Here is a 221,329-nt window from a genome sequence, read left to right on the forward strand (position 1 = left end):
TCGAGCCCTACACCGAGGCACGCCTTGATGAACTGGGTAAACAAGGGGTGAAGAAGCTGCTGGTGATGTGCCCGGCATTTGTCGCCGACTGCATCGAAACCCTGGAGGAGATCGGTGATCGCGGTCGCGAGCAGTTTCGCGAGGCGGGAGGGGAGGACCTGGTGTTGATCCCTTGCCTGAATGACGACCCACAATGGGCCAAGGCCTTGAACGCCTTGTGCGAGCGAGCGCCGCTGGCGTTGTAAATAGCTTCGCCGGCAAGCCGGCTCCTGCGGGGGAGACAGCTTGCCGGCGAAGGGTTCTCTAGATCAACGGCTCATCGGCCTTCTTGTTTTTCCAGCCGTCGTTCCCCGGCAGCACCAGGTTCAGCACGATGGCGACAACGGCGCACAGGGCGATGCCCTTGAGGCCGAAATCATCCGGACCGGTACCGGTTCCCACCAGCACGCCGCCAATGCCGAACACCAGGGTCACCGAGACGATCACCAGGTTGCGGGCTTCGCCCAGGTCGATCTTGTGGCGGATCAGGGTGTTCATCCCCACCGCGGCGATCGAGCCGAACAGCAGGCAGAGAATCCCGCCCATCACTGGCACCGGGATGCTTTGCAGCAGCGCGCCGAACTTGCCGATAAAGGCCAGGGTGATGGCGAAGACCGCCGCCCAGGTCATGATTTTCGGGTTGTAGTTCTTGGTCAGCATCACCGCGCCAGTGACTTCGGCGTAGGTGGTGTTGGGCGGCCCGCCGAACAGGCCGGCAGCGGTGGTGGCGATGCCGTCACCGAACAGGGTGCGGTGCAGGCCGGGCTTCTTCAGGTAGTCGCGGCCGGTGACGCTGCCGACCGCAATCACGCCACCGATGTGCTCGATGGCCGGTGCCAGGGCGACCGGGACGATGAACAGGATCGCCTGCCAGTTGAACTCCGGTGCGGTGAAGTGCGGCAGCGCCAGCCAGGGGGCGGCGGCGATCTTCGCGGTGTCCACCACGCCGAAGTAGAACGACAGGGCAAACCCCACCAGCACGCCGGAAATGATCGGCACCAGGCGAAAGATGCCTTTGCCGAACACCGCGACGATCAGGGTGGTGAGCAGCGCGGGCATCGAGATCATCATCGCCGTCTGGTAATGAATCAGCTCGCTGCCGTCACCGGCCTTGCCCATGGCCATGTTGGCGGCGATGGGGGCCATGGCCAGGCCGATGGAAATGATCACCGGGCCAATGACCACCGGCGGCAACAGGCGGTCGATGAAACCGGTGCCCTTGATCTTCACGGCCAGGCCGAGAAAGGTGTAGACGAAGCCCGCCGCCATTACCCCGCCCATGGTCGCGGCGAGGCCGAACTGCCCCTTGGCGAGAATGATCGGGGTGATGAAGGCAAAGCTCGACGCCAGGAAGACCGGCACCTGGCGCCCGGTCACCACCTGGAACAACAGAGTCCCGAGACCCGCCGTGAACAGCGCCACGTTCGGGTCGAGACCGGTGATCAGCGGCATCAACACCAGGGCACCGAAGGCCACGAAGAGCATCTGGGCGCCAGACAGTACCTGGCGCCAGAGCGGATCGTTGAACTCGTCCTGCATGATCAGGAATCCTTCTGCTTGGTGCCGAAGATCTTGTCACCGGCATCACCCAGGCCAGGAATGATGTAGCCATGCTCGTTGAGCTTCTGATCGATGGAAGCGGTGTAGATGGTCACGTCCGGGTGCGCCTGCTCGACGGCGGCGATGCCCTCGGGGGCGGCCACCAGGACCATGGCGCGGATGTCACGGCAGCCGGCCTTTTTCAACAGGTCGATGGTGGCGACCATGGAACTGCCGGTGGCCAGCATCGGGTCGATGATCATCGCCAGGCGCTCGTCGATTTCCGGTACCAGTTTTTCCAGGTAAGTGTGGGCTTGCAGGGTTTCCTCATTGCGGGCCACGCCTACGGCGCTGACCTTGGCGCCCGGGATCAGGCTCAGCACGCCTTCGAGCATGCCGATGCCGGCACGCAGGATCGGTACCACGGTAATCTTCTTGCCGGCGATCTTCTCGACCTGGACAGGGCCGCACCAGCCTGGAATCTCGTAGCTTTCCAGGGGCAGGTCTTTGGTGGCTTCGTACGTCAGCAGGGCACCGACTTCCTGAGCGAGCTCGCGAAAGTTCTTCGTGCTAATGTCTGCGCGGCGCATAAGGCCAAGTTTGTGTCGGATCAGCGGATGGCGGATCTCACGGATGGGCATAGGGAAAGGCTCCGGCGGCGGGCAAAAAAAACGGCCTAGATTAATCTATCCGGGGTTGTTGTCCTATAGACATAAAGTACGTTAGTCCAGAAACGCTTGATCTGACCGGGCCGGATGCGTACCTTTGCCCGCTTTTCCGAAACTGCCACCCCTTGGAGAGCGCCATGTCCGCTGATCTCGAGCATATCCGTCAAATCATGCGCGAGGCTGACTGCCTGTACACCGAAGCTGAAGTCGAGGCGGCCATCGCCCGGGTCGGTGCACAAATCACTGAAGAACTGGCTGAGCGCAATCCGGTGGTGTTCTGCGTCATGAACGGTGGCCTGATCTTCGCGGGCAAGCTGCTGACCCACCTGCGCTTTCCCCTGGAAGCCTCCTACCTGCACGCTACCCGCTACCGCAACGAAACCAGCGGCGGTGAGCTGTTCTGGAAGTCCAAGCCGGAAGTCTCCTTTATCGACCGCGACGTGCTGATCATCGACGACATCCTCGATGAAGGTCACACCCTGGGCGCGATCATCGACTTCTGCAAACACGCCGGCGCCCGCGCCGTGCACACGGCTGTGCTGATCGACAAGGACCACGACCGCAAGGCCCGTCCGGACCTCAAGGCCGACTACATGGGCCTGCCTTGCGTGGACCGCTACGTGTTCGGCTACGGCATGGACTACAAGGGCTACTGGCGTAACGCTGCCGGCATCTATGCCGTCAAGGGCATGTAAGCGATGACCGGGCCGAGCTTTCTCGATCAAGCGTTGTTCAGCGACCTGGCTGAGAAAGCCGCGGCCAACCCCCGCGGTCGTCAGCACCACAACTTCCATGCCATGGAAGAGCCTTGCCACCGGATGGCGGTGGGGCTGCAACCCTCCACTTATGTTCCGCCGCATCGCCACCTGAGCGCTGACAAGGCCGAGACCCTGCTGGTGCTCAAGGGGCGCCTGGGCGTGCTGATATTCGATGAAGCGGGCCAGGTCCAGGGCAAGCGGGTGCTGCAGGCCGGCGGCGACTGCGTCGGTGTGGACTTGCCGGCCGGGGTTTTCCACGGCCTGGTGGTGCTGGAGCCCGACAGCCTGATGTTCGAATGCAAGGCCGGCCCTTATCGCCCAGTGGGCGAGGGTGAGCAGGCCAGTTGGGCGCCCCGTGAAGGCGAGCCCGGCGTGGCCGAATACCAGGACTGGATGCGCGCCCAGTTCGACTGAACAGGCCCGCGCCCGTGACAGCGGCCTACCGTCGGTAACGGTGCAAGATTTGCGGTAAAAACCCGTGCTAGAGTGCTCGGCCCTTGTCTGGAGCCTGTCATGAGCCTGTTGATTCGCAGTAGCGCGGCCCTTCTTCTGTGCTTGAGCCTGCCCCTGGCAGCCGCCCCGGCCCCCTTGCACGGGCAGTTCCTGCCTCCCGATGATCTGACCCTGCGCGACAGCGTCCCGCAACAGCAGCAGTTGTTACAGGTCACCGAGTATTCGGTGGTGATCGGCAGCCAGCGCCAATCGAACCAGCAACCGATTCCCGTGACTTCGCCAGTGTGGGTGCGGCTCAAGGGCAAGCCGTTGAACAAGGGCGCCACCATCAGCCAGGTGCTGGTGAACTTCGACGGTGAAAGCAAAAGCCTGAAAAAGCCGCAGTTCGATGCCAAGACCCGGACCCTGACCCTGTATTACCCGCTGGCCCAGTACCGTGCGGTGATGGACCTGTTGCGCAACGACACGGTGTATTGCCAGTTCCTCAGCTATGCCAACGGGCACATCTGGGCTGACCTGCATACCGGCAGCGTGCGTTCGCGTTGAGGCCATATGCGGGCTGGGGGTAAACTGCCCGCCCCGTGAAATGTCTGCGAGCTGGAGTCGGCAATGCGTAAAGATAAGAAACAAGTGATTGGTGACGAGATCAGCGACGAGCAGATCAAGTTGTTCCTCGATTTCGAGCCGGTCGATGCAACTTCGCCGTCCCTGCACAAGCTGATCAAGGCCTATCGTGGCCTGCGCATCGATGATTTCGAACGCTTCCTGACCTTCTTCGTCGAGGCCGGTTTCGACCTGGATGGCAAGGATGAGCACGGCCAGACCTTCGTCGACCTGATCCGCGATCAGCGCAACGCCGCCGACTACATCGAGCTGATGGACAACGCCCGCGGCTGATCTTCTCGCCAGGCATAAAAAACGCCCCGTCCTGCGAAGGACGGGGCGTTTTTCATTCAGCGCGGATCAGATGCAGCTTTCGGTTTCCTTGCTTGGCTCGACCAGCTCCAGGCTCAGGTTGTTTTCGCTGTTGATCTGGTGGTACAGCGTTGCGTCGGTTTCCAGGACCTTTTCCCGTGCCGGGAAGATTTCCTTGAGCTTGGCAGCCCATTCGCCGCTGGCCTTGGCCGGGAAGCATCGCTCGATCAGCTCCAGCATGATCGAAACGGTCACCGAGGCACCTGGCGAGGCGCCGAGCAGGGCGGCCAGAGAGCCGTCCTTGGCGGCCACCAGTTCGGTACCGAACTGCAGGATGCCGCCTTTCTTCGGATCCTTCTTGATGATCTGCACCCGCTGGCCGGCCACCTCCAGGCGCCAGTCCTCGGCCTTGGCCTCGGGGTAGAAGCGGCGCAGGGATTCCAGGCGCTGTTCCATGGACTGCATGACTTCGCTGACCAGGTACTTGGTCAGGTCCATGTTGTCCCGGGCCACGGCCAGCATCGGGCCGATGTTGCCGGCGCGTACGGACATCGGCAGGTCGAGGAACGAGCCGTGCTTGAGGAACTTGGTGGTAAAGCCGGCATAAGGCCCGAACAGCAGGGACTTCTTGCCTTCGACCACGCGGGTGTCCAGGTGCGGCACGGACATTGGTGGCGAGCCCACCGCCGCCTGGCTGTAGACCTTGGCCTGGTGCTGCTTGACCACTTCCGGGTTGTCGCAACGCAGCCACTGGCCGCTCACCGGGAAACCGCCGAAGCCCTTGCTTTCCTCGATGCCCGAGGCCTGCAGCAGGGGCAGGGCCGCGCCACCGGCGCCGAGGAACACGAACCTGGCGTCGACTTCGCGGGTACTGCCGCTGTTGACGTCCTTGATGCTCACGGTCCAGCCGTTGGCCTTGTTGCGCTTGAGGCCAGTGACACGCTTGCAGTACTTGACCTGGGCATCAGGAGCGCTGGTCAGGTGCTTGAGCAACTGGTTGGTCAGGGCGCCGAAGTTGACGTCGGTACCGTTGAGCACGCGAGTGGCGGCGATGGTTTCGTCCGCTGGGCGGCCCGGCATCATCAGCGGCATCCACTCGGCCATCTTGGCCTTGTCTTCGGTGTATTCCATGTCCGCGAAGGCATGGTGCTGGCTCAGTACTTCAAAGCGCTTCTTGAGGAAGGAAACGCCTTTTTCGCCCTGTACGAAGCTCAGGTGCGGCACGGGGCTGATGAAGGACTTGGACGAGCCGAAGGTGCCTTTCTTGGTCAGGTAGGACCAGAACTGCTTCGACACCTCGAACTGGGTGTTGATGTGCACGGCTTTCTTGATGTCGATGCTGCCATCGGCGGCCTGTGGCGTGTAGTTCAGCTCACAGAGGCCGGCGTGGCCGGTACCGGCGTTGTTCCACGGGTTGGAACTTTCCGCGGCACCCGAATCCATCAGCTCGACGACTTCCAGCTTGATCGCGGGGTCAAGCTCTTTGAGCAGTACAGCAAGGGTGGCACTCATGATGCCGGCCCCGACCAATACGACGTCTACTGCTTCGTTATGCGCCATTAACGCGTCTCCAAAATCTGCAGCACCAAATTGACGGCATGGCTGCCAGGAGTGACGGGGCGGTTCACGTAATGCCCCAGGTTACCCATGGCCAGGATCGCCATGTCCGAATCTTCGCAATTTTTTGCAACTACCACGGACGCTGCCAACCGGGCCTCAAGGTGCGTATGAACGCATCTCGGGGAGCCTCGGGCAATTCGACTTATGGTCGATACATCCGCTCGTGCAACCAAATCCGTCAGCGGACAGGCTTCAAGCACCAGTTCTTGAGGAGTGCTCGGTCCTGTGTAATCGGGCTGTTGTAGAGGCCAATGGTGCCAGTTCAGACGCAAAACTATTCATTTGCTCGCCACACTCTTGTGAAGTTGTGAAAACCCGTTTTTTCACGCTCTTTTGAAGACGTGAACCTCAAAAAAGGGCTGCCTCAGCCTGGCACCTGGCCCGCGCGGTGATGCCGGCAAAGGATGCGGGCACGACGGGCAAACAGCTTTAAGTGGCCGAGCAACGGCAGCTCTGCAGTTTCGCGAAAAGTGGAGGTTTGCAAGGTGAACAGCAAGCACGCCAGCTTCACTCGAACTGTGTGGGCGGCTCTCTGTGGGCGGTGCGGGGTGCCAAAGCAGTGGCGTTGGCGGTACTGCGAGGCCCGATCAGGAGACGTCCTTATAATCGGGGGGAGATTGTAACGAAGAAATGCGCAGAAATGATCCTGTTTCGCGACTTTTATTAGGCTTTTGGTCAGGTGGCCAGTATCGGTTGCACCCGGGAGCGAGCGCAGCGCGGGCTGACCCGGGCGCTGGCGGGCAGCGCCTGGTGCAACCAGTTCAGGCGAATTTCCTGGATTTCCACCCAGCCATCGCCTACCGGGGCCAGCAGGCAGTGCTTGAAGGCCTGGCAACGTCCCTGGCTGTCCAGCAGGGCGAAGCTGCGAAACTGTTGACGGGGGGCGAACAGGGAGCGGATGAAGTTCATGACCAGGTACCTGAGTGTGTCATTGACGATAAGAATGCCCTTGAGCCGTTACATCATGATGTATTGCCAGTGAACGGCAGGTTACAGGAACCCGGTTGTACGGGACCTGTCTGAGTCTTGACTAAGTCATGCCTGGCGCTGGTTTGCCGTCCTTGTGCACCGCTATACTGCGGGCCTGTTTGTGCCTGATTCCTGGAGAGATGAGCATGTTGCAACGCCTGTTGTTCGGTTTGATCACTGTGACCAGCCTGTCGCTGGTGGGTTGCGCCCACAGCCCGCAACAACTCAGCCCGGAGCCCAAGCTCACTGCCCAGCTGGCGCCTGTCGGCCATGGCCAGCCGGTGGTGGTGAAAGTGGTTGATGGACGTCCTTCGCCGACCCTGGGCACCCGTGGCGGCCTGTACCCGGAAACCAGTGCCATCACCGTGCAGAGCGCGCAGATCCTGCCCAAGCTGCAGGCCCAGGCCGAAGCGGCAGTGCGCCTGCTGGGCTTTACCCCGACCGCCGGTGGCGCCAACGCCCCTCAGTTGACCGTGACCCTGGCCGAGCTCAAGTACCAGTCGCCTAAAGAAGGCCTGTACGTGACCGAGGCCACCATCGGTGCCACCTTCCGCTCGGATGTGCAGAACGCCAACCGTCGTTACAGCGGCCGTTACGGTGCTTCCCTGGACCAGCGTTTCGGCATGGCGCCGAACCAGGACACCAATACCAAGCTGGTGGGTGATGTGCTCAGCGATGCCTTGACCCGTCTGTTCAAGGATCCGACCGTGGGCCAGATCCTCGGCGAGTAACCCGCGCCTGGCCGGGGTTTGAGCCCTGGCCAAGCAACGAAAAAGCCCGGCTGCCTGATGGCGCGCCGGGCTTTTTTATGGGCGCGGATCAGGCCGCCTCGACGTAGAAGTCCAGCATACTGACGCCCGTCAGCAGGTCTGTTTCCGGCAGGTCCGCGTGCTGGTGCCCGCCCAGGGCGCAATACACCAGCCAGTGCCGGTCCTGCACGTTGAACGCCAGGGCGCCCACCAGCGCCTGCTGTTCTTCACTGGGGGCGATCAGGTAAAGGCGGTCCTGGTTTTCGGCGTGCAGCATGACAAGCTCCGTGGGTTTCGAGGGGCGACAGACTGGCTTGTTTAGATGACGAAAAGATGACGCTTTAAATTAATGGACCGGCGTCTCGTTACTGGTCGGAAAGCCCCCCGCGTTTTGTCGGGGATTGAGTAGAATCCGCGCCGCGGGTGCACTCGACGGCCCGTATACGGCTTTCCTCCGAGGTTCATGATGTCGCTGCAACTGATCTGGTCGATGTTCAACGCCCATCCCGCCAAACTGATCAACCTGCTTGCCCTGCTGTTCGCCTGCCCAGGCAGCTGGCTGCTGCACGCCACCCGCCGTCGTGAACTGCGGGCCCTGGCCAATCTGGCCGTGCAGAGCGAGGGACGGGCGGTAGATCAGCCGCTGCTGATGCTGGATCCCGCAACCTTGCGCATCAATAGGTTTTTCTACCGCTTCGGCTTCGCCTGCCTTGGCCTGGCGTTGCTGGTGTCCTGGATCAGCACCCGGTTCTGATCAACCCCCAGGTTGCAGAAACGACAACGGCGCCCGCAGGCGCCGTTGTGCTTTCCAGTCCGGCCGTTACAGCGCCAGACCGGCCTTGACCCGATACTGGTTGCGCACCGGATTGGCGTATTGCAGTACCAGGTACGGCCGGTGTTCTGCCGGGCAGGCATCCAGCCGGCGCTGCCACTCCTGTTCGGCCTTGGCCAGCTCCTGGGCCGGGAAGACCTCGGCGGCCGTTGGCACCTGCAGTTGTGGATCGGCATCGCTCCACTGGGCATAGGCCAGGTAGTGCACCGGGAACAGGCGGTAGCCGCCGAGGATCTGCCGGTCCATTTCCATGGCCAGTTGCTTGGTGTCCTCGAAGGATTCGCTGATGGGCGCGGCGAAGTTCACGTGGACCCGGCCTTTATAGCCGGTGATGCCCTTGGCGATGCTCACGTCATCCTCGCCTGGTGCCTTGGTATAGGTGCCGGTGGTGGCGCGGATGTACAGCTCGCGGGCCTTGGCCTGGTCGCAGGGGTCGTATTCGTAGCTGATGGACACCGGTGTCAGGTTCAACGACTGGATGACCTCGCCGAACGGCTCGTCCTTGCGGCTCATGTGGAACATCTTGAGGATCGCCGACTCGGTGCGATCGTCGCCATCCTTGGCCCGGCCCTCGGCCTGGGCGATCCAGATCGACTGGCCGTCGTTGCGGATCGAGTGGTTGATATAGGCCGACAGCAGCTGGTAGGCCGCGAGCTTTTCCCGGCGACCGCTGATGGAACGGTGCACGATGAAACTCTTGTTCAGGCGCATCAGGTCGCTGACAAACGGCTTCTGCAGCAGGTTGTCGCCAATGGCAATGCGTGGCGTCGGCAGGCCGGCGTGGTACACCGCGTAGTTGACGAAGGCCGGGTCCATGACGATGTCGCGGTGGTTGGCCAGGAACACATAGGCGGTGCCCGACTTGAACTGCTCGACGCCGGTGTAGGTCACGCCGTCGGTGGCCCGCTCGATGGTGTGGTCGACGTAGAATTCGACCTTGTCCTGCAGGGTGGCCACCGAAGTGACCCCGGCAAACTCACGGCGCAGGCGGTGAGCGATCAGGGGTTTGAGCAGCCAGCCGAAAGTCTTGGCAAAACGCGGGAAGCGAAAGTGGGTGAGGATATCTAGAAACGCCTTGTCACCGAGCAGCCGGGCCAGCACCGCTGGTACTTCGCTGTCGTGGTAAGGTCGGATGGCATCGAATTCGCCCATCATGCTCTCTTGTTAGAAACGGCTAGGGTAAGAAAAGGTTCGGATCGAAAAAAAGCCGGGCACGGTCTGAAAATTCAGCTCAAACAAAAAAAGCCCTGCAAATAGACCGGCGATTATACGCATAAGTCACTCTGGAGACGGCGATGCTGGAAACCGACCATTATCAGTGCCCTTACTGTGGCGAACAGGCGGAGGCGGTGCTGGACCTGTCTGGCGGCGACCAGACCTATATCGAAGACTGCCCGGTGTGCTGCCGGCCCATTGTATTCACCCTGCAAACCGACGGTCGGGAATGGATGCTCGACGTTCACAGTGAAAACGACTGAATGGGGAGTGGCCCTTATGCAGCGCATCTACGAGCCGGAAAACCTGCTGGAAGGCGAGTTGCTCCAGTGCATGCTGGCCAGCGAGGGGATCGAGGCCCATCTGCAGGGGCGCGATCTGTTGGGCGGGGCAGGGGAGCTGCCGCTGTTCGGGCTGCTGGGGCTGTCGGTGGAAAACCACCAGGCGCAACAGGCGCGAGAGCTGATCGCTGCGTACAATGCGGCCCTGCCGTTGCCCTTTGATGAACCGGACAATTTTGCCGGGGTGCTGGTCTGTTAGGCTGAGCGCCGATTTGCCGAGAGTTGTATTGCCCCATGTGTGGACGTTATGCCCTGTTTCGCTGGAACCCCGCGTTTGCCGCCTTGCCGGGATTTCCCGCCGACCAGAAGGCGCAGTGGAACATCTCGCCCAATGATTCGGTGCTGATCCAGCGCGCGGAAAACGGCCAGCGCACCCTGGCCCGGGCCCGCTGGGGGCTGACACCGCCGTGGCTCACGGACCTTTCCCGGACGCCCGCCCATGCCCGGGCGGAAACCCTGGCGGAGCAGCCGATGTTTCGCCAGGCCTTTCGCGAGCGGCGCTGCCTGCTGCCGGCCAATGGTTTCTACGAATGGCGCGGCGGCACCCGCAAGCGCCCCTACTGGCTGACACCGGGGGAAGGTTCGTCGATCTTTTTTGCCGCGATATGGGAGGCCTACCCGGTGCAGGAGCAGGTCTGGCTGAGCACTGCAGTGGTAACCCAGGCGGCTTCCAATCTGCGCCGCCCGCTGATCCTCGATGCCGCCGGCCAGCAAGCCTGGCTCGATCCCGAAACCCCCTTGCATGCCCTGCAAGCCTTGCTGGCCAGCCCGCCGGCAGCCCTGCGCGAGCGGGTCCTGGCCAACCTGGTCAATGACCCCAAGCTCAACGGCCCCGAGTGCCTGACCCCCGCCTGAAGCATCAACTGCAGGAGCTGGCTGCAGGAGCTGGCTTGCCAGCGAAGAGGCCCCCTGGTTTGCTGCCCAAGCCAGGATCGCTTTCGCCGGCAAGCCGGCTCCTACAGGTCCGTGATTAGACTTTGAACTGGTTGATCAGGCGTCGTTGCTGTTCGGCGAGCTTGGTCAGCCCGGCGCTGGCCGCACTGGACTCATCGGCGCCGCCCGCCACTTCATTGGCCACCTGGCCGATATTGATCACATTGCGGTTGATGTCCTCGGCCACCGCGCTCTGCTCCTCGGCGGCGCTGGCGATCTGGGTGTTCATGTCGTTGATCACCGACACCGCCTGGGTGATGGTTTCCAGGGCCTGGGCCGCCTTGGCCGCGTGTTCCACACTCTGGTCGGTCTTGTGCTGGCTGTCCTCCATCACCCGTACCACTTCCCGGGTGCCCTGTTGCAGTTGCTGGATCATCGACTGGATTTCTTCGGTGGCCTGCTGGGTTTTCTGCGCCAGGTTGCGCACCTCGTCGGCAACCACCGCAAAGCCCCTGCCTTGCTCGCCGGCTCGGGCCGCCTCGATTGCCGCGTTAAGCGCCAGCAGGTTGGTCTGCTCGGCAATCCCGCGAATGGCGATGAGGATGGCGTTGATGTTCTCGCTGTCCTTGGCCAGGGTCTGCACCACGCCCACCGCACGGCCGATTTCCTCGGCCAGGGCGCCGATGGCGCTGGAGGTGTCGCGCACGATCTGCATGCCTTGGCTGGCGGCCTGGTCGGCGTGGCTGGCGGCTTGCGCGGCCTGGGTGGCATTGCGCGCGACGTCCTGGGCGGTGGCGGTCATTTCGTGCACCGCGGTGGCTACCTGATCGATTTCAACCATTTGCTTGTGCACGCCCTGGTTGGTGCGAATGGCGATGTCTGCGGTGTGTTCCGAAGAATCGCTGACGCTCTGAACCGAGGTCACCACTTGGCTGATCATCGCCTGCAGCTTGGCCAAAAAGGTGTTGAAGCCTTTGGCGATGGAGCCCAGCTCGTCAGCGCGATCGCTGGTCAGGCGTCGGGTCAGGTCGCCTTCGCCCTGAGCGATGTCGTCGAGCATTGCCACCATCTGCCGCAGCGGCCGGGCAATGCCGTGGCCCACCAGCCAGATCACCAGCAAGCCGAGGCCGGCAATCACTAGCCCGACCATGGCCATGCCGAAGGTGTCGGCCTTGCGTTGTTCGGCCAGGTCACCTTGCAGTTTGTCGAGGTCGGCCATCACCGCGCTCAGCGGCAGTTGCAGCATCAGGGTCCAGTGCGCATCGGTCTGGCCGATGCCGAAGGGCAGGTACAGGCTGATGGTGCCGTTGGCCTGGTCGACGTCGTAGGTCACTTCGCCGCGCTTGAGGCTGGACAGCTTGGTCAGTGCATCACTGCTGAGCACGTCGCTGACTTTTTCACCGAACTTGCTCGAGTCCTTGGTATAGGCGACCAGGCGACCGTTACCGCCGATCAGGGCCATGTGCCCGGCGCCGCCGTAGAGCTTCTGGTTGGCGCCCACCAGCATGTCCTGGATGAAGTTCACTGACAGGTCGGCACCCACGATGCCCTGGAACTTGCCGTTGAGCAGGATCGGCTGAATAAAGGAGGCCAGCATCACCACCTTGTCGCCGACCTTGTAGGGAGCGGGGTCGATGGCGCAAGGCTTTAGGCTGTCCTGGGAGCAGAGGTAGTACTCGCTGGCGCGCACGCCGGTGGAAAGCAGGGTTCGATCATTGACGTCGGCCAGTTTGTCCAGGCCCAGGCTGCCGTCTTCATTGCGGAACCACCAGGGCAGGAAGCGGCCGTTTGCTGCATCGATACCCACCACCGAGGTGCCTATGTAGGCAGCGTCGTCATGGTCGATGGCGCCGGGTTCCCAGCCAATGTACGCACCGAGGATCTTCGGGTTCTGGGTGACGTTTTCCTTGATCAGGGCAATCAGCTGTTCACGGCTCAGGCTCAGCCCGGCATGGCCTTGCGAGTCCTGGGTGCCCATCAGCGCATTGACCCGCACCAGGCCGCCGGCGATCAGCAGGGGCGCTTCCAGTTCGCGCTGGATCTGGCTGACCTGGGTCTGCGCCAGGCCGCTCAGGCGTTGTTCGATGACCTGTTCGAACTGGGCCTGGGTACGGTCTTGCACCATCTGCTGGGTCCTGGCCCCGGAGAACAGGGCGTACAGCACCAGGGCTGCAACCACGCTGAGAACGATGGCGCCGGCCAGGGCGGCGACGGAAAACTGGATCGACTTGAACTTCATAGAGGCTCCGGGCGCAGGAATTTAGGTCTGCCGAGCTGTATCGGCCGCTGCAGCGCTGGCCATTAGCCTTACACGGAAAAATGACTGTTTCAGGGAGCTTGATGTCGTTCTTGGCAAGCTGTGGGGGTAACCCGGGCGGGATTTGCGGGAGGAATGAATTTTCTCCTGCAAGGCAGATATGTATCTGAAATGCGACCGATTGCTGTTTTTACATCTGGCGCGGATACATTTCCGCCCTTAGGATACGCGCCACGTTTTCAGGGAGGTTTCATGATGAAGAAGTCATTGGTCGTATGTGCATTGAGTGCCGCAGTACTGCTCAGCGGTTGTGAAACGGTCAATACCACCAGCGGTGGCGTGGTCGGTGTGGATCGCAAGCAATCCATGTTCAGCATGGTTTCCAGCGCTGAAGTGAACCAGTCCTATGCCCAGTCCTATCAGCAGACTCTGGGTGAAGCCAGCAGCCAGGGCGTACTGGACAAGACCAGCGCCAACGCCAAGCGCCTGCAGGTCATTGCCAACCGCCTGATTGCCCAGGCGCCGACTTTCCGCCCCGACTGCGCGCAGTGGAAATGGGAAGTCAACCTGATCAAGAGCGACGAGCTCAACGCCAACTGCGGTCCTGGCGGCAAGATCATTTTCTACTCCGGGCTGATCGAGAAGCTCAAACTCACCGACGATGAAATCGCCGCGGTCATGGGTCATGAAATTGCCCACGCCCTGCGCGAGCACGGTCGCGAAGCCATGTCCAAGCAGTATGCGGTCGGTGCCGGCAAGCAGATCGCCACCTTGTTCGGCGTTCCGCAGGAAACCGTAGCCCTGGGCGACAACGGGGTGAACCTGCTGATGACCCTGCCCAACAGCCGCGAGAATGAAAACGAAGCGGACCTGATCGGCCTGGAACTGGCCGCCCGTGCCGGTTACAACCCGAATGCGGCCATCAGCCTGTGGAACAAGATGGGCCAGGCTGCCGGTGGCTCCGCGCCGCCCGAGTTCATGAGCACTCACCCGGCTTCCACCAGCCGTATCGCTTCCTTGCAGGCGGCGATTCCCAAGGTGATGCCGCTGTATCAGGCCGCCAAGAAGTCCTGATCCCTTCGCGTCATTGTCGATGACGCTGTCGCCGGCACGCCGGCTCCTACGGGTTGCGTAGGGGCCAGCTTGCCGGCGATTTCGTTTATACCCAGCCGCTGATCTGCATGGCCTTGTACACCGCCACCACGGCGAGGATGAAGAAGGCCGACGCCGCCAGGCGACGGATCAGGGTCAGGGGCAGCTTGTCTGCGGCGAAGTTGCCTGCCAGGACCACCGGTACGTTGGCAATCAGCATGCCCAGGGTGGTACCGATGATCACCAGCCACAGATCCGGGTACTGCGCCGCCAGCATGACGGTGGCGACCTGGGTCTTGTCACCGATTTCTGCCAGGAAGAAGGCGATCAGGGTGGTCAGGAATGGGCCGAACTTGCGTGCGGTATTGGCTTCGTCGTCGTCCATCTTGTCCGGAACCAGGGTCCACAGCGCGGTGGCGGTGAAGCTGGCGGCGAGGATCCAGTGCAGGGTCGAGTCCGAGAAGAAGCTGCCGAACCAGGCGCCTACCGCACCGGCCGCCGCATGGTTGGCCAGGGTCGCGGCAACGATGCCGGCGATGATCGGCCAGGGTTTGCGAAAACGCGCGGCAAGAATCAGGGCAAGCAGTTGCGTCTTGTCGCCGATTTCGGCCAAGGCAACGATTGCGGTGGGAACGAGGAGAGAATCCAGCATCATCAGGGTTTTCCTAAGGGGCGGGTCGACACGGCTATGACACGTACAGCCTTCCCGCCCCGGGTAAGGTGTGCGTGTCATAGGTCTTGTCAAACCCTGCGGTCCGTCTGTGCGGACTCTTGGGTCGCATGCGCCATGGTCTGAGGACCAAGTATGTTGACGCATGCCGGACGAGCGTGGCGCTCGTGGGAGACTACTCCCCTAGGACGGAGCGGATTCTGCCTAGGCAAAACTCTTTCGGCAAGCCTTGTTTGCGAAAAAGGATTTCAGCCACGCTTGGCCCGATAAATGCGAAAGCCCTGGCCTTCGGCCTTGATCGCACAGGGCCCCAGGTGCTCTTCGATCAGCGGCTGGTAGCGCAGGAAGCTGTTGGCAACTACTCGCAGTTCTCCACCTTTTTGCAGATGTTTGGCTGCTTTTCGCAGCAGGTTTTCCGTTGCCTGGTAGTCGGTATGGACCCCGGTGTGGAAGGGCGGATTGGTCAGGATGCCGTTCAGCCCCATGGGCGCGGCGTCGACTCCGTCACCGGTCAGCACCTCGGCTTCCAGGCCGTTGGCCGCCAGGGTCAGGCGGCTGCTGGCGGCGGCGAAGGCGTCCACATCCAGCAGGGTCACGCGGCTGTCCGGGTAGCGGCGTTTCACGGTGGCCCCGAGCACTCCGGCACCGCAGCCGAAGTCCAGCAGGTGGCCGGCGGGCAGGTGGTCCAGGTGCTCCAGCAGCAGCGCGGTGCCGCGATCCAGCCGGCCATGGCTGAACACCCCCGGCAGGCTGATGACTTTCAGCGGGCCTTCGGCCAGCGGCAGTTCGTACTCCTGGGCCAGGCTCTGCAGGGTGAGCGGTTCGGGAGCATTGGCCACCGTGACCTGCCACAGCTGGCAGTGCCGGGCGCTATCGAGCTTGCGCGGTTTGCCGAAGGGGTTGAGTTGCTTGGCCGCACTCTCCACGCCGCTGCGCTTCTCGCCCACCAGGTACAGTTCGCGCCCGGCCAGGCGCGAGGCCAGGGCGTTGAGCAGGTAGTCGGTGAGGTCCTTGGATTTGGGCAGGAACAGCACGGCGCTGTCGAAGGATTGGGCCGGTGCGTCTACGCCAAAGTGACTGCGGCCGGGAAAGCGCGCCTCCAGGGCTGCCTGGTCGCCGGCGTGCCAGCTCCAGCCCCGGGCATTGGGCAGGCGGCCCAGCAGATCGTCGGCGGCCAGGCCGGCCAGCAGCAGTGAGCCTTGAAACAATTCAGCCTGACGCAACAGTACTTCACTGCGTGTGTCCATGATCCGCCCCCGAAAAAAGTGGCGAAGTTTATCAACTCACGACCCGCAGCGGGGCGCCGCTGAAGAAGGCGTGGGCGTTTTGCGTCAATTGACCGACGATTCGCTGGCGGGCCTCGCGGCTGCCCCAGGCGTTGTGTGGAGTGACGATCAGGCGCGGAATGTCGCCGGCCAGCAGGGGGTTGCCAGCCACCGGGGGTTCGACGCTGAGCACATCGGTGGCTGCACCACCCAGGTGACCATTGCGCAATGCATCGGCCAGGGCCTGTTCATCGATCAGCCCGCCGCGGGCGGTGTTGACCACCAGGGCTCCGGGCTTGAGCAGGGCCAGTTCCCGGGCACCGATAAAGTGGCGGGTGTGCTCGTTGAGGGGGCAGTGCAGGGTCAGGGCGTCCACTTGCGGCAGCAGTGCCTCCAGCGGCAGGCGGTCCGGGCGGGTCGGGCGGCCTGGAATCTGCCCCAGCAGCACACGCATGCCAAAGGCTTCGGCCAGGCGGGCCACCGCGCTGCCCAGTTCGCCATTGCCCAGCAGGCCCAGGGTCTTGCCCGACAGTTCGATGATCGGGTAGTCCAGCAGGCAGAACTGACTGGCCTGTTGCCAGCGCCCGGCAGCCACGGCCTGCTGGTAATCGGCGACCCGGGTGGCCAGGTTGAGCAGCAGCATCAGGGTGTGCTGGGCCACCGAGGGAGTGCCGTAGCCCTGGCAGTTGCTGACGGTGATCCCCTGCTTGCGGGCTGCGGCCAGGTCGACATTGTTGGTGCCGGTGGCGGCCACCAGGATCAGTTGCAGTTCGGGGCAGGCGGCCAGGGTTTCGGCTGTCAGTGCCACCTTGTTGCTGATGGCCACCCGGGCTCCCTGCAGGCGTTCGGCGACCTGTTCCGGCGCTGTGTGGGCATGTACTTGCAGAGGGCTGAAGCTGTCATGCAGCGCACCCAGGTCCAGGTCACCGAGGTCCAGTGAGCTGTGATCGAGGAAGACGGCGCGGCGATTGTTAGACATGAACTGTACCTTTTGCACGAGGGTTCTAAGGCGTAATCTGCCGAGCCTAACAGATGAAATAATTAGACATACACAGGAGCCTGCATGTACTTCACCGAGTTCTTGACCGTTGCCCTCATCCATCTTCTGGCAGTGGCCAGCCCCGGCCCGGACTTCGCCGTGGTGGTGCGTGAAAGCGTGACCCACGGCCGTCGAGCCGGCACCTGGACCGCGCTGGGCGTGGGCTGCGCAATCTTCCTGCACGTGGGTTACTCGCTGCTGGGGATCGGCCTGATCGTTTCCCAGTCCATCGTTCTGTTCAACGCACTGAAGTGGCTGGCTGCGGCCTACCTGCTGTACATCGGCTACAAGGCCCTGCGTGCCCAGCCGGCCAAACCGGCGGCCGACGACCTGCACAAGGAAGCCGGGGTCCGCACTGCGCGTGGGGCCTTCACTTCAGGCTTTGTCACCAATGGCCTGAACCCCAAGGCGACGCTGTTCTTTCTCTCGCTGTTCACCGTGGTGATCAACCCGCATACGCCGCTGGCGATCCAGGCCGGGTATGGCGTGTATCTGGCGGTGGCCACCGCTGTGTGGTTCTGCCTGGTGGCCATGCTCTTCAGCCAGCAGCGGGTTCGTGCCGGCTTTGCCCGCATGGGCCACTGGTTCGACCGCACCATGGGCGCAGTACTGATCGCCATCGGCGTGAAGCTGGCCTTCACCGAGATGCATTGATTGCGCTGAGCTGATTCAGGGCCGCCACGTAATGCCGTGGCGTATCCCCGAGCAAACGGCAGAACATCGCGCTGAAGGCCCGGGCGCTGCCGTATCCCAGCGAGTCGGCCACGCTGTGCACGCTTTCCCCGGCGAGCAGGCGTGGCAGGGCTTCCATCAGGCGCACCTGCTGGCGCCAGGCATTGAAATTCATCTGCACCTGCTGCTGGAACAGCCGCGCCAGGGTTCGTGAACTGGCGCCGACCTGCTGCGCCCAGTCTTCCAGGGTGTGGGGGTGATCCGGGGTCTGTATCAGGGTCCGGCAGATGGCTTGCAAGCGCCGGTCCTGGGGCATGGGAATGTGCAGCGGAAGGTTTTCCAGGGCGGCGATTTCTTCCAGCATCAATTGCTGGATCAAGGGGTTTTCCGCTTGTTCCGGACCTTGCACGGCACGCAGGATCAACTCCCGCAGCAGCGGTGTGACCGCCAGGACGCAGCATTGGCGCAATGCGGGCGCTGACAGCTCCGGGTCGATGAACAGAGAGCGCATGCGCACCTCGCCGACCATGAAGATTTCATGCTCCACCAGTGGCGGGATCCACACCGCCCGGCTCGGTGGGATCACCCAGGCGCCCTGGGCGGTGACCAGGCGCATGGTGCCGCAGGCGGCGTAGAGAAACTGCGCCTCGCGATGGCGGTGCAACGGTTGATGCGCGGCGTCGGGGTAGTCCCGGGGATAGGCGCTGACCGGCCCATGGTGGAAGTGGTCGATTAACATGTCCGGTCCAATGACTTTGTTGTCAGAAATGCGGTGGATTGCCAAATTAGCATAGGCGGCACAACAACCAACCCCCGGTGTGTCGCCATGAATCAAGCCCGAAACGTCATCCGCTACGTCAACGCCGCCCATGTCATCGATCACATGTTCATGCTGATCTTTCCCGCTGCCGTGCTGGGCATGACCCAGGCCTTTGGCCTGGACTATGCCGGGCTGATCGGTCTGTCCCTGGGCGGTTTCATCGCCTTTGGCGCCTGTTCGCTACCGGCCGGCTGGCTGGGGGATCACTGGAGTCGGCGGCAGATGATGCTGCTGTTCTTCTTCGGCATCGGTGGCGCCTCGATCCTCACCGGGCTCAGTAATAGCCCGAGCATGCTGGTGATCGGGCTGACCCTGATGGGAATATTCGCCGCTATCTATCATCCGGTCGGCACCGCGATGCTGGTGGCCTATGCGCAGAATCGCGGGCGCGAGATCGGCATCAACGGTATGTGGGGCAACCTCGGCGTGGCCTTCTCGGCCTTGATTACCGGCTTGCTGGTGGCGCGGTTCGGCTGGCGCTCGGCGTTCATCCTGCCGGGGAGCGTGGCCATCCTTCTGGGTGTCGGCTTTGCCTTGCAGGTGCGTGACGAGCCTGCCCCCGCACGCGCCCATGTGCCGCTCAAGGGCAAGGGCGGGCAGCAGATCTCCATGTTCCTGGTGTTCGGCGTGCTGGCCCTGGCCACAGCCACTGGCGGGGTGGTCTTCAACGCCACCACCATGACTTACCCGAAGCTGTTCCAGGAACGCCTGCATGAATTGTTCACCTCGCCGCAGACCCTGGGGGTGGTGGTCAGCCTGGCCTATGCCTTCGGCGCAGTGGCGCAGTTGTTGATCGGCCGGGTATTGCACCGCTTCAGCCTGAAGTGGCCGTTCATCATTTTGACCCTGCTCCAGGCCCCGTTGCTGCTGGCGATGGCCGACAGCCAGGGTTGGGGCGTGATCGTCCTGGGTGCGGCCTTCATGTTCGTGGTGTTCGGCCAGGTCACGGTGAACGATGCCATGGTCGCGAACTTCGTTGCGCCCCAGTGGCAGTCGCGAGTCTTCGCCTTGCGTTACTGCCTGTCGTTCGGTGCCAGTGCCACGGCGATTCCGCTGATTGCTCTGGTGGAACCGCGTGAGGGCCTGAGCGGCCTGTACCTGGTCCTGGCGGGGGTCGCGGCGCTGACGTTTGCCGCGGCGCTGGCCTTTCCCCGCACCCCCGCGGAAGCGGCAGTGGGGCAAAGCGCCTGAGGTCGTGCAGGGCCGTAACAATACTGGCCTGAAGCTAGTATTTGTACGGCCCTGCAAATCATTCCTTTGGCTGATTTAGCGGGCGCGCAGGAGCTCTAGAGTGGTTATCCTCCAGTCACGACCGAGCCGTCAGAAAAGGGATTCTTATGTTGCAGACTCGCGTTATTCCCCCCGCCGAAGGCGCCTACCAATACCCACTTCTGATCAAGCGCTTGCTGATGTCCGGCACCCGCTACGAAAAAACCCGCGAGATCATCTACCGTGACCAGTTGCGCTACACCTATCCGACCCTGATCGAGCGGGTGGCGCGCCTGGCCAATGTGCTGACCGCGGCCGGGGTCAAGGCGGGGGACACCGTGGCGGTCATGGACTGGGACAGCCATCGCTACCTGGAGTGCATGTTTGCCATCCCGATGATCGGTGCGGTGATCCACACCATCAACGTGCGTCTGTCGCCGGAGCAGATTCTCTACACCATGAACCATGCCGAGGACCGCTTCGTGCTGGTCAACAGCGAGTTCGTCGGCCTGTACCAGGCGATTGCCGGGCACCTGACCACGGTGGAGAAAACCCTGCTGCTCACCGATGCCCCGGAGAAAACCGCCGAGTTGCCGAACCTGGTGGGCGAGTACGAGACCTTGCTCGCCGCCGCCAGCCCCCAGTACGCGTTCGAGGATTTCGACGAGAACTCGGTGGCCACCACCTTCTACACCACCGGCACCACCGGCAACCCCAAGGGCGTGTACTTCACCCACCGCCAACTGGTGCTGCACACTCTGGGGGTGTCCACCATCATGGGGGCCATCGACAGCGTGCGCCTGCTGGGCACCAACGATGTGTACATGCCCATCACCCCGATGTTCCACGTGCACGCCTGGGGCTTGCCGTACGTGGCCACCATGCTCGGGCTCAAGCAGGTCTATCCCGGGCGCTACGACCCGGAGTACCTGGTGGAGCTGTGGCGCCGGGAGAAGGTCACCTTCTCTCACTGCGTGCCGACCATCCTGCAGATGGTGCTCAATGCCAAGGCAGCCCAGGGTACGGATTTCGGCGGCTGGAAGATCGTCATCGGCGGCAGTGCGCTGAACCGCGCGCTGTACGAGGCGGCCAAGGCCAAGGGCATCCAGCTGACGGCTGCCTACGGCATGTCGGAAACCGGACCGCTGGTGTCCTGTGCACACCTGAACGATGAACTGATGGCGGGCAGCGAGGACGAGCGCACCACCTACCGCATCAAGGCCGGGGTACCGGGGCCGCTGGTGGAAGCGGCAATCATCGATGCCGAAGGCAACTTCCTCCCGGCGGACGGCGAGGCCCAGGGCGAGCTGGTGCTGCGGGCGCCCTGGCTGAGCGAAGGTTATTTCAACGAACCGCAAAAAGGCGCCGAGCTCTGGGAAGGCGGCTGGCTGCATACCGGTGACGTGGCGACCCTGGACAGCATGGGGGTGATCGACATCCGCGACCGGATCAAGGACGTGATCAAGACCGGTGGCGAGTGGATCTCCTCCCTGGACCTGGAGGACCTCATCAGCCGCCACGTGGCGGTACGTGAAGTAGCAGTGGTGGGCATCGCCGATCCGCAGTGGGGCGAACGCCCATTCGCCCTGCTGGTCATCCGCGAGGGCCATGAGATTGGCGCCCGCGAGCTCAAGGAACACCTCAAGCCCTTCGTCGAGCTGGGCCACCTGAGCAAGTGGGCGATTCCCAGTCAGATCGCCCTTGTTACTGAAATTCCCAAGACCAGCGTTGGCAAGCTCGACAAGAAGCGCATCCGCGTCGACATCAGCGAGTGGCAGGCCAGCAACAGCACCTTCCTCTCCACGCTTTGAGCGTCCCCGGCCGTGCCCGCTCGGGCACGGCATGCCCACCCGGCAAGCCTTTGCCTTGTACTCACGGATTTTTCAGTCATTCTTGCCGCGCCGTTTTTCAAAGGTTATGGCAAAGGGCTGTTCCAGTGCGGTGGGTGGCTGCAAATCACACTTTAGAGGGATCAAGCAGTAATCCCTGCTGGATATAGTCCGTTCACGGATTTTTCTGAACGACGGAGCATTGCGGGGGGCTCGCGCCACGCAACTTCGGAGCCGGGACAAGTGTTCATTCAACCGGTATTCGAAGCGTTTTCAGAAAAGCGTACTGCCATAACAATAATGCACATGGAGTAGCGTCGATGACATCAGCAAACCAGTTCTGGCGCCGGGCGAAACTGCCCCTGGCCGTCGGTCTCGCCTCCACGCTCGCCGGGCCGGCATTCGGCGTCAGCTTCAACATCGGTGAAATCGAAGGCAGCTTCGATTCGTCCCTGTCGGTGGGGGCCAGCTGGTCGACCGCCGGGCGCAACAAGGACCTGATCGGGGTCAACAACGGCGGCAAGGGCCTGTCCCAGACCACCGATGACGGCCACTTGAACTTCAACAAGGGCCAGACCTTCTCGAAGATCTTCAAGGGTATCCATGACCTGGAATTGAAGTACGGCGATACCGGTGTGTTTGTCCGTGGCAAGTACTGGTATGACTTCAAGCTCCAGGACGAAGACCTGGACTTCAAGAACGTCAGCAACGACAACCGTAAAGAGGGCGCCAAGTCTTCCGGCGGGCAGATTCTCGATGCCTTCATCTATCACAACTATTCCATTGCCGATGAGCCGGGCTCCGTGCGTTTCGGTAAGCAGGTGGTGAGCTGGGGCGAAAGTACCTTCATCGGTGGCGGTATCAACTCGATCAACCCCATCGATGTGTCGGCGTTCCGCCGTCCTGGCGCCGAGATCAAGGAAGGCCTGATCCCGGTCAACATGTTCTACATCTCCCAGAACCTGACCGAGAACCTGTCGGCCGAAGCCTTCTACCAGTTGGAATGGGACCAGACCGTTACCGATAACTGCGGCACCTTCTTCTCGCAGCCGGACAACATTTCCGACGGCTGTGACGACAACCTGCGACTGCTGGCCAAGCGTTCGACCATCGCCGCCACGGCGCCGGGGCGCGCGGCCCTGGCCGCGATGCAGGCTCGTGGCGTCGACGTCAACGAAGAAGGCACGCTGGTGCGTCGCAGTGGCGACCGCGATGCCCGTGACAGCGGCCAGTTCGGTGCGGCGTTCCACTACAACTTCGAGCCGCTGGACACCGAGTTCGGCGCCTACTTCATGAACTATCACAGCCGGGCGCCGATTTTCAGTGCCACGGCTGCGCCACAGTCGGCTTACGCCATTGCTCCTGGCTTCGGCACTTTGGCGCCGGTATGGATCGCCGGTAATTCGAAGTACTTCGTTGAGTATCCAGAAGACATTCGCCTGTATGGCTTGAGTTTCTCCACCACCCTGCCTACGGGGACGGCGTGGAGCGGTGAAATCAGCTACCGGCCGAATGCGCCTGTACAACTCAACTCTACCGATATTCTCTATTCCGCCGTTCGACCTCTGAAGGGGGCATACACCAACGCCTCGCTGCTTGAAGGTGTAGCGGGGCAGGACCTTCACGGCTATCGCCGCAAGGAAGTCACTCAGTTCCAGACCACCTTCACGCACTTCTTCGATCAGGTCATGGGCGCCAGCCGTCTGACGCTGGTGGGTGAGGTGGGGGTTACCCACGTCGGAGGCCTTGAGAGCAAGTCGGATGTCCGCTATGGACGTGATCCGGTGTTTGGTCCTGGCGCCTTGCCAGCCACCGGCGGGCAAAACACCTGTCGTGCGCTTAACTCCACCACCATTGCCGGTGCAGGTCCTGGTGCAGACGCCAGCAATCTGAGCGCCAACTGCAACAACGATGGCTTCACCACCGCCACCTCCTGGGGCTACCGCGGCCGTGCCATCTGGGAGTACCCGGATGTGTTCGCTGGTGTGAACCTCAAGCCGAACGTGGCCTGGTCCCATGACGTCAAGGGTTACTCGCCAGGTCCTGGCGGCAACTTCGAAGAAGGCCGCAAGGCCATCAGCCTGGGGCTGGATGCCGAGTACCAGAACACCTACACCGCGAGCCTGGCCTACACCAACTTCTTCGGTGGCGACTACAGCACCGTGGATGACCGGGACTTCCTCGCCTTGAGCGTTGGCGTGAACTTCTAAGCACACTGCATTTTCAGGAAGAACAACAATATGAAAATCACCAAGAGTCTGTTGCACGTCGGTGTGCTGGGACTGTCACTGCTGGCCACCGGGGTCATGGCCGCGGTCTCGGCCGATGAAGCCGCCAAGCTGGGTACCAGCCTGACGCCGATGGGCGCGGAAATGGCCGGCAATGCCGCCGGCACCATTCCGGCCTGGAAGCCACTGGCGACCAATGCTGGCACCGTGGACAGCAAGGGTTTCCTGTCCAACCCCTACGGCAGCGAGCAGCCGCTGTTCACCATCACCGCGCAGAACGTCGAGCAGTACAAGGACAAGCTGGCGCCGGGGCAGTACGCGATGTTCAAGCGCTACCCGGAAACCTTCAAGATGCCGGTCTACCCGTCCCATCGCGGGGCCACCGTGCCGGCTGACGTGTTCGCCGCGATCAAGCGCAACGCCACCAGCACCAACCTGGTGTCCGGCGGCAACGGCCTGGAGAACTTCGAAACCGCGATTCCGTTCCCGATCCCGAAAAGCGGCGTGGAAGTCATCTGGAACCACATCACCCGCTATCGCGGTGGCAGTGTGACCCGCCTGGTGACCCAGGCCACGCCACAGGCCAATGGCTCCTACAGCCTGGTGTACTTCCAGGACCAGTTCGTGTTCCGCGACAAGATGAAGGACTACGATCCGAAAAACCCGGGCAACATCCTGTTCTACTTCAAGCAGAAAGTGACCGCGCCAGCGCGCCTGGCCGGTGGCGTGCTGCTGGTGCACGAAACCCTCGACCAAGTGAAGGAGCCGCGTTCGGCCTGGGTCTACAACGCTGGCCAGCGCCGCGTACGCCGCGCCCCGCAAGTGTCCTATGACGGCCCGGGTACCGCTGCCGACGGCCTGCGTACTTCCGACAACCTGGACATGTACAACGGTGCGCCGGATCGCTACGACTGGAAGCTGGAAGGCAAGAAGGAGATGTACATCGCTTCCGACAGCTACAAGCTCGACTCGCCGACCCTGAAGTACGCCGACATCATCAAGGCCGGCCACATCAACCAGGACCTGGCTCGCTATGAGCTGCGCAGGGTCTGGCATGTGGTGGCAACCTTGAAGGAAGGCCAGCGCCATATCTACGCCAAGCGTGACTTCTACATCGACGAAGACACCTGGCAGGCAGCGGTGATCGACCACTACGACGGTCGTGGCCAGCTGTGGCGCGTGGCCGAGGCTCACGCCGAGAACTACTACGACAAGCAAGTGCCGTGGTACGCCCTGGAAACCCTCTACGACCTGCAGTCCGGCCGCTACCTGGCCCTGGGCATGAAGAACGAAGAGAAACAGGCCTACGACTTCGGTTTCACCGCCACCACCAGCGATTTCACCCCAGCCGCCCTGCGTCAGGACGGGGTTCGCTGAGCCGCTGCAAATAGAGGCCGCATCCTCGGAAAAAGCCCCGACCTGGTTCGGGGCTTTTTTTTGCCTGAGGGCCCGGCCTTGGAATCCATCCGGGTACAGACGGCTTTCTCGAAACTAATTAGCCACTTAATCAATAAATAAACGAAATATCTTTTAATCATTCAGAGTTATCTGACCAATTTGCTCATAGTCTTTTTCACCCGAATGGTCGCAAAAATCTTCAACAGGTGGCCTTTTACCGCTAGTCTGCGGACATCTGCTACGCCGACAACCGTACATCAATAAGAGTTGGCCATGACTGACCTGTCCCCCCTGCAACGGCCTGCCAGCGCGGTGATCCCCGCTCTGGAGGGGCGTTTTTATCGACCCCCCCTGCCCGATGGATACGTGCAGCGGCCGCGTCTTTGCGAGCGTCTGGGCGCCGGGTTGAAGGGGCGATTGCTGCTGGTCTGTGCGCCTGCCGGGTTTGGCAAGAGCTCGCTGGCCGTGGAGTTTTGCCAGGGCCTGCCGGATAACTGGCAGAGCCTGTGGCTGGGGTTGAGCCGCCGGGACAGCGATCCCGGGCGCTTCCTCGAGCGTCTGTTGGCCGGTCTGCAGCAGTACTTTCCCCAATTGGGACGGCAGTCCCTGGGCCTGTTGAAAATGCGTCAGCGTCACCAGCCCTTCGCTTTTGAAGAGTGGCTGGACGGCCTGCTGGATGAGCTGGCGGTGCAATTGACCGGTGCCAGTCCGTTATTGCTGGTGCTGGACGACTATCACCTGGCCCAGGGGCCGGTCCTCGATCGTTGCCTGCAGTTTTTTCTCAATCACCTGCCCGATGGCTTGCTGGTGCTGGTCACTAGCCGCCAACGCCCGGACTGGCACCTGGCGCGGCTGCGGTTGTCCCGGCAACTGCTGGAGCTGCACGAGCAGGATTTGCGCCTGACCCATGACGAATCCCTGAGCCTGCTCGACCGGCACAGCAGTTCGCTGCGCGGCGAAGCCCTGGAAAACCTGATTCAGCGCAGCGAAGGCTGGGTGGCCGGGCTGCGTTTCTGGTTGCTGGCGGCATCCGAGGCGGGAGCCGGGGGCGCGCTACCCCAGGGCCTGCATGGCGGGGAAGGGCTGATCCGCGACTACCTGCTGGAAGAGGTCATCGACTGCCTGCCCGCCGAAGTGCAGTCATTCCTGTATGACACGGCGCCCCAGGAGCGGTTTTGCGCCGAGCTGTGCGATGCCCTGCGCGAAGCCCATGACAGCGCCGAGATCCTGGGTTTCCTCCAGGCCCACCAGGTATTCCTGGTGCCCCTGGATGAACACGGCCATTGGTATCGTTATCACCACCTGTTTTCCGACCTGCTGCGCAGCCGGCCCACGGCCAATGCCCTGGTGCCAGCGGCCAGCCTGCACCTGCGCGCCTGCCGCTGGTTCAACGCCCAGGGGCTGCTCGACGAAGCGGTGGAGCAAGCGCTGCGCGCCGGGCACCTAGACGTGGCGGCCAACCTGGTGCAGAACCTGTCCGAAGAGCAACTGCTGGCGGAGCAGAACGTCGGCATGCTGCTGCGCTGGAAGATGGACCTGCCCGACAGCCTGCTGATCAGCACGCCGCGGCTGATCGTGCTCTACAGCTGGGCCCTGGGCCTGGCCTGCCAGCTGGATGCGGCGGAGGAACTGGCCAATCACCTGAGTCGTTTCCTGCCGGCCCCTTCGGCCACGGCGCAGAAGTCGATGTTGGCGCAATGGCTGGCCCTGAGCGGAATCATCGCCCGTGGCCGCGGCCAGCGGGAAAACACCCTGGCCTATTGCAGCGAGGCCCTGGAAAGCCTGCCGCCCAAACGTTATGGGCAGCGCCTGATGTGCCTGTCGACCTTGTCCAACCTGGCCATTACCGATGCCGATCTGTGGCGGGCCCGCAGCCTCAATCGCGAATCCCTGGAGCTGGCGCAACGGGTCGGCAATCCGTTGTTCGAAGCCCTGGCCCACTACGACCGTGCCCGGGTCCTGCAGGCCCGCGGCGAAGTGCTGCGGGCGCAGGAGGAGGTACACCAGGGGCTGCGGCGCCTGCAGGGCCTGTCGGCCCAGCGGTTGTATGCGGTGCGGGCCCGGCTGACCCTGTATGACGGTTACCTGCTGACCCTGCGCGCCCAGCCCGAGGCCGGCCTGTTGCGCTTGCAGGCCGGCCTGGTGGAGGCCCGGGCCTGTCGCGATATCAGCGTGCTGATCGGTCACTGCGTGATCGCCAAGCAGGAAGGCCTGGGTGGCGAGTTCTCCCGAGCCTTCGCCGAGCTGGCGGAAGCCGAGCGCTTGATGCACATCTGGGACGTGCCACCGATCTATTACCTGGCAATGATCACCCTGGTGAAATGCGAGCTGTGGCTGGCCCAGGGGCGTACCGATCTGGCCGAAGCCTGGCTGGCCCGCCTGGGCCAGACCTACACCGGCGAACAGGCGGCGGCGCCACCGGAGTTCCACCCGCAACTGCCGTTGCACATCGAATTGCAGCAAGCCCAGCTTGAAAGCATCAAGGGCGATCTGGGCCGGGCGGAGCAGCGCTTGAATCGGTTGGTCGAGCATGGCCAGCAAAGCGGGCGGCAGTTGCTGAGCGTGATGGCCCTGACCCAAAAAGCCGCACTGTTGCTGGCGGCCGGTCGCGGTCCGCAGGCCCGCCAGGACCTGGCCCAGGCTCTGGAGGCCGGGGTTGGAGGCGCGGTGCAGCCGTTCATGGCATTGCTCCATGGCCATCCCGGCTGGATGCGTGAGCAGTTGCAGCAGGGCGTATCGACAGCCCTGACCCAGGCGTTGCTGGAGCGGTTGCCGGCAGCATCGCGTGAACCTCAGGAGATCGTGGCCCATAACGAGTCCTTGAGCTCCCGGGAGCTTTCAGTGTTGCAGTTGATCGCCCAGGGCTGCTCCAACCAGGAAATCAGCGAGCGCCTGTTCATCTCGTTGCATACGGTGAAGACCCATGCCAGCCATATCAACAGCAAGCTGGGGGTAGAGCGCCGGACCCAGGCCGTGGCCCGGGCCCAGGAGCTGGGGTTGCTGGGGTAGGCGCTGCGCCACTGGCTGCCGGGGCTAGCGGGCCAGGTGCTCCTTGCAGTAGTCGGCGAACAACCGCGCCGGCTTGGTCAATTGGCCACGTTTGAGCCAGGCGGCCACCAGGCCTGAACCTGTGACGTCCTCGACAATGTCGACACACACCACCGGCTTGCCATCGTAGGAAAAAGGCGAGTGGGGGCGGGTGACCAGGATCGAGAAACCGAAGCCCTGGCCGACCATCCCGCGCACCATCTCGATGGACGGTGAGCTGAAGGCAATCTGCGGCGTCAGCCCCAATTCTTCGAACAGGCTGACGAAATAGGTGCGGCTCGGTTGCACATCCAGCAGGATCATCGGCTCCAGGCACAGGTCGCGCAGCGATACCTGGGGCTGCTTGGCGTAGCGATGGCCGGCCGGCAGCAAGGCGTAAGGCCGTTGCGGCGGCATCAGTGGCTCGGTTTCGATGGTGCCGTCCAGGTCATGCTCATAGAGGATCGCCAGATCGAACGCGCCACCGGTCAGGCCCTGTACCAGTTCCTGCTGCTCGCCATCACGGATGCGGATTTCCACCCCGGGATAGAGCGCGCTGAAGCCGGCGATCAGCTGTGGCAGGTACAGCGGTGCCACGGTTTCGAAGCAGCCGATGTCGATCTGTCCGGCGACCACGTCGTTGTCTGCCAGGGCGTTCTGCTCGAACTCCTTGGCCATGCGCAGCAGCTCCTGGGCCTTGCGGTAGAAACGTGCCCCGCTGGGGGTCAGGGAGACGCCGAGAGCATGGTGACGAATCAGCAATTGCACGCCGAAGCTGTCCTCCAGGCCCTTGATGGCGGTGGAGATCGACGGCTGGGCAATGTACAGCTTGCGTGATGCCTCGGCGACGCTGCCGCACTCGACGGTGGTGATGAAGTACTTCAGTTGACGCAGATTGTAGGCAGCCACAGCGAACCTCGTTCTTTGCCCGGGCACGGGGGAAGGGCGGCCGGGTCAGGGTGACCCGGGACTTGCATGCATCACCGCGCATGCAGTGCGCTTGATGCAAGCAAGTTACGCACCGGCAAGGCTCCCCCGGCGTGTTTTTTTGTCCCGCAACAATACTCACAAGTGCCGGGAGGGAGGGCATGACCAAGGCAGTTTTTTCATCGCTTGCGAGCACATTTTTCCTCGCTTGGCTTCAGGCACTCTCCTCGCCGGGGTCGGCGGGCGGGGCTTCCTCGGTCGGGGTGGCGTCGAAGTCCAGGGTGACGCTGAAGCGTTGCTCCTCCACCAGCACGTCGATGCGCCAGCCCAGGCGGGCACACAACTGGCGCATCAGTTCCAGACCCAGGCCATAGCCGTAGTCGCTGGAAGGCTCGATCTGCTTGGCTTCGCGGATGCGGTTGAGAATGCGCAGGCGCGGGTAGTCGAAGTGGATCTCGATGGTGCCGTCATCGGCATATTGCAGGGCGTTGCGCAGGAAATTGCCGACCACGATTCGGCAGGCGGTCAGGGGCAGGCGGCAGGGCGTGGTGCTGATGTCCAGGGTCAGTTCGATATCCCGTGTACCGATCAGGTAGCGCTGCTCCTGGATCAGCTCGTTGACCAGCCCGCTCATGTCGATGGGCTCCTCGGGCAGGGCTTCGGGCAGCTCGCGGCTCATCCACAGCAAGGTCTCGGCGATGCGCTGCATGTTCAGCACCGAGCGTTCGATACGTTGCAGGGGCGGCGGCAGGGCGCCGCCGGATTGCAGGGTCAGCAGCTCGATATTGGCCTTGAGCACTGCCAGCGGGGTACGCAGTTCATGGCTGGTGTAGCGTAGCAGCCGGCCTTCACGCAGGCTGGCAGCCTGGACCTGTTGCATGCTCTGGGCCAGGGCGTCGGCGAGCATATTGAATTCCTTGAAGCTGAAATTGGGCCGTTCGCCGGCCACCGTGTCGGGGTCCTTGAGGGTACTGGACCACTGGGACAGGCGGCCCAGGGGCCGCACCAGCCACCAGACCAGCAGGGCAATGATGATCAGCGCCGGTATGAACACCGCCAGGCTGATGAAAATCACCCCGTGCAGTTCACGGTCCAGGTAGGCGTCGGACAGTGGCGTCTCGACTTCGCCGCCTTCTTCCTGGTCATGGTCGACGTCGTACATGTACAGGGTCTTGCCGTCCGCCAGGGGTTGGGCAAGGATCGCCCGGCCTTCATCGTCGTCATCGGAATCCAGATCGCCAAAGACCTGGACTGCACCGAAGGACAGGCTCGGGGGCGTGTCCAGCAATTGGCGGACCTTCTCGGGCAGCGCCTCCTTGCCGATGACGCTGGTATAGAAATAGTTGTGCGGCGGCGGGGTCGTGGGGTCCTTGTTGTAGTGTCTGGCGAAGTACTGGGCTTCTTCCTCCATCATCGCGCTGGCGGTGTAGAGCAGGCCGCGGACGCTGTATTCCGGCAGCAGCAGACTGTAGATCAGCAGTACCACGGCGATCAGCAGCAGGAAGCTGCCGCTGATCACCCATTTCAAACTCAGGCCGTTACGCATGTGACCTCAGCTGTATGCCAATACCGGGAAGGGTGTGGATCAGGGGCTGGTCGAAGGACTTGTCCACAGTCTTGCGCAGCCGGTGCATATGCACCTTGAGGGTGTTGCTGTCGGGCGGCTCGTCGCCCCAGATCGTCGCCTCCAGGCGTTCCCGGGTGACAGGCTCGGGGCTGGCGCGCATCAGGCATTCCAGCAGGGTCCAGCAGATGGGCGACAGGTGCAGCTCCTGGCCGGCGCGGCTGACCTTGCGGGTGGTCAGCTCCATTACCAGGTCGGCCACCTGCAGGCGGCTGGCCTGGCCGCTGCGGCGCAGGCTCAGGGCACGGATCCTGGCCACCAGCTCGGCCAGTTCGAAGGGCTTGACCAGATAATCGTCGGCACCGGCGGCAAAGCTGGCGAGCTTGTCCGACAGGGCATCCAGCGAGGTGAGCATGAGGATGGGGGTCTGGCTGCCGTGCTGGCGCAGTTGTTCGCACAGCTGCTGGCCGTCCAGCCGCGGCAGCATGATGTCGAGGAGGATCACGTCGTAATGCTGGCTCAGGGCCAGGTTAAGGCCGGTCTGGCCGTTGCTGGCGTGGTCGCAGACGATGCCGCCGATTTCCAGGTACTCGATGACGGTATTGGCCAGGTCAAGGTTGTCCTCGACCAGCAGCAGGTGAATATGCACGGAAACGTCCCCTTGGACCCTTGGCACTCGATGGCCCGAAGGATAGCGGAAGCCGAGGCTTTTCCATTGATGTTTACCCGCTGTTAACCCAGCGCTCTCTAAGCTCAGGCTCTTCTTAACTGCAGAGCGCGGCACAGCCATGAACCTGTCTTCAGTGCTCAAAGGCATCCTGCTGGTGTTGATTCTTCTCGGCCTGATGGCTTGCGTCCTGCCGTCCGGGGCACCCATGGTGCGCCTTGGGGACGGCGGCCCCTTGAGCTTGTTCCTGCTGGGGCATGACCTGCAACGGGCGGAGGCCGAGCATGTCGCGGGTATCGTCTGACGATAGCGGCGCCGGCTACACCGACCAGTTGGTGCTGTGTCTGATGCTGATCCTGTGTGTATCGATTTCCCTGGGTGCCTATATCGTGCGCTTCAACGCCCAGATCGACCGCCAGCGCGAGCTGTCGCCGGTGCACTTGCTGGAGTGTGGTCAGGGGCGGGGGGCCTTTATCGTCGACCCCCATGGCCGGCTTAGCAGCAGCGACAACTGCTACTTGGTGGACGAAGACGACTAGCCTCGCCGCCTGGCAGCGCCCAGAATGATCCGCCTTCGAGTTCCAGCGCAAGAAACGAGGTTCTTGCGCTGAAATCTCGTTCTACAGTGCAGGCGTACTGAGATGAAGGCGGCGAACCCCAGGGTTGCCGGCCTGATTTCCCTGGCGGATTGAAGGAGAACTGCGATGTCCTGCGTATTCAAGAAAATGGCGTCCCCGGTTGGCCAACTGACCCTGGTCGCCCGGGGAGCGAAGCTGGCGGCGATTCTGTGGGAGCACGAGCGGCAGAACCGGGTGCGCCTGGGCCCACTGCAGGAAGCCGCGGAGCATCCGCTGTTGCTGGAGACCGAGCGCCAGTTGCTCGAATACTTTGCCGGTACCCGCGAGCGTTTCGAGCTTGAACTGGACTTTGTCGGCACCGAGTTCCAGCGCCAGGTCTGGCAAGCCCTGCTGACCATTCCTTTCGGCGAGACCCGCAGTTACAGCCAGATCGCCCGACAGATCGGCAATCCCACTGCAGTGCGTGCGGTAGGGGCGGCCAATGGGCGTAATCCGATCTCGATCGTCGCCCCCTGCCACCGGGTGATCGGCGCCTCGGGCAGCCTCACCGGTTTCGCCGGCGGTCTTGAGGCCAAGCAGTTCCTGTTGGCACTGGAAGGCGAGGAGACGTTGCAACTGGCGTTCTGAGTAAGCAGTGGCGGCGAGCTGTGACAGAATGGCCCATCGATTTTTCTGGAGCCTTCCCATGGACGCCGCCAAGCCCAGCCTCATCCGCGAAACCTTCCCCGTCGGCCCGCTGCAGTGCAACTGCACCATCATTGGCGACCCGCTGACCAAGAAAGCCATAGTCGTCGATCCGGGCGGCAACCCCGACCTGATCATGGCGCGCCTGGACGCACTGGGCCTGAAGGTGGTGAGCATCATCCATACCCATGCCCATCTGGATCACTTCCTGGCCTCCGGGCAGATGAAGGAAAAGACCGGCGCCACCCTGCACTTGCACAAGGACGACCAGTTTCTCTGGGACAACCTTGAGATGCAGTGCAGCATGTTCGGCGTGCCCTACACCCCTGTGCCGTCCCCGGATCGCTGGTTGGGTGATGACGAAGAGCTGGCCTGCGGTTGCGGTGTGGCCTTGCACACTCCAGGGCATACCCCAGGTTCCATGAGCTTTTGGTTTTCCGAGGCTAAGCTTCTGATTACCGGCGACACGCTGTTCAAGCGCGGGGTCGGGCGCACGGATTTGTGGGGTGGCGACCAGGCCACGCTGGTGCGTTCGATCAAGCAGCGTCTCTATACCCTCGACGAAGACGCCACAGTGGTTGCCGGGCACGGCCCAGACACCCGGCTGGGAGATGAGATGCGTCAGAACCCGTTCGTGCGAGCCTGACTATTTGCCCGTTGGTTCACGGAATTTTTGCCGTTCTGCGTGTTCCAACGCCGGCAAAGGTCTATTGCCAACGTCCGCTGCACCACAGAATGCAAAATGTAGGAGCTTTCCATGTTCACCTCACGTCGTTTGATTGTTGTCGCTACTGCTGTGGCCTTGTTGTCCGGCTGCGCTTCGCCTAACCCCTATGACAACCAGGGGCAGGCCGACGGCGGCTCGTCTGGCATGAGTAAAACCGCCAAGTACGGTGGGCTGGGAGCCTTGGCCGGTGCGTTGGCTGGTGCTGCCATCGACCACAACAACCGTGGCAAGGGGGCCTTGATCGGTGCAGCAGTGGTCGGTGCTTCCGCTGCAGGTTATGGCTACTACGCTGACCAGCAGGAGAAAAAACTGCGCGCCAGCATGGCTAACACCGGGGTCGAAGTGCAGCGCCAGGGCGATCAGATCAAGCTGATCATGCCGGGCAATATCACTTTCGCCACTGACTCGGCGAATATCGCGCCCAGCTTCTACCAGCCCCTGAACAACCTGGCCAACTCCCTGCGTGAGTTCAACCAGAACCAGATCGAGATCGTCGGCTACACCGACAGCACTGGCAGCCGTCAGCACAACATGGATCTGTCCCAGCGTCGCGCCCAGAGCGTAGCGACCTACCTGACGTCCCAGGGGGTCAGCGGTTCCAACCTGTCCGCTCGTGGCGCCGGTCCGGACAACCCGATCGCCAGCAACGCCGATGTCAACGGCCGTGCGCAGAACCGTCGGGTCGAGGTCAACCTCAAGGCGATTCCGGGCCAGCAGTACCAGCAACCGAACCAGCAGTACCAGCAGCCCTATCAGCAGCAAGGTCAGCAATACCAGCAGTATCCCTGACCGGACTGGCTGAACCCCAGGCATAAAAAAGCCCGCCCGATACAGATCGGGCGGGCTTTTTTAATGGCTGAGGCGTATTACTTCTTCAGGCCATATTGTTCGTCGAGCATGCCTGGGGCATTCGGCGTCTTCGGCGCGTAGTCCCGTGGTGGTTCCTGGTCCCGTGGAGGGGTCAGGCGCTCACGTGGAGCCTGCACCGACTCCGAGTGCAAGGCGGCCAGCAGGCGCTGGCGGGTCAGTTCGTCCAAGGCCAGGCGATTGGCGCCCTCGGCGAGGTGATCCTGCACTTCCTGGTAACTCTGGGTCAGTTTCTTGACCAGGGTTGCGGTGCTGTTGAAGTGAGTGACCACTTCATTCTGATAATTGTCGAAACGTTCCTGAATATCATCCAACTGACGCTGCGTGCGGTTAGGCGCGGCATTGGGCAGCAGGCGAGCGACCAGGAATCCAATGGCGACACCCGCGACCAGGGCAAGAGTCGGCAACAACCAAACTAAGAGCGAGTGTTCCACGAGTCCTTCCTCTATAAACGGCTTTGCTTTACGTTAACGGCTCGAACCTGCGCTGTATACCGCGATTCACTCGCAATAGATTGGCACAGACCATTTGCTAGACGAGTCGACCCCCTTCGAGGTCACGGAGTTCCTTCCTTGCTTATGCGTGAAACCCCTGTAGTGATTGCCGGCCCGGTGGGCCAACTGGAAGCCCTGTATCTGCAGGTGCCCGATGCACGTGGGATGGCGCTGATCTGCCACCCCAATCCGGTGCAGGGCGGCACCATGCTCAATAAGGTGGTATCCACCCTGCAGCGCACTGCGCGGGATGCCGGCCTGAGCACCCTGCGCTTCAACTACCGTGGCGTGGGCGCCAGTGAAGGCAGCCACGACATGGGCAGCGGTGAAGTCGACGATGCCCAGGCGGCAGCCCAGTGGTTGCAGGCCCAGCATCCGCAACTGCCCTTGACCCTGTTCGGGTTCTCCTTTGGCGGTTTTGTCGCGGCCAGCCTTGGCGGGCGTCTGGAAGGCCAGGGCACGCAGCTCAAGCACTTGTTCATGGTGGCGCCGGCAGTCACCCGCCTGCGTGATAGCGACCTGCTGCCGCAGAACTGCCCGTTGACCCTGATCCAGCCGGAAACCGATGAGGTCATCGACCCGCAGGCGGTCTACGACTGGTCCGACGCGCTTGTTCGCCCCCATGAGCTGCTGAAAGTGGCAGAATGCGGGCACTTTTTTCATGGCAAGCTCACCGATCTGAAAGATCTGGTGCTGCCGCGACTTTCGAATTGATAGCAGTCTGATAAGCGATTACCCATGACTACTCGTACGCGTATCCTCACCGGCATCACCACCACCGGCACTCCGCACCTGGGCAACTATGCCGGTGCGATCCGCCCGGCGATCGTCGCCAGCCGCGACAGCAATGCCGATTCCTTCTACTTTCTGGCCGACTACCACGCACTGATCAAGTGCGATGACCCGCTGCGTATCCAGCGTTCGCGCCAGGAAATCGCCGCCACCTGGTTGGCCGGTGGCCTGGATGTGGAACGCGTGACTTTCTATCGCCAGTCGGACATCCCGGAGATCCCCGAGCTGACCTGGCTGTTGACCTGCGTGGCGGCCAAGGGGCTGCTCAACCGTGCCCATGCCTATAAGGCTTCGGTGGACAAGAATGTCGAGGCCGGTGAAGACCCGGACGCCGGCATCACCATGGGCTTGTACAGCTACCCGGTACTGATGGCGGCGGACATCCTGATGTTCAACGCGCACAAGGTGCCGGTGGGCCGCGACCAGATCCAGCACGTGGAAATGGCCCGGGACATTGGCCAGCGTTTCAACCACCTGTTCGGCCAGGGCAAGGAGTTCTTCACCATGCCCGAGGCGCTGATCGAGGAAAGCGTTGCCACCTTGCCAGGCCTCGATGGCCGCAAGATGTCCAAGAGTTACGACAACACCATCCCGCTGTTCACCAGCGCCAAGGACATGAAGGACGCGATCTCGCGGATCGTCACCGACTCCAAGGCGCCAGGCGAGGCCAAGGATCCGGACAACTCTCATTTGTTCACCCTGTACCAGGCGTTCTCCAACCCTGCGCAAGCCGCCGAGTTCCGCAGCGAGCTGCTTCAGGGCCTGGGTTGGGGCGAAGCCAAGAACCGCCTGTTCCAATTGCTGGATGCCGAACTGGGCGAAGCCCGCGAGCGTTATCACCAACTGATCGCACGCCCTTCGGACCTGGAAGACATCTTGCGGGCCGGCGCCGTCAAGGCCCGTGCCGTGGCCACGCCGTTCCTCAACGAACTGCGCGAAGCCGTGGGCCTGCGCTCTTTCGCCGCCCAGGTACAGGTGGCAGCCACCACCAAGAAAAAAGCCGCCAAGGCCGCGCGTTTCATCAGCTTTCGAGAGGATGACGGCAGCTTCCGTTTCCGTTTGCTGTCGGCCGATGGCGAGCAACTGCTGCTGTCGCGCAATTTCGCTGATGGCAAGGCTGCAGGTGCTGTCACCAAGCAACTGCAATCGGGCCAGGAGCTGGATCTGCGGACCGAGGGCAATGCATTCGGTATCTGGCTGGACGGCGCCTGTGTGGCGGATAGCCCGGACTTTGCCGATGCCAGCGCCCGTGACGCGGCTGTAGATGCACTGCGCATCGCTCTGACCCCGGCGCAGGACTAATCGGCATCTTCCCGACCAAGGGCTGATTGCCATTCCCCAGGGCCGTCGCTAAAGTGACGGCCCGTTTTTGTTGCCTTGCTAACGAATTATGACGCCCCTAGAACGATACCAAGCAGATCTGAAACGCCCGGATTTCTTTCATGATGCGGCACAGGAAACGGCTGTGCGTCATCTGCAGCGCCTGTATGACGATCTGATCGCGGCCGAGCAAAACAAGCCGGGCCTGCTCGGCAAGCTTTTTGGCAAGAAGGATCAGACGCCGGTCAAGGGTCTGTATTTCTGGGGCGGAGTGGGGCGCGGTAAGACCTATCTGGTGGACACCTTCTTCGAAGCCTTGCCGTTCAAGGAAAAGGTACGCACGCACTTTCACCGTTTCATGAAGCGCGTACACGAAGAAATGAAGACCCTGGGCGGTGAGAAGAACCCGTTGACCATCATCGCCAAGCGTTTCTCGCAAGAGGCGCGGGTGATCTGCTTCGACGAATTCTTCGTGTCTGACATTACTGACGCGATGATTCTTGGCACCCTCATGGAGGAGCTGTTCAAGAATGGCGTGACCCTGGTCGCCACTTCGAACATCGTCCCCGACGGCTTGTACAAGGATGGCTTGCAGCGCGCGCGCTTCCTGCCGGCGATTGCCCTGATCAAGCAGAACACCGAGATCGTCAACGTCGACAGCGGTGTCGACTACCGCCTGCGTCACCTGGAGCAGGCGGAGCTGTTCCACTATCCATTGAACGAAGAAGCACAGGAAAGCTTGCGCAAGAGCTTCCGGGCGTTGACGCCGGAGTGCACCCAGGCGGTGGAAAACGATGTGTTGATCATCGAGAACCGCGAGATCCGCGCATTGCGTACCTGCGATGATGTGGCCTGGTTCGACTTCCGGGAACTGTGCGACGGCCCGCGCAGCCAGAACGACTACATCGAGCTGGGCAAGATCTTCCATGCCGTGTTGCTCAGTGGCGTGGAGCAGATGAGCGTCACCACCGACGACATCGCCCGGCGCTTTATCAACATGGTCGACGAGTTCTACGACCGCAACGTCAAGCTGATCATTTCCGCCGAGGTCGAACTCAAGGACCTCTACACCGGTGGCCGCCTGACGTTCGAGTTCCAGCGCACCCTTAGCCGTCTGCTGGAGATGCAGTCCCACGAGTTCCTGTCGCGGGCGCACAAGCCATAAGCATCGCCAGATGAAAAAGGGCCTGCATTGCAGGCCCTTTTTTTATGCCGCCTGTTGCTGGAACTGTTGGCGGTACTGGTTGGGTGAAAGTTCGGTGTGCTGGCGGAACAGTCGGGCGAAGAAACTGGCGTCGTCGTAGCCGACTTCGTAGCTGATGGTCTTGATGCTCTTGCGCGTTCCCGAGAGCAGGCCCTTGGCGGTTTCGATGCGCAGGCGCTGCAGGTAATGCAGGGGCTTGTCGCCGGTGGCGGTCTGGAAACGGCGCATGAAGTTGCGAATGCTCATGCCGTGCTCGCGGGCCACGTCCTCGAAGCGGAACTTGTCGGCGAAGTGCTCTTCGAGCCAGTGCTGGATCTGCAGGATGATCACGTCCTGATGCAGCTTCTGGCCGCCGAAGCCGATGCGCCCTGGGGCGTAGCTGCGCTGTACTTCATAGAGAATGTCCCGGGCCACGGCCTGGGCCACGTTGGCACCGCAGAAGCGTTCGATCAGGTAGATGTACAGGTCGCAGGCCGAGGTGGTACCGCCCGCGCAGTAGAGGTTGTCGGCGTCGGTCAGGTGCTTGTCCTGATTGAGCTGGACCTTGGGGAAGCGCTCATTGAAGGCGCTGAAGAAGCGCCAGTAGGTAGTGGCTTCCTTGCCATCGAGCAAGCCGGCTTCCGCCAGCCAGAACACCCCGGTGGCTTCGCCGCAGAGCACCGCGCCGCGAGCGTGCTGGGCGCGCAGCCAGGGCAAGATCTGCGGGTAACGCTGGCACAGGGTGTCGAAGTCGTCCCAGAACGCTGGGAGGATGATGATATCGGTGTCTTCCAGCGGGCCGTCCACCGGCATGATCACGTCGCTGAAACTGCATACGGGTTGACCGTCGGGGCTGACCAGGCGGGTTTCGAACGCCGGGGTCAGGCCTTGGCCCAGTTGTTTGCCGTAGCGCAGGCTGGCCAGATGGAAGAAATCCTTGGCTTGCATGAGGGTGGAAGCGAAAACCCGGTCGATAGCCAGGATGCTGACGCGCCGCAAGGGCGTGGAGGTTTGGTTAGACATAATTCAATTGTTCTTATAGGGGAAAGTGGTCACCAGACGGCTGGATCGTCTTATTTTTTGTCGGATGTGTCCAGTGTCCCGTGCAGGTGGCTAGCCTTAGGCTCTGGCAGCCAACCCATGATCAATAACCATCACAGGTGCCTGCATGATCCCTAGAACCTTGTTCAGCTCCGAGCACGAACTCTTCCGTGACAGCGTGCGTACATTCCTTGAGAAAGAGGCAGTGCCCTTCCATGGCGAATGGGAAAAACAGGGCTATATCGACCGTCAGTTGTGGAGCAAGGCGGGGGAGGCCGGAATGCTGTGCTCGCACATTCCCGAGGAATACGGCGGCCTGGGGGCGGACTTTCTCTACAGCGCGGTGGTGATCGAGGAGATTGGCCGGCTGGGCCTGACGGGCATTGGTTTTTCCCTGCATTCGGACATTGTCGCGCCCTACATCCTGCATTACGGCAGTGAGTCGCTGAAGCACAAGTACCTGCCCCGGCTGGTCTCGGGGGAAATGGTCACGGCCATTGCCATGACCGAGCCGGGGGCGGGCTCCGACCTGCAAGGGGTGAAGACCACGGCAGTGCTCGACGGCGACGAATACGTGATCAATGGTTCCAAGACCTTTATTACCAACGGCTACCTGGCGGACCTGGTGATAGTCGTGGCCAAGACCGATCCCAAGGCCGGAGCCAAGGGCACCAGCCTGTTTCTGGTTGAGGCCGATACTCCCGGGTTCTCCAAGGGCAAGCGCCTGGAAAAGGTGGGAATGAAGGCTCAGGACACCTCCGAGCTGTTCTTCCAGGATGTGCGAGTACCCAAGGAGAATCTGCTGGGGCAGGCTGGGGCAGGTTTTGCCTATTTGATGCAGGAGTTGCCCCAGGAGCGCCTGACCGTGGCCATTGGTGGCCTGGCCAGTGCCGAGGCGGCGTTGCAGTGGACCCTGGAATACACCCGCGAACGCAAAGCCTTTGGCAAGGCGATTGCCGATTTCCAGAACAGCCGTTTCAAGCTGGCGGAAATGGCCACGGAAATTCAGATCGGCCGGGTATTTGTCGATCGCTGCCTGGAGCTGCACTTGCAGGGCAAGCTCGATGTGCCGACGGCGGCCATGGCCAAGTACTGGGGGACTGACCTGCAGTGCAAGGTGCTTGATGAATGCGTGCAGTTGCACGGCGGCTACGGCTTCATGTGGGAGTACCCGGTGGCCCGGGCCTGGGCCGATGCCCGGGTGCAGCGCATTTATGCCGGGACCAACGAGATCATGAAGGAGATCATTGCCCGCTCACTATAGGGAGCGGGCCGCCGGCGAAGGGTGCGAAGCGGGTTATGCGACGTATCCATTCGCTGGCAAGCCAGCAACTGTGGGCCTATTAAGGCGCGGGGTTGGGGTGATCCTTGTGGATTGCCTCGATCCCGGCGAGGACCTCATCCGACAACTTCAAGGCGGCGCTGGCGATGTTGCTGTCCAGCTGTTCCAGAGTGGTGGCGCCGATGATGTTGCTGGTCACGAACGGCTGTTGAGTGACGAAGGCCAGGGCCATCTGTGCCGGATCCAGGCCGTGCTCGCGGGCCAGCGCCACGTAGCGGCTGCAGGCCGCTTCCGACTGAGGGTTGAAGTAGCGGCTGAAGCGGCTGTAGAGGCTCAGCCGTGCCTTGGCTGGCCGCGCGCCGCCTTCGTACTTGCCGGACAGGTAGCCAAAGGCCAGAGGAGAGTAGGCCAGCAGGCCGCATTGTTCACGAATGGCAATTTCCGCCAGGCCCACTTCGAAGCTGCGGTTGAGCAGGTTGTAGGGGTTCTGGATCGAAACCGCCCGCGGCCAGCCACGGCTCTCGGCCAGGGCAAGGAACTTCATGGTGCCCCATGGCGTTTCGTTGGACAGACCGATATGGCGGATCTTGCCGGCCTTGACCTGCTCGTCCAGGGCTTCGAGGGTTTCTTCCAGCGGAGTGAAGTCTTCATCGGCCTGGTGCTTGTAGCCCAGTTGGCCGAAGAAGTTGGTGCTGCGCTCGGGCCAGTGCAGTTGGTACAGGTCGATCCAGTCGGTCTGCAGGCGCTTGAGGCTGGCATCCACGGCTTCGACAATATGCTTGCGGTTGTGCTTGAGCTGTTTGTCGCGAATGTAGTCGATGGTGTTGCCCGGACCTGCGATCTTGCTGGCCAGGACCCAGTCGGCGCGGTCGCCACGCTGCTTGAACCAGTTGCCGATATAGCGCTCGGTGGTGGCGTAGGTTTCGGCCTTTGGCGGCACCGGGTACATCTCGGCAGTGTCGATGAAGTTGATTCCGGCGTTCTTGGCCCGCTCGATCTGAGCGAAGGCTTCAGCCTCGGTGTTCTGCTCTCCCCAGGTCATGGTGCCCAGGCAAATTGCACTCACATTCAGATCGGTTCGGCCCAGCTGGCGGTAGTCCATCGGGTGCTCCCTTGGCAAAACAATCATAAAAGCAGGTTGAAATTTTTTTCGCAATCTGCATAATTCGGCAGCTCTTTCTGCAGTGGAAGTGATGCGCCGCCTGCCGAAGAATCTTGCCGTATATCAGACGCGCTGACCCGAGCCCCCGATAGCGTCTGTGTCCGGCTGCCTTTGACCTTGTCAAAGTAAGCACTATTCAGTAAGATCCGCCGTCTATTTTGCTGGGCGGCCCCTGAGGCTATAAAGAATGAAAACTTTTACTGCTAAACCGGAAACAGTAAAGCGCGACTGGTTCGTCGTCGACGCTGCTGGTCAGACCCTGGGTCGTCTGGCCACCGAAATCGCGAGCCGTCTGCGTGGCAAGCACAAGCCTGAGTACACTCCTCACGTTGACACCGGCGACTACATCGTCGTGATCAATGCCGAGCAGGTACGTGTTACTGGCGCTAAAACCACTGACAAAATGTACTACTCCCACTCCGGTTTCCCGGGCGGCATCAAGTCGATCAACTTCGAAAAGCTGATCGCCAAAGCCCCTGAGCGCGTGATCGAGACCGCGGTAAAAGGCATGCTGCCTAAGAACCCGCTGGGTCGCGACATGTACCGTAAGCTGAAAGTCTATGCGGGCGCTGCACACCCTCATACTGCTCAGCAGCCCCAAGAACTGAAGATTTAACGGAATAGTTCATTATGTCGGCGACTCAAAATTACGGCACTGGCCGTCGCAAGACTGCAACCGCACGCGTTTTCCTGCGTCCGGGCACTGGCAACATCTCGATCAACAACCGCTCCCTGGATAACTTCTTCGGTCGCGAAACTGCCCGCATGGTAGTTCGTCAACCGCTGGAGCTGACCGAGACCGTTGAGAAGTTCGATATCTACGTCACCGTTATCGGCGGCGGTGTAAGTGGTCAAGCTGGCGCAATCCGCCACGGTATCACTCGCGCTCTGATGGATTACGACGAAACTCTGCGCAGCGCGCTGCGTAAAGCTGGTTTCGTAACCCGTGACGCACGTGAAGTTGAACGTAAGAAAGTGGGTCTGCGTAAAGCGCGTAAGCGTCCGCAATACTCCAAGCGTTAATTCGCTACTGCGTTCAAAAACGCCCAGTCTCCTCGCGGAGCTGGGCGTTTTTTATTGTCTAGAATTTGCTCTGTGACAACTTGCCACATCCGCGGAGGCCCTATACTGCAAGGCTTCGGGCCGGCTCGGCTTGGTAATTACCTTGTCAGAATAGGGGCTTTTCATTACCATTCGGCAAAATTTTTATAAGTTCAGATTTTTACTTAGTAGATGCCTGATTTAACAGGCCACAAAGCTGATGGGAGAGGACTGAATGAGCAATGACGGCGTGAATGCAGGCCGGCGTCGCTTCCTAGTAGCAGCCACATCCGTGGTGGGTGCTGCTGGAGCGGTGGGGGCTGCGGTCCCGTTCGTGGGGTCATGGTTTCCCAGTGCCAAGGCGAAAGCCGCAGGTGCACCGGTGAAGGTGAATATCAGCAAGATCGACCCAGGTCAGCAGATGATTGCTGAATGGCGTGGTCAGCCGGTATTCATCGTCCGCCGTACCGAGGAAATCCTGGGGAATCTTAAAAAGATCGAGGGCCAGTTGTCTGACCCTGACTCCAAGAACTCAGTACAACCAACCTACGTCGACCCGGAAGTGCGTTCGATCAAGCCAGAGATTCTGCTGCTGATCGGTATCTGCACCCACCTGGGCTGTTCTCCGACCTTCCGTCCTGAAGTGGCGCCCGCGGATCTGGGCAAGGACTGGGTAGGTGGCTATTTCTGCCCTTGCCACGGTTCCCACTACGATCTGGCTGGTCGCGTCTACAAGTCGCAACCTGCGCCTTTGAACCTGCCAGTACCCCCGCATTCCTATGAGTCGGATGACATCATCGTCATTGGCGTCGACACGGAGAAAGCGTGATGAGCAAGTTCATGGATTGGGTTGATGCGCGCTTCCCCGCGACCAAGATGTGGGAAGACCATCTCAGCAAGTATTACGCTCCGAAGAACTTCAACTTCTTCTATTTCTTTGGCTCCCTGGCGCTGCTGGTTCTGGTCAACCAGATCGTAACCGGTGTCTGGCTGACCATGAGCTACACCCCTTCGGCGGAAGAGGCCTTCGCTTCCGTTGAATACATCATGCGCGACGTCGAGTACGGCGCGATCCTGCGTCTGCTCCACTCCACCGGCGCTTCGGCGTTCTTCATCGTGGTCTATCTGCACATGTTCCGTGGCCTGCTCTACGGTTCCTACCAGAAGCCCCGTGAGCTGGTGTGGCTGTTCGGCATGCTGATCTACCTGGCACTGATGGCCGAGGCCTTCATGGGCTACCTGCTGCCGTGGGGCCAGATGTCCTACTGGGGCGCCCAGGTGATCATCTCGCTGTTCGGTGCGATCCCGGTCATCGGCGACGACCTGACTCAGTGGATCCGCGGTGACTACCTGATTTCCGGTATCACCCTGAACCGCTTCTTCGCCTTGCACGTTGTTGCCCTGCCGATCGTGATCCTCGGTCTGGTGGTGCTGCACATCCTGGCACTGCACGAAGTGGGTTCGAACAACCCGGATGGCGTCGACATCAAGAAGAACAAGGATGAGAACGGCATCCCGCTGGATGGTATTCCTTTCCACCCTTACTACACCGTGAAGGATATCGTCGGCGTAGTGGTGTTCCTCTTCATCTTCTGCTCGATCGTGTTCTTCTTCCCGGAAATGGGTGGCTACTTCCTCGAGAAGCCGAACTTCGAACAGGCCAACCCGTTCAAGACGCCTGAGCACATTGCTCCGGTTTGGTACTTCACCCCGTTCTACGCGATCCTGCGTGCGGTGCCGGACAAGCTCATGGGCGTCATTGCCATGGGGGCTGCCATTGCCGTGCTGTTCGTGCTGCCTTGGCTCGACCGTAGCCCGGTCAAGTCCATGCGCTACAAAGGCTGGCTGAGCAAGATCTGGCTGCTGGTGTTCTGCATCTCGTTCGTGATCCTGGGTGTGCTGGGTGTATTGGCACCGACTCCGGGTCGTACGCTGCTGTCGCAGGTATGTACCTTCCTGTACTTCGCCTACTTCATTCTGATGCCGTTCTACACCAGGCTCGAGAAGACCAAACCGGTTCCGGAAAGGGTGACTGGCTGATGAAAAAGCTATTTGCTGTACTGATTCTTGCTGCTATGCCTGTATTGTCTTTCGCGGCCGAGCACGGCGGCCCTGAGTTGGAGAAGGTCGATATCGACCTGGCCGACAAAGCTGCCCTGCAAGACGGCGCGCGTACCTTTGCCAACTACTGCATGGGCTGCCACAGCGCCAAGTTCCAGCGTTATGAGCGGGTTGCCGACGATCTGGGTATCCCTCACGATCTGATGTTGAGCAAGCTGGTCTTCACCGGCGCCAAGATCGGTGACCACATGAACATCGGCATGCAGCCGGCAGATGCCAAGACCTGGTTTGGCGCTGCGCCACCGGATCTGACCCTGGTGGCCCGTGTGCGGGGTACAGACTGGCTCTATGGCTACCTCAAGTCCTTCTATGAGGACCCGGCGCGCCCTTGGGGTGTGAATAACAAGGTTTTCCCGAACGTGGGCATGCCTAACGTTCTGGTTGGCCTGCAGGGTCGCCAGGTGATCGGTTGCAAGCAGGTGCAGATCGTCGAAGACGGCAAGAAGCAATACGATCCGCTGACCGGCACGCCGCTGACTCATGAAGCCTGTGACCAGCTGACCATCAAGGAGAACACCGGGACTCTCAACGAGGCTCAGTTCGACGAGAAGGTCAAGAACCTGGTGACCTTCCTGGCTTACTCGGCCAACCCGGTCAAGCTGCAGCACCAGCGCATCGGTACCTACGTACTGCTGTACCTGGCCTTCTTCTTCGTGTTCGCCTATCTGCTCAAGCGCGAATACTGGAAGGATGTGCATTGATAGCGTTTTAAGCATCAGTTGTTGAACGTGCGCGCCCAAGGGCGTCTCTGAAACTGTAACAACCCTGTATCATTCGGGGGTTACCAGAGGCGCCCTGAGGGCGCGCTCGTTTTTTCTGCTTCCGATAATTTCAACAAGCGAGGAGGATCGCCATGGGCGTGACCAATCGGTTGGCCTGTTACTCCGACCCCGCCGACCACTATTCCCACCGGGTGCGCATTGTGCTCGCAGAGAAGGGTGTCAGCGCCGAGATCATCAGTGTGGAGGCGGGGCGTCAGCCGCCGAAGCTGATCGAAGTGAACCCTTATGGGAGCTTGCCAACGCTGGTCGACCGCGACCTGGCGTTGTGGGAGTCGACAGTGGTGATGGAGTACCTGGATGAGCGTTATCCGCATCCGCCACTGCTGCCGGTTTATCCTGTGGCGCGAGCCAACAGCCGTCTGCTGATACACCGGATCCAGCGTGACTGGTGCGGGCAAGTGGATCTGATTCTTGATCCGCGGACCAAGGAGGCTGCTCGAGTGCAGGCGCGCAAGGAATTGCGTGAAAGCCTGACAGGTGTTTCTCCTTTGTTTGCCGACAAGCCATTTTTCCTCAGTGAGGAACAAAGTCTGGTGGACTGCTGCCTACTGCCCATACTCTGGAGATTGCCGGTCCTGGGTATCGAACTGCCGCGGCAGGCCAAGCCGTTGCTTGATTATATGGAACGCCAATTTGCGCGTGAGGCTTTCCAGGCGAGTCTGTCTGGTGTCGAACGCGATATGCGCTGAGGCTTAAGGAGCCGCTATGAACTCCAGTCGACCTTATCTGGTCCGCGCGCTCTATGAGTGGATTGTGGACAACGATTGCACCCCGCACATGCTGGTCAATTCCGACTATCCGGCAGTGCAGGTGCCCCAGGGCTTTGCCAGTGATGGGCAGATCGTCCTGAACATTTCTCCCAGTGCCGTGCGTCATCTGCATATGGATAACGACGTAGTGACCTTCGAAGGGCGCTTCGGTGGTGTGCCGCACAGCCTGCATGTGCCGGTTGCGGCGATCCTGGGGATCTATGCCCGTGAGAATGGCCAGGGCATGGTCTTCGATCTGGAGTCGCCTCTGGATGAAGAGGATGATCTCGAGCCGGATGACGACCTGCCGCCACCGGACAGTGAGCCGCCGCGCCCCAGTGGCCGGCCCAGCTTGAAAGTGGTCAAGTAATAAAAAAGGCGATCCATCCGGATCGCCTTTTTTGTATCTCGCGGTTGTGTGTCAGTCGATGTATTCGAACAGTTTGACGATCTTCTGCACACCGGACACGCCTTGAACCAGGTTGGTGGCCTGGGTGGCCTCCTGTTGGGTCAGCAAGCCCAGCAGGTAGACGATGCCGTTCTCGGTCACCACCTTGATTCGCGAGGCGGGCACGCTGGCGTCGGTGAGCATCTGGGTCTTGATCTTGGTGGTCAGCCAGCCATCGTTCTGGCGGGCCAGGAAGCCGGAAGGTGGCAGTACCTGCAGTTCGTTGTGCACCTTCTTGACGCGCTGCACTTCACTGGCGGCCTGTTCGGCCATGGCCTTGAGGTCCGGGCGGGGTGTTTGTCCGGCCAGCAGGACGATGCCGTTGAAGCTGGTGACAACGATGTGCGAGTTGTTTTCCAGGTCTGGGCTGGCTTTGGCGACGTTGACGGCGACTTTGGTCTCGATCAGCGAGTCGTCGATCTTGCTGCCAAAGGTACGGGTGCCGCGGTCATCATCGATGGGTTTGTCGCGGGTGGCGGTAATCACCGAGCTGCAACCAGTGATGCTCAGGCACAAGGTCAAGGCCAGGAGGCCAAGGCGATTAGGGGTCATTCTTCACTCCCGAACAATTGGCTGTCGATCAGATCGCAGAGGCAATGGATCGCCAGCAGGTGGACTTCTTGAATGCGTGCAGTGACGGTGGCCGGTACGCGGATCTCGACATCTTCAGGCAGCAGCAGGGAAGCCATGCCGCCGCCGTCACGACCGGTCAATGCTACGACAATCATTTCGCGATCATGTGCGGCCTGGATCGCCTGAATAATGTTTGCGGAGTTGCCGCTGGTGGAAATCGCCAGCAATACGTCGCCGGGCTGGCCCAGGGCGCGGATCTGCTTGGAGAAGACTTCGTTGTAGCTGTAGTCGTTGGCGATCGAGGTAATGGTAGAGCTGTCGGTAGTCAGGGCAATGGCCGGCAGGCTCGGGCGTTCGCGCTCGAAGCGGTTGAGCAGTTCGGAGGAGAAATGCTGGGCATCGCCGGCGGAGCCACCGTTGCCGCAAGAGAGCATCTTGCCCTCGTTCAGCAGGGCGTTGACCATGACCTGGCTGGCTTGCTCGATGTGCGGTGCAAGTACGTCCATCGCCTGTTGCTTGGTGTCGATACTGGCCTGAAAAAGCTGGCGAATTCGGGATTGCATGTCCATCTGTGTGACCTTAAGTGGCGCGGCTTGGTGGCACGTAAATGTGCAGCCCGCAAAGCAAAGAGCAAAAAAGTTGAGTGAAAATGGGTGCGGCCTGAGGGCTTCTTTCAGCTGTCGAAGGCATTGCGTAGCCAGTTCAAGCGGGCTTCTGCACCCGAGGCGCCGTCAATGGCGACCACGTCGAAACGGCAAGGATGGCTGGACCAGCGTGATTCGCTTTGCAGGAAAAGCTGCGCGGCAAGGATCAGTTTTTGACGCTTGCGCCCATCGATACTGCCCAGTGCGCCACCCCATTGCGTGTGTTTTCTGTAGCGGACTTCGATGAATACTACTGTATCGCCGTCAAGCATGACCAGATCAAGCTCGCCGCGTTTACACAACCAGTTCTGCGCCAGCAGGCGTAGTCCGTGCTGTTGGAGATGCCCAAGCGCTTGGCTTTCGGCATCTCGTCCGCTGTGCTGGCTTGATCCTTGGAGCATTAGCGCGGCGTGTCGGGCAGGCGGGTCACCTGGCCCCCGACGAACTTGGCCCATGGCAGCTGACGCTCGATGCGTTGCCCGGCAGCCATGCCCAGGCTGCCGGATTCACCTTCTATCCGGCTGTCTGGCAGGGCCTTGAGTTGGCCCAGGCGTGGCGCCAATCGATAGGCGTCGACGCCCATGGCATACAGGCGCCCTAGGCTGCCGCCGGCTTGCGGCCATTGTGCGGTGACCTGGCGGCGCAGCGGGCCGTTGGCATCCAGCAGCCATGGGGTTTCGCAGAACATCACGCCGTTCATGTCGTTGTACTGGTTCTGGTCGCCGCTGGCGCTGAACACATTGGAGGTGGCGTAGACCGGTACATCACCAGCGTATTGGAAGTTCAAGGTCGGCTTGATCTGCTGAGCCTGTTGCGGAGTGGAGGCGAGGAAAATGAACTCGATATCCTGGCGACGTGATGGCTGTGCGGCTACCTGGGTGCCTACGGTGCTCTGCAGGCTCTTGGCGCGGCCTTCGCTCTGGCGCAACTGGAACAGGTCGGCAATCTGCTGTGCCAGGGCGACGGGCTGATCGACGCGTTCGATACCGATTACGCTACCACCGTTGGCTTCCCAATCCTGACGGAATGCCTTGAGCACGCGATCGCCCCATTCGCCTTTCGGAACCAGAGCGGCGGCGCGGTGCAGGCCGTCGGCGCGGGCGCGACGGGAAACCTCGCGGGCTTCGTCTTCGGCTGCCAGGCCGAACTGGAACAACTGCGCCGGGCCTTGTTCGCCTTCGCTGTAGTTCAGGGCCAGGGTGGTGATCGGCAGCTGCGGGCGAGCGGCAAGTTGCTTGACCAGGGGCTTTTCCAGTGGGCCGACGACCAGTTGCACGCCAGCGGCCTGAGCCTTGCGGTAGAAGTCATCCAGCGAGCTTAGGCGCGAGCTGTCATAGAACTCGATGCTGGGTGGATTCTGTCCGGCTTGCTGAGCCTGGTAGTGAGCAGCCATGAAACCTTCGCGCAGTGCTTTGGAAACCGATGCGAGGGGGCCGTCCTGTGGCAGCAGCAAGGCAATTTTCGATACCGGCTGGCTGGCCAGTTCCTTGAGCTTGATCAGGGGTTGGGGCAGTTGAATGGCAGCCGGGTGCTTTGGATTCTGGGCGCGCCAGGTATCGATGGCTGCCTGCTGCTGTTCCAGGGTGCCGGCGCTCTTGACTGCCAGGGCCAGGCTCATCCAGCCGGCCAGGTCGTCATTGCCGGCAGGCTGCAACTGATCGGTCGGCAGGGCGGCAATCAGTGCCCAGATGGCTTCGTGGTTTTTGGCTGCTGCATCATCCTTGAGCAAGGGCGCGATAACGATGCGCTCTTTGGCGGCGGCCAATGTCTGGCCGTCGGCTTCCAGTGCGCGAGCATGAACGCTGCCGGTGCGAATCTGTTGAGCTGCCGGCAGTTCGCTCAGGTGTTGCAGGCTTGGATGGCTCAGTGCGGTGAGGGCAGCCTTTGGCTGGTTGCGCACCAGGGCCAGCTCTGCGGACAGGGTGCTGGCGAAGATTTGCTGGGCAGGCTTGAGTTGATCCAGCGGCACTTGCTGCAGGATTTGTCCGGCGCGTCCGGCATTGCCTTGACGATACGCCAGGTCGGCGGCGCTCAGGCGCAGCAGGGCTGCTTTTTCCGGAGTTTTGCTGGTGGCGGCCTGTTCGAGCAGTTGCTCGATACTGGCATCCGGTGTCCGTGGAAGTTCGCCAAGGCTGGAAGAGGGCGAGCTGGCGCAAGCCACCAGAAGGGTAGCCAGGCAGAGGGCAAGAAACAGCCGCAGGCAAGCGATCATGTAAGTGTTCCTGATACTCGATCAAATGAGCGTGGAATTGTACCCAAGCGCTGGCTGGGGTGCGATGTTACTGGCGATAAACCGTCGATTTAGCTCAAGCAAATGTTGCTTGGCTGCCTGAAAGGTCGCAGCACAGCGCCATACCGTCTGATCGCAAGGCGTATTGAGAATGCTTCAACGCGCTACAATGGCGCTTTTGCCGATCAAGAGGTGTGCGCTTTGACTGCTCCAGGTCTTTTGAATTCCGCTGCTGGCTCGCTTTATGTGGTGGCGACGCCCATCGGCAACCTGGACGATATCAGCGCCCGGGCCTTGAAGCTGTTGCGCGAGGTGTCGTTGATCGCTGCCGAAGATACCCGGCATTCCCAGCGCCTGATGCAGCACTTTGGTATTTCCACGCCCCTGGCTGCCTGCCATGAGCACAACGAGCGTGATGAAGGCAGTCGCTTCATTACTCGTCTGCTGGCTGGGGATAATGTCGCCTTGATCTCCGATGCGGGCACGCCGCTGATTTCCGATCCCGGCTACCACCTGGTGCGCCAGGCGCGGGCGGCGGGTATCAACGTGGTTCCAGTACCGGGGGCCTGTGCTCTGATCGCGGCGTTGTCGGCGGCGGGCTTGCCTTCGGACCGGTTCATCTTCGAAGGTTTTCTGCCGGCCAAGGCGGTCGGGCGCAGGGCGCGCCTGGAAGCGGTCAAGGAAGAGCCGCGTACGCTGATTTTCTATGAGGCGCCGCATCGCATACTTGAATGCCTGCAGGATATGGAGTCGGTATTCGGTGGTGAGCGGCCGGCATTGCTGGCGCGTGAATTGACCAAGACCTTCGAGACTCTGAAGGGGCTGCCACTTTCCGAGCTGCGCCAGTTCGTCGAGTCCGACAGCAATCAGCAGCGTGGGGAGTGCGTGGTGCTGGTCGCGGGGTGGACAGCACCGGAAAGTGATGAGGCGATCAGTAGTGAGTCGATGCGTATCCTCGACCTGTTGCTCAAGGAAATGCCGCTGAAGCGGGCTGCTGCTTTGGCTGCGGAAATCACTGGCGAGCGCAAGAATGTGCTGTATCAGGTGGCCCTGGATAAACAGAAAGAACAATAAATTGCGTAGCAGGGTGGCCAAAGGCTTTTAGCGCTTGTTCTTCGTTCGCTCTGCCGTTAACCTGCGCGGCGGAGAGTCGATTGGACAGTCGCTGCCCTCTATGAAAATTAGAGGGGGGAGGAAAGTCCGGGCTCCATAGGGCGGAGTGCCAGGTAATGCCTGGGGGGCGTGAGCCTACGGAAAGTGCCACAGAAAATAACCGCCTAAGCACTTCGGTGCCGGTAAGGGTGAAAAGGTGCGGTAAGAGCGCACCGCACGTCTGGTAACAGTTCGTGGCTAGGTAAACCCCACTCGGAGCAAGACCAAATAGGGTTCCAAGGCGTGGCCCGCGCTGGAACCGGGTAGGTTGCTAAAGATGTCCAGTGATGGCCATCGTAGAGGAATGACTGTCCTCGACAGAACCCGGCTTACAGATCGACTCTCCACCTTTTCCCTCCCTGCTTGAATCAATAGCAGAAGCGTTTTTGTAATACCGAAAAAATCTTACTCTTAATAAATTACTTTAACTTCGCGCTGCAGCTTATTGAGCTGTCGGAAGTTGATGCTCTGAAACACCCTTCGAATTCTCGTTACCTCTCCTTTAAGTCTCCTAAATCTCCGTTCTATAAGGCTTTTCCGTCGCCGCGCGCCTTGACGGTGGTGTGGGCGCATTCCTATAGTGTGCGCAAGTGGCGGAAAGTGGCATGAAGTGGGTTTTTTGAGCGCAAAACGCTAAAATTTGGAGAAACGCTGACGTGTTTCGCGGAGCTAACGCTATCAGTCTCGATGCAAAAGGCCGTCTCGCCATGCCGAGCCGGTATCGTGACGAGCTCGTTTCGCGAAGTTCCGGGCAGTTAATCGTCACCATCGATGCCGTTGATCCCTGTTTGTGTGTTTACCCCCTCGATGAGTGGGAACTGATTGAAACCAAGCTGCGCGCACTGCCTTCTCTTCGCGAAGAGAACCGTCGTTTGCAGCGTTTGCTGATTGGTAACGCCGTCGATCTTGAACTCGATGGCAGTGGTCGTTTTCTGGTGCCGCCGCGCCTGCGTGAATATGCCAAGTTGGATAAGCGCGCAATGCTGGTGGGCCAACTGAACAAGTTCCAATTGTGGGACGAGGATGCCTGGAATGCTGTTTCCGCAGCGGACCTGGCAGCTATTCAACAACCGGGCGCCATGCCTGATGAACTGCGTGATTTGATCCTGTGACTATTGATAGCGGCTTTAACCACATCACCGTACTGCTTGACGAAGCCGTCGAGGCTCTCGCCGTACGTCCTGATGGCTGCTATCTGGATGGCACCTTCGGGCGTGGCGGGCATAGTCGGCTGATTCTCAGCAAGCTCGGGCCCCAGGGGCGCCTCCTCGGATTCGACAAGGATCCCCAGGCGATTGCCACCGGGCAAGCGCTAGCGGCCGAAGACGGCCGCTTTGTCGTTGTACAGCGCAGTTTCGCCGAGCTCGGTTCGGAAGTTGCCGAACGCGGCCTGGCGGGCAAGGTCAGCGGTGTCCTGCTGGATCTGGGGGTGTCTTCGCCGCAGCTGGACGACCCTGAGCGCGGCTTCAGTTTTCTCAATGACGGCCCGCTGGATATGCGCATGGACCCGACTCGCGGCATCAGTGCTGCGCAGTTCATCGCCACCGCTCCGGTAGAGGAAATTGCCCGGGTATTCAAGGAGTACGGCGAAGAGCGTTTCTCCGGTCGCATGGCGCGAGCCGTGGTCGAGCGCCGCGAGATCCAGCCGTTCGAGCGTACCGCCGATCTGGCTGAAGTGTTGAAAGTCGCCAACCCGGCTTGGGAGAAGGGCAAGAACCCGGCTACCCGTGCTTTCCAGGGGCTGCGCATTCACGTCAACAATGAACTGGGTGATCTCGAGGCTGGCCTTGAAGCTGCACTGGAGTCCCTGGAAGTGGGTGGTCGCCTGGTGGTGATCAGCTTCCACTCCCTGGAAGACCGCATCGTCAAATTGTTCATGCGTCGTCTGGTCAAGGGCGAATCGGACAACCTGCCGCGCAATCTGCCGGTACGTTTCGAAGCCTTTGTGCCGAAAATCAAGATCCATGGCAAAGCGCAGTTCGCCTCCGAGGCAGAGCTCAAGGCCAACCCGCGTGCCCGCAGTGCCGTCATGCGCGTCGCGGAGAAGCTTCGGTGAGCAAGCTTTTCGCCAAGCCACTTCCGGGCGGAAGCTTTTTCATGTTCCTGCTATTCGTCGGCGTTCTGGTTTCCGCGATTGCGGTGTCCTACAGCGCCCACTGGAACCGTCAGTTGCTCAATACGCTGTACGGCGAGTTGAGCGTGCGTGACAAAGCCCAGGCCGAATGGGGCCGTCTTATTCTTGAGCAAAGCACCTGGACTGCTCACAGCCGCATTGAAGTGCTGGCCACCGAACAATTGAAAATGCACATTCCCGGCGCGGCCGAAGTTCGCATGGTGGCGCCATGAAGCTCGAAGGCGCGCTCTATCCATGGCGTTTCCGTGTAGTGCTGGGTTTGCTGGCGGTCATGGTGTCGGCGATTGCCTGGCGCATCATCGACCTGCAAGTGGTCGACCGTGACTTCCTCAAGGGGCAGGGCGATGCACGCAGTGTCCGGCACATTCCGATTCCCGCGCACCGCGGTCTGATCACCGATCGCAATGGCGAGCCGCTGGCCGTCAGTACGCCCGTGACCACCCTCTGGGCCAATGCCAAGGAAATGCAGCTGGCCAAGGATCGCTGGCCGGCGCTGGCCATGGCACTTGGCCAAGACCCGAAAGCCCTGGCCGAGCGGCTTGAAGCCCAGGCCAATAAAGAGTTCATCTATCTGGTCCGAGGCCTGACGCCTGAACAGGGCCAGTCCGTATTGGATCTGAAGGTCCCCGGTGTCTATGGCATCGAGGAGTTCCGACGCTTCTATCCAGCCGGCGAAGTAACCGCGCACATGGTGGGTTTCACCGATATCGACGACCGCGGTCGCGAAGGGGTGGAACTGGCCTACGACGAATGGCTCGCAGGGGTTCCGGGCAAGCGCCAGGTGATCAAGGACCGGCGCGGCAGGCTGATCAAGGACGTCCAGGTCACCAAGAACGCCAAGGCCGGCAAGCCCTTGGCGTTGTCGATTGACCTGCGCCTGCAATACCTGGCCAACCGCGAGCTGCGCAACGCCATCGTCGAGAACGGTGCCAAGGCTGGCAGCCTGGTGATCATGGACGTGAAGACCGGCGAGATCCTGGCCATGGTCAACCAGCCGACCTACAACCCGAACAACCGGCGCAACCTGCAGCCGGCGATGATGCGCAACCGCGCGATGATCGACGTGTTCGAGCCTGGCTCGACCATGAAAGCGATCTCCATGAGTGCCGCACTGGAAACCGGACGCTGGAAGCCCAGCGATACCGTCGAGGTCTACCCGGGCACCCTGCAGTTGGGCAAATACACCATCCGTGACGTTTCCAAGACCGAAGGTCCGGTACTCGACCTGACCGGCATCCTGATCAACTCCAGTAACGTCGGCATGAGTAAGGTGGCCTTCGATATCGGCGGCGAAACCATTTTCCGCCTGGCACAGAAAATCGGTCTGGGCCAGGACACGGGGCTCGGCTTCCCTGGTGAGCGGGTCGGCAACCTGCCGAACTACCGCGAATGGCGCAAGGCGGAAACCGCGACCCTGTCCTATGGCTACGGCCTGTCGGTGACCGCGATCCAGCTGGTGCACGCCTTTTCCGCATTGGCCAACAACGGCCGTATTGCGCCGCTGACACTGATCAAGTCCGACAAGACTCCGCAGACCACCCAGGTGATTCCGGAAAATGTCGCCAAGACCATGCAGGGCATGCTGCAGCAAGTGATCGAGGCCCCGCGCGGAGTATTCCGTGCACAGGTTCCGGCCTATCACGTGGCTGGCAAGAGTGGTACTGCGCGCAAGACTTCGGTGGGTACCAAGGGCTACGCCGAGAACTCCTACCGCTCGCTGTTCGCCGGCTTCGGTCCGATGAGTGATCCACGCTACGCCATCGTGGTGGTGATCGACGAACCGAGCAAAGCCGGTTACTTCGGTGGCCTGGTATCGGCGCCGGTGTTCAGCAAAGTGATGTCCGGCACCCTGCGCTTGATGAACATCACCCCGGACAACCTGCCGACCACGCAGCAGGCCAACGCCGCATCCGGCACCCCTGTACGAGCCAATGGAGGGCGCGGCTGATGTCTCTTAGCCTGAACAAGATTTTCGCCCACGCCGGTCACGACCTGCTGATTCGTGAGTTGACCCTGGACAGCCGTAACGTGCGGGCCGGGGACCTGTTTCTTGCGGTGCCCGGCGCCAAGTTCGATGGGCGTGCGCACATTGCCGATGCCCTGCAGCGCGGCGCTGCCGCGGTGGCTTATGAAGTGGAAGGGGCAACTGTGTTGCCGCTGACCGATGTACCGCTGATTCCGGTCAAGGGCCTGGCGGCGCAGCTGTCGGACATAGCCGGGCGCTTCTATGGTGACCCGAGCCGCCAGTTGAACCTGGTGGGCGTGACCGGCACCAACGGCAAGACCAGCGTTACCCAACTGGTGGCTCAGGCCCTGGACCTGCTGGGCCAGCGTTGTGGCCTGGTAGGTACCCTGGGGACCGGGTTTCATGGCGCGCTGCAAAGCGGGATGCACACCACGCCGAACCCGATTGCCGTGCAGGCCACCCTGGCAGACCTGAAGAATGCAGGAGCCAAGGCGGTGGCCATGGAGGTCTCGTCCCATGGCCTGGATCAGGGGCGCGTGGCGGCACTGGCTTTCGATGTGGCGGTGCTGACCAACCTGTCCCGTGACCATCTGGATTACCACGGAACCATGGAAGCCTATGGCGCAGCCAAGGCCAAGCTCTTTGCCTGGAACGACCTGCGTTGCCGGGTGATCAACCTCGACGACGATTTTGGCCGGCAACTGGCGGCGGACAAACATGAGTCACGACTGATCACTTACAGCCTCGAAGACGCCGCTGCTTATCTGTACTGCCGCGAAGCGCGTTTTGACGATGATGGCGTGCGCGCGACCCTGGTGACCCCGCAGGGTGAGCACCACCTGCGCAGTTGCCTGCTCGGGCGCTTCAACCTGAGCAACGTGCTGGCTGCGGTAGGTGCGTTGTTGGGTCTTGAATACGCGCTGGACGAAATTCTTGCGGTCCTGCCCAAGCTTGAAGGCCCCGCCGGACGCATGCAGCGCCTGGGTGGCGGTACTCAGCCGCTGGTGGTGGTGGATTACGCCCACACCCCGGATGCCCTGGAAAAAGTCTTGCTGGCCCTGCGTCCGCATGCCAAGGGCCGCCTGCTGTGCCTGTTCGGTTGTGGCGGCGACCGGGACCGCGGCAAGCGTCCGTTGATGGCTGAGGTGGTCGAGCGTCTGGCCGACGGCGTGCTGGTGACTGATGACAACCCACGCAGCGAAGACCCGGCCCAAATCTTCGACGATATTCGTGCCGGCTTCAGCGCGGCAGAAAAGGTGGAATTCGTAGCCGGTCGCGGGTTGGCCATTGCTCGCCTGATCGCTTCCGCGTCGGCCGATGACGTGGTGGTGCTGGCCGGTAAAGGCCATGAGGATTACCAGGAAATAAACGGCCAGCGACATGATTTTTCTGATCTCGCCGAGGCGGACAAAGCCTTGACCGCGTGGGAGGTGGGCCATGCTTAAAGCCCTGCAACTCAGTGAAGTCTCGGCTCCATTGGACGCCCGCCTGATCGCGGGCGATGCTCGTTTTAGCGGCGTCAGTATCGATAGCCGGGCGATTCAGGCCGGCCAACTGTTTATTGCTCTGACCGGCCCACGTTTTGACGGCCACGATTACTTGAATGAAGTGGCGGCCAAGGGCGCCGTGGCGGCGTTGGTTGAACGTGAGGTTCCCGACAGCACGCTACCGCAACTGCTGGTCAAGGACACTCGCCTGGCGCTGGGGCAGTTGGGTGCGCTCAATCGCGCCGCGTTCAGCCGCCCGGTCGCTGCGGTAACCGGCTCCAGCGGCAAGACCACGGTCAAGGAAATGCTCGCCAGCATCCTGCGCACCCGTGGTCCGGTACACGCCACTCGGGGCAACCTGAACAATGACCTGGGTGCGCCCCTGACCCTGCTGGAACTGGCCCCGGAACACACAGCCGCAGTGATAGAGCTGGGCGCTTCGCGCATCGGCGAGATTGCCTACACCGTGGCCATGACTCGCCCCCACGTAGCGATCATCAACAACGCCGGCACCGCTCATGTCGGTGAGTTTGGCGGGCCGGAGAAGATTGTCGAGGCCAAGGGGGAAATCCTGGAAGGCCTCGATAGCGCCGGGATCGCCGTGCTCAACCTGGACGACAAGGCTTTCCCTATCTGGAAGGCCCGTGCTGCCGGCCGTCAGGTGCTGAGCTTCGCGCTGACTGACAGTTCTGCCGATTTCTTTGCCTCCGATATCGGTCGCGATGCCCGTGGCTGCCCATCCTTCAAGTTGCACAGCCCCAAGGGTGTGGAGGCGGTGCAATTGAACCTGCTGGGCACCCATAACGTTGCCAATGCCCTGGCTGCGGCAGCCGCGGCCCACGCCATGGGCGTCTCGCTGTTCGGCATCGTCACCGGCCTGAATGCGGTGCAGCCGGTCAAGGGGCGTACCGTCGCCCAACTGGCCAAGAACGGCATGCGGGTCATTGATGACACTTACAACGCAAACCCCACCTCAATGTGCGCCGCCGTTGATATACTCGCCGGCTTTTCCGGCCGCACCGTCCTGGTGCTCGGAGACATCGGCGAGTTGGGCGAGTGGGCGGAGCAGGGGCACCGCGAAGTAGGTGCATATGCCGCTGGCAAGGTTTCGGCCCTCTACGCCGTAGGCCCGATGATGGCTCATGCCGTTGCCGCCTTCGGCGAGCACGCACGCCACTTCGCCAGCCAGGCTGACCTGATTGCCGCCCTGGGCGTCGAGCAAGACCCAAATACCACCATTTTGATCAAAGGATCGCGCAGCGCGGTGATGGAAAACATCGTCGCGGCTTTGTGCGGCTCCAGTACGGAGAAACATTGATGCTGCTGCTGCTAGCGGAGTACCTGCAACAGTTCTACAAAGGCTTCGCGGTCTTTCAGTACCTGACCCTGCGCGGGATCCTCGGGGTACTGACCGCGCTGTCTTTGGCGCTGTGCCTGGGTCCGTGGATGATCCGCACTCTGCAGAACCGCCAGATCGGCCAGTCCGTGCGTAACGATGGTCCGCAATCTCACCTGTCCAAATCGGGCACACCGACCATGGGCGGTGCGCTGATTCTCTCGGCCATCGGTATCAGCACCCTGCTGTGGGCCGACCTGCGCAACCACTATGTGTGGGTCGTGCTGCTGGTGACCCTGGCCTTTGGCGCCATCGGCTGGGTCGACGACTATCGCAAGGTGATCGAGAAGAATTCCCGTGGCCTGCCCAGCCGCTGGAAGTATTTCTGGCAATCGGTGTTCGGCCTGGGCGCGGCGATCTTCCTTTATATGACTGCCCAGAGTCCGGTGGAAACCACTCTGCTGATCCCGATGCTCAAGGACGTGAGCATTCCCCTTGGCATCGGCTTCGTGGTCCTGACCTATTTCGTCATCGTCGGTTCGAGCAACGCGGTCAACCTGACCGATGGCCTCGATGGCCTGGCGATCATGCCGACGGTAATGGTGGGCGGTGCGCTTGGCATCTTCTGCTACCTGTCGGGTAACGTGAAGTTCGCCGAATACCTGCTGATTCCTTATGTACCGGGGGCGGGAGAGCTGATTGTCTTCTGTGGTGCGCTGATTGGCGCGGGCCTGGGCTTCTTGTGGTTCAACACTTACCCGGCGCAGGTGTTCATGGGTGATGTTGGCGCCCTGGCACTGGGCGCGGCCCTGGGCACTATCGCGGTCATCGTCCGTCAGGAAATCGTTCTGTTCATCATGGGCGGCGTGTTCGTGATGGAAACCCTGTCCGTGGTGATCCAGGTTGCCTCCTTCAAGTTGACCGGCCGCCGTGTGTTTCGCATGGCGCCGATTCACCACCATTTTGAACTCAAGGGCTGGCCCGAGCCGCGTGTGATCGTCCGTTTCTGGATCATCACCGTGATTCTGGTGCTGATCGGCCTTGCCACCCTGAAGCTGAGGTAGAACGAGTGTCTCTGATCGCTTCTGACCACTTCCGCATCGTTGTCGGCCTCGGCAAGAGCGGCATGTCCCTGGTTCGCTTCCTGGCGAGCCGGGGCGTTGCCTTTGCGGTGGCCGATACGCGGGAAAATCCACCTGAGCTGGCCACGCTGCGGCGTGACTACCCGCAGGTGGAGGTGCGTTGTGGCGAGCTGGACGTGGACTTCCTGTGCCGTGCCGACGAACTCTACGTGAGCCCTGGCCTGGCCCTGGCGACCCCGGCCCTGCAGGCTGCTGCTGCCCGTGGGGTGAAATTGTCCGGTGATATCGAGCTGTTCGCGCGTAACGCAAAGGCACCGATCGTGGCAATCAGTGGTTCCAACGCCAAGAGCACCGTGACCACCCTGGTGGGCGAGATGGCAGCGGCGGCGGGCAAGCGCGTGGCGGTCGGCGGCAACCTCGGGACCCCGGCCCTGGACCTGCTCAGCGATGACGTCGAGCTGTACGTGATGGAGCTGTCCAGCTTCCAGCTGGAGACCACCGACCAGTTGGGCGCCGAAGTGGCCACCGTGCTCAACATCAGCGAAGACCACATGGACCGTTACAGCGGCCTGCCGGCCTACCACCTGGCCAAGCACCGGATCTTCCGTGGCGCCCGGCAGGTGGTGTTCAACCGTCAGGACGCTCTGACCCGGCCATTGATCGGTGAAGGCCTGCCATGCTGGACCTTCGGCTTGAGCAAGCCTGATTTCAAGGCCTTCGGCCTGCGCGAAGAGGACGGTGAGAAGTACCTGGCCTTCGAGTTCCAGAACCTGATGCCCGTGCGCGAGCTGAAGATCCGCGGCGCCCATAACCAGTCCAACGCCCTGGCAGCCTTGGCCCTGGGTCATGCAGTGGGCTTGCCGTTCGACGCCATGCTCGCGGCGCTGCGCACCTTCGCCGGCCTCGAGCATCGCTGCCAATGGGTTCGCGACCTGGATGGCGTGGCGTACTACAACGACTCCAAGGCCACCAACGTGGGCGCCGCCCTGGCGGCCATCGAAGGCCTTGGCGCCGACATCGAAGGCAAGATCGTGCTGATCGCCGGTGGTGACGGCAAGGGCGCCGACTTCAAGGATCTGCGCGGCCCGGTGGCGGCCAACTGCCGCGCGGTGATCCTGATGGGGCGCGACTCCGATCAGATCGGCGAAGCCATCGGTGACGCCGTGCCGCTGATTCGTGTCGGCTCGCTGCAGGAAGCCGTGGAGCAATGCCGCGCCACTGCCCAGCCCGGTGATGTGGTGCTGCTGTCGCCGGCCTGCGCCAGTTTCGACATGTTCAAGAACTACGAAGACCGTGGCCACCAGTTCGTCCGCGTTGTGGAGGAACTGGCATGAACCTGAGAAACATCATCAAGCCCTATCCATCGCCGATCATCACCGGTCGGGGCATCGATCTCGATTTCCCGATGCTCGCCGGTTGCCTGACCCTGCTCGGCCTGGGCCTGGTCATGATTGCCTCGGCCTCCACTGAAGTGGCGGCGGCGCAGTCGGGCAGCGCCCTGTACTACATGATTCGCCACCTGATCTACATCCTGCTGGGCCTGGGGGCCTGCATCGTCACCATGATGATCCCGATCGCCACCTGGCAGCGCCTGGGCTGGTTGATGCTGATCGGTGCTTTTGGCCTGCTGGTGATGGTGATCATTCCGGGGATCGGCCGGGAAGTGAACGGTTCGATGCGCTGGATCGGCTTCAGCTTTTTCAACGTCCAGCCTTCCGAGATCGCCAAGGTGTTCGTGGTGATCTACCTCGCCGGTTACCTGGTGCGGCGCCAGAAAGAAGTGCGCGAGAGCTGGATGGGCTTCTTCAAGCCGTTCATCGTGCTGCTGCCCATGGCTGGCCTGCTGCTGATGGAGCCGGACTTCGGCGCCACTGTCGTAATGATGGGCGCCGCTGCGGCCATGCTGTTCCTGGGAGGGGTCGGGCTGTTCCGGTTTTCCCTGATGGTGGTGCTGGCGGTTGCCGCGGTGGTGCTGCTGATCCAGATGCAACCCTATCGTATGGCACGTCTGACCAACTTCGCCGACCCCTGGGCCGACCAGTTCGGTGCCGGCTACCAGCTGTCCCAGGCGTTGATCGCCTTTGGTCGCGGCGAGTGGCTGGGCGTCGGCCTGGGCAACAGCGTGCAGAAACAGTTCTACCTGCCGGAGGCCCACACAGACTTCGTGTTCTCGGTACTGGCTGAAGAGCTGGGCGCCGTCGGTTCGCTGTGCACGGTGGCGCTGTTCGTCTTTGTCTGTATCCGCGGCATGTACATCGGCCTGTGGGCGGAAAAGGCCAAGCAGTTCTTTGCCGCCTATGTCGCCTACGGCCTGTCGTTCCTGTGGATTGGTCAATTCCTGATCAACATCGGGGTGAACGTCGGCCTGTTGCCGACCAAGGGCCTGACCTTGCCTTTCCTCAGTTATGGCGGCAGCTCGCTGGTGATCTGCTGCGCCTGTCTGGGGTTGTTGCTGCGTATCGAATGGGAGAGCAGGACCCACCTGGGCAGTGAAGAGATGGAGTTCAATGAAAGTGACTTCGCCGAGGAGCCGAGCCATGGGCGCTAATGTCCTGATCATGGCCGGCGGCACCGGAGGCCACGTGTTCCCGGCACTGGCCTGCGCCCGCGAGTTCCAGGCCCGTGGCTACACCGTGCACTGGCTAGGCACCCCACGTGGCATCGAAAACGATCTGGTGCCTGCGGCCGGGTTGCCGTTGCACCTGATCAACGTCAGCGGTTTGCGGGGCAAGGGCAAGCTGTCCCTGCTCAAGGCGCCGTTCGTGTTGATCAAGGCCGTGCTCCAGGCGTGGCGGGTCATTCGCCAGTTGAAGCCGGTCTGTGTCCTGGGTTTTGGCGGTTATGTGACCGGCCCTGGTGGAGTTGCCGCGAAGTTGTCCGGGGTGCCGGTCATCGTTCACGAACAGAACGCCGTGGCCGGTACCGCCAATCGGCTGCTGGTGCCGTTGGCTGCCCGAGTCTGCGAAGCTTTCCCGGACACCTTCGGTGCCTCGCAAAGCCGGCGCACCACGGGCAACCCGGTACGCACCGAACTGTTCCTCGAAACACCGCGCGAGGCCCTGGCCGGACGCAAGGCGCGTTTGCTGATCCTGGGCGGAAGCCTGGGCGCAGAGCCGTTGAACAAGCTGTTGCCGGAAGCCTTGGCACAGGTCGCCCCCGAGCTGCGCCCGGAGGTGTTCCACCAGGCCGGCAAAAACCACGATGAAGTCACTGCAGAGCGCTATCGCGCCGCCGGCGTCGAGGCGCAGGTGCAGCCCTTTATCAAAGACATGGCCCAAGCCTATGGCTGGGCCGACCTGGTGGTCTGTCGCGCAGGCGCGTTGACCGTCAGCGAACTGGCTGCCGCCGGTCTGCCCTCGATGCTGGTGCCTTTGCCCCACGCGATCGACGACCACCAGACCCGCAATGCCGAATATTTGGCTCGTGAAGGTGCTGCCTTCCTGATGCCGCAAAGAACGACTGGTGCTGCGGACCTTGCCGCTCGCCTGACAGAGGTTTTGATGCAACCAGAACGACTCGACAACATGGCCCAGGCCGCCCGCCGCCTGGCCAAGCCCGGCGCCACCCACGACGTAGTGAATATCTGCCTGGAGGTGGCCCATGGTTGAAAATCAGAAAGCCATGCCGCAGCCGGAAATGCGCCGCATCCGCCGCATCCACTTCGTCGGTATCGGCGGCGTGGGCATGTGCGGGATTGCTGAAGTGCTGCTGAACCTGGGCTACCAGGTTTCCGGTTCCGACCTCAAGGCATCGCCGGTTACCGAGCGCCTGGAGTCCTTTGGCGCACAGATTTTCATCGGCCACCGCGCCGAGAACGCTGCCAATGCCGATGTGCTGGTGGTTTCCAGCGCCGTGAACACCTCCAACCCGGAAGTCGCCACTGCTCTGGAACGGCGTATTCCAGTGGTGCCACGGGCGGAAATGCTCGCCGAACTGATGCGCTACCGTCACGGCGTGGCCGTGGCCGGCACCCACGGCAAGACCACCACCACCAGCCTGCTGGCCTCGGTATTCGCCGCTGGCGGCCTGGACCCGACGTTCGTCATCGGCGGGCGGCTGAATGCAGCGGGCACCAATGCACAACTGGGCACCAGCCGTTACCTGATTGCCGAAGCCGACGAAAGCGATGCCAGCTTCCTGCACCTGCAACCGCTGGTGGCTGTGGTCACCAACATCGACGCCGACCATATGGCGACCTACGACGGTGACTTCAACAAACTGAAGAAAACCTTTGTCGACTTCCTGCACAACCTGCCGTTCTACGGGCTGGCGGTGATGTGCCTGGACGATCCGGTGGTGCGCGAGATCCTGCCGCAGGTCAAGCGTCCGACCGTGACCTACGGCTTCAGCGAAGAAGCCGACGTGCGCGCCATCAATGTACGCCAGCAAGGCATGCAGACCTTCTTCACCGTACTGCGTCGCGACCGCGAGCCGCTGGACGTGTCGGTGAACATGCCGGGCAACCACAACGTGCTGAACTCCCTGGCGACCATCTGTATCGCCACCGACGAAGGCATCAGCGATGAAGCCATTGTCCAGGGCCTGTCGGGCTTCCAGGGTGTGGGCCGACGCTTCCAGGTCTATGGCGAACTGCCGGTGGAAGGGGGCAACGTGATGCTGGTGGACGACTACGGTCACCACCCGACCGAAGTCGCTGCGGTGATCAAGGCCGTGCGCGGTGGCTGGCCGGAACGCCGCCTGGTGATGGTCTACCAGCCGCACCGTTTCAGCCGTACCCGCGACCTGTACGACGACTTCGTGCAGGTACTGGCCGATGCCAACGTATTGCTGCTGATGGAGGTCTACCCGGCCGGCGAAGAGCCGATCCCGGGCGCCGACAGCCGTCAGTTGTGCCACAGCATCCGTCAGCGTGGCCAACTGGACCCGATCTACATCGAGCGTGGGGTCGACCTGGCACCGCTGGTCAAGCCGTTGCTGCGCGCCGGTGACATCCTGCTGTGTCAGGGTGCCGGTGACATCGGTGGCCTGGCGCCAAAACTGCTCGGCAGCCCGCTGTTCGCCGGTGCTGTAGCCGCTGGCAAGGGGGCGAAATGACCGCTGCCTACGCCAACCTGTTCTCTACGGTGAAACCGAGCGATTTCGGTCGCGTCGCCGTTCTTTACGGTGGCAAGAGCGCCGAGCGCGAAGTGTCGCTCAAGTCCGGCAAGGCCGTGCTTGAAGCGCTGCAGAGCGGCGGTGTGAACGCCTTCGGCATCGACGTCGGCGATGATCTGCTGCAACGTCTCTTGAGCGAGAAGATCGATCGTGCCTTCATCATTCTCCACGGTCGTGGCGGTGAAGACGGCAGCATGCAAGGGCTGCTGGAGTGCCTGGGGATTCCTTACACCGGCAGCGGCATCCTCGCTTCGGCCCTGGCCATGGACAAACTGCGTACCAAGCAGGTCTGGCACAGCCTGGGCATTCCGACGCCGCGCCACGCCGTATTGAGCTCCGAGGCCGATTGTATTTCCGCGGTGGCGGAACTGGGCCTGCCTTTGATCGTCAAACCGGCTCATGAAGGCTCCAGTATCGGTATGGCCAAGGTGACTTCCGCGTCCGAATTGATCGACGCATGGAAGGCGGCCAGTACCTACGATTCGCAAGTGTTGGTCGAGCAATGGATCCAGGGTCCGGAGTTCACCATCGCGACCCTGCGTGACCAGGTGCTGCCACCCATCGCCCTAGGCACTCCCCACACATTTTACGACTACGACGCCAAGTACCTGGCTTCCGATACCCAGTACCGGATCCCGTGCGGGCTCGACAGCTCCAAGGAACAGGAACTCATGGAACTCACGGCGAAAGCCTGTGAGGCGCTCGGTATCGCCGGTTGGGCACGTGCCGACGTGATGCAGGACGCCCAGGGGCAGTTCTGGTTCCTGGAAGTGAATACCGCTCCGGGCATGACCGATCACAGTCTGGTTCCGATGGCGGCCCGCGCGGCCGGCCTGGATTTCCAGCAACTGGTATTGGCCATCCTGGCAGCCAGTCTTGAGGCGAGAGGTTAAGTCCATGCAAGGCGCGTCGCTTCGTCATCAGCAACCCGCACCCGGCCGCAAGCCGGTGCCGCGGGGTGCCAGCCGAATGGTGGCCAAAGAGCCGATGTCGGCGCGCCTGCCGAAAGCCAACTTCGGCTTTCTGAAAAGCCTGTTCTGGCCGGTGCTGCTGGTGGCTCTGGGGTTTGGCACCTACGAAGGGGCCCAGCGCCTGCTGCCGTACGCCGACCGCCCGATCACCAAGATCGCGGTGCAGGGGGACTTGAGCTACATCAGCCAGCAGGCGGTGCAGCAGCGGATCGCGCCTTATGTCGCGGCGAGCTTCTTCACCATCGACCTGGCGAGCATGCGCACCGAGCTGGAGCAGATGCCCTGGATCGCCCACGCCGAGGTACGTCGGGTGTGGCCGGACCAAGTGGTGATTCGCCTGGAAGAACAACTGCCGGTGGCCCGCTGGGGCGACGAAGCGCTGTTGAACAACCAGGGCCAGGCCTTCACCCCGCGTGAACTGGCGAACTATGAGCACTTGCCGCAGTTGTTCGGGCCGCAGCGGGCCCAGCAGCAAGTGATGCAGCAGTATCAGGTGTTGAGCCAGATGCTGCGGCCGCTGGGCTTTTCGATCGCCCGTCTGGAGCTGCGCGAGCGCGGCAGCTGGTTCCTGACCACCGGCGCCGGCAGTGCCGGCCCGGGTATCGAACTGCTCCTGGGCCGCGATCACCTGGTGGAGAAGATGCGCCGCTTCATTGCCATTTATGAAAAAACGCTGAAAGAACAGATCACGAACATCGCGCGCATCGATCTGCGCTACGCCAACGGCCTGGCCGTTGGCTGGCGCGATCCGGCGGCACCCACGACGGCGCAACCTGCCGTCGCGAAGAATTAAGAAGAGGCAGGACCATGGCAAATGTGCAAAGCGGCAAAATGATCGTCGGCCTGGATATCGGTACCTCCAAGGTTGTGGCGCTGGTGGGCGAAGTCGCGGCCGATGGCTCGCTGGAAATCGTCGGCATCGGCACCCATCCTTCCCGCGGCCTGAAGAAGGGCGTGGTGGTGAATATCGAATCCACCGTGCAGTCGATCCAGCGTGCGGTGGAAGAGGCGCAACTGATGGCGGGCTGCCGTATCCACTCGGCGTTCGTCGGTGTGGCGGGCAATCACATCCGCAGCCTGAACTCCCACGGCATCGTGGCGATTCGCGACCGTGAAGTCAGCTCGGCGGACCTGGAGCGGGTCCTCGACGCTGCCCAGGCCGTGGCGATCCCGGCTGACCAGCGGGTTCTGCACACCCTGCCGCAGGATTACGTGATCGACAACCAGGAAGGCGTGCGTGAACCCCTGGGCATGTCCGGCGTACGCCTGGAAGCCAAGGTGCACGTGGTCACCTGTGCAGTGAATGCCGCGCAGAATATCGAAAAATGCGTGCGCCGCTGCGGCCTGGAAATCGACGACATCATCCTCGAGCAACTGGCTTCGGCCTACTCGGTGCTCACCGACGACGAGAAAGAGCTGGGCGTGTGCCTGGTGGACATCGGCGGCGGCACCACCGACATGGCGATCTTCACCGAAGGCGCGATCCGCCACACCGCGGTGATTCCGATTGCCGGCGACCAGGTGACCAACGACATCGCCATGGCCCTGCGTACCCCGACCCAGTACGCCGAGGAAATCAAGATCCGTTACGCCTGCGCCCTGGCCAAGCTGGCCGGTGCCGGCGAAACCATCAAGGTGCCAAGCGTTGGCGACCGCCCACCGCGCGAACTCTCGCGCCAGGCCCTGGCCGAGGTGGTCGAACCGCGTTACGACGAACTGTTCACCCTGATCCAGGCCGAACTGCGCCGCAGTGGCTACGAAGACCTGATCCCGGCGGGCATCGTGCTCACTGGCGGCACTTCGAAGATGGAAGGCGCGGTGGAACTGGCCGAGGAAATTTTCCACATGCCGGTTCGCCTGGGCGTGCCCCACAGTGTCAAGGGCCTGTCCGACGTGGTGCGCAACCCGATCTATTCCACCGGTGTCGGCTTGCTGCTGTACGGGCTGCAGAAACAGTCCGACGGCATCTCGTTCTCCGGCATCGGCAGCCGCGACAGCTACAGCAGCGACGAGCCCAAGGCGGCACTGCTCGATCGCATCAAGAGCTGGGTGCAGGGCAACTTCTAAAGATTTACCGCAACACCGTTTCAAAGCAGTAGGCAGTAGGCGAAAAACTAGAGAAATGAAAGGAGAGGGAAAATGTTCGAACTCGTAGACAACATCCCGCAAAGTCCGGTAATCAAGGTTATCGGTGTTGGCGGTGGCGGCGGCAACGCGGTCAATCACATGGTCAAGAGCAACATCGAAGGCGTCGAGTTCATCTGCGCCAACACTGATGCTCAAGCGCTGAAAAACATCGGCGCGCGGACCATCCTGCAACTGGGGACCGGCGTGACCAAGGGCCTGGGTGCGGGTGCCAATCCGGAAGTCGGCCGTCAAGCCGCCCTGGAAGACCGCGAGCGTATCGCTGAAGTACTGGCGGGCACCAACATGGTGTTCATCACCACCGGCATGGGCGGCGGTACCGGTACCGGTGCGGCGCCGATCATTGCTGAAGTGGCCAAGGAAATGGGCATCCTCACCGTTGCGGTGGTGACCCGTCCGTTCCCGTTCGAAGGCCGCAAGCGCATGCAGATCGCCGATGAGGGCATCCGCGCGCTGAGCGAAAGCGTCGACTCGTTGATCACCATCCCCAACGAGAAACTGCTGACCATCCTCGGCAAGGACGCCAGCCTGCTGTCGGCTTTCGCCAAGGCGGACGACGTGTTGGCCGGTGCCGTTCGCGGTATTTCCGACATCATCAAGCGTCCGGGCATGATCAACGTCGACTTCGCCGACGTACGTACCGTGATGAGCGAAATGGGCATGGCGATGATGGGCACTGGCTGCGCCAGCGGTCCGAACCGTGCACGTGAAGCCACTGAAGCGGCGATTCGCAACCCGCTGCTGGAAGACGTGAACCTGGAAGGCGCACGCGGCATCCTGGTGAACATCACCGCCGGTCCTGACTTGTCCCTGGGCGAGTACTCCGACGTGGGTAGCATCATCGAGGCCTTCGCTTCCGAACACGCCATGGTCAAGGTCGGTACCGTTATCGATCCGGACATGCGCGACGAGCTGCATGTAACCGTAGTGGCCACCGGCCTGGGCGCAAAAATCGAGAAGCCTGTGAAGGTCATCGACAACACCGTCCAGACTTCCATGTCCGCCCAGTCGCAAGCGCCAGCCCCTGCTCGCCAGGAACTGCCGTCGGTGAACTACCGTGACCTGGACCGTCCGACCGTCATGCGCAATCAGGCGCAGTCGAACGCGGCGACCGCGGCGAAGCTGAATCCGCAAGATGATCTGGACTACCTGGACATCCCGGCATTCCTGCGTCGTCAGGCCGATTGATGGAATGCATCAGGGGTATTAGGGTGATTGGTGTTCAGCAAAGGCATGGTCTGCTATTATCGCCAGCCTTTGTTGATACCAGTTCGCAATTTGCGCTGAAGCGGCCCAAGCCATGATTAAACAACGCACCCTGAAGAATATTATCCGTGCCACAGGTGTAGGCCTGCATTCCGGGGAGAAGGTATACCTGACCCTCAAGCCTGCGCCTGTCGACACCGGCATTGTGTTTTGTCGTGCCGACCTGGACCCTGTGGTGCAGATTCCTGCTCGCGCGGAAAATGTTGGCGAAACCACGATGTCGACCACTCTGGTCAACGGTGACGTCAAAGTGGACACGGTGGAGCACTTGCTCTCGGCCATGGCTGGCCTGGGCATCGATAACGCCTACGTCGAGCTCTCCGCGTCTGAAGTCCCGATCATGGATGGCAGTGCCGGACCCTTCGTATTCCTGATTCAATCTGCTGGCCTCGAAGAACAGGACGCAGCTAAAAAGTTCATCCGCATCCTTCGTGAAGTGACCGTGGAAGACGGCGACAAGCGCGCCACTTTCGTGCCTTTCGATGGTTTTAAAGTGAGCTTCGAGATCGATTTCGATCACCCGGTTTTCCGTGACCGCACCCAGAGTGCAAGCGTGGACTTCTCCAGTACTTCGTTTGTAAAAGAAGTCAGCCGCGCCCGTACCTTTGGTTTCATGAGTGATATCGAGTACCTGCGCAAGCACAACCTCGCACTCGGCGGCAGCGTGGAAAACGCAATTGTGGTCGATTCGGATGGCGTACTGAATGAAGACGGTCTTCGCTACGAAGACGAATTCGTCAAGCACAAGATCCTGGATGCAATTGGCGACCTCTACCTGCTGGGCAACAGCCTGATAGGTGAGTTCAAAGGCTTCAAGTCGGGCCATGCACTGAACAACCAGCTACTGCGCAAGTTGATTGAGCAGAAAGATGCCTGGGAAGTCGTGACCTTCGAAGATGCCAGCACTGCACCGATCTCTTACATGCGTCCGGTTGCGGCCGTGTAAGTCACTCTCTCTTTCCTTTTGTTTTTGAAGGCCATCCCCCCCGGATGGCCTTTTTTTATGCCTGCGGTTTCAAGCGCCGCGCTTGGAGCCGCCCTGGGACATGTTGGAAACCACCCGGTTGCGCCCGCTGTACTTGGCCTGATACAGCGCCTTGTCGGCGTCGCTCACCCATTGTTCAAGACCGATATCGGCGTTACCCGACCAGGTGTTGATGCCAATGCTCACGGTCAGCGGCGCGGCGTGTTCGCTGATGGCCGGCAAGGCGGCGATGCTGGTGCGGATCTTCTCGGCGAGTACGGCGGCGCCGGCAATGTCGGTTCCTGGCAGGATGACCGCAAACTCCTCGCCGCCATAGCGCGCCGCCAGGTCCGATGGGCGCCCGACGCAGGCGCCAATGCTCTGTGCCACCGCACGCAAGGCCTGGTCCCCCAGCGGATGGCCGAAGCGGTCGTTGAAGGATTTGAAGTGATCGACATCGACCATCAATAGCGACAACGGCAGGTTGGCGCGCCGGGCCCGCGACCATTCGTTGCCCAGCACCTGGTCCAGGGTCCGGCGATTGGCCAGGCCGGTGAGGGCATCGACGGCTGCCAGGCGCGCCAGTTCCTGCTCGGCGCTCTGCCGGCGCCGCAGTTCGCGGCACAACTGCCAGGTCAGCCAGAACAGGGCGATGCAGAGGGCGCCAGTGGCGCCGCTGATCAGCACCGCGGTGCGTTGCCAGGCTCCGAAGACCTCGTCAATGGACAGCGCGACAATCACGATCAGGGGCAGATCGCCGACCTGGGAAAAGGTGTACAGCCGCTGCTTCTGATCAACGCTGGAGACGCTGCTGAAGCTGCCGTTGCCTTCACGCAGAATGCGGACGAAGTTGGGGCGGCTGCTGAAGTTCTTGCCTATCAGGTCGTCTGCCAGCGGCGGTTGCTGGGCCAGCAGAACGCCGTCGCGGCTCACCAGGTTGATCGTACCGTTGCGACCGATATCCAGATTTCTGAACAGCTCGTTGAAGTAGCTCAGGCGCATGGCCGCTTCGGCCACCCCGATGAACTGGCCATGCTCGTCGCTGAGCCGGCGGCTGAAGCTGATCCGCCAGTCGTGATCGGCGGTGCGCGCGCGGAACGGCGGGCTGATCATCATCCTCGGGTCCGGATTGTCGATGTGCGATCGAAAGTACTCGCGATCGGCGTAGTTGCCCGTGCGCGGCACGACCGAGGCCGAGTCGGCCAGCACGTCGCCGTGCCTGTCCAGCAGCAGGATGTCGCCCTTGTAGGGCGCTGCGGTGGCCCGGTCGAACAGCGCCAGGTGACGTATGGACGCCGAAACATCCTTCAGATCGTCACGTTGCGCGGCACTGATCAGTCCCTTGAGAGACAGGTCGTAGAGCTCGACGTTGCGCAATACATCGGCGTCGATCAGTTGCACGATGTTGTTGGCGGCACGTGTGGCAGCCTGTTCGGCAGCGGCGTGTTCGCGGATCAACAGGTAGGTGACGATGCCGAGAATGGCTACAACGATCAGCGAGCTGGAGAGGATCAGCAGGCGCTCGGTATTTGACGCGATCTTCCCTGTGCGGGGTGTCGCACTACTCACGTTCATGATTTTGATTTCTGCTGCGTCGACAGTTTTGAGTCTAGTGTGGACGTGGGCTACAGAAATCGGTCACGCCTGCGCGCTTGTATAAATCTCCGATAAAAAAAAGACCAGCAAAACATGCTGGTCTTTTTGTTTGGGCGGCTTAGAAGACGTTGATCGGGTAGTCGAGGATCACCCGGTATTCGTCGGTGTCGTTGTCCAGCGCGCCGTAGCCGTTGCCGCCACGGTTGGTGGCCCACTGCAGGCGTACGGCGAGGTCCTTGGCGCTGCCGCCCTGCACCACGTACTTGAGGTCCAGGTCGCGCTCCCAGTGCTTGGCGTTCTTGCCGTCGGCGCTGTACCAGCTGGCATAGCCGCGGCTGGCCGGATCGACCTTGGTCAGGTCCAGCTCGCCGCGCGAGTAGGAGAGCGCCGAAGTCAGGCCCGGCAGGCCGAGACCGGCAAAGTCATAGGCGTACTTGAGCTTCCACGAACGCTCGTTGGGGCCGTTGAAGTCCGAATACTGCTGGGAGTTGTCCAGGTAGATGCTGTCGCCCTGGGCGATGTAGTCGAACGGTGTGTTGCCGTTGACCCGCTGATAGGCCGCGGTGACGCTGTGGTTACCCACGCCGACGGTGAAGTGCAGGCTGTAGGTGTTGTTGTCGATGTTGCCCAGCAGCGCCTGGCCGGTGTCCTGAGTGTGATAGAAGTGCAGGCCCGGGTTGAGGCTGACCAGTTCGTTGACCGCGTAGGTGTAGTCCAGGTCGTAGTAGTACTGGTTCCAGATGTCCTTGAGTTCGGACGCGTAGAGGCTGCTGGTCAGCCCTGGCACGCCGCTCCAGGCCACACCGGCCCAGTTCAGGTGCAGGCTCTCGTCGCCCTCGCGCAGGCTGCCGTAGGAAGTACCGATGCGTTTGTGTCCGCTCTGGTTGTACGGCTTGGTGAAGCTGGCCTGGCCGCCCTCGATCAACCAGCCGTCGAAGCTGTGGTTGGTCAGGCTCACGCCGCGGAAGGTCTGGGGCAGCATGCGGCTCATGCCGCCGGCGATCACCGGGTTGTTGAGGAACAGGTCGCCAGCCTTGAGCTCGGTATCGAAGGCCCGCATTTTCAAGGTGGCGCCGGCGGTGGAGAACGAGCCGGGTGCCTTGTGCCGGCCATCGTCGCTGATAGGCAGGATGCTTGACTTGGTGGTGCCGCCACCACCGTCCAGCTTGAGGCCGAGCATGGCGTTGGCATCAAGGCCGAAACCCACGGTGCCCTGGGTGTAGCCCGACTCGAAGACGCCGAGAAAACCCTGGCCCCATTCGATGTTGTCTTTGTTCTGCTGCAGGCGGTTGCGGTTCATGTAGTAGTTGCGGGCGTTGAGCTTGAGGCTCGAACCCTCGACAAAACCCTCGGCCTTGGTTTCTTCGGCCGCTTGCCCGAGTGTCGGGATCGTTGCGGCGATTGCAATGAACAGGGGGCTGATCTTCAGTGAGGTCTTGAACAACGTTTAGCTCCTTTGGTGAACGACAATGGCTTCTTATTGTGAATTCGGGTGTTTCTTGTTCTGGGTATGACGAGTGTGCAGAGGGTTTCTATACGGCAAAAAAAAGCCGCTGAACTCAGCGGCTTTAAGACAACTTACTCCCGGGTTGAAAGCAGAGAAGTTGTCGAGGGAAACAAGTCGAAAGCTAGGATCAACTGTCTTTCTGAGTGTCGCTCTTGCTTTGCTCGGCAGTGATCTTCTGGGCTTGCTGAGTGTTTTGCTGCTGGGCTGCCTGGGCGATCTGGGCTTGTTCGAAAGCGGCGGCGCGTGCGGCATTTCTTGCCACGAATCCCTGGGATTCTTCGGCCATGGCCATTGGTGCCACGAACAGGGAAGACAAAACAAACGCGCTGGCGATACCCATACTGTTGGACATTTCTGAAGACCTTCTTGCAGAGCAAGTTCAATTCGGTGCGACAAAAATATAACCACGTGGCTGCTGGAAAAAGAGCCGAACAGGATAAGGACTGTTACAAAAAAAACAATAGTAGGAGCTGGCTTGCCAGCGAACGCGTCCTATCGCCTTGCGCCGGATGTGTTGACGCCTTCGTCGGCAAACCGGCTCCTACAGAATCCGAGAATCCGAGAATCCCGAGTCAGAGAGGCAGGTACAGGCCGAAGGTATTGATGCCCCGGTCACTGCGCACGAACACATCGCCGCCATGCATCAGGGCGATGGCCTTGACGATGGCCAGCCCCAGGCCGTGATTGGCACCGCTGTTGCTGCGCGAGGCATCCACCCGGTAGAAGCGCTCGAACAGCCGTGGCAGGTGTTCACTGGCAATGTCCTGCCCCGGGTTGCTGACGGCGATCGCCACCTGGTGTTCCTGGACCTCGATCCGCACCTGGATCACTTCCCCGGCTGCGGTGTGCTGCACCGCGTTGCTCAGCAGGTTGATCAGGGCCCGGCGCAGGTGGGCAACCTCGATCCGCACCTGGGCATCGCCCTGGACCTCGACCCTGACCTGGGCGTCTTCGAGGATGAAGTCCAGGTAGTCCAGGGTCGTTGCCACTTCCGCCGCCAGGGAACTGGTGGTGAGCTTGGTGGCCTTGCTGCCCTGGTCGGCACTGGCCAGGAACAGCATGTCGTTGATGATCGAACGCAGCCGCTCCAGCTCTTCGAGGTTCGATTGCAGTACCTCGAAGTAATGCTCCGCCGAGCGCCCCCGGGTCAGGGCGACCTGGGTCTGGCCGATCAGGTTGGTCAGGGGCGAGCGCAGTTCGTGGGCCACATCGGCGTTGAACGACTCCAGGCGCGAGTAGGCGTGTTCGACCCGTTCCAACGTGGAGTTGAAGGAATTGACGAACTGCTTCAGTTCCGGCGGCAGTGGCGACAATTGCAGGCGCCCGGACAGCCGTGGCGGTGCCAGGCGCTGGGCTTCCTGGGAGAGCTTGATCAGCGGCTTGAGGCCGATCCGCGCCACCCAGTAGCCCAGGGCCGAGGCCAGCAGCACGCCGACAATGGCCAGGCCGATCAGGGCCATCAGCAACTGATGCTGGGTCTGGTGGAAGGTGTCGGTGTCGATGGCGATCAGAAAGCGCAGGGCCGGGCGCTGTTCCTTGGCCGGCAACTGGCTGACCAGGACTTTCAGCGGATAGGGGTGATCGCTCAGGTTCAGGTCACGCATGCCCAGGGGGCCTTGGGCGAATTCGCGGATCTGCGCGTCGGGGCTGCCGTATTCATAGCCGGGGTCGCCGCTGATGGCCCAGAAGCGGATGCGCTTGTCTTCCTCGCTCAGCAGCTTGAGCTTGGCGTTGATCTTGGCCCAGTGCTCGGGGTTGCCGTAGCGGGTCAGGGCCGACTCCAGCACGCTGTAGCGCGCATCCAGTTCGGCTTCCGGGAGCAGCCCCAGGCCCTTGTCCACCTGCTGGTAGAGGGCCCCGCCAATCAGCAGGAAGATCAGCAGCGCCACCAGAGTGAACAGCCCGCTCAGGCGCAGGGCGATGGAGTTACTCGGCACCGCGGCTCTCCAGTACATAGCCCATGCCACGGATGGTGTGCAGCAGTTTCTGTTCGAAGGGGCCGTCGAGCTTGGCCCGCAGGCGCTTGATCGCCACTTCGACGACATTCGCGTCGCTGTCGAAATTGATGTCCCAGACCATTTCAGCGATGGCGGTCTTGGACAGGATCTCGCCCTGGCGCCGGGCCAGCACGCTGAGCAGGGAAAACTCCTTGGCGGTCAGGTCCAGGCGGCTGCCGGCACGGCTGGCCTTGCGGCTGATCAGGTCGATCCACAGGTCGGCGATGCTGATCTGCACCGGCTCATGCCCACCGCTGCGACGGGTCAGGGCTTGCAGGCGGGCCACCAGTTCAAGGAAGGAGAAGGGCTTGCCCAGGTAGTCGTCGGCGCCATCGCGCAGGCCCTTGATGCGGTCTTCCACGCGTTCGCGGGCGGTGAGCATGATCACCGGGGTCTGCTTGCGCGCACGCAGTGCTCGCAATACGCCAAAGCCATCCAGGCCGGGCAGCATCACATCCAGCACTATCACGGCATAGTCGCCCTCCAGAGCCATGTGCAGGCCTTCGACGCCGTCCCGGGCCAGGTCGACGGTGTAGCCTTGCTCGGTCAACCCGCGGTGCAGGTAATCGGCCGTTTTTTCTTCGTCTTCGATAATCAGAACGCGCATGACCCGCCTCAGGTAGTGGTGGCCGGCAACAGGGCCGGCTGGGGCCGGTGGAACAGCCGCTCAAGCCACAAGTATATGACCGGCGTGGTGAACAGCGTCAGGGCCTGGCTGACCAGCAGGCCGCCCACCACGGCAATCCCCAGGGGCTGGCGCAGTTCGGCACCGGCGCCGTAGCCGAGCATCAGCGGCAGGGCACCGAGCAGGGCGGCCAGGGTGGTCATGATGATCGGCCGGAAGCGGGTGATGCAGGCCTGGTAGATCGCCTCCTCGGGAGGCAGGCCGCCGTGGCGCTGGGCTTCCAGGGCAAAGTCGATCATCAGGATGCCGTTCTTCTTGACGATTCCGATCAGCAGCACCAGGCCGATCAGCGCCATGATGGAAAAGTCCTGGCCGCACAGCCAGAGCATCAGCAAGGCGCCCAGCCCGGCCGAGGGCAGGGTGGAAATGATGGTCAAGGGATGCACGAAGCTTTCGTACAGCACCCCGAGAATGATGTACACCGCCACCAGCGCCGCCAGGATCAGGTACGGCTGGCTGGCCAGCGAGCTCTGGAAGGCCTGGGCCGCGCCCTGGAAATTGCCGCTGATGGCCGTTGGCATGCCGATCTCGCTCTTGGCCTGGTTGAGCAGGATGACCGCATCGCCCAGGGCCACGCCGGGGGCCAGGTTGAAGGACAGGTTGGCCGCCGGGAACATGCCGTCGTGGGCAATCGACAGCGGGCCGATGGTGGGCGCATCGAAGCGCGCCAGGGCAGAGAGCGGGACCATTTCTCCGGTCAGCGGCGAGCGCAGGTAGAAGTAGTTGAGGCTCTCGGCCTTGCCCCGTTGCTGGGTGTCGAGTTCAAGGATCACGTTGTACTGGTTGATCTCGGTCTGGAACTCGTTGATCTGGCGCTGGCCGAAGGCGTCGTACAGTGCCTCGTCGACATCGCTGGCGGTAAGGCCGAAACGCGCGGCAGCCGTGCGATCGATATGGATGTGGGTGATGCTGCCGCCCAGTTGCAGGTCGTTGGAGATGTCACGGAAGGCCGGGTTGCTGCGCAGCTTTTCCGTCAGGCGCTGGGTCCAGGTGCTCAGGGTCGGGCCGTCGTTGCTTTTCAGTACGTACTGGTACTGGGCGCGGCTGGGACCAGAGCTGAGGTTGATGTCCTGGCCGGCCCGCAGGTACAGGACAATGCCGGGCACCTTCATCAGTTGCGGGCGGATGCGGTCGATGAAGGCACTGGCAGACACGTCCCGGTCGCCACGGTTCTTGAGGGAAATCCAGAAGCGGCCGTTGGCGATGGTCTGGTTGCTGCCCGAGACCCCCACGGAGTGGGAGAAGGCCTGCACTGCCGGATCGGCGGCGACTATCTCGGCCAGCGCCTGGTGCTTTTTCACCATGTCCGGGTAGGAAATGTCCGCCGCAGCCTCGGTAGTACCGAGCACGAAGCCGGTGTCCTGCACGGGGAAGAAGCCCTTGGGGATCAGGATATAGCCGGCAATGGCCATGCTCAGGGTCAGGCCGAAGATCCCCAGCATCAGTTTCTGGTGGGCCAGGGCCTTGCGCAGGCCGCGCTCGTAGACCGCCAGCAGGCGCTCGCCGAAGCCCGGCTTGGCATGGGCCGGGTGCACCGGCGCGCGCATGAACAGGGCCGCCAGGGTGGGGGCCAGGGTCAGCGAGACCACCACCGAAATCATGATGGTGGAAGTGGCGGTCAGGGCGAACTCCTTGAACAGCCGGCCCACCACGCCGCCCATGAACAGCAGGGGAATGAACGCCGCCACCAGGGAGAAGCTGATGGAGACCACGGTGAAGCCGATCTCGCCGGCGCCCTTGATTGCCGCCTCGCGCATGCCGTCGCCGGCTTCCAGGTGGCGGTGGATGTTCTCCACCACGACGATGGCGTCATCCACCACAAAGCCCACGGCCACGACAATGGCCACCAGGGTCAGGTTGTTCAGGCTGAAGCCCAGCACGTACATCAAGGCGAAACTGGCGGTCAGGGACACGCCCAGCACCGCGGAGACGATCAGGGTTGCCGACCACTGGCGCAGGAACAGCGCCATCACCGCCACCACCAGCAGCACGGCGATCAGCAGGGTGATCTCCACTTCGTGCAATGAGGCGCGGATGGTCTGGGTCCGGTCCACCAGCACCTTGACCTGCACCGAGGCCGGGAGCATGGCCTCCAGGCCTGGCAGGGCAGCCTGGATGCGGTCCACGGTCTCGACGATATTGGCCCCGGGCTGGCGCGAGATCACCAGGTTGACCCCCGGTTGGTCGCCGGACCAGGCCTGGACGTAGGCATCTTCCGAACCGTTGACTACCCGCGCCACATCCTGCAGGTGCACGGGGGCACCGTCCTTGTAGGAAACGATCAACTGGCCGTATTCCTCGGGATGGAACAACTGGTCGTTGGTGGACAGGGTGGAGATGCTCGACTCGCCGTACAGTGCACCCTTGGCCAGGTTGAGGCTGGTCTGCTGGATCGCCAGGCGGATGTCGGCCAGGGTCAGGCCGATGGCCGCCAGTTTGTCCGCCGAAGCCTGGACCCGGATCGCCGGGCGCTGCTGGCCGGTGATGTTGATCTGGCCGACCCCGTCGATCTGGCTGATCTGTCGGGCCAGCAGGGTTTCCGCGTAGTCACTGAGCTCGGTGCCGGGCATCTGCGTCGAACTGATGCTGAGGATCAGCACCGGGCTGTCCGCCGGGTTGACCTTCTTCCAGGTGGGCAGGGTGGGCATGTCCTTGGGCAACTTGCCAGCGGCGGTGTTGATCGCCGCCTGCACTTCCTGGGCGGCGGTGTCGATGCTCTTGTTCAAGGTGAATTGCAGGGTCAGCAAGGACGAGCCCAGGGCGCTGCTGGAGGTCATCTGGGTCATGCCGGGAATGGCGCTGAATTGCACCTCCAGGGGCGTGGCCACGGAAGAGGCCATGGTGTCCGGGCTGGCACCGGGCAGGGCGGCGGACACCTGGATGGTCGGGAACTCGGCCTCTGGCAGCGGCGCCACCGGCAGGCGCGGGAAGGCAATGGCGCCCAACAGTACCAGGGCGAAGGTCAGCAGGACGGTGGCAACCGGATGGTCGACGCACCAGGCGGACACCGAGCCATGGCCCTTCATGGCTGGGGCTCCGTCGCCTGTACCACCTGGGGTGGATCGCTCAGTACCTGGACCTCGGAGCCGGGCTTGAGCCGCGACTGGCCGTCACTGACCAGCACATCGCCAGCCTGGACCCCGGAAATGATGTTCAACCCGCTGTCCTGATACACCACCTGCACCGGCACGACTTCCACCTGCTGGCCCTTGACCCGGTACACGAAGTGCTGGTCCAGGCCGCGCTGGACCACGGTCGGCGGTACGGTGAGGGCGTTCTGGTCCAGGGCGGTCTGGATTTTCACCGTCACCAGTTGCCCGGGCCACAGCTGCTGCTGGGCGTTGCTGAACTCCGCCTTGGCGCGGATGGTGCCGGTCCCGGCGTTGATCTGGTTGTCGATCAGGGTCAGGTGGCCGTTGCCCAGCAGGGCCCCGGCGCTGTTGCTGTCAGCGCCGAGGAACGCCTTGACCGCCGCCGGGTCCTGGGCGCGGATCAGTTGCTGCAGGGTTGGCAGCATTTGCTGGGGCAGGGAAAACTCCACGGCAATCGGGTCGATCTGGGTCACCGAGAACAGGCCCTGGGTATCGCTCATGCGCAGGAAGTTGCCTTCATCAACGGTACGAATCCCCACCCGGCCGCTGACGGGAGAGCGGATCTGAGTGTAGGAAAGCTGTACCTGAGCGGCATCAATGGCAGCCTGGTTACCCTGGGCCGTGGCGTTGAGCTGATTGACCAGGGCCACTTGCTGGTCATAGGTCTGCTTCGAGATGCCGTCATCCACCGACAGCAGCTTGTAGCGCTTGAGGTTGATCTGGGCCACCTGCAACTGGGCCTGGTTCTGCGCCAGCTGGGCCCGGGCCTGATCGAGGTTGGCGCGTATCGAACGATCATCGATGGTCGCCAGCAGGTCGCCGGTCTTGACCAGTTGCCCCTCCTTGACCAGCAGCCGGGTCAGGATGCCATCCACCTGTGGGCGAATCACCACGCTGTGCAGCGACAGCACCGTGCCGATGCCGCTGGCGTAACGCGGCACATCCTGCTGGTGCACGCTGACCACCCGTACCGGAATGGCCGTGGGCGCGGCCAGCCTGGCAGTGGCGGGCTTGTTCAGGAACCACGCGAGGCCGGCGATGAGCACCACGAGTACCGCTGCGGTCACGACTGTTTTCTTGGCAATGGGCATGGGGTGAGAGCGCCGGGCAATGATGTCGGAAGGATGGCCATGATCTGGGCACAGTTATAGCCCGACAACCCGGTCAGCACCGTGACGGCCAGCTGTCAGCGCTGTCAGAAAACTCCCGGTGGGCCCTGATCAAAGATGGCTGGCGCACAGGTATACTGGCGCCCACTGCGGCCTGCACCCCGGCGCGGATTTCCTTTCTCTCCTGGAGTTTCCATGACTTCCCCTGCACAACCCGCTGCGGATGACGCCCTGAACGTCGACCCGGCCGCCGACGCAACCGCTACCGACACCCCGAGCACAGCGGCGATCCCGGCGTTCAAGTTTCCCTTCAAGCCTTCCGAGTTTGCTCCTGCCAAGAATGCCCAGCAGCCCTGGTACAAAAATGGTGCCAGCAACGGACACACCAAGACCCCCGGCGCAGCGCCTCCCGGCACTCGTCGCTCCATGGGCAAACGCTGATATCGCCGACATTCGCAGAAAAAATCCCGATTTGCGCTTTTTTAATCGCAATGATGGCTAATTGCTTTAAACCTGAGCTGGATCAGTATTTGTGGCATCAGTGCGCTTAGAGTCAGCAGCCCTGCCGACTCCACCCAACACATACGAGCGCGCTATCCATGAAGATCAACCTTCCGGTTACTGGGCGAAACGTGGACTTTGCCCCTGATGCGAATATCCTTTCGACCACTGATCTGACTAGCGCGATCACCTACGCCAACCCTGATTTCATCAAGATCAGTGGCTACAGCCGTGAGGAGTTGCTGGGCTCGCCGCATAACCTGTTGCGCCACCCGGACATGCCCTCCGCGGCCTTCGCCCACATGTGGCGCACCCTCAAGCGCGGCCGTTCGTGGATGGGCATGGTGAAGAACCGTTGCAAGAACGGCGATCACTATTGGGTCAGTGCCTATGTCACGCCCGTGACCCGCGATGGCCAGGCGGTGGAATACCAGTCGGTGCGCACCAAACCCAGCGTCCGTCAGATCGAGGCGGCGGAGCGGGCCTATGCCCAGCTCAACGGTGCCGGCCCCTCGTGGTGGAGCCTGTTGCCGGTGATCAGCCTGCGGTTGCGTCTCTGGGCCTCCATCAGCGCCGGCTTCATCGGCAGCTACGGCGTTTCAGTGTGGCTGCTGCCCGAATCCTGGATGGTCCAGGGGGCCGTGATGGCCATGGGGTGGTGCCTGAGCCTGACGGCGGTCGGCGTGCAAGCGCGTCCACTGGATCGATTGGCCGAGCGCGCCCGGCAGATCGGTGACAACCCCTTGAGCCAGGGCATCTATACCGGCCGTACCGACGAGTTCGGGCGCATCGAGTTCGCCCTGCAGATGCTCGAAGCCCAGGTGGGCGCGGTAGTGGGGCGCATCGGCGATGCGTCCCAGCGCCTGGAGGGGCATGCCGCGGAACTGGTGGAGCATCTGCACAGCAGCCACAACAGCACCCTGGAGCAGCAGGCGGAAACCGATCAGGTGGCGGCGGCCATTCACCAGATGGCGGCCAGCGTCGCCGAGGTCGCCACCCATGCCCAGCAGGCCTCGGTGGCGGCGGACCAGGCGGAAAGCGAAACCCGTGAGGGCCACCTGCTGGTGGGCGAAAGCCGCAGTGCGGTGCTGCGCCTGGCCAGCGAGCTGGAGCGGGCCACCGAGGTCATCCATCAACTGGAAAGCCATAGCACCGACATTTCCGGGGTGCTGGAGGTGATCCGCAGCATCGCCGAGCAGACCAACCTGCTGGCCCTGAATGCGGCAATCGAGGCGGCGCGGGCCGGGGAGCAGGGCCGGGGTTTTGCCGTGGTCGCCGATGAAGTGCGCGGGCTGGCCCAGCGTACCCAGGATTCCACCAACGAGATCCAGCGCATGATCAGCACCCTGCAAATGGGCGCGCGCAATGCGGTGGAGGCCATGCAGCACAGCAGCCAGCACCTGGAGAGCAGTGTCGACCAGGCCAAGCGCGCGGCGGTGGCCCTGGACGGCATCAGCCAGCGGGTCAACCAGATTACCGAGATGAGCTTGCAGATCGCCGCAGCGGTGGAAGAGCAGAGCGCAGTCAGCGAGGACATCAACCGCAACATCATCGGCATTCGCAATGCCTGTGAGGCGACCGTCAGTGCCGGCCAGCTCAGCCACGTCAACTCAGGCGACGTGGCCGGGCTGGCGGGGGACTTGCGGCAACTGGCCCTGGAGTTCTGGCACAAGCGCGGCTAGGGCTGTTCGCCGACCCGCCGTTGTCCGCGGCTCAGGCGGCGCGCAGGGAAATGAAGGCGTAGTCCAGAGGCGTTTCACTGACTACCTGGGCACCGGCGGCCTGGACCTGACCGGCGATATCGTCTCCGGACAGGTGAAAGCGCCAGGGCTGGCTCGGTGTTCCGGGTGGTGCAGCCTGGACCTGGTCGATGGCGTTAGCCAGGGCGCCCATGTCCGGCAGGTAAGCGGTGAAACCGTCGCCCTTGAGCGCTGTGGTGCGAATGCCCAGCAAGGCGCAAATGGCTTCCTTGGTGTGGATGTCGTCACGGTCGGCCTGGCGCGAGCGGCGGATCAGCTCGGCCAGCTCCTGATCCACCAGTTCATTCCCCAGAATCAGTTGCGGGCCCTGTTCCCAGGATTCCGGCGGGCATTCCTTGGCCTGCGGGTTGAGGGGAATGTGCGGATTGATTTCCATGGGGTAGATGCGGCACACCAGTGGCCGGCGCTGGTAGATGCGGCACAGCTGGTCTTCGTCAAGATTCCGGCAGGGGCCGACGTTGTAGGCGGCGAAGGTGATCGCCACATAGGCTTCGGTGGCGCCACTGCGGACCCGGCAGGAACGGCGTTCGGCGTGCTCGCGCTGCTGCATCGGCAGCCCCAGGCCATTGCCGAGGAAGGCTTCCACCAGAATGATCACCTGGCCGCCGTCGGCCGCCCAGTCGCGGGCTTCCAGCAGGGTCAGGGGCACGTGGTGATCGTTGCAGCATTTGCCGCAGCCGACGCAGGAAAACTGAGTGTTCATTGCACGAAGCGCCTTGTGGATCAGCAGGAGTCAGGTGGGAAAACCGTCATGGACGCTACCCGGGTCCATGCCGAAGCAAGTTATGCGCCATTCACCGGGCCTTGAGGGCCGGCCGGATCGAGTCCCACTCGCTGACCGCAGCCTGGCCGGTCTGCCTGTTGTACAGGCACAGTTCGATGCCCGATTGGCCGCGCATGTGTTTCTGCGGGTAGCGGCCTTGCAGCAACAGGGCGCTGACGCCGACCTGGTCGGGAAATTGCGCGATGGTTCCCACGGGTTTGGGGTTTTGCAGGCCGCTGGCCTGGGTACAGCTGATTCGGATGGCCTGCTCCAGGGCGGCCCAGGCATCGTCGCTGGAGGCGCTGGCCTGGCCGGTGAGGGTGGCCAGGCAGAGCAGGCACAGAGTCTTGGCGTTCATGGGGGCGGCTCCTTGGGGCGCAGGGGCTTTGGGATCGCCGCGGCTGATCCGGCCGTTCGCAGCCTTCGGCGGCAGCTACAGGATAGTGACCGGCGGATCAGTCGAGGGTTTCGTGACGCACGATGTACATGCCGACGCTTTCGTAGAGGCGCCGGGCCCCCAGGTTGCCTTCCAGTACCCGCAGATCGACGCAGCCTTCCCGGCGTTCGGCGAACAGGATGAAGGCTTGCTGCAGCAAGGCGCGCCCCAGGCCCTGGCCGCGCGCTCGGGGGTGTACCACCAGGTCCTTGATGTAGGCGCTGGTCCAGCACTGGGCGACGCCGATCACACCTTCGGCATCCCGGGCCACCAGGCACAGTTCGGGGTCGTATTCGGCATCGCTCTCGAAGGCCTGGCGCCAGCTGTCCAGCACCGGGACGTCGCCGCCACCGTCCTGGTAGCCCAGATGCATCAACTGATGCACAGCCTGCGCATGCTCGGGGCTGTAGTTGTACACAGTGATGCCGGCAGGCCACTGCGGCGCTGCCAATGGGGCAGTGAGATCGCGGCGCATCAACAAACAGTGGATCTGGCTCATGCCTCAGGCGCCCTGGGTGGCAATGGTCTTGGCTGCGTCGATCAGGCAGCGGGTCAGTTCTGGCGAGGAAAACTTGGTGAGCACGGCGTTGGCACCGGCCACACGGGCTTTCTCGCTGTTCATGGCGCTGTCCAGGGAGGTGTGCAGCAGCACGTAGAGGTGGGCGAAGTCCGGGGTTTCCCGCAGGGTGCGGGTCAGGGCGTAGCCGTCCATCTCCGACATCTCGATGTCCGAGACAATCAGGTTGATCTCGTTGGCCGTGCCTTGCAGTTCCAGCAGGCAGTCGATGGCTTCCTTGGCGCTGCGGGCGGTGTGGCATTGCAGGCCGAGGTTGCGCAAGGTGTGTACCGATTGCTGCAGTGCCACCTGGCTGTCGTCCACCACCAGGATCCGCGCGTTGCCCAGGGCTTCGGCGTCTTCCATGCTCAGCTCGGTGGGCGCCATCTCGATCTGGGCCGGGGCGATGCCATGGATCACTTTCTCGATATCCAGTACCTGCACCAGGGTGCCGTCCACTTGGGTCACCCCGGTGATGTAGGACTTGAGGCCGCCGGAACCGAAGGGCGGTGGACGGATATCGGTGGTCAGGCAATGCACGATCTTGCTCACGGCCTGCACGTGCAGGCCCTGTTTGGAGCGGCTGACGTCAGTGACGATCAGGCAGCCGCTGTCGGGGTCGGCCAGGGGCCGCTCGCCGATGGCCCGGCTGAGGTCGATCACCGACAGCGAGTTGCCCCGCAGGGTGGCGATGCCTTTCACGTGGGGGTGGGATTCGGGCAGCTTGGTCAGCGGCGGGCAGGGAATGATTTCACTGACTTTAAGCAGGTTGATTGCCATCAGCTTGCCGCTGCGCAAGGTAAACAGCAGAAGCGATAGCGAATCTGCGCGGGCTTTGTTGGAGGACATAAAAACCTTCTCTGGAGAAAATTGGCTCGTGGCACGGGCCACGGACAACCATTGATAACGGGTTATCGACGTGTTCAGGGCTGGCTTTAGCGGTGTTCCCGCTTTCCGTCGGCGGCGCGACCCTGGCCGGCAAGCCGGCTCCTGCAGAGGGGCGGGGCGCTTTGTCGGCGCTGGCGTTTACCGCAGGCCCAGGCGCTTGGCCAGGCGGCTCAGGTTGGCCCTGTCCAAGCCTAGCTCACGGGCGGCGCTGGCCCAGTTGTGCTGGTGCCGCTCCAGGCAACTGCTGATCAGTTGGCGCTGGTAGTGGTCGGTGGCCTGGCGCAGGTCGCCGGCTACGGCAGGCATGGCCTGGGTTGCACCAGCAGGCTCGACGGGGGCGCTGGTTCTTTCGCTGGCCCGGGGCAGGTCCAGATCGCCGGCATCCAGGCTGAGGATCTTCGGTCGCTCGGGGTGGTTGCCCAGCGCTTTCAGAGCGCTGCGCCCGATCAAGTGCTCCAGCTCGCGAACGTTGCCCGGCCAGTGGTAGGCCAGCAGCGCCTGTTGCGCCTCAGCGCTCAGGCGCAGGCTGCCCAGGCCCATGCGCGAGCGGTTCTGTTCCAGGAAGTAGCCACTGAGCAGCAGCACATCGCGGCCGCGCTCGCGCAGTGCCGGCACCCGTAGGGGGTAGACGCTGAGACGGTGGTAGAAGTCGGCACGATAGCGGCCGTTGCGCACTTCTTCCGCCAGATCGCGGTTGGTGGCGGCAATCAGGCGCACGTCGACCCGATGCTCCTGGTCCGACCCCAGGCGTTGCAGTTGGCCGCTTTGCAGCACCCGCAGCAGTTTGGCCTGTACTGTCAGCGACAACTCGCCCACTTCATCGAGAAACAGCGTGCCGCCATTGGCCAGTTCGAATTTTCCCCGGCGATCCTGGGTGGCCCCGGTGAAGGCGCCGCGCACGTGGCCGAACAGCTCGCTCTCCACCAGGGTGTCGGGCAGGGCCGCGCAGTTGAGGCTGATGATCGGCTGCTCGGCCCGGGGCGAAGCCGCGTGGATAGCCTGGGCGACCAGTTCCTTGCCGACGCCGGTTTCTCCGGTGATCAGCACCGTCAGGTCGCTGCCGCCCACCAGCTTGATTTCCTCCAGCAAGCGTTTGTGGGCCTTGCTCTGGCCGATCATCTCGCGGTTCTGCCCGCTGGCCTGGCGATAGACCTCGGCCCGCTGGTGCTCGTTTTCGGCGCGCTGGGCCAGGCGTTCGATGCGCTGGGCGGCGCTGACCGTTGCGGCGGCGAGGCTGGCGAAGGCTTGCAGGGCATCCAGCTCAATGGGTTCGAAGCGCTGCGGGTCCAGGGCATCGAGGGTCAGCAGGCCCCAGGGGCGCTCGTCGACGAACAGCGGGCAGCCCATGCAGTCATGCACTTCCAGGTGATCATCGAGCCCTTCCACCAGGCCGTCGTAGGGGTCGGGCAAGTCGCTGTCGCTGGCAAAGCGGGTCGGGCCCGGGCTGCTGAGCAGGGCGGCGAAGCGCGGATGCTCGCTGACCTTGAAACGGCGGCCCAGGGTGTCGGTGCTCAAGCCGTTGACCGCCAGGGGCACCAGCCACTCGCCATCCAGGCGTAGCAGTGCGGTGGCATCGCAGGGCAGCAGGGCGCGCAGAGCTTCCAGCAGGCGGCGATAGCGCTCGCCTTCGGGCAGTTCGCGGGACAGGTCGGTGACCAGGGGAAGCAGGGCGGTGAGCAGGGATTTTGCAGTCATAATGACTCCGTGGTGTCTTAATGACTATAAAAGACAGAGTGTCTTTATGACTATATTTATTTTAACTTGTTGATATTTAACGTATTTATTTTTGGCACGAAAACTGATTAGGCATAGGAAACCTGCAAGCAGTCATAAAGTCCAGGAGTTGTCCTTATGCTAAGCGTTCAAGATCGTGCCATTATCAAAGCCACTGTGCCCCTGCTCGAAAGCGGCGGCGAAGCCCTGATTACCCACTTCTACCGGATGATGCTCTCCGAGTACCCGCAAGTGCGGCCACTGTTCAACCAGGCGCATCAGGCCAGCGGCGATCAGCCCCGGGCCTTGGCCAATGGTGTTCTGATGTATGCCCGGCACATCGACCAACTGGACCAGTTGGGGGACCTAGTGGCCAAGATCATCAACAAGCACGTCGCCTTGCAGATCCTTCCGGAACATTACCCCATCGTTGGCGGTTGCCTGCTGCGGGCCATTTCCGAAGTGCTGGGCAGCGAGATCGCCACCCAGGAAGTGATCGATGCCTGGGCCGCCGCCTATAACCAGCTGGCGGATATCCTGATCGGCGCCGAGGCGGCGATCTACGACGAGAAAGCCCAGGCGCCCGGCGGCTGGCGCGGTGCCCGTGAGTTCCGGCTGGTGCAGAAGGTGGAAGAAAGCGCGGAAATCACCTCCTTTTATTTCGAACCGCTGGACCAGGGGCCGATCCTCGCCGCTGAACCGGGGCAGTACATCGGTTTGCAGCTCTTTATAGGGGGCGAGGAAATCCGTCGTAACTACTCCCTTTCGGCACTTTCCAACCAGGGCCAGTACCGCATCAGCGTCAAGCGCGAAACCGGCGGCGTGGCCTCCAACTACCTGCATGACCAATGCCCGGTGGGCACCAGCGTCATGCTGTTCCCTCCTGCGGGGGAGTTCACCCTGGCGGCCAGCGACAAACCGCTGGTGCTGATCAGCGGCGGGGTGGGCATCACTCCAACCCTGCCGATGCTGGAGGCGGCGCTGGCCACCGAGCGTCCGGTGCATTTCATCCACTGCGCCCGCAACGGCCAGGTGCATGCCTTTCGCAACTGGGTCGATGAACTGGCCCAGCGGTATCCACAGCTCAAGCGCTTCTATTGCTACGCCGAGGATGACGGTGTCAGCCCGGCGGCGGACAAGCTGGGCATGCTGACCCGCGAGCAACTGGCCGAGTGGCTGCCGGAGCAACGCGACCTGGACGCCTACTTCCTCGGGCCCAAGGGTTTCATGGCCGCGATCAAGCGCCACCTTCAGGCCCTGGGCATTCCCGAGCAGCAGAGCCGCTATGAGTTCTTCGGTCCGGCAGCGGCCCTGGAATAACCACCCCGGCCGGCTCCCCACGGGCGCCGGCCTTTTCTCTCTCCCCTTCGTTTCATGTCGCTCCGGCATTCGCTGACTTTCCCGAAACCGCCTTTATTCTCGGCGTATTTGGTATGGCGGTTAATCCACTCTTAACCTGCTTGTCGCTATTGTCCGCAACTGGCAAAGCGCCCGAAGCCGCGTTGCAGTGGCGCTGTACGTCCCTGCATTCAAAGGTCATGTTCAACGTGTAGACTTCCCGGCAGCCGGGTGTGCCTCTGCGAGCATTGGCCTGCACGCGATCGACGGGTTCATCGAAGACAATCTCGGTCTGCCGCCTCGGGTCTCGGGGGCAGGCTGAACACAACAGAAAAAGGAATAGGGATGAGTGACGACAGACTGGGTTTGGGACGCGAGCGGCGTTTCCTGGTGCTGCTGGGGATTATCTGCCTGGCACTGATCGGCGGAGCCCTGTACATGCAGGTGGTGCTGGGCGAGGCGCCGTGCCCGCTGTGCATCCTGCAGCGTTATGCCTTGCTGCTGATTGCACTGTTTGCCTTCATCGGTGCGGCCATGAGTTCGCGACGTGGGGTCACGGTCATGGAAACCCTGGTGGTCATCTGCGCCCTCGCCGGCGCGGGCGTGGCGGGGCACCATGTGTACACCCAGTTCTACCCCTCGGTGAGCTGTGGCATCGATGTACTGCAGCCGATTGTCGACAGCCTGCCGTTGGCCAAGATCTTCCCCCTGGGCTTTCAGGTGGACGGTTTCTGCTCCACGCCGTACCCGCCGATCCTCGGTCTGTCCCTGGCCCAGTGGGCGCTGGTGGCGTTCGTGCTGACGGTGATCCTGGTGCCTCTGGGTGTGGTGCGCAATCGCAAGAAAACCTACTGATTCGCCCGTAAAAGCCCCGGCTCCCCATGGGAGGGCCGGGGCTTTTTTGTGCCGTTCATTCGGCACCTGAAAAGTCCGTGATTTGCGGCAAGCGCAGGTGCGGCAAAAGTGCGACATGTTGTCACAGTGCCGCGGTCGCAGAGGGGCGGTTGAGTCGCTGCAACAGACTGCATTCTGGCGCGCTGGTTCAATGAGAGCCTGTCAGTTTGTGTACGCGAGCCTGTCGGCCGAGAACCATAGCCTGCTATCGATACAAATCTTCACAGCGCCCGTTTTACAAGGGGTGAAGCCTGATGGAAGGCGGCCCTCAGGGGGGATCGAGAGTCCTGGAAGGGGGGTGTTTCAGGTCCTTTTTGGGGCTTTTTGTTGCAAATGAAAATCGCTATGATTGCGATCCTTCGCAACAATCATGAGGGATTGTTGCGCCATGGGATAAAAATTATTTCGGGATAAGACATGGTTTATAAAACGCGACATATCTACAATCGCCCGCACTGAATTTCCGACGCTGCTCAACCCTGAGCACACGAGGACGGTCGAGGGGCGGATAGAGCGCTCCATGCGACTGCGGGTGTCGGCGCCTTCCAAACTTCCGCACCAAATGGAATTGGTCTGTAACAAGGCCTTTGACCACGAGATCGAATAAGAACCACTGCTAGCCCGGGATGTGTCGTTGAGCGCTTAACGCAACGGGCAGGCCCTTATTCAATTGAAGAAAAATGCCAACCCTTGGCAGGGTGAAGTGTTGGCGATCAAAACCCAACTGCATTGCGCAAGCTGCTTTAGAGGTCGTGAGATGAGTAAAAACAGGTACCCCAGATTACTAGGCTTATTGCCGCTGCTCGGCATGTTAATGCTGGGAGGCTGCAAGTGGACCTTGCTCGATCCCAAGGGTCAGGTCGGTCTGGATGAACGAAACCTGATCATCACGGCAACCATCCTGATGCTGCTGGTGGTTGTGCCGGTCATCATCATGACCTTCGCCTTCGCCTGGAAATACCGCGCCTCCAACAAGGACGCGACCTACGCGCCGAAGTGGTCCCACTCCACCAAGATCGAGATCGCGGTGTGGCTGGTTCCGGTGCTCATCATCATTGCCCTGGGTTATGTCACCTACAAGTCGACCCACGCCCTGGACCCGTACCGTCCGCTGGATTCCGACGTCAAGCCAGTGACCATCGAAGTGGTCGCCATGGACTGGAAGTGGCTGTTCATCTATCCCGACCAAGGGATCGCCACCGTCAACAAGATCGTTTTCCCGGCCCATACCCCGGTGAACTTCCGCGTGACCTCCGACACCGTGATGAACTCGTTCTTCATCCCGGGCCTGGGCGGCCAGATCTACGCGATGGCGGGCATGACCACCAAGCTGCACCTGATTGCCAACCAGAACACCGAACTTGAAGGTATCTCCGCCAACTACAGCGGCGCGGGTTTCACCGGCATGAAGTTCAAAGCGATCGCTACCAGTCAGGAAGATTTCGACGCCTGGGTAAACGAAGTCAAGAAGGCACCTAAACAGCTGGACACCGCTGAATACGAAGCCCTTTCCAAGCCAAGCCAGAACAATCCTGTAGAGCTCTACTCCGCCTACGCGCCAAACCTGTTCCAGACCGTCATCGACAAGTATGAAGGCATGAAACCGGGCAAGCCGCTCAAGCACGAGAAGAAAGAAAAGGAAGTGGCCGCAACGGAAGGGATGGACGTGAGTTCGCATTCAGCTGCCGGGGCAGAGGAGTAAACGATGTTTGGTAAATTAAGTCTGGAAGCGATTCCGTTCCACGAGCCGATTGTCATGGTCACCGTTGCCATGATTCTGCTCGGTGGCGTGGCGCTGTTCGCGGCAATCACCTACTTCAAGAAGTGGACCTATCTGTGGACCGAGTGGCTGACGTCCGTCGACCACAAGAAAATCGGTGTGATGTACATCATCGTCGCCATGGTCATGCTGCTGCGTGGTTTTGCCGACGCCATCATGATGCGTACCCAGCTGGCCATGGCCACCGAGGGTTCGCCTGGCTATCTGCCACCTGAACACTATGACCAGATCTTCACCGCTCACGGTGTGATCATGATCATCTTCATGGCGATGCCATTCTTCACCGGCCTGATGAACCTTGTCGTGCCGCTGCAGATCGGCGCGCGTGACGTGGCCTATCCGTTCCTCAACTCCCTGAGCTTCTGGCTGCTGGTTTCGGGCGTGGTGCTGATCAACCTGTCCCTGGGCGTTGGCGAATTCGCCAAGACCGGCTGGGTTGCCTATCCGCCGCTGTCGGGCCTGCAATACAGTCCGGGCGTGGGTGTGGACTACTACATCTGGGCGCTACAGCTATCAGGGCTGGGGACAACGCTGACGGGGGTCAACTTCCTGGCCACCGTGCTGAAAATGCGTACCCCGGGCATGAAGATGATGGACATGCCGATCTTCACCTGGACCTGCACCTGGGCCAACGTGCTGATCGTGGCTTCGTTCCCGATCCTCACCGCTACCCTGGCACTGCTGACGCTTGACCGTTACATGGATTTCCACATTTTCACCAATGAACTTGGTGGCAATCCAATGATGTACGTGAACCTGTTCTGGGCCTGGGGTCACCCCGAGGTGTACATCCTGATCCTGCCGGCGTTCGGTATCTTCTCCGAAGTGATCTCGACCTTCTCCGGCAAGCGCCTGTTCGGCCACCATTCGATGATCTACGCTTCCGGCGCGATCTCGGTACTGGGCTTCATGGTCTGGCTGCACCACTTCTTCACCATGGGTTCGGGGGCCAGCGTCAACGCCTTCTTCGGCCTGGCGACGATGCTGATCTCGATTCCGACGGGGGTGAAGCTGTTCAACTGGCTGTTCACCATCTACCACGGCCGTCTGCGCATCACCAGCCAGGTTCTGTGGACCCTGGGCTTCATGGTGACCTTCGCCATCGGCGGCATGACTGGCGTACTGCTGGCCATTCCGGGTGCCGACTTCGTTCTGCACAACAGCCTGTTCGTGATCGCTCACTTCCACAACGTGATCATCGGCGGCGCGGTATTCGGCTACATCGCCGGCTTCAGCTTCTACTTCCCGAAAGCCTTCGGCTTCAAGCTGCATGAAGGTTGGGGCAAGGCTGCGTTCTGGTTCTGGATCTCCGGCTTCTTCGTCGCGTTCATGCCGCTCTATGCACTGGGCTTCATGGGCATGACCCGTCGTCTGAACGCCACCACCAACCCTGAGTGGGTGCCGTACCTGTACGTCGCCATGGTAGGTGCGGTGATGATCGCCGTGGGTATCGCCTGCCAGCTGATCCAGCTGTACGTCAGCGTGCGTGACCGCAAGCAGAACATGTGTGTATCCGGCGACCCTTGGAACGCCCACACCCTGGAATGGTCGACCTCGTCGCCACCTCCGTTCTACAACTTCGCGGTACTGCCGAAAGCCGAAGGCATCGATCCGTTCACCGAAGCCAAGGAAAACGGCACTGCCTACGCGCAGCCTGGCCGCTACCAGCCGATCCACATGCCCAACAACACCGCTACCGGTCTGGTCATGGGGGCTCTGCTGACCGTGTTCGGTTTCGCCATGATCTGGCACATCTGGTGGCTGGCCATCGCAAGCCTGGCCGGCACCGTGATCTATTTCGCGATCCACGCTGCCCGTGATGATCAAGGCTACATGGTGCCGGTCGAAACGATCGAGCGCATCGAAGCCGAACAGCACAAGCGTCTGGTATCGGAGAACAAGATCCCGGCTACCCGTGTTGAAACCTCGTTGGAACAGGCTTAATCCATGTCGAACTTAGTGACCAATGCTGGACACGCCCATGTCGATGACCATGGGCACGATGACCATCACCACGACTCGGGCGAGATGACCGTATTCGGTTTCTGGCTCTACCTGATGACCGACTGCATTCTGTTTGCGTCGATCTTCGCGGTATACGCGGTACTGGTTAACAACGTAGCGGGTGGCCCGTCGGGCCACGACATCTTCGAACTGCCATACGTACTGGGTGAAACCGCCCTGCTGCTGTTCAGTTCGATCACCTACGGCTTCGCCATGCTGGCGTTCTTCCGGGGCAACAAGAAGCAGGTACTGGGCTGGCTGGCCATGACCTTCCTGTTTGGCCTGGGCTTCATCGGCATGGAGATCAACGAGTTCCACCTGCTGATCTCCGAAGGCTATGGCCCTAGCCGTTCCGGCTTCCTGTCCGGGTTCTTCACCCTGGTTGGTACCCACGGTCTGCACGTGACCAGCGGTCTGATCTGGATGGCGATCATGATGTACCAGGTGCAGAAAAACGGCCTGACGGCGACCAACAAGACCCGTCTGAGCTGCCTGAGCCTGTTCTGGCACTTCCTGGACGTGGTGTGGATCTGCGTATTCACCGTTGTTTACCTGATGGGGACTATGTAAATGGCCAACACACACTCCCACGACGAAGCCGGTCACGGCAGCGTCAAGTCCTACGCCATCGGCTTCATCCTGTCGGTCATCCTGACACTGATCCCGTTCGGCCTGGTGATGTACCCATCGCTGCCCAAAGACGTGACCCTGTGGATCGTCCTGGCGTTCGCAGTCATCCAGGTGCTGGTGCACCTGGTGTACTTCCTGCACCTGGACCGTTCCGAAGCACAGCGCAACAACGTGGTGGCGTTCATCTTCGCCGCGTTGGTCATTGTTCTGCTGGTTGGTCTGTCGTTGTGGATCATGTTCAGCATCCACACCGTCATGATGGCGAAGTGAGGTAAACCCGATGTCGCTCAAGCACTTTATCCAAATCACCAAACCGGGGATCATTTTCGGTAACGTGCTTTCTGTGGCAGGCGGGTTCTTCCTGGCCTCGAAAGGGCATGTCGATCTGGCCATTTTCCTGGCCGCCATGATCGGCACCTCGCTGGTGGTAGCGTCCGGTTGCGTGTTCAACAACTGCATCGACCGTGACATCGACCTGAAGATGGAGCGCACCAAGAACCGCGTGCTGGTCCAGGGCCTGATTTCCCTGGAAGTGGCACTGGTCTACGCCTCAATCCTCGGTGTCGCCGGCGTCGCCCTGCTGTACTACGTGGCCAACCCGTTGGCCGCGTTGTTCGCGGTAATCGGCTTTGTCATCTACGTCGGCTTCTACAGCCTGTACCTCAAGCGCAAGTCGGTTCACGGCACGCTGGTGGGCAGTCTGTCCGGGGCCATGCCGCCAGTGATCGGCTATGTCGCGGTCAGCAACAGCTTCGACATGGCTGCGCTGACCCTGCTGGTGATGTTCAGCCTGTGGCAGATGCCGCATTCCTACGCTATCGCGATCTTCCGCTTCAACGATTACCTGGCCGCATCGATTCCGGTGCTGCCAGTGAAGCGTGGCATCCGCGTGGCCAAGAAGCACATCCTGCTCTACATCCTGGCATTCCTGGTGGCGACCCTGATGCTGACCTTCAGCGGTTACGCCGGCATGAGCTACCTGGCGGTAGCGGCGGCCATGGGCATGTACTGGTTGTACATGGCCTGGACCGGCTACAAGGCAGTGGATGACACCGTGTGGGCGCGCAAGCTCTTCGTGTTCTCGATCTTCACCATCACCGCGCTGAGCGTGATGATGTCGGTGGATTTCAAGGCCCCGACCGAGCTCCTGCTGACCTACGCACACTAAGCTGTCCAGGCCACAGGAAAAGCCCCGCCTTCGCAAGAAGCGCGGGGCTTTTTTCATTGCGCTGGGTTGATGGTCACATCATTTAAAGTTTTTCGGCCCGAAGGCCTGGCCTGGCCGGGTAAAATGCGCCGTTCGTGGATAGAACCTGAGTGGATGCAATGGAAAACCGTATTGAACTGTACGACTCGAAGGCGCGCTATGGCGTCATCAGTCGCGGACTGCACTGGGCCATGGCCCTGGCCTTTGCCTGGATCTACAGCACTACCAGTGCGCATTACCTGCTGGCCGATTCGGCCCTGGACAAGTTCCTCTGGCCGACCCACAAGCAAGTCGGCCTGCTGTTGATGGCCCTGCTGCTGGTGCGTGTGGTCTGGAGTCTGTTGAACCGTCATCGCCGGCCGCCGAGCCTCAACCTTGCAGCAACCCTGGGGCATGGGCTGCTGTATGCCGGGATGTTTGCCATTCCGTTTCTCGGCCTGTTGCGTCAGTACGGCTCGGGTCGCGCCTTTTCCGCCTTTGGTCTGCCGGTAATGAACGGCTTCGACGGGCCGAAGATCCAGTGGATGACCGAACTGGGCAACAATTTCCACAGCCTCCTGGGCTGGACCCTGCTGGTGCTGATCGTCGGCCATGTGGCGGCGCTGATCCTGCACTGCATCAAGGGCCAGGGGCATATTCTGCGGCGCATGGCCGGCAGTGCACGCTCGGCGTGAGCCGCGCACCCGAACACGGAAAAGCCCCGCCTTCGAGAGACGCGCGGGGTATTTTATTGAGAGCCCTTGCGTGGGCTGCCCAACTATTCAAATGACCCAACTCATGCAGGAAGCAGAATGATGAAGAAAACAGCGGTTATCGTGTTCAGCGGCGGACAGGACTCGACAACCTGTCTGATCCACGCCTTGCCGCTCTATGACGAAGTGCACTGCATTACGTTCGACTATGGCCAGCGGCACTACGCGGAAATCGAGACCGCGCAGCGGCTATCCAAGCAGTTGGGGGCGACCGTGCACAAAGTGCTGGACGCTTCGTTGCTCAACGAACTGGCGATCAGCAGCCTCACTCGGGACAACATTCCGGTGCCCACGGTGAACAGTTCAGGCGAGAGCTTGCCCAGCACCTTTGTACCCGGAAGAAATATCCTGTTCCTTACCCTGGCCTCTATCTACGCCTATCAGGTAAAAGCCGAGACCGTGATTACCGGAGTGTGCGAGACCGATTTCTCGGGTTACCCCGATTGCCGCGATGAATTTGTAAAGGCATTGAACAAGGCCCTCGAACTGGGCATGGAGTACAAGTTGCGCCTCGAGACTCCACTGATGTGGCTGAACAAGGCAGAAACCTGGGCCCTGGCGGACTACCACAATCAACTGGAGCTGGTTCGCGAGCAAACCCTGACTTGCTACAACGGCATCATGGGCAGTGGCTGCGCCAACTGCGACGCCTGCAATCTACGGGCAAAAGGCTTGAACGCTTATCTGGAGAACAAGACGCAAGTCATGGATAGCCTGAAGAGCAAGATGGGTCTGAAGTGAGGATTTGAGCAGCTTGCTGCCCTTGGAGCCCAACACTGAACCTGCCTGGCAGATAGGTGTTGAGCTCCGGCGTCGCTCTACAAACAGCGATCGATCATTTTGCCTGGCTATCCGTTATGTATCTCTTGAACAGTGATCGTGCGCCATAGGCGGGCAATATATTGAAGAATGCAAAACAGACCTTGATTGCGATCTGAACATAAATCATGTTCAGGATGTCGTTGTTTTGCATGGCTCCATAGAATGCGATGTAGCAAAACACGAAGCTGTCGATGATGACCGCAAACAAGGTGCTGAGGAATATCCGCAGAAATAGGAATCTGGAGTTTGTGAGTTCCTTTATCTTGCACAGCAAATATGAGTTTATGTTTTCAGAAACAAGGAAGGAAACGGAAGACGCTACCAGTACAGACGACACCTGGATAATAACGTCGTTATAAGGTGTATCGAGTTTCCAGCCTGGCAGTCCGGGGAGAAAAGTGGACGCGTAGAGCAGGATGATGATCATGGCGTTGCTTGCAAATGCAAACAGAATGGCTCTTCTGGCGAGCCTGAGTCCGAAGTTCTCGTTCAGCAGGTCAACGATCAGGAATGTCAGAGGGTACAGAAAGGTGCCGGGGGTAATAATGATGTCGAGGGATTCAAGGTAGATCGGCTTTGTTGCAGCGATGCTGGTGAAAATATAAAAGGTAAAGAGCAGCAGGTTGAGGATGATGTAGATCATCCATGAGTTTTCATTGCGGTCGTTCAAGTCGTATGCAGTAAGTGTTCCTCCTTGGGAGTAGAACTTTTTATACAGGTTTTTAACTTCCATTTTGTTCAAGTTATCCATTATTTCGCTGTTCACTACTTCGCTCAGCTTTATTTTTATGACCTTGCCGGTGTCGATGATCATGATCACGGCCAGGTTTTTATTGTTCTCAAACCCCAGAAGCTTGTACTTGCTGTTCTCGATATCACCTTCATAGGCAGTCATTGAAGCGTTCCTCAATGATATCGCCGACAACGGATATACGATCCGGGTCGAAGACGACCTCGTTCATGATCAGCAGTTTCCTGGTCTGTTTGTCGTAAGCCAGTTTTTCCTTTTCATCGGTGATCGTCCCCTTTTGCACGATCAGCAGGCCGCCGACCTCATACATGCCCTTGATATCGTTTTCCAGGCGCACGGCTATCAAGTTGCAGGATGTGCCGAAGTAGTAGGTCAATGGGAAACAAGTGGCGAGTTCGCCAATACGTTTATCCATGTTGGCCATCAACTGGCTTTCCTTGAGGATCGGAACAGCAGCAGGGTTCATGTTCCCTTGCGGGGAAATGCTGCTTTCGATGATCTCCTTCTCTTCAAAGTCGACGGTTTCTATTTCCTCATAGGAAATGCCGAAGAAGTCGGAGATTTTCCGAATGGTGGACTGCTGGACGTTGCTGACCTTGCCTTCCAGGATGTTGTATATGGTTGTTCTGGTCAGGCCACTGGCGTTGCATAAAGACAGTTGTGTCTCTCCGCGACTTTTAATCAGGTATTTGATATTGCTTTTTAAATACTCTGTTCTTTCTCTTCTGTGCATCAAATGCCTCACCATTTCCTTATAGTCGTAATGCATCGAATTTTTTAGCGTTCACATCGCGCATGACATCGATTGCCTGGTGCCAATAGCGGGATCACTGTGGCAGAAGCCTGTCAGTTGCTTTTGTGTTGTCTGGTAATTCGCTAGTGCTCCTTTAGCCAGCCTGTATCCGTCCTGGGATACTTCGCTACGGGGACTGTGGGCGATCAAGTCGCTGAGAGGGGCCGGTTTGCACAGGGCCGCAACGGACAAGTGTTGCATGCGTCAGCCATGACAATAAAGCCCCAGGGGTTGGGCATTATCACTCTCGCCCTGCGGCTTGCACCGGCAAGGCTGCGCCGATGTCCTTCCACTTCAAAAAAGAAGCATTTAACTTTGAGGATGTTTAATTTTTTGATTAATTCTGTTACGCCTTATACAGTCTTGACCCAGGGCCCGGATCAGCCCGATTCACACCAACGAACGTAAAACCCAGGAAGCACGCCCTCGTTCGTGGCGCGCAGTACTCAAGGAAGGGGCACAGATTTATGGCAGCCGATACCGAACCACTGAGGAACCAGGCCGACTTGCTGCGATGTGGCTTGGCGGACCTGCGAACAGAAGACGCCGAGCTGGCCAGGATCCTGGACGCTGAAGTAAGCCGGCAACAACGCACGCTTTCCCTGGTTTCATCCTCCTGTGCAGCCACCCCCAGAAGCCTTGCCGCCTCGGCCTCGGCGCTGGTCAACGTGACGGCGCAGGGGGTTGCGGGCAAACGCCATCACGCCGGGTGCGAAAACGTCGATCTGGTGGAATCCCTGGCGATCCGCAGGGCCCGGGAGCTGTTTGCCGCGCAGTACGCCGCGGTGCAATCGCACTCGGCCTCGAACGCCAACTACCAGGTGTTGTCCGCGCTGCTTGAGCCGGGGGACACCCTGCTCGGGATGGCCCTGGATCATGGCGGCGACCTGACCCACGGCAGCTCCCTCGCTTTTACCGGTGCCCACTACAAGGCGATCCGCTACGGCACCACGGCCCAGGGCACCATCGACTACCAGGAGGTACGTCAGCTGGCGATGGCCCACCGCCCGCGCATCATCATCTGTGGGGCAACGGCTTATTCGCGGGTCGTGGACTTCCAGCGTTTTCGCGACATTGCCGATGAAGCCGGGGCCATCGTCCTTGCCGACATCTCCCATATCGCCGGCCTGGTTGCCACGGGGCGTCACCCGAGCCCGATCGATGTGGCGCACGTCACCACCACTTGCACCCACAAACAGCTCGCCGGGCCACGCGGCGGCCTGATTCTTTCCGGGCGGGACGCGGACACCAAGGTGCCCGGCCTGAGGTCGAGCTTTCGTCGGGTGCTCGACCAGGCAGTTTTCCCCGGGATGCAGGGGGCGCCTGCAGTCAACATGATCGCCGCCAAGGCGGCCGCGCTGGGCTATGCCATGTCTGCACAGTTCGATGCCTACATGGGGCGGATTCGCGCCACGGCGGATGAAATGGCCTGCGCGTTCATGGCGCGGGACTACGAGGTAATGGGCGGCGGGACGGAAAACCACACGATCCTGTTGCGCTTGCCTAAGGGCATCAGCGGCTCCCTCGCCGAATCGGCATTGGAAAAGTGCGGAATCATCGTCAGCAAAAAACGCGCACCGGGGGAGACTCGATCGTCATTTGCCGCCAATGGCTTGTGTATCGGCACGGGCTCCATCGCACAGCGCTATGTGGACCCCCAGGGCTGCCGGCAGATCGTCGACCTGGTGTGCCGGATACTGGATCAGCTGCAGCCACAGGGCGAGCAGCCATACGTTCTGGAGCCCGCGCAGCAGGAGCGCTTCCGGCTGGAGACCGAGGCGTTGTGTGCGATGTACCCCATCCTTGAGTACGGGGATCGCTGAAGAAAAAAAGCCCCGTCTTCACGCTGGAATACGGGGCTTTTCAGGTCTGCAGAAGGCTGTGCTGGCGCTTCGCGAGCAAGCTCGCTCCTGCAGCGGCGGGTTACAGCTGTTGTTGCGCGCTGTAGCCTTCGAACGCGGTCTGCTGCTGGATCGCGGTGACGATGTTCTTGCGGGTGGCCTGCTGTTCGTTGCCATCCTTGTCGAGGAACATCTCGCTTTCCAGTTCCGCCTCGTCGCCTTCGCCGACAAAGCTGAAGCCGAGGAATTCGAAGGCTTCACGGTCGACGTTGGCCTTGGAGCGCGGGCGCATCGGCAGGGTGACGCTGACGCCGTCCTTGCTGATGGCGAACACTTCCATTTCCTTCTTCGGACGCGCCTTGCTCTTGCCGCCGCTGGGATTGCTGATGGCCTGGTGGGTCTGGTTCAGCACCTTAAGGGCCAGGCCGTAGACCAGCTCCTGGAAGTCCGGATCGTCCTTGTAGCTGGAGAGAATCCGGCTGATGGGGAATTTCTTGCTCAGGTCTTCCAGGGCGGCGAGGTCGGCGGCCTCGGCGTCTTTGAGCTGCTTGAGCTGGCCCATGAGTTCATAGGCGGTGTCGTCGTCAAAGCGGTCGTGGGCCTGGCGAATCGCTGCGCGCAGTTCGCGAATCTGGTCACTTTCTTTCGAGGTGTGGAAGGCGTCGAGCACCATCTCGCTGATGGTCTTGGCCTGGGACACGTGTTGTGAAAGATGAATGGCGTTTTCGTATTCGGCCTTGTTGGACAGGGCGACTACGGATTCTTCGGTGTTGGAATCAGGCATTGAACATCCACTACTTGGTTTAACAGGTTTGAGGCGCGAAAGGCCCAGGGGGATTTTCGGGGGCGCCTAATCTATTGGACCCGGGCCCTATTGTCACGGACCAAGCGACGGCCCGGCAGCCGCGCCTCTTTCAGACCGGCCTTCGCGCCACAGATTCCCTGTCGTTCAAAGCACTTGTGTATCGCTGACCCCAGCCTCCAGTTCCTGGCGCAGATCGCTGCCTCGGCGGGCGATGAATACCAATTGCGCGGCATGCTCGGTGGGCTGATCGGCGGCCAGGGTGAACTGGCTGCGGTTGCCCACATGCTGCAACCAATAAGGTTGTTCATTGCCTTCAAGGCGCACCAGGCCCTTGAGGCGCAGCAGGTCGGCGGGCAGGCGCGCCAGCCAGTCCCGCAAAGCCTTGGGCTGCAGCGGTCGCGAGCTTTTCCACACCCAGCTTTCGAACAACTGGTCGTGGGCCTGGGGCAGGGCCTTGAACAGCACTTCGGTGGAGCGCACCGGCGGCGCCAGCAGCAGCTCGGGGGGCAGCTCGGCCTGCACCGTGTCGAATACCGGGGCGCGATTGCCGAGGCTGGCGCGGATGCTCTGCAATTGCTCGGCGCTCACCAGGTCGGCCTTGTTCAGCAGCACCCAGTCGGCGCAGGCCACCTGGGCTCGGGACAGGCGGGCCATTTCCCCTTCCAGGTCCTGGTAGCCGCTGGCATCCACCAGGGTGATCACCGCGTCCAGGTGCAGGCGGTTGCGCAGTTGCGGGTAGCCGATGGTCTGCACGATGCGCTGCGGGTCGGAGACGCCGCTGCACTCGATGACAATTCGCTCCAGGGCCGGGCGCAGCTTGGACAGGCTCACCAGTTGCGCCAGCAGGTCCTCCTGCACGGTGCAGCAGATGCAGCCGTTCTGCAGGCTGTACACCGCGTCGGTGACCTCGGCGATGATCGCCGCATCGATGTTCAGCTCGCCGAAATCGTTGACGATCACCGCCAGCCGGCCGCTGTCGGCGCGTTGCACCATGCGGTTGAGCAGGGTGGTCTTGCCGGCGCCGAGAAAGCCTGCAACCACGGTTACCGGGATGCTCGGGGTGCTGTTCATTATTCCTTGCCCTCGATCACCGGTGGCAGGCCTTCCCACACCGCTTGCAGCGGGGTGTCGCTGAAGGTGCCCTGGCGGTCGTAGACCAGTTGCCCCTCGACGAAGGTCAGTTGCACCTGGGTGTGGTGGATGTAGTTGCGTGCGCCCTGGGCGAACAGGTCGCGGTCGAGGACGATCAGGTCCGCCGACTTGCCGGTCTCCAGGCTGCCGGTCAGGTGCTCCAGGCCCATGGCATGGGCGCCGTTGAGGGTCGCCACTTGCAGGGCCTGTTCCAGGCTGATGGGGTCACCGAAGGTGTCGGGTTCCTGGTTCCACGGGTTCTGCCGGGTGACCATGGTTTCCAGGGCCAGCCATGGATCGATGGACGCCACCGGCCAGTCGGTGCCGAACACCGCGATGCCACCGGCTGCCAGCACACCCTTGAAGTCATAGATGCGCTTGAGGCGTTCCTGGCCGTAGCCGGAGCGTGCGCCGCTGGCGAACGGAGTCGGGTACCAGGCTGCCGGTGAGAACTCGGCGATCACGTCCAGGGCCTGGAAACGCTTGAGGTTGCCCGGGTGCAGCAGGGTGCTGTGGGCGCATTGGTGACGGATGCCGCTGTTGCCGTTGCGCCGCCGGGCCTCGGCCACGGCATCGAGGAACACGTCGGAGGCGCCGTCGCCGGTGCAGTGGGCGATCACCCGCAGGCCGCGCTTGTCCATGTCCACCACCATGTCGGTAATGTGTTCCGGGGTCAGGTTGAGCTTGCCGCGCCAGCTCGACTCTTCCGGCCAGGGGGTCAGCAGGTAGGAAGACTTGGGCTCCACGGTGCCATCGAAGTGGAACTTCACCGCGTTGGCACTCAGGCGCGCGCTGCGATAGAAATGCCGCTCGCCACTGAGCAGTTCCCAGCGCCGGCGCACCGGGAAGATGTCGTCCTGCCAGCTGATGGCGGCTTCCACCCGCAGGGTCAGCTCGCCGGCATCGTCCAGTTCCTTGAGGGCCTGCAGGCGGTTTTCGCAGACGTGCACGTACTTGGTGGCCGTGACCCCGCGAGAGGTCTGGAAATGCACGCCATCGCGATAGGCACGGCGCAGCACCGACACCGGAGTCGGCGGCATGGCGGCGTGGATCAGGGCGTAGGCACCGTCGATCAACAAGCCGTTGGGTTCGCCGGTCAGCTCGTCGCGCTCCAGGTAGCCGTTGCGCGGGTCGCTGGTGTGGCGGTCGATGCCGGCCAGTTCCAGGGCCTTGGAGTTGACCATCATGGTCCCCCACATGCGGTCCAGCAGGGCCACCGGGCGGTCCGGCATGACGCTGTCGAGCCATTCGCGGCCCGGGGTCAGCCCGGCCTCGCGGAAGGTGTAGCGCACCCAGTACTGGCCGTAGATCCAGCCGTCGCCGGGATGGCTGTCGGCATAGGCGTGGATCGCTGCTGCCAGTTGCTCCGGGGTCGGGTCTTCGATGCCCACGTCCAGGTCGTCGGCGTAGCGCGGGGCCAGGGCCAGGTCCGGGTGGGTGTGCATGTCATGCAGGCCGGGCATGCAGAAGGCCCCGTCCAGATCGTGCTGGCGGGTATTGGGCCCGATCAGCGAGGCCAGGGAAGCGAGGCTGCCCACCGCGATCAGCTTGCCCTGGCGGATGGCCACGGCGTCGGCCCAGGGCTGGGCCGGATCGAGGGTGTACATCCGGCCGTTGTGCAGCACCAGTTCAGCGTATTGATCGACGGCGCTATGGGTGGAGTTGAATTGGTCGGAAGCGGTCACGGGGTCAACCTCTCAAGCAGGGGGCCCTTCAAAGGTGGGCAAAAAAGTATGGCGCAGCAGTGTTCTTGTCGGAGGTACCAGGGCCGCTGGGTGGCCCGGGTCATGCATTCAGCGTTGTGCGCCCAGGGTTTCGACAAAGCCGGCAATGCGCTGGCAGGCGTCCTTGAGCACCTCGTCGGCGACGGTGAAGGAGATCCGCACGAAGCCCTCGGCACTGGCGCCGAAAGCCTGGGCGTCGAGCACCGAGACCCCGGTGGCGCGGAACAGCTGCCAGGCGAAATCCATGCTCGACAGGCCGGTGCGGCGCACGTCCACCAGCATGAACATCCCGGCTTCCGGCTCGCGGCAGTCCAGCAGTTGCACCTGCTTGAGGCCCGCCACCACCAGGTCGCGGCGCCGGCGATAGACCTCGCGGGCGCTGCCGATCACTTCTTCATCGAGCTCCAGGGCCTTGAGCGCGGCTTCTTGGATAAACCCCGGCAGGCCGTAGAGCATGCACAGCAAGAGGTTGTCCAGATGCCCGACCAGGGCCGGCGGGGCGATCACCCAGCCCACGCGCCAACCGGTCATGGCATGGGTTTTCGACAGGCTGTTGAGGATTACCGTGCGCTCGGCCATGCCCGGCAGCGAAGCGATGCTCAGGTGTTCGCGGTCGTAGGTCAGTTGCCCGTAGACCTCGTCGGAGATCACCCACAGGTCATGCTTGCGCGCCACCTCGGCCACGGCTTCCAGCTCCTCACGGCTGTAGACGTTGCCGGTGGGGTTGCACGGGGTGGCCAGGGCAATGCCGCGAGTCTTGTCGGTGAGCGCCGCTTCCAGGGCCGCGGCGGTCAGGCGAAAGCCATTGGCCGCCGGCTGCTGGACGCAGGCGATCTGCGCCCCCGAGGCGTGGATGCAGGCCTCGTAGGTCAGGTACATGGGTTCTGGCACCAGCACTTCGTCGCCGCTGCTGAACAGGCACAGCGATGTGGCGAACAAGCCGTTCTGCGCACCCGCCACCAGCGCCACGTTGTCGGCGCTGACCTCGATGCCCAGCAGGCGGCGCTGCTTGGCGGCGATGGCCTCACGCAGGGCCGGGCGGCCGAGGACGTGGGTGTAGTGGGTGTCGCCTTGCTCCAGGGCGGCACTGGCGGCGGCGCTGATGCGCTCGTCGGTGGCGAAGTCTGGGTCACCGACGCTGAGCACGATCACGTCTTCTCCGCGCCCACGGGCCTCGATGGCCGCGTAGTGGATGTCCCAGGCGCTGACGGATTCGCCGCTGATGCGCTGTACGAAAGGTGAGTAACGCATGTTGTTCTCCTCACGGGCGTCGCTGCCCGCGCAATGAATGGGTTCAGGCCTGACGCTGGGGGACCTTGCCCAGGCGTGCGCACAGATGTTCGATGACAAAGGCCAGGACGATGTAGATCAGTGCCACGGCCAGCAGCGGCTCGTAGACTTTCAGGGTCTGGGCCCGTACCAGGTTGGCCGCGCCCAGCAGGTCGGTGACCGCCACGGTGGACGCCAGTGCAGTGGCCTTGAGCAGCAGCACGCATTCCCCCACCAGGGTCGGGCGCACCAGTTCCAGGGCCCGGGGCAGCCACACCCGGCGCAGGGTCAGCCAGTGGCCCATGCCATAGGCGCGAGCGGCTTCCAGCTCGCCTCGGGGCACGGCCCGCAGGCCGCCACGCAGCACTTCGCCGACGTAGGCGCCGACACTCAGGGTCAGGGCCAAGGCCACATACCAGAAACCTTCGCGCAGGTAGGGCCAGAGAAAACTGCCGCGGATCGGCGGGTAGGCGGCGAACAGGCTGCCGACCCCGTAATAGAGGATGTAGATCTGCACCAGCAGCGGCGTGCCGCGAAACACACTGATGTAGAACTGCATCGGCGCACGAATCAGAGGATTGCGCGACACCCGGCCCAGGCCCACCACTACTGCCAGGGCAAAGCCGCAGATTCCGCTCAGCAGCAGGAGCTTGAGGGTGATGCCCAGGCCGCGCAGCAGCTCGCTGGAAAAACCGTTGATCCAGGAAAAGTCCATCCGAGCCTCCTAGTGCTGGGGCAGCCAGCGGTTGGTGCGTCGTTCGAGCACGCGGAACACGCTGCCGGACACCAGGGTGATGACGAAATAGAAGGCCGCGACCGCCAGGTAGAACACCAGGTAATGCTTGGTGGAACCGGCCGCCTGTTTGCCCACCGAGAGCAGCTCGCTGTAGCCGACGATGCTGATCAGCGCGCTGTCCTTGACCAGTACCAGCCACAGGTTCGACAGCCCGGCCATGGCGTAGGGCAGCATGCTCGGCAACAGGATGCGCCGCACCAGCAGCCAGCGTTCGATGCCGTAGGCCCGGGCCGCTTCGATCTGACCGTAGGGAATGGCCTGGATCGCGCCCCGGATGATCTCCGCCGAATAGGCGCCCTGGACGATGCCCAGCACCAGCACCGCGGCGATGAAACCGTTGACCGTGACGCTCGGCCGGTCCATGGCGGCCATGGCCATGTTCAGCAGGTCGGTGCCGGCGTAGTAGAGCAGCAGAATCAGCAGCAGCTCGGGCATGGCCCGGTACAGGGTGGTGTAGGCGTTGGCCAGCTTTACCAGCCAGCGCGGGCCCTTGAGCTTGATCATCGCCACCAGCAGGCCGATACCCAGGCCGAGCACAAAGGCCCCGGCGGAAATCTGCAGGGACACCAGCGCGCCCTGGGCCAGGGCGCCGAGCCAGCCGTCGGCGACGAACAGTTGGGAAAGGTCGGACAGAGAAATCATGACGTATCCAGTCAACGCCGGCGGCCCGCGCAAACGGGCCGGCCGGACGGCTTAGTTGGCAGAAATGTCGACGCTGAAGTAGCGGCTGCGGATCTTGTCGTAGGTGCCATCGGCCTTGAGCGAGGCCAGGGCGGTGTTGATCCGCTGCTGCAGGGCGCTGTCACCCTTGCGCAGGCCGACCCCGATGCCGGAACCGAACAGCGGGTCCTTGGGCGCCAGGCCCTTGTCCGCCAGACCGGCGCCGGCCGCGGTCTTGAGGATCGGCTCGATGGTCAGGGCGTCGGCCAGCATCACGTCGATGCGCCCGCTCTGCAGGTCGGCGATCATGTCGTCCTGGGTGGTGTAGTAGCGCAGGGTCGAGGTCTTGCCGTAGTAGGTCTTGGCGAAGGTCGCGTTGGAGGTCGAACCCTGCACGCCGATCAGCTTGCCCTTGAGGCCTTCGGGGGTGGTGACCAGCTCCAGGCTCTGGTCGGCGACCCACATGGCCGGGGTCTGGTAGTAGGGCGCAGAGAAATCGATGACCTTTTCCCGTTCGTCGGTGATGCTCAGGGAGTTGAGGATGGCGTCGATCTGGCTCGATTGCAGGGCCGGGATCAGGCCGTCCCAGGCCACTTCCTTGAGTGGGCACTGGGCCTGCATGCGGTCGCACAGAGCCTTGATCAGCTCCGGTTCGAAGCCGCTCCAGTCGCCGTTGCCGCTTTTCATCGAGAACGGCGGGTAGGGTTCCAGGGCGATGCCGAAGACGATCTTGTCGGCGGCCACGGCGTGGCTGGCCAGTGCACTGAACAGGCAACCGGTGGCGAGCACCTTGAGCAGGTTTTTCATGGCTTTACCCTTTATCGAAGTTGTTGTTTTCAAGGATTGAAGCGAAACGTCAGACGCGGTTTTCCTGAGCCATGACGAATTGCCGGCAGCGCTCGCTGACCGGGTCGAGGAACACTTGCTGGGGGGGCCCTTCTTCTTCCACCAGCCCCTGGTGAAGGAACATCACCTTGCTCGACACATCCCGGGCAAAGGCCATTTCGTGGGTCACCAGGATCATGGTACGGCCTTCCTCGGCGATGCCCTGGATGACCTTGAGCACTTCGCCCACCAGTTCCGGGTCCAGGGCCGAGGTCGGTTCGTCCATCAACAGCACCTGGGGGCGCATGGCCAGGGCCCGGGCGATGGCCACCCGCTGTTGCTGGCCGCCGGAGAGAAAGGAAGGGAAAGCGTCGCGCTTGTTGGCCAGGCCGACCTTTTCCAGCAGGTGCTCGGCATGGGCGATGGCGTCCTTGCGGTCTTCACCGAGGACATACACCGGCGCTTCGATGACGTTTTCCAGGACGGTGCGGTGAGGCCACAGGTTGAAGCTCTGGAACACCATGCTCAACTGGGTGCGCAGGCGCGCCACCTGGGCCGGGTCGGCGACCTGCGGGTTGCCGGCACGGTCGGTCCTGATGCGCACTTCTTCGCCATTGATGCGCAGGCTGCCGCTGCAGGGAATCTCCAGCAGGTTGATGCAGCGCAGCAGGGTGCTTTTGCCCGAGCCGCTGGAGCCGATCAACGACACCACTTCGCCTTCATTGGCGCGCAGGGCGATGCCCTTGAGCACGTGGTGATCGGCGTAGCTCTTGTGCAGATCATCGATCGCCACCACGGGATTGACGGAGTTGGGCTGCGATTGCAAGGGTCGACCCTCTTGTTATTGTGCGATGGCCGGGCAGTACCCGGCACAGGGTAGGGCTTGAGAATTAGCCATCGACGGCGGCGGGTCAATCGAGCATTTTTAGTGGGACACGGTAATTTTTTTCAGTAATTGGCTTTTTTTTCGGCGACGAGCAAGGCTATTGCCGGACGCCGATTGCAGCTATGGTGCTGCCACTCGTTTTTTTGTAGTCGAGGCATGATCGGTATGCGTTATCCCTCCATGACCGCGTTGCGCGCTCTGGACGCGGTGGCCCGCCTGGGCAGTGTCGCCGAGGCCGCCAATGAGCTGAACCTGACGCCCAGCGCCATCAGCCACCAGATCAAGAGCCTGGAGCAGACCCTGGGGTTTGCCCTGACCGAGCGCCAGGGCCGCAGCATTCGCATCACCTACCAGGGGGAGCGCTATGCCCGGGACATCCACCTGCTGCTGGCCAATATCCTCGAGGCCGGCCAGCGCTCCGATGGCCAGCAGGTCAGCGGCCGGCTGTGCATCAGCAGCCCGCCGGGGTTCGCCACCTATTGGCTGTGCACCCATATCGCCGAATTCCAGGCGCTGTATCCCCAGGTTGAACTGCAGTTGGTGTCGCCCCGCACGCCGGGGGACACCAGCGACAGCAGCGTCGATCTGTTCGTGGCCTATGGCATGGGCGACTGGCCCAACCAGCAGGTGCAGAAGATCGTCTCCCTGCGCTATTTCCCGGTGTGCAGCCCGAGCCTGGTGAATGCCATGGGTGGCCTGAAAACCCTTGATGGCCTGGATCACGCCTTGCTCCTGCACATGATCGACTACTCCGACTGGCGGGTCTGGCTGGCGGCCGCCGGGGCGCCGAATGTCGACGTGCGCCGGGGCATTGTGTTTGCCGACGCGCACTTCGTGCAGTCGGCCTGCATCGCTGGCCAGGGCATTGCCATGGGCGACAACCTGATCAGCGGCGAAGCCCTGGCCCGGGGCCAACTGGTGCAGCCCTTCGGCACCGAGATCGAGTCCAATCGCGGCTACTACCTGGTGGCCGACCTGCTCAAGTCCGAGCGGCCGGTGGTGCTGGCGTTCAGCGAGTGGGTCAAGTCCCAGCTGCAGGGCATCACCCGCTTGCACCCGGAACCCCGTCGCAACGGCAAAGCGTGAATTTTATTGAGCAATCGCCGCGATTTTTTTCGATTGTTGCCCCTTGGGTGCAGCGACTAATGTCCCTCGACATCAGCCGGGCGCAGGGTGTCGCCCGCACATAAGAACAAGAGGAAGTAGTCGATGACCACCTGTGCGCAGTCCCTGGTTCGTTTGCTGGAAGGTTATGGCGTGGACACGGTATTCGGGATTCCCGGCGTGCACACCGTCGAGCTCTATCGCGGCCTGCACGGCAGCCGCTTGCGCCACGTCAGCCCACGGCATGAACAGGGGGCCGGATTCATGGCCGACGGCTACGCCCGGGCCAGCGGCAAGCCTGGGGTGTGCTTCATCATCACTGGCCCTGGCATGACCAATATCCTCACGGCCATGGGCCAGGCCTATGCCGATTCGGTGCCGATGCTGGTGATCTCCACGGTCAACCGTCGCGAGCACTTGCGCCTGGGCCACGGCCACCTGCATGAACTGCCGGACCAGCGGGCGATGGTGGCCGGGGTCTGCGCCTTCAGTCACACCCTGCAATCGCCTGCGGAACTGCCGGAGCTCCTGGCCCGGGCCTTTGCCGTGTTCAAGTGCGCGCGGCCACGACCGGTGCATATCGAGATTCCCCTGGACGTGCTGGACATGCCCGCCGCTGACCTCAACCTGATGCCCCGCAGCCTGCCCGGTGCTCCGGCCCCGGCCGGTGCCTCGATCGAGGCGGCCGCGACCTTGCTCAACAGCGCCCATCGGCCGTTGATCCTGGCCGGCGGCGGTGCCCGGGGTTGCGCCGAGGCGCTGCGCCAGTTGGCCGAACGCCTGCAAGCGCCGGTGGCGCTGACCACCAACGCCCGGGGTCTGTTGCCCTGCGCCCACCCGCTGTTGCTCGACGGTGTGCAGTCTTCGACCCATGGCCGGGCGCTGATCGACGAAGCCGACGTGGTGCTCGCCGTGGGCACTGAACTGGGGGAAACCGACTACGACTTCTTCGGCCTCGGGCCCCTGCGTTTCAAGGGCTCGTTGATCCGCCTGGACATCGACCCGATGCAGGTCATGGGCGTGCAGCGGGCCCATGTCGGCCTGGTGGGCGACGCTCTGGAAGGCTTGCAAGCCTTGCTCGGTAAAGTGGCGCAACCCAGCTCTCGCGGCCGTTGGGCCGTGGACAGCGTACTGCGGGTCAACCAGGCCGAACGCACCGGCTGGACGCCCAAGCAACAAGGCCTGCAGGGCTTGCTCGACCTGCTGCGGGACACCCTGGGCAGCCCGATCCTGGTGGGTGATTCGACCCAGCCGGTGTACCAGGGCGCTTGCGGCTACCAGGCACCGGCTCCGGCCAGCTGGTTCAACGCCGGCAGCGGTTACGGCACCCTGGGCTACGGCTTGCCGGCGGCCATGGGCGCCAAGCTGGCACAGCCCGAGCGTCCGGTGGTGGCGCTGGTGGGGGACGGCGGCTTGCAGTTCGCCAGCAGCGAACTGATCGCCGCCCGGGAAGCGCAGATTGGCGTGATCCTGCTGGTGTGGAACAACCAGTGCTACGGCGAGATCCGCGACTACATGCAGGCCCGGGACATCGTGCCGCTGGGGGTGGACATCCTCACCCCGGACTTCCAGGCCATGGCCCGAAGCTTCCATGTGGCGCACCACCGCGCCGACTCCCCCGCGCAGCTGCAAGACCTGTTGCACACCCTCAAGGACACCCGCCAACCGGTGATGATCGAGGTCGATGCCGGCGCCTACCTGGCGCTGGACTGAACCCAAGCCGGGCACAAGGAGCGCGCTTTACAGGATGCAGGTGGGTTACATTGGCGGCGCCCGACCGGGCGCGCCTTGCCACTTGAGGATTCAGGGATGAATTGCATTTTCTGCCAGATTGCCGCCGGCACCTTGCCCGCCGCACTGGTGTACCGCGATGAGCACTGCATGGCCTTCATGGACGTGCATCCGCTGGGTGAAGGGCACCTGCTGCTGATCCCCCAGCAGCACGTAGAGAAGCTCGAGCAATTGCCCGGTTTCATCCGCCAGCACCTGTACCAGGTCTTCGATGGTCTGCTGGCGGCGCAACGGCGTGCCGGCTACGGCGTCGAAGGCACCCACCTGCTGGTCAATGACGGCCGCGCCACCAACCAGCACATTCCCCATGCGCACCTGCACTTGATCCCGCGCAAACGCGGCGATGGCCTGGGGTTTGCCGGGCGCTTGCTGCTGCATTTCACTGGCTTGTTCGGCCGCCGGACCCAACTGGAGGTGTTGCAGCAGCAGGCCACGAGCATCGCCGAGCAGGTGCGGGTGCCCTGGGTCAGTGAAACCCCGGTGGGTAACCGCTGATATGCACCTGAGCCGCGCGCTGGCGCTTGAATATGCCGAAACCCAATACCTGCGGGCCCGGGTCCAGGGTCTGGCGAGCCTGCCGGGCAACCCTTATCGGGCCTGCCTCTTTGGTGAGCCGGGTTGTGGTGCCTTCGTCGTCGGCGGCAACCCCAGCCCGATGATGAACCGGGTACATGGAGACAGGGCACAGGATGCCCGGCGTCTGGTCGATCTGCTGCAGAGCTGCGTGGCTTACGCCCCGGCGATCGCCTTGATCGCCGAGTCAGCCAAGGTTGTGCCCACCCTGGAGCTGCAAGGGCTGCCGTTGCAGCGCCTGAAGGGCTGGACTCATGGGCAGCTGTTCGCTCCTGTGGGCGAGATTGTGGCGCCGCCTTCAGTGCTGGATATCGAGCCGGTGACCGCCTCGACGCTGGAAGTGTTCTGCACGCTGCACCGCGAAGGCTTCAATACCCCTGCGGCCGCTCGGCCGGCCACCCAGGCGGCCTTTGGTGGCTTGCTCAACGATGGGCGCGGGCATTTGTACCTGTTGCGGGAGCAGGGCGTTGCGGTGGCCGGCGCGGCGCTGTTCATCGCCGACAACGGCGTGGCATACCTGGGCACCGCCTTTACCACCCGGGCCGCGCGGGGCCTGGGTTATCACCGGGCCCTGATCGCCCATCGCTTGCAGCAGGCTGCTGCTTTGGGGGCCCGGAGCGTGGCAGCCACCGCCCTGGTGAACTCGCAAAGCCGGCGCAACCTGGAGCACTGCGGCTTGCGCCTGTCTCACCTGCAAACCCTGTATCGGGCCGAGTCACAGGGCTAGTGGGGTGGCGTTGTCGGCGCCGGGTCGAAGCGGATCGAGTACAGAATCGCCCTCAGGGTGGCGAAGTCCTGAAAGAACCCGACGCTGTCAGCCACCACCTGACGCTGGCCGCTGTCGAACAGCGCCATCAGGCAGGTACCGCCATAGGCGTGAAAGCCGGTGTCCCCATCGCTGATGCCGCAGGTCTGATAGGCCAGCAGGCCTTTCCAGCCGGGGCCTGAAATCTCTTGCACCGGGCTGGGTTCATCCCTTCCGGCGCTGCGCATCCACACGCCGCTTTCCTGATAGAAAAACAAACCTTCGGCGGCCTGTTCCAGGCTGCCCTGCTGCAGGCACAGGTGCAGGGTGTACTCCTCCTGGGGGCGTTTTTTCGGGTGGTCCAGGGTGAGGCAGTTCTGCGCCTGGCCAAGCTTCCAACCTTTGGGGTATTGCAGGCTGAAGCCCTGACCCTTGAAGCGTGGTGAATCCATGGGCAATACCGGAACTCCGGCTTCCTCGCGCAAGGGTTCGTACAGGCTGGGATCGTTGCGACAGGCAGACAGCGGGCGGGCCTTGGCCTTGTGCAATTGGTCGAGGCGATGAGTCCGGGGATCCGCACTGGCGCTGACACAAGCGCAGCCGTAGCCGTAGTGGTTGTTGGTGCGCACCCATTGCTGGTCGTTGAAAGTGGGCCACTCGCCCTCGGCCTGATAGCCGCCCTGGCTGGCGATCTCCCAGACGCCATCGCGGTCGGTCAGGGTGGCGTTGGCTGGCGTCGGATTCTCGAACCAGCCGCACCGGCGTTCGACTTTGGCTGGCGCGGCGAACGCGGGCAGGGCGATAACCGTCAAGAGGGTGCAGAGCATGACGCGCTGAAGCATGGAGCATCCTTGTTCGAGGGGCAGGGCGGGAACAATGGGGCGCCGGTTCAGGCGCGTCAACCCGATAGGGGCGTCGGACTGGCTAGGCGGCAGGACCAGGATGGTGTCAGTCTGCTGGCTGTGACCCTGTGGCTGACTTAAGTTCTGTGCAGCTAAGGCTCCGACAATTCTGGCCGAAACAGCGGTTGGGAAATGGCGTAATCTCGCGCCTGGTCAACGAGCCGTCCACCCGCCCTGAGGCATGTCATGCAACGGATGCTGTGCAGCGTTTTAAGCCTGACGATCATCCTGTCATCGCTGGGAGCTTGTACTACGGCTCCGGTCGGGCCGACAGTCGAGGGGCCGCAGGTGTATGGCTACACCCTCAATCAGCCACTGAGCCGCGAGCAGGTGCAGCGGCTGACCGACACCGGCAAGCACTTTGTCGGGGCCCTCAAGCTGTATCGGCAGGAATTGCCGGACGGCAGCCAGTTCGGTTTCTACACCAACTACCGGAACTGGCTGAATACCCTGGCCCGTACCAGTCGAGAGTTTCCTGCCGAGAGCGATTGCCTGGTGGCCCAGCAGGCGGACCAGTTGCAACTCACCACCCTGATCGATGACTTCAATGCCCGTCAGGCCCGCCCGACGGGAGTGCCACGTCAGGTGGGGGATGTCTACGCCGTCCAGGCGCTGGACGCCTGTCAGCGTGTCGGCGGCCAGGGGCCTGGAGCTGACGCTTTTCGCTATACCCTCTGGGCCACGCTGCAAACCGAGACAGCGGCCCACGATCAGGGCTTTCTGCGCAAGGTCGAGGACCCGCATGCCCAGGCCCGAGGCATTGCGCAGGTGATTGTTCTGCTGCCCTTTGCCGCGCTGGCCGCGTTCATGGGGGGCGGTTGCACCGACTTGCAGTCCCAACCCGATGGTGACGGCTACTGCGCCCGGCAGCGCGCAGGTGCCGGCAAATGAGGTGCAGGGCTCAATAGCGCCACTTGCGTACCAGGTCCTCGCCGTAGCGCTGGCTGATCAATGCTTCGGCAGCATCATCGTCGTCATGCACCTCCGCCAGGCAGAGCAGCATCAGCGTATCCAGGTACTCCTCGGGGGAGTCGAAAAAACGTGTCAGCGCCGCACCTGTGTCGTGATCGAAGTAGTAGACCGCGCCGGATTCGCGGTGAAAGCAGAACAGGTTGCCATTGCCCAGGTAGTCGCCGAAGGCCACCAGCTTGCCTGCCAGTACCAGATCGACATCGCCGATCTCGACGATACCGGGATAAGCCTCCAGCAACGGCTGGATCGGCGTGTGCCCGGGCCCGACGCTGCACAGGACCTCCGCCAGGGACAGCACCCCCAATTGCCGATGGTAGTCGCGCAGCGATCGAGGCAACGGGCAGTCCAGGCGTTGCTCCAGCGCCTGCAGGGCGTCCTCGCTGACAGGCGTCAATTCCGGTTCGTTGACATGCCCTTCCCATAGCGCGCCGTAGGCGCCAATTGCGGCCAGGTACCAGTTCAGCCGTGCAGCCTGGTCAGGCAGGTCCGGCCAGGCCAGGGGCGGGCAGCCGGCGGGGGGCCAGTCGGCGTTGGAGTCGTGCTGTTCGGACATGGGGCTTCCTTGGATGCGCTGGAGGCGGGGGAGTGATTATGCGCGATGGCGCGTGCGTTCCAGAGTGATGATCGAGGGTTCGAAGCCCAGCGAGCTGAAAAATTCCGCTGCCCCGGGGCGCCCGGCCCGCAGGACCCAGGTGATCTCGGGGTTGTCGCCCATCACCCAATGCACCAGGGCGCGGCCGATACCGCGCCGCTGGTGCTGCTCGGCAACGACCACCATGGACAGGTAACCGTTGGACAGACCGTCGCTGATGCCTCGGGCGAAGCCGACGATCTGCCCCTGCAGAAGGGCGACCGCCGTGCGCTGGGAGTTTGCCAGCAACTGGGCGAAGTATTCGCTGCTGCCCACCCGATGGCCCCAGCCGTTATCGCCGAGAAACTGCCGCAGTGCTTCGCTTTCAGCGGCGTGTGCGTCGCGGATCAGCATGGTGAACTCTCCAATGGGCAAGTACGGGCAGATCTCGCCCCGACTGTGCTCGGGGCCGACCCATGTAGTTGAGTGCTTCGGCCCAGTGGGCGTCGTTGTCGCAGCGGCGTGCCGGCTCGACCGTGGGCGACCTGGAGGATACAAGCCTGCCTCGGAAACTGGCAGCCCTCGGAGCCTGAACGCAACCGGCCAAGGGAGCTCTTCGAAACTCGTACGGCTGTTCGCGGCGTTCAGGCATTGGCCACGGATTTGTGGCCAGGGCAACGTGCTGCTCGCTGGCCAATTCCTCCCGGTGTGTTGAAAAAAAAACGCCGGGAGCAGGTCCGGGGCCTGGAACTTCCGCCGGTATTTGCGGACAAATTCCTCCAGGGCAATGCCCGTCGGAAATTCGGTTTGCAAGCGCTGGCGACAGGCGCTCAGGCCGCTTTCCAGGGCGCCTGAACGCCGTTGCCGGAATGCGCTTGCGCCGCGGCAGTGGTTTTTCTGGAGGCAGGTTTCTTGTTATCGTGGCCTCCCTCTTTCACGGACGAATATCGAGACAGCCCATGGCTAACTCCACCCCGTCACGCTTTGGCAAGATCCTCCAGGGTCTGCTGTTCGCCCTGATCGGCATCGGCCTGTTGGTCATTGCCGTCAATCTCACCCTTGATCGCCGCGAGTTCCTCGCCAGCGCCCAGACCGCCGACGGTATCGTCAGCGATTTGAATGCCGGGGGTTCGCACCCCGAGATCGCCTTCACCAGCAGTACTGGTGAGAAGATTTCCTACCCCCAGGGTGGCTTTATCTTCGGCTACCAGAAGGACCAGCCGGTGCGGGTGTATTACCAGCCCGAGCGGCCGGCCAACAGCGCAATCATCGACGACCCGGCAGCACTCTGGGCCACCCCGGGTGTGCTCGGCCTGATCGGTCTGGTATTTACCCTGGCCGGCCTGGTGGGTGTCATCAGCCAGCGCGGGCGAGCCACACAACGAGCAAAAGGACTTTGACCCCATGAACCTCAGCATTCCGATTCCGGTCAACGAAAGTAAATGGCTGTACCAGACCGCCAGCGGCGGCGGCCTGACCGTAGCCCTCGTGGCCGGCGGTGGTGGTTCGATCACCCTGCGTTCGCCTCAGGGCAAGGACGTCAGCTATCGCTACGGCGGCCTGGGGGTGGGCGCCGGCTTTGGTGGGCGCCTGCCGCGTTTCGGCAAGGTCAATATCCAGGTCAAGGGCAAGAGCGTCAGTGGTGCCGGTGCGGCGGAGGCTTTTCCCAGCACCGGCAAGGTCTTTGTCAGCGATGCCCTTCGCAGCCGGGACCTGACCGAGGACGACATCACCGGGCCTTGCTTCTATACCGAGGTCGGTGGCGGACTGGTGGTGGGCGGTTCGGCCACGGCCCTGCTGTTCGGCCTGGACCCCAAGCTACTGGCCCTGGCCGTCGTTTTGGGAAGCAACCCGGCGACCATGATGGCTTCGATCAAGGTCAACGAGCAGCTGCTGCGTTCGGCCAAGGGCGCAGTGGTCATGGCTGGCATGAACGTCGGACCACAGGCCGGTGGCGGCATTGCCACCTACATGGGCTACCTGTTCTAGCCTCGCCCTGAGGCGCGCCGGGAATCACAGGCGCGCCAGGCATTCCTGGAGAATATCCAGGCCCTCCTCGAAGATTTCAGGCTCGGTGGTCAAGGGCGCCAGCAGGCGAATGATGTGCCGCGACTTGCCGCTGGGCATCAGCAGCAGGCCCGCATCCCGGGCGCTGCCTAGCAGCGTGCTCAGTTGCTCTGGCGCCGGTTCGCCCCGGGCATTGACCAACTCGATGCCGCGCATGGCTCCCACCCCCGTCAGACGGCCCAGGAAGGGGCAGAGCCCACTGCTTTTCCAATGCTCATAGCGTTGCACGATCGCCCGCTCCTGGCGCTCGCCCCAGGCTTGCAGGTGCTCGTCGGTCATTTCATCCAGGGTCGCGAGCGCCGCCGCGCAGGCAATCGGGTTGCCCGAGTAGGTGCCCCCCAGGCCGCCCTTGGGCAGCACGTCCAGCAATGCTTTGCGACCCACCACGGCGCCCAGTGGAACCCCGCCGCCAATGCTCTTGCCCAGCAGGATCAGGTCCGGCTCGATGCCCAGGCGGGAGAAGGCAAAACGCTGCCCGGTGCGGCCGAAGCCGGACTGGATCTCGTCGGCGATCAGCAAAATGCCATGTTCATCGCAGAAGCTGCGCAAGGCCCGGGCGAACGTGGCGTCCAGGGCCAGGAAGCCGCCTTCGCCCTGCACCGGCTCAAGGATGAAGCAGGCCACTTCCTGTACATCGATCTCCACGCTGAACAGCCGACGCAATGCTTTCAGCGCTTCTTCGCAACTGACGTCGTTGTCGGCGCTGGGGTAGGGCAGGTGGTACACAGGCCCGGGTAGTACACCGACCTTCTGCTTGTAGGGCGCCACCTTGCCGTTGAGGTTGAGGGTGGCCAGGGTGCGCCCATGGAAGCCTCCGTCAAAGGCGATCACCGCGCTGCGCCCGGTAGCTCCCCGCACGATCTTCAGGGCGTTTTCCGCGGCCTCGGCGCCGCTGTTGGTGAGCATGCCGCTGACCGGGTAACTCACCGGGATGAAGTTCGCCAGGCGCTGCATGAACTCGATGTAGGGCCCGTGAGGCGCGGCATTGAAGGCGTAGTGGGTGAGCCGGGTGGCCTGCTGCTGGATGGCTGAGACTATGCGTGGGTGGCAGTGCCCGAGGTTGAGCACGCCGATACCGCCGACAAAGTCGATGTAGCGCTTGCCATCGATGTCCCAGACCTCGGCGTTGCGTCCGTGGCTGAGGCGGATCGGGTGGACGGTGGAGATCGAACGGCTGATGTTCTCGTGGCTCATGGATGCGGGCTCTGGGTGCCGGAAACAAGCCGTTATCTAAGCCGGGGCCGGGGGGCCTGGACAAACGAAATAAAGTCGCCGGGTCAGTATGAAAATTCCCGATGTGCCAAAGCCCTTGTCTCAGTGCTGCTGGGCCTTGTGCCTATTACGCAAATGCCGCACCAGTGCCGCAAGGACCACCAGCGCTATCACCCCGAGGAAGATCGGCAGGCGATAGGGTTTCAGGTCGCCAAGAAAATGCTGCAAGGCTTCGCCGGCCCAGTAACCGGCGCTGACGAACAAGATGGCCCATACCGCAGCCCCCAGCACATTGAGCAGGGCGAAACGCCAGGGTGCCAGGCCACTGGCGCCGATCACCATGGGGCCGACCAGGCGCATGCCGTAGAGAAAGCGCACGGCGAACACCGAAGTCGAGGGGTAACGCTGGATCAGGCCCTGGACCCGTTCGATGGCCGCCTGATGGCGCTTGAGCTTGGGCAGCAGGCGCGCCCCGCCATAGCGCCCGGTCCAGAACAGCAACTGATCGCCGAGGATGCCCCCCAGGGTGGCCCAGCCAATCACTTGCGGCCATTGCAGGCTACCCTGATGCGCCGCCATGCCGCCGAGAATCAACACGGTTTCGCCTTCCAGCAGGCAGCCGATGAAGATCACCCAGTAGCCGTAGGCGGCGATCAGCGCGTTGAGGTCGAGGTGTTCGAGCATGGGCAAGGGCTTCCGCAGGGGGCATGAAAACAAGCCGGGCGATGATCAGGTTACAAATGGCTCTGATTCCTTTCACCGGCCCAAGTGCCCGGGATCTTCCAGCGCAGGTACCGCCAGGGCGCCTGCCAGTCCATCAGAACCCAGCGTAGACGCCAGCCTCGGCGGCGGACACGGCTAGACCTACGGATATTGCTTGTGTGGAGCAAACTGGGTTCAGCGGGTATGTGAAAGCCCCTGTGCGTGCAGACTGGGTGCGCGAGCAGGATCAGTCGTTATTTGCGTCGGCTTGCTCGGCCCAGGCGGACTTGGACGAGGGATAGCGTACTTCAACCTGGGCGCCGGCTTGAATCAGGGCCTCCTGCCAGACACTGAACTGTTGCGGCCAGGCCTGGATCACCTTGAAGGGGACGCCGGTCAGCAAGTTTCTGGCCACGTTGGGGCTGACGCCCATGGCTTGCCTGATCAGCGCGAAGATCTTCGCGGGGTTGGGGCCCACCTCGGTGATCCAGAGTGCTGGATCACTGGAGGCGAGGGGTGGGTAGTCCGCAAGCGGAGCATACTGCCGGGTCAGCACTGCCCTGGCATCGCTATAGCTCAGCGAAGCCAGGGCCCGGGCACTGGCCAGATGTTCATCGCAGAACCACTCGTAGCCATGAGGGTGCCCCGCGCACCCTTGGCCCAGCGGGCGATAATCGGCGAACTGCACCATGCCGCCGCCAGTTCCGGCATGGCACATCTCCGAGGAAAAATCGTTGTGGCACAGGTCGCATACAGGTGGCTTCATCGATCGATCTCTCTGGGCATGCTCGGCCTCTGGGCTGAGGTCACGCAGTCTGCCCCAACACCCACGCCCAGAACATCCCGGCCATGTACAAGCCCAGCCCGAACACCGAATGCGCGATCAGGCTGCGCAGCCGGGCCACATTCGGTTTGGGCATCTTGCTCGCCGCGATCCCGGCGCCCATGCCCGGTTGCATCAGCAGGAACGGCGCAGCCACCGTCAATACGCCGATGATCAGGGCCGGTGCCAGGGTCGGTTGCCGCGCCCACTCCAGGCCGCAGATCAGCAGCAACAGGGCAGCAAAGACGACGCCGATCAGGTAGTGAGCCAGCCAGCCCAGTGTCCGCTCCCCGGGTACTGCATCGGCCTGGGCGATGCTTTGGTGCACAAACTTCCCACGAGGAAAATGCCCGATCCAGCGTCCGACCATGGCCCAGTTGGGGCCAGGAATGTTCAACACTCGCGCCAGAAACAGCGTCCACAAATCAAGGACCAAGGTAGCGCCGACACCGATCAGCAGTGCCGGTAAAATCAACGCCATGAACTCATGCATAAAGACTCCTGGGTATGGATGGCTGCACTTCAGCCTCGGCTATGGGTGTGATAATGTTTCATTCAATTAAGTGATTGAATGATCAATAAAGCAGCAGGAGCTGTCAATGACCGATTCGATTTCCCCTCAACAGCCTCTGGCGGACATGGCCGAGCTGGCACGTATTCTCGGCCATCACCACCGCCTGATCCTGCTGGAGCACATTGCTCGTGGCGAGCAGCCGGTGGAGCGCCTGGTGGAAGCCTCCGGACTCTCGGTGGCCAACACCTCGCAACATTTGCAACAGCTGCGCCGGGGCGGTTTCGTGCAGACCCGGCGCGACGGCAAGCGAGTGCTCTACAGCCTCAGCCAGGGGCCGTTGGCCGCACTTCTGGGGGGCTTGCGCCAATACGTCGATTACAACCACGGGCAGATCCGTGAGCTGCTGGCCGACAGCGAGCAGCAGCCGGGGCGCCTGGAGGGCATCTCCCGGGAAGAGCTGCGCCAACGCCTGCAGGAGGGCGGCATGACCCTGCTGGACGTGCGCTCGCCGCAGGAGTTCGCCCTTGGGCATTTGCCGGGGGCAATCAATATCCCGGTGGAAGAGTTGGAGCAGCGTCTGGCCGAGTTGCCCGCGGGCCAAGAGTTGGTGGCTTACTGCCGCGGGCCCTACTGCGTGCTGTCACACAATGCCGCGGCCTTGCTTCGCGCCAAGGGTTTCAGGGTGCGGCGCCTGGACGACGGTTTCGTCGATTGGCAGGCCGCCGGCCTAGGGGTGGAAACCACCCGGTAAAAGTGTCGCAGAGTCGGCCATACAGGACATTGCCTATAGGGCCATGATCCATATCAACAGGGTTTTCAGAAAAATCCGCTACAAGGGCATCAGGCTCGGACCCACAAGGTATCGAGCCCCGGGCCTGTACCGTGAAGGCCGGGATAACCAATAAAAACCTTTGTGGATATCGGCCGAGGGGACCACCCCAGGCGGATTTTAAAGGAATAACCTGATGGCTTTTTCTCTGTCACGCCTGTGCCTTCTGGGCGCTGCGTTGCTCTGCGTACACTCCGTTCAAGGCAGCGAGCCGACCCCGGCAGCCGCCGCTTCCCCCCCAGATTCCGAACTGATCCAGCGTGGCCAGTACGTGGCCCAGCTCGGCGACTGCATTGCCTGCCACACCGCCAAGGGCGGGGCCACCATGGCCGGTGGCCTGGAGCTGAAGACGCCCATGGGCACCATCTACTCCAGCAACATCACCCCGGATAAAGACACCGGCATCGGCAGCTACAGCTTCGAAGCATTCGACCGCGCCATGCGCGAAGGCGTAACCCCTGACGGCAGTCATTTGTACCCGGCCATGCCCTATCCGTCCTACGCCAAGATGACCGAAGAGGACATGCGCGCCCTCTACGCCTACCTGATGCACGGGGTGGAACCCGTAGCCCAGGGCAACCTGGAAGCCGACATGGGGTTCCCCTTCAACCAGCGCTGGGGCCTGTGGTTCTGGAACCTGGTGTTCGTCGACAAGCAGCCCTTCAAGCCTGACCCGGCCAAGGACGAACAGCTCAATCGCGGCGCCTACCTGGTCCAGGGCCTGGGCCACTGCGGTTCCTGCCATACCCCGCGGGGCATCGCCTTCCAGGAGAAGGCCATGAGCGACAGCGAATCCGGCGGCCAGCACTACCTGGCCGGCGAGACGGTGGAAGAGTGGCGAGCCCTGAGCCTGCGCAACCTGTGGACCGTGGAAGACACGGTGCAACTGCTCAAGACCGGGCAGAACCGCTTTGCAACGGTATCCGGCAACATGGCCGACGTGATCCACCACAGCACCCAGCACTTCACCGACGCCGACCTGACGGCCATCGCCGCGTACCTCAAGTCCCTGCCGGCCGGCAAGGACGACTTGCCCATGCCATCGGTGGCCCTGGCCCCGGCGGCCCCGCCGAACAACCTGTTCACCTCCCGTGGCGGCCTGGGCTACGCGCAATTCTGTTCCGACTGCCACCGCCAGGATGGCGCCGGCGTGCCGCAGATGTTCCCGTCCCTGGCCGGCAACCCCAGCGTCGCTTCGGCCAACCCGACCTCCTTGCTGCACATCACCCTGACTGGCTGGAAGACCGCCCAGACCGCGGCCCATCCACGGGTCTACACCATGCCCGGCTTTGCCCAGCTGGCCGATGGCGAGATCGCCGAGATCCTCAGTTTTGTCCGCAGCAGCTGGGGCAACAACGGCTCCGCCATCAGCGCCGAGCAAGTGAAGAAGATGCGGGCGCAACTGAGCCCGCAAGTGGAAAGCACCCTGTTCGAAACCCCGCGCCTGGCCAACCTGCTGGCGGCGCCGAATGCCGAGCAAGTGGTGCGTGGCATGCGCCTGCACCTGGAAACCAAGGCCCTGCTGCCGGACAACGTCGGCAACTCGCTGAACTGCACCAGTTGCCACCTCAACGCCGGCACCGTGGCCGACGGTTCACCCTTTGTCGGCGTCTCGGCGTTCTTCCCCGGCTACGCGCCGCGGGCGGGCAAGACCATCACCCTGGAAGAGCGCATCAACGGCTGCTTCCGCCGCTCCATGCACGGCAAGCCGCTGCCGGTGAACGGCGCCGACATGCAAGCCATGGTGGCTTACTTCGAGTGGATGAAAATGAACACCCGCCCAGAAGACAAGGTGGCCGGCCGCGGTGTGGGCAAGATCGACCCGGCCCTCAAGCCCAATGCCGACAATGGCAAGCAGGTGTACGCCAAGCAATGCGCGGTATGCCACGGAGCTGACGGTGAGGGCCTGAAACGCGCCGACGGCAGCCTGATCTTCCCGCCGCTGTGGGGCGATCAATCCTTCAACATCGGCGCTGGCATGGCCCGCACCTACACTGCGGCGGCCTTCGTCAAACGCAACATGCCGATCGGTTTCCACGAGAAGTTCCCCCTGGGCCAGGGCGGCCTCTCGGACCAGGAAGCCCTGGACGTGGCCGAATACTTCTCCCACCAGCCGCGCCCGGACTTCCCGGACAAGGTCAAGGACTGGCCCAACGGCGGCCGTCCGGCGGACGCCCGTTACTGAAGGCTTGACCCTGTAGTCGCCGCCTTTGGCTGCGGCTACAGGCCCCGCAGAAAAATCTGCCGACGCTCCCTGGCGCCGAGGTAAGATTGCCATCCTTTGCGTCAGCCTTCGCTGTCGGTCCTTCAAGGATGAATCATGCGGTTTCGCTCGATCCTGTTGCTGAGCCTGTCTCTGGGGCTCAGCGGTTGTGCCTTTGTTTCCGCGCTCAAAGCGACCACCGTCAGCTACCGGGTGCCGGCCGATGCCGGTGAAACCGCGCTGATCCGCATCGTCGCCCAGGGGCTGGTGCGGGGTGTGCCCTACAGCGACTGCATCGACTGGCGCAAACCCGCCTCAGGGCTGATGGTTCGCCCCCATCGCGGCATTGCCAATCCCAATTTCCGCAACCTGGGCATTCCCATGACGGCCGCCACCGACCGCATGCGCCGCCAGGAAGGCTTTGGCGCCAACGAACTGAAGATCCCGGCCAATCGCCCGTTCGCCTTCATGTTCTACAACACTGAACCGGGGATGGATAAGGACTACCGCGCCGTTTGCGAGCAAAGCGTGACCTTCGTGCCCGAGGCCGGCGCCACCTATCAGATGGTGTTTCTCCAGGATCAGATGTGCACCGCCATGCTGCGCAAGATCGACGACAAGGGCGAGATGCTGCCGGAGCGGGTGGCGCTGCGGCCTACCGATTACTGCAGCGCCGATGCGCGCTAGGGCAAGAACCTACGGGCCATAGTGCTTGCAGATTTCCTCCCAGATATAGGCGCCGCGAAAGCGGATCCAGCGGATGAACAAGCGGTCGCGAAAGGCCTGCCAGCGGCTGCTGCGCCGCAGTGCCAGGCTATCCTCGATTTCCTCCAGCAAGGACTCCCGCTCGAAGCCGATCCAGATCTCCGGGATCACCGACATCAGGTTGATGTAGCACACCGGCGCCACCTCTTCGTAGAGAATGCGCTCCACCTCGGCCCGGTCGTAGGCCTGGGTTTCCCGGGCGATGTAGGCGTAGTCCACCTCGTTGTCGACAAAGGCGTCCGAGAGCAGGTAGCGGATGGTGTCTCGCTGTACCGGGGGGATCGGGCTTGAAGGCATGTTGGGGCGGGTCCTTCCTGGTGGCCGGCGACAGCGGATTCTATCTCGGCGCAATCATCCGTGTCGGCGCCGTGCCATTGGCATTGTGTTGATAGATCGCCACGGGCTGCCCCTGCTCATTGAAAAACACCTGGCCGATCCCCGACGAGTTCCACAGCCGCTCCCCGGCCTCGGCATGCTCGGGCACATGGGGCATCACCTTCATCCGCCGGCGCTTGGTGAACCAGTTCAACGGCGAGCGCGGCGAGTAGAGCCAGCGGTTGAGGCGGTCGAACCATTCCAGCAGGGCGGCGGGGAATTCGTTCTTGATGCCGCTGCTGGTGATCTGCCAGATCCGCGGGCCGCCCTGGCGGTGGCGGATCAGCACTTCGTAGACGAAGGAGTAATGCACATCCCCCGAGAGAATCACGTAGCTGCCCGGGGTCCGCGAGTGGCGGAAGATGTTCAGGATTACCTGGGCGGAACCGCGATGGGCCATCCAGTTCTCCGCGTCCACCAGCAGCGGGTAGCCGCACCAGCTGAAGACCTTCTGCACCGTTTCGATCAGCTTGACGCCGAAGATCGGCGCCGGTGAAACGATGATCGCCGAAGGGTGATCCAGCAGTTCGTGTTGCAGTTCGCTCAGGGCTTCCCAGTCCAGCAAACCCGAGGGCTGGCCCAGGTTGGACTCGCTGCGCCAGCGCCGGGTGCGGGTGTCCAGCACCACCAGGGCCGGGGTGCTGGGCAATACGTATTGCCACTGTTGGAAACCCAGCAACTGGTCGATCAGGTCGTTTTGGGCCTGGCATTCCAGCATGCGTTCCGGAGTTTGTGCCGTGGTGCTCAAGGCGCGGGTGTGTTCCAGCAGTTGGGCGAAGGCATCCGGGTTGTTGCCCCAGCCCTGGCACAGCATGTAAGCCAGCAGCGCGTTGCCGATGATGCGCTTGGAGAAGGGATGGCCGTAGGCGGTTTCTTCCCATTGGGCGCTTAGGTTCCAGTCGTCGGTGATGTCGTGGTCGTCGAAGATCATCAGGCACGACAGGTGGGCAAAGACCCGCGCGGCACCCTTCAGGCCCTGGACAAAATCGTCGATGCGCTGCTGTTCCCGGGTGTAGCGCGTTTGCTGTTCCGGCGTCAGTTGCGGCGGCTGCGGCGTGATCAGGGTCCAGGGCAGCGGCGACCAGACCAGCAGGTACATGGCCAGCACCTCGGCGAACGTCACCAGGTGGTTGTCAGCGTTGCTGCTGGTGAAGATCGGCTTTTTCACTCCGCCGAAAAACCGCTCGCGCAGGGTTTCATTGCTCTTCAGCGCCGGGAGCAATTCGGCCCGCTGGTAGTAGCTGGCGCCATGGCGGTACAACGCCTGACTGTCGGCCACCACGGCACCGTCCAACTCTTCATCGAAAAGCCCGAGGCGCTCGATCAGGGCGTGGACGGCCCGCAGCATGGGCCCGGCCACATCGTCGGCGTACACCTGGTCGCCGCTCATCATCAGCAAGGCCGGGCGTTGTGCAGGCTCGGGCTGTTGCGCCAGCAGGCGGTCGACGCAGAGCAAGCCGTCAGCGGACGGGTGATGGGGCTTGCGGCAGGAGCCGTGGAGCAAGTTGTCGATGCGGCTGTGGAGCACGAACTCAGGGGACCCGGCATCGCCATACAGCAGGTGCGGCGCCCAATCGGCAATGGCCCGGGCGCTGTCCTCGGCATCGTTGATCAGCAGGTCATAGGCGATCGTCAGGTCCAGGGGCAGGGCGTCGTCCAGTGCCACATCGATCAGATGGATGAAGGCATGGCGACCGACGGGAATGACCTGGCATTGCTGCGGGTCGAGGGCCAGATCCAGGGTCGCGCTGCCAGCGGGCTGCAGGCGCAGGGTCAGCGCCAATGCCCTGGAGCCCACCAGCCACAGCACCAGCCGCGTCGGCTCCAGGCGGCGCAGCAACGGGCCGGCGAGAACAGGAGGCAGGGCAGTGGGGGGCGTGCTCGGGAGCATCTGCTGCGGGATCTCTAGCGGTTGCAAAGGGGGCGAAATGGTAGCGCAGCCGATGTCGAAGAAACGTCGGTTGCGCGGGCTGGAGCAAGGCTTTTGTATCCGATTATTTATGGGCGTGGGCCCGCATTGCCCGCAAGCTGTTGTACCTGATGATCCATGGCGTCCTGGTGAATCTGCGCCAGCATCCAGTCGATAAACACCTGGGCTTCGGGGGCCGCATCACTGGCCAGCGCGTAGTAATAGCGGGTCAGGGGCTGGCGCAGGTTCGGCAAGGGGCAGATCAGGCGGCCGCTGGCCAGGTCCTTGGCCAGCAACGAGGCCGGGCACAGCGCCAGGCCCAGCCCGTCGACGCAGGCCTGGAGCACGAAGTGCATATGGTCGAAATGCAAGGTCGGCGAGGTACGCAGTGGTTTCAGGCCGCAGTGCTCCAGCCACTTCTGCCAGTCGCTGGCGCGGGTGCGGCTGACCAGCAAGGTATGTCGCGGCAGATCATCGGGGCTGTTCAGTGCTCTGCTGTGCAACAGCGCCGGCGCTGCCACCACCAGGATTTCGTCTTCCAGCAGGCGTTGGGGTTGCAGCGTGGTTGCCCAGCCCGAGCGGCCACGGCGAATCACCAGGTCGAAGGTTTCCTTGGCGGGGTCGGGGAGCAGGGTGCTGGTCACCACCTCCGGCTGGATCTGCGGGTACAGCGCCATGAACTGCGGCAAGCGGGGAATCAGCCAGCGCACCGCGAAGGACGGTCGCACATTGATGATGACCTTGCGCAGGGCCGCGCCGCGGCGCAGGGAGGCGGCTGCATTGGCGATCTGGGCCAGGGCCACGCTGACCTGCTCATGGAAGGTTTGCCCGGCAGGGGTGAGCACCGACTGGCGGATGCGCCGCTCGAACAGCAGCACCCCCAGGTGCTCTTCCAGCAACTTGATATGACGGCTCACCGCGCTGTGGCTCACATGCAGTTCTTCGGCGGCGCGGCTGAAACTCTCGTGGCGAGCAGCAGCGGCAAAGGCGCGGACGGCGTTCAGGGGCGGCAGGTCAGTGATCATGTGTCTAATTTAGTCACATGTATGGCGCAATTAAAGCGTTTGTCAGTGCCGCAACAGAAGGTCACGCTGAACGCCGTTCATGACCTGCCGGTTTGCCTGCCATGCCCGATACCCACGCCCGCACCACCGATAAGGCTTCCGCCCGCGCCGCCTCGATCCTCGGCCTGTGCCTGCCCGGCGACACCTTGCTCTACCTGTTGCTGCCCATGCAGCACGAGGCCTTCGGCGTGACCCTGGCCGAAGCCGGGCTGTTGCTGGCAGCCAACCGCCTGGTGCGGATCTTCGGCTACAGCCATGTGATGCGCTTCTACGCCCGGCGCGGTGATCGCCCGGTTTGCGTATTGGCCGCCGCCACCGCCGCCCTCTGTGCCCTGGGCTACGCCACCTTGTCCGGTTTCTGGTGGCTGCTGCTGTTGCGCCTGGGCTGGGGCTTGACCTACGCGGCCCTCAACCTTTCAACCCAGGTCATGGCCACCGCCGAGCCCACGGGCGCCGCCCGCCGCACCGGCCGCTCCCGGGCGCTGATCGCCACCGGGCCGATGCTGGCCTTGCCCCTGGGCGCGCTGGTCAGCGTCGAATATGGCCCGCGAGTGATCTTCCTTCTTATGGCCCTGACGTCGCTGGTCGCTCTGCTCCTGGCCTTCGGCCTGCCGAGCAAACCCCATCCACTGGCCAGTTCCAGCCGCCGTTTTCAGCGCCCCGACAGCGTGGCGCTGTGGTCCTTTATCGAAGGGCTGGTGCTGGATGGTCTGTTCATCATTGGCCTGTCGCTGCAGGCCGAGCAGCTGATGGCGGGTAATGCGGTACTGGTGGCGGGCGGGCTTCTGGCCCTGCGTTACGTTTCGGAAATGCTCCTGAGCCCCCTGGGCGGCCTCGCTGCACAACGCTGGGGCGCGACGCGGATGTTGATCGTCTTCTCCCTGCTGACCTCTGTGGCCCTGGTGGGCTTTGGTTGCCATTGGCTGATTGTCGGCGGCGCCCTGGTGCTGGTGTTGCGGGCCCTGCAATTGCCGCTGGTGGTCACGGTGGTTGCACAGCGGCATCCGGGGACGGGCAGGGTGCGGGCCCTGGCGGCCAATGCGGTGTGGCGGGATATCGGCGCCGGGGTCGGGCCCTTGATCGCCGGCTTGCTGCTGCCGGTGGCGTCCACGGTGTGGGTGTATTCGCTGGCGGCGGGGTGTCTGGCGGTGAGCGCGTTGGCGTGTCGAGAGGTTGGTGTCCGTGGGGAGGAGGGCAGCCAGGCGTCTGCCGAAGAGGCTTAGGGGCGCCTCTGTGGCCACGGCCAGTCAGATCAGTTAGCGGAGTTCTGTAGGGGCGAGCTTGCGCGCGATCGTCACGAGCAAGCTCGCCCCTACAGGTCTCAGGCCGAGGCCTTGTGTTCTTCTCCGCGTTCAATGCTCTGCGGCTGGCCCTGCTCGATCACCCAACGCAGCAGGTCGGTCACCGACACCCGATGCTTGCGCTCCACCCACTCCATGCCCTCGGGGCTGTAGTGCTCGCTGTAGCGGGTCAGCACCAGGTGATTCTGGTCTTCAGACATGCGCAGGCTGACTTCGCGGCAATGCAGGCTGGCGTTGTCGAGCTTGGTCACGCGTTGCAGCAGCATCAGGGCGTGTTGTTCGCAGGTGGGCACGGGCAGCTCCTTTGCGGCAAGAGGGGCTGGGGCCGAGGCGGGTTTGAGCAGGCGCATGGTCAGGGTTCTCCAGCAAGGGGAAGCCGATGCTGGCAGGTGAACCTTGCGCAAAGATGTCTGCTTTATTGCGTGGCTGAAGGTTTGTTACCACGTTGAAATATATGACGGGCCGCGCCGAATGGTTTTAGATATCGGCTCTTTCCGACCTTGAGTGATGCCTGCTGGTGAGCCGTCTTTTGATCGTGGACGACGACATTGAAGTCCTCGCTCTGCTGAAGAAATTTTTTGTCCAACAGGGCTATCAGGTGGCCGTGGCCACCGATGGCGCTTCGCTGTGGGCGGCTCTGGAGCGGGAGGTGCCGGACCTGATCATCCTCGACCTGATGCTTCCCGGCGACAACGGCCTGACCCTGTGCCAGCGCTTGCGCCAGCAGCACGCCACGCCGGTGATCATGCTCACCGCCATGGGCGAGTTGAGCGACCGGGTGGTGGGCCTGGAGATGGGCGCCGACGATTACCTGAGCAAGCCCTTCGATGCCCGCGAACTTCTGGCCCGGGTACGGGCGGTGCTGCGCCGGGCCGGGGAGAACCGGCCGGTGAGCGCGGACGTGCCGCGGCCCCTGATCAAGTTCGCCGACTGGCAGCTGGACCTGACTCGCCGCGAACTGCGCTCGCCGGACCAGGTGATGATTCCGCTGTCGGCGGGGGAGTTCGACCTGCTGCTGGTGTTTGTCGAGCACCCGCAACGCATCCTCACCCGCGAGCAACTGCTGGACCTGGCCCGGGGCCAGGCCCATGACGCCTTCGATCGCAGCATCGATGTCCAGATCAGCCGCCTGCGGCGCAAGCTGGAGTTCGACACCAAGCGCCCGGCGATGATTCGCACGGTACGCAACGGCGGCTATCTGTTCACCCCCAGCGTGACCCGCCAGTGAAGCTGATCAAGCCCTTGTGGCGTTATCGCCTGCGCGACACCGTGGCGCGCTGGATCGCCCTGACCATCATCATGGCCATGCTCACGGCCCTGGCGTTCAATGCACTGTTCGTGCAGTTGGCCGGGGTCTGGGCTTATCCGCCACTGGCGGAAACCGGGTTGCTGGAGAAGTCCGCGGCCATCGTGCGCATGGTCGAGGCCTCGGAGCCGGGCCAGCGCTCGCGGTTGGCAGCTTCGGTCAGCACCGATCACCTGAGCATTGTCTGGCAGGCGACACGGCAGGGCCTGGATCTGCCGCTGCTGGAAGACTCCGAATACCGCGACGGCTCCGAGGCGTTTCGCGCCTTGCTCGGCCCACCGCAGCGGCATATCGAGGCCTATCAGCCCAGCGACTGGCGAAGCGACCAAGGTCGCTACGCGCTGCTGGTGCAGTTGAGCGACCAAAGCTGGCTGATGTTTTCTTCGGCGTCACGCAGTTGGGGGCTGGAGGAGGGCACGCGCAACCTGATCGTAATTGCCCTGGTGCTGATTTCCACCGGCCTGGTGGCCTTGATTGCCACTCGCCGGCTGGCCAAGCCGCTGCAGCAGTTCGCCCAGGGCGCCCGGCGCTTTGCCGTGGACTTTCGCGCGCCGCCCATCGATCCGGTGGGGCCCCACGAGATCCGTCAGGCGATTCTTGCCTTCAACGCCATGCAGGCGCAGTTGCAGCACTTCATCAAGGACCGCACCCAGATGCTCGCGGCCATCTCCCATGACCTGCGCACACCGCTGACCCGCATGCGCCTGCGCGGTGAGTTCATCGAGGATGCCGACCAGCAGCAGCGCCTGTTCCGCGATGTGGACGAGATGCAGGCGATGATCAATTCGGCCCTGGAGTTCTTCCGCGACGATGCGCGGCTGGAGCAGGCCACCCATTTCGACCTGGCCGAACTGTTGCAGACCCTGGTGGACGACTACCGCGACCAGTCCATGGAAATCCTCTTCACCGGGCCGCCGCGTCTGGTGTATTGCGGCCGGCCCCTGGGGCTCAAGCGGGTGATGACCAACCTGCTGGACAACGCGCTCAAGTACGGTGCGCAGCCAGCCATCGTGCTGGAACAGGGGACGGATCAGGTGCGGGTACGCGTGCTCGATCGTGGCCCGGGGATTCCACCCGAGGCTCTGGAACAGGTGTTTGCACCATTCTTCCGGCTGGAGAGCTCGCGCAACAAGAGCACCGGCGGCGTGGGCCTGGGGCTGTCGGCAGCACGGGCCATTGTCCGCGAACACGGCGGCGAGTTGCGGCTGTTCAATCGTGAGGGCGGTGGGCTGGAGGCGCGGGTGGAGTTGCCGCTGTAGCCGCTGCCGCAGTTGAGGGTTTGCGTCAGAGCTCCATTGCCTCCTGCCCTGGCCCGCTAGGCTTTTTTTCAAGCTGCCCGTAGCGTGACTTGCGCCATCCTGCATTTGCAGGATGGTTTCTGCCCTGGTGCGCCGGGATACTCGATCAGGCACTACCGCGCCCCTGGGCGCACCCTCGCCGAAACCGATAACAACAAGAACGGTGGGCACCATGAACGCAACCCTGGTCGTCCGGAACGCGCCTGCCGCCTGGACATTAATCGATCCGCCTGTGCAGTACCTGGCCCCGGGCCAAGGTTCTGAACATCACGTCTTCCGCTGTTCGTCCACTGGCATGTGCCAGACATCACGGCCTCAAGCGCCGCCCTGAGTTTGTCCTTCCTGCAATCGCACTTCTCTGTCTGTGGCCTCTGTCGCGGGCCGCTATTGCTCGTCCCAAAGAAAGGATCTGCTTCATGACTGGTAAACCTTTAGCCATGCTGGGCGCTATTTTGCTGATCGTCAGTCTTGGCACTCATGCGGCGCAGCCGCCGGTACAGCCCTACCTGGCGCCTCAGGCGCTGGATCTGGCGGCCTTCCTGCCTCCACCACCACTTGCCGGCAGCTCCGAGGACCGCCAGGACCTGGAGACCGTACTGCTGGTCCAGGGCCAACGCACGCCGCAGCAGGTGGCGCAGGCCAAACGCGACGATCATCTGAGCGACGCGGTATTTCCCTTTGCCGGGGAGATTTTCGGGCCGCAGTTCACTCTCGACCGGCACCCGCTGACTGCGCAGTTCTTCCGCCGCACCCTCAAGGACCTGGTGCAGACCCTGATGCCTGCCAAGGCCCATTTCGCCCGCCCCCGGCCTTATGAGCTGAGCGCCGAGGTAAAGCCGGTGCTGGCGCCGCCGATGGGCGAGTCCTACCCCAGCGGGCACACCATGGATGCCTACCTGAGCGCCATTCTCCTGGCGCGGATGGTCCCGGAAAAGCGTGACGAGCTGTTTGCACGGGCCGCTGCCGCGGGGCAAAGCCGAGTGGTGGCCGGGGTGCATTACCCCACGGACCTTGAAGGGGGGCGGATCTCGGCGGTGGCCCTGGCCGTCGAGCTGCTGCACAACCCTGAGGCCCTTGACGACTTCAACCGGGCCCGGCGCGAACTGCGCGCCACCCTGGCCCTGGATTGACCTCCTATCCCTGAGCGCCGGCTACGGGCGGCGCTCCTTCACTGACAAGGAACAGTGCCATGTCCGTGTATCGCACAAGCATTGTGCTGCTGGGGTTGTGGCTGGGCCCGGGCGGTATCAGCCAGGCTGGAGATGAGGACTGGGAGGAGCTGTTCACCGAGGGCGAGGCCCGGATGTTTTTCGATAACCAGTACTTCGCCCGGGATTACCGCAACGGGCCCAACAACAGTGGCCGTAACCGCTACAAACCGCGTAGTGAGCGCAATGGTTATCGCCAGGAGTGGGGCCAGTCGGTGCAGCTGTATTACCGTTCCGGTTTTACCCCCGGGCTTCTGGGCCTGGGGTTCGATGCCTTTGCCATGCAGGCCTTCAAGCTCGACAGTGGCGGTGGGCGCACCGGCACCGGCACCCTGGCGCTGGACTGCAAGGGGCATCCGCGGGACAGCCATGGCAAGGTTGGCGGTGCCCTCAAGCTCAAGGTGGCCGAGGCACAGCTGCGTTATGGCAATTTCACCACCCAGGCGCCGGTACTGGCGGCCAACAACAGCCGGATCATTCCCGGGATGGCCTACGGCTGGCAGTTGCAGCGCGACTGGGACGGGCTGAGCCTGGAAGCGGCGCGGCTGAGTGCCTTGTCCGGCCCCACCGAAAGCAAGGCCCGAGGCGGGATTTCCACGGTATACGGACGTTTATCCGGGGCGCGGATCAATATCGACAGCGCCCAGTACCTGGGGCTGAACTACAGGGGCGAGCAATGGCGCGGGGCTTATTACCTGGGGCAACTGGAGGACGTCTGGACCCAGCATTACCTCAACCTGGGCCACACCCTGGAACTGGCTGGCGAGCGCAGCCTGAGCAACACCTTCAACCTGTATCGCACCCGGGATAGCGGCGCCTCGTTGTTTGGCCCCATCGACAACCTGATCGCCTCCCACGCCCTGGCGTACCGTTTCGATGCCCATCGCTTGACCCTGGCCTACCAGCGCTCGTTTTCGGATACCCCGTTCGACTACATAGGTTTCGGAGACGGCCAGACCGGGCAATCCATCGTCCTGGCCAACTCCGCGCCCTACTCGGATTTCAACGGGCCACGGGAACGCTCCTGGCAATTGCGTTACGACCAGCGCCTGGCCTGGCTTGGGCTGCCGGACCTGAACCTGGGGCTGCGTTATCAGCGGGGCTGGGGAGTGGATGGCAGTCATGCCCCGGCCAACAGCATCTACCGTGGCCTGTATGGCGAAGATGGGCGTCATCACGAAACCGACCTGGATTTGAGCTACACCTTCAGCAGCGGTTCGCTGAAGGGCCTGCACCTGCGGGCCACGCAGATCTGGCATCGAGGCAACAGCGCCCAGGCCGATGGTTCCATCGACCAGTTGCGGATTCGCGTGCAGTATCCGCTGGCGCTGTTCTGAAGGGGCGGGGTGGGACTCAGGACCAGTCGAAGCAGAACAGCACCAGCCCTTCCACCGGTTCGTAGAACATCACGATCAGGTCGGCGCCGCTGATTCCGTAGTGGCTGGCCGGTACGCTGAGCGCGTGCTCGAAGCGCCGGCCAGCGGGGCTCAAGGGCCAGACGTCGATGTCGCCGCTGTCATCCGTGGCTTCGACGATATCCATGGGAAATTCCACGGTTTCCACCCAGTTGCCATAGCCCTCGGCGATGCCGGCCATCTGGTCGATGAAGGTCATGTGGTAGTCGCTGTCCTCCGGCCAGGTCAGGCGGCCGAGTTCCTGGTAGCGCTGGCGCGAAGCCTGGTAGGTGGCGTGCTCTTGGGCGTAATGGCGTTGCAGGCTGGCCCGCACGTTGCGCCGGGGCTCGGGCAGATCGGCATTGCCCGGGTGCAGGAAGAAGTAGCGCGGGTCGCCGCACAGGCGGTAGCGGCCGTTCTCGATCTTGAAGCCGATCCAGTTGGTCTTCAGCAGTTCGCTGCCAAAGCCGCAGTCTGCCGTCAATTCGCCTACCAGCCCCTCATCGGGTTCGATGGGGCTCAGCAGGTGCAGGCGCCCGGACCAGCCGGGGTTGATCAGGTTGGCGTCGATGGACAGCAGCGGCAGCAGGTGCTCGGCCAGTTCCTGCTGGTCGGCGACGAACACCTCCTGGGCATCGGGGTAGGCGACGGCGCCGGCCGGCAGTTGGGTGCATTCCGGGGTCTGGATCGTGGGCATACAGCGGGTCCTTGCTCAAACGGGAACAACAGGGAAAGAAGGCCGCGCCTCAGGCGCGGCTGTTACGGAAACTGCCGGGGGTAATGCCCACCACCTTCTTGAAGGCGCGGGTCATGTGGCTCTGATCGAAGAAGCCGCAGCTGAACGAGGCTTCCGCCAGGCTGGCGCCGGTGCGCAGCAGGTTCTGCACCTGGGCCACGCGCTTCTGGATCTGGTAGCTGTGGGGCGAGACGCCGACGGTCTTCTTGAACACGCGGATCAGGTACAGCGGGTCCATGTCCACCAGTTGCGCCAGTTCTTCCAGGGGAATGTGCCGGGCGTATTCGTCTTCGAGCTTCTTCTTGATGAACTTGACGGCGCTGCGCTCGGCGCTGGCGATAGCGGCAATGGGGGCGCCGCTGCGTTCGAAGAGTTGGGTCACCAGGTCCAGGAGGATGGATTCGCGCTCCAGGCTGGGTGGGGAATTTTCGATGATCTGGTGTTGCTGGAGGAAGGTCAGGGCAAAGCTGGGGTCCAGGTTCAGGGCATTCTGGAACAGATGGATGTGCTCGGCGCCGAAGCGGCCCTGGAAAATCACCCGGTTGACCCAGCCCGGGTCGAGGTAAAGCATGCGGTACATCCATCCCTGGTCATGCCCGGGGAGGCCGTCATGAATTTCCCCCGGGGTGATGGTGACCACGCTGCCGGCGCTGCCCAAGTAGTAGCTGCCTCTATAGAAGAGTTTTTCCACCCCGCTGCTTATAACGCCTACTGCATACCGATCATGTGAATGCCTGCCAAAAGACTGAGTGCTGTAACGCGCCGATAACAACTCACAGTCGCCTTCTGGTATTCGCCAAAACTGCACGAAATCCTTGTCTGGCCTAAAGACTTTGCCGGGTTGGTGCTCATCCATGAGTTTGTCCAGTTTTGTGCAATACGTTGGAAAAGAGGGCCGCTAAATTTAGCACCCATTTCACAACGCGAGCTAGGGGAAGTGATGCCTACAAAACTAGTTATTGGGGATTACAAAAAGTCTTCATGGTCATTTCGTGCATGGCTGGTTCTTGTAACGGCAGACGTCTCCTTCGAGACCCTTCAGGTCAAGCTGGAACAGGATGACACCCGCCAGCAGATCCTGCGCTATTCGCCCTCGGGCAAGGTGCCGGCACTGCTGCTGGACAAGGTGGTGATCAACGACAGCCTGGCCATCTGCGAGTACGTTGCCGGTGCCTATCCGGCGGCGAACCTGTGGCCCCAGGACCCGTTGGTCAAGGCCCAGGCCCGCGCTGCCGCGGCGGAAATGCACTCCGGGTTCGTCAACCTGCGTACCCAGATGTCCTTCGGCCTGAACACCGGCGATACCCCCGAGCCGCTGACCGCCGACACCCAGGAAGAGATCCAGCGGATCTTCGACATCTGGACCAACCTGCGCCACGCCAGCGGCTCCAAGCAGTTCCTGTGCGGCGACTTCGGCATCGTCGATGCCATGTTCGTACCGGTGGTGTTCCGCTTCCGTCGTTATGGCGTGGCGGTGCCGGCACAACTTCAGGCTTATGTCGAACAAGTTCTGGCCTACCCGCCAGTACAAAAGTGGCTGAAGTTGGCTGCGGAAGAAGTTTGAAAAAGCCGAACTAGTTATAACGAATAACGCTAACTAAAAATTAATGGCTATTTGACGGAAGGCAGAAAAGACCCTGGTGTTTTTTCTGCTTTTTCGAGTCTGACTTTTGTTGCAGGAAGGGGAATTTATGAGTGTTCATAAAGTGACTGCCAAGGATGTTGGCCGTGAAGGGCAAGTTTACGACGTGATCGGCATCGGTTTTGGCCCGGCGAACATCGCCCTGGCCATCGCCATGGAAGAGATGGAATTTGCCGGCACCCGGCTGTTTCTCGAGCGTCACGCGAGCACTCAATGGCAGCCGGAGATGATGCTCTCCGGCAGCGATATCCAGAACCACCCGAGCCGTGATCTGGTAACGCCGCGCAACCCGCGCAGCCGCTACACCTTCACCAACTTCCTGTTCGAGAACGACCGCCTGTTCGAACACCTGAACCTGGGCCTGGAGTTCCCCCTGCGCAGCGAGTTCGCCGAGTACGTACGCTGGGTTGCCGGCTTTTTCGCCCGGGACGTGGCCTACAACCAGAGCGTGAGCCAGATCCAGGTCGACCCGGCCAGCAACCTCTACACCATCACCACCCAGGCCGGCGTGCAGTACCAGGCGCGCTCCGTGGTCCTGGCCCCGGGCCGCACCCCGGTGATTCCGCAGGTGTTCGCCAACGCCGCGGCGGACCGGGTGTTCCACCTGACCCAGTACCTGGGGCGCCTGGCCAGCCTGGCGCAGAAGGGTGAGCTCAAGCGCGTGGCGGTGGTCGGCGGCAGCCAGAGCGCCATCGAAATCATCCTGCACCTGCGCCACACCTACCCGAACCTGGAAATCGTCAGCGTGCAGCGCGGCTACGGCTTCCGCCTCAAGGACACCAGCCAGTTCAGCGAGCACGTGTACTTCCCGTCCTTCGTCGACCAGTACTACAACAGCTCCGCCGAGGCGAAGAAGAACATCAACCGCCACCTGCACTACACCAACTATTCCGCTGCCGATGCCGACGTAATCAAGGAACTCTACGTGGGCATGTATGAGGACAAGCTGCAGGGCCGCGAGCGCGTGATCATCAAGGGGCTCAGCGAGATCCAGGGCTGCACGCCGGACGGCGAGGGCTACAGCCTGTCGCTGCGCAACAGCAGCACCCACGCCACCGAGGAACTGGGCGGGCTGGACGCGATCATCCTGGCCACGGGTTTTCGCAACCTCGGCACCGGCCCCCAGGAAGAACGCTACCCGGCGATCCTCAAGGACCTGGCCGAACACCTGGAGAGCGACGCTCAGGGCGTGATCCGCATCGGGCGCGACTACAGCCTGGCCGCAGCCAAGGGCAGCCATTTGCCCGCGTTGTACCTCAATGGTCTGTGCGAATCCTCCCACGGCTATGGCGATGCCGGCTCCTTCAGCCTGCTGTCGCTGCGCTCGCGGGACATTTTCAACTCGCTGAACCAGCAACTGGGCCTGGCCCAGGCTGCAGAAAAGATCGCTTGAGCCGCTGCATCGAATCCTGAACCTCGACCCCTTTATGTGAGCAGGCAGCAATGGATATTTCAGAAATGGATGAGTTGGGCGTATTTGCGGATGTGGAGTCTTCGGCGCGCAGTTACTGCCGCAGCTTTCCGGTGGTCTTCGACCAGGCCCAGGGCAGTCATCTGTATGACCTGAAAGGCCAGGCCTATATCGACTTCCTGAGCTGCGCCGGGTCCGTGAACTATGGCCACAACCCCAAGGCGGTGAAGGCCGCGGTGATCGACTACCTGCAACGGGACGGCATCCAGGCCGCCCTGGACATGCACAGCCGGGCCAAGCAGGAGTTCATCTACAACTTCCGCAAGATCATCCTGGCGCCCCGGGCCCTGCCCTACAAAATGCAATTCACCTCGCCCACCGGCACCAGCGTGGTGGAGTCGGCGGTCAAACTGGCGCGCAAGGTCACCGGGCGCCGGCACATCGTGGCCTTCACCAACGGCTTCCACGGCATGTCCAACACCTCCCTGGGGCTGACCGGCAACCGTGACAACCGCCAGCCAGGGGTGGATCCCTATGTGTTCCGCATGCCGTTCGACGGTTACCTGGAAGGCCTGGATTCCATCGCCTACTTCGAGCGCCTGGTCAAGGACAACAGTTCCGGCATGGACCTGCCGGCAGCGGTGATCCTGGAAACCATCCAGGGCGAAGGCGGGATCAACGTGGCTTCGGCAGAGTTCCTGCAGCGCCTGCGCCAGCTGACCGCCGAGCACGGCATCCTGCTGATCGTCGACGATATCCAGGCCGGCTGCGGCCGCACCGGGACCTTCTTCAGCTTCGAGCCCTCGGGCATCACCCCGGACATGGTGTGCCTGTCCAAGTCCCTCAGCGGCTACGGCTTGCCGTTCGCCCTGCTGCTGCATCGCCCGGAACTGGACCAATGGTCCCCTGGCGAGGACAACGGCACTTTCCGCGGCAACACCCTGGCCTTTGTCGCCGCCACCAAGACCGTGCAGGAGTTCTGGAGCGACGACCGCCTGGTCAAGCACATCCAGGCCAACGAAGCACAGCTCAAGGAGTGGCTGGCTGAAGTGACCGAACGCTTCGCCGGGCATATCAAGGATGTGCGCGGACGCGGGCTGTTCTACGGCATCGAGTTCCACGACCCGGCCCAGGCCGCCGCGGTGATGCGTGCCTGCTTCGCCCGCCGCCTGATCATCGAGCGCTGCGGTCCGGTGGACCAGGTACTCAAGCTGATGCCGGCGCTGACCATCAGCAGCGAAACGCTGCAGGCCGGCCTGGCGAGCATTTTCGACGCCATGCAACAGGTGCTGGAGCAGGGCAAGTTAAGTGACCCGGACCAGGACGTCGATCCTCTGGTCTTCATTAATGGAGTCGCGCATGTCGACTAATACCAACCGCGCCATCATCGAGCTGACCATTGGTGGCTTGATGCTCAGCCTGTCGGCGCTGGCGGTGGCCTTTGCCCACATCGGCGCCGGTGGGGCCGGGTTCTACCGCATGCTGTTCGCCTCGATCCTGTTCTTCCTGCTGCTCAAGGTGCGGCGCATCCCGGTGCTGCTCAAGAGCGCCAAGGCGCAGCTGTACACGGCCCTGGCCGGGGTGTTCCTGGCCATCGACCTGGTGCTCTGGCACCAGAGCATCTACATCGTCGGCCCGGGCATCGGCTCGATCCTGACCAATTGCCAGGTGTTCTTCATGACCCTGCTGGGGCTGTACCTGCTCAAGGAGAAGCCGTCGATCTACTTCCTGATCTCCATCACCCTGGCGTTTATCGGCCTGTACCTGTTGCTGCTGCCGGAAATGACCAGTGCAGTGGGCATCAAGGGTGTGGTCTATGGCGTGCTCTCGGGCCTGGCCTACGCCATTTGCGTGTATTTCCTCAAGGTCAACACGCAGTTGCCTGACGGTGGGGGCGACAAGATCGCACAGATGCTCAACCTGAGCCTGTGGGCCGCGCTGGTGCTGCTGGTGTATGCCCTGGCCATGGGGGAAAGCCTGGCCATCGTCGATGGGCAGACCCTGGTGATGCTGATCATCTATGGGGTGATGGTGCAATTCGTGGGCTGGTTGCTGGTCAACCGCTCCATCGGTGCCATCAGCCTGGGCCTGGCGGGGCTGATCCTGCTGCTGGAGCCGGTGATCACCTACTTCGTCGATGTGGCGTTTCTCGGCAAGGCCAGCTCGGCGCTGCAGATCGCGGGTGCGCTGCTGACCATCTTTGCGGTGTACATCGGCTCTATCAAACCACCGGAGAAGGTGACGCCGGTGACCGAGGCTGCCTGAGGCCTCGAGCTGATCCAGTGCTCTGATTCATAGATCCGCTCGACTTTTGCTGCGCACAGACCCGCCTGTCTGCGCGCAGTTTTTTTTGCCCGGAATTCAGGCCGACAAGGCCAGGCGCGTGGCTCGCGGATCTGTCGCAGCCTGGGCCTGGGTGCCTTCGTCCTCTTCCAGTACCCGCGAGGCGCGGCCCACCAGCAATGGGTCCGGGGCATGGGCGACTTTCAGGTCCTTGCCCGGGTAGTCCAGCTCGTGCAGGAAGTGGCGGATACAGTTGATTCGCGCGCGCTTCTTGTCATCGGACTTGATCACCGTCCAAGGGGCATCGGCGGTGTCGGTGTGGAAGAACATCGCCTGTTTGGCGGCGGTGTACTCGTCCCACTTGTCCAGGGACTTGATGTCGATGGGCGAGAGCTTCCAGTGCTTGAGCGGGTCGTCCCGACGGGAGATGAAACGGCGCAGCTGTTCTTCGCGGTTCACCGAGAACCAGAACTTGAACATCAGGATGCCGCTGTTGCACAGCATGCGCTCCAGCTCCGGGGTCTGGCGCATGAACTCCAGGTATTGCAGGGGCGAGCAGAACTCCATCACTCGTTCCACCCCGGCGCGGTTGTACCAGGAGCGGTCGAAGAAGACCATTTCCCCGGCGGTGGGCAGGTGCTGGATATAGCGCTGGAAGTACCACTGGCCCTTTTCCTGTTCCGAGGGCTTTTCCAGGGCCACGATCCGCGCGCCGCGGGGGTTGAGGTGTTCCATGAAGCGCTTGATGGTGCCGCCCTTGCCAGCAGCGTCACGGCCTTCGAACAGCACCACGATGCGCTGCCCGGTTTCCTTGACCCAGCTTTGCACCTTGAGCAGTTCGATCTGCAGTTCGTTCTTGGCCTTTTCGTACTCGGCGCGGCGCATGCGGTTGCGGTACGGATAATTGCCCGGCAGCGCAGCGGACACGCTGTCTTCGTTGGAGCCGCGTGGCGCGCTGGCCACCTGCAGGGCCATGGGCTTCTGGCTGATGGCGCTGATCTCGGCCTCGGCGGCTTTCACCGGTGCAGCCTTGCTCGCCGTGCGTGGGCGACGCGGGCGCGGCGTTGCGGGTTTGCGCGGGGTGCTCTTGGCAGGGCTGGCGGAGCTGGCTTCCGGCAAGGCTTTGGGTTGGGTGCGGAGGGTGGATTCTTCACTCATATAAGGAGGGCCTGTGCGTCTCGTTCAAATGTTCACTTACAAGTGTATGGCCCTCAAACGTCGGCTCTTTGACCTCCATCAAGGATGTGCCCGAGAGATGCTTGTATCAGGCGCGCGGGGCCCTGGCGCCGGCTACGGAAGCAATTCCTGCTGATGCACCGCGAGCCTCGGGAATCCAATGGGAGTGTCGCCCCTGGCAGGGGGAGCGACATTCCTCGGAACCTGCATGGAAGGATGCTGAATATGGATACTGATACCGTTGTTCATTCACGCCGCCGTCGTCTGGCGCGTCGCTGGCAAAGTCTGTTGCTGCTACTGGGCCTGGGTGCGCTGGCGCAATCGGCGCTCGCCATCAACGTGGCGTTTGACGGTTCCTGTGCCACCCAGGCTGACCGTACCGCGGTGAGCAATGCCGTGGCCGTCGCTACTACCTGGTCGACCAATGCCTACAACCAGGTCAACAACAATGAAGCGACCTTTCGCCGCAATCAGGACCTGGCCTACCGGACCTGGTTCGGTACCTTCAGCCAGGATCGCTACCAGCGGGTGCGTGCAGTGCTCGACGGGGTGCGTTTCAAGCTCAACAGTGGCAACACCCTGACGGCCTATTGCCGGGTCAACCCGAATGACCCTTGCGACGCGCCCGGGGATATCGCCGCCACCTACGTCAACGCCCGCGGGGACGTGCAGGCCTGGTTCTGCACGGCATTCTTTGCCCTGCCGCCGCGCGTGGGTTTCGATACCCAGGCCGGTACCGTGGTGCATGAACTGACCCATTCCATTGGCCACACCACCGATATCCCCGGCGCCTACGGCGTGGCGGGATCGCAGAACCTGGGAGCCAACCGCCCGAGCGACGCGGTGGAGAATGCCGACAACTACGAGTACTACGTGGAGGACTTGTACGACTGAGCAGGGCGGGAAAGAGGCCCGCAACGGGAGGTGTGCGCCGTGCTGGCACTTTTCTGCAGGCGAAAAAAAAGACCTTGGATTTCAAGGTCTTTTTCATGTTTGGTGCCCCGAGGGAGACTCGAACTCCCACTTCTTGCGAAAACGGATTTTGAATCCGCCGCGTCTACCAATTCCGCCATCAGGGCTCAATGGCGGCGAAGTATAGAGAGGCGCTTACCGTTGGTCAATCGGCTTTCATGGTCAATTTTTGCTTAATCCGCTAAACTTTCCGGCCCTGCTAGACGAACCCCATCATGCGCGTTGCTGACTTTACCTTCGAGCTTCCTGATTCGCTGATCGCCCGCCATCCACTGGCCGAGCGTCGCGGCAGCCGTCTGTTGACCCTGGATGGGCCAACCGGCGCCTTGGCCCACCGTCAATTCACTGATTTGCTTGAGCATTTGCGCCCGGGCGATCTGATGGTGTTCAACAATACCCGGGTGATTCCGGCCCGTCTGTTCGGTCAGAAGGCTTCCGGCGGCAAGCTGGAAATCCTCGTCGAGCGGGTGCTGGACAGCCACCGTGTGCTGGCCCATGTGCGCTCCAGCAAGTCGCCCAAGCCTGGGTCGAAGATCCTCATCGACGGCGGTGGCGAAGCCGAGATGCTGGCGCGCCATGACACGCTCTTCGAGCTGGGCTTTGCCGAAGAAGTGCTGCCGCTGCTGGACCGGGTCGGGCACATGCCGTTGCCTCCTTATATAGACCGTCCGGATGAAGGCGCCGATCGCGAGCGTTACCAGACCGTGTACGCCCAGCGCCTGGGCGCGGTGGCGGCACCGACCGCCGGGCTGCATTTCGACCAGCCGCTGCTGGAGGCCATTGCCGCCAAGGGCGTGGAGACCGCGTTCGTCACCCTGCACGTGGGGGCTGGCACCTTCCAGCCGGTGCGGGTCGAGCGCATCCAAGATCACCATATGCACCATGAGTGGCTGGAAGTCGGCCAGGACGTGGTGGATGCAGTTGCTGCGTGCCGGGCTCGCGGTGGCCGGGTGGTGGCAGTGGGCACCACCAGCGTGCGCTCCCTGGAAAGCGCCGCGCGCGATGGCGTGCTCAAGCCGTTCAGTGGCGACACCGACATCTTTATCTACCCGGGCCGGCCGTTCCATGTGGTCGATGCCCTGGTGACCAACTTCCATCTGCCGGAATCCACGCTGTTGATGCTGGTTTCGGCGTTCGCCGGCTATCCCGAAACCATGGCCGCCTATCGCGCCGCGGTGGAAAATGGATACCGCTTTTTCAGCTACGGTGATGCGATGTTCATCACCCGTAATCCCGCGCCGACCGCTCCCAAGGATCTGGCCCCCGAGGAAACTGTATGAGTCGCACTTGTCGTATGTCCTTCGAGCTCCTGGCCACTGATGGCAAGGCTCGTCGCGGTCGCCTGACCTTCCCCCGCGGCACGGTGGAAACCCCGGCCTTCATGCCGGTGGGCACCTATGGCACGGTCAAGGGCATGCTGCCGCGGGATATCGTCGCTACCGGCGCCGAAATCATCCTCGGCAACACCTTCCACCTGTGGCTGCGCCCGGGTACGGAAGTGATCAAGGCCCACGGTGACCTGCATGATTTCATGCAGTGGAAAGGCCCGATTCTGACCGACTCCGGTGGCTTCCAGGTGTTCAGCCTGGGTGCCATGCGCAAGATCAAGGAAGAGGGCGTGACCTTCGCCTCGCCGGTGGACGGCGCCAAGGTGTTCATGGGCCCGGAAGAGTCGATGCAAGTGCAGCGCGACCTGGGTTCGGACATCGTGATGATCTTCGATGAATGCACGCCGTACCCGGCTGATGAAGACGTGGCGCGAATCTCCATGGAGCTGTCCCTGCGCTGGGCCCAGCGCTCGAAGAATGCCCACGGCGACAACACCGCGGCGCTGTTCGGTATCGTCCAGGGCGGCATGCACCAGGACCTGCGCATGCGCTCCCTGGAAGGCCTGGACAAGATCGGCTTCGACGGCCTGGCCATTGGCGGCCTGTCGGTGGGCGAGCCCAAGCATGAAATGATCAAGGTCCTGGACTACCTGCCAGGCCAGATGCCAGCCGACAAACCTCGTTACCTTATGGGAGTTGGCAAGCCGGAAGATCTGGTTGAGGGTGTGCGCCGCGGTGTGGACATGTTCGATTGCGTGATGCCAACCCGCAATGCCCGCAATGGGCATCTGTTCATCGATACAGGCGTGCTGAAGATCCGTAACGCGTTCCATCGCCATGATGATTCGCCGCTGGACCCAACTTGTGATTGCTACACCTGCCAGAACTTCTCCCGTGCTTATCTGCACCACTTGGACAAGTGTGGGGAAATGCTCGGGAGTATGCTCAATACCATCCATAATTTGCGCCATTACCAGCGTCTTATGGCTGGTTTGCGCGAGGCTATTCAACAAGGTACATTGGCCGCCTTTGTCGATTCCTTCTATGCCAAACGCGGGTTACCCGTGCCGCCTTTAGAATAAGTTCTAAAGACGTTAAGACACTAAATTCTGAAATTATCGGAGTGTTAAATGAGCTTTTTGATCCCTGCCGCGTATGCGGACGCCGCTGCACCTGCCGTTGCCGGTCCTGCTGGCACTGGTTTCGAGTGGATTTTCCTGGTCGGCTTCCTGGTCATCTTCTATCTGATGATCTGGCGCCCACAGGCCAAGCGCGCCAAAGAGCAGAAGAACCTGCTGGGTAGCCTGCAGAAAGGCGACGAAGTTGTGACCACCGGCGGTATTGCCGGCAAGATCAACAAAGTGACCGATGACTTCGTGGTTCTGGAAGTGTCGGACTCCGTTGAACTGAAGTTCCAGAAGGGCGCGATCGCTGCCACGCTGCCAAAAGGCACGCTGAAAGCGATCTAAGTTTCATCTTTTACCAATCGACGGGGCGCGCAAGGCGCCCCGCGTCATAAACGGGCGGCGTGATGCTGAACAAATATCCTCTGTGGAAGTACCTACTGATCCTGGCGGTGCTGGCGATCGGTTTTATTTATTCCGCTCCCAATCTATACCCTGATGATCCGGCCATTCAGGTCAGTGGCGCGAGTACCGCGTTGCAGGTCACTCAGGCGGATCTGGATCGTGCGAGCAAAGCGCTCACCGACGCCGGCATCAACGTCAAGGCTTCTTCCATTGCCGCCAACGGCAAGGGTGGCCTGCTGCGCTTGACCAACAAGGAAGACCAGCTTCCGGCCAAGGATGTAGTGCGCAAGGCGCTGGGCGATGACTATGTGGTGGCGTTGAACCTGGCGCAAACCACTCCGCAATGGCTGCGCAACCTCGGTGCGCACCCGATGAAACTGGGTCTGGACTTGTCCGGTGGTGTGCACTTCCTGCTGGAAGTGGACATGGACAAAGCCCTCGACGCCCGCCTGAAAGTCTATGAAGGCGACGTCAAGAGCCTGCTGCGCAAAGAGCGCCTGCGCTATCGCAGCCTGCCGCAGCTCAATGGCGCCATCCAGCTGGGCTTCAGCGATGAAGACAGCCGTGAGCAGGCCCGTTCGCTGATTCGCAAGAACTTCAATGATTTCGATATCGTACCGGCCGACCTCAATGGCCAACCGGTGCTGCGTCTGGCGATGACCCCAGCCAAGCTGGCGGAAATCCGCGAATACTCCATCAAGCAGAACTTGACCACCGTGCGTAACCGGGTCAACGAGCTGGGTGTGGCCGAGCCTCTGGTTCAGCGCCAGGGTGCCAACCGTATCGTGGTTGAGCTGCCGGGCGTGCAGGACACCGCTGAAGCCAAGCGGATCCTGGGCAAGACCGCCAACCTGGAGTTCCGTCTGGCCGCCGAGCCGGGTGCTTCCAAGGCGACTTCCGAGTCCTTCGAGTTCCGTGAGGGCAATCGTCCTCCAGCGCAGATCGAGCGTGGCCTGATCATCACCGGTGACCAGGTGACCGATGCCCAGGCCGGTTACGACGAGCATGGCCGCCCACAGGTGAACATCAAGCTTGATGGCCACGGTGGCGAGCTGATGAACCGTTCGACCCGCAGCAACGTCGGTCGCAGCATGGCGGTGATCTTCATCGAGCAGAAGCCGATCACCACCTATACCAAGCAGGTGGTCGACGGCGTCGAGAAGGACGTGCCGGTCCAGGCGTTCAAGGAAGAGAAGAAGATCATCAGCCTGGCGACCATCCAGTCGCCGCTGGGCAGCCAGTTCCGTATCACTGGCCTCAATGGCCAGGGCGAATCCTCCGAACTGGCGCTGCTGTTGCGTGCCGGTGGTCTGGCGGCGCCGATGTACTTCGCTGAAGAGCGCACAATCGGTCCGAGCCTGGGTGCTGACAACATCACCAAGGGTATCGATGCGTCGCTGTGGGGCATGCTGTTCGTGTCGCTGTTCATCATCGCCATCTACCGCTTCTTCGGGGTGATCGCCACTGTGGCGCTGGCCTTGAACATGGTGTTGCTGCTGGCCCTGATGTCCCTGCTGGGGGCTACGCTGACCCTGCCGGGTATCGCCGGTATCGTGCTGACCATGGGCATGGCGGTGGACGCCAACGTGCTGATCTTCTCGCGGATACGTGAAGAGATCGCCGCCGGCATGACCGTGCAGCGAGCAATCAACGAAGGCTTCGGCCGGGCATTCACCGCGATTCTGGACTCCAACCTGACCACATTGCTGGTGGGTGGCATCCTCTTTGCCATGGGCACCGGCCCGGTCAAGGGCTTTGCGGTGACCATGTCCCTCGGGATCTTTACCTCGATGTTCACGGCCATCTGGCTGACCCGCGCGATGGTCAACCTGATCTTCGGCGGTCGTGACTTCAAGAAGTTGTGGATTTAAGGGGCTGCCATGTTACGTACTATTAACTTCATGGGCGTGCGCAACGTTGCGTTCGGCGTCACTGTGCTGCTCACCATCCTGGCGTTGTTCAGCTGGTTCCACAAAGGCTTGAACTACGGTCTGGACTTCACCGGCGGCACGCTCATCGAGCTGACCTACGAGCGTCCGGCAGACGTGATGAAGGTGCGTTCGCAGCTGAACGACGCCGGTTATCACGAAGCCATCGTGCAGAGTTTCGGTGCGACCACCGACCTGCTGGTGCGGATGCCGGGCGAAGACCCGCAGCTGGGCCACCAGGTGGCTGAAGCGCTGCAGAAGGTTGGCGGTGACAACCCGGCGCAGGTCAAGCGCGTCGAGTTCGTCGGCCCGCAGGTGGGTGAAGAGCTGCGCGACCAGGGTGGCCTCGGCATGCTCATGGCGCTGGGCGGCATCCTCATCTACCTGGCGTTCCGCTTCCAGTGGAAGTTCGCGGTCGGTGCCATCGTCTCGCTGATCCACGACGTGATCGTGACCGTGGGTATCCTGTCGTTTTTCCAGATCACCTTCGACCTGACGGTGCTGGCGGCGGTACTGGCGATCATCGGTTACTCGCTCAACGACACCATCGTGGTGTTCGACCGGGTGCGTGAGAACTTCCGTGTGCTGCGCAAGGCCAGCCTGATCGAGAACATCAACATCTCGACCACCCAGACCCTGCTGCGCACCATGGCTACTTCGATCTCCACCCTGCTGGCGATCGTGGCCCTGCTGTTCTTCGGTGGCGACAACCTGTGGGGCTTCTCCATCGCCCTGTTCGTCGGTGTGTTGGCGGGTACCTACTCGTCGATCTACATCGCCAACGTGGTGCTGATCTGGCTGAACCTGAACAGTGAAGACCTGATTCCTCCGGCCAATACCGAGAAGGAAGTGGACGACCGTCCTTGATGGCCTGACCTGTTCCGGCTGTCAGTTAAAAAGGCGCGAGTGTTGAACTCGCGCCTTTTTTTTTGCTCCAAGGCTGGGAGAAGCGCGGGCTTTTGACCCGCATGTATGGTCAGGAGGTTCACGTGAACAAGTCGTTGCTGGTTGGTGCGGTATTGGGTGCTGTCGGTGTCACCGCCGGGGGTGCTGTTGCCACCTACAGCCTGGTTAAAAGCGGCCCTGAGTATGCGCAAGTGCTGGCCGTTCAGCCGGTCAAGCAACAGATCAAGACCCCGCGGGAAGTCTGCAAGGACGTCGCCGTGACCCGGCAGCGCCCGGTCAAGGATGAGCATCAGATCCTGGGCACCGTGGCTGGCGCAGTGGGCGGTGGCCTGTTGGGCAGCATGATCGGTAATGGCAATGGCAAGAAACTCGCCACGGTTGCCGGTGCTGTTGGTGGGGGCTATGCGGGGAACAAGGTGCAGGAAGGCATGCAGGAGCGTGATACCTACACCACCACCCAGACTCGCTGTAACACGGTCAATGACATCAGTGACAAGATCGTTGGTTATGACGTGAAGTACGACCTGGGTGGCAAGCAGGGCCAGGTGCGTATGGATCGGGATCCGGGCAACCAGATTCCGGTGGATAAAGAAGGGCGCCTGATTCTCGGTCAGAACCAGAATCAGCCCGGCCAGTAACCCTCAATTGCAGGAGCCTGTTTGCCGGCGAAGGCGATCTCAAGGTCCCATTCGCCGGCAAGCTAGCTTCTACGGCAATTGCGGGCATAAAAAAAGCACCCCTTGGGGTGCTTTTTTTGTCGCTGGTGCTTAGCGCTTCAGCGAAGCCGGCAGGTGCGGCTGGATGGCGGTCAGAACTGCCTTGAAGCATTTGGTGTTGCCGGCCACGACGTGGCCTTTTTCCAGGAAGTCGTGACCGCCGGTGAAGTCGCTCACCAGGCCGCCGGCTTCCTGGATCAGCAGGGCGCCTGCTGCCATGTCCCATTCGGACAGGCCCGATTCCCAGAAGGCGTCAAAGCGACCGGCGGCGACGTAGGCCAGGTCCAAGCTTGCTGCGCCAGCGCGACGGATGCCTGCAGTCTGGCCGACCAGGGCGCGGAACATGCCCAGGTAGTTGTCCAGGTTGTCCATCTGGTCGTCACGGAAGGGGAAGCCGGTGCCCAGCAGGGCGCCGTCCAGGCTGGTGCGGCCGCTGACCCGCAGGCGACGACCGTTCAGCTGGGCACCGCGGCCACGGCTGGCGGTGAATTCTTCCTGGCGAACCGGGTCCAGAACCACGGCGTGTTCCAGGCGGCCACGGTATTTGCAGGCGATGCTCACGGCAAAGTGCGGGATGCCACGCAGGAAGTTGGTGGTGCCGTCCAGCGGGTCGATGATCCACAGGTAGTCTTCGCCTTCGCCGCTGCCGGCGTGCAGGCCGGTTTCTTCGCCGAGGATGGCGTGGGTCGGGTAGGCTTTGCGCAGCGCGTCGATGATCTTCTGCTCGGCAGCGCGATCAACTTCGGATACGTAGTCTTTGGCGTCTTTTTCGTCGACCTTGATGGTATCCAGGCGCTCGATGGAGCGGAAAATCAATTCACTGGCGCTGCGGGCGGCGCGCAGCGCGATATTCAGCATTGGCTGCATGGATAGGTCACCTAAGGTTGTTAAAGAAAGCCGAGCATTCTAGCAGAAAACTTTTGCAGATGAAGGTCGGCGTTCGCTTTGATTGCATTGATCCGCTGTGTGGCGCATTTCGTCAGCGGGTATTGGCCGCTCCTGTCACGGGCTCTCAATAAGGCAGCGGAATTGGCAGATGGTTATTTTTGAGGCGGTGGTGCAGCCTGTTCTGTAATATTTGCTCCCCCTTCCCGTGTCCGAGAGCGCCTCCCTTGCTGCAGAACATTCGTGTCGTCCTGGTCAATACCAGTCATCCGGGCAATATCGGCGGGGCTGCGCGTGCCATGAAGAACATGGGCTTGTCGCGGCTGGTGCTGGTGGAGCCGCGGGTATTTCCGTCCCATGAGGCGGATGCGCGGGCTTCTGGTGCCACCGATATTCTCGAAAATGCCCGGGTGGTGGCGACGCTGGAGGATGCTCTGGCGGGTTGCACCCTGGTGTTCGGCACCAGCGCTCGTGATCGGCGCATTCCCTGGCCGCTGCTGGATCCCCGCGAGTCGGGCCTCAAGGTCGTGGAGGAGGCCGGGCAGGGGGCGCAGATCGCTCTGGTGTTCGGTCGTGAAGATTCCGGCCTGACCAATGACGAACTGCAGCGATGTCATTTCCATGTGCATATCCCGTCGGATCCGGAGTTCAGCTCGTTGAACCTGGCCACGGCGGTGCAAGTGCTGACCTATGAAGTGCGCATGTCCTGGTTGGCAGCCCAGGGCCAGCCGAGCAAGGTGGAGAAGGATGAGGTGGCGTCGCCGCGCAGTGATGAGCTGGCAACCATGGATGAGCTGGAGCGGTTCTACGAGCACCTGCAGCAAACCCTGGTGGCCATCGACTTCCTCGATCCGGAGAAACCTCGACACTTGATGGCGCGCTTGCGTCGGTTGTACGGTCGCAGCTCGGTCAGCCGGGCGGAAATGAATATATTGCGAGGCATCCTCACGGAAACCCAGAAAGCGGCTCGTGGGGAGCTACAGAAGCGGAAGGATCAGTGATGTTCGAACGTCTGCGTGAAGATATCCAAAGTGTTTTCCATCGTGACCCGGCAGCGCGCAACGCCTTTGAGGTGCTGACCTGCTACCCGGGGATGCATGCGATCTGGATCCATCGCCTGTCCGGCGCCTTGTGGGGGATGGGCTGGAAGTGGCTGGCGCGGCTGGTCTCGAACTTCGGGCGCTGGCTGACCGGGATCGAGATTCATCCGGGGGCCAAGGTCGGTCGTCGCTTCTTTATTGACCATGGAATGGGCATCGTCATTGGCGAAACCGCCGAGATCGGTGATGACGTCACGCTTTACCAGGGGGTGACCCTGGGTGGCACCAGTTGGAATAAAGGCAAGCGCCACCCGACCCTGGAAGATGGTGTGGTGGTGGGGGCTGGCGCCAAGGTGCTGGGGCCGTTCACGGTCGGGGCCGGGGCCAAGGTCGGTTCCAATGCCGTGGTGACCAAGGCAGTGCCGGCCGGTGCGACCGTAGTGGGGATTCCGGGGCGGATCATCATGAAATCCAATGATGAGCAGGAAGCCAAGCGCAAGGCCATGGCGGAAAAGCTCGGCTTCGATGCCTATGGCGTCAGCGAAGACATGCCTGACCCCGTGGCGCGGGCCATTGGTCAGTTGCTTGATCACCTGCAAGCGGTCGATGGTCGTCTAGAGGGGATGTGTGGCGCGCTGAAGGATCTGGGCAGTGACTACTGCGCCAAGGACTTGCCTGCCCTGCGTGAAGAAGACTTCGCTGAAGTCAAGGGCAAGGGCGACAGCCAGGTCGGCTGATGCCCCGCAAACCGGCTTCTCCTGCAGGAGCCGGTTTGCCGGCGAAAAAGCCCCCGAGATGCCATAAGCGACCCGCGGGTCAGTTGTTGCCATCGCGCTGTGCCATTACGTCGCAGACTTTGCTATGATTCGCGCGCTCTTTTGCGGGTAAATCCGACTAAAGTAGTTGGTCTTATAGTTGACCTGATTACTCGGGTATTGCATACTCGCCTCCATTCCGAAACTCCGTGGTACTTGTCCATGCGACTGACTACTAAAGGCCGATACGCCGTGACCGCCATGCTCGATCTGGCGTTGCACGCGCAACATGGCCCGGTCTCCCTGGCCGATATCTCCGAGCGCCAAGGCATTTCCCTGTCCTATCTCGAACAGCTTTTCGCCAAATTGCGCCGTAGCAATCTTGTGTCCAGCGTCCGGGGTCCTGGTGGCGGCTATCAGCTGTCCCGCGACATGCAGGGGATCCAGGTGGCCCAGGTGATCGATGCGGTGAACGAATCGGTCGATGCAACCAAATGCCAGGGGCTGGGTGATTGCCATGCCGGCGACACCTGCCTGACGCACCACCTGTGGTGCGATCTGAGCCTGCAGATCCACGAATTTCTAAGCGGTATCAGCTTGGCTGACCTTGTCACTCGCCGTGAGGTGCAAGAAGTAGCCCAGCGTCAGGACCAGCGCCGTTGTAATGGCAAGGCGCCGCGCCTGGACAAGATTGAAGCGTCCGCCGTCGAATGACAGCCAAAGAGCTAGCGGCACGCCAGCCAGCCTGATTTAGGAGAGAGTCCATGAAATTGCCGATTTACCTTGATTACTCAGCGACCACCCCGGTTGATCCGCGCGTCGCGCAGAAAATGAGTGAATGCCTGCTGGTCGACGGGAACTTCGGTAACCCGGCGTCCCGCTCCCACGTGTTTGGCTGGAAAGCCGAAGAGTCGGTGGAAAACGCCCGTCGCCAAGTGGCCGACCTGGTTAACGCCGACCCGCGTGAAATCGTCTGGACTTCCGGTGCTACCGAATCCGACAACCTGGCAATCAAGGGTGTCGCGCATTTCTACCACACCAAGGGCAAGCACCTGATCACCTCGAAGATCGAGCACAAGGCTGTCCTGGACACCATGCGCCAACTCGAGCGTGAAGGCTTCGAAGTGACCTACATCGAGCCGGGCGAAGACGGCCTCATCACTCCGGCCATGGTCGAAGCAGCCCTGCGTGACGACACCATCCTGGTTTCGATCATGCATGTGAACAACGAGATCGGCACCATCAACGACATCGCTGCCATCGGCGAACTGACCCGCTCCAAGGGCGTGTTGTTCCACGTCGACGGCGCTCAGTCCACCGGCAAGGTCGACATCGACCTGCAGGCCCTGAAGGTCGACCTGATGTCCTTCTCCGCCCACAAGACCTACGGCCCGAAAGGGATCGGCGCGCTGTACGTCAGCCGCAAGCCGCGGGTGCGCCTGGAAGCCACCATGCACGGCGGTGGTCACGAGCGCGGCATGCGTTCCGGCACCCTGGCTACTCACCAGATCGTCGGCATGGGCGAAGCCTTCCGCGTGGCCAAGGAAGACATGGCTGCCGAGAACCTGCGCATCAAGGTCCTGAGCGACCGCTTCTACAAGCAGGTCGAGCACCTGGAAGAGCTGTACATCAACGGCAGCATGACTGCCCGCGTACCGCACAACCTGAACCTGAGCTTCAACTACGTTGAAGGCGAGTCGCTGATCATGGCCCTCAAGGACCTGGCAGTGTCTTCCGGTTCGGCCTGTACTTCGGCCTCCCTGGAGCCTTCCTACGTGCTGCGTGCCCTGGGTCGCAACGACGAGCTGGCTCACAGCTCGATCCGCTTCACCTTCGGCCGCTTCACCACTGAAGAAGAAATCGATTACGCGGCGCAGAAAGTCTGCGAAGCCGTTACCAAGCTGCGCGCTCTGTCGCCGCTGTGGGACATGTACAAAGATGGCGTCGATATCTCGAAGATCGAGTGGGCGGCGCACTGAATATAAGTCGCCGCACAGGGTTCTGTAGAGCGTACCGATAACGGCGATTTGCAGAACCCAAGAGCGACTCTCTGATGAGTGAGGATTAAGAATCATGGCTTACAGCGAAAAGGTCATCGACCACTACGAGAACCCGCGCAACGTCGGCAAGATGAACGCGGAAGATCCGGATGTCGGCACCGGCATGGTCGGCGCTCCTGCCTGCGGCGACGTGATGCGCCTGCAGATCAAGGTCAATGAGCAGGGCATCATCGAAGACGCCAAGTTCAAGACCTATGGCTGCGGTTCCGCCATTGCTTCCAGCTCCCTGGCCACTGAGTGGATGAAGGGCAAGACCCTGGATGAAGCCGAAACCATCAAGAACACCCAGCTGGCTGAAGAGCTGGCCCTGCCTCCCGTGAAGATTCACTGCTCGGTACTCGCCGAAGACGCCATCAAGGCCGCCGTACGCGACTACAAGCAGAAGAAAGGCCTGATCTGACCGATCGGCTTTCACAGATTTGGCGACAAGTAAGGAGTCACGATGGCTATCAGCATGACAGAAGCGGCTGCTCAACACGTGCGACGCTCCCTCAACGGGCGCGGCAAGGGTGATGGGATTCGTCTGGGTGTTCGCACCACGGGCTGTTCCGGCCTTGCCTACGTGCTGGAGTTCGTCGACGAGATTGGCGAGGACGATCAGGTATTCGAGAGTCACGGCGAGAAAGTGATCATCGATCCGAAAAGCCTGACCTATCTGGACGGCACCGAACTTGATTTCGTCAAGGAAGGGTTGAACGAAGGCTTCAAGTTCAACAACCCCAACGTGCGCGGTGAGTGTGGCTGCGGCGAAAGCTTCAACATCTGAGGCTTGTCGTGGGTACTCCTTGTCATTTCGCTTTATTTGAGCTGCAACCGAGCTTCCGCCTGGATCTCGAGCAGTTGGCCGCGCGCTACCGCGAGTTGGCGCGTGGGGTTCATCCAGACCGTTTTGCCGATGCTTCCGAGCGCGAGCAGCGCCTGGCCCTGGAGCAGTCGGCAAGCCTCAACGAGGCTTACCAGACCCTCAAGAGCCCGCCCAAGCGCGCCCGTTACCTGCTGGCTTTGAATGGCGGCGAGTTGCCGCTGGAAGTCACGGTGCATGATCCGGAGTTTCTTCTGCAGCAGATGCAATGGCGCGAAGAACTCGAGGATTTGCAGGACAGCGCCGACCTGGCCGGAGTGGCGGCATTCAAGCGTCGGCTCAAGACAGCCCAGGATGAACTGAATGAAAGCTTCGCAGCCTGTTGGGATGATGCGGCGCAACGCGAGCAGGCCGAGCGCCTGATGCGGCGCATGCAGTTCCTCGACAAGCTCACCTACGAAGTGCGCCAGTTAGAAGAGCGCCTCGACGATTAACCCAGTGCCGCTCCGGTCGCACGCCTGATATACAGATAAGTCCAGATAAGCATGGCCCTACTGCAGATCGCCGAACCCGGCCAAAGTCCTCAACCGCACCAGCGTCGCCTGGCTGTGGGGATCGACTTGGGCACTACCAATTCGCTGGTCGCTGCCTTGCGCAGTGGTCTTTCCGAGCCGCTGGCCGACGCGCAGGGGCAGGTGATTCTGCCGTCCGCGGTGCGTTATCACGCCGACCGCGTCGAGGTGGGCGAGTCTGCCCGCCTGGCTGCACCTACCGACCCTTTGAACACCGTGCTTTCGGTCAAGCGCCTGATGGGGCGTGGCCTGTCCGACGTCAAGCAGCTGGGTGAGCAACTGCCCTATCGCTTCGTCGAGGGCGAGTCGCACATGCCGTTCATCGAGACCATCCAGGGGCCGAAAAGCCCGGTGGAGGTATCGGCTGAAGTGCTCAAGGTGCTGCGTCAGCGTGCTGAGGCGGCCCTGGGTGGCGAGCTGGTAGGTGCGGTCATCACCGTTCCTGCCTATTTCGACGACGCCCAGCGCCAAGCCACCAAGGATGCGGCCAAGCTGGCCGGCCTAAATGTGCTGCGCCTGCTCAACGAGCCGACCGCGGCGGCTGTGGCTTATGGTCTGGATCAGCATGCCGAAGGCGTGGTGGCGATCTATGACTTGGGTGGCGGCACCTTCGATATTTCCATTCTGCGCCTGACCGGCGGCGTCTTCGAAGTCTTGGCTACCGGTGGCGATACTGCCCTGGGCGGCGATGACTTCGATCACGCCATTGCCGGCTGGATCATCGAGGGCGCGGGCCTGTCCGCCGACCTCGACCCGGGTACCCAGCGCAGTCTGTTGCAAGCCGCTTGTGCGGCCAAGGAAGCCTTGACCGGCGCCGCGTCCGTGGAAGTGGTGTATGGCGATTGGCGTGCCACCCTGACTCGCGACGCCTTCGACGCCCTGATCGAGCCGATGGTTGCCCGCAGCCTCAAGGCCTGTCGTCGTGCTGTACGCGATTCCAATGTCGAATTGGATGAAGTGCAGGCGGTGGTCATGGTGGGCGGTTCGACTCGTGTGCCGCGTGTGCGTGAGGCGGTGGCTGAAATGTTCGGTCGCCAGCCGTTGACCGAGATCGATCCGGATCAAGTGGTGGCCATTGGGGCCGCGATCCAGGCCGATACCTTGGCCGGCAACAAGCGCGAAGGCGGCGAATTGCTGCTGCTGGACGTGATTCCGCTGTCCCTGGGGTTGGAAACCATGGGCGGGCTGATGGAGAAGGTGATTCCGCGCAACACCACCATTCCGGTTGCCCGTGCCCAGGACTTCACCACCTACAAGGATGGCCAGACGGCCATGATGGTTCATGTGCTGCAGGGCGAGCGCGAGCTGATCAGCGACTGCCGCTCCCTGGCGCGTTTCGAATTGCGCGGCATCCCACCGATGGTGGCCGGTGCGGCGAAGATCCGCGTGACCTTCCAGGTCGACGCCGATGGCCTGCTCAGCGTTTCTGCGCGAGAGCTGGGTTCGGGCGTCGAAGCCAGCATCCAGGTCAAGCCATCCTACGGTCTGACCGACGGCGAGATCGCCAAGATGCTCAAGGATTCCTTCCAGTACGCCGGCGACGACAAGGTGGCCCGTGTACTGCGCGAGCAGCAGGTTGATGCTCAGCGCCTGATCGAGGCGGTGCAAGGTGCCTTGGACGCCGATGGCGAGCGTCTGCTGGACGCCGAAGAGCGCATGGTTATCGAGCTGCAGATGCAGGAATTGAGTGAATTGATGCGTGGCACCGATGGTTATGCCATCGAGCAGCAGACCAAGCGTCTGTCGCAAGTGACCGATGCCTTTGCTGCCCGACGCCTGGATTCGACGGTGAAAGCCGCGCTGGCGGGGCGCAACCTGAATGAAATCGAGGAATAACTGATGCCGCAGATCATTTTTCTGCCACACGCCGTGTTCTGTCCGGACGGCCTGGTTGTAGAGGTCGAGCCTGGCGTCTCGGTGCTCGAGGTGGCGCATGACAACCACATCGAGATCGAAAGTGCCTGTGGCGGCGTCTGTGCCTGCACCACCTGCCATTGCATCATTCGTGAAGGCTTCGACTCGCTGAACGAGGCTGACGAGCTGGAAGAAGACCTGCTGGACAAGGCCTGGGGCCTGGAAGCGCAGTCGCGCCTGTCCTGCCAGGCCATCGTCGGCGATGAAGACCTGACCGTCGAAATTCCAAAATACTCGCTCAACCATGCAGCCGAAGCGCCGCACTGATTTCAAGGAACTGGCATGAGCCTCAAGTGGGTTGATGTACTGGAAATCGCGATCCAACTGGCTGAGTCCAAGCCGGATGTGGATCCGCGTTATGTGAACTTTGTCGATCTGCACCAATGGGTTCTGGCACTGCCGGAGTTCAGCGACGATCCGGCTCGCGGAGGCGAGAAGGTTCTTGAAGCAATTCAGGCCGCCTGGATCGACGAAGCTGACTGAATCCGCGGGCTACGCAGTTAGGCAATCCCTATAAACCCGCGTATAATTCGCGGGTTTAATTTTTCGCTTTAATCACCGTTTCTGGAGTTACACCATGGCTGTTCAACGTACTTTCTCCATCATCAAGCCTGACGCTGTTGCAAAAAACGTTATCGGCAAGATCGTTTCCCGTTTTGAAGAAGCCGGCCTGCGCGTTGTAGCTTCGAAAATGAAGCAACTGTCCAAGGCTGAAGCTGAAGGCTTCTACGCTGAGCACAGCGAGCGTGGCTTCTTCGGCGAACTGGTTGCCTTCATGACTTCCGGCCCGGTTGTTGTTCAGGTTCTGGAAGGCGAAAACGCCATCGTTCGCAACCGTGAGCTGATGGGCGCTACCAACCCTAAAGAAGCTGCTGCCGGCACCATCCGTGCTGACTTCGCCGAGTCCATCGACGCCAACGCCGTTCACGGTTCGGACTCCGAAGCTGCCGCTGCTCGCGAAATCGCTTACTTCTTCGCAGCTACTGAAGTAACCGCTCGCTGAGTAAGGCTTGCGCGTGAGAGGTGAAACCATGACTGCATCGATCGGCAAAACTAACCTGTTGGGGCTTACTCAACCGGAAATGGAGAAATTCTTCGACTCAATCGGGGAGAAGCGTTTCCGTGCCGGTCAGGTAATGAAATGGATTCACCACTTTGGCGTCGATGATTTCGACGCCATGACGAATGTCGGCAAGGCCTTGCGCGAAAAGCTCAAGGCTGTTGCCGAGATTCGCGGTCCGGAAGTGGTCAGCGAGGACATCTCCAGCGACGGCACCCGTAAATGGGTGGTGCGCGTGGCGTCCGGCAGCTGCGTCGAGACCGTCTACATTCCCCAGGGCAAGCGCGGCACTCTGTGCGTTTCGTCCCAGGCGGGCTGTGCCCTGGATTGCAGTTTCTGCTCCACCGGCAAGCAAGGCTTCAACAGCAACCTCACCGCCGCCGAAGTCATCGGCCAGGTGTGGATTGCCAACAAATCCTTTGGCAGCGTCCCGGCGACCGTCGACCGTGCCATCACCAACGTGGTGATGATGGGCATGGGTGAGCCGCTGCTGAACTTCGACAACGTCATCGCTGCCATGCACCTGATGATGGACGACCTGGGCTACGGCATCTCCAAGCGCCGGGTGACCCTGTCGACCTCCGGCGTGGTGCCGATGATCGATGAGCTGGCCAAGCACATCGACGTCTCGCTGGCGTTGTCTCTGCACGCACCCAATGATGCGCTGCGCAACCAGCTGGTACCGATCAACAAGAAGTACCCGCTGAAGATGCTGCTCGAGTCCTGCCAGCGCTACATGTCGGCCCTGGGTGAGAAGCGTGTGCTGACCATCGAGTACACCCTGCTCAAAGACGTCAACGACAAGCTTGAGCACGCGGTGGAGATGATCGAGCTGCTCAAGGATGTACCGTGCAAGATCAACCTGATCCCGTTCAACCCGTTCCCGCATTCCGGGTACGAGCGTCCGAGCAACAATGCCATTCGTCGCTTCCAGGACCAGCTGCATCACGCCGGTTTCAACGTCACCGTGCGCACCACGCGTGGTGAAGACATCGATGCCGCCTGCGGTCAGTTGGTCGGGCAGGTGCTGGACCGCACCCGTCGTAGCGAACGCTATATCGCCGTGCGTGAGTTGAGCGCCGACGCCGATATGCCGCAAAGCGCCGCAACCCGTACCTGAGAGAGGATCTCCATGGCCCTGCGCTTTGCGCTGCTCCTGCTTGTTGCCAGCCTATGTGCTGGCTGTGTTCTGTCGGGTGATTCCAACCCGATGAACACCAGCAAGGGGCGCGACGAGGCGCGCGAGGCCTATGTGCAGTTGGGCCTGGGCTACTTGCAGCAGGGCATGAGCGAGCGGGCCAAGGTGCCACTGAAGAAAGCCCTGGAACTGGCCCCCGCCGATGCCGACGCCAATGCTGCCCTTGCACTGGTGTTCCAGGCCGAGATGGAACCGGCCCTGGCCGACGAGCATTTTCGCCAGGCCCTGGCGGCGCGTCCGGACAGTGCCCGGATCCTCAATAACTACGGCAGCTTTCTGTTCCAGGAAAAACGTTACAAAGAGGCTTATCAGCGCTTTGAGCAAGCCGCTGCTGATACTCTGTACCCCGAACGTTCCCGAGTGTTTGAAAACCTCGGCATGACCGCTTCAAGGCTTGGCCAGCGTGATCTGGCCCAGCTGCAGCTGGAAAAGGCCTTGCGTCTCAATCATCAACAGCCCCGTGCATTGCTGGAAATGGCTGAGTTGTCTTACGAAGACAGGCATTATGTGCCCGCGCGCGACTATTACGATCGTTTTAGCCTGCTCGGCGAGCAAAATGCACGTAGTCTATTGCTCGGCGTTCGGCTGGCAACGGTGTTCGAAGATCGCGACAAGGCCGCCAGTTACGGTCTGCAACTAAAACGACTTTATCCCGGTACGCCGGAATATCAGCAATACCTGTCGGAGCAATGATGAAAGCGGCCCATCCCGAAGTTCAAGCAGTGACTCGCGTAAACCCCGGTGAGACCCTGCGTCAGGCCCGCGAAAGCAATGGTTGGTCGCTGGCCGAAGTGGCCCACAAGCTCAACCTCACCGTGAGCTCCCTGAGCAACCTGGAAGCTGGCGCCTTCGACAAGCTGCCGGGGCACACTTTCGCCCGTGGCTATATTCGTGCCTACGCCAAATTGCTGGGCATGGATCAGGCGGTACTGGTCCAGGAGTTCGATCAATACACCGGTACCGACTCCCAGGGCAGCAGCGTCCATGCCCTGGGGCGCATCGAAGAGCCGGTGCGGGTTTCCCACACTATCTTGCGCATTGTCAGTTTGCTGCTGCTGGTGGCGGTGGTTGGTGGCGGTTTCATCTGGTGGCAGGATCAGTCCTCCCAGCGCGGCAAGGAGCCGGTCTCCCTGAGCCCCGAGCATGTCGAGGTCGAAGGCGCCGACGGCACTACCCAGATTCATCCTATCGACGAGCCCGAAGACCAGGCGGTTGCCGAGGGGCAGAGCGAAGCGCTGGACAACGCCGCTCAAAGCGAAGGCCAGGCAGCGAGCGAGACTCCTGCCGCCCCAGCCGTTTCGACCGCGCCGGCGCCGGCTGCCACTGCGTCCGTCCCCGCAGCTCCTGTGCACAACGCGCCGGCTCCGGCGCCTGTCGCACCGGCTGCCGTGGCGCAAGCGCCTGTCACGCCGACCGCGCCTGCTGCTGCGGTTGCTCCGGGCAGCGCAGCGGCAACTGCAGTTGCAGGCGCGGGCCAGGTACAGATCCAGTTCAGTGCCGACTGCTGGGCCCAGGTCATCGATGCCAACGGCAAGGTTCTGCTCAGCGCCCTCAAGCGCAAGGGTGAAAATGTCGATGTCAGCGGCAAGCCGCCTTTTGCCGTACGTCTGGGCTATGCCCGTGGCGCACAAATCACTTACAACGGTCAGGCGGTGGATATCGCCCCGTTCACCAGCGGCGAGACTGCTCGCCTGAAGTTAGGTCAATAAGTCATGCACGGCGAATCTCCAATCAAGCGTCGCGAATCCCGCAAGATCTGGGTCGGCTCGGTACCGGTCGGAGGCGATGCCCCGATTGCGGTGCAGAGCATGACCAACAGCGACACCAACGACGTGGCCGCAACCGTCGCCCAGATCAACCGCCTGGAAGCCGCCGGTGTCGATATCGTGCGGGTTTCGGTGCCGGACATGGACGCCGCCGAGGCGTTCGGCCGGATCAAGCAGCAGGTCAAGGTACCGCTGGTGGCCGACATCCACTTCGACTACAGGATCGCGCTGCGCGTGGCCGAACTGGGCGTCGATTGCCTGCGCATCAACCCGGGCAATATCGGTCGTGAAGACCGGGTACGCGCGGTGGTGGATGCTGCCCGTGATCGCGGGATCCCGATCCGTATCGGGGTCAACGCCGGTTCCCTGGAAAAAGACCTGCAGAAAAAATACGGCGAACCGACCCCGGCTGCATTGGTGGAGTCGGCGCTGCGTCACGTAGAGCACCTGGAACGCCTGAATTTCAAGGACTTCAAGGTCAGCGTGAAAGCCTCGGACGTGTTCATGGCCGTCGAGGCCTACCGCCTGCTGGCCAAGGAAATCATCCAGCCCCTGCACCTGGGGATCACCGAAGCCGGTGGTTTGCGTTCAGGCACAGTGAAATCCGCCGTCGGCCTCGGTATGCTGCTGGCCGAAGGAATTGGCGATACCATTCGCATTTCGCTGGCGGCCGACCCAGTCGAGGAGGTGAAGGTCGGCTACGACATTCTCAAGTCCCTGCACCTGCGTTCCCGTGGCATCAACTTCATCGCCTGCCCGAGCTGCTCGCGGCAGAACTTCGATGTGGTGAAAACCATGAACGAACTGGAAGGACGGCTTGAAGACCTGTTGGTGCCGTTGGATGTTGCAGTGATCGGTTGCGTGGTCAACGGTCCGGGTGAAGCCAAAGAGGCGCACATCGGCCTGACCGGTGGTACACCGAACCTGATCTACATCGATGGCAAGCCGGCACAGAAACTGACCAATGACAATCTGGTGGACGAGCTTGAAAAGCTGATCCGGCAGAAGGCGGCCGAAAAGGTCGAGGCCGACGCAGCGCTGATCGCTCGCGGCTAACCGAACGTATTTAAGGATTTTTTGTGAGCAAGTCTCTGCAAGCCATTCGTGGCATGAATGACATCCTGCCCGAGCAGACGCCCCTGTGGCGTTATTTCGAGGGTACTGTGGCGCGCCTGCTGGATAACTACGGTTACAAGCAGATCCGCATGCCGATCGTCGAGTTCACCGAGCTGTTCAAGCGCTCCATCGGTGAAGTGACCGACATCGTCGAAAAAGAGATGTACACCTTCGAAGATCGCAACGGCGACTCCCTCACCCTGCGTCCGGAAGGCACCGCAGCGTGCGTGCGTGCGGTGCTCGAGCACGGCATCACTGGCGGTGGCCAGGTGCAGAAGCTGTGGTACATCGGCCCGATGTTCCGTCACGAGCGCCCGCAGAAAGGCCGTTATCGCCAGTTCCACCAGATCGGTTGCGAGGTATTCAACCTCGACGGGCCGGACATCGATGCTGAACTGATCGTGCTGACCTGGCGCCTGTGGGGCGAGCTGGGCATCCGTGATGCGGTCAAGCTCGAACTCAACAGCCTGGGTACCGCCGAAGCGCGTGCGCGCTATCGCGACGCGCTGGTGGAGTTCCTGTCGGCGCGCATGGACAAGCTGGACGAAGACAGCCAGCGCCGCCTGAAGACCAACCCGCTGCGGGTGCTGGATACCAAGAACCCGGACACTCAAGCCGTGCTGGTGGATGCGCCCAAGCTGGCCGACTACCTGGACGAAGAGTCCCGCGTGCACTTCGAAGGCCTCAAGGCCCGCCTGGATGCTGCGGGTATCCCCTATGTGATCAACCCCAAGCTGGTGCGCGGGCTGGATTACTACAGCAAGACTGTTTTCGAATGGGTCACCGACAAGCTCGGTGCCCAGGGCACTGTCTGTGCCGGTGGCCGTTACGATGGCCTGGTGGAGCAGATGGGCGGCAAGCCTACGTCGGGCGTTGGCTTTGCCATGGGGATCGAGCGTCTGGTGCTGCTGCTGGAAACCCTGGAGCAGGTCCCGGAAGAGATCTCGCGTCAGGTCGACGTTTACCTCTGCGCCTTCGGTGAGGCCGCCGAACTGGCCGCTCTGGCGCTGAGCGAGCGTGTTCGCGATCAATTGCCGAACCTGCGTCTTCAGATCAATGCCGGTGCTGGCAGCTTCAAAAGCCAATTCAAGAAGGCCGACAAGAGCGGCGCGCTGTATGCGCTGATCCTCGGTGACGACGAATTGGCCCAGCAAGTGGTAGGTTTCAAACCCCTGCGTGGCCAGGGCGAACAACAAAGCATTGCCTGGGATGCACTCGCTGCGCACCTGGCCACCTGCGTCGTGCAGGGTTGAAGCTGTCAAACAGCCGATTTAGCGAATAAGGAGTATTGGGGTGTCGAGTACCGAAGATGAACAGCTGGCGGAATTGAAAGACTGGTGGCAGCGTAACGGCAAACCCCTGGTGACTGGCGGCCTGCTGGCCCTGGTTATCGTGTTCGGCTGGCAAGCCTGGCACAAGTATCAGAACAATCAGTCGCAAGGCGCTTCGGTGCTCTATCAGCAACTGCTGGAAACTACCCTGACGCCGGATGGCAAGCCGGATGCGGCTCGTGTTACGGACCTGGCGGGCAAGCTCAACAGCGAGTTCGGCGGTACTGCCTACGCGCAGTACGGCAACCTGTTCGTGGCCAAAGTGGCAGTAGACACCGGCAAGCTGGACGATGCAGCGGCACAGCTCAAGGCCGTGGCCGACAAGCCCGCCAACCCGACCCTGGGTGAAGTGGCGCGTCAGCGCCTGGCACAGGTACTGGCGGCGCAGAACAAGGCCGACGAGGCTCTGAAGCTGCTCGACGGCGATGCCGACAAGGCATTCCTGGCGACTCGTGAAGAACTCAAGGGCGATCTGCTGGTCCAGCTGGGCCGTGTGGACGAAGCCCATGCGGCATACCAAAAAGCCAAGGCGGCGCTCTCGGATGAAGCGGCAGTCGGTGGCCTACAAATCAAGCTGGACGACCTGGCCAAAGGGGATGCATGACGTGATCCGTTGGAAACATGCAGCATTGCTGGCTCTGGCCTTGTTGGCCGCGGGTTGCAGCAGCAACAGCAAGAAAGAACTGCCACCGGCGGAACTGGTCGACTTCAAAGAAGAAGTGGTCCTGCAGAAGCAGTGGAGCCGTTCGATCGGTGACGGTCAGGGCGAAACCTACAACATGCTGGTGCCAGCCATCGATGGTGACACCATCTATGCCGCTGACGTGACCGGCGTGGTGGTTTCCATGGATCGCATGAACGGCGACGTCAAATGGAAGAAAGATCTCGAACTGCCTGTTTCCGGCGCCGTTGGCGTGGGTTATGGGCTGGTCATGATCGGCACTCTGAAAGGCGAAGTGGTTGCCCTGGATGCCTCCAGCGGTGAAGAGAAATGGCGTGCCCGTGTGACCAGTGAAGTGCTGGCTCCGCCAGCTACCAACGGTGACGTGGTGGTGGTGCAGACTCAGGACGACCGCGTGATTGGCCTTGAAGCCAGCACCGGTCACCAGATCTGGCTCTACGACAGCACTCCAGCGGTGTTGACCCTGCGGGGCACCAGTGCGCCGTTGGCGACCAACCGTCTGGCCCTGGCCGGTCTTTCCACCGGCAAGGTGGTCGCGCTGGATATTCGCAACGGCGTGCCGGTGTGGGAGCAGCGTGTAGCCATTCCACAAGGCCGTTCCGAACTGGATCGGGTCGTGGACATCGACGGTGGCCTGCTGCTGTCCGGTGGCACCCTGTACGTTGCCAGCTACCAGGGGCGTGTGGTTGCCCTGGACCTGGAGAGCGGCCGTCCGCTGTGGCAGCGTGATGCTTCCAGCTACGCCGGTGTGGCCCAAGGGTTCGGCAGCGTTTATGTCAGCCTGTCCTCGGGTACCGTGGAAGGCGTGGACGAGCGTTCGACTACCGCGCTGTGGAGCAACGACTCCCTGGCTCGCCGCCAACTGTCGGCACCGGAAGTCTTCTCCAGCTACGTGGCCGTGGGCGACCTGGAAGGTTACCTGCACCTGCTGAGCCAGGTTGACGGTCGCTTCGTCGGTCGTACGCGCATTGATAGCGACGGCCTGCGTGCTCGTCCGCTGGTGGTGGGCGACATGATTTATGTGTATGGCAACAGCGGCAAACTGGAAGCCCTGACCATCAAGTAATGGTTTGACTATGCTTGGGGTGATCCCCAAGCGAACTGCAGGAGCGAGCGTGCTCGCGATGGATGCCAGGTGACGCCAGCTTGCTGGACGAGCGCGGCGCCATGGAGTTAATCGCGAGTACGCTCGCTCCTACAGTGCTGCCCCGAGCACCAGCCGCTGCCTCGCAGCGGCTTTTGTATTTTCTGAATTAACGCAGTGGAGAGCCGCATGGTTCCCGTAATCGCCCTGGTGGGCCGACCTAACGTCGGCAAGTCCACCTTGTTCAACCGCCTGACTCGGACTCGCGACGCCATTGTCGGCGACCTGTCCGGTCTGACCCGTGATCGCCAATACGGTGAGGCCAAGTGGCAAGGGCGTACCTATATTCTGATCGACACCGGCGGTATCTCCGGTGACGAGCATGGCATGGATGAAAAGATGGCCGAGCAGTCGCTGCTGGCCATCGAAGAAGCTGATGTGGTGTTGTTCCTGGTGGACGCCAAGGCCGGGTTTACCGCGGCCGACCAGATGATCGGCGAGCACCTGCGCAAACGTAACAAGACTTCCTACGTGATCGCCAACAAGGTCGACAACATCGACCCGGACATGGCCCGCGCCGAGTTCGCGCCGCTGGGCATGGGCGATGCCATCCCGATCGCCGGTGCTCATGGCCGCGGTATCACCCAGATGCTGGAAATCGCCCTGAGCGAATTCCCCAAGGATGACGCTGACGAGCCGGAAGAAGGCGAGGAAGAGATCGTTGCCGAGGGTGAGGAAGCCAAGCGCATTCCGGGCCCGAGCGAGAAGGACGGGATCAAGATCGCCATCATCGGTCGTCCCAACGTCGGCAAGTCGACCCTGGTCAACCGCATGCTCGGTGAAGACCGGGTGATCGTCTATGACCAGCCCGGCACCACCCGCGACAGTATCTACATCCCGTTCGAGCGCAACGACGAGAAGTACACCCTGATCGACACCGCCGGTGTGCGCAAGCGCGGCAAGATCCACGAGGAAGTTGAAAAGTTCTCGGTGGTCAAGACGCTGCAGGCGATCAAGGACGCCAACGTGGTGATCTTTGTCATGGACGCCCGCGAAGGTGTGGTGGACCACGACCTGAACCTGCTGGGCTTTGCCCTGGAAGCCGGTCGGGCCCTGGTGATCGCCCTGAACAAGTGGGACGGCATGCAGCCGAGCGAGCGCGACTACGTGAAGACCGAGCTGCAACGCCGGCTGTTCTTCGTCGACTTCGCCGATATCCACTTCATCTCGGCGCTGCACGGTACCGGTGTGGGCAACCTCTACCAGTCGGTGCAGAACTCCTTCAAGTCGGCGGTAACCCGCTGGCCCACCAGCCGCCTGACGCAGATCCTCGAAGATGCCGTTGGCGAGCACGCGCCGCCCATGGTCAACAATCGCCGGATCAAACTGCGCTACGCCCACTTGGGTGGTGCCAACCCGCCGCTGATCGTGATCCACGGCAACCAGGTGGAGAAGGTGCCCAAGTCTTATGTGCGCTATCTGGAAAACACCTACCGTCGAGTCTTGAAGCTGGTAGGTACGCCGATCCGCATCGAGTTCAAGGGCGGCGAGAACCCGTACGAAGGCAACAAGAACACGCTGACCGACCGCCAGGTCAACAAGAAGCGTCGCTTGATGTCGCACCACAAGAAGGCCGACAAGAAGCGCCGCGACAAGCGCTGACCGGCTTAGGCGCCGGCTTGCCGGTGAAGCTCCGGACCTGCTTCAGAGCTTCGCTGGCAAGCCAGTTCCTACGGGATCTGTGTGGATAAGAGGGCGCCCCGGGCGCCCTTTTTCATGCCTGGCGTTTGGGCTATTCTCGGGGGCCTCCGCGCCGCCGTAGTGCGGACTGCTCAGCAGGGAATCCTCATGATCATCAGTAAGTTGCCGAATGTCGGCACCACCATCTTCACGCAAATGTCCCAGCTCGCGGTGGAAACCGGAGCGCTCAACCTGTCCCAGGGCTTTCCTGATTTCGATGGCCCGCAAGCCCTGCGTGATGCGCTTGGCTGGCATGCCGCCAATGGCCATAACCAGTACGCACCCATGACCGGCCTACCGGCACTGCGCCAGCAGGTCGCCGCGAAAATCGCCCGCAGCTATGGCGTCCAGGTCGATGCGGACGCTGAGGTGACCATCACCCCCGGTGCGACCCAGGCAATCTTCTGTGCCATCCAGGCGGTGATCCAGCGCGGTGACGAAGTCATTGTGTTCGACCCCAGTTACGACAGCTATGAGCCGTCGGTGGAGCTGGCCGGTGGGCGTTGTGTGCATGTGCCGTTGGCCGGGCAGGGCTTTGCCCTCGATTGGCAGAAACTCGGTGAAGCCCTGAGTCCGCGCACGCGGATGATCATCCTCAATTCGCCGCACAACCCCAGTGGTGCCTTGATCAGCCGCGCCGAGCTGGACCAGTTGGCCGCCCTGATCCGTGATCGCGATATTTATCTGGTCAGTGACGAGGTCTACGAACACCTGGTGTTCGATGGCGTACCCCATGTCAGTGTGCTGGCCCATGAGGAGCTGTATCAGCGGGCCTTCGTGGTCAGCTCGTTCGGCAAGACCTACCACGTGACCGGCTGGAAGACCGGTTATGTGGTTGCACCACCGGCCCTGAGCGCCGAGCTGCGCAAGGTGCATCAATATGTCAGCTTCTGCGGGGTCACGCCTTTGCAGTACGCTCTGGCGGACTTCATGGCCGAACACCCGGAACATGTCGAAGAGTTGCCGGCCTTTTACCAGGCCAAGCGTGATCTGTTCTGCGATCTGCTGAGCGCCTCGCGTTTCAGCTTCAACCGGGTGTCGGGTACCTATTTTCAATTGGTGGACTATTCGCTGATTCGTCCAGACTTGAATGATGTCGACATGGCGATATGGATGACCCGCGAACACGGCGTGGCGGCCATTCCGGTGTCGGTGTTCTATCAGCAGCCGCCCCAGGGGCAGCGCCTGGTGCGTCTGTGTTTTGCCAAGCGCGAGGAGACGTTGCGCCAAGCAGCGGAGAAACTATGCGTGATCTGAGTGCATTACCCGATCTGAATCTGGCCCTGATCCAGACCACCCTGGCCTGGCACGACCGCCAGGCCAACTTCGAGCATTTCGAGCAGTTGCTGGAGCAGGCCCGTGGTGCAGATCTGATCATCCTGCCGGAAATGTTTACCACCGGATTCTCCATGGAATCCGCGACTCTCGCGGAAGCGGAGAATGGCCCTACCAGCAAATGGCTACGTGGCCAGGCGAAGAAGCTGAATGCGGTGATCACCGGCAGCGTGATAATCCAGGCAGCGGATGGCAGCCATCGCAATCGCTTGCTGTGGGCGCGCCCCGACGGTGAGGTCTGGCACTACGACAAGCGCCACCTGTTTCGCATGGCCGGCGAGCACAATCACTACACGCCGGGGGAACGGCAGGTACAGTTCGAGCTCAAGGGTTGGCGTATTCGCCCGCTGATCTGCTATGACCTGCGGTTCCCGGTGTGGAGCCGGGACGCCCAGGACACCGACCTGCTGCTCTACACCGCCAATTGGCCGGGTGCCCGCCGCCTGCACTGGAATCGCCTGCTGCCAGCCCGGGCCATTGAAAACCTCTGCTACGTTGCGGCGGTGAACCGGGTGGGCACCGACGGCAAGGGCTTTGCCTATACCGGAGACAGCCAGGTTCTGGACTATCAGGGCGAAACCCTGCTCAGCGCCGGGGAGGCCGATGGCGTCTTCCAGGTGTGCCTGAACGCGGGTGAACTGGCGGCTTACCGTGCGCGTTTTCCGGCGAACCTCGACGCCGATACCTTCATGTTCACTTAGGATCGCATCGGCACTGCACACTTTTTTACAGGTTGCGAATATCAAGCTTCGAGGGTGAAGGCCGATAGCAGGATCAGTTCAGGAGGAATCAACCATGACTACCATCACTGCCACCATCGTCAATCCTTACCCTCTGTCGGCCCCCAAAACTGCTTCGACTGAAGCCGAAGGCAACAGCGCCAGCCCGCTGGCGCCGGTGGATGACAGCAAGGACGGTCAGGATAAGGAGCTGCGGGTCAACTCTGGCGATGCCAATATCGATGCGGTAAAGGCCGGTGGTGATCCGGTCAAGGCGCTGCAGAAACAGATCGAGCAGACCCAGAAAACCCTGACCGAACAGCAGGCCCAATTGGCCAATGTGCAGAAGGGCCAGGCCAGCGACGAACAGAAAGCCCAGCAGGTGATGGAAGTCCAGGCGCAGATCGCCGTGACCAACAGCACCTTGCAGGTGCTGCAGGCGGCTTTGCTGCAAGCCATGTTCAGCGTTGATGTGCATGCCTGAAACAGTCGTTGCTGACATTTAGCTGGTGTTATCTGTTCCGGCATAAAAAAGGCCCCAGGGAGTCGAGCTCCTCGGGGCCTTTCGCTTTTGGCAGCCTTTAGGCTGCCTTGGCCTGCTGCTCGCTCAAGGAGCGGTTCAGCGCACTGAACAGCGCCTTGAAGCTGGCGGTAGTGATGTTTTCGTCGATACCGACGCCGTGCACGGCGCGCTCACCGTTGACCCGCAGTTCGATGTAGGCCGCCGCCTTGGCGTTGGTGCCGGCGCCGATGGCGTGCTCGTTGTAGTCCATGATCTCCACCGGAACCGGCAGCCCGGCCACCAGCGCTTCCAGGGCACCGTTGCCCTTGCCGCGCCAGCTGAGGTTGGTCTCGCCCTGGCCCTTGCTCGAGACTTCCACTTCCACGGCGCTGTGCCCGTTCTCTTCCTGCAAGCGATGGCTGACCAGCGCGTAGGGGGTGTTGGCCTGCAAGTACTCGCTGTGCAACAGCGCGTGGATCTGCTGGGCGGTCATTTCCAGGCCCAGGCGGTCGGTTTCCCGCTGCACCACCTGGCTGAACTCGATCTGCATGCGGCGTGGCAAGCTGATGCCGTATTCCTGCTCGAGCAGGTAGGCGATACCACCCTTGCCCGACTGGCTGTTGACGCGGATCACCGCCTCGTAGCTGCGACCGATATCGGCCGGGTCGATCGGCAAGTACGGCACCTCCCACAAGCCATCGGCTTTCTGCTGGGCGAAGCCCTTGCGGATCGCGTCCTGGTGCGAGCCGGAGAACGCGGTGTGGACCAGGTCGCCGACATAAGGGTGACGCGGGTGCACGGCAATCTGGTTGCACTCTTCCACGACTTTGCGCACGCCGTCGATGTCGGAGAAATCCAGTTCAGGGTTTACACCCTGGGTGTAGAGGTTCAAGGCCACAGTGACCAGGTCGACGTTACCGGTACGTTCGCCGTTGCCGAACAGGCAGCCTTCGACACGGTCGGCGCCGGCCATCAGGCCCAGCTCGGTGGCGGCCACGCCCGTACCGCGGTCGTTGTGGGTGTGCAGGCTGATGAGCACGCTGTCACGACGGTTGATGTTGCGGCAGAACCACTCGATCTGGTCGGCGTAGATGTTCGGTGTGGCGACTTCAACGGTGGCCGGCAGGTTGAGGATCACCTTGTTGCTTGGCGTGGCGTTCCAGACTTCCACCACGGCGTCGCAGACTTCCTTGGCGAACTCCAGCTCGGTGGCGCTGAAGGTCTCTGGCGAGTACTCGAACTGCCACTGGGTTTCCGGTTGCTGGGCGGCGTATTTGACGAACAGCTTGGCCGCATTCACCGCGATCTCTTTCACACCGGCCTTGTCCTGGTTGAAGACAATGCGGCGGAACGAAGGGCTGGTGGCGTTGTACAGGTGGACGATGGCCTTTTTCGCACCACGCAAGGACTCGAAGGTGCGGGCGATCAAGTCTTCACGGGCCTGGGTCAATACCTGGATGGTGGTGTCGTCCGGAATGTGGCCGCCTTCGATCAGGGTGCGCACGAAGTCGAAGTCGGTTTGCGAAGCGGCCGGGAAAGAAGCTTCGATTTCCTTCACACCTACAGCCACCAGGGTCTTCCAGAAGCGCAGCTTCTTGACGGCATCCATCGGTTCGATCAACGACTGGTTGCCATCACGCAGGTCCGAACTGCACCAGATCGGCGCGCTGGTGATGGTTTTCGACGGCCAGGTACGGTCCGGCAAGTTGATGGTCGGGAACGCGCGGTACTTGGAGGATGGGTCTTTGAGCATGGTCATGGAGAAATCCTTATTGTCCGGGCCGAAAAGAGGCGGCCTGCCGGTGAGTCAAGAGTGAGGTTGACGCAGGGGGATGAGGCACCGCGATTCAGCCTGGCAGTCGTGCGCTGACGAGGCAGAGGCTCCGGTGTTGACGACGCTGAATGAGGGTGTGAGAGGTTTTCATGTGCTCAACCCTAACCACTGGGGTGAGAGATGGCAAGCAGTCGAAAAAAATTGAGAGGAATACTCGAAAACAAAGCTATATCGAGATTTTATGCTGGGTATTCTTTGAAAGAATACTAACGATTGCGCAGTCGAGTAGGGCTGCGCAATCCCTGTGGGCGTCGGCTCGCCGCTGAATCAATGCCTGATGCAGGCAAGCGGCGCTGCGCGATCAGGGCTGGAAGGCCCCGATAAAGATGGCCGGATCGACCCGCGCATCATTCAGGCTGACGTTCCAGTGCATATGCGGCCCGGTGGCGCGGCCGGTCGCCCCCACCTTGCCCACCACGGCGCCACGGGCCAGGGACTGGCCGATCTTCACGTCGATTTTCGACATGTGGCAGAACATGCTGATGAAGCCCTGGCCGTGGTCGACGAACACGGTGTTGCCGTTGAAGAAGTAGTTGCCGATCAGGATCACTTTGCCCGCCGCCGGGGTCTTGATCGGTGTGCCTGCCGGCACCGCGAAGTCCAGGCCCGCGTGAGGGTTGCGCTCTTCACCGTTGAAGAAACGGCGTACGCCGAACTTGCTCGACAGGGGGCCATTCACCGGCTTGTCCAACAGCAGGTTGCTTGGGGTGTTGGGGCTGAAGCTGCGGTAGGCGCGGATCTGTTCCGCCAACTCGCCGTCGATGCGCTTGAGGTCCGCCGGGTTCGGATTGACCTGGCGCTGGTTCTTCAGGGTGATGTGCTGCTCCGGGTATTTCTTGTTGCCGACCACGAAGTTCAGGCTGCGCCCGCCGGTGCTTACTTGTTGAGTGCCGGGCTTGACCGTCAGCGGGATGCCGACAATCGCCAGCCAGTTGTTCTGCTCCTTCACCACCAGCACCGGCTTGCCCTGGTAGCTGGCCTTGGGCGCCTGGGCGGCGCTGCCCAGGTCGACCACCGCTACGCCACCGGGTACGGGTTTGTTCAGCAGGCGGGTGATGTAGCTTTCGGCGTGAGCATTGAAGGCCAGGCACAGCAACAGCAGGGAGCAGAGAAAACGCGGCATGGATCAATCCAGTAGAGAAAGGGTGACGGGCGTCAGGTGGTTGTCTTCGACGCGTACTTGCAGTTCGCCTTCGCCCAGGCGGGCACTGAGGCGCTGGCCTGGGCGGGTCTGGCCGGCACTGCGAATGGCCTGCCCGCGATCGTCCAGCAGGATGCTGTAACCGCGCCCCAGGGTGGCCAAGGGGCTGACCACATGCAGGGTCTGCATCTGGCTGTGCAATTGCAGGCGGCGGCCCTTGAGGCCTTCGCGCATGGCCCGGGGCAGGCGTTCGGCCAGGCTGTCCAGGCGCTGGCGCAGCAGTGCCAGTTGCCGCCCTGGATGCTGGGCTCCGAGGCGGGTTTCCAGGCGGATCAAGCGTTCGCGACGGGTATTGAGGCTGCGCTCGAAGGCGCGGCGCAGGCGCATGTCCAGGTCGTCCAGGCGCTGTGCCTGCTGGCGCAGGCGTTCGCCGGGATGGCGCAGGCGTCGGGCCAGGCCGTCCAGGCGCAGCCGGTCGCGCACCAGCCGGTCGCGCATGCGCATCACCAGGCGTCGATGCAGGTTGTCGACCCGGCGTTGCAGGTCACTGGAATCGGGGGCCAGCAGTTCGGCTGCTGCGGAAGGCGTGGGCGCGCGAACGTCGGCCACGAAATCACTGATGGAGACGTCGGTTTCATGACCGACGGCGCTGACGATCGGTGTCACGCAGGCATCCACCGCACGGGCCACGGCTTCTTCGTTGAAGCACCAGAGGTCCTCCAGGGAGCCGCCGCCACGGGCCAGGATCAGCGCGTCGAAGCCCCGGGCGTCGGCCAGCTGCAGGGCCCGGACGATCTGCGCCGTAGCCTCGCGGCCCTGCACGGCGGTAGGGATCAGGGTCAGCACAACCTGCGGTGCGCGGCGCCGGAACACACTGATGATGTCGCGGATCACCGCGCCGGTGGGTGAACTGATGATGCCGATGCGTTGTGGATGGGCCGGCAGTGGCACTTTGCGTTCGGCGCTGAACAGCCCTTCGGCGCTCAGCTTGTCTTTCAGGGCATCGAAAGCCAGGCGCAGGGCGCCATCACCGGCCGGTTCCACGGTGTCGAGAATCAGCTGGTAGTCACCGCGCCCTTCGAACAGCGAGACCTTGCCCCGCACCTTGACCGCCAGGCCGTCCTTCAGCGCCTGGCGGACCCGCGCGGCGTTCTGCCGGAACAGTGCGCAGCGCACCTGGGCGCCGCTGTCCTTGAGGGTGAAGTACACATGGCCGGAGGCCGGGCGGGCGAGGTTGGAGATCTCGCCCTCCACCCAGATATTGCTGAACACGTCCTCGAGCAGCACCCGGGCGCGGCCGTTGAGCTGGGTGACGGTGAGGACCTCGCGGTCCAGGCCGAGTCGTGCGAAGGGATCTTTAATCATGGGGCGCAGTTTAAAGGCCTGTCTCTGAATGGAACAACGCAAATCAACTACAAGTGATTGCGAAAATGTTCGACGAATTGCGCCACCAGGGGCGTCGGCTCCTGTCGGTAGGCGAGGGCCACGGTGCTCTGGCAATCGGCATCCGCCAGCGGCAGGAAGCGGATGCTGGCCGGGGCGATGTCCTGCATCGACTCGGGCAGCAGGGCGATGCCGAAGCCGGCCTGGATCAGTTGCAATTGGGTGGTCTTGCGCGACATCACCCGCGCCGCCCTGGGAAAAAAGCCCTGGCGCATGCACAGCTCGGCCGAGAGGTAACTCAAGCCGCCCCGCTGGGGGTGGGGGATGGAGATGAAGGCTTCCTCGCGAAGCTGGGCCAGGTCGACGCCCCCGGCTGGAGGGGCCAGCGCCAGTGGGTGCTGAGGTGGCACCGCCAGCAGCAAGGGTTCGGCGAACAGGGGCGTGATCTGTACACCTGCCCGTTGACGTAACACCGGCAGGCGCAACAGGCCGATATCCAGGTGCCCCTGCGCCAACTCTTCCAGTTGCGCCTCGGAAGACAGCTTGGCGATGTCCATCGAGGCTCCAGGGCAATGCTGCAAGTAGCTGCCGATGCCCTGGAGTAGCCGGCCGCTCATGGGCACGGTGCTGGAGTGGCTCAGGCGCAAGGTGCCCAATTGCCCCAGGCCTACCTGAGTGGCCAGTTCGCTGGCCTTGTGCAATTCGCTCAGCAGGTTGCGTGCCTTGGGGAAAAACGCTTCACCGGCCGCCGTCAGCCGCGGCAGGCGCGCGGTGCGCTCGAACAGTGGGGTCTGCAATTGGTTCTCCAGCTCCTTGATCTGCCGGCTGAGGGCTGACTGGGCGACGAACAGGCGCTCGGCGGCGGCGCTGAAGCTGCCGCATTCGGCGATTTCCACGAAATAGCGCAGTTGGCGGGTCGAAATCACGAGGCATGCCTTTTTGCGATGAGTTGGCGACTTGGACGATATTAGTCGCAAGGCTCACTGCTGGCTAAAGTCACTGCGTATTCAACTGGGAAGTCGCAGCGATGAGCGTGGTAATCGAGGGTTTGAACCAGTGGTCTTTCGGCCCGGGCAGTTGGTTGGTGATCGGCCTGGGTATCGCGCTGGCGTACATAGTGTTCGGCATTGCCGGGTTCGGTACGGCGCTGGTGGCCGGGCCGGTGCTGATCCTGTTCATGCCGCTGTCGAAGATCGTGCCGCTGCTGGTGCTCCTGGATTTTGTCGCGGCCTTTGGCAACCTTCTGCCCTCGCGCAAGGATGTGGCCAGGCCGGAGTTGCTGCGCCTGTTGCCCTGCATGGCAGTAGGTTGCACCTTGGGGGTGATCTTCCTGCTCAACCTCAAATCCGATCTGTTGCTGCTATTGATGGGGCTGTTCATCAGTGCCTATGCCATCTACAGCCTGTGGGTGAAGGCGCGTCCGACCCAGCTGGCGGCCGGCTGGGCGGTGCCGATGGGGATTGTCGGTGGGCTGTTTGGCGCCCTCTTCGGCAGTGGCGGCTTTCTATATGCCATCTACCTGAACAGCCGCCTGCCCAAGGATCCGGCGCGGGCGACCCAGAGCGCGCTGATCAGTTGCAGCACCGTGGTGCGCTTGAGCCTGTTCGCCCTGGCCGGGGTCTATGCCGAGTTGCCGCTGCTGCTATTGGCGCTATGCCTGTTGCCGGCGATGGCCTTGGGGTTGTGGATTGGCCGCCGGCTGACGATGAAACTGTCCCGGGAGGCTTTTGTACGCCTGGTGACCTGGCTGGTGCTGGCCAGTGGCGTTGCCTTGATCGGCCGTTACCTGAGCACTTGACCTGCTGGGGCCAGGGATTAAGCTGCGGGCCTTTGAATTCGTTCGCCGGCAGGCCGGCTCCTACAATTGATGACAGGAGCCGGCTTGCCGGCGAAAGCGTGAGTACCGTCCCCGCATGTTCCAGGCTTATCCATGAACTCCCAAAGCATCCTCGTCCCGAAAATTTCCACCCTGCCGGTGCACGAGCCCCGGGCCCGGGCGATCGTGCGCTGGCTGGTGCGCAAGAACATCGTCGAGGAAAGCCTCAGCACCTGCGGGCGCACGGGCAATCGCATGGGGCACGCCATTGCCGCCGGGGCACGGGAGGTGGTGCTGCGGCCAGAGGCGCTGCCCTTCGGCGAGCCGATCAATGGCCTGGAAATCATCACCAAGCGCTGCATCTATACCCCGGCCAAGGGCTTTCTCGAGGAAGCGGGCTGTGCCGAGTGCCGGCAGGAAATCGGCGAAGCGCTGTTCGAAAGCCTGGAAGACTGGATGCCAGGGCGTACCGACAACTTCACCTGCCCCGAATGCGGCCATGAAGATGACATCAACGGCTTTCTGTTTCTTCAGGAATGCGGTTTTTCCAACTTGGGCTTTATCTTCAACAACTGGGCCGAAGCGGGTTTTAAACAGAGCTTTATCGACGAGTTCGCCGACTGGCTGGATCAGCCGATAAGTTGGGTCAAGGTCGAGTTGTAGCGCGCGGATATCTCCATCTATCACTCCAGCGATATTAGCCAGAGTTTTACATTGAGCCCGGGTAGCTGTCTGAGTATAATGGCGCGCTTCCATTTTCCCGCCCGGGAGCCCCCGCGATGCTGCGTATCAGCCAAGAAGCCCTCACCTTCGACGACATTCTCCTAGTGCCCGGTTATTCCGAAGTACTGCCTAATGAAGTCAGTCTTAAGACCCGTTTGACCCGTGGCATCGAGCTGAATATTCCACTGGTTTCCGCCGCCATGGACACCGTCACTGAAGCCCGTCTGGCAATCGCCATGGCTCAGGAAGGCGGCATCGGCATCATCCACAAGAACATGACCATCGAGCAGCAGGCTGCCGAAGTGCGCAAGGTCAAGCGTTTCGAAGCCGGTGTGGTCAAGGACCCGATCACCATCGAGGCCGACGCCACCGTGCGTGACCTGCTCGAACTGACCAGCATGCATAACATCTCCGGTGTGCCGGTACTGCACAACGGCGACCTGGTGGGCATCGTGACTTCCCGCGACGTGCGTTTCGAAAGCCGTCTGGAAGTCAGCGTCCGTGAAGTGATGACGCCTAAAGAGCGCCTGGTCACGGTCAAGGAAGGCGCCGACAAGACCGCCGTCCGCGAGCTGCTGCACAAGCACCGCATCGAGCGTGTACTGATCGTCGACGACGCCTTCGCTCTCAAGGGCATGATGACCGTCAACGATATCGAGAAAGCCAAGGCTTACCCTCTGGCCAGCAAGGACGACCAGGGTCGCCTGCGCGTCGGCGCTGCGGTCGGTACTGGCAAGGACACTGGCGATCGCGTTGCTGCGCTGGTCAATGCCGGTGTCGACGTGGTGGTGGTGGACACCGCCCACGGTCACTCCAAAGGCGTGATCGACCGCGTTCGCTGGGTCAAGGAGAACTTCCCGCAAGTGCAGGTGATCGGCGGCAACATCGCCACTGGCGCTGCTGCCAAGGCCCTGGCCGAAGCTGGCGCCGACGCAGTCAAGGTCGGTATCGGCCCGGGCTCGATCTGCACCACCCGTATCGTTGCCGGTGTTGGCGTGCCGCAAATCAGCGCCATCGCCAATGTTGCAGCGGCGCTGGTAGGCACTGGCGTGCCGCTGATCGCCGACGGCGGTATCCGGTTCTCCGGTGACCTGTCCAAGGCCATCGTCGCCGGTGCTTCCTGCGTGATGATGGGTTCGATGTTCGCCGGTACCGAAGAGGCTCCAGGCGAGATCGAGCTGTTCCAGGGCCGCTCCTACAAGGCTTACCGTGGCATGGGTTCCCTGGGCGCCATGTCCCAGGCCCAGGGCTCTTCCGACCGCTACTTCCAGGACTCCTCCGCGGGTGCCGAGAAGCTGGTGCCGGAAGGTATCGAAGGTCGCGTGCCGTACAAGGGCACCCTGACCGCGATCATCCATCAGCTGATGGGCGGCCTGCGTTCTTCCATGGGCTACACCGGTAGCGCCAACATCGAAGAAATGCGCACCAAGCCGGAGTTTGTCCGCATCACCGGTGCCGGCATGGCTGAATCCCACGTCCACGACGTGCAGATCACCAAGGAAGCGCCAAACTATCGCGTAGGTTGATAGTGATCGCCTCCAGGCCAAGGCCCGGAGGCGATTGACGAATTTAGTAACCGGGGCTGTGTTTTTCAGCCCCGTGTCGTTTCTGAAATTAGACGAGACTGACCATGGCCCTCGACATTCACGCTCACCGTATCCTGATCCTCGACTTCGGTTCCCAGTACACCCAACTGATCGCCCGCCGTGTGCGCGAGATCGGGGTCTACTGCGAACTGCATCCGTTCGACATGGACGACGAAGCGATCCGCGAATTCGCTCCCAAAGGCGTCATCCTCGCCGGCGGCCCCGAATCCGTGCACGAAGCCAACAGCCCTCGCTGCCCGCAGGCGGTGTTTGACCTGGGCGTCCCGGTCTTCGGCATCTGCTACGGCATGCAGACCATGGCCGAGCAGTTGGGCGGCAAGGTCGAAGGTTCCGAGCTGCGTGAATTCGGCTATGCCCGGGTTGATGTAGTCGGCAAGAGCCGCCTGCTGGACGGCATCGAAGACCACGTCGACGCCGACGGCCTGTTCGGCCTAGACGTTTGGATGAGCCACGGTGACAAGGTCACCAAGATGCCGGAAGACTTCCACATCCTGGCCAGCACCCCGAGCTGCCCGATTGCCGGCATGTTCAACGACGACCTGCGCTACTACGGCGTGCAGTTCCACCCGGAAGTGACCCACACCAAGCAGGGCGGTCGCATCCTGTCGCGCTTCATCCTCGACATCTGCGGCTGTGAAGCGCTGTGGACCCCGTCGAAGATCGCCGAGGACGCCATTGCCCAGATCCGTGCCCAGGTGGGCACCGACAACGTGCTGCTGGGCCTGTCCGGCGGTGTCGACTCCTCGGTGGTCGCGGCCCTGCTGCACAAGGCCATCGGCGACCAGCTGACCTGCGTCTTCGTCGACAACGGCCTGCTGCGCCTGCACGAAGGCGAGCAAGTAATGGCCATGTTCGCCGAGAACATGGGTGTCAAGGTGATCCGCGCCAACGCCGAGGAGCAGTTCCTCAATAACCTGGCCGGCGAAGCCGACCCGGAGAAGAAGCGCAAGATCATCGGCCGTACCTTCATCGACGTGTTCGATGCCGAATCCTGCAAGCTGGAAAACATCAAGTACCTGGCCCAGGGCACCATCTACCCGGACGTGATCGAGTCGGCTGGCGCGAAAAGCGGCAAGGCCCACGTGATCAAGTCGCACCACAACGTGGGCGGCCTGCCGGAAGAAATGAACCTCAAGCTGGTCGAGCCACTGCGCGAGCTGTTCAAGGACGAAGTCCGTCGTCTGGGCCTGGAACTGGGCCTGCCGTACGACATGGTCTACCGTCACCCGTTCCCGGGCCCGGGCCTGGGTGTGCGCATCCTTGGTGAAGTGAAGAAGGAATACGCCGACCTGCTGCGTCGCGCCGACCACATCTTCATCGAAGAGCTGCGCAAGGCCGACTGGTACCACAAGGTCAGCCAGGCATTCGTGGTGTTCCAGCCGGTGAAATCCGTGGGCGTGGTAGGTGATGGCCGTCGTTACGCCTGGGTCGTGGCCCTGCGCGCCGTGGAAACCATCGACTTCATGACCGCACGTTGGGCGCACCTGCCTTACGAACTGCTGGAAACCGTCAGCGGCCGGATCATCAACGAGATCGAAGGCATCTCCCGCGTCACCTACGACGTGTCGAGCAAGCCGCCGGCCACGATTGAGTGGGAATGATCGGGGCCGAGTGATCGGCGCTTGATCCATTCGCGTTAGCCAATGGCGATCGGGACCTTCGGGTGTCGATCGCCATTGTCGTTTCTAGGGGATTGCCTGCGGTACACATCGGCATTTGTGTTGCAGGACCTTTGGAAGCGGCGCTTTTTCGGCTTCCGGCAATATCACGTAAGACATGCTCGGCCCCTTGTCCTGGGCTTCTCTCTACCCTTGGATCTCCCCCCGCCTGTTTTTGCTGCGGCTTGTTCGCGGCGGGGTTTGATCGGAGGGTACAAGGTTGTCGGTTGACAACCTTGTGTGACTGGCGATACTGGAGGCTATGGATGGCTCGTGCAACTCATCCCAAGAAGGACATTGAAATGGCCCTGCGCTACGCCGAATGGCAGGGCTGGCGCATCGAGGTCGGCGGTGGTCATGCCTGGGGGCGGATCTACTGTCCGTACAACAACGAAGTGTGTCGCTGTGGCGAGTTTTGCATCACCAGCGTATGGCGCACGCCGAAGAATCCGACCCAGCACGCCCGGGCGTTATGCCGGGTGATCGATAACTGCACCCTGAACCAGCTGCGTGGAGCCAAGTCGCCGGCAGCCCGCAAGGAGTAAGCACCATGGAATACCTGTTCACCCTCAACTACCTGCTGCCGCTGGAGGGCTGTGATCCGCTGCAACTGGTGGAGCGCCTCGGTGCGGCGGGTTGCACCGACGTCCTGGTGGGCACCGGCCTGGCCGGGCGCCTGGCCCTGGAGTTCAGTCGCGAGGCCGAGAGCGCCGAGGCGGCGCTGCTCAGTGCCCTGGCGGATATCAAGCGGATCATTCCCGAAGCGCGGCTGGTGGAGGCCAGCCCGGATTTTGTCGGCCTCAGCGAGATCGCCGAGATCGTCGGCGTGTCCCGGCAGAACATGCGCAAGCTGATGCTCGGCCATGCCGACAGCTTTCCCCTGGCGATCCATGAAGGCAGCGCTTCGCTGTGGCACTTGGCGGAGGTCCTGAGCTGGCTGGACAGCAAGGGCGGCTACGCCCTCAAGCACCCGGTGATCGAGGTGGCGCGGGTGGCGCAGCAGGTGAACACCGCCAAGGAGTCGCAGCGCATCGGCCCCCTCAGCGGTGAACTGGTGGCCTTGCTGGGCTGATGGGGCAGGGTGGGGCTTAGCGCCGCGCCACGTCGGAGAAGTAGAACTTGTCCAGGGTGTGCCGTGATTCGGTGTACTCGAACTGGCGCCCGTCCTGGAGAAAGGTCTGGTTGCTCACCACGATCACGTGGCTCTGGCCGTCCAGGTCGAGCAACTGCTGGTCGTCCTTGCTCCGCGGGCTGGCCTCGATGGTGCGTTGGGCGTAGCTGATGCTCAATTGCAGGGTTTGTTCGATGTAGGCATAGATCGACTGCTCGGCGATCTGCCGGTCCAGCCCTGGAATCAGATCGGCGACAAAGTGGTTGATGTCGAGAATCACCCGTTTGCCGTCAATGCGCCTGACCCGCTTGATCCGGGTGATCAGGCTGCCTTCTTCGGCTTGCAGATGGGCCCGCAGCGGGCCTTCGAGAGGAAACTGGCTGAACTCCACCACCTCGGTGCTGACGTCATCCCCCAGGCCTGGATAGGTTTCCTGGAAGCTGACGATGCCGCCCAGTTGGAACTCGATGGGATTGGGCGAGAGCACGAAGGTGCCCTTGCCGTGGATCTTCTGCGCGAAGCCGCGCTCCTGCAGCAGTTCGATGGCCTTGCGCACGGTGCCGCGGCTGGCCTGGTAGCTGTCCATCAGTTCGCTTTCCGAAGGCAGGCGGGCGCCACGCTCCAGACGTTCGGTGGTGATGCTGGCAAGCAGATCGCTGTAGATCTGGTTGTATTTGCTCATGGGATGGCTCTGTGCCGCGCTGTGCTCAAGGCAGGCACCTTAAGGGCTGCGCGGGGTATTTGTCCATGTACCTGGCAGGCCGGAGTCGGCTCGGAAAAGCACATTTCGAGCGTTGGCTCGAAGAAAAATCCAAACTCGTCTGTACGAGTTGTTGATTTAACTCGTACAGACGAGTAGTTTCCTCCTCGGCGTGCTGCCAATAACAAAAATCTCAGGTGGAAGAACGAGCATGAGCCACGACTATTCAACGATCGCCAGCGAGTTGCTGCACAGCCTCGGTGGCGCCGACAACCTCGAGCAGGCTGCCCATTGCGTGACCCGCCTGCGCCTGGCCCTGAAGGACCCGAGCCGGGTCGACAGCGCCACGCTCAACCAGATCGACCTGGTCAAGGGATCGTTCTTCACCGGCGGCCTGTTCCAGGTCGTGATCGGCCCCGGCGAAGTGGAAAAGGTCTATGCGGCGCTGCGTGAGCAGACTGGCCTTGCGGCCTCGACCATTGCCGATGTGAAGGACAAGGGCGCGCAGAAGACCCACGCCATGCAGCGCCTGGTGCGGGTGTTCTCCGATGTGTTCATGCCTATCCTGCCGGCCCTGATCATCGCCGGCCTGCTGATGGGGGTGAACAACCTGCTGGGTGCCAAGGGCATGTTCATCGAGGGCCAGACCCTGCTCGAGGCCTATCCGGGCCTGGACGGGCTGTGGAGCCTGATCAACCTGATGGCCAACACTTCCTTCGTGTTCCTGCCGGCCCTGGTGGGCTGGTCGGCGGCCAAGCGCTTCGGCGGCAGCGAGATCCTCGGCATCGTCCTGGGGCTGATGCTGGTGCACCCGGATCTGCTCAACGCCTGGAACTACGGCAAGGCCGTGGCCGGGCTGGATGGCCAGAGCCTGCCGTACTTCGACATCCTCGGCCTGTTCCAGATCGAGAAGGTCGGCTACCAGGGGCAGATCCTGCCGATCCTGCTGGCAGCCTATGTGATGAGCGTGATCGAAAAATGGCTGCGGGCCCGGGTGCCCAACGCCATTACCCTGCTGGTGGTGCCCATCACCACCATCGTGGTCACCGGGGTGCTGGCCCTGGCGATCATCGGCCCGGTGACCCGCCATCTGGGGATCCTGATCACCGAAGGCGTGGTCACCCTGTTCGACCTGGCGCCGGTGGTGGGTGGGGCGATCTTTGGCCTGCTCTATGCGCCGCTGGTGATCACCGGCATGCACCACATGTTCCTGGCGGTCGATCTGCAACTGATCTCCACCCAGGGCGGCACCTTTATCTGGCCCATGATCGTCATGTCCAACCTGGCCCAGGGCAGCGCGGCCCTGGCGGTGTTCACCATGAGCCGCAATGCCCGGGACCGCAGCATGGCTTCGACCTCGGCGATCTCGGCCTATTTCGGCATCACCGAGCCGGCGATGTTCGGCGTCAACCTGCGCTACAAGTTTCCGTTCTATGCCGCGCTGATCGGTTCGGCCCTGGGCAGCATCTTCCTCTCGCTGAACAAGGTCCAGGCCTCGGCTATCGGCGTCGGTGGGCTGCCGGGGTTCATCTCGATCATTCCGCAATACATCCCGATGTTCGTGATCGGCATGGTCGTCGCCCTGGTGGTGCCTTTCGTCCTGACCTGCGGCCTGAGCCTGAAGATCATCCGTCCCGGCTACCGAGTGGCCTGACCGGCCCTGCAGGAGCCGGCTCGCCGGCGAATGCCCTCGCACTTTCCAAAGGATTCCCCCATGCAAGACTGGCAGCGTTCGGTGATCTACCAGATCTACCCGAAAAGTTTTCACAGCCACCAAGGGCAGGCCACCGGCGACCTGCTGGGAGTGGTGGACAAGCTCGACTACCTGCACTGGCTGGGGGTCGATTGCCTGTGGCTGACCCCGTTCCTGCGTTCGCCGCAACGCGACAACGGCTATGACATCAGCGACTACTACGCCATCGACCCCAGCTACGGCAGCATGGCCGACTGCGAGTTGCTGATCGCCGAGGCCGGCAAGCGCGGGATCAAGCTGATGCTGGACATCGTGGTCAACCACACCTCCATCGAGCACGCCTGGTTCCAGCAGGCCCGCAGCAGCCTGGACAACCCCTACCGGGACTTCTACATCTGGCGCGATGAGCCCAACAACTGGGAGTCCAAGTTCGGCGGCTCGGCCTGGGAATACGAAGCGCAGACCGGCCAGTACTACCTGCACCTGTTCGACCACACCCAGGCCGACCTCAACTGGGACAACCCACGGGTGCGCGCCGAAGTCTTCAAGATGATGCGCTTCTGGCGGGACAAGGGCGTCGGCGGCTTTCGCCTCGACGTGATCAACCTCATCTCCAAGCCTGCGGACTTCCCCGAGGACCAGAGCGATGGCCGGCGCTTCTATACCGATGGCCCGAACGTTCATGAGTACTTGCAGGAAATGCATCGGGAAGTGTTCGCCGGCCATGACCTGGTGAATGTCGGCGAGATGTCGTCCACCCGCCTGGAACACTGCATCCGCTACTCGAACCCGGAGTCGAAGGAGCTGTCCATGACCTTCAACTTCCATCACCTGAAGGTGGATTACCCCAATCAGCAGAAGTGGCTGCGAGCCGATTTCGACTTCCTCGAGCTCAAGCGCATCCTGTCCGACTGGCAGTGCGGCATGCAGGCCGGTGGCGGCTGGAATGCGCTGTTCTGGTGTAACCACGATCAGCCCCGGGTGGTATCGCGCTTTGGCGACGACGGCGAACACCGTGTGGTGTCGGCGAAGATGCTGGCCACCGCATTGCACCTGCTGCAGGGCACGCCCTTTGTCTATCAGGGCGAAGAGCTGGGCATGACCAATCCGCATTTCCAGCGCATCGAGCAGTATCGCGACGTCGAGACCCTGAACATCTACCGCCTCAAGCGCGAGGCCGGTGAAGAGCCGCAGGCCATCATGGCGGCGATCCAGCAGAAGTCCCGGGACAACGGGCGTACGCCAATGCAGTGGAATGCCGGGGCCAATGCCGGTTTCAGCAGCGGCACCCCCTGGATCGAGGTTGCGGCCAACGCTGGCCAGATCAATGTCCAGGCACAGCTCGACGACCCGCAATCAGTGCTGCACCACTATCGCCAATTGATCGCGTTGCGCCGTGAGCAGGGTTTGATCCAGCACGGCGTCTATCGCCAATTGCTGCCCGAGCATCCGCAGGTCTGGGCCTACGTGCGGGAAGGGCAGGGCGAGCGACTGCTGGTGGTGAACAACTTCTACGGTTCGCCGTGCGAGGTTGAATTGCCGCAGGAGGTCATCGAGCCGGGCATGCAGCAGCGTCTGCTGATCAGCAACTACCCGGGGGATGGCGCCCGCAGCCGGCATTTGCGGCTGCGGCCCTATGAGTCCTTCGTCCTGCACCTGACCGACTGCTGACAATCCTCGCAGAAGCTGCCGGGCGGTTTGCGTCTGCCGTGAATGCGCTGTTGCAGATACAGCGCAGGGCTTCGTTCGTCGGCAAGCCGGCTTCTGCGGATCGAAATATCACAATAAAAATAATGGGGTGGCTTATGAAAACAACAATAAATCGCGGCCTGGCGGCGTCCTGCCTGTGCCTGGCATTGCCCTTTCCGGCCCAGGCCCTGGAGTTCGCCGGCTACCTGCGCAGCGGCCTTGGCACTTCGGTCAACAGCGGCCCGCAGTCCTGCTTTCAGCTACCCGGCGCGCCCTCCAAGTACCGCCTGGGCAACGAGTGCGAGCAGTACGCCGAGCTTGAGCTGCGCCAGGACCTGTACACCCTGGAGGACGGTTCGGTACTCAGCGTCGACGGCATGGCCTCGCTCTACAACCGCTACGACCGCAACCTGACCTTCCAGGGCGAGAACGGCTCGGCGCGCATGCCGCAGATGTACGCCCAGTGGTCGAACCTGCCCAGCCTCAATGGCGGCTCGCTGTGGGCCGGGCGCCGTTACTACAAGCGTAACGACATCCATATTTCCGACTTCTACTACTGGAACCAGAGCGCCACCGGCGGCGGGGTCGAGGACGTGCGCATCGGCGATCTGAAATACAGCTACGCCTTTTCCCGCAAGGACAACCTCTACCAGAAGCAGGCCGTGAGCCGTCACGACTTCAACGTTGCCGGCTTCCAGACCAACCCCGGCGGCGAGCTGGAGCTGGGCCTGAGTTACCTGGAAAAGCCCGATCGCCGTGGTGCCCACAATGGCTGGGCGATCACCACCCAGCATGTGCAGAAAGACTTCTTCGGCGGCAAGAACAAACTGGCCCTGCAATACGGTGAGGGGCCCGGTACCGGCCTGGGCTACACCGGCAATCCCTACCTGGATGACGGCAACAAGAGCTATCGCCTGGTGGAGTTCTTCGATTGGCAGGTCACCCCGCGCTTCGGCGGCCAGGTAGAGGCGGTCTATCAGAAGGACATTCGCCCCGACGGCCAGGACCAGAACTGGATCTCCCTGGGTGTGCGCCCGGCCTATGCCATCACCGAACAGTTCAAGCTGGTGACCGAGTTTGGTCATGATCAGGTGGAGGCGCCCGGGGGCACCCGCAAACTCAGCAAGTTCACCTTCGCGCCCACCTGGTCACCCAAGGGGCCGGAGTTCTGGGCGCGGCCCGAGGTGCGCCTGTATTACACCTATGCCAGTTGGAACGAGGCCGCCAAACGCGCGGCCAACGAACTGGCGGCCGGCTCCGCGCTGTCCGACAGTGGTGTCTTCGGCACTGCCCGACACGGGGCGAACGTCGGTTTGCAGGTCGAGTACTGGTGGAAATAAGCGATGCTGTCGGGGCTCGCGCTCCATCGGCACTTCAAGGAATCATTAGCAGGTGACGTCATGGCCATAACCCAACCCTTGCAATTGCTCGCGCCCCTGTCCGGGGTGCTGCTGCCCCTGGACCAGGTTCCGGATCCGGTGTTTTCCAGCCGGGTGATCGGTGACGGCGTGTGCATCGACCCGACTTCCCAGACCCTCTGTGCGCCTCTGTCCGGGGTGGTCAGCAACCTGCAGCACAGCGGCCATGCAGTGAGCATCACCGGTGAACAGGGCCAGCAGGTGCTGATGCACATCGGGCTGGACACGGTGAACCTCGCGGGCAAGGGCTTCACCTGTCTGGTCGAGGAGGGGCAGCAGGTCTCGGCAGGCCAGCCGCTGATCGAGTTCGATGCTGATTATCTGGCCCGGCACGCGCGCAGCCTGTTGACCCTGATGCTGGTGGTCAGTGGCGAGGCGGTGACGGGACTGGTGTCCGGCAGCCTGCTGGTGGAGCTGGGACAGCCGGTGTTGCAGATCGAGCCCGCCTGCGCAGAGGAAGGGGCCAAGGTCGAGGGCGCTGAAGCAGAGGCGCTGTTTTCCAAACCGCTGATCCTGGGCAACCCCCAGGGGCTGCACGCACGTCCGGCGGCGTTGCTGGCCCAGGCCGCCAAGGGCTTTGCCGCGAATATCTGCCTGCACCGGCGCCAGGACTCGGCCAATGCCAAGTCCCTGGTGTCGATCATGGCGTTGCAGACGGTGCAGGGCGATGTCTTGCAGGTCAGTGCTGCGGGTGCGGATGCCGAGCGGGCGATCCAGGTTCTGGTGGAGCTGCTGGCCTCGGGTTGTGGCGAGAAAGTCAGTGCTGCGGCGCCGAGTCCTGAGCCAGTAGCGGTGCGGGATGAGTCGTTGGAGACGGTTCTGCGGGGTGTCTGTGCGTCACCGGGTTCGGCGGTCGGCCAGGTGGTCCATGTGGCTGAGCAGCGCCTGCAGATAAGCGAGTGGGCGGCAAACCCGCAGCAGGAGCGTGAAGTCCTTGAGCGGGCCTTGCGAGAGGCGGTGCGGGGCCTGCAACAGCTGCGGGACAATGCCCCGGGTGAAGCACAGCAGGAAATCTTCCGTGCCCACCAGGAGCTCCTCGACGACCCGAGCCTGTTGCAGCAGGCTCAAGCCCTGATCGTCGCCGGCAAGAGCGCCGCCTTTGCCTGGAACAGTGCCATCGAGGTTACCGCCGAGCTGTTCAAGGGCCTGGGCAGCACGCTGCTGGCTGAACGCGCGGTGGATCTGGCGGACGTCGGCCAACGGGTGCTCAAGCTGATTCTCGGGGTGCAAGAGCATGCCGTGAGCTTGCCGGACCAGGCCATTCTGATTGCCGAGCAACTGACCCCCTCGCAGACCGCCAGCCTGGACACGGCCAAGGTGCTGGGGTTTGCCACCGTCGGCGGCGGCGCCACCAGCCACGTGGCGATTCTCGCCCGAGCCCTGGGCCTGCCGGCGATCTGTGGGCTGTCGCCCCGGGTCCTGTCCCTGGCCAACGGCACCCGGGTGTTGCTGGATGCCGATCGCGGAGAACTGCATACGGACCCTGACCCGCAACGCTTGCAGCAACTGGAGGCCCTGCGTCAGCAGCAACGCCTGCGCCAGCGTCAGGACCTGGCCCAGGCGGCGCAACCGGCGGTGACCCGCGATGGTCATCATCTGGAGGTCACGGCCAACATTGCCTCTCTGGCGGAGGCCGAGCAGGCCATGAGCCTGGGAGGCGAGGGCGTCGGCCTGTTGCGTTCGGAGTTCCTCTACCAGGACCGCAGCCACGCCCCCAGCCTGGAGGAGCAGGCTGAAACCTATCGGGCCATCGCCCAGGCCCTGGGCCCTGAGCGCAATCTGGTGGTGCGCACCCTGGACGTGGGCGGCGACAAGCCCCTGGCCTATGTGCCCATGGACAGTGAAGCCAACCCCTTTCTCGGCCTGCGGGGCATCCGCCTGTGCCTGGAGCGCCCCGAACTGCTGCGGGAGCAGTTCCGGGCGATTCTCTCCAGCGCCGGGCAGGCACGCCTGCACATCATGTTGCCCATGGTCAGCCAGCTGGCGGAGCTGCGTCAGGCGCGGCAGCTACTGGATGACGAGGTTCGGGCCCTGGGCCTGGCGGAAAGGCCCAAGTTGGGCATCATGATCGAGGTGCCTTCGGCGGCCCTGATGGCAGACCGCTTTGCTCCGGAGGTGGATTTCTTCTCCATCGGCACCAACGACCTGACCCAGTACACCCTGGCCATGGACCGTGATCATCCGCGCCTGGCCAGTCAGGCCGACAGCTTCCACCCGTCGGTGCTGCGCCTGATCGCGCGAACGGTGCAGGCCGCCCATGCCCACGGCAAGTGGGTCGGAGTCTGTGGTGCACTGGCGTCCGAAACCCTGGCAGTGCCGCTGTTGCTGGGCCTGGGGGTGGACGAACTGTCGGTGAGCGTGCCGTTGATTCCGGCCATCAAGGCCCGGGTACGCGAGCTGGATCTGAGCGAATGCCAGGCGCTGGCAGCTCGGATCATCGATCTGGAGGACGCGGTTCAGGTACGTGAATACCTGCACAAGCAGCAAGTCGCAGCCGATTCACTGGTTCTGGAGAACTGAAAATGTTCGAGAAATTGCAACGCGCGTTCTGGAAATCCCTGACTCCGGACCTGATCCCTGATCAGCCGAAGGCCCCCAGGGCCAACGGCAATGTTCTGAATGATGCAATGCTGGCGGCGCTGGGTGGCAGCGCCAACATCAAGAGCCAGCAACCCCTGGCCCTGACCCGCCTGCGCCTTGAGCTGCATGATCCGCAACTGCTGGACAGCAGCGCCCTGCGCGTGGCGGGGGTACCGGCGGTGATGCCCCTGGCCGGTGGCGTGGTGCACCTGCTGTTGGGGTTGCAGGGCTGAGGGGCCTGTTCGCCGGCCAACCGGCTCCTGCAAGAGCAACGGGCTTGCCAGCGAGCAGACTCTCGAAAACACCCATCGTTTCCCCGTCTCGCCTGCGTCCCGTCGCCGCGCCGGCCTTACTGTTTCTCAACTGCGGGTGTATCGTATTCGCCTTTTGCGGGCCTGGGCCCGCGGCTGATACGTGAGGTAGTTGAGTCCATGTCCTTTACCCGTCGACAAATACTCGGTGGTCTGGCCGGTCTGGTAGTGGTGGGCGTGGGGGTGGGCGGCGCATCGCGTTATTGGCTGGGAAAGATGGCTGACGCTGAGGCGGGGCACGATTACGAGCTGATCGCCGCGCCACTGGACGTGGAGCTGGTGCCTGGGCACAAGACCGAGGCCTGGGCCTTCGGCCCTTCAGCGCCCGGTACCGAACTGCGGGTGCGCCAGGGCGAATGGCTGCGGGTACGCTTCATCAACCACCTGCCGGTGGCCACCACCATCCACTGGCACGGCATCCGCCTGCCCCTGGAAATGGACGGCGTGCCTTACGTCTCGCAACTGCCGGTGCTGCCCGGCGAATACTTCGACTACAAGTTCCGCGTGCCGGATGCCGGCAGCTACTGGTATCACCCCCATGTGAACAGCAGTGAAGAACTGGGTCGCGGCCTGGTGGGCCCGCTGATCATCGAAGAACGCGAACCCACCGGCTTCAAGTACGAGCGCACCCTGAGCCTGAAAAGCTGGCACGTGGATGAAGAGGGCGCGTTCATGCCCTTCAGCATCCCTCGGGAGGCGGCGCGCGGTGGTACGGCCGGGCGCCTGTCCACCATCAACGGTGTGTCCCAGGCGGTGATCGACCTGCCGGCCGGGCAGATCACCCGGGTGCGCCTGCTGAACCTGGACAACACCCTGACCTACCGCATCAACATCCCGGATGTCGAAGCGCAGATCTACGCCCTGGACGGCAACCCCATCGAGCCGCGCCCCTTGGGCAAGGAATACTGGCTGGGCCCGGGCATGCGCATCTGCCTGGCGATCAAGGCGCCGGCGGCCGGTGTGGAGTTGTCCCTGCGCAACGGACCGGTGCGCCTGGGCACTTTGCGCTCGGTGGCCAACAACGACGCGCCCACCCAGTGGCCCGCCGCCTTGCCGGCCAACCCCGTGGCCGAGCCGGATCTCGACAACGCCGAGAAGCTCAACTTCAATTTCGAATGGGTTGGCTCGGTCTCGGTGAACGTGGACAATGGCAAGCCGCCTAGCCTGTGGCAGATCAACGGCCAGGCCTGGGACATCACCGACAAGACCTGCGCCGACCGCCCGATTGCCACCCTGAAAAAGGGCAAGAGCTACATTTTCGAATTGAAGAACATGACCCAGTACCAGCACCCGATCCACTTGCACGGCATGAGCTTCAAGGTCATCGCCTCGAACCGCAAGAAGATCACCCCCTACTTCACCGACACCTACCTGCTGGGCAAGAACGAGCGTGCCCGGGTCGCCCTGGTGGCGGATAACCCGGGGGTCTGGATGTTCCACTGCCACGTGATCGACCACATGGAAACCGGCCTTATGGCCGCCATCGAGGTGGTGTGATGCGCCAGATACGCCCGGCGCCGATCATCGACCGCAGCCGCGACCAGGACTTCATGCGTGAAGCCCTGGCCCTGGCCGCGCAGGGCGCTGCCCTGGGCGAGGTGCCGGTTGGCGCGGTGCTGGTGCTGGATGGGCAGGTCATCGGCCGTGGCTACAACTGCCCCATCAGCGGCAGCGATCCCAGCGCCCACGCCGAGATGGTGGCGATCCGCGAAGCGGCCCAGGCGGTGAGCAACTATCGCCTGCCCGGCAGCACCCTGTACGTGACCCTTGAACCTTGCAGCATGTGCGCCGGGCTGATCGTCCATTCGCGCATTGCCCGGGTGGTGTACGGCGCACTGGAACCCAAGGCCGGCATTGTGCAGAGCCAGGGGCAGTTCTTCACCCAAGGGTTTCTCAACCATCGGGTGCTATACGAGGGCGGGGTGCTGGCCGAGGAGTGCGGCACGGTGCTGAGCGAGTTCTTCAAGGCACGTCGAGCGCGCTGATCGCAAACCGGTTCGCGGCCTACACAAAACCGTAGGAGCCGGCTTGCCGGCGAAGAGGCCCTTGAGCCTTGCGCCGCTCTGGCGGGCGCCTTCGCTGGCAAGCGGAACGCCGCCCGGCCAGCTCCTGCGGGGGAAGGCGGGTTATTTCTTGGCGACAATCACCGCGCGCATCGGCGCCGGCAGGCCCTCGATGGTCTTGCTGTGATCGTTGGGGTCCAGGAAGTCGCTCAGGGACTGATACTTCATCCACTCGGTGCCGCGCTGTTCCTCGATGCTGGTCACGCTCACATCCACACAACGCACATCGCTGAAACCGGCGCGTCGCAGCCACAGTTCCAGGGCCGGTACGGACGGCAGGAACCATACGTTGCGCATCTGCGCGTAGCGGTCTTCCGGTACCAGCACCTGGTGCTGGTCGCCTTCCACCACCAGGGTTTCCAACACCAGTTCACCGCCCTTGACCAGGCAGTCCTTGAGCGCCAGCAGGTGCTCGATGGGCGAACGGCGGTGGTAGAACACCCCCATGGAAAACACCGTGTCGAAGCCTTCCAGGTTGGCCGGCAGGTCTTCGAAGGGGAAGGGCAGGTGCCACACCGAAGGCTCCGACAAGTAACGCTGCACCGCCTGAAACTGGCAGAAGAACAGCCAGTTGGGGTCGACGCCGATCACGCTGTGGGCGCCGGCGCCAAGCATGCGCCACATGTAGTAGCCATTGCCGCAGCCGACATCGAGGATGCGCTTGCCCTCAAGGTCCAGGTGCGGAGCGACCCGCGACCACTTCCAGTCCGAACGCCATTCGGTGTCCACGTGCACGCCGAACAGGTCGAACGGGCCCTTGCGCCACGGCGACAGGCCCATCAGTGCTGTGCGCATCTGCGCCCGAGTGGCGTCGTCGCAGTCGGTGTCCAGGCGCAGGCCATTGATCAGGTCGGTTTCGCTGGGCTGGATCTTCGGCAATGCATCCAGGGCGCTTTGCCAGCGCTCCAGGTCGCCATGGCCTTTTTCCATCTTGGCGTCGAGCTGGGCTTGCAGCCCATTGGCCCAGGTGGCCAGGGGCGTACCCGCCAGACGGCGAGCGAGGGGGGACAGATCAATCATGGCAGGGCAATCAACGAGGCAAAGTTAAGGCATTGGAACCACGGCACGACTTTCGAGAACCCGGCAGCCAGCAGGCGTTCGCGGTGTTCTTCGAGGCTGTCGGGCTTCATGACGTTTTCGATGGCACTGCGCTTCTGGGCGATTTCCAGTTCGCTGTAGCCGTTGGCGCGCTTGAAGGCGATGTGCAGGTCGGTGAGCAGGGCGTGTTCCTGGTCATCGTTGAAGCGCAGCTTCTCCGAGAGGATCAGCGCGCCACCGGGCAGCAGTGACTGGCGGATGCGCCCCAGCAGGGCCAGACGCTGCTCGGGGGCGATGAACTGCAGGGTGAAGTTCAGCGCCACCACCGAGGCCGGCTGGAATTCCAGGGCCAGGATATCGCCCTCGATCACCTGCACCGGCAGCAGCTCCTGGAACATCGAATCCTGGCCGTTGAGGTATTCCCGGCACCGTTCGACCATGGCTGCGGAGTTGTCCACCGCGATGACCCGGCAGCCATCCGTGCGCACATGGCGGCGCAGGGCCTGGGTCACCGCCCCCAGGGAAGAGCCCAGGTCGTAGAGCACGCTGTTGGGCTGGGCGAACTGCGCCGCCAGCACCCCGAGGTTCTCGACAATGGTCGGGTAACCCGGCACCGAGCGCTTGATCATGTCCGGGAACACCCGCACCACATCCTCGTTGAAGGCGAAGTCGGGCACCTGGGCCAGTGGCTGGGCGAAAAGGCGGTCGGGTTCTTTGCTCACGGCGGTTCCGGCGATGGAGATAAAAAGAGGGCGGCATTGTAGCCGCTGCCGCAGGCTGCGATAAGGCCCGCAGGGCCTTCAGGGGCTCAAGGGCGACGCAAGGTGTGGTCCTTTCGCCGGCAAGCCGGCTCCTACGGAGAGTAGGGACCGGCCTGCCGGCGCAGGCGGCTCAGCGCGGCTTCTGGCTGAACGCCGAAGCGGCAATGCCCCACTGGCCCAGCCAGTAGAAAATGATGATCAGGTAGGGCGCGGCGTCGAAGGCCAGCACGAAGCGGCTGATGCCGATCAGGCTGTCGGAGAAGGCAAAGCTCAGGGCGCCCAGCGCTGCCAGTACCGCGGACCGCGTGGGCACCGCTGAGCCGAGGCGTGCCAGGGCGCGCCAGAGCATGGCGCTGATGGTCAGGGCGTAGACGATCACCGGCACCAGCAACGGCCCCAGGCCGTGGGAGATCAGGATGCTCAACAGCACCGCGCCAATGGCCAGTGCCACCAGCAAGGGCAGCAGCGCCGGGCGCCGGCAGTCACTGAGGTAGGCCTTGAGGTAGGCCAGGTGCGCCACCAGGAAGGCTCCGAGACCGAACACGAACAGGTCCGTGGGCCAGGCCAGCAGGACATCCCCCAGCACCGAGAACAGCAGGCCGATGATGATCCAGCGCCGGTAGTCCCCGGGCGGTGCATCGTGCAGCCAGCCCAGCAGGGCCAACACCGGCAGTGGCTTGACCAGCAGGCAGAGCAGGGTGGCATGCACGCTGACGCCGTAGAGGAAGGTCGCGGCGCCCATCAGCGCCAGTATCAGCCAGCCCATGTCAGTTCACCGTGATCGAGCAGTCGAAGGCCTTCACCGGGGCCTCTTCCGGTGCCCAGGGTTGCTGGTAGGTCAGCAGCAGCCGGCCCTGGCCGCTGGCGAAGGCCTGGAAACGCCAGGTCGACTGCCCGCCACTGCCCACCAGGCCGGTGTCTTCGGGGTTGCTGTAGACCTCGGGGCTGACCTTGCGCAGGATGCCGCCGGCCGAATCCTGGATCGCCCAGCGATAACCGGTGGTGGGGTTGCTTGGCAGGGTGAGGATCAGGTTCTGCCCACTGTGCAGTTGCAGCGGGCATTCACTCTGGTTTTCAACGGTGACGTTCTGCTTGGGCTGGCTGGCGCAAGCGGTCAGCAGGGCGAGGCTGAGCAGGGCAAGAAGGCGGGGTGTGGGCATGGGTCAGGAAGCTCCGATCATTCATGACGAACGGCGAGCATAACTGAAGATGATGGGCGGTGTGGGGAGGGGAATAAAGGTTGGCGGTTATGGCCTGTTCGCCGGCAAGCCGGCTCCTGCGAGGGGGGGCCCTGCAGGAGCCGGCTTGCGGCGAAAGGGGTTAGAACAGCACTTTGGCCACGTCGGCAAAACGCTTGGCAAAATGCACGGTGATGCCTTCCTTGAGGTAGTCCGGCAGTTCTTCGAAATGCCCGCGGTTGGGCTCCGGCAGGATCAGCTCGTGGATCTTCTGGCGCCGCGCGGCGATGACTTTCTCGCGCACCCCGCCAATCGGCAGCACGTGGCCGGTGAGGGTCAGCTCGCCGGTCATGGCCACGCCTTTCTTCGGCGGCTGGTTGCGCGCCAGGGACAGCAGGGCGCTGGCCATGGTCACCCCGGCACTGGGGCCGTCCTTGGGGGTGGCGCCTTCGGGAACGTGCAGGTGGACGAAGGCTTCGTCGAAGAACTTGCTGTCGCCGCCGAATTGCTTGAGGTGCGAGCTGACGTAGCTGTAGGCGATCTCCGCCGATTCCTTCATCACATCCCCCAGTTGCCCGGTGAGCTTGAAGCCGCGGTTGTGGGTGTGAATGCGCGTGGCCTCGATAGGCAGGGTGGCGCCGCCCATGCTGGTCCAGGCCAGGCCGGTGATGACCCCGGTGCCGCTCAGGACCTGCTCGTTACGGAACACCGGCATGCCCAGGGAAGCCTCCAGGTCCTTGGGCGCGATCTTGATCGTGGCGTCCGGCTCGTCCAGCAGCTTGACCACGGCCTTGCGTACCAGCTTGCCCAGTTGTTTCTCCAGCTGGCGCACCCCGGCTTCCCGGGCGTAGCCATCGATCACCGTGCGCAGGGCGCTGTCGCTGATGCTCAGGCTGGTCTTGGCGACACCGGCCTTTTCCAGCTGCTTGGGCCACAGGTGGCGTTTGGCGATGGCCAGTTTTTCTTCGGTGATGTAGCCGGACAGGCGAATCACTTCCATACGGTCCAGCAGCGGGCCGGGAATCGAATCCAGGGTGTTGGCGGTGCACACGAACAGGACCTTGGACAGGTCCATGCGCAGGTCCAGGTAATGATCGAGGAAGTCGACGTTCTGCTCCGGGTCCAGGGTCTCCAGGAGGGCCGAGGCCGGGTCGCCCTGGTAGCTCTGGCCCATCTTGTCGATCTCGTCGAGCATGATCACCGGGTTCATCACCTCCACTTCCTTGAGGGCCTGCACCAGCTTGCCCGGCTGGGCGCCGATGTAGGTGCGGCGGTGGCCCTTGATCTCGGCTTCATCACGCATGCCGCCGACGCTGAAGCGGTAGAACGGCCGCCCCAGGGATTCGGCGATGGATTTGCCGACGCTGGTCTTGCCGACACCGGGTGGGCCTACCAGCAGCACGATGGAGCCGCTGATCTCGCCCTTGTAGGCGCCCACCGCGAGGAATTCGAGGATCCGGTTCTTGATGTCGTCGAGCCCGGCGTGGTGCTTGTCCAGCACCTTGCGCGCGTGCTTGAGGTCGAGCTTGTCGTCGCCGAAGACGCCCCAGGGCACGGCGGTGGCCCATTCCAGGTAGTTGCGGGTAACCGCATATTCCGGCGAACCGGTCTCCAGGATCGACAGCTTGTTCATTTCCTCGTCGATGCGTTTCTGCGCCTGGGGCGGCAGCACTTTGCCAGTCAGGCGCTGTTCGAACTGCTCCAGGTCGGCGCTGCGGTCATCCTTGGTCAACCCCAGCTCCTGCTGGATCACCTTGAGCTGCTCCTTGAGGAAGAACTCGCGCTGGTGCTCGCCGATCTTGCGGTTGACCTCGGCGGAAATCTCTTTCTGCAGGCGCGCCACTTCGACTTCCTTGCGCAGCATCGGCAGGACTTTTTCCATGCGCTTGAGCATGGGTACGCAGTCCAGCACTTCCTGCAGTTCGTTGCCGGTGGCGGAGGTCAGGGCGGCGGCGAAGTCGGTCAGGGGCGACGGATCGTTGGGGCTGAAGCGGTTGAGGTAGTTCTTCAGCTCTTCGCTGTACAGCGGGTTGAGCGGCAGCAACTCCTTGATCGCATTGATCAGCGCCATGCCGTAGGCCTTGACCTCGTCGGTGGGCTCGCTGGGCTGATGGGGGTACTCGACCTCCACCAGGTAGGGCGGACGATGGTGCTTGAGCCAGGTGCGGATGCGCACCCGGGTCAGGCCCTGGGCAACGAACTGCAGCTTGCCGTTTTCACGGCTGGCGTGATGGACCTTGACCAGGGTGCCGTACTCCGGCAGCGCGGAGGTATCGAAGTGCCGCGGGTCCTCCTGCGGGGTGTCCATGAAAAACAGGGCAAGGGAGTGATGCTCGGATTTGCTCACCAGTTCCAGGGTTTCGGCCCAGGGCTCTTCATTGACGATGACCGGCAATACTTGCGCAGGAAAGAAGGGACGATTGTGAATCGGGATGATGTAGACCTTGTCCGGCAGATTCTGTCCGGGCAGGGCCAGGCCGGTGCCATGGGCAGCCTGGTGTTCGGTGTTTTCCGGATCGACGTAGTCACGTGGATCTTCGGGAAATTCTTGCTGGTCGCTCATGGAGGCTCCTGCGCGATGGACTATGCAGCTTAGATGGGGCAGGTCGCCGCGGGTTTCAATGGGGGACTGGTTTCAGCGTTTTTCCGAAGCGGTGGGAAATGCCGCTGCATCGCCCCTTGCCCTGGCAGAGAAGCGTTGCATAGCCGCGGTCTAGGCTGTTCTTGCTGCATGCCTGGGGGTTTTTGCGAAGGGATTCAAGCTCACTTGAAGGGGCTGTTTGACATGGGTTGTCAATAAAATGACTGCGATGTCACCTGTTTTATTGCGTGATCTTGTGTAATTTGAGGATTAATCTGATTGCCCGGAATGCCGGAATGAAGCTGGCATTTATTTGACGCGCGCATTCAGCTTCTCAGAGGGATGGGTATGAAGAAGGGATTTTTCAGCTTCCGGCAGGGGTTATCCGCGTCGGCCTTTTCAAGGCCCGCCTGGGACTTGGAGCGACTGAGAGCAGCCTTATGAAGTGGCGCCGAACCTTTCAGGCAAGGATTGTCGGGGTGCTGGCGCTATTGCTGTTGGTATTGATTGCCGCGGTGTATTTCGCGGTCAAGACCGCCACCACCCAAGCGGTGGAGCGCCAGGCGCAATTGCAACTGAAGATCGGCACCCGGGTATTCGAACGGCTGCTGGACTTGCGCGGTCGCAACCTGCAGTACGGTGTCGACTGGCTGGTGGTGGATTCCGAGTTTCGCCGGGCGGTGCTCAGCGGCAAGCCGGTGGATATCCTTGCCGCCCTGGCTCAGCATAGCGGCGGCATCCGTTCCAGCGAGATGTTCGTGCTCAGCCCCGAGGGCCGGGTCATCGCCAGCACCCTGCCGGTGATCGCCCGGGACCAGCACTTTCCCTACGACCAGGCCCTGCGCCGGGCCATGCGGCACAACACCCACATGCTCTTCGTCGCAATCAAGGGCCGGCCCTATCTGCTGGTCCAGGGGGAAGTGCTGGAGTCGCTACCCATCGCCCGGGTAGTGATGGGCTTTCCCATGGATGAGCTGTTTGCCCAGGAACTGCGCTCCATGAGCAACCTGGAAGTGTCGTTTCTGACGGTCGATGGTCAGCATCCCGGCGAGCTGTTCAGCACCCAGCCGGAGTTCTTCTGGTCGCCCATCATCAATGTCCTGGCCGACTCCCTGTGGCAATCCCTGCCGCAGTTGAGCGAGACCCATGGCCAGCGTTTCCTCAACCAGGCCTTGCAACTGGCCAATACCGGGGATGCCGGCGATCCGCGGGTCATGGCTTTGCTGCAAAGCCCCCTGGAGCAGGCGTTGCAGGCCTTTGCCCCGCTGGACCGGGAGTTCATGTGGATCGCCATGGTGGCGCTGGTGGTCTCCCTGGTCTGCGCCCTGCTGATGGCGCGGCGGGTATCGCGGCCCCTGGAAGACCTGGCCCAGGCGGCAAGACGCATCGGTGCCGGTAACTATCAGGCCCCGGTAACCATCAAGCGCAGCGACGAGTTCGGGGTGCTGGCAGATGCCTTCAACGCCATGCAGAGCGCCATTGCCACCCGCGAACGGCAACTGGCCCACAACGCTCTGCATGATCCGCTGACCGGGCTGCCGAACCGGGCCCTGGCCATCGAACGCCTGACCAAGGCCATTGCCGCCCGGCGCAATGTGGTGCTGCTCTACCTGGGCATCGACAACTATCGGGCGATCAACGAGGGCTTTGGCACAGAAGGCCTGGACCAGATGATGGGCGAGCTCAGCCGGCGCCTGCGGGAAGTATTGTCCCAGGGCGATACGGCGGCCCGGATCACCGCCAGTGAATTCCTCCTGCTGCTGGAGAACACCGAACTGGACGGGGCCATGGCCATGGCTGACCGGCTGCATGACCTGCTCAGCCGGCCGCAACTGATCCAGGGCGATGAGGTGCGCCGGCAGATCTGCATGGGGATGGCGGTGTACCCCGCCGACGGCAAGTCCGCCGAGGAACTGATCAGCCGCGCCGCCATCGCCCGCCATGATGCTTCGCTCAAGCCCGGTTACTTGCAGGTCTACCAGCAGGACCGAGACCTGGCTCACCAGCGGCAGATCAGCCTGATCCGCGACCTGCGCCGGGCGGCCGCCGAAGGTGAGCTGTTCCTGTTGTACCAGCCCAAGCTCGATCTGCGCCGGGACTACCTGCACCAGGCCGAAGCCCTGCTGCGCTGGCAGCACCCGGTGTTCGGCGTGGTCTCGCCGGCGGAATTCATTCCCCTGGCCGAGCGCACCGGCAGCATGCACAGCCTCACCGCCTGGGTCATCGAAGCCTGTATCCGCCAGTTGGCGGAGTGGAACCGCCGGGCCCTGCCCGTACGCCTGTCACTGAACATCTCGGCCAGCGACCTGGAGGACGACGGCCTGGAGGTACGGGTCAGCGATTACCTTGAGGGCTATCAGGTGGCAGCCGAACAGTTGGTGTTCGAGATCACCGAGAGCGCCATCATGCGCGACCCGGAGCAGGCCCTGGCCGTGCTGCAACGCTTGCGCGGCTGCGGCATCAGCCTGTCGGTGGACGATTTCGGTACCGGCTATTCATCCCTGGCGCAGTTGCAGCGCCTGCCGGTGCAGGAACTGAAGATCGACCAGTCGTTCATCCGCAATCTGGATGAAACCAGCGGCGATGCGGTGATCGTGCGTTCCACCATTGAAATGAGCCACAAGCTGGGGCTCAAGGTGGTGGCCGAAGGCGTGGAATATGAGCATTGCCTGAAATTGCTGGAAAGCTGGGGCTGCGACACGGTGCAGGGCTATCTGATCAGCCGACCGTTGCCGACCGAGGCCTTTGAGCGCTGGCTGGTGAACTCCCGGGTGTCGAGCTGAAAGCTGGATGGCCGAGGGGCCATCCAGGGGGCGCGCTCAGGGGGCGGCGGACTCGGCCTTGGTCAACAGGCTTTGCAGCTCGGGCTCTATGCCTTCCTCACTGAGGTTGTCCATGATTTCCAGGATGCAGGGCGCATAGCGGGGCTCGATGGCCGCTTCCGACCAGTCCAGTTCATAGATCGCCATGACCCTCACGTCCAGGTAGGGCGAATCCACCAGCAGGCGTTTCAGCAGCTCGATGGCCGGCGGGCTGCGCAACTCTCCCAGGGACACCGCGCAGCGGTGCTGCCAGTACTCGGGGCGCGACAGCAGGGTTTCGCCAAGGCGTTGCCATTGCGCCGGGGTAAAGGCGTGGAGGACTCCCTTGGCCACCTGCTCGGTGGTGTATTCGTTCCAGTTGGCGGCTTCCGAGTCACCGAACCAGTGGTGTAACCGTTCAAACAACTCATCACGCTTATCCGTACTCATGATGTCTTTCTCCTGCGAGGGCGGTCGCGCCAGCACGCTGTTCCTGGCGTGCCGCCCAATGCCATGGCGTTTATACCGGCGTGCCAGAACCGATGCTGCCTCATTTGCGCAGGGCTTCCCAGCATTAACGGCGCGCGCTGACCAACCGTGTCTTGGCATTCTGGTGCAGGCCGCCCGATAGCGCGGCCCCGATTGTCCCGGTTTACCAGGTGCCGGCGAACTTCACCGCCGCCGCGGCGCGCGACGGCACCTTGAGGGTATGCAGCAGGGAAGACACGTGGATGCGCACGGTGAACGGCGAGATATCCAGCTCTCGGGCGATTTCCTTGTTGGTCTTGCCCTGGGCGATCAGGCGCAGGACTTCCTGTTGCCGGGTGGTCAGCTGGCTCACTTCGGCGCAGGCGTCCAGGGGCAGCAGCAGGCCGGAAGGCGCGTACTTGACCACCACGTCGCCTTCGCGGATGGCCTGAATCGCCTGGCCGATCTCGTCCGGGCTGATGCTCTTGCCGATGAAACCGTCGGCCCCGGCGGCCATGACTTCGGCGATCAGGTCCTGGTTGTCGACCATCGACACCACGATGATCGAGGTGCGCGGCAATTGCTGGCGCAGGCCGGCAATCATGCTGACCGAGGTCAGGCCGGGAAAGCGCAGGTCGAGAATCAGCGAGTCCGGCTCCTCGCCGCTCTCGGCCAGGGCCATTACCGCAGCCAGGTCGCCGGCCTCTTCGAGCACGGCATCGGGCAGCAAGCGCTGGATGGTGCGCAGCATGCCTTCGCGAAACAACGGGTGGTCGTCGGCGACGATAATCCGGCATGTCATGTTTGAAACTCCTTGAAACATCCAGTCCTGTGGGCATGCTAACTTGGCGCACGGCGTTGTAACTGCCCGCTGGTCGTGTCCGATGGGCCAGTTTGCCGAACGGCAAAAGACCACGGCAGCGCATATTGCACAAGGAGGTGATTGCATGAAAGTTGAGAAAGACAGTGAACTCGATCAGGCCACCCTGCGGATTATCGTGGCCGGATGCGCCCTGGTCTGGTTTGGCGTGATCGGCTTCCTGCCGGGGCAGGATGTGGATCCCTACGTGCCGGTGATGATCTACATTTCCCTGTTCATGCTGGGTTCGATCGTGCTGCGCATGGCCATTGCCCGTTGGCCCGGGCACTACCCGGCGCGGCGTATCCTGGGCATGGTCTATGACTACACTGGCACCTGTTACGGCCTGGTGGTAGGCGGCGAGGGGGCGCTGCCGATCTATGCGGTGATGGTCTGGGTCAACCTGGGCAATGGCATGCGTTTCGGCTCGCGCTACCTGGCCATCGCCACCGTGCTGGCGCTGTTCGCGCTGTTCATGGTCTACCTGCTGACCCCCTATTGGCAGGCCCAGCCCTACATGGTGCTGATGCTGATGATCACCAGCACGGTGATCCCGGTGTACGCCCACATCCTGCTCAAGCGCACCCGCCTGGCTTCGGAAGAGGCGATTGCCGCCAACCTGGAAAAGTCCCGTTTCCTGGCCCAGGCCAGCCATGACCTGCGCCAGCCGATCCACTCCATCGGCCTGTTCACCGCCTGCCTGCGCGAAGCCAGCCTGGGGGTGGATGAGCGGCGCCTGGTGGACAACATCGATCGTTCGCTGCTCAACGTCTCGCAGCTGTTCCGCTCGATCCTCGACCTCTATACCCTGGACAACGGGCGAGTGCAGCCCAAGTACGAAACCGTCCACCTGGGCGAACTGCTGCGCGACCTGGTGCGCCAGAATTCCGAGGCGGCGCGCTGGGCAGGTGTCGAACTGCGGCTGCGGCCTTGCGCCCATTGGGTGCGGGTCGATCCGGGGTTGCTGGCGACCATGGTGCAGAACGTGCTGTCCAACTGCTTCAAGTACGCCGCGGAACGACCGGTGCTGATTGGCGTGCGCCGGCGTGGCCAAGGCCTGGCCATTGTCATCTATGACCAGGGTCGGGGGATTGCCGAGGAGCATCTGCCGAAGATCTTCGAGGAGTTCTACCGGGTTCGCCAGGTACGGGACAAGGACGTCGAAGGCGTCGGCCTGGGCCTGTCCATCGTCAAGCGCCTGGGGCAGATGACTGACCTGCAGGTGACGATTCGTTCGCGGGTCGACCACGGCACCACGGTCAGCCTGCACGGCCTGTCACTGGCCGCGCCACAGCGTTTGCACGGTCGTGACGAGGCGTTGCAGAGCGGCTTGCTGACCGGGCTGCGGGTCTGTCTGGTGGAGGATGACCGTAACGTGCTGCTGGCCACTTCGGCGCTGCTGGAGCGCTGGGGCTGCGTGGTCCAGGCCGAATCGAGCGGGGAGAACCTGCTGACCGATTGCGACATTATCGTCGCCGACTATGACCTGGGCACCCGGGCCTCGGGTATCGAATGCATCGACAGCATCCGTCAGCAGCGGGGCTGGGAAGTGCCGGCGCTGATCATCACCGGGCACGACATCGAGAAAATCCACGCCGCCCTGCACGACCGCAACATCGCCATCCTGTCCAAGCCGGTGCGGCCGGTGGAACTGCGCAGCACCTTGCGAGCCCTGCGCGAGGCACCGCTGGTGCCTGCCCACAGGGCTGCGGCGCCAGAGACAGTTACCAGGTCCGGCACGGGATAAGCAGAGGGTAGTTGGTCATGGTCAGCTTCTTGTTCTCGCCGCTGGCCAGTTCGACGAAGTCATCCAGCATGCCCGAGTACGAAGAGATCGAACTGCGCTCGGTGTAGTAGTGGGTGGTCACCGGCCCGTAGTTGGTGTTGCTCTGGCCGGTGCCCACGTACTCGTTCCAGCGGCTGGTGCCGTACACCATATCGTGGCCCTGGACGAAGTAGCGGCCCGGTTGCAGCCCCGTGAACTGGAAGATGCCGTTGCCGTCGGTGCGGGTCACCCGGTGCACGGCCAGGGCCTCGGGGACCATGCTCACCGGTGCGCCTTCGGGTTGGGACGCGCGCAACTTGTGCCAGGCCTGCAAGTGCGGGGTGGCCGGGTAGAGATAGATCTCGACGTTGCGGCTGTCTTCGATACCGTCATTGCCGACGATACAGAACTTGCCGGTGAGCGTTGCGGTGCCGGGTTGCAGCGCGGCGCGCGCGGCCTGGGTGTCGAAGGGCTCGTCGGGGTACTGCACGGTGGGAATCTTGACTGGCGGGTATTCGTCCAGGGTTCGCCCTTGGCGCGGCGCGCAGGCAATCAGGGTACAGGCGAGCAGGGCCAGGCCTGTCACCATGAAGAGACGGGGTTTCATCAACTCAGGACCTTTTCAGGAGGGAGTGGTGCTCGCCCGACGCTGTCCCGCTGCTACACCGGTGCAGCCCGTCGCGGCGAACCTGGTTGGCCAGGGGCTAGCGGTTTATTGCTTGCTGCACTCGGCCGGCAGCGCTACCGCTCCACCCATGGTGGCGAAGGCGACCATGCCGCCGCTGGGCAGTACGCAATTGTATTCGCCGGCACTGGTGCTGGCGGTGAAGTAGGTCTGGGACGCGTCGCTGCGCACGTTGGAAACCGTGGAAACCGGCTTGCCAAGGGTGATCTGGGCGCGGTTCTTGAGGTCGTCGTTGCTCGGTTTGGCGATGGCGCAACCGCCCAGGGCGAGTGCCAGGAGGCTGAGCAGGGCAACGGGGCGGAGGCTGGACTGGAGTTTCATGATGAATCTTCCTTGGTGTTGTTGTGTTTTCAACGGCGCAGCCGCTCCCGACACCGCAGGCTGGCAACGGTGGGGAGATCAGATGGTTGCCCGGCACTATAGCCCCGGGTTGGGGGAGGGTCGATTAGCACAAATGGGCTAATGTCGCTTTGCAATTACGGGACTGCTGGGCAGGCGAACAGGGCCGCTTGAGAGGGCCGGCGAGGCGCCGCCGGTCCTGGAGCCGGGGTCAGGTCAGCAGTTGTTCCTGCAGGCGTCGGCCCAGTACGTCCAGCAGGTCGCAGCCATCGCGCAGGGGGATGACGCACAGCTGGGCGAAGTCCTGGAGCAGGGCCGGGTTGCTCTGCAGGTTGTCGTGGCTGGCGATGTTCTCCAGCAACTGGGTGGCCGCGCGGATGCGGTGTGCGGCGGCTTCGTGGAGAGCGTCCAGCGGGGCCTGGGTGTCCACCAGCAGGGCGGGGATGTTGTAGTCGTTGCTGGTGAGGGGCATGTATTGCTCCACGGCTTTGTCCAAAGTGCAGGCTACAAACAGGTCAGGCAGTTGCTGGTGCTTTGCGCGCCTGACGATATGGGGGGCTTCCACACCCCTGTCACTGAGTTTTCAATGACCCCCAGACCTTAAGGGCAGAGCCCTTGAGGGGCAAGGTGATGCGATGGGACGTGAGTTGTAGGAATTTTCGGTGACCGTCCTTTGATGGGCTGCCGGTCGAGCAAGATGGAATGACAAGCCCCTTGTAGGAGCCGGCTTGCCGGCGAAGAGGCCCGCAAGCCATGCAGCGCCCGGGCCCGCGTCTTCGCTGGCAAGCCAGCTCCTACGCAGAGGGCGAACGGCACAAAAAAGGCGGCTACCAGAAGGTAGCCGCCTTTTTCATGCCTGCCGGTAAAGCTTATTCCGACAGTTTGTAGGCAATGATGTAGTCGCCCATCTTGGTGCCCAGGGAGCCGTGGCCGCCCACGACCACCAGCACGTACTGCTTGCCATCCTTGCCGGTGTAGCTCATCGGCGTGGCCTGGCCACCCGCTGGCAGGCGGGACTTCCACAGCTCCTTGCCGTTCTTCACGTCATAGGCGCGGATGTACTGGTCCAGGGTGCCGCTGAGGAAGCCCACGCCACCACCGGTAACCATGGAGCCGCCCATGCTCGGCACGCCCATCGGCAGGCCGATCGGGATTGGCGAGCTGTCACGGCTGGTGCCGTTCTTGTGCTTCCACACCACCTTGTTGGTGGTCAGGTCGATACCGGCCACGTAGCCCCAGGCCGGAGCCTGGCAAGGTACGCCGAGCGGCGACATGAACGGGTGCATGATCACCGCGTAAGGCGCGCCGGTGTTGGGTTGCACGCCCGAGGTCTCGCTTTCGCGCTTGCTCCCGGCAGCCACTTCGGCACGCGGCACCAGCTTGGAAACGAAGGCCATGTAGTTCGGGCTGGTGAATAGCAGTTGGCGAACCGGGTCCAGGGACACGCTGCCCCAGTTGAACACGCCCACGTTACCCGGGTAGATCAGGCTGCCCTGCACCGACGGCGGGGTGTACTGGCCTTCATAGCGCAGTTCCTTGAACTGGATGCGGCACAGCATCTGGTCGAATGGCGTCGCGCCCCACATGGCTTTCTCGTCCAGTGGCGGCGGCAGCAGGTTCAGGTCCGAACGGGCCTGGGTTGGCGCGGTGTGGTCGCCTTCGACAGCGCCGGTGGGGGCCGGTACTTCACGGATCGGCACGATCGGGGTGCCATCGCGACGGTCCAGCACGTACAGGCTGCCTTGCTTGGTCGGCTGGATCAGCGCCGGCTTGACGCCGTCCGCAGTCTTCATGTCGAGCAGGGTCGGCTGGCTGCCCACGTCCATGTCCCACAGGTCGTGGTGGGTGAACTGGTAGTTCCAGCGCAGCTTGCCGGTGTCGATGTCCAGAGCCACGGTGCCGGCGCTGAATTTCTCGGCGCCCGCGGTGCGGTTGCCGCCCCATTGGTCAGGCATCTGGTTGCCCAGTGGCAGGTAGACCATGCCCAGTTTCTCGTCGACGCTGGCCAGGGACCACATGTTCGGCGAGTTGCGGGTATAGGTCTTGCCTTCCGGCAGCGGAGTGGTCTCGTCCGGGTTGCCCGAATCCCAGTTCCACACCAGGTGGCCGTCGTGCACGTCGAAGGCGCGGATCACGCCGGACGGCTCGTTGGTCGACTCGTTGTCGGTCACGTGGCCGCCAATGATCACCAGGTTACGGGTGATGGCCGCCGGGGAGGTGGAGTAGTAGCCGCCCGGGGTGAATGGGCCGATACCGGCCTTCAGGTCCACGGCGCCCTTGGTGCCGAAGTCTTCACAGACCTTGCCGGTGTCGGCGTTGATGGCGATCAGGCGCGCATCGGCGGTAGGCAGGAACAGGCGACGCGGGCAGCTGGTGGCGATGGCCTGGCCCGCGGGGGACAGGGTGGCCGGCTGGCTGATGGCGTCGGCGTTCTTGAAGTTGGCTTCGTCGTAGTACGACACGCCACGGCAGGTCATGTGTGCCCAGCCACGGAAGTCGTCGCCGTTGGGGCCCTGGATCTGCGGGTCGAAGCGCCAGATTTCCTTGCCGGTATCCGGGTCCAGGGCCAGCACCTTGCTGTGGGCGGTGCAGGCATAGAGCTTGCCGTTGACCTTCAGCGGGGTGTTCTGGTTGGTGATTTCCACCGGGTCCTTGTCGGTCGGCATGTCGCCGGTGCGGATGCGCCAGGCTTCCTGCAGCTTGCCGATGTTGGCCGGGGTGATCTGCTTCAGCGGCGAGTAGCGATCGCCGAACTCGGTGCGGCCGTAGGCCTGCCATTCACCGTCGGGGATGGCCGGCGCGGTGCTGGTCATGTCCGCGGTGTCGCGGCCCAGGTCACCGGAGATTTCCCCAGGGTTAGTGAACTGGCTGCCAATGGCGGCGCCACCGGCCAGGACCACGGCCACGCTCAGGGCAGCGGTGCCCAGCGGGGCCGGGCCATCGCGCAGCAGCGGGCGACGGAACCAGGGCAGCAGCAGGACCACGCCGAGGGCGAACCACAGCGACAGGCGTGGCACCAGTTGCCACCAGTCCAGGCCGATTTCCCATAGCGACCAGACGGTACTGGCGAACAGTACCAGGGCGTACAGGCCCAGCGCCGCGCGTTTACCGGCCAGCAGCAAGAGGCCGGTCAACGTCAGGCCGATACCGGCCAAAACGTAGTACAGCGAGCCGCCGAGCATGCTCAGCTTGATCCCCCCGGCCAGCAAGGCCAGGCCCATTAGCAGCAGCAAGATCCCGAGCAGGCTTGGCAGCAAGCGGCTCGGACTTGAAGCACCCTCAGTGCTCATAGTGTGGTTCTCCGTGACGTTTAGAGTGTTCCCGCGCATGTTCACTGTAGATGACGATCAGGCGCGGGCTTGGTTCAGCTGAAAACTGTGAATGGCGTCGTTGTGTGCCTGTCGGCCTTAGAACGAACTCTGGATCTTGATCCCGCCGATCAGGGCGTCGTCCACCCGGCTCACGCCGCCGGGGTGGCGGATGTATTGCAGGTTGGGGCGCACGGTCAGCCAGTTGGCCAGGTGCACGCCGTAGTACAGCTCGGCGCTGTATTCGGTGTCCTGGGGCGGCAGGTAGCTCGGGTTGTCGTAGTCGTAGAGCGCCCGGGCCTGGTTGCTGGCCTGGGCGTTCTTGCGGTACGCCGGGTTCACATGGACTCGGGCCAGGGCAAAGCCGATGTCATCCTTGGCCCGGGCATCGAACAGCCCCTTGTAGACCAGGCCCGCCTGGACATAGTTGTCGATGGCGTTGGTCTTCTTGTCGTGGGCGGTGACGTTGGCGAACAGGCTCAGGCCGCGGGAGTGGTCGCTGGCCTGGCTGGTGACCTGCTGTTGCGCGCCCAGCCACAGGCCGTGCTTGCTGGAGCTGCTGCGGTAGGCCTCGCCGGTCAGGGCTGCAGGCTGGCCATTGCCATCCTTGTAGACGTCGCTGGCCTTGGCGCTGCTGTAGTAATAGCCGGCGCGGTACTCACCGGCCAGGCCGTTGAGTTTGGGTGTCCACACCAGTTCCACTGGCAACAGTGTGCCCTGGGTGCCGCTGCCGCTGAGCTTGAAGCCGTTGTCGCGATCGAGGTTCGAGGGGTTCTGCTCATAGGCACCGATCTGCGCGTAGAGCTCGGCGTTCAGGTGGTATTTGACCCGCAGGGCCCACTGGCTGACCGGCCAGTTGTACCAGACGCTGCCGGCCCAGTTGCCCACCTGGGAGCCGCAGAACGCCAGGTTCTGGAAGTCGCAGGGAAAGCTGTTGAAGTCTTCGCCCTGGCCGAAGCGGCCGGCCTTGATGTCGAGCTTCTGGTCGAAGAATTTCTGCTGGTACCACATTTGCGTCAGGCGCCAGGTCTGGCCGCGGCCCCAGACTTCCTGGGCCGAGGTGAAGCCGCCGACCCGCGGGTCGTTGATCCGGTCGTTGCTGATGTTGTCGCCGTCGCGCTTGGTCACCGTCAGTTGGAATTCGGCGTCGTCCCAGCCGAGGATCTTCTGCAGGTCCAGGTGGCTGCCGAAGGCGAACTGGTCGCTGTAGCGCGCGGTGCGGTCGTGGTCGTAGCCACCGTGCAGGTTGGCGCCCATCTCGCCGACGTAGTCGATCTTGAAGTCGTAGCCTTTGTTGGCCAGTTCCGTGCGGGTGCCATTCCAGTCGCCGAGCATCCATGGTGAGTCACTGTCGAAGGCCGGTGCGGCCTGGGCGCAGGCGGCAAATCCAAGGGCGCCGAGCAGGCTCAGGCTCTTGGGCAGGGCGACGGAAGTCAGGACAGCGCTGTCTTTTAAGCGCTGAAAAGTGGGCATAGGCATTCGGATAAAGTCTTTTTCTAGGAATAGGCAGAAGCAAGGGCATGGCGCGTAGCATCGATGCAGGTTGATCGAGAACGGCAGGCCACTGATTTCAAAGGGAAAGATGAAACGGTTCAGCTTTATTAGGGGGCTAAGGATAAAGCGCCGTCTCCGGGAGAGAAAGCGCTTTTATTGACATGAACAGTTTCGCAATCGGTAACAGTTCCCGGCCCGGGCTCTGCTCAGCGTGGGGTGCTGGCCTGGGCGAGGCTGGGTTTGTGCCGGGTGTGGCTCAGGGCAAAGTGCGCCACCAGGCCGAAGATCAACCCCCAGAACGCGGCCGCCAGGCCCAGGAAGCTCATGCCCGATGCCGTGACCAGGAAGGTGATCAGCGCCGCTTCACGCTGTTTTTCGTCGGCCATGGCGCCGCTCAACCCGGCGCTGATGGCTCCGAACAGGGCCAGGCCGGCCAGTGCCGCAATCAGTTCCTTGGGCAGGGCGGCGAACACCGAGGCCAGGGTCGCGCCGAAAATCCCCATGAGGATGTAGAACAGGCCGCAGGCGATCCCGGCGATGTAGCGCTTGTCCTTGTCTTCATGGGCTTCGCGGCCGGTGCAGATGGCAGCGGTGATGGCCGCCAGGTTGATCCCGTGGGAGCCGAACGGCGCCAGCAGTGCCGAGGTGATGGCTGTCCAGGAAATGATCGAGCGGGCCGGGGTGTTGTAGCCGGCGCTGCGCATCACCGCCATGCCCGGCACGTATTGCCCGGTCAGGGTGACCAGGGCCAGGGGCAGGCCGATGTTGATGATGGCGTGCCAGCTCCACTCGGGAGCGATGAAGATCGGCTGGGCCACCGCCAGGGTGATGGCCCAGCCATTGAGTTCGCCCAGGCCTGCGGCCATCGCGCAGCCCACCAGCAGCACCGCGAGGATCGCGTAGCGGGGTGACAGGCGCTTGCCCAGCAGGTAGGCGGCGATCATCGCCAGCACCAGGGCCGGTTGCAGGCTGACCGAAGTGAACAGGCCGGCGCCGAAGCGGAACAGGATGCCCGCCAGCATGGCGGCGGCAATCGCCTTGGGCAGGCGGCTCATGAGTTTGTCGAAGGCCCCGGAAAGCCCGACCAGCGCGATGAGCAATGAGGCCACGATGTAGGCGCCGATGGCCTGGGGCAGCGACACCGTGGGTAGCATCGACACCAGCAGCGCTGCGCCGGGGGTGGACCAGGCGGTGATCACCGGCACTTTCAGGCGCCAGCTCAGCAGCAGGCCGGTGAGGCCGCTGCCGATGGAGATGGCCCAGATCCACGATGACACCTGGTCGCTGGGCAGATGGGCTTCGCGGGCGGCCTGGAACACGATGATCAAGGGGCCAGCGTAGGAAATGATCACGGCGATCAGGCCGGCGATCACGGCGGAGAGGGACAGGTCCTTGCTGAGACTGTGCATGGCATCTCGACTGGGCATGGGTGGGAGGGATTGAGTCGATTGGGTTGGTGATGTCTGAGTGTATTTCAATGAATTGAATCGATTCAATTGTTTCTCGGGATGGCTCTACCGAAGTTGGCTGTGGTTTGTTGATAACTTAATGATTTATAGGGATTTATAGATCATATAAAAATTTTTTAGCGGTTTTGAGTCGCCAGTTTGGCTTGAAGATCGAATCAATTTTCCAAATGAGTCGATGTTAAGGGGCGATCCATGGCTGTGATATGCTCCGGTCCACCTCAACGCAGCCGATGGTCATCAGCCTCCATGTGGGTTCCCCAGTTAAGCGAGTTCAATCAACCGGTCTACCTGTCCATCGCCGACGCCCTGGCGCGGGATATCGGCAGCGGTTTGTTGAATGATGGTGACCGCTTGCCGACTCTGCGCGAGCTGGCGGTAACCCTGAATGTCACTCCTGGCACCATCAGCCGCGCCTACAGCGAAGCTCAGCGGCGCGGGTTGGTGCAGGGCGAAGTCGGCCGCGGCACTTACGTGCTGGCGCAGCCGCCGCTGGTGTTGCCCGAAGGTTCCAGCGCTCCGTCCCTGTCCCTGGGGCAGGCCGAAGCCCTGGACCTGTCGATCATCAAGCCCTACAGCGAAACCCTGGAGTACTGGTTGCGTGGCGCCCTGGTGGGCATGGCCCGCAGCAGTGACTTCGGCCGGGCGCTGGACTACGCCCCCGATGGAGGCCACCCGGCTCATCGCGAGGCCGGGGCGCAGTGGTTGCGGCATTCCTTGCCCGAGGCCAACTGGCAGCAGGTGGTCATTACCTCCGGTGCCCAGCACGGGCTGATGGTGGCCATCAGCGCCCTGAGCAACGCCGGCGACCTGGTGCTTTGCGAGTCGCTCTGCTACCCGGGCATCATCTCCGTGGCCCACGGCCTGGAGCGGCGCCTGCGGGGCGTGGCCATGGATGAAGAGGGAATACTCCCCGAGGCCCTGCGCGAGCAGTGCCTGCGAGAAAAACCGGCGCTGCTGGTGTGCGTCGCCAGTTGCCAGAACCCCACCACGGCGATCATGTCGCCAAGGCGTCGGGCGCAAATTGCGGCAATCGCCGAAGAGTTCGACTTCCTGATCATCGACGACGATATCTACGGCTTTCTCGCCACCGATCCGTCGATCAAGCCGCTGGCGAGCTATGCGCCGCAGCGTTCGGTGTACCTCACCAGCCTGTCCAAGGCGATCATGCCGGCGTTGCGCGTGGGTTACCTCTACAGCCCGCCAAAGCTGCTGTCGCGGCTGAGTTCCATGGTCCGTAGCAGCGTGTGGATGCCGTCGCCGCTGACCGCGCAATTGGCCAGCAATGTGATTGTCGAAGGCTTGGACCGCAAGCTGGTACAGACCCAGCGCAATGAAGCGGCAGCGCGCCAGGCGATTGCCCGGGACGTGTTTGCCGGCCTGGAGATCCGGACCCAGCCCCACAGCTATCACCTGTGGCTGACCTTGCCGGAGCCCTGGACGGGCGATGAGTTCGCCACCCTGGCCCGAGCCAATGGCGTGCTGGTGATGAGCGGCAGCCAGTTCCAGGTGGAACGCGGTGCCAGCTCCCGTTGTGTGCGGGTGGTATTGATGTCGCCCACCACCCAGGACGAGTTGCGCTTTGCCCTGACCCAGCTGGCCAGCCTGATCGAGGCTGACCCGCGGCGTTACCGCTAAACCCTTGGCCGGCAAGCCGGCTCCTGCGGGGCCGTGTAGGAGCCGGCTTGCCGGCGAACAGGGCCTTAAAAGGTAGTACGCAACCCCACTTCCACACTGCGCCCGGCGGCCGGCGCGATATCCCGCAGGATCGAGCTGGCATAGCGCACGGTCTGGTTGGTCAGGTTCTCGCCCTTGACGAAGGCCAGCCACTGGCTATGTCCGATATCGAAGCGATAACCGGCACTGGCGCCAAAGGTGGTGTAGCCATCGGTGCCGCTTTCGTTGTCCGGCACCCGGCCCTGGCTGGAGGCATGTTGTACATCCAGGCGTGCCTGCCAGCGGTCCAGTTCCCACAGCAGGCCACTGTTCAGGCGCAATGGAGCGATGCGGGGCAGGTCCTGGCCGTTATCCAGGTTCTTGGCCCGGGTGTAGTCGCCGGACAGTTCCAGGGCGAACTTGCCGTAGGCGTTTTCCCCCAGGGTCCAGCGATCCTGGGCCTCGATCCCACTGAAGCGTGCCCGCACTCCGCTGTAGGCGTATTCCGGGATACCTGTCGCATCTTCTTCGCCTTCATCGTTGAGGGTGCGCCCCGTGCCCAGCAGGCCGATGTAGTTGGAGAAGTGGCTGTAGAACACGCCGACGCTGCCTTTGTGGATGCCGTTGTCGAAGCGCAGGGCCAGGTCGCTGGACACGGCTTTTTCCTTCGATAGCTTGGCGCTGCCCACTTCATAGGTGCCGGTGGCGACGTGGGCGCCGTTGGCATACAGCTCGTAGAAGGTCGGGGCGCGCTCGGTGTAGCCCAGGGTCGCGGCCAGGGACCAGACCGGGGTCAGGGTGTAGACCGCCCCCGAGGACAGGCTGCCGGCGGTGAAGCTGCTGGACTTGTCGGCCTGGGCGAAGCGTGCGTTGCCCTTGCTGTCCGGGTCCACGGTGGTGTGTTCCAGGCGCCCGCCGAGGCTGAGCCGCAGGCGTTCGGTGGCTTGCAGTTCTTCGAGGATGAACAGCGCGCCGCTGTTGGTATCGGTCTGTGGCACGAAGGCTTCTTCGCCCAGGGCGGAGAATTTGTTGCGGTTGACCTGTGCACCGATCACCCCTTCGAGCGGGCCCAGCGGCTGGTGCCGGGCCTCGACACGGGCCTCGTAGCCCTTGTTCTTGAAGGTGGTGCCGGTTTCGCCGCCCTCGATCTCGCGGTGTTCGTAGTCGGTGTAGCCGGCGTTGAACTTGAGCGAGCTGAACGGGCCCTGGAGGTTGCGCAGTTCCGAAGCGAAGGCGTAGTGGTCCTGCTTCATGCGGATGCGCACGTCTTCTTCGGCGGGGGAGCCGTAGTTGGAGTCGTAGTTGCTGTAGGACAGGCCGGCATAGCCGTCGTCCCAGGTGTAGGAACCGCCGATGGCACCGCCGTCCTGGCGACCGTCGCTGTTGCCCAGGCGGCCTTTCTTGCCATCCCCGTCTTCACTGGCCGCAGCGTGACGGCTGCGGGCGTAGCCGGGAATCTTCAGGTCATTGAACTGCCGCGAGTTGGCATCCAGGTGCAGGGCAAAGGTGCCATCGCCGGCTTCCAGCTTGCCGGCGCTGCTGCGGGTGGTGTCGGCGCCGCCGTAGCGCAACTCGCCCGCCCCGTGGATGCCCTCGATGGCCTCGGTGGGAATCCGATTGTCGAAGCTGTTGACCACCCCGCCAATGGCGTTGCCGCCGTACAGCAGGGCCGCCGGGCCGCGGACGATCTCGATGCGCTCGACGTTAACCGGGTCCAGGGGCACCGCATGGTCGTAGGACAGCGACGAGGCGTCGAGGGCCCCGACGCCGTTCTGCAGAATGCGAATCCGGTCGCCATCCAGGCCGCGAATGATCGGCCGGCTGGCCCCCGGCCCGAAGTAGGATGAAGACACGCCCGGCTGTTTGTTCAGGGTTTCACCGAGGCTGCCTTTTTGTTCCAGGGTCAGTTGGTCGCCTTCCAGCACAGTGCTTGGGGCGGCCAGTTCGGTGCTGCCCAGGGGGTTGGCGGTGATGACCTGCTGGGGCAATTCCACGGCATGGGCCTGGGAGGCGATCAGCAGCGCGGCGGACAGTGGCGACAGGCGCCATAGCAGGGAGCGAGAAGGGCGGGGAGTTGAGCGGGACATCGGTCATTCCTTGGCGAACAGAGCGCTAGGCGCTTTGAGTCAGTGAGCAGGCGGGACACGGGGGTGCCCAAAATGCGGGTGAGTTGTTATTGATTGATACAATATAACATCTCTTTTATTTCGAAAAGCCAGGAACTTTTCGCCGTTCATGCCCGATCGCCTCGGTGACGGGCTGCGACTACAGTTACTCAAGCGTGCTGGCGCGGGGCCAAGCCCTCGGCTAAGGTGCGCGGCTTTCCTCATTTTCTTCCCGCAAAGGCCTGGCATGACCGACACCCACACCGACCCGCTGCATGGCGTGACCCTGGAACAGATCCTCAAGGCGCTGGTGGAACACTACGAGTGGTCGGGGCTGGCTGAACGCATTGATATCCGCTGCTTCAAGAGCGACCCGAGCATCAAGTCGAGCCTGACCTTCCTGCGCAAGACGCCCTGGGCGAGGGAGAAGGTCGAGAAGCTCTATGTGAAGTTGCAACGTACCAAGCGCCCGCTTTAAGGAACCCTATGGCTGGCTTCTCGCTGCCGGGGCTGTGCACTCGGCGTGGCCTGATTGCCGTGGCGGCGATCCTTGGCTGGTTCGGGCTGACCGTCCAGCTGTACCTGATCCTGCTGTTGCGCTGGGACAGTGGCGCCAGCCTGCTGGGCGGGCTGGTGAACTTCTTCAGTTTCTTCACCGTGCTCAGCAATACCCTGGTGGCCAGCGTGCTGACTTGCGCCCTCAACCTGCGGGTTTCCAAGGGGCAGGCGTTCATGCTCCAGCCCTGGGTCAGCGGCGCCGTGGCGGCGAGCATTCTGTTGGTGGGGCTGGCCTACAGCCTGCTGTTGCGCCACCTCTGGCATCCCCAGGGTTGGCAATGGCTGGCGGACGAGTTGCTGCATGACGTGATGCCGCTGCTGTTCCTGGTCTATTGGTGGTGTTGCGTGCCCAAGGGCGGGCTGCGGATGAGGCACATCGGGTGGTGGACGCTCTACCCGATTGTGTATTTCGCCTACCTGTTGCTGCGCGGGCACTTGCTTGGGCTGTACCCCTATCCCTTCATCTCCGTGGACAGGCTGGGCTACCCCCGGGTGCTGCTCAATGCCCTCGGGATATTGGCGGGGTTCGTCCTGGTATCCCTGCTGTTGCTGGGGCTGGACCGCTGGCTGGGTAAACTCCGGTCCCGGGCCCCGTAGGAGCCGGCTTGCCAGCGAAGGGGCCCTTGGGACCGCCTTCGCTGGCAAGCCAGTTCCTACCCTGATGCGCGATTATTCTTCTTCGCTGCTGTCCAGGCGCCAGTAACCGGCGGCCTTGACGAATTCGTCGTTGAGCTGGTGCTCATCCAGCAGCACTCGACGCACCTGGCGCGACACCTTGCTCTCGGTGGCTACCCAGGCATACAGCTTGCCTTGCGGCACCTGCACCTGGCGCACCGTGCTGATCAGGTCCTGCCCGCCTGCGTCCCGTTCAACCCAGATCACCTGCACCTGGGCGGCGCTTTCCAGAGCCTGGCGTTCGGCGGCGTTCTGCACCTCGATCACCGCCAGCACCTGGCGCCCGGCCGGCAGTTCTTCCAGGCGCCGGGCAATGGCCGGCAGTGCGGTTTCATCGCCGATCAGCAGGTAGCTGTCGAAGATATCCGGCACCACCATCGAGCCCCGTGGCCCGCCGATGTGCAGGAACTGGCCCGGTGCGGCCTGTTCGGCCCAGGTGGAGGCAGGGCCGTCGCCGTGGAGCACGAAGTCGATGTCCAGTTCGCCCAACTCCAGGTCGTAGCGGCGCGGGGTGTAGTCGCGCATGGCGGGCATCGGGCCGCTGTCCTTGCCCGGGCCCAGTACCAGGGTTTCCAGGGCGGCTTGCTGTTCGGCGTTCTGCGGGAACAGCAGCTTCACATGGTCGTCGCTGCCCAGGCTGATGAACCCGGCCAGCTCAGGGCCGCCCAGGGTGATGCGGCGCATGCGCGGGGTCAGGTCGACCACGCGCAGCACCTCCAGGCGGCGGCGCTTGATCTCGTGCATGACCCGATGGATGGACAGTTCTGGGCTGGCAGTCATTGGCTTTTCTCCGGGGCGGGGTGGCTCACAGGACCATCGACAATGGCCTTGGCGGTGTTGTTCAGCAGGTCGCGCACCCGAAGGATTTCTTCCGGGCTCCAGCGGCCATGGTGCATTTGCAGGGCGTGGCGCAGGTTGTGCACCGCCTCGTGGATTTCAGCGGGGCGATCATGTCCGCGCAGGGAACGCTTGCTGACCTCGATGCGCATGCGCACGCCGTCCAGGGCGATGGCCTGCTCCTGCAGGGAAAGACGTCCGGCGTCGGTCACGCTGTAGCGCTTTTTGCCGCCTTCGGCATCGCCCTGGATCATTTCGCTCTCTTCGAGAAAGGTCAGGGTCGGGTAGATCACCCCGGGGCTGGGGCTGTAGGCGCCGTCGAACATGCTTTCGATCTGGCGGATCAGGTCGTAGCCGTGGCAGGGCTGCTCGGCGATCAGCGCCAACAGCAGCAGTTTCAGGTCGCCGGGGGCGAATACCCGGGGCCCGCGGCCACCGCGTTCGCGGCCCGGGCGGCGTTCGAAGATCTCATGGCTGTCCCCGTGCTCGCGATGGGGAGGGTGGTGGTGCTCTCTCATTTTCTCTATCTCCGTTTCGATTTAGACATAACTTAAGATATATCTTAAGAATGACGCAAGCACTTCTGCCTGCGGCAAAGCTGCCGTTTGTCGGAGAGAGAGGGGGCTGCCTGTCGTGATTCAGCGTTGCGCCACGCTGCCCAGGCATTGGGTGCCACTGCCCGGTTGCAGGTAGGGCATGAGGATCGGCGCCATGCCCTTGAGCACCTGCACCGGCAAGGCCGAGGTGAATCTGAAGGCCTGGGCCGAGGCCCCCGGCACGTAGGCGGTAAGGGTGCCGAAATGGTGGTCACCGATGTAGAACACGAAGGTTGCGGTGCGGTTGATGGATTTGGAGCTCAACACCCGCCCGCCGGCGCCAATGGCTTCGATGCGGTTGTCGCCGGTACCGGTCTTGCCGCCCATGGCCAATGGCGTGCCATCAGCCAGCTTGAAGCTGCCGGACACCCGTTTCGCGGTGCCGGCATCCACCACCTGCGACAAGGCCCCGCGCAGCGCCGTGGCCACCTCTGAGGGCATCACCCGCTTGCCCTTGTCCGGGTCGTTGAGCAGGCGGGTTTCATAGGGCGTGCCGGCGGCGAAGTGCAGGCTGTCGATGCGCAAGGTTGGCAGGCGCACGCCGTCGTTGAGGATGGTGCCCACCAGTTCCGCCAACGCCGCGGGGCGGTCGCCGGAGCTGCCGATAGCAGTGGCCAGGGACGGTACCAGGTGGTCGAACGGATAGCCGACGCTCTGCCAGCGCTGGTGGATATCGAGGAAGGCCTCGATCTCCAGCATGGTGCGGATACGGCTGTCGCGGGCACTGCGATGGCGGCTCTTGAACAGCCAGCTGTAGACCTCCTGGCGCTCGAACTCGCTGGCCTTGACGATCTGGGTGAAGTTCGCCTCCGGGTTGTTCATCAGGTAGCCCAGCAGCCAGAGGTCCAGGGGGTGGACCTTGGCGATGTAGCCCTGGTCCGGCAGGTCATAGGCGCCGGGGCCGTAGCTGGCGTAGAGCTTGTCCAGGCGCTCGTCGGTGAGCTTCTCGCTGACCTTGGCGCTCTTCATGTGGGCCCGGACGAAGCGGTTGAAGCTCTCCTGGCTGGCGTCCGGCAGCAGGTAGCGGTGCACGGCGGCGAGGCGGATTGCCGTGGGGTGCATGCTGTCGAGGAAGGTTTCCAGGCGCGACTGGGTGTCCTTGTTGCGGTACTTCTTCCAGAAGCGCAGCAGGAACGAGGTGCCCTCACGGTCGGCAAAGCGTGCCAGGTACTCCTGGCGCCGCGGGTTCTGGTCGTCCTTGAGCAATTCGGCGCTGCTGCTGTCGCCGCCATAAGTGCTGTAGCGCACCAGGTCGCGCATCAGGCGGATGAACGGCAGGTTGATGGATTCGCGCAGGGCATCGCGCAGGGTCGGGCTGCGGCCGTTGTCTTCGTTGCGAAAGTTGTGGAAGTGATGCACCCCGCCACCGGTGAAGAAGGCCTCGCCGGGGCTGGCGGAGTAGGTGCGGTCCAGGGCGGCGTCGAGCATCTTCGGCAGGCTGCGGTCGCTGTTCTGCATCAGGTAGTCGAGGGCCCAGCGGCTCAGGCGGTCCTGCTCGTTCACCGGGATCTTTTTCAACTGCGCGGGTGTTTGCGTGGCGTACTTGTCGTGCAGCTCGGAAATGATCTGCAGGTAGGTGGTCAGCACCCGCAGCTTGGCGGTGGAGCCCAGTTCCAGCTTGCTGCCTTCGTTGATGTCGAAAGGCTGGTCGGTGCTGTCGGTCTGCACCCGCACCCGCGAGCCGTCGGGGGTCAGTTCGAACAGGGTGAAGCTGTAGCGCACCTGGGTGGTGCTGGTGGGGGTCAGCAGGCGTTCGCCGAGCACACCAATCTGCGCGGCGAAGGCCGGGTCCGCAAGGTGCTTGAGGTATTCGGTGGCCTGGCGCTGCAGGTCGCTCTGCAAGGTGCTGGTGGCCGAGAGGTCGAGGCGGTCCAGGTCATACAGCGGTCGGTTGAGCAGGGCGGCGAGGCGGCTGCGGGCGACGCTGATGCCCTTGTTGGTCTCGATCGGCTGAATGGTCGGCTGCTGCTGCCAGTCCCGGTAGGTCACCTGGCTGGCCAGGGCGGCGCTGCTCAGCGCCGGGTCGATGACGTTGTTCTGTGCCAGCAGGCGGATATGGCTGTCCGTCAGTTCCGCCAGTTCTGCGCGACCCTTGGCCAGGTAATGGGAGGGACGGCGCTGGGCAATCATCAGCGACAGCACCTGGCGCAGGGCCAGCCCTCGTGCGGCGAGGCTTTTCGAGTCCATGGCGGTGCTGCCGAGCACCTGGTTGACCTTGTCGAAGTCAGCGCCATACCAGACCCGCAGCCCCTCGGCCATGCCGTGCACTTCGCCGTGGCCGGGCACCGCGGACAGCGGCACGCTGTTGAGGTAGTCGCGCACGATGCGTTTGCGGGCCTCCAGGGTCTGTGGGCCGTCCTGATAGGCCCGCACGCTGGCGGAAACCATCTGCCGGATCTTCTCGCCCCCGGATACCGTCAGGCCATCCGGCGAATGGCGGTATTTTTCCAACTGGGTGGCCAGGGTGCTACCCCCGGCGCTCTGCCCCGGCAGGTGCAAGAGCCGGGCGATCTGCGACCAGGCGGCCTTGGCAAAGCGCGGCCAGTCCACCGCCGGGTTGGCCTCGGCCGGCTTGGGGGCCAGCAGATCGCGGTTCTCGATGAACAGCAGGCTGTGCACCACCAGCGGCGGAATGCTGGCAAAGCTCTCATACAGCTGTTGCGGGTAATTGAACTGGTACAGGGGCGCGGCGCGGCAGTCGGTAATGGACAGGCCAGCCTGGATCTTTTCGGTGTAGGGCACGAAAAATCCGCTTTTGCTGTAGTCCATCAGTGCCGGGGAGAAACGCGTCTGGGCGTCGATCAGGTAACCGCGCTTGAGCAAGCGTGGCAGGAACTCCCCCAGGGCGCTGTAGCCCAGGCGCCGGTCGAACGGCCCGGCACCGGGATAGAGCACGGCATCACTGGGGCCGGGCTCCAGGGAGTAGCTCAGGTCAGCGGCCAGCCGGCTGAATTCCCGGGCCTGGAGTTTCGAGGTGCGCATCTCCCGGGCAGCGGCAAAGCCAAGGGCAATCAGGGCGATCAGCAGCAACAGCCAGAACAGGCGCCAGGCATAACGGCGGGATTTGCGGCGTTTCGGTAAAGGCGTTTCGTCCTCGCTGTGGCTTGGCACTGCGTTCTTATGCGAATCGGTCTGCCACAGAGCGCCCATAGTCGATTGATCCATTCACGCAGATTGATCGGACTTGCCTGAAGCTTAGTCGGTGGTGGGCGTCGGTGAAGAAAATGTGAAAACGACCCGGCCCCGCTTCTATGGCAAGGGAGCAAGCTCCCTCGCCACAGGGTAGAGCCTTTTCCCAGGTAAATACGCCCTAGGTAGGGGCATGACGATGCACCAGGCCTGTGCAATACTCCCGGCCCTTTCCGAGTGAGGTTTCAGGGCAAAAAGCAGGTAATGCTTCTCCGTGAAAGCGGTATTTGCCGAGATTTCTCTCTGAATATTGCAACTTATAGAGTGAAAAGCCCTGTCGGGAGCTTTTTATACTGCGCACCCCGCTGATCTGGCAGGTCTTGTCCTACCAGACGCTCCGTCCCACAAGGCCGGTGCGGTCGAGCAAGCTTCGGCTATCCGCTGGCGCTTCGAAGGCTCGGTGGTTCATATCCAATAACAAAATGAGGTTGTATCTCTATGCCAGTTGGCAACCAACTGCCCCACGGCGAGACCGCTCAGGGCGGCCCGCTGAAACGCGAACTCGGCGAACGGCATATTCGCTTGATGGCCCTTGGCGCCTGTATCGGTGTCGGCCTGTTCCTCGGCTCGGCCAAGGCCATCGAAATGGCCGGCCCGGCCATCATGCTGTCCTACATCATTGGCGGCCTGGCGATCCTGGTGATCATGCGCGCCCTCGGCGAGATGGCGGTGCATAACCCGGTCGCAGGTTCCTTCAGCCGTTACGCACAAGACTACCTGGGCCCGCTGGCGGGCTTTCTCACCGGCTGGAACTACTGGTTCCTGTGGCTGGTGACCTGTGTTGCGGAAATCACCGCAGTGGCGGTGTACATGGGGATCTGGTTCCCCGATGTGCCGCGCTGGATCTGGGCCCTGGCGGCCCTGGTGAGCATGGGCTCGATCAACCTGATCGCGGTCAAGGCCTTCGGTGAGTTCGAGTTCTGGTTCGCCCTGATCAAGATCGTCACCATCATCGCCATGGTGGTCGGCGGCATCGGTATCATCGCCTTCGGTTTCGGCAATGACGGCGTGGCCCTGGGCATCTCCAACCTGTGGACCCACGGCGGCTTCATGCCCAATGGCGTGACCGGCGTGCTGATGTCCCTGCAGATGGTGATGTTCGCCTACCTGGGCGTAGAGATGATCGGCCTCACCGCCGGTGAAGCGCGCAACCCGCAAAAGACCATTCCCAACGCCATCGGCTCGGTGTTCTGGCGCATCCTGCTGTTCTACGTGGGCGCGCTGTTCGTGATCCTGTCGATCTACCCGTGGAACGAGATCGGCACCCAGGGCAGCCCCTTCGTGATGACCTTCGAGCGCCTGGGTATCAAGACCGCCGCCGGCATCATCAACTTCGTGGTGATCACCGCCGCGCTGTCCTCCTGCAACGGCGGCATCTTCAGCACCGGGCGCATGCTCTACAGCCTGGCGCAGAACGGCCAGGCCCCGGCCGGCTTCGCCAAGACCTCGAACAACGGCGTGCCGCGTCGCGCGTTGCTGCTGTCGATCTTCGCCCTGCTGCTGGGCGTGCTGCTGAACTATCTGGTGCCTGAAAAAGTGTTCGTCTGGGTGACCTCCATCGCCACCTTCGGTGCGATCTGGACCTGGGTGATGATCCTTCTGGCCCAGCTCAAGTTCCGCAAGGGCCTGAGCCCGGCAGAACGTGCCGGCCTGAAGTACCGCATGTGGCTGTACCCGATCAGTTCCTACCTGGCCCTGGCCTTCCTGGTACTGGTGGTGGGGCTGATGGCCTACTTCCCGGATACCCGTGTGGCGCTGTATGTCGGCCCGGCGTTCCTGGTGCTGCTGACAGTGCTGTTCTATCTGTTCAAGCTGCAACCGACCAATGTCCAGCAAGGTTCGGCGCGGTCGGCGTCCTGACCTGCGCTTGGGTGATGCGGCTGGCTTGAGCATCCCGGACTGAAACGCTGAGACCAGAAATCCGGCGACCTGCAAAGGCCGCCGGATTTTTTTTGCCCGGGTCAACCGCCCAGGGTGCCGCTGGTATCGGCGTCGAAGATGGCCTTGGCCTGCAGCGCCGCCGGCGCCAGCAGGGCAAGCAACGCCGTTTCGCTGTGGAGCTGATGGGCGGCCAGGGTCTTGGGTGTCGGCTCGATGGGAATCAGCACCTCTTCGCCGGGCCCATGCAGCCAGATCGCCGTGACCTGCAGCGCCGAGATGAACAGCAGGCGCAGTTCATAGCTTTTTCCCTGCAGTTGCGGCGCCTGTTCCGCCAGGTCCAGGGCGTTGACGGCGGACGCCGCCAGGCTGCCATGGTTCAGCGCAGAGAAGCCGGCCTTGCCGGCCACCTCGGTCAACTGCGCATCGGCAATCGACACTCCGGCATCGAACACCAGGTAATGCCAGTCACCGGCCTTGGCCTGGGCCAGCCCCTTGCCCTGGGCCAGGTCCTCCAGGCTGAGGGCGTAGCCGCGAAAGGCCTGGGACAGATTCAGGTTACGGGCACGGGCCTTGGCAAACCCGCGGTTGATACCGAAACCCTGGGTCTGCAGGGCCGCCTGAAGGGCCGAGCGCAGGTGCTGGACGCCATCGACAGGCGCCTTGGGGTAAGTCAGTTGCATGTCGCCTCCTAGTTTTTTCGGGTGAAGTAGGTGTGGGTCCAGTTGCCGCCGCCGTTGTAGGAACCGGGGAAACTGTTCAGGGCGCGGGTCGAGTAACCGTAGATCGAATCCGCCACCAGGATGTAGCCGCCATCGCTGCCGTAGATCGTCAGGAAATGCGCACCGCCGCCGTACCAGGCACAGCGCAGGCCCACGGGGCGGCCCATGCCGAGCTGGTTGTCGATGGCCGGCATTTGCATCCGGTCCTCACGCATGCCGCCGTAGCAGCGGGTGGTGCGCAGGGCCGAATCCAGGTAGCCGTAGACGTTGCACGGCCCGGGCTGGCTGCAGCAGGAGTTGCGGCCCAGTTCGGCGTTGGCCACTCCGCACTGGGTCCAGGAACCG

General features: G+C 62.4%; 210 protein-coding genes, 1 tRNA gene, 1 other RNA gene, 3 pseudogenes and 1 riboswitch (2 of these 216 only partly in view). Of the genes and pseudogenes, 131 read left to right on the forward strand and 84 right to left on the reverse strand.

What is annotated here, in order from left to right:
* Nucleotides 1-245 carry the final stretch of a ferrochelatase gene (gene hemH, locus AC07R1_RS18780; RefSeq protein WP_495110836.1) on the forward strand. The gene continues 778 nt to the left of window position 1, outside the view, so only the last 245 of its 1,023 coding nucleotides appear in the window; the start codon falls outside the window, past its left edge; its stop codon occupies nucleotides 243-245.
* A gap of 58 nt (nucleotides 246-303) precedes the next feature.
* Here hemH and AC07R1_RS18785 read toward each other — a convergent pair whose 3' ends face one another.
* Together AC07R1_RS18785 and upp are read right to left on the reverse strand one after the other, a co-directional pair.
* Nucleotides 304-1,578, reverse strand: coding sequence for a uracil-xanthine permease family protein (locus AC07R1_RS18785; protein WP_011063387.1), 1,275 nt, complete (start codon nucleotides 1,576-1,578; stop codon nucleotides 304-306).
* Nucleotides 1,579-1,580: 2 nt separating this feature from the next.
* Nucleotides 1,581-2,219 (reverse strand): uracil phosphoribosyltransferase, encoded by a 639-nt coding sequence (upp, locus tag AC07R1_RS18790; RefSeq protein WP_011063386.1) that lies wholly within the window; start codon nucleotides 2,217-2,219, stop codon nucleotides 1,581-1,583.
* Nucleotides 2,220-2,383: 164 nt separating this feature from the next.
* Here upp and AC07R1_RS18795 point away from each other — a divergent pair, with 164 nt between their 5' ends.
* The 4 genes from AC07R1_RS18795 (at nucleotide 2,384) to AC07R1_RS18810 (ending at nucleotide 4,354) form a co-directional block, all read left to right on the forward strand.
* A complete protein-coding gene (locus AC07R1_RS18795) occupies nucleotides 2,384-2,941 on the forward strand; it encodes a hypoxanthine-guanine phosphoribosyltransferase (RefSeq protein ID WP_011063385.1) in 558 nt (185 codons plus the stop codon).
* 3 nt (nucleotides 2,942-2,944) lie between these two features.
* Nucleotides 2,945-3,418, forward strand: coding sequence for a WbuC family cupin fold metalloprotein (locus AC07R1_RS18800; protein ID WP_346624780.1), 474 nt, complete (start codon nucleotides 2,945-2,947; stop codon nucleotides 3,416-3,418).
* A 99-nt stretch (nucleotides 3,419-3,517) separates the two neighbouring features.
* Nucleotides 3,518-4,003, forward strand: a complete 486-nt coding sequence (locus AC07R1_RS18805; RefSeq protein WP_011063383.1) for a hypothetical protein — start codon at nucleotides 3,518-3,520, stop codon at nucleotides 4,001-4,003.
* A gap of 63 nt (nucleotides 4,004-4,066) precedes the next feature.
* Nucleotides 4,067-4,354, forward strand: a complete 288-nt coding sequence (locus tag AC07R1_RS18810) for a PA4642 family protein (RefSeq protein ID WP_011063382.1) — start codon at nucleotides 4,067-4,069, stop codon at nucleotides 4,352-4,354.
* 66 nt (nucleotides 4,355-4,420) lie between these two features.
* On the opposite strand, the gene mqo is transcribed toward AC07R1_RS18810, so the two are convergent.
* Both mqo and AC07R1_RS18820 read right to left on the reverse strand, forming a co-directional pair.
* Nucleotides 4,421-5,932: a malate dehydrogenase (quinone) gene (mqo, locus tag AC07R1_RS18815; protein ID WP_495110837.1), complete on the reverse strand. Its 1,512-nt coding sequence runs from the start codon at nucleotides 5,930-5,932 to the stop codon at nucleotides 4,421-4,423.
* 735 nt (nucleotides 5,933-6,667) lie between these two features.
* On the reverse strand, nucleotides 6,668-6,901 hold the full coding sequence (locus tag AC07R1_RS18820) for a hypothetical protein (protein ID WP_283990447.1): 234 nt from the start codon (nucleotides 6,899-6,901) through the stop codon (nucleotides 6,668-6,670).
* A gap of 206 nt (nucleotides 6,902-7,107) precedes the next feature.
* Here AC07R1_RS18820 and AC07R1_RS18825 point away from each other — a divergent pair, with 206 nt between their 5' ends.
* The gene (locus AC07R1_RS18825) at nucleotides 7,108-7,692 is read left to right on the forward strand and encodes a YajG family lipoprotein (RefSeq protein ID WP_011063379.1); all 585 of its coding nucleotides are present in this window, start codon (nucleotides 7,108-7,110) and stop codon (nucleotides 7,690-7,692) included.
* 88 nt (nucleotides 7,693-7,780) lie between these two features.
* On the opposite strand, the gene AC07R1_RS18830 is transcribed toward AC07R1_RS18825, so the two are convergent.
* Nucleotides 7,781-7,987 (reverse strand): hypothetical protein, encoded by a 207-nt coding sequence (locus AC07R1_RS18830; RefSeq protein WP_011063378.1) that lies wholly within the window; start codon nucleotides 7,985-7,987, stop codon nucleotides 7,781-7,783.
* A 189-nt stretch (nucleotides 7,988-8,176) separates the two neighbouring features.
* On the opposite strand from AC07R1_RS18830, the gene AC07R1_RS18835 reads away from it, so the two are divergent.
* Complete coding sequence (locus AC07R1_RS18835) at nucleotides 8,177-8,464, forward strand: hypothetical protein (protein WP_015636955.1); 288 nt, start codon at nucleotides 8,177-8,179, stop codon at nucleotides 8,462-8,464.
* Nucleotides 8,465-8,530: 66 nt separating this feature from the next.
* On the opposite strand, the gene AC07R1_RS18840 is transcribed toward AC07R1_RS18835, so the two are convergent.
* Entirely contained in the window at nucleotides 8,531-9,697 is a 1,167-nt protein-coding gene (locus tag AC07R1_RS18840) for a 1-acyl-sn-glycerol-3-phosphate acyltransferase (protein WP_015636954.1), read from the reverse strand.
* Between the two features lie 140 nt (nucleotides 9,698-9,837).
* Here AC07R1_RS18840 and AC07R1_RS18845 point away from each other — a divergent pair, with 140 nt between their 5' ends.
* From AC07R1_RS18845 to AC07R1_RS18855, 3 genes are read left to right on the forward strand one after another with little or no spacing between them, the layout of a single operon-like run.
* Entirely contained in the window at nucleotides 9,838-10,020 is a 183-nt protein-coding gene (locus tag AC07R1_RS18845; RefSeq protein ID WP_011063375.1) for a CPXCG motif-containing cysteine-rich protein, read from the forward strand.
* Between the two features lie 16 nt (nucleotides 10,021-10,036).
* The gene (locus AC07R1_RS18850; RefSeq protein WP_011063374.1) at nucleotides 10,037-10,297 is read left to right on the forward strand and encodes a putative signal transducing protein; all 261 of its coding nucleotides are present in this window, start codon (nucleotides 10,037-10,039) and stop codon (nucleotides 10,295-10,297) included.
* A 35-nt stretch (nucleotides 10,298-10,332) separates the two neighbouring features.
* Nucleotides 10,333-10,953 carry an SOS response-associated peptidase gene (locus tag AC07R1_RS18855; protein WP_011063373.1) on the forward strand — a complete coding sequence of 207 codons (621 nt, stop codon included), beginning with the start codon at nucleotides 10,333-10,335 and terminating at the stop codon, nucleotides 10,951-10,953.
* Nucleotides 10,954-11,068: 115 nt separating this feature from the next.
* Here AC07R1_RS18855 and AC07R1_RS18860 read toward each other — a convergent pair whose 3' ends face one another.
* Together AC07R1_RS18860 and AC07R1_RS18865 are read right to left on the reverse strand one after the other, a co-directional pair.
* Nucleotides 11,069-11,911 (reverse strand): methyl-accepting chemotaxis protein, encoded by an 843-nt coding sequence (locus AC07R1_RS18860; RefSeq protein WP_371261320.1) that lies wholly within the window; start codon nucleotides 11,909-11,911, stop codon nucleotides 11,069-11,071.
* A 12-nt stretch (nucleotides 11,912-11,923) separates the two neighbouring features.
* Nucleotides 11,924-13,210 (reverse strand): annotated as a pseudogene (locus tag AC07R1_RS18865) (methyl-accepting chemotaxis protein); the annotation flags it as partial.
* Between the two features lie 273 nt (nucleotides 13,211-13,483).
* Between AC07R1_RS18865 and AC07R1_RS18870 the strand changes: the two are divergent.
* Nucleotides 13,484-14,302: a M48 family metallopeptidase gene (locus tag AC07R1_RS18870; protein ID WP_011063371.1), complete on the forward strand. Its 819-nt coding sequence runs from the start codon at nucleotides 13,484-13,486 to the stop codon at nucleotides 14,300-14,302.
* An 85-nt stretch (nucleotides 14,303-14,387) separates the two neighbouring features.
* On the opposite strand, the gene AC07R1_RS18875 is transcribed toward AC07R1_RS18870, so the two are convergent.
* From AC07R1_RS18875 to AC07R1_RS18885, 3 genes are all read right to left on the reverse strand, one after another.
* Complete coding sequence (locus tag AC07R1_RS18875; protein WP_011063370.1) at nucleotides 14,388-14,972, reverse strand: TMEM165/GDT1 family protein; 585 nt, start codon at nucleotides 14,970-14,972, stop codon at nucleotides 14,388-14,390.
* 91 nt (nucleotides 14,973-15,063) lie between these two features.
* Nucleotides 15,064-15,187: riboswitch (yybP-ykoY riboswitch) on the reverse strand.
* 51 nt (nucleotides 15,188-15,238) lie between these two features.
* The gene (locus AC07R1_RS18880; protein WP_495110838.1) at nucleotides 15,239-16,237 is read right to left on the reverse strand and encodes a methyltransferase; all 999 of its coding nucleotides are present in this window, start codon (nucleotides 16,235-16,237) and stop codon (nucleotides 15,239-15,241) included.
* Between the two features lie 31 nt (nucleotides 16,238-16,268).
* A complete protein-coding gene (locus AC07R1_RS18885; RefSeq protein ID WP_495110839.1) occupies nucleotides 16,269-17,234 on the reverse strand; it encodes a 2-hydroxyacid dehydrogenase in 966 nt (321 codons plus the stop codon).
* A gap of 84 nt (nucleotides 17,235-17,318) precedes the next feature.
* On the opposite strand from AC07R1_RS18885, the gene AC07R1_RS18890 reads away from it, so the two are divergent.
* Nucleotides 17,319-17,948, forward strand: coding sequence for a LysE family translocator (locus tag AC07R1_RS18890; protein ID WP_011063367.1), 630 nt, complete (start codon nucleotides 17,319-17,321; stop codon nucleotides 17,946-17,948).
* Here the strand turns inward: AC07R1_RS18890 and AC07R1_RS18895 are convergent.
* Nucleotides 17,932-18,705, reverse strand: a complete 774-nt coding sequence (locus AC07R1_RS18895; protein WP_041119820.1) for an AraC family transcriptional regulator — start codon at nucleotides 18,703-18,705, stop codon at nucleotides 17,932-17,934. The genes AC07R1_RS18890 and AC07R1_RS18895 overlap by 17 nt on opposite strands.
* An 87-nt stretch (nucleotides 18,706-18,792) precedes the next feature.
* Between AC07R1_RS18895 and AC07R1_RS18900 the strand changes: the two genes are divergently transcribed.
* The 5 genes from AC07R1_RS18900 to AC07R1_RS18920 all read left to right on the forward strand — a co-directional run bounded on the left by AC07R1_RS18900 (nucleotide 18,793) and on the right by AC07R1_RS18920 (nucleotide 28,459).
* Nucleotides 18,793-19,977 (forward strand): MFS transporter, encoded by a 1,185-nt coding sequence (locus tag AC07R1_RS18900; RefSeq protein WP_210671075.1) that lies wholly within the window; start codon nucleotides 18,793-18,795, stop codon nucleotides 19,975-19,977.
* Between the two features lie 146 nt (nucleotides 19,978-20,123).
* Complete coding sequence (locus AC07R1_RS18905; protein ID WP_019093006.1) at nucleotides 20,124-21,806, forward strand: fatty acid--CoA ligase; 1,683 nt, start codon at nucleotides 20,124-20,126, stop codon at nucleotides 21,804-21,806.
* 338 nt (nucleotides 21,807-22,144) lie between these two features.
* Nucleotides 22,145-24,034: a DUF1302 domain-containing protein gene (locus tag AC07R1_RS18910; RefSeq protein ID WP_495110840.1), complete on the forward strand. Its 1,890-nt coding sequence runs from the start codon at nucleotides 22,145-22,147 to the stop codon at nucleotides 24,032-24,034.
* A gap of 30 nt (nucleotides 24,035-24,064) precedes the next feature.
* Nucleotides 24,065-25,429: a DUF1329 domain-containing protein gene (locus tag AC07R1_RS18915; RefSeq protein WP_011063362.1), complete on the forward strand. Its 1,365-nt coding sequence runs from the start codon at nucleotides 24,065-24,067 to the stop codon at nucleotides 25,427-25,429.
* 294 nt (nucleotides 25,430-25,723) lie between these two features.
* Complete coding sequence (locus AC07R1_RS18920) at nucleotides 25,724-28,459, forward strand: winged helix-turn-helix domain-containing protein (protein ID WP_019093008.1); 2,736 nt, start codon at nucleotides 25,724-25,726, stop codon at nucleotides 28,457-28,459.
* Nucleotides 28,460-28,483: 24 nt separating this feature from the next.
* On the opposite strand, the gene AC07R1_RS18925 is transcribed toward AC07R1_RS18920, so the two are convergent.
* From AC07R1_RS18925 to AC07R1_RS18935, 3 genes are all read right to left on the reverse strand, one after another.
* Nucleotides 28,484-29,386: a LysR family transcriptional regulator gene (locus AC07R1_RS18925; protein WP_011063360.1), complete on the reverse strand. Its 903-nt coding sequence runs from the start codon at nucleotides 29,384-29,386 to the stop codon at nucleotides 28,484-28,486.
* A gap of 232 nt (nucleotides 29,387-29,618) precedes the next feature.
* Nucleotides 29,619-30,950: a sensor histidine kinase gene (locus tag AC07R1_RS18930; RefSeq protein WP_053160007.1), complete on the reverse strand. Its 1,332-nt coding sequence runs from the start codon at nucleotides 30,948-30,950 to the stop codon at nucleotides 29,619-29,621.
* The gene (locus AC07R1_RS18935; RefSeq protein WP_019093010.1) at nucleotides 30,943-31,617 is read right to left on the reverse strand and encodes a response regulator transcription factor; all 675 of its coding nucleotides are present in this window, start codon (nucleotides 31,615-31,617) and stop codon (nucleotides 30,943-30,945) included. Before AC07R1_RS18935 ends, AC07R1_RS18930 begins: the two co-directional genes overlap by 8 nt.
* Before the next feature lie 139 nt (nucleotides 31,618-31,756).
* Here AC07R1_RS18935 and AC07R1_RS18940 point away from each other — a divergent pair, with 139 nt between their 5' ends.
* From AC07R1_RS18940 to AC07R1_RS18960, 5 genes are all read left to right on the forward strand, one after another.
* Nucleotides 31,757-31,939: a hypothetical protein gene (locus AC07R1_RS18940; protein WP_011063357.1), complete on the forward strand. Its 183-nt coding sequence runs from the start codon at nucleotides 31,757-31,759 to the stop codon at nucleotides 31,937-31,939.
* Nucleotides 31,920-32,174 (forward strand): hypothetical protein, encoded by a 255-nt coding sequence (locus AC07R1_RS18945; protein WP_011063356.1) that lies wholly within the window; start codon nucleotides 31,920-31,922, stop codon nucleotides 32,172-32,174. The genes AC07R1_RS18940 and AC07R1_RS18945 overlap by 20 nt, the downstream gene beginning before the upstream one ends.
* Before the next feature lie 165 nt (nucleotides 32,175-32,339).
* Nucleotides 32,340-32,840 (forward strand): methylated-DNA--[protein]-cysteine S-methyltransferase, encoded by a 501-nt coding sequence (locus AC07R1_RS18950; RefSeq protein WP_077934744.1) that lies wholly within the window; start codon nucleotides 32,340-32,342, stop codon nucleotides 32,838-32,840.
* 58 nt (nucleotides 32,841-32,898) lie between these two features.
* Nucleotides 32,899-33,543: an MBL fold metallo-hydrolase gene (locus tag AC07R1_RS18955; RefSeq protein WP_495110841.1), complete on the forward strand. Its 645-nt coding sequence runs from the start codon at nucleotides 32,899-32,901 to the stop codon at nucleotides 33,541-33,543.
* A gap of 111 nt (nucleotides 33,544-33,654) precedes the next feature.
* Nucleotides 33,655-34,413, forward strand: a complete 759-nt coding sequence (locus tag AC07R1_RS18960) for a YiaD family glycine zipper/OmpA-like lipoprotein (RefSeq protein WP_011063337.1) — start codon at nucleotides 33,655-33,657, stop codon at nucleotides 34,411-34,413.
* Nucleotides 34,414-34,490: 77 nt separating this feature from the next.
* Here the strand turns inward: AC07R1_RS18960 and AC07R1_RS18965 are convergent, their stop codons facing one another.
* Complete coding sequence (locus AC07R1_RS18965) at nucleotides 34,491-34,925, reverse strand: Z-ring associated ZapG family protein (protein ID WP_011063336.1); 435 nt, start codon at nucleotides 34,923-34,925, stop codon at nucleotides 34,491-34,493.
* A gap of 144 nt (nucleotides 34,926-35,069) precedes the next feature.
* Here AC07R1_RS18965 and AC07R1_RS18970 point away from each other — a divergent pair, with 144 nt between their 5' ends.
* The 3 genes from AC07R1_RS18970 (at nucleotide 35,070) to zapE (ending at nucleotide 38,262) form a co-directional block, all read left to right on the forward strand.
* On the forward strand, nucleotides 35,070-35,699 hold the full coding sequence (locus tag AC07R1_RS18970; protein ID WP_011063335.1) for an alpha/beta hydrolase: 630 nt from the start codon (nucleotides 35,070-35,072) through the stop codon (nucleotides 35,697-35,699).
* A gap of 24 nt (nucleotides 35,700-35,723) precedes the next feature.
* A complete protein-coding gene (locus AC07R1_RS18975) occupies nucleotides 35,724-37,079 on the forward strand; it encodes a tryptophan--tRNA ligase (RefSeq protein ID WP_495110842.1) in 1,356 nt (451 codons plus the stop codon).
* 88 nt (nucleotides 37,080-37,167) lie between these two features.
* Nucleotides 37,168-38,262 (forward strand): cell division protein ZapE, encoded by a 1,095-nt coding sequence (gene zapE, locus AC07R1_RS18980; protein WP_019093692.1) that lies wholly within the window; start codon nucleotides 37,168-37,170, stop codon nucleotides 38,260-38,262.
* 42 nt (nucleotides 38,263-38,304) lie between these two features.
* Here the strand turns inward: zapE and AC07R1_RS18985 are convergent, their stop codons facing one another.
* Nucleotides 38,305-39,204 carry a GlxA family transcriptional regulator gene (locus AC07R1_RS18985; RefSeq protein ID WP_169892244.1) on the reverse strand — a complete coding sequence of 300 codons (900 nt, stop codon included), beginning with the start codon at nucleotides 39,202-39,204 and terminating at the stop codon, nucleotides 38,305-38,307.
* 244 nt (nucleotides 39,205-39,448) lie between these two features.
* On the opposite strand from AC07R1_RS18985, the gene AC07R1_RS18990 reads away from it, so the two are divergent.
* On the forward strand, nucleotides 39,449-40,585 hold the full coding sequence (locus tag AC07R1_RS18990; RefSeq protein ID WP_011063331.1) for an acyl-CoA dehydrogenase family protein: 1,137 nt from the start codon (nucleotides 39,449-39,451) through the stop codon (nucleotides 40,583-40,585).
* 79 nt (nucleotides 40,586-40,664) lie between these two features.
* Here the strand turns inward: AC07R1_RS18990 and AC07R1_RS18995 are convergent, their stop codons facing one another.
* Nucleotides 40,665-41,705: an NADP(H)-dependent aldo-keto reductase gene (locus AC07R1_RS18995; protein ID WP_015636936.1), complete on the reverse strand. Its 1,041-nt coding sequence runs from the start codon at nucleotides 41,703-41,705 to the stop codon at nucleotides 40,665-40,667.
* Between the two features lie 247 nt (nucleotides 41,706-41,952).
* On the opposite strand from AC07R1_RS18995, the gene rplM reads away from it, so the two are divergent.
* The 7 genes from rplM to AC07R1_RS19030 all read left to right on the forward strand — a co-directional run bounded on the left by rplM (nucleotide 41,953) and on the right by AC07R1_RS19030 (nucleotide 46,828).
* Entirely contained in the window at nucleotides 41,953-42,381 is a 429-nt protein-coding gene (gene rplM, locus AC07R1_RS19000; protein WP_007928449.1) for a 50S ribosomal protein L13, read from the forward strand.
* Between the two features lie 14 nt (nucleotides 42,382-42,395).
* On the forward strand, nucleotides 42,396-42,788 hold the full coding sequence (gene rpsI / locus AC07R1_RS19005) for a 30S ribosomal protein S9 (protein WP_003228056.1): 393 nt from the start codon (nucleotides 42,396-42,398) through the stop codon (nucleotides 42,786-42,788).
* Between the two features lie 253 nt (nucleotides 42,789-43,041).
* On the forward strand, nucleotides 43,042-43,635 hold the full coding sequence (gene petA, locus AC07R1_RS19010; protein ID WP_011063329.1) for a ubiquinol-cytochrome c reductase iron-sulfur subunit: 594 nt from the start codon (nucleotides 43,042-43,044) through the stop codon (nucleotides 43,633-43,635).
* Nucleotides 43,635-44,846: a cytochrome b gene (locus tag AC07R1_RS19015; RefSeq protein WP_011063328.1), complete on the forward strand. Its 1,212-nt coding sequence runs from the start codon at nucleotides 43,635-43,637 to the stop codon at nucleotides 44,844-44,846. The genes petA and AC07R1_RS19015 overlap by 1 nt, the downstream gene beginning before the upstream one ends.
* On the forward strand, nucleotides 44,846-45,628 hold the full coding sequence (locus tag AC07R1_RS19020) for a cytochrome c1 (RefSeq protein WP_011063327.1): 783 nt from the start codon (nucleotides 44,846-44,848) through the stop codon (nucleotides 45,626-45,628). Before AC07R1_RS19015 ends, AC07R1_RS19020 begins: the two co-directional genes overlap by 1 nt.
* Before the next feature lie 152 nt (nucleotides 45,629-45,780).
* Entirely contained in the window at nucleotides 45,781-46,398 is a 618-nt protein-coding gene (locus tag AC07R1_RS19025) for a glutathione S-transferase N-terminal domain-containing protein (RefSeq protein WP_011063326.1), read from the forward strand.
* A 16-nt stretch (nucleotides 46,399-46,414) separates the two neighbouring features.
* On the forward strand, nucleotides 46,415-46,828 hold the full coding sequence (locus AC07R1_RS19030; protein ID WP_011063325.1) for a ClpXP protease specificity-enhancing factor: 414 nt from the start codon (nucleotides 46,415-46,417) through the stop codon (nucleotides 46,826-46,828).
* A gap of 51 nt (nucleotides 46,829-46,879) precedes the next feature.
* On the opposite strand, the gene AC07R1_RS19035 is transcribed toward AC07R1_RS19030, so the two are convergent.
* The 4 genes from AC07R1_RS19035 to AC07R1_RS19050 form a co-directional block, all read right to left on the reverse strand.
* A complete protein-coding gene (locus AC07R1_RS19035) occupies nucleotides 46,880-47,458 on the reverse strand; it encodes a BON domain-containing protein (RefSeq protein WP_011063324.1) in 579 nt (192 codons plus the stop codon).
* Nucleotides 47,455-48,048 carry a phosphoheptose isomerase gene (locus tag AC07R1_RS19040; protein WP_015636934.1) on the reverse strand — a complete coding sequence of 198 codons (594 nt, stop codon included), beginning with the start codon at nucleotides 48,046-48,048 and terminating at the stop codon, nucleotides 47,455-47,457. Before AC07R1_RS19040 ends, AC07R1_RS19035 begins: the two co-directional genes overlap by 4 nt.
* Before the next feature lie 104 nt (nucleotides 48,049-48,152).
* The gene (locus AC07R1_RS19045) at nucleotides 48,153-48,524 is read right to left on the reverse strand and encodes a YraN family protein (RefSeq protein WP_495110843.1); all 372 of its coding nucleotides are present in this window, start codon (nucleotides 48,522-48,524) and stop codon (nucleotides 48,153-48,155) included.
* The gene (locus AC07R1_RS19050; protein ID WP_011063321.1) at nucleotides 48,524-50,335 is read right to left on the reverse strand and encodes a penicillin-binding protein activator; all 1,812 of its coding nucleotides are present in this window, start codon (nucleotides 50,333-50,335) and stop codon (nucleotides 48,524-48,526) included. The genes AC07R1_RS19045 and AC07R1_RS19050 overlap by 1 nt, the downstream gene beginning before the upstream one ends.
* A 219-nt stretch (nucleotides 50,336-50,554) precedes the next feature.
* On the opposite strand from AC07R1_RS19050, the gene rsmI reads away from it, so the two are divergent.
* The 18 genes from rsmI to lpxC all read left to right on the forward strand — a co-directional run bounded on the left by rsmI (nucleotide 50,555) and on the right by lpxC (nucleotide 69,953).
* A complete protein-coding gene (rsmI, locus tag AC07R1_RS19055) occupies nucleotides 50,555-51,427 on the forward strand; it encodes a 16S rRNA (cytidine(1402)-2'-O)-methyltransferase (RefSeq protein ID WP_495110933.1) in 873 nt (290 codons plus the stop codon).
* Nucleotides 51,428-51,499: 72 nt separating this feature from the next.
* Nucleotides 51,500-51,853, forward strand: an RNA gene (rnpB, locus tag AC07R1_RS19060) — RNase P RNA component class A.
* 308 nt (nucleotides 51,854-52,161) lie between these two features.
* On the forward strand, nucleotides 52,162-52,617 hold the full coding sequence (mraZ, locus tag AC07R1_RS19065; protein ID WP_011063319.1) for a division/cell wall cluster transcriptional repressor MraZ: 456 nt from the start codon (nucleotides 52,162-52,164) through the stop codon (nucleotides 52,615-52,617).
* The gene (rsmH, locus tag AC07R1_RS19070; protein ID WP_011063318.1) at nucleotides 52,614-53,561 is read left to right on the forward strand and encodes a 16S rRNA (cytosine(1402)-N(4))-methyltransferase RsmH; all 948 of its coding nucleotides are present in this window, start codon (nucleotides 52,614-52,616) and stop codon (nucleotides 53,559-53,561) included. Before mraZ ends, rsmH begins: the two co-directional genes overlap by 4 nt.
* Nucleotides 53,558-53,851 (forward strand): cell division protein FtsL, encoded by a 294-nt coding sequence (gene ftsL, locus AC07R1_RS19075; RefSeq protein ID WP_011063317.1) that lies wholly within the window; start codon nucleotides 53,558-53,560, stop codon nucleotides 53,849-53,851. The genes rsmH and ftsL overlap by 4 nt, the downstream gene beginning before the upstream one ends.
* On the forward strand, nucleotides 53,848-55,587 hold the full coding sequence (locus AC07R1_RS19080; RefSeq protein ID WP_011063316.1) for a peptidoglycan D,D-transpeptidase FtsI family protein: 1,740 nt from the start codon (nucleotides 53,848-53,850) through the stop codon (nucleotides 55,585-55,587). Before ftsL ends, AC07R1_RS19080 begins: the two co-directional genes overlap by 4 nt.
* The gene (locus AC07R1_RS19085; RefSeq protein WP_495110844.1) at nucleotides 55,587-57,050 is read left to right on the forward strand and encodes a UDP-N-acetylmuramoyl-L-alanyl-D-glutamate--2,6-diaminopimelate ligase; all 1,464 of its coding nucleotides are present in this window, start codon (nucleotides 55,587-55,589) and stop codon (nucleotides 57,048-57,050) included. The genes AC07R1_RS19080 and AC07R1_RS19085 overlap by 1 nt, the downstream gene beginning before the upstream one ends.
* Entirely contained in the window at nucleotides 57,043-58,410 is a 1,368-nt protein-coding gene (locus AC07R1_RS19090) for a UDP-N-acetylmuramoyl-tripeptide--D-alanyl-D-alanine ligase (RefSeq protein WP_015636930.1), read from the forward strand. The genes AC07R1_RS19085 and AC07R1_RS19090 overlap by 8 nt, the downstream gene beginning before the upstream one ends.
* Complete coding sequence (gene mraY, locus AC07R1_RS19095; protein ID WP_011063313.1) at nucleotides 58,410-59,492, forward strand: phospho-N-acetylmuramoyl-pentapeptide-transferase; 1,083 nt, start codon at nucleotides 58,410-58,412, stop codon at nucleotides 59,490-59,492. The genes AC07R1_RS19090 and mraY overlap by 1 nt, the downstream gene beginning before the upstream one ends.
* Before the next feature lie 5 nt (nucleotides 59,493-59,497).
* The gene (gene murD / locus AC07R1_RS19100) at nucleotides 59,498-60,844 is read left to right on the forward strand and encodes a UDP-N-acetylmuramoyl-L-alanine--D-glutamate ligase (RefSeq protein WP_019093698.1); all 1,347 of its coding nucleotides are present in this window, start codon (nucleotides 59,498-59,500) and stop codon (nucleotides 60,842-60,844) included.
* Nucleotides 60,841-62,058, forward strand: coding sequence for a putative lipid II flippase FtsW (ftsW, locus tag AC07R1_RS19105; RefSeq protein ID WP_495110845.1), 1,218 nt, complete (start codon nucleotides 60,841-60,843; stop codon nucleotides 62,056-62,058). Before murD ends, ftsW begins: the two co-directional genes overlap by 4 nt.
* On the forward strand, nucleotides 62,048-63,118 hold the full coding sequence (gene murG / locus AC07R1_RS19110; protein ID WP_065365214.1) for an undecaprenyldiphospho-muramoylpentapeptide beta-N-acetylglucosaminyltransferase: 1,071 nt from the start codon (nucleotides 62,048-62,050) through the stop codon (nucleotides 63,116-63,118). Before ftsW ends, murG begins: the two co-directional genes overlap by 11 nt.
* Nucleotides 63,111-64,565: a UDP-N-acetylmuramate--L-alanine ligase gene (murC, locus tag AC07R1_RS19115; RefSeq protein WP_011063309.1), complete on the forward strand. Its 1,455-nt coding sequence runs from the start codon at nucleotides 63,111-63,113 to the stop codon at nucleotides 64,563-64,565. Before murG ends, murC begins: the two co-directional genes overlap by 8 nt.
* Entirely contained in the window at nucleotides 64,562-65,518 is a 957-nt protein-coding gene (locus AC07R1_RS19120; RefSeq protein WP_011063308.1) for a D-alanine--D-alanine ligase, read from the forward strand. The genes murC and AC07R1_RS19120 overlap by 4 nt, the downstream gene beginning before the upstream one ends.
* A 4-nt stretch (nucleotides 65,519-65,522) precedes the next feature.
* Complete coding sequence (locus tag AC07R1_RS19125) at nucleotides 65,523-66,389, forward strand: cell division protein FtsQ/DivIB (protein ID WP_015636926.1); 867 nt, start codon at nucleotides 65,523-65,525, stop codon at nucleotides 66,387-66,389.
* Nucleotides 66,390-66,403: 14 nt separating this feature from the next.
* The gene (ftsA, locus tag AC07R1_RS19130) at nucleotides 66,404-67,663 is read left to right on the forward strand and encodes a cell division protein FtsA (protein WP_011063306.1); all 1,260 of its coding nucleotides are present in this window, start codon (nucleotides 66,404-66,406) and stop codon (nucleotides 67,661-67,663) included.
* Nucleotides 67,664-67,735: 72 nt separating this feature from the next.
* Nucleotides 67,736-68,929, forward strand: coding sequence for a cell division protein FtsZ (gene ftsZ, locus AC07R1_RS19135; protein WP_011063305.1), 1,194 nt, complete (start codon nucleotides 67,736-67,738; stop codon nucleotides 68,927-68,929).
* Nucleotides 68,930-69,041: 112 nt separating this feature from the next.
* Nucleotides 69,042-69,953: a UDP-3-O-acyl-N-acetylglucosamine deacetylase gene (lpxC, locus tag AC07R1_RS19140; protein ID WP_011063304.1), complete on the forward strand. Its 912-nt coding sequence runs from the start codon at nucleotides 69,042-69,044 to the stop codon at nucleotides 69,951-69,953.
* A gap of 69 nt (nucleotides 69,954-70,022) precedes the next feature.
* On the opposite strand, the gene AC07R1_RS19145 is transcribed toward lpxC, so the two are convergent.
* The 7 genes from AC07R1_RS19145 to AC07R1_RS19175 all read right to left on the reverse strand — a co-directional run bounded on the left by AC07R1_RS19145 (nucleotide 70,023) and on the right by AC07R1_RS19175 (nucleotide 79,939).
* On the reverse strand, nucleotides 70,023-71,546 hold the full coding sequence (locus AC07R1_RS19145; RefSeq protein WP_495110846.1) for a sensor domain-containing diguanylate cyclase: 1,524 nt from the start codon (nucleotides 71,544-71,546) through the stop codon (nucleotides 70,023-70,025).
* 139 nt (nucleotides 71,547-71,685) lie between these two features.
* Nucleotides 71,686-73,011: an OprD family porin gene (locus AC07R1_RS19150; RefSeq protein ID WP_258611146.1), complete on the reverse strand. Its 1,326-nt coding sequence runs from the start codon at nucleotides 73,009-73,011 to the stop codon at nucleotides 71,686-71,688.
* A 190-nt stretch (nucleotides 73,012-73,201) separates the two neighbouring features.
* Nucleotides 73,202-73,426, reverse strand: a complete 225-nt coding sequence (locus AC07R1_RS19155) for a hypothetical protein (RefSeq protein WP_011063301.1) — start codon at nucleotides 73,424-73,426, stop codon at nucleotides 73,202-73,204.
* Between the two features lie 220 nt (nucleotides 73,427-73,646).
* A complete protein-coding gene (locus tag AC07R1_RS19160; protein ID WP_041119787.1) occupies nucleotides 73,647-75,011 on the reverse strand; it encodes a heavy metal sensor histidine kinase in 1,365 nt (454 codons plus the stop codon).
* Nucleotides 75,001-75,678, reverse strand: coding sequence for a heavy metal response regulator transcription factor (locus AC07R1_RS19165; RefSeq protein ID WP_011063299.1), 678 nt, complete (start codon nucleotides 75,676-75,678; stop codon nucleotides 75,001-75,003). Before AC07R1_RS19165 ends, AC07R1_RS19160 begins: the two co-directional genes overlap by 11 nt.
* A gap of 8 nt (nucleotides 75,679-75,686) precedes the next feature.
* Nucleotides 75,687-78,782, reverse strand: a complete 3,096-nt coding sequence (locus tag AC07R1_RS19170; RefSeq protein WP_072450917.1) for a multidrug efflux RND transporter permease subunit — start codon at nucleotides 78,780-78,782, stop codon at nucleotides 75,687-75,689.
* The gene (locus AC07R1_RS19175) at nucleotides 78,779-79,939 is read right to left on the reverse strand and encodes an efflux RND transporter periplasmic adaptor subunit (RefSeq protein WP_495110847.1); all 1,161 of its coding nucleotides are present in this window, start codon (nucleotides 79,937-79,939) and stop codon (nucleotides 78,779-78,781) included. The genes AC07R1_RS19170 and AC07R1_RS19175 overlap by 4 nt, the downstream gene beginning before the upstream one ends.
* A 213-nt stretch (nucleotides 79,940-80,152) precedes the next feature.
* Here AC07R1_RS19175 and AC07R1_RS19180 point away from each other — a divergent pair, with 213 nt between their 5' ends.
* The 3 genes and pseudogenes from AC07R1_RS19180 to AC07R1_RS19190 form a co-directional block, all read left to right on the forward strand.
* A complete protein-coding gene (locus AC07R1_RS19180; protein WP_011063296.1) occupies nucleotides 80,153-80,398 on the forward strand; it encodes a hypothetical protein in 246 nt (81 codons plus the stop codon).
* A 158-nt stretch (nucleotides 80,399-80,556) separates the two neighbouring features.
* A pseudogene (locus tag AC07R1_RS19185) lies at nucleotides 80,557-80,838 on the forward strand (PAS domain-containing protein); the annotation flags it as partial.
* A gap of 312 nt (nucleotides 80,839-81,150) precedes the next feature.
* A pseudogene (locus AC07R1_RS19190) lies at nucleotides 81,151-82,140 on the forward strand (methyl-accepting chemotaxis protein); the annotation flags it as partial.
* A 31-nt stretch (nucleotides 82,141-82,171) separates the two neighbouring features.
* Here AC07R1_RS19190 and AC07R1_RS19195 read toward each other — a convergent pair.
* The 5 genes from AC07R1_RS19195 to norR all read right to left on the reverse strand — a co-directional run bounded on the left by AC07R1_RS19195 (nucleotide 82,172) and on the right by norR (nucleotide 86,556).
* Entirely contained in the window at nucleotides 82,172-82,921 is a 750-nt protein-coding gene (locus tag AC07R1_RS19195; protein WP_220223238.1) for a YkgJ family cysteine cluster protein, read from the reverse strand.
* Between the two features lie 91 nt (nucleotides 82,922-83,012).
* Nucleotides 83,013-83,339 carry a hypothetical protein gene (locus tag AC07R1_RS19200; protein ID WP_015636919.1) on the reverse strand — a complete coding sequence of 109 codons (327 nt, stop codon included), beginning with the start codon at nucleotides 83,337-83,339 and terminating at the stop codon, nucleotides 83,013-83,015.
* A gap of 97 nt (nucleotides 83,340-83,436) precedes the next feature.
* Nucleotides 83,437-83,916, reverse strand: a complete 480-nt coding sequence (locus AC07R1_RS19205; protein WP_220223237.1) for a GNAT family N-acetyltransferase — start codon at nucleotides 83,914-83,916, stop codon at nucleotides 83,437-83,439.
* A 3-nt stretch (nucleotides 83,917-83,919) separates the two neighbouring features.
* A complete protein-coding gene (locus AC07R1_RS19210) occupies nucleotides 83,920-84,822 on the reverse strand; it encodes a chemotaxis protein (RefSeq protein WP_065365220.1) in 903 nt (300 codons plus the stop codon).
* A gap of 177 nt (nucleotides 84,823-84,999) precedes the next feature.
* A complete protein-coding gene (gene norR, locus AC07R1_RS19215) occupies nucleotides 85,000-86,556 on the reverse strand; it encodes a nitric oxide reductase transcriptional regulator NorR (protein ID WP_401024863.1) in 1,557 nt (518 codons plus the stop codon).
* 156 nt (nucleotides 86,557-86,712) lie between these two features.
* Here norR and hmpA point away from each other — a divergent pair, with 156 nt between their 5' ends.
* The 9 genes from hmpA (at nucleotide 86,713) to queC (ending at nucleotide 95,920) form a co-directional block, all read left to right on the forward strand.
* Nucleotides 86,713-87,894: an NO-inducible flavohemoprotein gene (hmpA, locus tag AC07R1_RS19220; protein WP_011063289.1), complete on the forward strand. Its 1,182-nt coding sequence runs from the start codon at nucleotides 86,713-86,715 to the stop codon at nucleotides 87,892-87,894.
* Nucleotides 87,895-88,257: 363 nt separating this feature from the next.
* On the forward strand, nucleotides 88,258-88,767 hold the full coding sequence (locus AC07R1_RS19225; protein ID WP_011063288.1) for a disulfide bond formation protein B: 510 nt from the start codon (nucleotides 88,258-88,260) through the stop codon (nucleotides 88,765-88,767).
* A 796-nt stretch (nucleotides 88,768-89,563) separates the two neighbouring features.
* Nucleotides 89,564-90,508: a ubiquinol oxidase subunit II gene (gene cyoA / locus AC07R1_RS19230; protein WP_011063287.1), complete on the forward strand. Its 945-nt coding sequence runs from the start codon at nucleotides 89,564-89,566 to the stop codon at nucleotides 90,506-90,508.
* A gap of 3 nt (nucleotides 90,509-90,511) precedes the next feature.
* Nucleotides 90,512-92,530, forward strand: a complete 2,019-nt coding sequence (gene cyoB, locus AC07R1_RS19235) for a cytochrome o ubiquinol oxidase subunit I (RefSeq protein ID WP_011063286.1) — start codon at nucleotides 90,512-90,514, stop codon at nucleotides 92,528-92,530.
* A 3-nt stretch (nucleotides 92,531-92,533) separates the two neighbouring features.
* Entirely contained in the window at nucleotides 92,534-93,160 is a 627-nt protein-coding gene (locus AC07R1_RS19240; RefSeq protein WP_011063285.1) for a cytochrome o ubiquinol oxidase subunit III, read from the forward strand.
* Complete coding sequence (gene cyoD / locus AC07R1_RS19245) at nucleotides 93,161-93,490, forward strand: cytochrome o ubiquinol oxidase subunit IV (protein ID WP_011063284.1); 330 nt, start codon at nucleotides 93,161-93,163, stop codon at nucleotides 93,488-93,490.
* Between the two features lie 10 nt (nucleotides 93,491-93,500).
* A complete protein-coding gene (cyoE, locus tag AC07R1_RS19250; RefSeq protein ID WP_011063283.1) occupies nucleotides 93,501-94,388 on the forward strand; it encodes a heme o synthase in 888 nt (295 codons plus the stop codon).
* Nucleotides 94,389-94,546: 158 nt separating this feature from the next.
* A complete protein-coding gene (locus AC07R1_RS19255; RefSeq protein WP_019093706.1) occupies nucleotides 94,547-95,101 on the forward strand; it encodes a cytochrome b in 555 nt (184 codons plus the stop codon).
* A 120-nt stretch (nucleotides 95,102-95,221) separates the two neighbouring features.
* Nucleotides 95,222-95,920, forward strand: a complete 699-nt coding sequence (gene queC / locus AC07R1_RS19260) for a 7-cyano-7-deazaguanine synthase QueC (protein WP_220224436.1) — start codon at nucleotides 95,222-95,224, stop codon at nucleotides 95,918-95,920.
* Nucleotides 95,921-96,014: 94 nt separating this feature from the next.
* Here queC and AC07R1_RS19265 read toward each other — a convergent pair whose 3' ends face one another.
* Nucleotides 96,015-96,896 carry a queuosine precursor transporter gene (locus AC07R1_RS19265; RefSeq protein ID WP_019094238.1) on the reverse strand — a complete coding sequence of 294 codons (882 nt, stop codon included), beginning with the start codon at nucleotides 96,894-96,896 and terminating at the stop codon, nucleotides 96,015-96,017.
* Nucleotides 96,883-97,485, reverse strand: coding sequence for a helix-turn-helix transcriptional regulator (locus tag AC07R1_RS19270; RefSeq protein ID WP_011063279.1), 603 nt, complete (start codon nucleotides 97,483-97,485; stop codon nucleotides 96,883-96,885). The genes AC07R1_RS19265 and AC07R1_RS19270 overlap by 14 nt, the downstream gene beginning before the upstream one ends.
* A gap of 527 nt (nucleotides 97,486-98,012) precedes the next feature.
* Here AC07R1_RS19270 and glyA point away from each other — a divergent pair.
* A complete protein-coding gene (gene glyA, locus AC07R1_RS19275; protein ID WP_065365225.1) occupies nucleotides 98,013-99,368 on the forward strand; it encodes a serine hydroxymethyltransferase in 1,356 nt (451 codons plus the stop codon).
* A gap of 100 nt (nucleotides 99,369-99,468) precedes the next feature.
* Here the strand turns inward: glyA and AC07R1_RS19280 are convergent, their stop codons facing one another.
* The 8 genes from AC07R1_RS19280 to AC07R1_RS19315 form a co-directional block, all read right to left on the reverse strand.
* Entirely contained in the window at nucleotides 99,469-100,170 is a 702-nt protein-coding gene (locus AC07R1_RS19280; protein ID WP_011063277.1) for a hypothetical protein, read from the reverse strand.
* A gap of 165 nt (nucleotides 100,171-100,335) precedes the next feature.
* A complete protein-coding gene (locus AC07R1_RS19285; protein ID WP_011063276.1) occupies nucleotides 100,336-101,262 on the reverse strand; it encodes a CobW family GTP-binding protein in 927 nt (308 codons plus the stop codon).
* Nucleotides 101,262-103,007 carry an amidohydrolase gene (locus AC07R1_RS19290; protein WP_495110848.1) on the reverse strand — a complete coding sequence of 582 codons (1,746 nt, stop codon included), beginning with the start codon at nucleotides 103,005-103,007 and terminating at the stop codon, nucleotides 101,262-101,264. Before AC07R1_RS19290 ends, AC07R1_RS19285 begins: the two co-directional genes overlap by 1 nt.
* Nucleotides 103,008-103,115: 108 nt before the next feature.
* Nucleotides 103,116-104,297 carry a pyridoxal phosphate-dependent aminotransferase gene (locus tag AC07R1_RS19295; protein ID WP_011063274.1) on the reverse strand — a complete coding sequence of 394 codons (1,182 nt, stop codon included), beginning with the start codon at nucleotides 104,295-104,297 and terminating at the stop codon, nucleotides 103,116-103,118.
* Between the two features lie 43 nt (nucleotides 104,298-104,340).
* Complete coding sequence (locus AC07R1_RS19300; protein ID WP_011063273.1) at nucleotides 104,341-105,030, reverse strand: ABC transporter permease; 690 nt, start codon at nucleotides 105,028-105,030, stop codon at nucleotides 104,341-104,343.
* 9 nt (nucleotides 105,031-105,039) lie between these two features.
* Nucleotides 105,040-105,753, reverse strand: a complete 714-nt coding sequence (locus AC07R1_RS19305) for an ABC transporter permease (RefSeq protein WP_015636909.1) — start codon at nucleotides 105,751-105,753, stop codon at nucleotides 105,040-105,042.
* 51 nt (nucleotides 105,754-105,804) lie between these two features.
* A complete protein-coding gene (locus tag AC07R1_RS19310) occupies nucleotides 105,805-106,578 on the reverse strand; it encodes a transporter substrate-binding domain-containing protein (protein ID WP_011063271.1) in 774 nt (257 codons plus the stop codon).
* Between the two features lie 49 nt (nucleotides 106,579-106,627).
* Nucleotides 106,628-107,422, reverse strand: a complete 795-nt coding sequence (locus tag AC07R1_RS19315) for an ABC transporter ATP-binding protein (RefSeq protein ID WP_495110849.1) — start codon at nucleotides 107,420-107,422, stop codon at nucleotides 106,628-106,630.
* A 225-nt stretch (nucleotides 107,423-107,647) separates the two neighbouring features.
* Here AC07R1_RS19315 and AC07R1_RS19320 point away from each other — a divergent pair, with 225 nt between their 5' ends.
* The 4 genes from AC07R1_RS19320 (at nucleotide 107,648) to AC07R1_RS19335 (ending at nucleotide 111,677) form a co-directional block, all read left to right on the forward strand.
* Nucleotides 107,648-108,568 (forward strand): LysR substrate-binding domain-containing protein, encoded by a 921-nt coding sequence (locus AC07R1_RS19320; RefSeq protein WP_495110850.1) that lies wholly within the window; start codon nucleotides 107,648-107,650, stop codon nucleotides 108,566-108,568.
* A gap of 123 nt (nucleotides 108,569-108,691) precedes the next feature.
* The gene (locus AC07R1_RS19325; protein WP_495110851.1) at nucleotides 108,692-110,299 is read left to right on the forward strand and encodes a 5-guanidino-2-oxopentanoate decarboxylase; all 1,608 of its coding nucleotides are present in this window, start codon (nucleotides 108,692-108,694) and stop codon (nucleotides 110,297-110,299) included.
* 96 nt (nucleotides 110,300-110,395) lie between these two features.
* A complete protein-coding gene (locus tag AC07R1_RS19330; protein ID WP_011063267.1) occupies nucleotides 110,396-110,872 on the forward strand; it encodes an HIT family protein in 477 nt (158 codons plus the stop codon).
* A 1-nt stretch (nucleotide 110,873) separates the two neighbouring features.
* Nucleotides 110,874-111,677: a GNAT family N-acetyltransferase gene (locus AC07R1_RS19335; RefSeq protein ID WP_401024853.1), complete on the forward strand. Its 804-nt coding sequence runs from the start codon at nucleotides 110,874-110,876 to the stop codon at nucleotides 111,675-111,677.
* On the opposite strand, the gene AC07R1_RS19340 is transcribed toward AC07R1_RS19335, so the two are convergent.
* On the reverse strand, nucleotides 111,674-112,537 hold the full coding sequence (locus tag AC07R1_RS19340) for a DUF4087 domain-containing protein (protein WP_495110852.1): 864 nt from the start codon (nucleotides 112,535-112,537) through the stop codon (nucleotides 111,674-111,676). The two genes, AC07R1_RS19335 and AC07R1_RS19340, sit on opposite strands and share 4 nt — an antisense overlap.
* Before the next feature lie 246 nt (nucleotides 112,538-112,783).
* On the opposite strand from AC07R1_RS19340, the gene AC07R1_RS19345 reads away from it, so the two are divergent.
* Entirely contained in the window at nucleotides 112,784-113,488 is a 705-nt protein-coding gene (locus tag AC07R1_RS19345) for a hypothetical protein (protein ID WP_125062158.1), read from the forward strand.
* 10 nt (nucleotides 113,489-113,498) lie between these two features.
* On the opposite strand, the gene AC07R1_RS19350 is transcribed toward AC07R1_RS19345, so the two are convergent.
* Nucleotides 113,499-114,122 carry an SMI1/KNR4 family protein gene (locus tag AC07R1_RS19350; protein WP_123472936.1) on the reverse strand — a complete coding sequence of 208 codons (624 nt, stop codon included), beginning with the start codon at nucleotides 114,120-114,122 and terminating at the stop codon, nucleotides 113,499-113,501.
* Between the two features lie 36 nt (nucleotides 114,123-114,158).
* Nucleotides 114,159-114,554 carry a GNAT family N-acetyltransferase gene (locus AC07R1_RS19355; RefSeq protein WP_011063263.1) on the reverse strand — a complete coding sequence of 132 codons (396 nt, stop codon included), beginning with the start codon at nucleotides 114,552-114,554 and terminating at the stop codon, nucleotides 114,159-114,161.
* Between the two features lie 545 nt (nucleotides 114,555-115,099).
* On the opposite strand from AC07R1_RS19355, the gene AC07R1_RS19360 reads away from it, so the two are divergent.
* Together AC07R1_RS19360 and AC07R1_RS19365 are read left to right on the forward strand one after the other, a co-directional pair.
* Nucleotides 115,100-115,540: a DUF3592 domain-containing protein gene (locus AC07R1_RS19360; RefSeq protein ID WP_228102218.1), complete on the forward strand. Its 441-nt coding sequence runs from the start codon at nucleotides 115,100-115,102 to the stop codon at nucleotides 115,538-115,540.
* Nucleotides 115,541-115,544: 4 nt separating this feature from the next.
* Nucleotides 115,545-116,129, forward strand: a complete 585-nt coding sequence (locus AC07R1_RS19365; RefSeq protein ID WP_015636901.1) for a hypothetical protein — start codon at nucleotides 115,545-115,547, stop codon at nucleotides 116,127-116,129.
* Between the two features lie 24 nt (nucleotides 116,130-116,153).
* Here the strand turns inward: AC07R1_RS19365 and AC07R1_RS19370 are convergent, their stop codons facing one another.
* The 4 genes from AC07R1_RS19370 to AC07R1_RS19385 form a co-directional block, all read right to left on the reverse strand.
* Entirely contained in the window at nucleotides 116,154-117,401 is a 1,248-nt protein-coding gene (locus tag AC07R1_RS19370; RefSeq protein WP_011063259.1) for a 2-aminoadipate transaminase, read from the reverse strand.
* Between the two features lie 120 nt (nucleotides 117,402-117,521).
* Entirely contained in the window at nucleotides 117,522-118,103 is a 582-nt protein-coding gene (locus AC07R1_RS19375) for a DedA family protein (RefSeq protein ID WP_011063258.1), read from the reverse strand.
* Between the two features lie 265 nt (nucleotides 118,104-118,368).
* On the reverse strand, nucleotides 118,369-118,887 hold the full coding sequence (locus tag AC07R1_RS19380; protein WP_011063257.1) for a hypothetical protein: 519 nt from the start codon (nucleotides 118,885-118,887) through the stop codon (nucleotides 118,369-118,371).
* Between the two features lie 40 nt (nucleotides 118,888-118,927).
* Nucleotides 118,928-119,437, reverse strand: a complete 510-nt coding sequence (locus AC07R1_RS19385) for a DUF2938 domain-containing protein (protein WP_152686418.1) — start codon at nucleotides 119,435-119,437, stop codon at nucleotides 118,928-118,930.
* Nucleotides 119,438-119,543: 106 nt separating this feature from the next.
* Between AC07R1_RS19385 and AC07R1_RS19390 the strand changes: the two genes are divergently transcribed.
* The 3 genes from AC07R1_RS19390 (at nucleotide 119,544) to AC07R1_RS19400 (ending at nucleotide 123,177) form a co-directional block, all read left to right on the forward strand.
* Nucleotides 119,544-120,209, forward strand: a complete 666-nt coding sequence (locus tag AC07R1_RS19390) for an ArsR/SmtB family transcription factor (protein WP_015636898.1) — start codon at nucleotides 119,544-119,546, stop codon at nucleotides 120,207-120,209.
* A gap of 214 nt (nucleotides 120,210-120,423) precedes the next feature.
* Nucleotides 120,424-122,472, forward strand: a complete 2,049-nt coding sequence (locus AC07R1_RS19395) for a c-type cytochrome (protein WP_210483255.1) — start codon at nucleotides 120,424-120,426, stop codon at nucleotides 122,470-122,472.
* 135 nt (nucleotides 122,473-122,607) lie between these two features.
* A complete protein-coding gene (locus AC07R1_RS19400; RefSeq protein WP_065365233.1) occupies nucleotides 122,608-123,177 on the forward strand; it encodes a hypothetical protein in 570 nt (189 codons plus the stop codon).
* Between the two features lie 9 nt (nucleotides 123,178-123,186).
* On the opposite strand, the gene AC07R1_RS19405 is transcribed toward AC07R1_RS19400, so the two are convergent.
* The 3 genes from AC07R1_RS19405 to AC07R1_RS19415 all read right to left on the reverse strand — a co-directional run bounded on the left by AC07R1_RS19405 (nucleotide 123,187) and on the right by AC07R1_RS19415 (nucleotide 126,564).
* Entirely contained in the window at nucleotides 123,187-123,552 is a 366-nt protein-coding gene (locus tag AC07R1_RS19405) for a DUF7079 family protein (RefSeq protein ID WP_232641913.1), read from the reverse strand.
* A 40-nt stretch (nucleotides 123,553-123,592) separates the two neighbouring features.
* A complete protein-coding gene (locus tag AC07R1_RS19410) occupies nucleotides 123,593-125,521 on the reverse strand; it encodes an alkaline phosphatase D family protein (RefSeq protein ID WP_495110853.1) in 1,929 nt (642 codons plus the stop codon).
* A 107-nt stretch (nucleotides 125,522-125,628) separates the two neighbouring features.
* Nucleotides 125,629-126,564, reverse strand: coding sequence for a LysR substrate-binding domain-containing protein (locus AC07R1_RS19415; RefSeq protein ID WP_495110854.1), 936 nt, complete (start codon nucleotides 126,562-126,564; stop codon nucleotides 125,629-125,631).
* Nucleotides 126,565-126,665: 101 nt separating this feature from the next.
* Between AC07R1_RS19415 and AC07R1_RS19420 the strand changes: the two genes are divergently transcribed.
* Nucleotides 126,666-127,826 (forward strand): MFS transporter, encoded by a 1,161-nt coding sequence (locus tag AC07R1_RS19420; RefSeq protein WP_495110855.1) that lies wholly within the window; start codon nucleotides 126,666-126,668, stop codon nucleotides 127,824-127,826.
* Nucleotides 127,827-127,924: 98 nt separating this feature from the next.
* Here the strand turns inward: AC07R1_RS19420 and AC07R1_RS19425 are convergent, their stop codons facing one another.
* Nucleotides 127,925-128,254: a hypothetical protein gene (locus tag AC07R1_RS19425; RefSeq protein WP_015636890.1), complete on the reverse strand. Its 330-nt coding sequence runs from the start codon at nucleotides 128,252-128,254 to the stop codon at nucleotides 127,925-127,927.
* A gap of 167 nt (nucleotides 128,255-128,421) precedes the next feature.
* Here AC07R1_RS19425 and AC07R1_RS19430 point away from each other — a divergent pair, with 167 nt between their 5' ends.
* The 4 genes from AC07R1_RS19430 (at nucleotide 128,422) to AC07R1_RS19445 (ending at nucleotide 133,053) form a co-directional block, all read left to right on the forward strand.
* Nucleotides 128,422-129,132: a response regulator gene (locus AC07R1_RS19430; protein WP_495110856.1), complete on the forward strand. Its 711-nt coding sequence runs from the start codon at nucleotides 128,422-128,424 to the stop codon at nucleotides 129,130-129,132.
* Entirely contained in the window at nucleotides 129,129-130,469 is a 1,341-nt protein-coding gene (locus tag AC07R1_RS19435; protein WP_495110857.1) for an ATP-binding protein, read from the forward strand. Before AC07R1_RS19430 ends, AC07R1_RS19435 begins: the two co-directional genes overlap by 4 nt.
* A 455-nt stretch (nucleotides 130,470-130,924) precedes the next feature.
* Nucleotides 130,925-131,638 (forward strand): acid phosphatase, encoded by a 714-nt coding sequence (locus AC07R1_RS19440; RefSeq protein WP_053159966.1) that lies wholly within the window; start codon nucleotides 130,925-130,927, stop codon nucleotides 131,636-131,638.
* Nucleotides 131,639-131,697: 59 nt separating this feature from the next.
* Entirely contained in the window at nucleotides 131,698-133,053 is a 1,356-nt protein-coding gene (locus AC07R1_RS19445; protein WP_495110858.1) for an OprD family outer membrane porin, read from the forward strand.
* Nucleotides 133,054-133,069: 16 nt separating this feature from the next.
* Here AC07R1_RS19445 and AC07R1_RS19450 read toward each other — a convergent pair whose 3' ends face one another.
* Both AC07R1_RS19450 and AC07R1_RS19455 read right to left on the reverse strand, forming a co-directional pair.
* Nucleotides 133,070-133,807 (reverse strand): hypothetical protein, encoded by a 738-nt coding sequence (locus tag AC07R1_RS19450; protein ID WP_011063242.1) that lies wholly within the window; start codon nucleotides 133,805-133,807, stop codon nucleotides 133,070-133,072.
* 49 nt (nucleotides 133,808-133,856) lie between these two features.
* On the reverse strand, nucleotides 133,857-134,702 hold the full coding sequence (locus tag AC07R1_RS19455; protein WP_011063241.1) for a helix-turn-helix domain-containing protein: 846 nt from the start codon (nucleotides 134,700-134,702) through the stop codon (nucleotides 133,857-133,859).
* A gap of 84 nt (nucleotides 134,703-134,786) precedes the next feature.
* Between AC07R1_RS19455 and AC07R1_RS19460 the strand changes: the two genes are divergently transcribed.
* The 4 genes from AC07R1_RS19460 (at nucleotide 134,787) to AC07R1_RS19475 (ending at nucleotide 139,164) form a co-directional block, all read left to right on the forward strand.
* Complete coding sequence (locus AC07R1_RS19460; RefSeq protein ID WP_011063240.1) at nucleotides 134,787-135,410, forward strand: glutathione S-transferase family protein; 624 nt, start codon at nucleotides 134,787-134,789, stop codon at nucleotides 135,408-135,410.
* A gap of 127 nt (nucleotides 135,411-135,537) precedes the next feature.
* Nucleotides 135,538-136,881 (forward strand): SidA/IucD/PvdA family monooxygenase, encoded by a 1,344-nt coding sequence (locus AC07R1_RS19465; protein ID WP_401020849.1) that lies wholly within the window; start codon nucleotides 135,538-135,540, stop codon nucleotides 136,879-136,881.
* 65 nt (nucleotides 136,882-136,946) lie between these two features.
* Complete coding sequence (gene ectB, locus AC07R1_RS19470; protein ID WP_011063238.1) at nucleotides 136,947-138,269, forward strand: diaminobutyrate--2-oxoglutarate transaminase; 1,323 nt, start codon at nucleotides 136,947-136,949, stop codon at nucleotides 138,267-138,269.
* Entirely contained in the window at nucleotides 138,259-139,164 is a 906-nt protein-coding gene (locus tag AC07R1_RS19475) for a DMT family transporter (protein WP_011063237.1), read from the forward strand. The genes ectB and AC07R1_RS19475 overlap by 11 nt, the downstream gene beginning before the upstream one ends.
* 96 nt (nucleotides 139,165-139,260) lie before the next feature.
* Here AC07R1_RS19475 and ppk2 read toward each other — a convergent pair whose 3' ends face one another.
* On the reverse strand, nucleotides 139,261-140,157 hold the full coding sequence (ppk2, locus tag AC07R1_RS19480) for a polyphosphate kinase 2 (RefSeq protein ID WP_161466650.1): 897 nt from the start codon (nucleotides 140,155-140,157) through the stop codon (nucleotides 139,261-139,263).
* A 426-nt stretch (nucleotides 140,158-140,583) separates the two neighbouring features.
* Here ppk2 and AC07R1_RS19485 point away from each other — a divergent pair, with 426 nt between their 5' ends.
* Complete coding sequence (locus AC07R1_RS19485; RefSeq protein WP_053159962.1) at nucleotides 140,584-141,252, forward strand: M35 family metalloendopeptidase; 669 nt, start codon at nucleotides 140,584-140,586, stop codon at nucleotides 141,250-141,252.
* Between the two features lie 100 nt (nucleotides 141,253-141,352).
* On the opposite strand, the gene AC07R1_RS19490 is transcribed toward AC07R1_RS19485, so the two are convergent.
* Nucleotides 141,353-141,437: transfer RNA gene (locus AC07R1_RS19490), tRNA-Leu, on the reverse strand.
* Between the two features lie 108 nt (nucleotides 141,438-141,545).
* Here AC07R1_RS19490 and queA point away from each other — a divergent pair.
* From queA to AC07R1_RS19520, 6 genes are all read left to right on the forward strand, one after another.
* The gene (gene queA, locus AC07R1_RS19495; protein WP_495110859.1) at nucleotides 141,546-142,610 is read left to right on the forward strand and encodes a tRNA preQ1(34) S-adenosylmethionine ribosyltransferase-isomerase QueA; all 1,065 of its coding nucleotides are present in this window, start codon (nucleotides 141,546-141,548) and stop codon (nucleotides 142,608-142,610) included.
* A gap of 14 nt (nucleotides 142,611-142,624) precedes the next feature.
* A complete protein-coding gene (tgt, locus tag AC07R1_RS19500) occupies nucleotides 142,625-143,740 on the forward strand; it encodes a tRNA guanosine(34) transglycosylase Tgt (protein WP_162470478.1) in 1,116 nt (371 codons plus the stop codon).
* A gap of 48 nt (nucleotides 143,741-143,788) precedes the next feature.
* Complete coding sequence (gene yajC, locus AC07R1_RS19505) at nucleotides 143,789-144,127, forward strand: preprotein translocase subunit YajC (protein ID WP_495110860.1); 339 nt, start codon at nucleotides 143,789-143,791, stop codon at nucleotides 144,125-144,127.
* A 62-nt stretch (nucleotides 144,128-144,189) separates the two neighbouring features.
* Entirely contained in the window at nucleotides 144,190-146,058 is a 1,869-nt protein-coding gene (gene secD, locus AC07R1_RS19510) for a protein translocase subunit SecD (protein WP_011063223.1), read from the forward strand.
* A gap of 9 nt (nucleotides 146,059-146,067) precedes the next feature.
* Nucleotides 146,068-146,982, forward strand: a complete 915-nt coding sequence (secF, locus tag AC07R1_RS19515) for a protein translocase subunit SecF (protein ID WP_011063222.1) — start codon at nucleotides 146,068-146,070, stop codon at nucleotides 146,980-146,982.
* A gap of 122 nt (nucleotides 146,983-147,104) precedes the next feature.
* A complete protein-coding gene (locus tag AC07R1_RS19520) occupies nucleotides 147,105-147,659 on the forward strand; it encodes a glycine zipper 2TM domain-containing protein (protein WP_011063221.1) in 555 nt (184 codons plus the stop codon).
* 129 nt (nucleotides 147,660-147,788) lie between these two features.
* Here the strand turns inward: AC07R1_RS19520 and suhB are convergent, their stop codons facing one another.
* Nucleotides 147,789-148,604: a type III secretion system regulator SuhB gene (gene suhB, locus AC07R1_RS19525; protein ID WP_011063220.1), complete on the reverse strand. Its 816-nt coding sequence runs from the start codon at nucleotides 148,602-148,604 to the stop codon at nucleotides 147,789-147,791.
* Between the two features lie 245 nt (nucleotides 148,605-148,849).
* Between suhB and trmJ the strand changes: the two genes are divergently transcribed.
* The 22 genes from trmJ to AC07R1_RS19635 all read left to right on the forward strand — a co-directional run bounded on the left by trmJ (nucleotide 148,850) and on the right by AC07R1_RS19635 (nucleotide 168,280).
* Nucleotides 148,850-149,623: a tRNA (cytosine(32)/uridine(32)-2'-O)-methyltransferase TrmJ gene (gene trmJ / locus AC07R1_RS19530; RefSeq protein ID WP_495110861.1), complete on the forward strand. Its 774-nt coding sequence runs from the start codon at nucleotides 148,850-148,852 to the stop codon at nucleotides 149,621-149,623.
* The gene (cysE, locus tag AC07R1_RS19535; protein WP_011063218.1) at nucleotides 149,623-150,399 is read left to right on the forward strand and encodes a serine O-acetyltransferase; all 777 of its coding nucleotides are present in this window, start codon (nucleotides 149,623-149,625) and stop codon (nucleotides 150,397-150,399) included. Before trmJ ends, cysE begins: the two co-directional genes overlap by 1 nt.
* A 240-nt stretch (nucleotides 150,400-150,639) precedes the next feature.
* On the forward strand, nucleotides 150,640-151,131 hold the full coding sequence (iscR, locus tag AC07R1_RS19540) for a Fe-S cluster assembly transcriptional regulator IscR (RefSeq protein ID WP_011063217.1): 492 nt from the start codon (nucleotides 150,640-150,642) through the stop codon (nucleotides 151,129-151,131).
* 50 nt (nucleotides 151,132-151,181) lie between these two features.
* The gene (locus tag AC07R1_RS19545; RefSeq protein WP_495110862.1) at nucleotides 151,182-152,396 is read left to right on the forward strand and encodes an IscS subfamily cysteine desulfurase; all 1,215 of its coding nucleotides are present in this window, start codon (nucleotides 151,182-151,184) and stop codon (nucleotides 152,394-152,396) included.
* A 94-nt stretch (nucleotides 152,397-152,490) separates the two neighbouring features.
* The gene (iscU, locus tag AC07R1_RS19550) at nucleotides 152,491-152,877 is read left to right on the forward strand and encodes a Fe-S cluster assembly scaffold IscU (RefSeq protein ID WP_007929523.1); all 387 of its coding nucleotides are present in this window, start codon (nucleotides 152,491-152,493) and stop codon (nucleotides 152,875-152,877) included.
* 42 nt (nucleotides 152,878-152,919) lie between these two features.
* A complete protein-coding gene (gene iscA / locus AC07R1_RS19555; protein WP_007929524.1) occupies nucleotides 152,920-153,243 on the forward strand; it encodes an iron-sulfur cluster assembly protein IscA in 324 nt (107 codons plus the stop codon).
* An 8-nt stretch (nucleotides 153,244-153,251) separates the two neighbouring features.
* The gene (hscB, locus tag AC07R1_RS19560; RefSeq protein WP_011063215.1) at nucleotides 153,252-153,773 is read left to right on the forward strand and encodes a co-chaperone HscB; all 522 of its coding nucleotides are present in this window, start codon (nucleotides 153,252-153,254) and stop codon (nucleotides 153,771-153,773) included.
* Nucleotides 153,774-153,824: 51 nt separating this feature from the next.
* Entirely contained in the window at nucleotides 153,825-155,687 is a 1,863-nt protein-coding gene (gene hscA / locus AC07R1_RS19565; RefSeq protein WP_011063214.1) for a Fe-S protein assembly chaperone HscA, read from the forward strand.
* Nucleotides 155,688-155,690: 3 nt separating this feature from the next.
* Entirely contained in the window at nucleotides 155,691-156,032 is a 342-nt protein-coding gene (gene fdx, locus AC07R1_RS19570; protein ID WP_011063213.1) for an ISC system 2Fe-2S type ferredoxin, read from the forward strand.
* Between the two features lie 15 nt (nucleotides 156,033-156,047).
* A complete protein-coding gene (gene iscX, locus AC07R1_RS19575) occupies nucleotides 156,048-156,248 on the forward strand; it encodes a Fe-S cluster assembly protein IscX (protein WP_011063212.1) in 201 nt (66 codons plus the stop codon).
* Nucleotides 156,249-156,342: 94 nt separating this feature from the next.
* Nucleotides 156,343-156,768: a nucleoside-diphosphate kinase gene (gene ndk, locus AC07R1_RS19580; RefSeq protein WP_011063211.1), complete on the forward strand. Its 426-nt coding sequence runs from the start codon at nucleotides 156,343-156,345 to the stop codon at nucleotides 156,766-156,768.
* 28 nt (nucleotides 156,769-156,796) lie between these two features.
* A complete protein-coding gene (rlmN, locus tag AC07R1_RS19585) occupies nucleotides 156,797-157,945 on the forward strand; it encodes a dual-specificity RNA methyltransferase RlmN (RefSeq protein ID WP_011063210.1) in 1,149 nt (382 codons plus the stop codon).
* Between the two features lie 12 nt (nucleotides 157,946-157,957).
* Nucleotides 157,958-158,716 (forward strand): type IV pilus biogenesis/stability protein PilW, encoded by a 759-nt coding sequence (pilW, locus tag AC07R1_RS19590; RefSeq protein ID WP_011063209.1) that lies wholly within the window; start codon nucleotides 157,958-157,960, stop codon nucleotides 158,714-158,716.
* Entirely contained in the window at nucleotides 158,716-159,732 is a 1,017-nt protein-coding gene (locus AC07R1_RS19595; protein ID WP_015636879.1) for a RodZ domain-containing protein, read from the forward strand. Before pilW ends, AC07R1_RS19595 begins: the two co-directional genes overlap by 1 nt.
* Nucleotides 159,733-159,735: 3 nt before the next feature.
* Nucleotides 159,736-160,845, forward strand: coding sequence for a flavodoxin-dependent (E)-4-hydroxy-3-methylbut-2-enyl-diphosphate synthase (gene ispG, locus AC07R1_RS19600; protein ID WP_047289125.1), 1,110 nt, complete (start codon nucleotides 159,736-159,738; stop codon nucleotides 160,843-160,845).
* A 23-nt stretch (nucleotides 160,846-160,868) separates the two neighbouring features.
* Nucleotides 160,869-162,158: a histidine--tRNA ligase gene (gene hisS / locus AC07R1_RS19605; protein ID WP_011063206.1), complete on the forward strand. Its 1,290-nt coding sequence runs from the start codon at nucleotides 160,869-160,871 to the stop codon at nucleotides 162,156-162,158.
* A 40-nt stretch (nucleotides 162,159-162,198) separates the two neighbouring features.
* A complete protein-coding gene (locus tag AC07R1_RS19610; RefSeq protein ID WP_011063205.1) occupies nucleotides 162,199-162,840 on the forward strand; it encodes a tetratricopeptide repeat protein in 642 nt (213 codons plus the stop codon).
* Nucleotides 162,833-163,984, forward strand: coding sequence for an outer membrane protein assembly factor BamB (gene bamB, locus AC07R1_RS19615; protein ID WP_011063204.1), 1,152 nt, complete (start codon nucleotides 162,833-162,835; stop codon nucleotides 163,982-163,984). The genes AC07R1_RS19610 and bamB overlap by 8 nt, the downstream gene beginning before the upstream one ends.
* 207 nt (nucleotides 163,985-164,191) lie before the next feature.
* A complete protein-coding gene (gene der, locus AC07R1_RS19620; RefSeq protein ID WP_011063203.1) occupies nucleotides 164,192-165,664 on the forward strand; it encodes a ribosome biogenesis GTPase Der in 1,473 nt (490 codons plus the stop codon).
* A gap of 186 nt (nucleotides 165,665-165,850) precedes the next feature.
* Nucleotides 165,851-166,999: a pyridoxal phosphate-dependent aminotransferase gene (locus AC07R1_RS19625; RefSeq protein ID WP_495110863.1), complete on the forward strand. Its 1,149-nt coding sequence runs from the start codon at nucleotides 165,851-165,853 to the stop codon at nucleotides 166,997-166,999.
* A complete protein-coding gene (locus AC07R1_RS19630; RefSeq protein WP_011063201.1) occupies nucleotides 166,987-167,778 on the forward strand; it encodes an amidohydrolase in 792 nt (263 codons plus the stop codon). The genes AC07R1_RS19625 and AC07R1_RS19630 overlap by 13 nt, the downstream gene beginning before the upstream one ends.
* A 94-nt stretch (nucleotides 167,779-167,872) precedes the next feature.
* A complete protein-coding gene (locus tag AC07R1_RS19635; protein ID WP_011063200.1) occupies nucleotides 167,873-168,280 on the forward strand; it encodes a hypothetical protein in 408 nt (135 codons plus the stop codon).
* A gap of 97 nt (nucleotides 168,281-168,377) precedes the next feature.
* On the opposite strand, the gene leuA is transcribed toward AC07R1_RS19635, so the two are convergent.
* The 4 genes from leuA to AC07R1_RS19655 form a co-directional block, all read right to left on the reverse strand.
* A complete protein-coding gene (gene leuA / locus AC07R1_RS19640) occupies nucleotides 168,378-170,057 on the reverse strand; it encodes a 2-isopropylmalate synthase (RefSeq protein ID WP_011063199.1) in 1,680 nt (559 codons plus the stop codon).
* 376 nt (nucleotides 170,058-170,433) lie between these two features.
* Nucleotides 170,434-171,255 (reverse strand): peptidoglycan DD-metalloendopeptidase family protein, encoded by an 822-nt coding sequence (locus AC07R1_RS19645; RefSeq protein ID WP_495110864.1) that lies wholly within the window; start codon nucleotides 171,253-171,255, stop codon nucleotides 170,434-170,436.
* A 3-nt stretch (nucleotides 171,256-171,258) separates the two neighbouring features.
* A complete protein-coding gene (gene xseA / locus AC07R1_RS19650; protein WP_011063197.1) occupies nucleotides 171,259-172,638 on the reverse strand; it encodes an exodeoxyribonuclease VII large subunit in 1,380 nt (459 codons plus the stop codon).
* A gap of 47 nt (nucleotides 172,639-172,685) precedes the next feature.
* Nucleotides 172,686-173,582, reverse strand: coding sequence for a LysR family transcriptional regulator (locus tag AC07R1_RS19655; RefSeq protein WP_495110865.1), 897 nt, complete (start codon nucleotides 173,580-173,582; stop codon nucleotides 172,686-172,688).
* A 101-nt stretch (nucleotides 173,583-173,683) separates the two neighbouring features.
* Between AC07R1_RS19655 and AC07R1_RS19660 the strand changes: the two genes are divergently transcribed.
* The 6 genes from AC07R1_RS19660 (at nucleotide 173,684) to AC07R1_RS19685 (ending at nucleotide 179,532) form a co-directional block, all read left to right on the forward strand.
* Nucleotides 173,684-174,454, forward strand: coding sequence for a sulfite exporter TauE/SafE family protein (locus AC07R1_RS19660; RefSeq protein ID WP_011063195.1), 771 nt, complete (start codon nucleotides 173,684-173,686; stop codon nucleotides 174,452-174,454).
* A 132-nt stretch (nucleotides 174,455-174,586) separates the two neighbouring features.
* Complete coding sequence (locus AC07R1_RS19665) at nucleotides 174,587-175,135, forward strand: hypothetical protein (RefSeq protein WP_011063194.1); 549 nt, start codon at nucleotides 174,587-174,589, stop codon at nucleotides 175,133-175,135.
* A 116-nt stretch (nucleotides 175,136-175,251) separates the two neighbouring features.
* Nucleotides 175,252-176,721, forward strand: a complete 1,470-nt coding sequence (gene guaB, locus AC07R1_RS19670) for an IMP dehydrogenase (protein ID WP_015636874.1) — start codon at nucleotides 175,252-175,254, stop codon at nucleotides 176,719-176,721.
* A 104-nt stretch (nucleotides 176,722-176,825) separates the two neighbouring features.
* Nucleotides 176,826-178,403, forward strand: a complete 1,578-nt coding sequence (gene guaA / locus AC07R1_RS19675) for a glutamine-hydrolyzing GMP synthase (protein ID WP_011063192.1) — start codon at nucleotides 176,826-176,828, stop codon at nucleotides 178,401-178,403.
* A 323-nt stretch (nucleotides 178,404-178,726) separates the two neighbouring features.
* Nucleotides 178,727-179,005: a hypothetical protein gene (locus AC07R1_RS19680; protein WP_026019975.1), complete on the forward strand. Its 279-nt coding sequence runs from the start codon at nucleotides 178,727-178,729 to the stop codon at nucleotides 179,003-179,005.
* A gap of 5 nt (nucleotides 179,006-179,010) precedes the next feature.
* On the forward strand, nucleotides 179,011-179,532 hold the full coding sequence (locus tag AC07R1_RS19685; RefSeq protein WP_161466614.1) for a helix-turn-helix transcriptional regulator: 522 nt from the start codon (nucleotides 179,011-179,013) through the stop codon (nucleotides 179,530-179,532).
* 16 nt (nucleotides 179,533-179,548) lie between these two features.
* Here AC07R1_RS19685 and treR read toward each other — a convergent pair whose 3' ends face one another.
* On the reverse strand, nucleotides 179,549-180,253 hold the full coding sequence (gene treR / locus AC07R1_RS19690) for a trehalose operon repressor (RefSeq protein WP_011063188.1): 705 nt from the start codon (nucleotides 180,251-180,253) through the stop codon (nucleotides 179,549-179,551).
* A 229-nt stretch (nucleotides 180,254-180,482) separates the two neighbouring features.
* On the opposite strand from treR, the gene treP reads away from it, so the two are divergent.
* From treP to tadA, 7 genes are all read left to right on the forward strand, one after another.
* The gene (gene treP / locus AC07R1_RS19695) at nucleotides 180,483-181,925 is read left to right on the forward strand and encodes a PTS system trehalose-specific EIIBC component (RefSeq protein WP_011063187.1); all 1,443 of its coding nucleotides are present in this window, start codon (nucleotides 180,483-180,485) and stop codon (nucleotides 181,923-181,925) included.
* 60 nt (nucleotides 181,926-181,985) lie between these two features.
* A complete protein-coding gene (gene treC / locus AC07R1_RS19700) occupies nucleotides 181,986-183,635 on the forward strand; it encodes an alpha,alpha-phosphotrehalase (RefSeq protein WP_495110866.1) in 1,650 nt (549 codons plus the stop codon).
* Between the two features lie 134 nt (nucleotides 183,636-183,769).
* The gene (locus AC07R1_RS19705; RefSeq protein WP_011063185.1) at nucleotides 183,770-184,993 is read left to right on the forward strand and encodes a maltoporin; all 1,224 of its coding nucleotides are present in this window, start codon (nucleotides 183,770-183,772) and stop codon (nucleotides 184,991-184,993) included.
* Between the two features lie 60 nt (nucleotides 184,994-185,053).
* Nucleotides 185,054-187,591: a phosphoenolpyruvate--protein phosphotransferase gene (gene ptsP / locus AC07R1_RS19710; protein ID WP_495110867.1), complete on the forward strand. Its 2,538-nt coding sequence runs from the start codon at nucleotides 185,054-185,056 to the stop codon at nucleotides 187,589-187,591.
* Between the two features lie 2 nt (nucleotides 187,592-187,593).
* A complete protein-coding gene (locus tag AC07R1_RS19715) occupies nucleotides 187,594-187,884 on the forward strand; it encodes a PTS sugar transporter subunit IIB (protein ID WP_495110868.1) in 291 nt (96 codons plus the stop codon).
* Between the two features lie 198 nt (nucleotides 187,885-188,082).
* Complete coding sequence (locus tag AC07R1_RS19720; protein ID WP_065365261.1) at nucleotides 188,083-189,459, forward strand: multicopper oxidase family protein; 1,377 nt, start codon at nucleotides 188,083-188,085, stop codon at nucleotides 189,457-189,459.
* Complete coding sequence (tadA, locus tag AC07R1_RS19725; RefSeq protein WP_011063181.1) at nucleotides 189,459-189,947, forward strand: tRNA adenosine(34) deaminase TadA; 489 nt, start codon at nucleotides 189,459-189,461, stop codon at nucleotides 189,945-189,947. Before AC07R1_RS19720 ends, tadA begins: the two co-directional genes overlap by 1 nt.
* Nucleotides 189,948-190,088: 141 nt before the next feature.
* Here tadA and cmoB read toward each other — a convergent pair whose 3' ends face one another.
* The 5 genes from cmoB to lon all read right to left on the reverse strand — a co-directional run bounded on the left by cmoB (nucleotide 190,089) and on the right by lon (nucleotide 195,565).
* On the reverse strand, nucleotides 190,089-191,045 hold the full coding sequence (cmoB, locus tag AC07R1_RS19730) for a tRNA 5-methoxyuridine(34)/uridine 5-oxyacetic acid(34) synthase CmoB (protein WP_495110869.1): 957 nt from the start codon (nucleotides 191,043-191,045) through the stop codon (nucleotides 190,089-190,091).
* Nucleotides 191,042-191,785: a carboxy-S-adenosyl-L-methionine synthase CmoA gene (cmoA, locus tag AC07R1_RS19735; protein WP_011063179.1), complete on the reverse strand. Its 744-nt coding sequence runs from the start codon at nucleotides 191,783-191,785 to the stop codon at nucleotides 191,042-191,044. The genes cmoB and cmoA overlap by 4 nt, the downstream gene beginning before the upstream one ends.
* A gap of 169 nt (nucleotides 191,786-191,954) precedes the next feature.
* Nucleotides 191,955-192,590 carry a lysoplasmalogenase gene (locus AC07R1_RS19740; protein ID WP_011063178.1) on the reverse strand — a complete coding sequence of 212 codons (636 nt, stop codon included), beginning with the start codon at nucleotides 192,588-192,590 and terminating at the stop codon, nucleotides 191,955-191,957.
* A 1-nt stretch (nucleotide 192,591) separates the two neighbouring features.
* Nucleotides 192,592-192,984 (reverse strand): protease inhibitor I42 family protein, encoded by a 393-nt coding sequence (locus AC07R1_RS19745; protein ID WP_125062137.1) that lies wholly within the window; start codon nucleotides 192,982-192,984, stop codon nucleotides 192,592-192,594.
* 160 nt (nucleotides 192,985-193,144) lie between these two features.
* Nucleotides 193,145-195,565 carry an endopeptidase La gene (gene lon, locus AC07R1_RS19750; protein WP_011063176.1) on the reverse strand — a complete coding sequence of 807 codons (2,421 nt, stop codon included), beginning with the start codon at nucleotides 195,563-195,565 and terminating at the stop codon, nucleotides 193,145-193,147.
* A gap of 458 nt (nucleotides 195,566-196,023) precedes the next feature.
* Between lon and AC07R1_RS19755 the strand changes: the two genes are divergently transcribed.
* The gene (locus AC07R1_RS19755; protein ID WP_015636861.1) at nucleotides 196,024-198,366 is read left to right on the forward strand and encodes a putative bifunctional diguanylate cyclase/phosphodiesterase; all 2,343 of its coding nucleotides are present in this window, start codon (nucleotides 196,024-196,026) and stop codon (nucleotides 198,364-198,366) included.
* 36 nt (nucleotides 198,367-198,402) lie between these two features.
* Here AC07R1_RS19755 and AC07R1_RS19760 read toward each other — a convergent pair whose 3' ends face one another.
* Together AC07R1_RS19760 and AC07R1_RS19765 are read right to left on the reverse strand one after the other, a co-directional pair.
* A complete protein-coding gene (locus AC07R1_RS19760) occupies nucleotides 198,403-198,834 on the reverse strand; it encodes a hypothetical protein (RefSeq protein WP_011063174.1) in 432 nt (143 codons plus the stop codon).
* A 202-nt stretch (nucleotides 198,835-199,036) separates the two neighbouring features.
* The gene (locus AC07R1_RS19765; RefSeq protein ID WP_015636859.1) at nucleotides 199,037-199,654 is read right to left on the reverse strand and encodes a LuxR C-terminal-related transcriptional regulator; all 618 of its coding nucleotides are present in this window, start codon (nucleotides 199,652-199,654) and stop codon (nucleotides 199,037-199,039) included.
* 145 nt (nucleotides 199,655-199,799) lie between these two features.
* Between AC07R1_RS19765 and AC07R1_RS19770 the strand changes: the two genes are divergently transcribed.
* Entirely contained in the window at nucleotides 199,800-201,458 is a 1,659-nt protein-coding gene (locus AC07R1_RS19770) for an ATP-binding response regulator (protein ID WP_492575207.1), read from the forward strand.
* On the opposite strand, the gene AC07R1_RS19775 is transcribed toward AC07R1_RS19770, so the two are convergent.
* From AC07R1_RS19775 to AC07R1_RS19800, 6 genes are all read right to left on the reverse strand, one after another.
* Nucleotides 201,436-202,083, reverse strand: coding sequence for a carboxypeptidase-like regulatory domain-containing protein (locus AC07R1_RS19775; protein WP_026019976.1), 648 nt, complete (start codon nucleotides 202,081-202,083; stop codon nucleotides 201,436-201,438). The two genes, AC07R1_RS19770 and AC07R1_RS19775, sit on opposite strands and share 23 nt — an antisense overlap.
* A 105-nt stretch (nucleotides 202,084-202,188) precedes the next feature.
* Entirely contained in the window at nucleotides 202,189-202,482 is a 294-nt protein-coding gene (locus AC07R1_RS19780; RefSeq protein ID WP_015636856.1) for a hypothetical protein, read from the reverse strand.
* A 229-nt stretch (nucleotides 202,483-202,711) separates the two neighbouring features.
* The gene (locus tag AC07R1_RS19785; protein WP_015636855.1) at nucleotides 202,712-202,972 is read right to left on the reverse strand and encodes a hypothetical protein; all 261 of its coding nucleotides are present in this window, start codon (nucleotides 202,970-202,972) and stop codon (nucleotides 202,712-202,714) included.
* A 397-nt stretch (nucleotides 202,973-203,369) separates the two neighbouring features.
* On the reverse strand, nucleotides 203,370-205,790 hold the full coding sequence (locus tag AC07R1_RS19790) for a glucose/quinate/shikimate family membrane-bound PQQ-dependent dehydrogenase (RefSeq protein ID WP_015636854.1): 2,421 nt from the start codon (nucleotides 205,788-205,790) through the stop codon (nucleotides 203,370-203,372).
* A 117-nt stretch (nucleotides 205,791-205,907) separates the two neighbouring features.
* Complete coding sequence (locus AC07R1_RS19795) at nucleotides 205,908-207,281, reverse strand: carbohydrate porin (RefSeq protein WP_011063168.1); 1,374 nt, start codon at nucleotides 207,279-207,281, stop codon at nucleotides 205,908-205,910.
* 227 nt (nucleotides 207,282-207,508) lie between these two features.
* Nucleotides 207,509-208,711, reverse strand: coding sequence for a benzoate/H(+) symporter BenE family transporter (locus tag AC07R1_RS19800; protein ID WP_495110870.1), 1,203 nt, complete (start codon nucleotides 208,709-208,711; stop codon nucleotides 207,509-207,511).
* A 306-nt stretch (nucleotides 208,712-209,017) separates the two neighbouring features.
* Between AC07R1_RS19800 and AC07R1_RS19805 the strand changes: the two genes are divergently transcribed.
* Nucleotides 209,018-210,406, forward strand: a complete 1,389-nt coding sequence (locus AC07R1_RS19805) for an aminotransferase-like domain-containing protein (protein ID WP_053153556.1) — start codon at nucleotides 209,018-209,020, stop codon at nucleotides 210,404-210,406.
* 65 nt (nucleotides 210,407-210,471) lie between these two features.
* On the opposite strand, the gene AC07R1_RS19810 is transcribed toward AC07R1_RS19805, so the two are convergent.
* Complete coding sequence (locus tag AC07R1_RS19810; protein WP_495110871.1) at nucleotides 210,472-212,511, reverse strand: TonB-dependent receptor; 2,040 nt, start codon at nucleotides 212,509-212,511, stop codon at nucleotides 210,472-210,474.
* Between the two features lie 265 nt (nucleotides 212,512-212,776).
* On the opposite strand from AC07R1_RS19810, the gene AC07R1_RS19815 reads away from it, so the two are divergent.
* Together AC07R1_RS19815 and AC07R1_RS19820 are read left to right on the forward strand one after the other, a co-directional pair.
* Nucleotides 212,777-213,007, forward strand: coding sequence for a VF530 family protein (locus AC07R1_RS19815; RefSeq protein ID WP_019093117.1), 231 nt, complete (start codon nucleotides 212,777-212,779; stop codon nucleotides 213,005-213,007).
* An 8-nt stretch (nucleotides 213,008-213,015) separates the two neighbouring features.
* Nucleotides 213,016-213,684, forward strand: coding sequence for a Pr6Pr family membrane protein (locus AC07R1_RS19820; protein WP_011063163.1), 669 nt, complete (start codon nucleotides 213,016-213,018; stop codon nucleotides 213,682-213,684).
* A 72-nt stretch (nucleotides 213,685-213,756) separates the two neighbouring features.
* Here AC07R1_RS19820 and AC07R1_RS19825 read toward each other — a convergent pair whose 3' ends face one another.
* The 3 genes from AC07R1_RS19825 to AC07R1_RS19835 all read right to left on the reverse strand — a co-directional run bounded on the left by AC07R1_RS19825 (nucleotide 213,757) and on the right by AC07R1_RS19835 (nucleotide 218,345).
* A complete protein-coding gene (locus AC07R1_RS19825) occupies nucleotides 213,757-214,542 on the reverse strand; it encodes a siderophore-interacting protein (protein ID WP_495110872.1) in 786 nt (261 codons plus the stop codon).
* Nucleotides 214,539-215,117: a PadR family transcriptional regulator gene (locus tag AC07R1_RS19830; RefSeq protein WP_011063161.1), complete on the reverse strand. Its 579-nt coding sequence runs from the start codon at nucleotides 215,115-215,117 to the stop codon at nucleotides 214,539-214,541. The genes AC07R1_RS19825 and AC07R1_RS19830 overlap by 4 nt, the downstream gene beginning before the upstream one ends.
* A 120-nt stretch (nucleotides 215,118-215,237) precedes the next feature.
* Nucleotides 215,238-218,345 carry a transglycosylase domain-containing protein gene (locus tag AC07R1_RS19835; protein WP_053111590.1) on the reverse strand — a complete coding sequence of 1,036 codons (3,108 nt, stop codon included), beginning with the start codon at nucleotides 218,343-218,345 and terminating at the stop codon, nucleotides 215,238-215,240.
* A 477-nt stretch (nucleotides 218,346-218,822) separates the two neighbouring features.
* On the opposite strand from AC07R1_RS19835, the gene AC07R1_RS19840 reads away from it, so the two are divergent.
* The gene (locus tag AC07R1_RS19840; protein ID WP_015636846.1) at nucleotides 218,823-220,244 is read left to right on the forward strand and encodes an amino acid permease; all 1,422 of its coding nucleotides are present in this window, start codon (nucleotides 218,823-218,825) and stop codon (nucleotides 220,242-220,244) included.
* A gap of 101 nt (nucleotides 220,245-220,345) precedes the next feature.
* Here AC07R1_RS19840 and AC07R1_RS19845 read toward each other — a convergent pair whose 3' ends face one another.
* A complete protein-coding gene (locus AC07R1_RS19845; RefSeq protein WP_495110873.1) occupies nucleotides 220,346-220,945 on the reverse strand; it encodes a hypothetical protein in 600 nt (199 codons plus the stop codon).
* A gap of 8 nt (nucleotides 220,946-220,953) precedes the next feature.
* Nucleotides 220,954-221,329 carry the 3' portion of a papain-like cysteine protease family protein gene (locus AC07R1_RS19850; protein WP_346624756.1) on the reverse strand. Its footprint extends 215 nt past the window's final position, so 376 of the gene's 591 nt are visible here — the last part of the coding sequence; its start codon lies beyond the right edge, outside the window; the stop codon is at nucleotides 220,954-220,956.

It is taken from the genome of Pseudomonas sp. GW821-FHT07F01 (genome assembly GCF_059418825.1).

What these genes read in the sequence shown, in the direction of transcription:
- AC07R1_RS19760 (WP_011063174.1), bottom strand. Translation starts at nt 198,834, where the DNA reads ATGAGTACGGATAAGCGTGATGAGTTGTTTGAACGGTTACACCACTGG.
- AC07R1_RS19030 (WP_011063325.1), top strand. Translation starts at nt 46,415, where the DNA reads ATGAACTCCAGTCGACCTTATCTGGTCCGCGCGCTCTATGAGTGGATT.
- AC07R1_RS19365 (WP_015636901.1), top strand. Translation starts at nt 115,545, where the DNA reads ATGAACCTCAGCATTCCGATTCCGGTCAACGAAAGTAAATGGCTGTAC.
- AC07R1_RS19845 (WP_495110873.1), bottom strand. Translation starts at nt 220,945, where the DNA reads ATGCAACTGACTTACCCCAAGGCGCCTGTCGATGGCGTCCAGCACCTG.
- AC07R1_RS18800 (WP_346624780.1), top strand. Translation starts at nt 2,945, where the DNA reads ATGACCGGGCCGAGCTTTCTCGATCAAGCGTTGTTCAGCGACCTGGCT.
- AC07R1_RS19325 (WP_495110851.1), top strand. Translation starts at nt 108,692, where the DNA reads ATGACCACCTGTGCGCAGTCCCTGGTTCGTTTGCTGGAAGGTTATGGC.
- AC07R1_RS19240 (WP_011063285.1), top strand. Translation starts at nt 92,534, where the DNA reads ATGTCGAACTTAGTGACCAATGCTGGACACGCCCATGTCGATGACCAT.
- AC07R1_RS19425 (WP_015636890.1), bottom strand. Translation starts at nt 128,254, where the DNA reads ATGCGCCTGCTCAAACCCGCCTCGGCCCCAGCCCCTCTTGCCGCAAAG.
- treP (WP_011063187.1), top strand. Translation starts at nt 180,483, where the DNA reads ATGAGCCACGACTATTCAACGATCGCCAGCGAGTTGCTGCACAGCCTC.
- secF (WP_011063222.1), top strand. Translation starts at nt 146,068, where the DNA reads ATGTTACGTACTATTAACTTCATGGGCGTGCGCAACGTTGCGTTCGGC.
- AC07R1_RS18915 (WP_011063362.1), top strand. Translation starts at nt 24,065, where the DNA reads ATGAAAATCACCAAGAGTCTGTTGCACGTCGGTGTGCTGGGACTGTCA.
- zapE (WP_019093692.1), top strand. Translation starts at nt 37,168, where the DNA reads ATGACGCCCCTAGAACGATACCAAGCAGATCTGAAACGCCCGGATTTC.
- AC07R1_RS19785 (WP_015636855.1), bottom strand. Translation starts at nt 202,972, where the DNA reads ATGCCCCTCACCAGCAACGACTACAACATCCCCGCCCTGCTGGTGGAC.
- ppk2 (WP_161466650.1), bottom strand. Translation starts at nt 140,157, where the DNA reads ATGGCCCTGCAGGTGGCCAGCGCGCCACGCGGCTCCAACGAAGACAGC.
- AC07R1_RS19025 (WP_011063326.1), top strand. Translation starts at nt 45,781, where the DNA reads ATGGGCGTGACCAATCGGTTGGCCTGTTACTCCGACCCCGCCGACCAC.
- treC (WP_495110866.1), top strand. Translation starts at nt 181,986, where the DNA reads ATGCAAGACTGGCAGCGTTCGGTGATCTACCAGATCTACCCGAAAAGT.
- AC07R1_RS19660 (WP_011063195.1), top strand. Translation starts at nt 173,684, where the DNA reads ATGAGCGTGGTAATCGAGGGTTTGAACCAGTGGTCTTTCGGCCCGGGC.
- AC07R1_RS18975 (WP_495110842.1), top strand. Translation starts at nt 35,724, where the DNA reads ATGACTACTCGTACGCGTATCCTCACCGGCATCACCACCACCGGCACT.
- fdx (WP_011063213.1), top strand. Translation starts at nt 155,691, where the DNA reads ATGCCGCAGATCATTTTTCTGCCACACGCCGTGTTCTGTCCGGACGGC.
- iscX (WP_011063212.1), top strand. Translation starts at nt 156,048, where the DNA reads ATGAGCCTCAAGTGGGTTGATGTACTGGAAATCGCGATCCAACTGGCT.
- petA (WP_011063329.1), top strand. Translation starts at nt 43,042, where the DNA reads ATGAGCAATGACGGCGTGAATGCAGGCCGGCGTCGCTTCCTAGTAGCA.
- AC07R1_RS18830 (WP_011063378.1), bottom strand. Translation starts at nt 7,987, where the DNA reads ATGCTGCACGCCGAAAACCAGGACCGCCTTTACCTGATCGCCCCCAGT.
- AC07R1_RS19780 (WP_015636856.1), bottom strand. Translation starts at nt 202,482, where the DNA reads ATGAAACTCCAGTCCAGCCTCCGCCCCGTTGCCCTGCTCAGCCTCCTG.
- rpsI (WP_003228056.1), top strand. Translation starts at nt 42,396, where the DNA reads ATGTCGGCGACTCAAAATTACGGCACTGGCCGTCGCAAGACTGCAACC.
- AC07R1_RS18870 (WP_011063371.1), top strand. Translation starts at nt 13,484, where the DNA reads ATGAAGAAGTCATTGGTCGTATGTGCATTGAGTGCCGCAGTACTGCTC.
- AC07R1_RS19310 (WP_011063271.1), bottom strand. Translation starts at nt 106,578, where the DNA reads ATGAAAAACCTGCTCAAGGTGCTCGCCACCGGTTGCCTGTTCAGTGCA.
- AC07R1_RS19180 (WP_011063296.1), top strand. Translation starts at nt 80,153, where the DNA reads ATGACTTCCCCTGCACAACCCGCTGCGGATGACGCCCTGAACGTCGAC.
- AC07R1_RS19330 (WP_011063267.1), top strand. Translation starts at nt 110,396, where the DNA reads ATGAATTGCATTTTCTGCCAGATTGCCGCCGGCACCTTGCCCGCCGCA.
- AC07R1_RS18825 (WP_011063379.1), top strand. Translation starts at nt 7,108, where the DNA reads ATGTTGCAACGCCTGTTGTTCGGTTTGATCACTGTGACCAGCCTGTCG.
- AC07R1_RS19335 (WP_401024853.1), top strand. Translation starts at nt 110,874, where the DNA reads ATGCACCTGAGCCGCGCGCTGGCGCTTGAATATGCCGAAACCCAATAC.
- AC07R1_RS19795 (WP_011063168.1), bottom strand. Translation starts at nt 207,281, where the DNA reads ATGCCCACTTTTCAGCGCTTAAAAGACAGCGCTGTCCTGACTTCCGTC.
- cyoE (WP_011063283.1), top strand. Translation starts at nt 93,501, where the DNA reads ATGTCGCTCAAGCACTTTATCCAAATCACCAAACCGGGGATCATTTTC.
- AC07R1_RS19820 (WP_011063163.1), top strand. Translation starts at nt 213,016, where the DNA reads ATGGCTGGCTTCTCGCTGCCGGGGCTGTGCACTCGGCGTGGCCTGATT.
- AC07R1_RS18920 (WP_019093008.1), top strand. Translation starts at nt 25,724, where the DNA reads ATGACTGACCTGTCCCCCCTGCAACGGCCTGCCAGCGCGGTGATCCCC.
- AC07R1_RS19305 (WP_015636909.1), bottom strand. Translation starts at nt 105,753, where the DNA reads ATGATTTCTCTGTCCGACCTTTCCCAACTGTTCGTCGCCGACGGCTGG.
- AC07R1_RS18840 (WP_015636954.1), bottom strand. Translation starts at nt 9,697, where the DNA reads ATGATGGGCGAATTCGATGCCATCCGACCTTACCACGACAGCGAAGTA.
- AC07R1_RS19465 (WP_401020849.1), top strand. Translation starts at nt 135,538, where the DNA reads ATGAGTGTTCATAAAGTGACTGCCAAGGATGTTGGCCGTGAAGGGCAA.
- cyoA (WP_011063287.1), top strand. Translation starts at nt 89,564, where the DNA reads ATGAGTAAAAACAGGTACCCCAGATTACTAGGCTTATTGCCGCTGCTC.
- AC07R1_RS19175 (WP_495110847.1), bottom strand. Translation starts at nt 79,939, where the DNA reads ATGCCCATTGCCAAGAAAACAGTCGTGACCGCAGCGGTACTCGTGGTG.
- xseA (WP_011063197.1), bottom strand. Translation starts at nt 172,638, where the DNA reads ATGATTAAAGATCCCTTCGCACGACTCGGCCTGGACCGCGAGGTCCTC.
- yajC (WP_495110860.1), top strand. Translation starts at nt 143,789, where the DNA reads ATGAGCTTTTTGATCCCTGCCGCGTATGCGGACGCCGCTGCACCTGCC.
- AC07R1_RS19685 (WP_161466614.1), top strand. Translation starts at nt 179,011, where the DNA reads ATGGAATACCTGTTCACCCTCAACTACCTGCTGCCGCTGGAGGGCTGT.
- AC07R1_RS19225 (WP_011063288.1), top strand. Translation starts at nt 88,258, where the DNA reads ATGAGTGACGACAGACTGGGTTTGGGACGCGAGCGGCGTTTCCTGGTG.
- AC07R1_RS18785 (WP_011063387.1), bottom strand. Translation starts at nt 1,578, where the DNA reads ATGCAGGACGAGTTCAACGATCCGCTCTGGCGCCAGGTACTGTCTGGC.
- AC07R1_RS19270 (WP_011063279.1), bottom strand. Translation starts at nt 97,485, where the DNA reads ATGCACAGAAGAGAAAGAACAGAGTATTTAAAAAGCAATATCAAATAC.
- cyoB (WP_011063286.1), top strand. Translation starts at nt 90,512, where the DNA reads ATGTTTGGTAAATTAAGTCTGGAAGCGATTCCGTTCCACGAGCCGATT.
- AC07R1_RS19755 (WP_015636861.1), top strand. Translation starts at nt 196,024, where the DNA reads ATGAAGTGGCGCCGAACCTTTCAGGCAAGGATTGTCGGGGTGCTGGCG.
- AC07R1_RS19420 (WP_495110855.1), top strand. Translation starts at nt 126,666, where the DNA reads ATGCCCGATACCCACGCCCGCACCACCGATAAGGCTTCCGCCCGCGCC.
- queC (WP_220224436.1), top strand. Translation starts at nt 95,222, where the DNA reads ATGAAGAAAACAGCGGTTATCGTGTTCAGCGGCGGACAGGACTCGACA.
- treR (WP_011063188.1), bottom strand. Translation starts at nt 180,253, where the DNA reads ATGAGCAAATACAACCAGATCTACAGCGATCTGCTTGCCAGCATCACC.
- AC07R1_RS19165 (WP_011063299.1), bottom strand. Translation starts at nt 75,678, where the DNA reads ATGCGCGTTCTGATTATCGAAGACGAAGAAAAAACGGCCGATTACCTG.
- AC07R1_RS19460 (WP_011063240.1), top strand. Translation starts at nt 134,787, where the DNA reads ATGCCTACAAAACTAGTTATTGGGGATTACAAAAAGTCTTCATGGTCA.
- AC07R1_RS19205 (WP_220223237.1), bottom strand. Translation starts at nt 83,916, where the DNA reads ATGAGCCAGATCCACTGTTTGTTGATGCGCCGCGATCTCACTGCCCCA.
- AC07R1_RS18970 (WP_011063335.1), top strand. Translation starts at nt 35,070, where the DNA reads ATGCGTGAAACCCCTGTAGTGATTGCCGGCCCGGTGGGCCAACTGGAA.
- AC07R1_RS18795 (WP_011063385.1), top strand. Translation starts at nt 2,384, where the DNA reads ATGTCCGCTGATCTCGAGCATATCCGTCAAATCATGCGCGAGGCTGAC.
- murC (WP_011063309.1), top strand. Translation starts at nt 63,111, where the DNA reads ATGGTTGAAAATCAGAAAGCCATGCCGCAGCCGGAAATGCGCCGCATC.
- AC07R1_RS19155 (WP_011063301.1), bottom strand. Translation starts at nt 73,426, where the DNA reads ATGTCCAACAGTATGGGTATCGCCAGCGCGTTTGTTTTGTCTTCCCTG.
- AC07R1_RS19455 (WP_011063241.1), bottom strand. Translation starts at nt 134,702, where the DNA reads ATGGATGAGCACCAACCCGGCAAAGTCTTTAGGCCAGACAAGGATTTC.
- AC07R1_RS18900 (WP_210671075.1), top strand. Translation starts at nt 18,793, where the DNA reads ATGAATCAAGCCCGAAACGTCATCCGCTACGTCAACGCCGCCCATGTC.
- mraY (WP_011063313.1), top strand. Translation starts at nt 58,410, where the DNA reads ATGCTGCTGCTGCTAGCGGAGTACCTGCAACAGTTCTACAAAGGCTTC.
- AC07R1_RS19595 (WP_015636879.1), top strand. Translation starts at nt 158,716, where the DNA reads ATGAAAGCGGCCCATCCCGAAGTTCAAGCAGTGACTCGCGTAAACCCC.
- rplM (WP_007928449.1), top strand. Translation starts at nt 41,953, where the DNA reads ATGAAAACTTTTACTGCTAAACCGGAAACAGTAAAGCGCGACTGGTTC.
- cyoD (WP_011063284.1), top strand. Translation starts at nt 93,161, where the DNA reads ATGGCCAACACACACTCCCACGACGAAGCCGGTCACGGCAGCGTCAAG.
- glyA (WP_065365225.1), top strand. Translation starts at nt 98,013, where the DNA reads ATGGCAGCCGATACCGAACCACTGAGGAACCAGGCCGACTTGCTGCGA.
- AC07R1_RS19125 (WP_015636926.1), top strand. Translation starts at nt 65,523, where the DNA reads ATGCAAGGCGCGTCGCTTCGTCATCAGCAACCCGCACCCGGCCGCAAG.
- murG (WP_065365214.1), top strand. Translation starts at nt 62,048, where the DNA reads ATGGGCGCTAATGTCCTGATCATGGCCGGCGGCACCGGAGGCCACGTG.
- AC07R1_RS19090 (WP_015636930.1), top strand. Translation starts at nt 57,043, where the DNA reads ATGCTTAAAGCCCTGCAACTCAGTGAAGTCTCGGCTCCATTGGACGCC.
- AC07R1_RS18950 (WP_077934744.1), top strand. Translation starts at nt 32,340, where the DNA reads ATGTCCTGCGTATTCAAGAAAATGGCGTCCCCGGTTGGCCAACTGACC.
- queA (WP_495110859.1), top strand. Translation starts at nt 141,546, where the DNA reads ATGCGCGTTGCTGACTTTACCTTCGAGCTTCCTGATTCGCTGATCGCC.
- AC07R1_RS19045 (WP_495110843.1), bottom strand. Translation starts at nt 48,524, where the DNA reads ATGCTCCAAGGATCAAGCCAGCACAGCGGACGAGATGCCGAAAGCCAA.
- AC07R1_RS19195 (WP_220223238.1), bottom strand. Translation starts at nt 82,921, where the DNA reads ATGAACACTCAGTTTTCCTGCGTCGGCTGCGGCAAATGCTGCAACGAT.
- AC07R1_RS19815 (WP_019093117.1), top strand. Translation starts at nt 212,777, where the DNA reads ATGACCGACACCCACACCGACCCGCTGCATGGCGTGACCCTGGAACAG.
- AC07R1_RS19740 (WP_011063178.1), bottom strand. Translation starts at nt 192,590, where the DNA reads ATGGGCTGGCTGATACTGGCGCTGATGGGCGCCGCGACCTTCCTCTAC.
- AC07R1_RS19445 (WP_495110858.1), top strand. Translation starts at nt 131,698, where the DNA reads ATGTCCGTGTATCGCACAAGCATTGTGCTGCTGGGGTTGTGGCTGGGC.
- iscA (WP_007929524.1), top strand. Translation starts at nt 152,920, where the DNA reads ATGGCTATCAGCATGACAGAAGCGGCTGCTCAACACGTGCGACGCTCC.
- AC07R1_RS18905 (WP_019093006.1), top strand. Translation starts at nt 20,124, where the DNA reads ATGTTGCAGACTCGCGTTATTCCCCCCGCCGAAGGCGCCTACCAATAC.
- AC07R1_RS19810 (WP_495110871.1), bottom strand. Translation starts at nt 212,511, where the DNA reads ATGTCCCGCTCAACTCCCCGCCCTTCTCGCTCCCTGCTATGGCGCCTG.
- AC07R1_RS18930 (WP_053160007.1), bottom strand. Translation starts at nt 30,950, where the DNA reads ATGCGTAACGGCCTGAGTTTGAAATGGGTGATCAGCGGCAGCTTCCTG.
- cysE (WP_011063218.1), top strand. Translation starts at nt 149,623, where the DNA reads ATGTTCGAACGTCTGCGTGAAGATATCCAAAGTGTTTTCCATCGTGAC.
- AC07R1_RS19475 (WP_011063237.1), top strand. Translation starts at nt 138,259, where the DNA reads ATGTCGACTAATACCAACCGCGCCATCATCGAGCTGACCATTGGTGGC.
- ftsZ (WP_011063305.1), top strand. Translation starts at nt 67,736, where the DNA reads ATGTTCGAACTCGTAGACAACATCCCGCAAAGTCCGGTAATCAAGGTT.
- AC07R1_RS19360 (WP_228102218.1), top strand. Translation starts at nt 115,100, where the DNA reads ATGGCTAACTCCACCCCGTCACGCTTTGGCAAGATCCTCCAGGGTCTG.
- pilW (WP_011063209.1), top strand. Translation starts at nt 157,958, where the DNA reads ATGGCCCTGCGCTTTGCGCTGCTCCTGCTTGTTGCCAGCCTATGTGCT.
- upp (WP_011063386.1), bottom strand. Translation starts at nt 2,219, where the DNA reads ATGCCCATCCGTGAGATCCGCCATCCGCTGATCCGACACAAACTTGGC.
- AC07R1_RS18895 (WP_041119820.1), bottom strand. Translation starts at nt 18,705, where the DNA reads ATGTTAATCGACCACTTCCACCATGGGCCGGTCAGCGCCTATCCCCGG.
- AC07R1_RS19665 (WP_011063194.1), top strand. Translation starts at nt 174,587, where the DNA reads ATGAACTCCCAAAGCATCCTCGTCCCGAAAATTTCCACCCTGCCGGTG.
- AC07R1_RS18835 (WP_015636955.1), top strand. Translation starts at nt 8,177, where the DNA reads ATGTCGCTGCAACTGATCTGGTCGATGTTCAACGCCCATCCCGCCAAA.
- AC07R1_RS19265 (WP_019094238.1), bottom strand. Translation starts at nt 96,896, where the DNA reads ATGACTGCCTATGAAGGTGATATCGAGAACAGCAAGTACAAGCTTCTG.
- AC07R1_RS18875 (WP_011063370.1), bottom strand. Translation starts at nt 14,972, where the DNA reads ATGCTGGATTCTCTCCTCGTTCCCACCGCAATCGTTGCCTTGGCCGAA.
- AC07R1_RS19385 (WP_152686418.1), bottom strand. Translation starts at nt 119,437, where the DNA reads ATGCATGAGTTCATGGCGTTGATTTTACCGGCACTGCTGATCGGTGTC.
- AC07R1_RS19285 (WP_011063276.1), bottom strand. Translation starts at nt 101,262, where the DNA reads ATGAACAGCACCCCGAGCATCCCGGTAACCGTGGTTGCAGGCTTTCTC.
- AC07R1_RS19835 (WP_053111590.1), bottom strand. Translation starts at nt 218,345, where the DNA reads ATGGGCGCTCTGTGGCAGACCGATTCGCATAAGAACGCAGTGCCAAGC.
- AC07R1_RS19645 (WP_495110864.1), bottom strand. Translation starts at nt 171,255, where the DNA reads ATGCCGCGTTTTCTCTGCTCCCTGCTGTTGCTGTGCCTGGCCTTCAAT.
- AC07R1_RS18810 (WP_011063382.1), top strand. Translation starts at nt 4,067, where the DNA reads ATGCGTAAAGATAAGAAACAAGTGATTGGTGACGAGATCAGCGACGAG.
- AC07R1_RS19825 (WP_495110872.1), bottom strand. Translation starts at nt 214,542, where the DNA reads ATGACTGCCAGCCCAGAACTGTCCATCCATCGGGTCATGCACGAGATC.
- ndk (WP_011063211.1), top strand. Translation starts at nt 156,343, where the DNA reads ATGGCTGTTCAACGTACTTTCTCCATCATCAAGCCTGACGCTGTTGCA.
- AC07R1_RS19345 (WP_125062158.1), top strand. Translation starts at nt 112,784, where the DNA reads ATGCAACGGATGCTGTGCAGCGTTTTAAGCCTGACGATCATCCTGTCA.
- AC07R1_RS19745 (WP_125062137.1), bottom strand. Translation starts at nt 192,984, where the DNA reads ATGCCCACACCCCGCCTTCTTGCCCTGCTCAGCCTCGCCCTGCTGACC.
- AC07R1_RS19080 (WP_011063316.1), top strand. Translation starts at nt 53,848, where the DNA reads ATGAAGCTCGAAGGCGCGCTCTATCCATGGCGTTTCCGTGTAGTGCTG.
- AC07R1_RS19355 (WP_011063263.1), bottom strand. Translation starts at nt 114,554, where the DNA reads ATGCTGATCCGCGACGCACACGCCGCTGAAAGCGAAGCACTGCGGCAG.
- ptsP (WP_495110867.1), top strand. Translation starts at nt 185,054, where the DNA reads ATGGCCATAACCCAACCCTTGCAATTGCTCGCGCCCCTGTCCGGGGTG.
- guaB (WP_015636874.1), top strand. Translation starts at nt 175,252, where the DNA reads ATGCTGCGTATCAGCCAAGAAGCCCTCACCTTCGACGACATTCTCCTA.
- AC07R1_RS19340 (WP_495110852.1), bottom strand. Translation starts at nt 112,537, where the DNA reads ATGCTTCAGCGCGTCATGCTCTGCACCCTCTTGACGGTTATCGCCCTG.
- ftsW (WP_495110845.1), top strand. Translation starts at nt 60,841, where the DNA reads ATGAACCTGAGAAACATCATCAAGCCCTATCCATCGCCGATCATCACC.
- AC07R1_RS19715 (WP_495110868.1), top strand. Translation starts at nt 187,594, where the DNA reads ATGTTCGAGAAATTGCAACGCGCGTTCTGGAAATCCCTGACTCCGGAC.
- AC07R1_RS19680 (WP_026019975.1), top strand. Translation starts at nt 178,727, where the DNA reads ATGGCTCGTGCAACTCATCCCAAGAAGGACATTGAAATGGCCCTGCGC.
- AC07R1_RS18860 (WP_371261320.1), bottom strand. Translation starts at nt 11,911, where the DNA reads ATGATCAGCCAAGTGGTGACCTCGGTTCAGAGCGTCAGCGATTCTTCG.
- AC07R1_RS19050 (WP_011063321.1), bottom strand. Translation starts at nt 50,335, where the DNA reads ATGATCGCTTGCCTGCGGCTGTTTCTTGCCCTCTGCCTGGCTACCCTT.
- AC07R1_RS19485 (WP_053159962.1), top strand. Translation starts at nt 140,584, where the DNA reads ATGGATACTGATACCGTTGTTCATTCACGCCGCCGTCGTCTGGCGCGT.
- bamB (WP_011063204.1), top strand. Translation starts at nt 162,833, where the DNA reads ATGCATGACGTGATCCGTTGGAAACATGCAGCATTGCTGGCTCTGGCC.
- AC07R1_RS19400 (WP_065365233.1), top strand. Translation starts at nt 122,608, where the DNA reads ATGCGGTTTCGCTCGATCCTGTTGCTGAGCCTGTCTCTGGGGCTCAGC.
- AC07R1_RS19630 (WP_011063201.1), top strand. Translation starts at nt 166,987, where the DNA reads ATGCGTGATCTGAGTGCATTACCCGATCTGAATCTGGCCCTGATCCAG.
- AC07R1_RS18940 (WP_011063357.1), top strand. Translation starts at nt 31,757, where the DNA reads ATGAACCTGTCTTCAGTGCTCAAAGGCATCCTGCTGGTGTTGATTCTT.
- ftsA (WP_011063306.1), top strand. Translation starts at nt 66,404, where the DNA reads ATGGCAAATGTGCAAAGCGGCAAAATGATCGTCGGCCTGGATATCGGT.
- AC07R1_RS19145 (WP_495110846.1), bottom strand. Translation starts at nt 71,546, where the DNA reads ATGAACGTGAGTAGTGCGACACCCCGCACAGGGAAGATCGCGTCAAAT.
- AC07R1_RS19800 (WP_495110870.1), bottom strand. Translation starts at nt 208,711, where the DNA reads ATGCACAGTCTCAGCAAGGACCTGTCCCTCTCCGCCGTGATCGCCGGC.
- AC07R1_RS19405 (WP_232641913.1), bottom strand. Translation starts at nt 123,552, where the DNA reads ATGCCTTCAAGCCCGATCCCCCCGGTACAGCGAGACACCATCCGCTAC.
- guaA (WP_011063192.1), top strand. Translation starts at nt 176,826, where the DNA reads ATGGCCCTCGACATTCACGCTCACCGTATCCTGATCCTCGACTTCGGT.
- AC07R1_RS19790 (WP_015636854.1), bottom strand. Translation starts at nt 205,790, where the DNA reads ATGAGCACTGAGGGTGCTTCAAGTCCGAGCCGCTTGCTGCCAAGCCTG.
- mqo (WP_495110837.1), bottom strand. Translation starts at nt 5,932, where the DNA reads ATGGCGCATAACGAAGCAGTAGACGTCGTATTGGTCGGGGCCGGCATC.
- AC07R1_RS19805 (WP_053153556.1), top strand. Translation starts at nt 209,018, where the DNA reads ATGTGGGTTCCCCAGTTAAGCGAGTTCAATCAACCGGTCTACCTGTCC.
- AC07R1_RS19035 (WP_011063324.1), bottom strand. Translation starts at nt 47,458, where the DNA reads ATGACCCCTAATCGCCTTGGCCTCCTGGCCTTGACCTTGTGCCTGAGC.
- AC07R1_RS18805 (WP_011063383.1), top strand. Translation starts at nt 3,518, where the DNA reads ATGAGCCTGTTGATTCGCAGTAGCGCGGCCCTTCTTCTGTGCTTGAGC.
- AC07R1_RS19020 (WP_011063327.1), top strand. Translation starts at nt 44,846, where the DNA reads ATGAAAAAGCTATTTGCTGTACTGATTCTTGCTGCTATGCCTGTATTG.
- AC07R1_RS19390 (WP_015636898.1), top strand. Translation starts at nt 119,544, where the DNA reads ATGACCGATTCGATTTCCCCTCAACAGCCTCTGGCGGACATGGCCGAG.
- AC07R1_RS19255 (WP_019093706.1), top strand. Translation starts at nt 94,547, where the DNA reads ATGGAAAACCGTATTGAACTGTACGACTCGAAGGCGCGCTATGGCGTC.
- AC07R1_RS19015 (WP_011063328.1), top strand. Translation starts at nt 43,635, where the DNA reads ATGAGCAAGTTCATGGATTGGGTTGATGCGCGCTTCCCCGCGACCAAG.
- AC07R1_RS19830 (WP_011063161.1), bottom strand. Translation starts at nt 215,117, where the DNA reads ATGAGAGAGCACCACCACCCTCCCCATCGCGAGCACGGGGACAGCCAT.
- AC07R1_RS19170 (WP_072450917.1), bottom strand. Translation starts at nt 78,782, where the DNA reads ATGAAGGGCCATGGCTCGGTGTCCGCCTGGTGCGTCGACCATCCGGTT.
- norR (WP_401024863.1), bottom strand. Translation starts at nt 86,556, where the DNA reads ATGACTGCAAAATCCCTGCTCACCGCCCTGCTTCCCCTGGTCACCGAC.
- AC07R1_RS19040 (WP_015636934.1), bottom strand. Translation starts at nt 48,048, where the DNA reads ATGGACATGCAATCCCGAATTCGCCAGCTTTTTCAGGCCAGTATCGAC.
- tadA (WP_011063181.1), top strand. Translation starts at nt 189,459, where the DNA reads ATGCGCCAGATACGCCCGGCGCCGATCATCGACCGCAGCCGCGACCAG.
- AC07R1_RS19210 (WP_065365220.1), bottom strand. Translation starts at nt 84,822, where the DNA reads ATGTCCTCCAACAAAGCCCGCGCAGATTCGCTATCGCTTCTGCTGTTT.
- AC07R1_RS19450 (WP_011063242.1), bottom strand. Translation starts at nt 133,807, where the DNA reads ATGCCCACGATCCAGACCCCGGAATGCACCCAACTGCCGGCCGGCGCC.
- AC07R1_RS19370 (WP_011063259.1), bottom strand. Translation starts at nt 117,401, where the DNA reads ATGAGCCACGAGAACATCAGCCGTTCGATCTCCACCGTCCACCCGATC.
- lpxC (WP_011063304.1), top strand. Translation starts at nt 69,042, where the DNA reads ATGATTAAACAACGCACCCTGAAGAATATTATCCGTGCCACAGGTGTA.
- AC07R1_RS19415 (WP_495110854.1), bottom strand. Translation starts at nt 126,564, where the DNA reads ATGATCACTGACCTGCCGCCCCTGAACGCCGTCCGCGCCTTTGCCGCT.
- AC07R1_RS19380 (WP_011063257.1), bottom strand. Translation starts at nt 118,887, where the DNA reads ATGAAGCCACCTGTATGCGACCTGTGCCACAACGATTTTTCCTCGGAG.
- ispG (WP_047289125.1), top strand. Translation starts at nt 159,736, where the DNA reads ATGCACGGCGAATCTCCAATCAAGCGTCGCGAATCCCGCAAGATCTGG.
- AC07R1_RS18955 (WP_495110841.1), top strand. Translation starts at nt 32,899, where the DNA reads ATGGACGCCGCCAAGCCCAGCCTCATCCGCGAAACCTTCCCCGTCGGC.
- AC07R1_RS19635 (WP_011063200.1), top strand. Translation starts at nt 167,873, where the DNA reads ATGACTACCATCACTGCCACCATCGTCAATCCTTACCCTCTGTCGGCC.
- AC07R1_RS19085 (WP_495110844.1), top strand. Translation starts at nt 55,587, where the DNA reads ATGTCTCTTAGCCTGAACAAGATTTTCGCCCACGCCGGTCACGACCTG.
- suhB (WP_011063220.1), bottom strand. Translation starts at nt 148,604, where the DNA reads ATGCAGCCAATGCTGAATATCGCGCTGCGCGCCGCCCGCAGCGCCAGT.
- AC07R1_RS19625 (WP_495110863.1), top strand. Translation starts at nt 165,851, where the DNA reads ATGATCATCAGTAAGTTGCCGAATGTCGGCACCACCATCTTCACGCAA.
- AC07R1_RS19775 (WP_026019976.1), bottom strand. Translation starts at nt 202,083, where the DNA reads ATGAAACCCCGTCTCTTCATGGTGACAGGCCTGGCCCTGCTCGCCTGT.
- AC07R1_RS18945 (WP_011063356.1), top strand. Translation starts at nt 31,920, where the DNA reads ATGTCGCGGGTATCGTCTGACGATAGCGGCGCCGGCTACACCGACCAG.
- AC07R1_RS18880 (WP_495110838.1), bottom strand. Translation starts at nt 16,237, where the DNA reads ATGGACACACGCAGTGAAGTACTGTTGCGTCAGGCTGAATTGTTTCAA.
- AC07R1_RS18960 (WP_011063337.1), top strand. Translation starts at nt 33,655, where the DNA reads ATGTTCACCTCACGTCGTTTGATTGTTGTCGCTACTGCTGTGGCCTTG.
- AC07R1_RS19395 (WP_210483255.1), top strand. Translation starts at nt 120,424, where the DNA reads ATGGCTTTTTCTCTGTCACGCCTGTGCCTTCTGGGCGCTGCGTTGCTC.
- AC07R1_RS18850 (WP_011063374.1), top strand. Translation starts at nt 10,037, where the DNA reads ATGCAGCGCATCTACGAGCCGGAAAACCTGCTGGAAGGCGAGTTGCTC.
- AC07R1_RS19280 (WP_011063277.1), bottom strand. Translation starts at nt 100,170, where the DNA reads ATGCCTGATTCCAACACCGAAGAATCCGTAGTCGCCCTGTCCAACAAG.
- AC07R1_RS19410 (WP_495110853.1), bottom strand. Translation starts at nt 125,521, where the DNA reads ATGCTCCCGAGCACGCCCCCCACTGCCCTGCCTCCTGTTCTCGCCGGC.
- AC07R1_RS18845 (WP_011063375.1), top strand. Translation starts at nt 9,838, where the DNA reads ATGCTGGAAACCGACCATTATCAGTGCCCTTACTGTGGCGAACAGGCG.
- AC07R1_RS19720 (WP_065365261.1), top strand. Translation starts at nt 188,083, where the DNA reads ATGTCCTTTACCCGTCGACAAATACTCGGTGGTCTGGCCGGTCTGGTA.
- secD (WP_011063223.1), top strand. Translation starts at nt 144,190, where the DNA reads ATGCTGAACAAATATCCTCTGTGGAAGTACCTACTGATCCTGGCGGTG.
- iscR (WP_011063217.1), top strand. Translation starts at nt 150,640, where the DNA reads ATGCGACTGACTACTAAAGGCCGATACGCCGTGACCGCCATGCTCGAT.
- AC07R1_RS18910 (WP_495110840.1), top strand. Translation starts at nt 22,145, where the DNA reads ATGACATCAGCAAACCAGTTCTGGCGCCGGGCGAAACTGCCCCTGGCC.
- AC07R1_RS18990 (WP_011063331.1), top strand. Translation starts at nt 39,449, where the DNA reads ATGATCCCTAGAACCTTGTTCAGCTCCGAGCACGAACTCTTCCGTGAC.
- AC07R1_RS19375 (WP_011063258.1), bottom strand. Translation starts at nt 118,103, where the DNA reads ATGCTCGAACACCTCGACCTCAACGCGCTGATCGCCGCCTACGGCTAC.
- tgt (WP_162470478.1), top strand. Translation starts at nt 142,625, where the DNA reads ATGTCCTTCGAGCTCCTGGCCACTGATGGCAAGGCTCGTCGCGGTCGC.
- hmpA (WP_011063289.1), top strand. Translation starts at nt 86,713, where the DNA reads ATGCTAAGCGTTCAAGATCGTGCCATTATCAAAGCCACTGTGCCCCTG.
- AC07R1_RS18820 (WP_283990447.1), bottom strand. Translation starts at nt 6,901, where the DNA reads ATGAACTTCATCCGCTCCCTGTTCGCCCCCCGTCAACAGTTTCGCAGC.
- AC07R1_RS18995 (WP_015636936.1), bottom strand. Translation starts at nt 41,705, where the DNA reads ATGGACTACCGCCAGCTGGGCCGAACCGATCTGAATGTGAGTGCAATT.
- cmoB (WP_495110869.1), bottom strand. Translation starts at nt 191,045, where the DNA reads ATGATTGATCTGTCCCCCCTCGCTCGCCGTCTGGCGGGTACGCCCCTG.
- AC07R1_RS19770 (WP_492575207.1), top strand. Translation starts at nt 199,800, where the DNA reads ATGAAAGTTGAGAAAGACAGTGAACTCGATCAGGCCACCCTGCGGATT.
- AC07R1_RS19295 (WP_011063274.1), bottom strand. Translation starts at nt 104,297, where the DNA reads ATGCGTTACTCACCTTTCGTACAGCGCATCAGCGGCGAATCCGTCAGC.
- lon (WP_011063176.1), bottom strand. Translation starts at nt 195,565, where the DNA reads ATGAGCGACCAGCAAGAATTTCCCGAAGATCCACGTGACTACGTCGAT.
- AC07R1_RS19300 (WP_011063273.1), bottom strand. Translation starts at nt 105,030, where the DNA reads ATGGACTTTTCCTGGATCAACGGTTTTTCCAGCGAGCTGCTGCGCGGC.
- der (WP_011063203.1), top strand. Translation starts at nt 164,192, where the DNA reads ATGGTTCCCGTAATCGCCCTGGTGGGCCGACCTAACGTCGGCAAGTCC.
- AC07R1_RS19705 (WP_011063185.1), top strand. Translation starts at nt 183,770, where the DNA reads ATGAAAACAACAATAAATCGCGGCCTGGCGGCGTCCTGCCTGTGCCTG.
- AC07R1_RS19320 (WP_495110850.1), top strand. Translation starts at nt 107,648, where the DNA reads ATGCGTTATCCCTCCATGACCGCGTTGCGCGCTCTGGACGCGGTGGCC.
- AC07R1_RS18885 (WP_495110839.1), bottom strand. Translation starts at nt 17,234, where the DNA reads ATGTCTAACAATCGCCGCGCCGTCTTCCTCGATCACAGCTCACTGGAC.
- AC07R1_RS19545 (WP_495110862.1), top strand. Translation starts at nt 151,182, where the DNA reads ATGAAATTGCCGATTTACCTTGATTACTCAGCGACCACCCCGGTTGAT.
- AC07R1_RS18890 (WP_011063367.1), top strand. Translation starts at nt 17,319, where the DNA reads ATGTACTTCACCGAGTTCTTGACCGTTGCCCTCATCCATCTTCTGGCA.
- AC07R1_RS19120 (WP_011063308.1), top strand. Translation starts at nt 64,562, where the DNA reads ATGACCGCTGCCTACGCCAACCTGTTCTCTACGGTGAAACCGAGCGAT.
- iscU (WP_007929523.1), top strand. Translation starts at nt 152,491, where the DNA reads ATGGCTTACAGCGAAAAGGTCATCGACCACTACGAGAACCCGCGCAAC.
- hscA (WP_011063214.1), top strand. Translation starts at nt 153,825, where the DNA reads ATGGCCCTACTGCAGATCGCCGAACCCGGCCAAAGTCCTCAACCGCAC.
- AC07R1_RS19200 (WP_015636919.1), bottom strand. Translation starts at nt 83,339, where the DNA reads ATGAACGCCAAGACTCTGTGCCTGCTCTGCCTGGCCACCCTCACCGGC.
- AC07R1_RS18855 (WP_011063373.1), top strand. Translation starts at nt 10,333, where the DNA reads ATGTGTGGACGTTATGCCCTGTTTCGCTGGAACCCCGCGTTTGCCGCC.
- AC07R1_RS19440 (WP_053159966.1), top strand. Translation starts at nt 130,925, where the DNA reads ATGACTGGTAAACCTTTAGCCATGCTGGGCGCTATTTTGCTGATCGTC.
- ectB (WP_011063238.1), top strand. Translation starts at nt 136,947, where the DNA reads ATGGATGAGTTGGGCGTATTTGCGGATGTGGAGTCTTCGGCGCGCAGT.
- leuA (WP_011063199.1), bottom strand. Translation starts at nt 170,057, where the DNA reads ATGACCATGCTCAAAGACCCATCCTCCAAGTACCGCGCGTTCCCGACC.
- AC07R1_RS19840 (WP_015636846.1), top strand. Translation starts at nt 218,823, where the DNA reads ATGCCAGTTGGCAACCAACTGCCCCACGGCGAGACCGCTCAGGGCGGC.
- AC07R1_RS19765 (WP_015636859.1), bottom strand. Translation starts at nt 199,654, where the DNA reads ATGACATGCCGGATTATCGTCGCCGACGACCACCCGTTGTTTCGCGAA.
- rlmN (WP_011063210.1), top strand. Translation starts at nt 156,797, where the DNA reads ATGACTGCATCGATCGGCAAAACTAACCTGTTGGGGCTTACTCAACCG.
- AC07R1_RS19350 (WP_123472936.1), bottom strand. Translation starts at nt 114,122, where the DNA reads ATGTCCGAACAGCACGACTCCAACGCCGACTGGCCCCCCGCCGGCTGC.